This is a genomic window from Ruegeria sp. HKCCA4008 (assembly GCF_013033125.1).
GTDB lineage: Bacteria > Pseudomonadota > Alphaproteobacteria > Rhodobacterales > Rhodobacteraceae > Ruegeria.
In genome coordinates, this window is sequence record NZ_WQDM01000001.1 from 1 (window position 1) to 225,991 (window position 225,991).

The following is a 225,991-nucleotide window of genomic DNA, read 5'->3' on the forward strand; positions in this document are numbered from 1 at the left end:
CGTGGTCCTCCGTTTCCTAAACATAACGGTGGACCAGTTCAGTGGGGGAGGCTCAGTGCGAAAGAGACGGCGTGGACGCGATCCACGTATCGTCGGGCAGCATGTTCGGGCATCCCTGCAATCCCGCAGGTTACTTCCCAAGCGAGTTCGTACCGCGGACTTACAAGTCACTAATCGACAGCGGGGCCTACACGTTTCTCTGGTACCTTGCGTTCAGAGTGCGGCCCCTGCTGTGGGTGGCGAGGCTCTTATGGGAGCGGTCGCTCCGGCGCGAACTTTATCCGACAATAGGAAGTTTCGTGGCGGGACGCAGGCCACCGGCAGACAACAAGGACGCGGCCTGGCGTAGGCTCGAGGGCGTCAATCTCGATGCTGCCGAGGCCGTTAAATCCCGCGTGACAATCCCGGTCATCTGCACCGGTTCCTTCCAAACCCTGGAAGGAATTCAGGCAGCCTTGGACGATGGTAAATGCGATGCAGTGTCCATTGCGCGCCCCCTGCTGGCCAATCCCAATCTGCCGAACGAGATACTCAAGGCCAGCCGCGAGAAGAAAACAGCGCACGCAGCGGAGCGTCCCTGCACGCTCTGCAATCGTTGCCTCCTGGCGGTGCTCGAATACCCAATGGGCTGCTACGACGACAGCCGCTTCGCGCACATCGCGGGCGATGCGAACCATCGTTGGGACGCCCTGATCCAGGAGGTCTTCGACCTATACTAGCAATGGCGGCTGTGCTGCCAGGATGGAGAAAACGATGAAGAGCCATTACCCTTGGCGCCGACTGCTGATTGCAAAAGGCCTCTACAACTGCGTCGGTACTGTCGGCCTGGTTGTGTTCTCGGACTGGGCGCTGAACCTCCTCGGGCTCGATGCCGGTGATCGCCTGTTCTTTTACCTGTTCGCACTGCACGCCTTCGTTTTCGGACTGGGATTCATGGCGGTGGCGTTCAATCCCGACCGAAACCACACCATCATCGCGACCGGTGCGTTCGCTCAGCTGGGTTTGGCGGGCTTGGTAATTTGGTATACCACCAGTGGCAGCGCAGACGTGCTGCTACTTGTCCCCGGCGCCGTCGACTTGGTGTTCGGTGTACTGTTCCTTGTGTTCCTCTGGAACTATCAATGGAGTAGTGATGAACCGCGCTCTGTTCGCACAAGTGAATCGTGAATTTAGACGCTGTCGTCGGCCAAGTAAGCGGGGCCATCTGCATCGGTTAGACGCTATATTTCTAATCGCCGTTGACGGCTCAGATGCTCAAGATCGGCCAGCAATGGTAGGTTGGATCGTCTTGCCGCCTTGATTCAGGGCAGACTGCGAAACAGCATCTGGCCATACCAAGACTGATTTACATAGAAGTCTGATCGGACGCACGAGAGGGATATTGGATGAAAAAACACCTTTGCTACTTGGGGGGGGTCTCACTTCTTTGTACTGAGGCTATCGCACAAGAACAGCCGATTATTCGCGCACTTGATCCCGGCACATTCGTGACAGATCAGTTTCCCCAGACCCATATTTAGCCAACTGCTTCGGAGCTTCTCGGATTGGCTCAAACTGGCGGCTTTGGCGTTAGCACTGAGGACACCGGTTTGGCACTTAGAAATCTAACCGGCAATGAACAGAGTCAGCTCGTCAGAACGCCTGGGGCTAGTCAAGCAAGCAATCAGATCGACTTTTATATATCTACGACCAACTTCAAGAGAGCGACCAGCTTGGAGCTGCACTCGCGGCACAGGCTGCAGGAACAAATGAATGGGTAACAATCACAACTCAATCGCTCGCCTCCGACATCGCGACATTTAGCGCTGCAGGCGAAACTGAGGAACTAGCGAAAGCACTTGGTCTAATGTCGCAAGCCCAGCTAGGGAAGCTTGGTCAAACGCCGTTGACGGATGTCCAGCTCGACCTGCCTATCCCCATTGGATAGCTGCACAGATGCCATGCGCCGCCAAACACGATCCCCAACAGGGGCGAGGTTTGCTTTGTCACGGGTCACGGCCAAGTAGGTGGACGGATCGTTTTGAACACCCGCCTCGGCCTTCATGTCGTTGCCCATCTTGTTGAGCACTCGACCGGATCTTGCTGCTGCCAAGAGCGCCGTTACACCGCGCCCGCTTTCAGTAGTTGCTTCCTCGCCGTTTGTCTTGCGAGTGTCGTGCACAAGTTCAATTGCACAATTGCAACGATCTGCCAGTCGCGCCCATTCCTTTGCCACAAGGTCGATTGCGCCGTTGTCGTTCTCGCCCACCTTATGCGATGACACGAACGGGTCGATAATTAGAACATCGATTTCGCACGCTTAGATCTCTTGGGCTAAGGCTTCCATTTTCGGCTTGACGATCTGGACGCCTTCACGAGTTTGAATGGCGGTGCTGAGTTCGCGTTCCCGGCCCGTGTCCACAAAGAGACGCCCTGAGATTTCCTCGGGGGCGACGTTGTGATGTTGCATGGCCGCGATGATGCGCCGGTCCATCTCGTCGCGGGGGTCTTCAAGGTTGTATGTCCAGACTCTTAGGGCTGATGCGGTCTAATCGCGCGGTAGGTCGCGGCCAGATGCCATTGCCAGCCCTTCGCAGATCGTCAAAGACGATTTCCCGACGCCGCCGGGTGCGACCGTCACCGATACCTGTTTGCGGATCAGGTGTTGCCCGTAGAGCCAAGGACGGGGCGGTATAGCGGAAGGGTCGCGCCAGACAAACTCTTTCGGCAAACGGTCCGACCGTTCTTTGGGAAACTCGGCTCGGTGCGCATCCAGTTGCACCGCCATCTCAGCAAAATCACGCATCACGCCGCTTGCCTCCTTTGTACATGCTCAAGAAATGCTGCCTGCCGCGCGGGTTTCATGCGCTTGAAGCTGGCAAGGCAATAAGCGTCCAGTTCTTCCAGGTCGGCATAATCCGCCCAGAACGCGGCCTCATCCAAACGGTGCAGGGGGGTGTCCCGCACCAGTGCCTAGCGCCGCCTCTGTCCGTCCGACATCGTAGACCAGATAGGTGGCTGGCAAACCGAAGGCGTAGGGCTTGGATATGGTAAGGGTTATCCGCTTGAAGTTCTGAGCAAATGGCTGGAAGCAACGGCATAGCTCCAGCAAGTACTACGCCCTTGGTCAGCTCCAGTTAAAGCTGAAGGGAAACAGTAGCTTACCTGTTGGGAATGGTGCCCGGGGGCGGTGTTCTATTCCCGTTACAGGCACCCTCTTCAGATAAACCCTTGGTTTAAATCGAGCTTTACACAGCAGGGTGGAGCCGTGGACCATGTCAGAGATCCTTTCACCCAAGTACAAATTCGTAAAAGATGGTGTGTTTTACTATAGTGCCGCGTTCCCAAAGAGTATTGCCGCTACTATTCGTCTTCTCGAATTGCATTTTCTTTGCGTACTCATTTGGCGAACATCGTGGCGGCGAAGGCAAGAAAGGCTGCTGATCAACTGGATGAGTATTGGTTTCATCTGAGGTCGCAGGACACGAAATTGCTCAGTAAGCACATATTGGCGCTTGGAGTGCAGGACGACGCCATCCTTCCACCGAATTGCCCGAACCGGTGAATCACGCTCAACCAGGTTTTGGGTATCGAGTGAGTGGAAACCGCTCCTTCCTTGAAAACCAACCAAAGCAGACTGCTGTCCAGCTCCAAAACCCGGGTCTATCCTAACTGTTTTTCCGGGAAACTCTTCGGTGTATTGCGGTTCAACTTCGAATGCTCCGCGACCAATTCAGCCAACTCTGGACGGCATGAACCGCAGTTTGTTCCAGCTTTAAGGGCATCTCCGATATCGTCCACATTGATCAAACGTTTGTTGCGAATGGCGTCGATGATGGTCTTTAGTCCGACCCCGAAACACGAACAGATAGTTGGTCCACAATCTTCAGAAGCAGCAGATGACCGGCCAGACAGTATCTGAATGAGCGAAACCTCAGGCAAACTTGCCAAATAGTCTCGCATCAGAGTGATGGGTTGGCGGGAGACGAAAAGCGCCGCCAAGAGGCGCTGTCCGTCTGACAGCGCGATCCTATGCGAGCCGCGTTTGGGGTCTTCGATTGAAGTCACCATGGCATCTGGTAGTCCAAACCACTCGCGGGCCTTGTGTTCCCAATCGTCGATGTCCTGCTTCCCTGCCAACTCCATCCTGTAGCCTTTGTCCGTTTTGCTGATTGCCCAGTATTCTGCCGTAGGCAAGGCCGCATCGACGGAAATGGCGAAGCCGTACCAGGAAGCATTCAGACGCCGCACAGAAACAGCCGTCGCCTTGCTTTCAGGCTGTCCAGATATCGGATCAGTCACACTTGGAACAAGCGCATCCACACGGGCTGAAGGTGCCGTTTCACCCGTCCAGTGAATTGGTGCGAACACTTGCCCGGGCGCGACAGCTTCCGATATTCGAAGGCGAAACACTCCGCTTCCAACTGAGCTGTCGAGTTGTACCAAATCTGCGGCGCTAAGGCCCAACCGATCAACGTCCGTTGGATTCATGTCAACATAAGGTTCGGAAAGGTGGGCTGATAAACGAGGCGACAAACCAGACCGTGTCATGGTATGCCACTGATCCCGGTTTCGCCCTGTGTTTAAAAGAAACGGGAATTGTGCACAGGTTTTCACTTTGGGCGGCTTGTGAGAAACCGGAACAATACGCGCTTTGCCATCAGGATGAAAAAACTGTCCATCGCCAAAGAACCGCTTGTCGGTCGCACCAAGTGTCGTTGGCCATTGTGTGGGGCTCAGCGCATCATAGTCTTCATCCCCAATGTCGGACAACTCGGTAATATCGAAGTCCTTGCCAAAAGACGCCGCAAGTGAGGTCATGCTCGCGTATTCTCTGAAAATCTGCGCCGGAGAGTCGTAGTTAAATGCCTCTTCCCAACCCATCCTACGGCCGACCTCGGCCAAGATATCCCAGTCCGAGCGGGCTTGCCCCGGAGGCCTCAAAACGGCATGTTGTCTGCTTATCGTGCGATCTGAATTGGTTACAGTCCCCGATTTTTCTGCCCATCCCGCCGCTGGCAGCAGCACGTCTGCGATACGCGCGGTATCTGTCCGCGCGGTAAGGTCGCTGACAACTGTAAATGGGCAGTTTTCGATAGCTGCGCTCACTCTGTCCGCGTCCGGCATGGTAGCCGCAGGGTTGGTGTGGATGATCCAGAGCGCCTTGATCTGACCGTCTTCGATGGATCGGAACAGATCGACAGCTTTCAATCCTTGCCTCCGAGGGATGTTGGGCGAATTCCAAAAGTGTTTCACCGCCTGACGATGGTCCTCGTTTTCTATGTCCAGATGGCAAGCGAGCGTATTGGCCAGACCACCCACCTCTCGACCGCCCATGGCGTTAGGCTGACCTGTGACCGAGAACGGCCCCATCCCTTCGCGACCAATTCGACCGGTGGCCAGATGGCAATTCAAGATCGCATTGACCTTGTCGGTACCGCTGGAAGACTGGTTTACACCCTGACTAAAGACCGTAACGACCCGCTCAGTACCGATCCACAAATCGCAAAACGCCTCAATCTCAGATGGGCTGAGCCCCGTCTCGTCAGGATCGTCAAGCTGCGCCAGTTCGAGGGCTTCAGAGAACCCATTGCTTCGTTCCAGGAATTCGGCGGATACATGGCCGGTGTGGTGAATTCTGCAAAGCAATCGGTTGAAAAGCGCTACATCGCTGCCTGGCTGAAGCGCCAGATGAAGGTCCGCCTGATCACAACTCGCTGTGCGGCGTGGGTCAATGACCACGATCTTCGTGCCACGCGCCTGACGCGCCGCCATGACCCGCTGATAGAGAACGGGATGACACCAGGCAAGGTTTGAACCAACCAGCACAACCAAGTCAGCGTGATCCAGATCTTCATAAGTTCCGGGCACTGTATCGGTTCCGAAGGCGCGTTTATGCCCGGCTACAGTTGACGCCATACACAACCGCGAATTGGTGTCGATATTGGCTGAGCCGATGAAGCCTTTCATCAACTTGTTGGCAACATAGTAGTCTTCGGTCAGCAATTGGCCCGAGACGTAAAAAGCTACGCTGTCCGGTCCGAACTCTCTGATCGTGGTCGAAAAGCGATCGGCAACCAATTTCAGTGCTTTATCCCAACTGGTGTCCTGGCCGAACGCGCGTGGGGTCAACAACCGGTGGTCTAGACCCACGGTTTCATCCAAAGCCAACCCTTTCGAGCATAGACGCCCGTAATTCGCCGGGTGGTCCGGGTCGCCTCGCACTGTCAGACCACCGGCACCATCGGGGCGCAAAAGAACACCGCAGCCGACGCCGCAATAGGCACAGGTTGACCGGACCTCTGGCAGGCCAGTTCCGTCCATCAGGCCGCACTCCGCCGGGTGACGGCGCTGTCGTCAAGCAGGATGCGCCCATCTTCCAAACGTACGGGGTAGGTGGTGATGCGACCATCATCTGCGCCCTGGGCCTCGCCCGTATTCAAGTCGAAAACCCAGTTGTGCAGCGGGCAGGTGACCGACTGGCCGTGGACGATGCCTTCAGACAAAGGGCCACCCTTATGGGGGCAGCTATTGGTTGCGGCGTACACTTCAGCCTCAGCAGTACGGAATACGGCGATGCAGCCGATATGGGTTTTCACCAACCGCGCCCCGCGTAAGGGAACCTCGTCGATATGTCCGATGTCGATCCAGCTCATTCCGCTGCCTCCAGTGTGAAATCTGCAATCGGCGCGTAGGTCTGCGCTTTTTCTTTGACGTGTTCGGCCCACGGGTCTTTACGGTAGATGCTTTGCGACAGCTCGAACCTGGCGACCAAGGCGGTGCGGTTTTCAAGGTCGTCCACGACCTGAGCTTTGACCCAGTCCATGCCGACCTTGCCCAGCCATTTATACATTCGATCCAGATATTTGCCGCCTTCGCGATAGGCTTGCGTGACGGCCATCACCACCTCAATCGCTTCGCCCTCGGTCTGGACCTGGCACAGCAATTCGGTCTCTTTCACGTCCATACCGGCGGCCCCTCCGATACTGATCTGATAGCCTGAGTCCACGCAGACAACGCCGATATCCTTGCAAGTTGCCTCAGCGCAGTTGCGAGGACAGCCCGACACGGCCAGCTTCAGCTTATGCGGAGTCCAAGATCCCCACAGGATTTTCTCAAGCTTGATGCCGAGGCCGGTGCTGTCCTGCGTGCCGAACCGGCAATGATCGGTTCCGACGCAGGTTTTGACTGTCCGCAGGCCCTTGGAATAGGCGTGACCCGAGACCAGACCGGCCCTGTTCAGATCCGACCAGATCGCAGGCAGGTCTTCACCCTTCACGCCCAGCAGATCGATGCGTTGGCCGCCGGTGACCTTTACGGTTGGCACGTCGTACTTGTCGGCGGCGTCGGCAATGGCACGCAGTTCTTCGGGGGTGGTGATCCCGCCCCACATGCGCGGCACTACGCTGAACGTACCGTCTTTCTGAATATTCGCGTGTTTGCGTTCGTTAACGAAGCGGCTTTGTGGATCATCCTGATATTCCAGTGGCCAATCCGCCAGAAGGTAATAGTTGATCGCCGGGCGGCAGACATGACAGCCGTTGGGCGTATTCCAGCCGAGTTCCTGCCAGACTGCGGCCTGGCTTTTCAGTTCCTGCCCTTTGATCAGACGGCGTACATCTTCATGCGTCAGGTCGGTGCAACCACAGATCGGTTGTGCCGCTGGCATCTGGAACGCATCGCCCAAAGTGACCTGCAGGACCTGTTCGACCAGACCCGAACATGTTCCGCAGGACGCACTGGCCTTGGTGCTTGCACGAACCGCGCCCAGATCGCCAGCCCCTGAATGGATCGCCTCGACAATGTCGCCTTTGCATATGCCGTTGCAGCCGCAAATCTCCGCCTCAGGCGGCAATGCTGCAACGGCTGAGAGAGGGTCCGCGGTGTCGCCCCCCTGGTAGGCCGGGCCGAAGATCAGCGTCTCACGCATGTCTTCGATGCTGGTGCCATCCTTGATCAGGCCGAAAAACCAGCCGCTGTCGGCCGTGTCACCGTACATGACAGCGCCGATCAGACGGTCCTGTTCGATCACAAGGCGCTTGTAGACGCCCCGCGATGGGTCGCGGAACACGATATCCTCACGCCCCGGTCCATCTGCGAAATCGCCAGCGCTGAACAGATCGCAGCCGGTGACTTTTAACTTCGTTGAAAGAGTTTTTTGCTCAAACGCGGCCTCTTTGTCCAACAAGGCATGCGCCGCCACTTTCGCCTGATCGTAAAGCGGCGCGACAAGACCAAAGACCTCTCCGTTATGCTCGACGCACTCACCCACAGCGTAAATATCCGGATCCGAGGTCAACATTTGGTCATCCACATGAATGCCACGCCCGGTGGCCAGACCGGCCTCCTGCGCCAGCGCTGTATTGGGACGGATGCCAACGGCCATGACCAGCAGATCACAGGGCAGCTCGGTCCCGTCGTCCAGCAAAAGTGCGCGGACCTTGCCATCTTGCCCAAGAATTTCCTTGGAGTTCGCCTGTAGGCAGATCTTGATTCCTTTGTCTTCCAGCGACTTCTTCAGCAGGTAGCCTGCGGCTTCATCCAACTGACGCTCCATCAGGTGGCCCATGATATGCACCACGGTGACGTCAACGCCGTGCGCGGCCATGCCCGCCGCAGCCTCGAGCCCCAGCAAGCCGCCACCGATCACGACGACCTTGTTGTCGGGGCCCATGTCCATCATCTGCTGGGTGTCTTCCAGGTCGCGATAGGCGATGACACCGTCCAGATCATGACCGGGCAGGGGGATGATGAACGGGTTCGACCCGGTGGCAATTACCAGCTTGTCGTAAGGCACATGACAGTTCTCGCCCTCGACAACTTTCATCTCGCGGTCGATCTTTGCAACTTTCTCACCGAACCGGCAAGCAATCCCCCGCTCGGCGTACCAGGCGTCATCATGTGTGACGATCTCTTTATAAGTCTTCTCACCCGACAGAACCGGGCTCAGCATGATGCGGTTGTAGTTCCCGCGGGGCTCGGCGTTGAACAGGGTGATGTCGAACGCATCCGGCGCGGCGTCGGTCAGGTGTTCTAGCACCCGGCCCGAGGCCATGCCTGCGCCGATGACAACAAGTCTTTGTTTCATGGTTTCACTCCGCTGCAATCGCCTTGGGGGCGGGCGTTTTTGGCTTGGCGCCGTGTTCGTATTCTTCGAGGAAATCGAGGACCTCCTGCCGGTAGGCGTAGTAGTCCGGATGCTCCAACAGCGCTTTGCGGGTGCGCGGGCGCGGCAGGTCGACCTTGGTGATCTTGCCTATGGTCGCTTGTGGGCCATTGGTCATCATCACCACGCGATCGGCCAGCAGGATCGCCTCATCCACGTCATGGGTCACACAGATTGCGGTGACCTTGGTGCGGGACCAGACCTCCATCAACACTTCCTGCAATTCCCAGCGGGTCAGACTGTCGAGCATCCCGAAGGGCTCATCCAACAGCAGCAGCTTGGGCGATAGGGCAAAGGCGCGTGCGATGCCGACGCGTTGTTTCATGCCGTTCGACAGGTCGCTCGCGGATTTGTCCATCGCATCGGCCAGACCGACGCGTTCCAGATAGTATTCAACGACATCCTGACGCTCGGCGATGCTGGCCTTGGGATAGACTTTGTCGACCCCGATCGCGACGTTTTCCTTGGCAGTTAGCCATGGGAACAGGTTGGGGGATTGGAACACCACGGCGCGTTCTGGATCAGCCCCCTCGACATGACGACCATCCAGCTTGATCGCGCCCTTGGATATATCGTTCAGCCCCGCAGCCATGGTCAGAACCGTAGATTTTCCGCAACCTGAATGGCCGATCAGCGAGATGAACTCGCCCTTGTCGATCTTCAGATCGAAATCCTCAACAACGGTCAGAGGGCCCTTGGGCGTCGGGTAGACTTTATGAAGCTGTGAGAAGTCGAGGAAACGGCTCTCGATCATCCCCTTTTGTGCCTCGGCCACAGCCGTTGGCACTCCATGGATCGGTGTAACATCGGGCAGGACGCGCGAGCCTTCTACCTTGGCTTCGATCCCCACATCCATCAGGTACTTGGTGACGTCGGCGCGCAGGCGCTTGAACGTCTCGTCGTTGTTCATAGCACCGCGTTCGCGAGGGCGCGGGATCGATACGCGGAATTCCTGGCCCAACGTACCATCGGGGTTCAGGGCGATGATCCGGTCGGCCAGAATGATCGCCTCGTCCACGTCATTGGTGATCAGAACGCAGGTCTTTTTGTCGGCCTCCCAGATATGTTCGATCTCATCCGCCAGATTGGCACGGGTGAGCGCGTCGAGCGCCGACAGAGGCTCATCCAGCAACAAAACCTCTGGGTTCATCGACAAGGCACGCGCCACGTTGACCCGCTGACGCATCCCACCCGACAGTTCCGCCGGGCGGCGCGTGGCAGCGTGGCTGAGACCCACCATCTGCACATAATGCGCGACCTTCGCGGCCTTCTCAGTCTTGCCGAGGCCCGGAAAGACCGTATCGACCGCCAGCCCCACATTGCCGCTGACCGTCAGCCAAGGCATCAGTGAATAATTCTGAAATACTACGCCACGTTCCGGGCCCGGCCCCTTGATCGGAGTGCCTTTGAACGTGACCTCTCCGCCAGTTGGAGTATCCAGACCGGCCATGAGGTTAATCAGGGTCGTTTTTCCGGTGCCGGAAAAGCCGAGGATCACCAGAAACTCGCCCTTCTGCACGTCCAGATCGATGCCTTTCAGCACATCCGTCCGCGCGGCGCCTTCACCGAAGGATTTCGTGGCGTTTTTGAAGCTCAGTATGCTCATCGCGCTCACCGGTTGTTCGTGAATGTGAAGAGGGATTGCAGTGCGTACATCACCCGGTCCAACAGGAAACCGATGATGCCGATGGTGAAGACCGCAACCATGATCTTGGCAAGCGAGCTGGACGAGCCGTTCTGGAACTCATCCCAGACAAACTTGCCCAAACCGGGGTTCTGCGCCAGCATTTCCGCCGCGATCAGAACCATCCAGCCGACGCCCAGCGACAGGCGCAAACCTGTGAAAATCAGCGGCAACGCCGAAGGCAGCACCAGCTTAGTGACTTTGGTATAGGTGTTCATTTTCAGAACCTTGGAGACGTTCACCAAGTCCTTGTCGATGGTCGCCACACCCAGCGCGGTGTTGATCAGGGTTGGCCAAAGCGAACACAGGGTCACGGTGATGGCCGAGATCAGGAAGGACTTGGCGAACCAACCGTCGTTGGTGACGTAGACGGCCGAGACGATCATGGTCACGATCGGCAGCCATGCCAGAGGTGAGACCGGTTTGAAGATCTGGATCAGCGGGTTCAGCGCCGCATTGGCGGTCGGCGACAGTCCGGCAGCGATCCCAAGGGGAACGGCCACAACGGTCGCGATCAGAAACCCGAAGAACACGGTTTTGATAGAGGTCCAGATTTGCTGGTAGTAAGACGGAGCGCCGGTGTAGGCGACTTGTTTGACCTCGTCCGCGCGGCCAGTATCGATCAGCTTCTGGTTCCGTTTCTCAACCATTGCCTCGAACTTGGCGCGCTTGGCGGCCTTGGCCTGTGCGTCCTCGTTGAGGTTGACCATTTCTGCCCAGACCTGAGCTGGGCCTGGTACGGCGCCCAGGGAAGTTTGCACTTTCGGGGCGAGCGTCCCCCAAAGCAGCAGGAAGGCGCAGATCGACAGCAGGGGGACGACCAGAAGACGCCAGATTTCGGTCATCTGAGCGCGGGGGTTGTCTCCGGCGGCAGCTTTCAGGACCGGGGTGGCCCAGCTTAGGCCAAGAATCTGGAACCATTTGTCGGCGGCGTTGATGCGGGTGAACAGGCGGGTGCGACGCGCCTCTTTGGCGGCGTCTGCGTTGAATTCGGGATCGACCGTTGTCATCTGATGTGTCCTTGCGATGGCGGGGCACTTTGGGGTGCGCGCCCGGCTGATACCGGGCGCGACGCATGGGATTAGCCTTGCACGTCCGAGCCGACGATCTTCTGATTGCCCTTCAGACCAATGGACAGGCTTTCGAGATAGGCGTTGGGGGTGCGGCCGTCATAGGTGATGCCGTCGATGATATCCTCGGCCGGGGTGGGCGCTTTGTAACCATCACTGTCCCAGGGGAAGTCGGCCTCATTCGCCAAGCCTTCATTGACCAGAAGGCGCGCGGCTTCCAGATAGATCTCGGGTTTGTAGACAGATTTGGCAACCTCGTCATACCAGCTGTCGGGCTTGGATTCAGGGATTTGACCCCAGCGGCGCATCTGTGTCAGATACCAGATCGCGTCCGAATAGAACGGGTATGTCGCGTTGTAGCGGAAGAACACGTTGAAATCAGGAACTTCGCGCTTGTCGCCTTTTTCGTATTCAAATGTGCCGGTCATCGAGTTGGCGATCACGTCATAATCTGCGCCCACATATTCCGCGCGGCTGAGGATCTCGACCGCCTCGGGGCGGTTGGCGTTGTCGTTCTCATCCAGCCACATTGCGGCGCGGATTAGGGCCTTGGTCACGGCCAGCGTGGTGTTGGGATACTCTTCTGCGAACTCGGCAGTGATGCCAAAGACCTTCTCAGGGTTGTTCTTCCACAACTCATAGTCCGTGATGACCGGCACGCCGATACCCTTGAACACAGCCTGTTGGTTCCAAGGCTCGCCCACGCAGTAGCCGTATATCGTGCCGGCCTCCAACGTGGCAGGCATCTGCGGCGGTGGCGTTACTGACAGGAACACATCTGCACCGATCTGGCCGGTTACGTTGTCAGGGCTGTAGTAGCCGGGGTGCAGTCCACCGGCAGCAAGCCAATAGCGCAGTTCGTAATTATGGGTCGAAACGGGGAAGACCATGCCCATGTTAAAGGGCTTGCCTTCGGATTTGTATTTCTCGACGACCGGAGCAAGCGCCTCAGCGCTGATAGGGTGTTGGGGACGACCATCCTCCATCACCGGGATATTCGGCTTCATCTCTTCCCAAATCTCGTTCGAGACGGTGATGCCGTTGCCGTTCAAGTCCATCGAAAATGGTGTTATGATATGCGCCTCGGTGCCGTAACCGATGGTCGCGGCCAAAGGCTGCCCGGCCAGCATGTGCGCGCCATCCAGCTGCCCGTCGATCACGCCATCCAGCAGCACTTTCCAGTTGGCTTGTGCTTCCAGCGTCACGAACAGGCCTTCGTCAAGAAAGTACCCATTCTCATAGGCGACAGCCAGCGGCGCCATGTCAGTCAGTTTGATAAAGCCAAACGTTAGCTCGTCTTTTTCCAGTTCCAGTTCGGCCAGTGCCGGTGACACAAGCGCCGTCGTCGCAGCAAGGCCTAAAAGAAGCTTTTTCATCTCGTTCCCTTTCGGTTCAGCCCAACCCGTTGGGCAAACAAAAAAGCCGCCGACACAGTCCGCCGGGAGGAGGTGGCGGATGGTCGAGCGGCTTTGCTCTTGTGAGGTGCCCTGGACTATGGGCGAATTCCGTCGGTGGGCGTCGTTGCCTTCCGATGTTCCGATTTAGCCAGTCACGCAGCGGCGCGTCATCAATTTTCAGCGTTTTCACCTCGAAAATTCTGCGTCGCAGCAATAACAGATGCTGCACTGCAAAAATTTTGTGCAGACTTACCCCGCTGGCTCGAAAATGCGTCGGTCGAAAAAGACGTTCCGAGACAGAATCAGGCTGCCATTGGTCGAGGCAACCGCCGTCGACTCGGGTAACGCCCCTTCAAGTTTCTCGGACGCGCCGGGTGTTTCCACACCAAGCCCTTGCAATTCGCGACGATAGAGATCACTGCGAAAGACCTTTGCGGATTGTCGTTCCGCAGTTCCGGCGTCCAGCCCGTTTCGTTTCGCCAATTGATGCGCAACCCATTTCGCCTGACTGCGCCATGGGAAGGTGGCAGCGCCGTCAAAAAACTCGACAAACCCATCGACATGGCGCTGCTCGCCGCGGGCCGATATAGTGAATTCGCCCATCAGCGCTCGGTCAATCAGCTCGGGTGAGACGTTGAGATAGGTTTTACGCGATAGCATCTCGGATGCAGTTGTTCGGCTGTCGGTGTTCGAAAGCCAGCGCCCTGCGCGCCAAACGGCCCGCATAAGGCTGCCCAGCAAATGTGGTTCGGTTTCGGCCCAGTCGTTTCTGACCGCCAGCACTTTTTCAGGTGCACAGGACCAGATCGCCTTGCCGGGCAACAGCAGTGCACCGACATTGTCGTCTACAGCGAATGAGCCCCAGGGCTCACCCACACAGAAGGCATCGATCTCGCCACCTGCGAGCGCCTGCGCCATGAGTGGAGGCGGGACGGTTCGGATTTCGACCTGTTTCGAGGCCAGTTCGGTTCCAGCGACCCAATAACGCAACAATTCAACATGCATCGAAAACGGAAAAGGTACACCGAACACCAAAACGTCGCCGGCGGCCTGTGCCAGTGCAGCCCCAGCTGCAGCAGCATCGGAGAAATCGAAGCCGTAGCCCTGGTCGGCCAACCGCCCAGCCAATTGAGTTCCAACACCTATGACATTGCCATTGAGCGACAGGACAGACACGGCGGACAACGGTGTCGCAATGCCTCCAAGACCCAAAGCCATCGCAACGGGGACGGGTGACAGCAGATGTGCCGCGTCCACGTGCCCAAAGGCCAGCATATCACGCAGAGACGACCAAGATGGAGCCGGTCGCAGGTCCAACGAGATGCCTTCGGCGTGGTCAAACCCCATCTCGCGTGCCACGATCAGTGGAGCGGCATCAACCAAAGGCATATAGGCGACAGGCAGGGTTACCGTTCTCATGACAACAAACCTGATGCTGTGACCAAGGCTTCGGACACCTCGGCAACCCGGCGATTCTGATTCATCGCGGTTTTACGGAGCAGGGCATAGGCTTCATCTTCCGAAACGCCCTTGGCCTTCATTAACAAGCCCTTAGCTCGGTCAATCACTTTGCGCTCTTCCAGCGCACGGCGGGTTTCGGCCAGTTCGGTCCGCATCTGCCGTAACACCTGAAACCGGGCAATAGCGGTATCGATCACAGGTTTAATGCGCTCGGCTTGCAAACCGTCGACGACATAGGCCGACACCCCGGCCTCAACTGCGGCTTTCGCCAACCCGCCCGCGGCGCTTGAGACAAACATCGCCACGGGACGTTCCAATGGACCTGAAGCAACGGTGAGTTCTTCCAGCATATCCCGCGATGGATTGTCGATGTCGATCAGGACAATGTCTGGGCTATGCGTTGCAATTTTACGTGCCAGACCGGAGACATTGCCAATTACAGAAACGTCTACGTCGCCAGCCTCTTTTAGGGCATCTACGATCGCAAAAGCACGCTCTTGGTTCTGTTCGACTACAACGACAGTCAGATGTTGATTCATAGAGTCTCAACTGAGACCAAGGTTCATTGATCGCAATTCCAAGGCCAATAATATGTTCACCAGGCTGCCGGTTCGCCCATAATATCAGCATATTTTCGCATTTAGCGGAATGTCTGCACAGTTTTTCTACATGGCATCAAAGAAATCTGCGGTGAGCGCTGCAGTGGCGTCTCGCATCGAACCTTGTGTTTTTCACTTGCTCTAACGGTCGTAGGATTTTTCAACAACTCTGATCTATCCGATCGCATCAAGACGGGGCATGCCTTGCCCCATCAGAAGTTCAAACTGCCGCAACTTCGAATCTACCTCTTCTGGCTTCGGTCGCTTGTTTGCTATTCGTGGTTCTCCGTTTCCTAAACATAACGGTGGACCAGTTCAGTTGGGGAGGCTCAAAGCTGCGCATCCTGCTTTGTTCTGCCAGGACCCCTACCAGTTCCGCTGAGAGATCTTCAGTCAGCAGGGCTCAGGTCTTGAGAGGCGTGGGCGTACACGATTTCTTTCTCCATTCGCTCATAGATCGTGAGAAGCTTGGCGGCTCGTTTCACGGCGTCGAGCGGGAGGTCGGTACGCAGGGAAAGGTACAGAGATGAGTTTGATTGTAAGTTTGATCGCGCCTTGGGAAGGCATTTGCGGAAATGGAATGCCCGACCCATTCGCATGAGGTAAGGGCCGGCGCAGTGTTTTGGCTTCTGATGGGACGAGCCGGAGCGCTTGCGCGCATAGTGCGCAACGGTTAGTGTTGCACCCTCTGTCACAGTTTCGGGCGACTGAGACGCATTGTCTAAGATGAGCTTGGGAAAGCTCTTATTTTCTCGACATTTCATGGAAATGTGGCTGGGGTGGTAGGATTCGAACCTACGATACACGGTACCAAAAACCGCTGCCTTACCACTTGGCTACACCCCAACAGTGAGCGGCTGTCTACGATTGTTGTTGGCAGGGATCAAGAGCGTTTTGTCAAAAAATCTCACGTTGAACAGTTTTTTTTCAGGGCGGTCATTTGGTGTCGATCAACACGGCTCCGGTCCGGTTTCCATCCTGCACCATTGCATGCGCAGACGCGCATTCCTCAAGTGCAAAGACCTTTTGAACAGGGCAGGTCAAAGCGCCATCCGTCAATGCTTTGTGAAGGATCTTCACGGCATTGGTACGAAGATCCGGCGGAAGAAGATAAATCAAAATGGTCTCAAGCGTCATGGCTTTGAACATCATCGGTCCGAACGGAAACACGGGGGTCATGTCTTGGGCAGAGCCATAGGCGTTGATGCGACCGTTCTCGGCGATGACCGTGGCGTTTGTTTGAATATTCCGGCCGAATTCGACGTCGATGATTCGGCCGATTGTCTTTCCTTTATTTGCATCGAGAATTTCGGTGGACAGATCCTCGCTGGCGTAATCAATCACGATATCTGCGCCGGCTTCCCGGACCCGGTCAAAGTTGCGAGGGCTGGCCGTCGCGATCACGCGCGCGCCTGCCCATTTGGTAAGCTGAACGGCCAGAAAGCCGACGGTGCCCGCGCCACCATGTATCAAGATCGTTTGCCCATCGGGACGGCCGCCTGAAAACACCGCGTGGCAGGCGGTAAGACCGGGAATGCCCAGAATTGCGCCGGTCTGCAACGATACTGCATCCGGCAAAGCCACGGCCTGCGCATCGGGAAGGGTGATGTGGCTGGCGGCGGTGCCGAAAGGGCGTTGCCATTGCCCGTTCCAGATCCACACGCGCTGACCGATCCGAGATGCGGAAACTCCGTCGCCAACGGCCGAGATCACGCCAGAGCCATCACTGTGCGGGATGATCAGGGGGAACGGGGGCTCCGTCACGCCCGGTCTGGTCCCGGCGCGGGCTTTGACGTCGGAAGGGTTCACCCCGGAAAAGGACAGCTCTACCGTGACCTCGCCCGGACCCGGCGGGACCGGAGGGAGGTCCTTTATCCGCAGGACATCGGCCGGGTCTCCGAAGGTGGAATATGTAACTGCGCGCATGATCGCCTCCGTTTCGGTCGAGTTTCACAGCATATCGGCGGGAAACTCAAACACCTTGTCGCGTGTCCGCAACGCGGGGGAAGGTCGGCCCTGTGGCTATTCGCGAATCTCGGACGGGTCGACCCCCCATAGATTCGACTTCAAGGTCCACCCCCGATACCCGCCAGCGGTGATCCGGCACCAGTCCAGCGAACAGGTTCCCAGTCGGGCCACGACCCCGGATTCGAAATGCGCATTCACGGGGGAGGTCGGATCGGGTCGGGCATAGACAGGCAGCATTTCAGATTCAATCAGTACTGTCCGAACACCCGACAATAGGGCGTAGTGAACCCAGCCTCCAGCGCCGTCGCGGTCCTGAACCCGTCGCCAGTTGCCGTATTCGGCAGTGACCTGAAGCGGCATTCCGCGCCGTTTGAACACCCAGTCGATTCGATGTGTCAAAGAAGGTCCGCGCCGCACGTTGCCTTCTGCTGCTTTCATCGAGACATAACGGGGCAGGGGGAGGTTGGTGACGGATCCTCGTTTCACGTCGGCATGAGCAGCCCATGCGCCGAACATGATCAGAAATACGGATAGTGCCGCCAGACAGCGGCGATTTACCGGTCGAATACCACTCACTGACTGCCTGCTCTTATGCCTGTTGATCCGGTTCCGAAAAAAGGTCGACTCAATGCCAAAGGGGTTCTTGTGCCCCGCCTTATCCTGCGCCACGATGCCATGGCGCGCGTCCGTTTGCAAAGCAGTGGGAGGGCCGAGGTGCCAAGAGAACGTTTGAGTGTTGTCGTTACGCGACGGTTGCCCGAAGCGGTCGAAACACGTTTGAGCGAGTTGTTTGATGTGCGCTTGCGCGACGATGACACTCCGATGACGCGCGAGGAACTGGTGGCCGCAGTGCAGGACGCTGATGTCCTGGTGCCTACGGTAACCGATGCGATTGATGGCGGTCTGCTGGGCCAGGCGGGCGAAAGGCTGAAGCTCATCGCCAATTACGGTGCCGGTGTCGACAATATTGACGTGTCCACCGCGCGCCAGCGTGGGATTCTGGTGTCGAACACGCCTGGGGTTCTGACCGATGACACCGCCGATATGACCATGGCCCTGATTCTGGCCGTTACCCGACGCATTCCCGAAGGTCTGAGCGTGATGCAGCAGGGAGATTGGTCCGGCTGGGCGCCCACCGCTTTTCTGGGAGGCCGTATCGGAGGTCGTCGTCTGGGCATTCTGGGCATGGGCCGGATCGGGCAGGCGGTGGCGCGGCGTGCGAACGCGTTTGGAATGCAGGTCCATTATCACAACCGTCGCAGGCTGCGGCCCGAGACCGAGCAGGAGCTGGAGGCAACATATTGGGAAAGCCTCGATCAGATGGTCGCGCGGATGGATGTGATTTCGGTCAATTGCCCCTCAACGCCGTCGACCTTCCATCTGATGAACGCACGTCGTCTGAAACTGATGAAACCTTCGGCAGTGATCGTCAACACGTCACGTGGTGAAGTCGTGGACGAAAACGCCCTGACCCGGATGATCCGCGCAGGTGAAATTGCGGGGGCGGGGCTGGATGTCTACGAACAGGGCACTGACGTGAACCCGCGCCTGCGGCAGCTGCCCAATGTGGTTTTGTTGCCTCATATGGGATCAGCCACGATCGAGGGCCGGGTGGAGATGGGCGAGAAGGTCATCATCAACATCAAGACCTTCGAAGACGGCCACCGCCCGCCGGATCAGGTTGTGCCGGCGATGCTCTAGCGCTCTGGAAAGGAGCAGGAATGGACGTCTATGAAGGAGGGTGCCGTTGTGGAAATCTGCGCATCAGGGCTTCGGGTCGTCCATTGCGGGTCGGAATCTGTCACTGTCTGGACTGCCGCAAGCATCATGGCGCGGTGTTCTATGCGGCGGCCGTTTTCCCGGAAGACAGAATAGAGGTTTCCGGCGAAGCGCGTGGTTATGCTGACAGGTTCTTTTGCCCCGTCTGCGGCTCTCCGGTCTTTGCGCGCAGCGGAACCGAAGTGGAGGTGCATCTTGGATGCCTTGATGTGCCAGATCAGTTGACGCCAACATATGAAAGCTGGGTCACCCGGCGTGAAGCGTGGTTGCCCGAGTTCCGCGGTATGACCCGCTATGATCAGGATCGATTGGTAGGCGATGCAAAGCCTTAACGCGTGCTGCGGACGTCGGCCATGTGTTGATGGCGTGCAGCTTGGACTTGTTCAGAGCGTGTTCGGCGCGCAATTTTGATAGTCAGGGATGTATTGGAGGATTTGATCAGATGAGATGCGTTTCAGTTCTATTGTTTTCTGCATTTTGTTTTGCAGCTCCGGGGGTCGCTCAGGAAGCGGCCGATGCCGTTGCTCCCGAAACGGCGACGGAAGGGCAGGTACAGGCCATGACCGACGAGGTCATCGCGGCGCTCGAGGCCAAACTGGATGGCGTTCCGGTCACGTCCCAGAACTGGATGGTCGCCGCGGCCAACCCGCTGGCGGTGGAAGCCGGCGCCAGAGTATTGCGCGCAGGAGGGTCTGCCGCAGACGCCATGGTGGCGGTGCAGGTCGTGCTGGGCCTGGTCGAACCGCAATCCTCGGGCTTGGGCGGCGGTGCGTTTCTGGTCTGGTACGATGCAGCGACCGGTCAGATGACAACTCTGGACGGGCGAGAAACGGCGCCGCTGGCGGCCACACCGACCCTGTTTCAGGACGAAAACGGTGAGCCGCTGAAATTCTTCGATGCGGTTGTCGGTGGGCTGTCCGTGGGGACGCCGGGCACACCTGCCTTGCTGGAAGAGGCGCATCGCCGCTGGGGGCGTTCCTCGTGGCCCGGATTGTTTGCCGATGGAATCCGGTTGGCGAATGAAGGGTTCCTGGTGTCCCCGCGTCTGGCCAGCCTTGTTGAAAACGATGCCGAGCGCCTGTCGCGCTTCCCGGAAACCGCTGAATATTTCCTGCCGGGGGGCGCGCCGCTGCAACAGGGGCAGCGCCTGATGAACCCAGCTTATGCCGAAACTCTGCGTGTGTTGGCCAGTGACGGGGCGGCTGGATTCTACGGCGGTGAGATTGCGGCAGACATCGTGCGCACGGTTCGCAATGCTCCGGGCAATCCCGGTGTTCTGTCCGGTGCGGATCTTGCGCTGTATCAGGTGATCGAGCGCGAACCGGTTTGCGCGGAATACCGCGCCTATGAAGTCTGCGGCATGGGCCCGCCGTCGTCGGGTGCGCTGACCGTGGGGCAAATTCTGGGGATGCTGAACGGCTATGATCTGGCGGCCATGGGGCCGGAAAGCGCCGAGGCCTGGCGGTTGATCGGGGACGCTTCGCGCCTCGCCTTTGCGGACCGCGGCCGGTACATGGCTGACAACGATTTCGTGCCCATGCCGACCAAAGGGCTGGTTGATCCGGCCTACCTGTCGCAACGAGCAGAATTGCTGAACACCGAAGGCGCGCTGGCAGATGTCGGGCCCGGTCAGCCGGAATTCGACCACGCGCTGAACTGGGCGGATGATGTGTCGCTGGAGCTGCCTTCGACCTCGCATATCTCGATTGTAGACAGCTATGGCAACGTGTTGTCGATGACCACGACCATCGAAAACGGCTTTGGCTCACGCCTAATGACGAACGGGTTCCTTCTGAACAACGAACTGACGGATTTTTCGTTCAAGACCCACAGCGATGGTGTGCCGATCGCCAACCGGCTGGAGCCCGGAAAACGCCCGCGTTCGTCCATGAGCCCGACCATCGTGATGCAGGATGGCGCGCCGGTTCTGGCGATTGGCTCGCCGGGTGGCAGTCGGATCATCGGCTATGTGGCCAAATCGATCATCGCATGGGCCGACTGGGGCATGGATGTGCAACAAGCCGTGTCGCTGCCGCATCTCGTCAATCGTTTCGGAACATATGATGTCGAGGTCGGCACATCTGCCGAAGGCTTTTCCGACGGGCTGACCCAGTTTGGGTTTGAGGTAAACCCGCGTGACCTGACATCTGGCCTTCACGCCATCGAAATCGGCGACGGGCTGAGCGGTGGTGCCGACCCCCGTCGCGAAGGTATTGCGCTGGGCGAATAGGGCCTTGGTATTTGTGGGGATTGCCCGCACTTGACGAGCCCTTTAGTCATGGACTGAACGGCCCGCAACGTGCCGGGACAGGGGAGGATGACGATGGTGCAAGCGACCGCTTTGCCTCGGAATGAAACAGGTATCGAAACCGTCATAGGCGTTCTGAAACAACGTTTTGGCGACAGGTTGCAAACGGGTGCCGCGATTCGTGAACAGCACGGGCACACCACGACCTGGATCGAAAACCAGAGCCCGGATGCCGTGGTTTTCCCGCATACTACGCAGGACGTGTCGGAAATCGTCAAAACCTGTGCCGCGCACCGGGTGCCGGTGATTCCCTTTGGCACGGGAACGTCGCTGGAAGGGCATGTGAATGCGCCAGCGGGGGGGATCTCGGTCGATCTGATGCAGATGGACAAGGTGCTGGCTGTCCACGCCGAAGATCTGGATTGTGTGGTGCAACCCGGCGTCACGCGCGAGGCGCTGAACACCCATTTGCGGGATCAGGGTTTGTTCTTTCCGATTGACCCGGGGGCGAATGCGTCGCTGGGCGGTATGGCCGCGACCCGCGCTTCGGGCACCAATGCGGTGCGATACGGAACGATGCGCGACAACGTTCTCAGCCTCGAGGCGGTCATGCCGGACGGCCAGATCATCCGTACCGGTCACCGAGCCAAGAAGTCATCGGCCGGGTATGATTTGGCACGCCTTCTGATTGGGGCGGAAGGCACGTTGGGTATCATCACCGAGCTGACTCTGCGCTTGCAGGGCATCCCCGAAGCGATCAGCTCGGCCAGGTGTTCCTTTCCTTCGGTCGATGCCGCGTGCCGCGCGGTGATGATGACCATTCAGTATGGCATTCCGGTCGCCCGAATAGAGTTGCTGGATGAAATGTCGGTTCAGGCGGCAAACGCCTATTCCGGGCTGAGTCTTCCGGAAACGCCGTTGCTGCTGCTTGAATTCCATGGCTCTGAAAGCGGTGCGGCGGAACAGGCTGAAACCTTTGGTCAGATCGCCGAGGAGTTCGGTGGTACGGATTTTGCTGCGACCTCGACCACCGAAGAACGGAACAAGCTTTGGCAGGCGCGCCATGATATGTATTGGGCGTGTCTGCAACTGCGCCCCGGCGCGCGTGGTATTTCAACGGATGTCTGCGTGCCGATCTCGCGCCTGGCGGAATGTGTGACCGGCACTCAGCAGAAGGCAGCTGATCTTGGCTTGCTCGCGCCAATTGTGGGGCATGTGGGGGATGGGAACTTTCACACGCTTATTTTGATCGATATGCAGAACACCGAAGAAGTTGCCAAAGCCGAAGAGTTTGTCGGATGGTTGAACGACCTGGCAATTTCAATGGAAGGCACCTGCACAGGTGAACACGGAATCGGTCAGGGCAAACGGCCATACCTCATCAAAGAACTGGGCGCCGCCACGCAGTATATGGCCGCAATCAAGGCTGCTTTGGACCCCGAGAACATCATGAATCCCGGCAAGGTATTATCCGGCCAATCCTAGCGGTTTTCGCGTTCTGGCCCGCATTGCGCCTTCAAATCGTCCACATGTTCTGGTCTCACCGACACGGTTAGGAACAGGTGGTCGAGATGAGCGCAAAATATCTGGCAGGGTTTGCAGCGATCTGCGGGGTCGCCATTGTTGGGCTGGACTATTATCAACAGGCCAAGGCATCCGAGAACGGGCTGGGCCTCAAGGCTTATGTTGCCTCGGTATCCGCGCGTGTCGGGATTTCGGAACGTCGGCTTGAAGCAGATGCCCAACCTTCACAGTCCGAGGACCCCGCGGCGAAGACACCGTCAGAGGAAGTTCGGAAACTTGTCTGCACCACGATCGGGACAAGCAAGCGCTGTCGCTCCAGCGGTTGAGATCACGGGTTTCATGTCCGATCTGCGACCCGCATTTGATGATCGGGTCGTTTTTTTCATATCACTGGTCGGATGAATGTCGCGCGATCCCCCTCAAGTGCGCCATATGGTGTCAACTGATTTCAAGGGGAGACGCCCGGTTATGAAAACCCAAGTCAAAGCACTGGTTGTTGGCGGCGGCGCCGTTGGGACCTCGATTGCCTATCACCTGGCCAAAGCAGGCTGGGACGATGTGATGTTGATCGAACGGGACGAGCTGACGTCCGGGTCCACCTGGCACGCGGCTGGTCTGCTGCCATTGTTCAACATGTCCTATGCGACAACGCATATCCACAAGTACTCGGTCGACTTCTACAAGACGCTGGAAGAAGAAACCGGGCTGAACGCGGGCTTTGCCGTCGTCGGCAACCTGCGCATGGCACAGACGCAGGAGCGCATGGACGAGTACATGCTCTACGCCTCTACCGCCGAAACCTGTGATGTTGCTTATGAGTGGCTGACCCCCGAGCAGATCAAGGAACGCTGGCCGCTGATCGAGACATCGGATCTGAAGGGCGCGATCTACCATACCGAAGACGGGTATATTAACCCGGCAGATGTGACGCAGGCGATGGCCAAGGGGGCCCGTCAGCGTGGCGTCGAGATCGTGCGCAAGATGCAGGCGGATGCCTTCCACTGGAACGGCACCCATTGGGAAGTCACCTGCACCAAGATGGTGGAAAAAGGCGGCAACCTTGTCGAAAGCGACGAAAAGGTTGTGATCACTGCCGAACATGTTGTCACTGCATCGGGCAACCACGCACAGCGCACCGCCAAGATGCTGGGCATCAAGATGCCTGCGATCCCGGTCGAACACACGTTTATCGTCATGGACAAGGACCCTGAACTGGTCAAATGGCGCGAAGCAGGCAACCCGGAACACCCCGTCGTGCGCGACGCCGACAACGAATCCTACGCCCGTGAAGAACGCGGCGGCTGGATTCTGGGTATCTATGAACATGGCGCCCCTGCGCGGTTTGAGCATGGTGTGCCGGACAGCTTCCGCGCGGATCTGTTTCCGCTGGATCTGGATCGGATCGCTGATCAGTACATGGCCATGGCTGAGCGCGTGCCGTCCTGTGCCGAGTCCGGCCTGAAAGACGACTTCAACGGCCCGATCTGTTATACGCCTGACGGCAACCCGCTGGTCGGCCCTGCGCCGGGCCTGCGCAACATGTGGCTGGCCGAAGGTTTCAGCTTTGGCATCACCGCGGCAGGCGGCACCGGCTACTATCTGGCGCAGATGATGGTGGATGGCGAAGCCGAGATCGACATGGCCTCGCTGGACCCCAAACGGTACTCGTCCAACTGGATGACCACCGAATTCGCGGCCCGCAAGAACGAAGAGTGCTATGAGCACGTCTATATCCTGCACCACCCGGACGAAGAGCGTGAAGCCTGCCGCCCGCTGCGGACCGTTCCGGCATACGACCGGCAAAAAGCACGCGGTGCCCAGTTCGGCTGGGTCAATGGCTGGGAACGTCCGAACTATTTCGGCCCCGTCGATGCACCCGAGAACTTCGACAAGGAAAGCCGGTCGTTCCGTCGTGGCGGCTGGTGGCAATACGCCGTCGAAGAAGCCAAGGCGATCCGCGAAGGCGTTGGCCTGATCGACGCGTCGGCCTTCACCAAGCACGTCGTCAAAGGCCCCGGTGCCACCCAGTTCCTGGATTGGTTCACCTGCAACAAGCTGCCCAAGGTCGGCCGCATCAATCTGACCTATGCGCTGACCTCGCACGGCACCACCCGCACCGAATACACCATCGTCCGCAATGGCGAGAACAACTACTACCTCGTCTCTGCCGGAGCCTGGACCGAGTACGACGCCGACTATCTGCGCAAGGCGGCCGAGGACAAGATGGAGGAGTTCGGATATATCGAAATCCAGGACGTGACCACGCAATGGGGCGTCTTCGCCATAGCCGGACCCAAGTCGCGTGACGTTCTGAAAGAGGTCATCAAGGACGCCGATCCGGAAACCGCCCTGTCGAACAAGCGCTTCCCGTGGCTGTCGGCGCGCCAGATCGAGCTGGGCATGTGCCCTGTCAATGCGATCCGTGTGGCCTATACCGGCGAGCTGGGTTGGGAACTGCACCATCCGATCGAGATGCAGAACTACCTGTTCGACCTGCTTGAAAAAGCCGGCGAGAAGCATGGTATGAAGCTGGTCGGTGCCCGCGCTCAGAACTGGCTGCGGCAGGAGAAATCCTATCGCGCCTTCGGCACCGAACTGGGCCGTGACGCGACCCCGCTGGAGGCCGACCTGCCGCGCTTTGTCGATTTGTCGAAAGACTTCCACGGCAAGGCCAAGCTGGAAGAGACCGGCGTGCGCGTGAAATGCTGTACGCTGCTGATCGACGGGCCGGAGGATGCCGACCCATGGGGCCGCGAGGCATTGTACACACCGGAAGGTGAACGCGTGGGTCGATTGACCTCGGGCGGGTATTCCGTGGTGTTCGAGAAATCCATCGGCATGGGCTATGTGAAGCCCGAGCTGGCAGTCGAAGGTACAAAGCTGAAGGTCAAGATGCAGGACAAGCTGTGGGATGCGGTCGTGACCTGCGACAGCCCCTACGACCCGAAAAACGAAACCATCCGCAAGGACGGTTGATCGAAGAAAGGCCCCGGAAACCTTCGGGGCCTTTTCTTTTTGTCATCCAGACAGTTCGTCGAAGCATTCCAGCGCCTTGGCCGCGTACATCATGGCTGGGCCGCCGCCCATCTGGATCGCCATGGCCAACACTTCGGACACTTCTTCCCGTGTCGCACCTGCCTTGATCAAAGCTTCGGTATGCAGGGTGATACAGGGTTCGCAGCGCAGGCTGACCGACATGCCCAACGCAATGAGTTCCTTGGTCTTGTAGTCGAGCGTCCCGCCTTCTTTGACGGCTTTGCCAAGCGCTCCGAATGCGCGTGTCGTATCGGGAATGGATCCGTTCAGGTTTCGCAAACTCTTACGTGTTGCCGAGAGTTTTTCTTGCCATGCCATTGCTGAGTGCCCTTCTTCATATCTAGCAACCGGAATATGAATTGGGACGCGGTTGTTTGACTTTGATCTCGATCAGACGTCAGGGCGTTCGGCAATGAACGCAAGATTGTTGGCAGGCATTTCGACCGGTGCCAACGCGAGCAGGCCGACGTTTTTGAACAAGTTCAGAATGTCCGCGTCGTTTTTGTAGCCGATTTCCGGGTCTTGCTGGATCAAAGCCTTATGAAAGCGGACATCCCCGTCACTGATGAGTTGGCCCGAGCGTTTGAACGGACCGTACAAGATGAACCGCCCTTTTGGTGACAGGGATTGGGCGGCTTCCGAAATGATGGTTCTGGTTTCCTGCCAACTGATCAAGTGAATCAAGTTGATCAGAACGATCAGATCCTGGCCGCAAAACCGCCTGTGCCAGCCCGGAAGCGTTGCATCCAGTTCTGCGACCTGCGCGACATTTGGTAAGTTGCGGGTATAGGCATCGATACTCACGCGCCGCTCAGGGTCAACTTCCGAAGGCTGCCAGGTCAGCCCGGGCAGCATTTCGGCGAAGGCCCTGACATGCTGACCAGTCCCGCTTGCGATTTCCAATGCCTGACCCTGGGACGGGCCCCATTCTTGCAACACTGCACACAGCGCGTCGGTGTTCCGAGATGCTGCCGGGGCCACCAGCTTGCCATCTTCAGACGCAGTGGCGACGCTTGCAGAAGAGGGGAGGCTGCGTTTGATCATCGTTCCAGCCTGTCAGGGGTCAACATGCCTACTATGTCAGGTTCCAGTTCGGGTGTGTTTCCGACAACAAGATCGCACAGCAGTTGCGAGGCCGCCGGTGAGGTTTGAAATCCATACCCGCCCTGACCGCCACACCAGACAAACGACGGGTCCAGCGGGTCGCGCCCAAGCACCAAGGTCCCGTCCGGGGCAAAACTGCGCAAGCCCGCCCAATTCGTTTCCACCCGTGTGACAGGTTCGGTCATCAACTCCTCATACCGTGCCAGACCCTCTGCCAGCACCATATCATCGGCATAAGCATCCTGTGGCGCAACCGGATCGGCTTCGGATGGTGAGACCAGCAGCTTGCCCGCATCCGGTTTGGCGTACCATGTTTCGCCGGCGCCCAGCATCATCGGCCAGACAGAAACGTCATGCCCTCCGGGGGCGGGTAGGCGGGCCATCGACCGGCGGCGAGGTGTGATACCGATACCGGGCAGCCCTGCAAGCTGTGCAACCTCATCCACCCAGGCCCCGGCTGCGTTGATCAGAGTGCGGGCTTCAAAGATCTCACCGGCCTCAACCACCCAGTGTTTTTCTTTTCGAATGCCGGTGACTCTGCTTTTCGTCGAAACCGTTCCCCCGTTTTGCCGGATGGTCCGGGCGAAATCCTGCAACAGGCGATCCGTATCGATGTCAAAGGCCGCTCCGCTGATGGCTGCAAACCCGACCTTGCCCGGGTTCAGGATCGGAACACGCGATATCGCCTGTTCCATCGGTATTTTCACCATGTTCAGATCGGCGCAATCGGCTTCGAACATGTCGGGCTGGTCAATTGCTCCGACCAGCATCAATCCGCGCGGGGTCAGGTAACCGCCATTCTGCGTATGAAGAAAGGCAGCCCCCGCTTTGTTCAGGGCGACGACCGAAGGCGGCCCGTAGCTTTCTTCGAACAAGGCCGCTGACCGGCCCGACGCGTGATAGCCCAGGGCGACTTCCGCTTCCAGAACCATCACGGTTCCGTGCTGCGACAGGCGCGCACCGGCGCTCAGCCCGGCGATGCCGCCTCCGATTATCAGGAAATCAATCATGACTTGCGATCCATCCTGAGCAGAGACGCTACAGGTTCCTTGAGTTTCATGCTGGCGCCAAAGCTCCTCGTTCGCCACGCGTTTGGGTTTCCGGACTATAAGCAGCCTTGAAATTGTGCTTCAACCGGGTCAAAGAAGTATCAAATTATACAGGAGGGTAAGGTGACCGCAGCAGACCTTCATCCAATGGCCACAGGGCATATTCCAGGATATGTTGTCGCAGCTGACGGAAGCGATTACCTTTTCTCCGCCATGGTCGTTTTTTTCGTCGTTCTGGTGGTGCTGATCGGTGTCGGATACCTGACGTTGCATTCGGTTCCCGAAAAAATGGCCCACGAAAACAATCACCCGCAATTTCAGTTGGTGGGCATTCTGGCGCTGCTGGCGCTGTTTACACATAATGGGCTTTTCTGGGTTGCTGCAATATTGGTCGCAGGGTTCCAGTTTCCGGATTTTGCCACCCCGCTTCGAAACATTGCCGATGCCATTCGTTCTCTCGGTCGGTCACCTGTTCCGGAACCAGTGCCTGAAACAACGGTGCCGGCTGCGCCAGAACCTGGACCCAGCGATCCGCAGGAGCAATCCACATGATCGAGACCATGCTCTGCGCCCTGATAACGGTGCTGCCCGACTATCTGTTCCGCCGTTTTGTACAGGGCAAGCGGATCGGTCACGAGATTACCTTGTTCACCATGTGGTACGAACTGCGCTGGGGTTTGACCACCTGTGCCATTCTGGCGCTGACCGTGATCACCACGCTGTTTTACTTTCATCCAGCCAGCAAAACCGCGGCATCCTATTTCCGGACAGTAACCATTCTGCCGCAATTGGGCGGCCGTGTTTCCGAGGTTTTCGTCAAGAACAACGAACTGGTAACCGCGGGTCAACCGATTTTCCGGATCGAGGATTTCAGCCAGACTGCCCAAGTTCAGGCGGCAAATGCGCAGATTGCACAGGTGCAGGCCTCGCTTAAGGTTGCGGAAACCGACTTGGCCGAGGCGGAAGCTGGAATTGCAGGTGCCAAGGCTGCGCTTGCGCAGTCTCTGGAGGATCTTGAACGCAACACGACCTTGCGAGATGAAGGTTCAAGCGCCGTAAGGCTGGCCGAGATTGAGAGGCTGGAAAACCTTGTCGCCGAGCGAGAGGCCCAGGTTCTTGCAGCGGAATCCAAACGTTCCGCGGTTGAGCAGCAGATCGAAGAACTGATCCCCGCGCAGCTAGCCAGTGCCATTGCGCAACTGGATGCTGCGCAGACCGAGTTGGACAAGACGGTGATCACCGCGGGCGTCACAGGGCGGGTCGAACAGTTCGGCCTTCAGGTCGGTGACTACGTAAGCCCGTTGTTGCGCCCCGCGGGCATTCTTGTGCCATCGCACACAGGGCATGATCGTTTTCAGGCCGCTTTCAACCAGCTCTCTGCCCAGGTGATCAAGCCGGGCATGATTGGTGAATTGGGTTGCATGACAAAGCCATTCACCGTGATCCCCACCGTGGTGGTCGAGGTGCAGGATGTCATCCCGTCGGGCCAGATCCGCCCATCGGACGAATTGCGGGACGTTCAGAGCAACAACAATCCGGGCTCGATTCTGGTCTATATGGAGCCGCTGTACAAAGGTATGGCCGATGACATTCCGCCGGGCAGCAATTGTCTGGCCAATGTCTACACAGACAACCACGAGCGGTTGGAGCACGAGGATCTGGGCTTTTGGGAGGCGGCCTTCCTGCACGTGGTCGACACGATCGGCGTGGTACATGCCGCGGGTCTGCGCTTGCGTTTGATCCTGATGCCGGTGAACACTCTGGTTTTGACCGGGCATTGATCTGACCTTGGCAATCTGAACGCGAAGGCCCGGCAAGTTTCGCCGGGCCCTTTGGTTTCCTAAAGCGCTGCTTTGAACAGCTGCGTCAGGTTGTCTTTCGTCAACTCAATCGGGTTGCCGCCGCATGACGGATCGATGATCGCCCCTTCGACAAGCTCTGGGATAGAAGCTTCGGTCACACCCAATTCGGACAATGTGCGGGGGATGCCAAGGCTGTCGTTGAAATTCTGCACGAAGGCGCGGAAACCATCGAAGCCGCCGTCGATGCCCAGATATGCCGCAGCTTGCTGGAACCGGTCTGCAATGGCCGGGGCGTTGAAGTCCAGCACCGCGGGCATGCAGACCGCGTTCGTGGTGCCATGATGGGTGTTGAATACCGCGCCAATTGGGTGGCTCATCGCGTGGATCGCGCCAAGGCCCTTCTGGAAAGCCGTTGCGCCCATGGCAGCGGCGCTCATCATCTGGGCGCGGGCCTCGATATCGGTGCCGTCAGCATAGGCACGTGGCAAATACTCTTTCACCAGCCGCATACCCTCCAGCGCGATGCCCTGGCTCATCGGGTGATAATGCGGGCTCGAGAAGGCTTCGACACAATGCGCGAAGGCGTCCAGGCCTGTTCCTGCCGTGATGAACTTGGGCATCCCGACGGTCAGCTCCGGGTCGCAAATCACCACGGTCGGCAGAACCTTGGGATGAAAGATGATCTTCTTGGCATGGGTCTCGGAATTGGTGATGACGCTCGCGCGGCCCACTTCCGATCCTGTCCCTGCGGTGGTCGGAACCGCAATGATTGGCGCGATCGCGTCGGCATCGGCTCGTGTCCACCAGTCGCCGATATCCTCGAAGTCCCAAACGGGGCGCGTCTGACCGGCCATGAAGGCGACCATCTTGCCCAGATCCAGCCCAGAGCCGCCGCCAAAGGCGATCACCCCGTCATGGCCACCTGCGTTATAGGCCGCAACTCCGGCTTCAAGGTTCTTCTCATTCGGGTTGGGGTCCACATCGCTGAACAGTCCGCGGCCCAGTCCGGCGGTTTCCATGATATCCAGTGTCGCGGTGGTGATGGGCAGATCGGCCAGCCCCTTGTCCGTGACCAGCAATGGTTTCTTCATTCCGGCGGCGGCGCAGGCTTCGGGCAACTCCCTGATGCGCCCGGCTCCGAATTTGATGGCGGTCGGATAGGACCAGTTTCCAACAAGTGTCATGTCAGGTTTCCTTTGCAAAATAAGGCCTGCTTCGGCGAGGGGGTGGGTCCGAAGCAGGCCGTCGTCCTTAGCCCGTTACCTTTTTGAGGTGGTAGGATTTGGGACGTGTCAGGTTGTGATATCCGATGACGGACAGACCGCCGCCGCGCCCGGTATTCTTGCAGCCCGTCCAGCACAGGCCGGGGTCCAGATAATCAGCGCGGTTCATGAACACGGTCCCCGTTTCGATCCGGTCACCCACCCGCGCCGCACGATCCACATCGCGGGTCCACAGGCTGGCAGTCAGGCCAAACTCACTGTCATTCATCAATGCGATGGCCTCCTCGTCCGAGGACACTTTCATGATGCCCACCACGGGCCCAAAGCTTTCGTCCCGCATCACGCGCATGTCATGATTGACATTGGTCAGGATTTGCGGTGTCAGGTACGCGCCACCGTCGTCTTCAGCAAAGGTGTCGATATGCGCGACCGCACCGGCTGCAACCGCCTCGGCGATCTGCGCTCGTACCTCATCGGCAAACCGCACATTGGCCATCGGGCCAATCGTTGTCTCGGCATCCAGCGGGTTGCCCAGCTTGTAACCCTTCACGATGTCCACCGCCTTGGCGACAAAGTCGTCATAGAGGCTTTCGTGGACATAGATCCGCTCGATTCCGCAACAACATTGGCCCGAATTGAACATCGCACCGTCAATCAGCGTGTCGACCGCGGCATCCAGGTCGGCGTCATCCATCACATAGCCGGGATCCTTGCCGCCCAGCTCGGTGCCGACGCCGGTAAACGTGCCCGCCGCGGCACGTTCCATCGCCTGACCGCCGCCGACTGATCCGGTGAAGTTCACGAAATCAAATGCATTGCCCGCGATCAGGTCGTTGGTCACGTCGTGGCTCAGGAACACATTCTGGAATACGTCCTCGGGCACACCTGCCGAATGGAACGCCTTTGCCATGCGCTCGCCCACCAGCAACGTCTGTGTCGCGTGTTTCAGGACGACCGTGTTGCCCGCGATAAGCGCCGGTGCGACCGTGTTGATCGCCGTCATGTAGGGATAGTTCCAGGGCGCCACCACAAAGACCACCCCATTAGGAATGCGCTTGATGTAGCGTTTGAACGTTTCGTCTTCGCCGACGGCGATATCTGCCAGGGACGTCTCGGCAATCTCCGCCATATGGCTGGCACGTTCGTTGAATCCACCGAACTCGCCGCCATAACGCACTGGGCGACCCATCATATGGGCCAGTTCCGGCACGATCTCATCGTTCATGGCGCCAACGGCGGCCACACCCGCCATCACAAGATCGATCCGCTCCTGCAACGGACGAGCTGCCCATTCCGCCTGAGCAGCCCGAGCACGCGCCGCGGCCCCGAACGCGGCCTCTCGCGACAACACTTCACGTTCGGCATAAACCGATCCATCGATCGGCGAGACACATTTCAACATCTGCCCCATTTTCACTCCATTTCCGAAATAAACAGGATCCCTGCTTCATCTGGCCCAAAATATCCCGGGGGTCTGGGGGCAGAGCCCCCAGCGCGACCCGACCTCACGCCCGCTCGAATCCGCGGGCGATTTCCCAATCCGTGACCACGCGTTCGAACTCCTCGATCTCGACCTCCGCGGCACGGGTATAGTGGTCGACGACGTCATCGCCCATGGCCGCGCGCAACATGACCGATCCGTGCAGCGCATCCCGCGCGGCGCGAAGGTTGCCCGGGATCATCGCAGTCTCACCCTGGTAAACGTCGCCTTTGGTCGGCGGTTGCAGATCCAGCCCTTCCTCGATGCCCGCGATCCCTGCCGCCAGCATGCCAGCCATCGCCAGATAGGGGTTCATATCTGAGCCCGGAATTCGGCACTCGACGCGTACGGCCTTGGTACCGTCACCGCACAGGCGGAACCCGGCGGTGCGGTTGTCCACGGACCAGATGATCCGCGTTGGCGCGAAGGTGCCTTTCATGAAGCGTTTATAACTGTTGATGTAAGGTGCCATGAAATAGGTGTAATCAGGGGCATATTTCAGCAGCCCAGCCATATAGCTTTTCATCAGCGCCGACATGCCCAGATCGTCCCCGGCGTCATAGAAGGCAGGCTGTCCATCCGCCCATAGTGACTGGTGCACATGGGACGAGCTACCAACTTTCTCGTGGTGCCATTTCGGCAGGAACGTCGCTGCGTGACCATGTTGCCACGCGATCTCTTTCACAGCGTTCTTGGCGATCGAATGATACTCGGCTGTTTCCATCGCGGGTGCGTATTTGATGTTCAGCTCTTCCTGCCCGGTCTCGGCCTCACCTTTGGAGTTCTCAACCGGAATGCCCGCATCCCACAGATGGTTGCGGATCGGACGCATCACATGCTCTTCCTTGGTGGTCTGAAGGATATGATAGTCTTCGTTATAGCCCGAGATCGGCTCCAAATCCCGGAAACCTTCCTTGCGGATCTGGTCAAAGCTTTTCTCAAACAGGAAAAACTCAAGCTCGGTCGCCGTCATGGCGTCATAGCCCATGGCTTTCAAACGGCTGACCTGTTTTTTCAGGATTGAGCGCGGCGCGTGCGGCACTTCCTCGTGCGTGTGATGATCCAGCACGTCACACATCACCATCACCGTGCCTTCAAGCCACGGCACCGGGCGCAGGGTGCTGAGGTCCGGTTTCATGACATAATCGCCATAGCCCCGTTCCCAACTGGTCGAGGCATAGCCATCAGGTGTCGCCATCTCCAGATCGGTGGCCAACAGGTAGTTGCAGCAATGGGTCTCTTCCCATGCGCCTGCCACGAAATGGCCCGCGTGAAAACGCTTGCCCATCAACCGGCCCTGCATGTCCACCATGCAGACCAGAACCGTATCAACCGAACCTTCGGATACCTGCGTTTTCAGATGTTCGAACGTGAGCATGTGCCACCTTTGTCTTTGCCGAAATCCTTCATCGGCCATTCGTTCAGTCAGACCCGCCCCCATGCAAGGGGCGGGTCGCTTGGCCAAGTCTTAACCGTAGCGGTAGGGCCGCCCAGCCTTGAGCATGTCGGCGTTGTACTGTTTGAAGATTTCAACAACCTTCGCCTTGGTTTCGGATTCGGCTGCGATCTCGTCCCAGAAGGCAACGGCCGCGGCTTCGACGGTCGCCCATTCTTCGTCCGGAATCGACGTTAGCTGCATCTTGTCTCCGTTGACGCGCAGGCTGGCCTCGCCGCCCCAGTACCACCATTGCCGATAATAGTGGGACTGATCGGTGCAGACGCGGAACAGGGTCTGCAAGTCTTCGGGCAGCTCGTTCCAGCGGTCCATGTTGGCAAAGAACGAACCGGCCCAGGCACCCGAGATGTTGTTGGTCAGGAAGTAGTTGGTTACATCCGCCCAGCCGACTGTGTAGTCTTCGGTGATGCCGGACCACGCGATGCCGTCCAACTCGCCGGTTTGAACCGCGACTTCGATGTCTTCCCAGGGCAGGGTGACCGGCACAACGCCGAACTGAGACAGGAAGCGGCCCGCGGTCGGGAAGGTAAACACACGTTTGCCCTGAAGGTCCGCCAGGCTGTTGATCGGGTCCTTCGTTGCAAAGTGGCACGGGTCCCAGGCACCGGCCGAGATGTGCTTGACGCCGACTTTCGAGTATTCCTCGTCCCAGATCTCGTTCAGCCCGTACTGGTTGAACAGAACCGGCACGTCCAGCGAATAGCGTGAGGCAAAGGGGAAATAGCCGCCGAACACGGTGACCTCGGTGGGCGATGCCATCGAGTCATCATCCGACTGCACGGCATCAATCGTGCCGCGCTGCATGGCGCGGAACAGCTCGCCCGTGGGAACCAGCTGGTCGGCATAGAACAGCTCGATCTGCATCCGGTCACCGGCGATCGTGTTGAACATCTTGATGGCCGGGTCGATCACGTGTTCGGCCAGCGCCGGGCCGGCATAGGTCTGCATCCGCCATCTGATGGTCGATTGCGCCAGTGCAGGCGTCGCCAGAGCAGCGGCGGGAGCGGCCGCAGCACCTTTCAGAAATGTACGTCTGTTCGTCATTCTCTCTCTCCGTTGGTCAGTTTCGATTGTGCGGGGATTGCCCGCGAAGCCCCGGTTTGATCCGGGATCATTTGTTGTAGATGTATTCAGGCAGCCACAGCGCGATCTGTGGGAATGTCATGATGATCGCCAGCGCCAGTGTCATCACCATCACGAAGGGCAGGATCGAACCGTAAATGTCGCGCAGCGATATCTCCGGCGGCGCCATCGCGCGCATCAGGAACAGGTTGTAGCCGAAGGGCGGCGTCATATAGGCGATCTGGGTGGTGATCGTGTACAGAACCCCATACCAGATCAGGTCGAACCCCAATGCACCCACGAGCGGCACGTACAAAGGCGCGACGATCACCAGCATGGCCGTATCGTCCAGAAACGTGCCCATCAGAATAAAGCTGAGCTGCATCAAGATCAGGATCACCCAAGGGTTGAGGCCCAGCCGTTCGGTAAACAGGTTCTCGATTGCCCGAACGGCGCCCAAACCGTCGAAAACAGCGCCAAAGGCAAGCGCAGCCAGGATGATCCACATGAACATACAGGTGATGCCCAGCGTTGACCGTACAGACGTCTCGAAAACCTCACGTGACATGCGCCCCTTGAGGATGGCCGCGGCGAACGCGGTCAACGCTCCGATGGCCGAGCTTTCGACCAGCGAGGTCCAGCCGTTGACGAAGGGCACCATCATCGCGGCAAAAATACCCAGGGGCAGCAGGCCCGCGCGCAACAGGCGCAGTTTCTCTGCCATGGGCACGTCGCGCTCCTCGGCTGACAAGGCGGGCCCCAAGGCCGGGTTGATGCGGCAGCGGATCACGATGTAAAGGATGAACATGGCGGCCATCATCAAGCCCGGCAGCAATCCAGCCAACCAAAGTTGGCCAACCGGCTGGCGCGCGATCATTGCGTAAAGAACCAGCACGACCGAGGGTGGCACAAGGATACCCAGTGACGATCCGGCTTGTATTACCCCGGTCACCATTTTCTTGTCATAGCCGCGTTTCAGCAGTTCCGGCAGCGCAATGGTCGCGCCGATGGCCATGCCGGCGACGCTCAGCCCGTTCATGGCCGAGATCAGCACCATAAGGCCGATCGTGCCGATTGCGAGCCCGCCGTTCAGGCCGCCCATCCAAACGTGGAACATCTTGTACAGATCGTCTGCAATTTTGGATTCGGCCAGAACATAGCCCATGAAGATGAACATCGGCAGGGTCAGCAGCGGATACCATTTCATCAGCTTCATGGCGGCCGAAAAGCCAATGTCATAGCCGCCGCGATCCCCCCACAGAAACAGGGCGGCCATCACGGCGACAAAACCAATCGCGCCAAAAACGCGCTGCCCGGTCAGCAGCATCAGCATCATGGTCGAAAACATCAGGATGGCGATCAATTCGTACGACATCAGATCACCTCGCGCGGGATGTCATCGCCCCTGAGGCGCAGAATATCTTTGAACAGTTCCGAGATCGCCTGAAGCAACATCAGGAACAGGCCCACGACCATGATGACCTTGATTGGCCACAGATATGGACGCCACGCGGTTGGGCTGCGTTCGCCATATTGCAGCGAATAGCTCAGCGAGTCGTATCCGCCGTAGATCATCACGCCCAGGTAGATGATCAGGAAAAGGACGGTGATCGCATCCGTCCACGCGCGACGACGGTCGGACCATTCGCCGTACAGAAGGTCCATGCGGACGTTGGATCCCATCTGGATCGAATAGGGTCCGCCCAGAATGTAGTAGGCGACCATTGCGAACTGGGCCATTTCCAGGGTCCACAGCGATGGCAGGAAAAAGGTTTTTGAAATCGAGGACCAGAGCAGGATGCCCATCATGACGAAGATGCCGTACATGACGAAGCGTCCGATCCAGCGGTTCGTGCGGTCAATGACCGCCACATATCCCCGCATGAAATTCATCCCGATACCTCTGCTCTCATGGTTTCGCCTCTGCGTGCGATAAGTCTTGGATGACCGATTGCAGAATTGGCGTCAGCAATCCCGCAATGCGGTTTACGCCTTCTGCTGTGTCGATCAGATCGTTTCGAACCTCGATCATGACATTTGGAAGCCCGCGCCGGACCGCGTGTTCGCGCAACGTGTGCGTGACGCCATCCGTCGCCGAGTAAGGTTCGTTCAAAGCCACGCGCAATCCCGAGCTTTCCGCGTGGCTCAGCATCAGCTGCGCGGCGCGGTCGTCTTCGTCATGAAGAATCCCCAGCTCTACCGTTCGGGGGGCTCCCTTGTAGACGGGCGTGAAACTGTGGATCGTGATGACAACCGGAGGTTCAGGCCGTTCGTCCAAAGTGGATGAAACCAGCGTTTTGAAAGGCTCATACACGTCGCGTACCCGCTGGGCGCGCTGAGCATCTGTCAGGTTCATGTTGCCGGGAATGGAAAACACTTCGCTGACCTGCGGCATGGCATCTTCGCGTTCGGGCGGGCGGTTGCAGTCATAAACAAGGCGACTGACGCGCGAGTGGACCAGCGGCGCATCCAAAGCGCCCATCAGCTCCACCGACAGGTCCAGCGCGCCGATGTCCCAGGCCGCGTGAGAGCCGGCCGCTGCCTCATCCAGCCCCAATCCATCCAGCGCGGCCGGAATAAACCGGCTTGCATGTTCGCATATCAGCACGGCAGGTGCGCGACCGTGCGCATTGAGCACGCGGGCTGCCGGGGCTTCGGTCGGCAAAAGCAATGATGACTCGGTCTCGTGACACATAGGTAGCATTTGTTACAGCAACTTCTCACCTGTCAAGAAAATTTCTGTAGACAAAATTTCAAACGAACATATTCTGTAACAAATTCAAGAAACGAGGGCGCCGATGGCCACCGTTGCCAAACTTGTCAAACAGAGGATTCAGGATGAGCTGGACGATCTGACACGGTCTGAACGTCAATTGGCCTCGGTCCTGTTGCAGGATTATCCGATGGCCGGTTTGCAATCGATCACCAAGCTGGCCGCTGCGGCGCAGGTTTCGACCCCGACAGTTATTCGCATGGCGCGCAAGCTTGGGTTTGACGGGTTCCCCGACTTGCAGGATGCGCTGCGCGAAGAGGTTGCGGCGCAGATCAAAAAGCCGATCTCGAAACGGGACGCCTGGGTTGTGGATGATGAGGCAGAACATCCGACAACGCGTTTTGCCCAGGCGGTATGGACCAACATGCGCCACACGCTGGAACGTCTGGACAAAGAGATGTTCGATGCCGTCGCGCGTCTTTTGGCCGAGACAGAGCGTCATCTTTACGTCGTAGGTGGTCGCATCACGCGGTCAAATGCGGATTACCTGTTCAATCACATGCAGATCATCCGGCCCAACGTGACGATGCTGGGCAATTCGGCGAATGTCTGGCCGCAATACCTTCTGGATATGGATGAATCATCCGTTCTGGTGATCTTCGACATCCGCCGTTACGAGGCGCATCTGGAGAAGCTGGCACAGGTTGCCTCGGGCCGCGGCGTCACCGTTGTTCTGTTTACGGACCAATGGGGTTCGCCAATCGGAAAGACCGCCAATTATTCCTTCCACGCATTGGTCGAGGCGCCCTCCAGTTGGGATTCGACCATTGCCTTGCAGTTGATCTCGGAAACGCTGATTGCCGAAGTGCAGGAGGCACGTTGGGAAGAAAGCAAGGAGCGGATCGAAGAACTGGAGCGGTTCTTTTCTTCGACCCGGATATTTCGCAATCAGGACTGACGGGCCGAGCAGTGTCGAAAAAATTGCGCCACTAATTTTGCCACTTCCGGCTTGACGATCCCGAAAGCATGACTTAACCAGCGCAAACCATTTGCGGGTATAGCTTAATGGTAAAGCCCCTGCCTTCCAAGCAGGCTATGTCGGTTCGATTCCGTCTACCCGCTCCACGCCTTCCCTGAAATTCTGCGTCAAATGGCCCTTTCGACCTGCCGATTGCGGTTGTGATGCTTGACCATACTTGACTGTACCTCCAAGAAAGCGGTCACTCAGTACGGTTCAGGACACAAGGGCCAGACATGGCAAGACAAGCCGCCAGCAAGCCAACGCATACCGCCGCGCCCGGAGCCTCCGAGGAACGCGCCCGTTCAAAGAAGATTGGGGTTCTGGCCTCGCTTTGGCCGTTCATGAAACCCTACAAATTCCTGATGATCGGCGCGACGCTGGCGTTGATTCTGACGGCCAGCATGACCCTCACGCTGCCATTGGCGGTGCGGCGCGTGGTCGACAATTTCCGAATTCAGGATGGAGAGCTTCTGGATTGGTATTTTCTGGCCGCGCTGGTCATCGCTGCCGTTCTGGCCGTGGGTACCGGTATTCGGTATGCGCTTGTGACCCGTCTGGGCGAACGGGTGGTGGCCGATATCCGCAAGGCGGTGTTTGATCGGGTCATCGGCATGAGCCCGGAATTCTATGAGCGAATCATGACCGGTGAGGTGCTGAGCCGGATCACCACTGACACGACGCTGATCCAGTCTGTTCTCGGCTCGTCCGTGTCCATTGCCCTGCGAAACATGCTGATGTTCATTGGCGGACTGGTTCTGATGCTGCTGACATCCGCCAAGCTGACCGGGCTGGTGTTGTTGCTGATCCCGGTGGTCATCGTGCCGATCCTTGTACTTGGTCGCCGTCTGCGCGTGATCAGCCGCGAGAATCAAGACTGGATCGCGGCCTCGTCCGGCAACGCGGGTGAGGCATTGGGCGCGGTGCAGACCGTTCAGGCATTTTCTCATGAACAGGCCAGCCGCCAGCAGTTCAGTGAGCTGACCGAGACATCCTACGCCGTCTCGCTGCGCCGCATACAGACCCGCGCGGTGCTGACGGTGATCGTGATCTTCCTGGTTTTCTCGGGTATCGTGGGCGTTCTGTGGATGGGTGCCAATGACGTGCGAAATGGCGTGATGACCGAAGGCGTTCTGATCCAGTTCGTCATCTATTCGATCATCATGGCGGGCTCGGTCGCCGCCCTGTCCGAAATCTGGAGCGAACTTCAGCGTGCCGCGGGGGCCACCGAACGTCTGGTCGAGCTGCTGCATGCAGAAGATACCGTGACCGACCCTGCCAATCCCAAAGCGCTTCCCAAGAACATTCAGGGCGAAATCCGGTTTGAAGATGTCAGCTTCCGCTATCCCGCGCGGCCCGATACGGTTGCATTGGATCATCTGTCACTTCTGGTGAAGCCAGGCGAGACGGTCGCATTCGTCGGGCCATCCGGGGCAGGAAAAACAACCGTGATCCAACTGATCCAGCGGTTCTATGATCCGAACTCGGGCCGCGTGACGCTGGACGGTCTTGATCTGCGCGACATCAACCGGTCGGACTTCCGCCGCCACATGGCTCTGGTGCCTCAGGATCCCGTGATCTTTGCTGCATCCGCGCGGGAAAACATCCGCTTTGGTCGTCTGGACGCCTCGGATGCAGAAGTCGAGGCCGCCGCCCGGGCCGCTGCCGCGCATGATTTTATTACGGCCTTGCCCCAAGGATATGACAGCTTTGTCGGCGAACGCGGTGTCATGCTGTCTGGCGGGCAGAAGCAGCGTATTGCCATTGCCCGCGCAATCCTGCGCGACGCGCCGGTTCTGCTGCTGGACGAGGCGACTTCGGCGCTGGATGCGGAAAGCGAACGCGCAGTGCAGGGCGCGGTGGACAAGATGCGTGCCGGCCGCACGACCCTGATCGTCGCGCACAGATTGGCGACTGTTAAGAAAGCCGACCGCATCGTCGTGCTAGAGGAAGGCCGCATCGTGGCACAAGGCCGCCACGAGGATCTGGTGTCTCAGGACGGGCTGTATGCACGCCTTGCCCGGTTGCAGTTCACCGATGGTGTCGCCGCAGAATAAGAGTGACGCTCCGGCACTTGCGAATTCGCCGTAGCGTCATTCTACATTTTACTCCCCCTGAAGGCTAAGGCCTCGCTTGCGCGAGGTTCGTTTTGCTTCCATCTTGGTTGCGAACAACAAGCCCGCGCAAAACGCGGGAGAATAATACGGGAGGAACCACATGGCCTTTGTGGGTTTGGAAGACAAGAAGCGCATGGAACAGGAAATGCCGTGGGAGGATCGGGATTTGCCCGTCACCTTCCATCAGCTTTTGTCGCGCACCGCAGGGAAGTTCCCCAACCACAATGCCATGAGCTTCCAACTGTTCTCGGGCCCGAAGGACAAGGCCGAGACCCTGACCTGGTCGCAACTTCTGGCTCAGGTCAACCAGGCGGCAAACCTGTTCCGCTCGCTGGGTGTGGGTGAAAAGGACGTGGTCGCCTATGTGCTGCCCAACTGCAACGAAACACTGGTCACGATGATGGGCGGCGCGGTTGCGGGGATCGTGAATCCGATCAACCCCTTGCTTGAACCGGAACAGATTGCCGCGATCCTGCGCGAGACCGGCGCCAAGGTCGTGGTGACGCTGAAATCTTTCCCGAAAACAGATGTCGCGCAGAAGGTCGAAGAGGCGGTGCGCCACGCACCCAAAGTCAATACCATTCTGGAAATCGACCTGAACCGGTATCTGACCCCGCCCAAATCATGGCTGGTGCCGTTTCTGCGCCCCAAGATGGGCGACAAGGAAAAGCTTGCCCATGCGGATTACAAGAACTTCCACACGGAACTGGCCAAGCAACCGACGACGCTGACGTTTGAAGACAGCAAGGAAGATCGTGTCGCCTGTTATTTCCATACCGGCGGTACCACGGGTATGCCGAAGGTGGCGCAGCACAAGTATTCCGGCCTGATCTACAACGGCTGGTTGGGAAACACGCTTCTGTTTGACGAAAACGACGTCATCATGTGCCCGCTGCCCATGTTCCACGTTTTTGCGGTGCATGTGATTGTGATGGCGGCCGTATCATCCGGTGCCCATGTGGTTTTCCCGACACCACAGGGATATCGCGGCGACGGGGTGTTCGACAATTTCTGGAAGCTGATCGAGCGTTGGAAGGTGAGCTTCATCATCACCGTGCCAACCGCGATTTCAGCCAAGATGCAGCGCCCGGTCGATGCCGATATCTCAAGTGTAAAAACGGCCTTCTCGGGCTCGGCCCCGCTGCCGGTGGAACTATTCCGCCGCTTTGAAGAAGCAACCGGCGTCACCATTGTCGAAGGGTACGGTCTGACAGAGGCCACATGTCTGGTTTCGTGCAACCCGGTGGATGGTGAGAAAAAGATCGGATCGATCGGTATTCCGTTCCCCTATACAGACGTCAAGATCTTGCAGGATGGGCCAGACGGACCGACCGAGTGCGACACTGATCAAATCGGTGAGATCTGCATCTCGAACCCGGGTGTCTATGCGGGCAATACCTACACTGAGGCCGACAAGAACGTTAACCTGTATCACTTCGACAAGTACCTGCGCACGGGCGATCTGGGGCGCTTCGACGAGGATGGGTATCTCTGGATCACCGGTCGCGCGAAGGACCTGATCATTCGTGGCGGTCACAACATCGACCCTGCCGAGATCGAAGAGGCTTTGCTGGGTCACGAGGCCGTCGCTTTTGCCGGTGCCATCGGTCAGCCGGATGCGCATTCCGGTGAAGTTCCCTGCGCCTTTGTCGAACTGGTCGAGGGCGCGTCTGTCACCGAGAAAGAGCTGATGGATTACTGCAAGGTTCACGTGCATGAACGCGCGGCGCAACCCAAGCACATGACCATTCTGGATGAGCTGCCCAAAACGGCCGTTGGCAAGGTGTTCAAGCCTGAACTTCGGAAACAGGCCATCACTCGTATCTACAACGGCGCCCTCGAGGATGCAGGTTTGGCGGCGCGGGTGGTTTCCGTCATCGATGACAAGAAACGCGGCCTTGTCGCGCAGCTTGACGCGAACGGAACTTCGGAAGACGATGTTGCAAAAGTGCTGGGCGTATACACCCGGCCATGGGAGTGGTCTGAATAAGCCGGAGGGACAATGGACTATGAACGCCTGATCGACGAAGAAACCTGGGCGTTCATACGTCGCACGGCCGAAAGCTATCCCGATGACGCGGTCGAGCTGTCGATCGAGGATCAGCGCCGTGTCTATGACACCATGTGTCAGGACTTTCGCCAACCACGCCCGGCTGGCGTGGAAACAGAAGACCGGGCGGCCGATGGTGTTCCGGTTCGAATTTACTCTGCCGGGCAACCAACCCGAACCGTCATCTATTTTCATGGTGGCGGTTTCGTTGTTGGTGGTCTGGAAAGCCATGATGACGTTTGCGCTGAATTATGCGCCCAAACCGGCTACCGGGTCGTCGCAGTCGATTACCGGCTGTGCCCTGAACATGTGCACCCGGCACAGTTTGACGACTGTTGGAGCGCTGCGAACTGGGCCGCAAACGAATTCGGAGACCCTTTGATTTTGGCCGGCGACAGCGCCGGTGGAAATCTGGCTGCTGCCGTATCCCATTACGCGCGCGGGCGTTTGGACGGGATCCTGGGGCAGGTGCTGATCTATCCGGGCCTCGGAGGGGACCGCAGTCAGGGGTCCTACCAGGAACATGCCCAGGCCCCCTTGCTGACGTTGGATGAAATCAGGTTCTATGAAACCGTCCGATGCGCGGGCGATCCGCCCCAGGGCGATCCGACCTATGCGCCATTGCAGGACAGTGACTATTCAAACCTGCCACCGACCGTGGTTGTAACGGCTGATTGCGATCCGCTGCGTGACGACGGGCAAATTTATTGCAGTCGGATCAATGCGGCGGGCGGGCAGGCCCACTGGATCAATGAATTCGGTCTTGTGCACGGATATCTGCGCGCACGAACTGCGGTGAAACGTGCGGCCGACAGTTTCGAGCGTATCTCGGTTGCGATAGAAGCGCTGGGGCAGGGGATCTGGTCCTACGACTGATGCAGGGATTTGAAGGCTCGGGTCCTTTTGGGGCCTGTATGCCGAAAACCGGCTGGCTGTGGTAAGCTCACTCAAATTATCCGAGGAGATCTTACCTTATGGCCGACCCCTTTCAGAACGTCGATGCCGCAGGGCCAGAATTCATCAAGCTGTTTGCGGATTCGATGGACCAGCGGCAAGCGGACCCGACGATGGAGCGGATCGTGGCCGCGTATCTGGGTCATCTGAACGTCACGGATGCATCGACGGTTGTTGAGGTTGGCGCCGGTGCAGGCGCCGTCACACGTCGCATCGCAACACACTGCCACCGGGCGAAGGTCATAGGTTTCGAACCTTCGAAGGGATTTGTCTCGGAAGCCAACATGCGGGCCAAAGAGTATTCGAACCTGACTTTCAAGGTTGCCGACGGTGCCGCGCTTCCGCTGGAGGATGATGCCGTCGATGCGGTCATCATGCACACGGTGCTCACGCATGTTGAAGACCCCAAATCGTTGGTTGCCGAGGCCTTCAGAGTGTTGAAACCCGATGGGATCTTGATTGTATGTGACGCTGATTTCTCAAAAGCGACCTTCAGTGCCTTTCCGAATGATCCTCTGGATATGTGTGCAAAGGAATTTGTACGCGAGTTTGTGACCGATCCTTTTGTCGTCGCAAAACTCAGGTCAATGATTTCCGAGGCCGGGCTTTCCGTGACACATTTTGACGTGCAGAGCAGAGTTGTCTCGACACCCGAGCAGATGTTGCCTTGGGTCGACCTGACCACCAAGCAAATGTACGAGCGGGGTGATATCGGAAAAGAACTGGCTGAGGGGCTTGTGGCCGAGCACGAAAGACGTGCTCGAAACGGGTCACTTTATGGATATCAGGTGTTTGCGACAGTGGTGGCTGCGAAGGCCGCATAAGCGGCCCCGAAGCTGCGTGCGTGTTACCGCAGAAACGGTTCGGCCTTCATTGTCTCTGCGATGGGGGCGCCCATTCGGCTCAGGATGGTCGGGGCCAATTGCAACTGGCTTATGACGGTATCGGAGTCCGGCCCTTCGGCGTCGCCGAAATAATACAGCGCCGTTTCCTGTTGCAGCGGGCCGCGCCCGCCGTGGTGCCCACGCTCGTCCTGGCCGTGATCCGCGGTGACGATCACTTCATATCCCAATTGGCGCCAGCGGGGGATGAAAGGGGCCAGCATCTCGTCGGCGACAAAACAAGCGTGATCCATTTCTTCGCAATCGTGGAAGAAACGGTGGCCCATACTGTCCAGCGTGCAGGTGTGCAGAATGCCATAGTCCAGCCCGAAACGCAGGCACAGATTGGTCAGAGTGGCATACAGATCGACATCGGATGGCGTCATCTGATTGGCTTTGCCATAGCCCGTCATGCTGTGAAAACGGCCATGGTTGATCGTCGCGCTTTCGGGCTCGTCATATTCGATGTCGCGGACGTAATCGAAGGGATGACGGTTGAAGAACTGCGACCAATAGCTGTGTGTCACCGCCCCGGTCACCCCACCGGCTTCACGCACCTGACTGAATACGTCCTTGTGGCTCAGCCGGAAGACGTTTCCATTTCCGGTACAGCCATGCTCTTGCGGCGTCACGCCCGTGTGGATCGACGCATAGCAACTGGCCGATGTCGAAGGCAGCACCGCGCGCAGTTTCCAAAGCCGTGCTTCTCCGCTGTCGACCCAGCCTTCGAGATTGCCGAACAGGCGACGAAAGTTGCGATAGGGGACACCGTCCAGAATGATGAGAAGTAGCTTGCGGTCCATGTCGAGGCCCTTTGAGAGACATTGCGTTCCGGCGACCCTAAGAGATTTGACGTCCTCGGGCTGCCACTTTGCGCCCCCAATAGCAGAATCCCGACACCTGTCTTCAAACAAGGTGCCGGGATTTCAAACCTACATTGAAATGTCACGAACCGGATCAGTTGCCGGCGCTTTCCATCTTGCGATGGGCGACAACCTCTTCCAGCCAGCCCAGATGCATTTCAGGCACCGAACTGAGCAGCAGGTCGGTATAATCGTCGAAGGGCGGGCTCAGCACCTGGCTCTTCGAGCCATAACGGGCCACGCGACCCTGATACATCACCGCGATGCTGTCGCTGATCGCGCGGACCGTCGCCAGATCATGGGTGATGAACAGATAGGCCACATCTTCGATCTTTTGCAGGTCCAGCAGCAGCTTGAGGATCCCGTCTGCCACCAGCGGATCCAGCGCCGAAGTGACCTCGTCACAGATGATCATCTTGGGCTTGGCTGCCAGTGACCGGGCGATACAGACACGCTGCTTCTGACCTCCGGACAGTTCCGCAGGATAGCGGTCGATGAACTTTTCGCCCAACTCGATCTCATCCAACAGCTCGATGATCCGCTTGCGCTTTTCAGCGCCACGCATGTTGAAATAGAACTCCAACGGGCGGCCGATGATGGTGCCGACGGTCTGGCGTGGGTTCATTGCCACGTCCGCCATCTGATAGATCATCTGCAACTCGCGCAGATCCTCGCGAGAACGCCCTGCAAGGTCCGGCGACAGCGTGCGACCGGCAAAACGGATCTCGCCATCGCGCGGCGGCAACAGGCCGGTGATCACCCGGGCCAGCGTGGATTTGCCCGAACCGGATTCGCCCACGACCGCCAGCGTCTGCCCCGGATGAAGCTCGACGTTGACGTTGTGCAGCACGTCGAAGTTCAGCCCCTTGTAGCGCGCGGTGATCCCGTCAACGGTAAGCAACGGTTCCGGTGTGGGCTGCTTTTCTTCGTGCTCGATCGAACGCACCGAGACCAAAGCCTGAGTATATTCTTCCTGCGGGTTGTTGATGATCTGATCGGTGCTGCCGTATTCGACTGTGTCACCCATCCGCAAAACCATGATATCGTCGCTGACCTGCGCAACAACCGCCAGGTCATGCGTGATGTACAAAGCGGCAACGCCGGTATCGCGTATGGCATCCTTGATCGCCATAAGAACATCGATCTGGGTGGTCACATCCAGCGCCGTGGTCGGTTCGTCGAAAACCACCAGATCGGGTTCAGGACACAGTGCCAATGCGGTCATGCAACGCTGCAACTGACCGCCCGAAACCTGGTGCGGATAACGGTTGCCGATGTTGTCAGGGTCAGGCAAGCCCAGCTTGGCGAACAGCTCACGCGCGCGGGCCTCGGCCTCTTTGCGCGAAAACTTCTTGTGCTCGACAGCCGCTTCGACAACCTGATCCATGATCTTCTTGGCCGGGTTGAACGACGCGGCGGCAGATTGCGAGACATAGGCAACCTCACCCCCGCGCAGATTCCGAATATCGCCATGCGATGATTTCAGGATGTCGCGCCCGTTGACCCAGACTTCGCCGCCGGTGATTTCAACGCCACCCCGGCCATAGGCCATCGAGGCAAGACCGATGGTGGATTTCCCAGCGCCGGATTCACCGATCAGACCCAATACTTTGCCGCGCTCGAGGTCAAAGCTGACCCCGTGCACGATTTCGATGTCATGGGGTTTCTCACCCGGTGGGTAAACGGTCGCACCGATCTTGAGGTCACGGACCTTGAGAAGGGTATCACTCATCCCCGACCTCCTTTCAACGATGTGGTTCGGTTCAGGATCCAGTCAGCGACAAGGTTGACCGAGATCGCGAGCGTCGCGATGGCCACCGCGGGGTACAGGGCCGCGCCAATGCCATACACGATGCCGTCCTTGTTTTCCTTCACGATGCCACCCCAGTCGGCCAGCGGCGGTTGAACGCCGAGACCCAGGAAGGACAGGGTCGAGATGAACAGCACCATGAAAATGAACCGCAGGCCGAACTCGGCCACCAGCGGTGACAATGCGTTCGGCAGGATTTCCCGGAAGATGATCCATGTCCGCCCCTCACCACGCAGTTTGGCGGCTTCGACATAATCCATCACGTTGATATCCACGGCGACGGAGCGCGAAAGGCGATACGGGCGTGTCGCATCCAGAAGACCCATGACAAGGATCAGGATCGGAACAGTGACCGGAACGATGGCCAGAATGACCAGCGCAAGGATCAGGGTAGGGATCGACATGATCAGATCGACCGTCCGGCTAAGCGCCTGATCCGCCCAACCGCCCAGAACGGCGGCCAGAAGACCAAGCGATGTACCGGTCAAGAAGCTGAGCAATGTCGCTGCGGCGGCAATGAAGATCGTCGTGCGACCGCCATAGATCATGCGGGTCAGCAGGTCGCGGCCGATATTGTCGGTGCCCAGCAGGTGTTCGGCGCTGGCCGGCTCCCATACATCGCCGACCACTTCCGCCATCCCGTAAGGCGCGATCAACGGGGCAGCAATGGCCACGAAGAAATAGGCGCCGGTGAATATGAGGCCAATCAGAGCCGAAATAGGGATGTTTTTCATTTCGGATGCCTCAGTCTTGGGTTGGCGAGGATCGAGACGATATCCGCGACCATGTTCAGGCCGATGTAAACAGCCGCGAACACCACGCCGCAGGCCAGAACAACCGGCACGTCACGTTTGGTCACGGCGTCCACAAGGTACTGCCCCATGCCGGGATAGACGAACACGACTTCGACCACGACGACACCGACAACGAGGTAGGCGAGGTTCAGCATGACAACGTTCACGATCGGTGAGATTGCGTTGGGAAAGGCATGCCGCGCGATGACCTGAAACGTGCTCAGGCCCTTGAGTTCGGCGGTTTCGATATAGGCTGATTGCATGAGGTTCAGAATTGCAGCGCGGGTCATCCGCATCATCTGCGCCAGGACCACCAGTGTCAGAACGAAGGCCGGCAGCGCAATCGCGTTCAGCTTTTGCCAGAACGACATCGAGTCGTTGATCATCGCAAGCGAGGAAAACCATCCCAGCTTGACCGAGATGTAGTAGATCACGACGTAGCCGATCAGGAACTCGGGGATGGAAACCGTTGTCAGCGTGACGGCGGAAATCAGTTTGTCGGGCCAGCGATTGCGGAACCGGACAGCGAGCAGACCCAGAAAGATCGCAAGCGGGACGGATACGATTGCCGCGACACACGCCAGGAACAACGTGTTCCCGAGGCGTTTTCCGATGCTCTCGGCAATATCAAGCTTGTTGGTCAGCGATTGGCCAAGGTCGCCCTGAACGATGCCGCCCAGCCATTCAAAATAACGGGTCAGGGCCGGGCGATCCAGGCCCATTTCTTCGCGAAGGTTGGCCAAGGCCTCGGGGGTTGCGGACTGCCCCAGGACGGCTTGCGCGGCGTCTCCGGGAAGAGCTTCGGTCAGGCCAAAAATCAAGGCCGAAGCGCCGAACAGCAATAGAAGTCCCAGCGCGAGGCGCTGGGAAACCAGTTTTATGATAGGATGCATTATCCGTGGCCTGTTTTACGCGAACCACATTTTGCGGCTGGCTTGTCCACCCATTAATTCGTCATAGGGATCAGGTTCCCAACCGGCCAACTGGTCGCTGACACCGTCGAGAAACTGGTTGAACATCGGACAAATCAGACCGCCCTCTTCGTTAAGCAGTCGACCCATCTGGGAGTACAACTCTTTACGCTTGGCGGTGTCGAGTTCACCCTTTGCTTTATTCAGCATGTCATCGAACTCGGGCCGTTTCCAGCGCGTGTCATTCCAGTCGGCGGTCGAAAGATACGCGGTGGTATACATCTGATCCTGTACCGGACGGCCAGTCCAGTAAGAGGCGCAGAAGGGTTGCACGTTCCAGACTTCAGACCAATATCCATCACCCGGCACGCGTTCGACCACGAGCGGGATACCGGCGGCAGCGGCGCTTTGCTGGAAGAGCTGAGCCGCGTCCACAGCGCCCGGGAAGGCAACTTCAGACGTGCGCAGTACAATCGGTGATCCGTCGTGCCCAGACTTCTTGTAGTGCTCAGCTGCCTTTTCGAGATCGAACGGACGTTGCGGGATCGTATCATCAAAAAGCGGATAGGCCGCATTGATCGGAATGTCGTTACCGACACTGCCATAGCCCTGTAGAATCTTCTCAACAAGCTCCTCGCGGTTTATCGCATATTTCAAAGCCAGTCGTAGATCGAGATTGTCGTACGGTGCTGTGTCCGAATGCATGATGAAGACGTAATGCCCGCGACCTGTCGTGGGCTGTACACTCAGGCCCGGTGCGCGACCCAGTAGTCCTGCAACCTTGGGTTCAACCCGGTTGATTAGGTGAACCTGACCGGACTGAAGTGCCGCAGTCCGAGCAGTGGAATCATTGATTGCGATTATCTCGACACTGTCAAAGTGCGCATCATCCGCCCAGTAATTCTCGAACTTCCTAAAGACATGACGCACACCCGGCTCATCGACTTCCAACTTGTATGGACCGGTGCCGATACCTGCACTCGGATTTTCGAGGCCACCGTCTGGCTGAATGATCAGGTGATAGTCTGCCATGAGGTAGGGCAAGTCAGCGTTCGGGCTGTTCAAGGTGACCGAGAAGACATCGCCGTCAACTTTCATCGACTCAATCTCTTTCATGATGCCTAGGGCACCAGATTTCGAGTTTTCGTCCGAATGGCGCTGCATGGTCTTCAGCACGTCTTCGCTGGTAAGTGTCTTGCCGTTGTGAAATTCAACGCCCTGCCGGATCTTGAAGTTCCAAACTTTGGCGTCTGCGCTGGCTTCGACGCTTTCGGACAGGCGCGATTCAATCGAGCCGTCCGGCGCTACAACCACAAGCGTGTCACCGAATTGGCGACCGTTAAGCGCAGGCACTTGGCTGGCGTAAGTTGCGGGGTCCAGAGAGTTCGTCGATTCGCCACCGACAGAGCCGATCTTCAAATCACCGCCTTTTTTCGGGCCTGCCGCGCGCGCTGCGTCCGCGAACATCGTGCTGGCCACGGCAGCCGAAACGCCCAGGGCCGCGGCCTTCCCCATGAATTCGCGGCGAGTCATCTTCCCGGCTGTGACCTGACCGGCCATATGCGTTATTTGTTCATTCATATGAGTGTTCTCCCTATTGAGTGGTTCCAGCCCCTTGGGGGGCTTTTTGTTGACGCATGAGTCAACGTTGGCTTATTTCCGCGAACCGGGCAAGGTTATTTCTCCTAAATGCCGAAGGCCGAAGCCTTCGCTTTGTTGTCCGGTGTGCGGCAATTGTTGAGTGGGTGTTCCGGTACATTCTGCATTTCGGGTAGTTTCTGGTCGATTGCGGGCCAAAGCGGCATGATAAGCGTCAATTCATCCACGTATCGCGACAACCAGATCCATGACATTGGTGCCGGTTGGCCCGGTTGTCAGCAGGCCTTGGACTTTTTCCAGGAAAGACCCGCTATCGGCGTTTTGAAGGGCGCGTTCGGCGCCCTCACCCCAGGTTGCTCCGGTTATGATTCCACCCGCCGCATTTGTCGGGCCATCCGTGCCGTCGGTGCCGCCCACAATCACCGCAAGATCCGTTTGTCCCGCGATCTCTTTTGCCAAAGCAAGCGCAAGGGCCTGATTTCTACCGCCACGTCCCGGGTGATCAGGCAAGACCACGGTCGGTTCTCCGCCAAAGATCATCACGCCCTTTTCCATTCCACGCAGCATGGGCCCAAGACGCGCCGCGACCTGCAAATAGTCGTCGTGCAGGGCCTCATCATTGGTCAATACCCTCAGCCCCATTGTTTCCGCTGCTTTGGCGGCGGCATTGCGGGCATGCGCGTTCGAAGCGACGATCCGGGTGCTGGCGGCAAAGAAATGAGTGTCGGGCAATGCTCCGATTCCTGATCCGATGACGTTCAGATCGTCTCCGGGCACATCCGAAATCGCCAGAACGGTGGCGCGGTCTCCGGCGAAATGGGACAGCAGGCCGCCGCCCTTGATACGCGACAGCTTGCGCCGCTCGGCATTCATTGCGCGGATATCCAGCCCTTTGGACAGCAGCTCGCGGTTCAACGCCTCGAGATCCGCCAGCGATGTTCCGGGAAGCAGGTCCTCGGCCAGAGATGACGCGCCACCCGAGACCAGCAGCAGAACATGTGATCCGGGCCCCATCTGTTCCATGGCCAGGCGCAGTGCCCGCCCGCCCGCCAGGCTGCGGTCGTCCGGAACGGGGTGTGATGCTTCGATCACCTTGACCCCAGCCGGCAGGTCGTGGCCATGCCCGTCTTTGGTGACCACAAGCGTGGGGATGGCGCCGAAATGTTCCAGCGCAGCCCGCGCCATGGCTGCCGCGGGTTTGCCCACGGCCAGAATACGGTCTGGTTTCGGGACATCAGGCAAGGCGGCCAGGGTGGCCTTATACCCGCCGACGGCATCAACACCGGACTGCCACAACCTGACAGCTTGCTTTTCAATATCCATCAATTCTCCACCCAGATCGTGACTGGCCCGTCATTTACAAGCTCAACCGCCATATCCGCGCCGAACTGTCCGGTTTCCACCGCGACGCCCTGCGCGGCAAGGTGCTCTGCGAAGACCTTGTACAATTGCTCTCCCAACTCGGGCGGGGCCGCGTTTGAAAATCCGGGGCGATTGCCGCTGGAGGTGTCCGCTGCCAGTGTAAACTGGCTGACCACCAAAGCAGAGCCTTCAATATCCAGAAGCGAGCGGTTCATCTTGCCGGCGTCATCCTTGAAAATCCGCAGTTTCGCGGTTTTCTCGGCCAATTTTTCTGCCTGTGCCTTGCTGTCGCACTGCATGGCGCAGACAAGAATCATGAGCCCGGGACCAGTTTTGCCGATGACGGTGCCTTCGACCGACACTTTGGCCTGTGTCACCCTTTGCAGCAATGCGCGCACTTGGTTCCTCCCCCCCGAAACGTTGAGCCTGCCTGAGCGATGGTTTAGCCGCGCCAGTCCACAAAGTCACCCAATGCCGCGCGTTCCGTACGGAAGCTGTTTGCAGGATGATCCATATCCGAATAGCCAAAGGAAATTGCGCACAGGATCAGCCGGTCATCAGGGATATGAAAATACTGATGCAAAAAATGGCTGTACGCCGCCAATGCCGCTTGCGGGATGGTTGCCACGCCCAATGCCTGAGCGGCGAGCGCAAAAGCCGTGACAAAGCCGCCGCAATCCATTGCGCCATAAGGTCCCAGCTCTGCCGGGCTTGAGATGATGGCACAATGTGGTGCGCCAAACAGGGCGAAGTTCTGCATCATTTGCTGCGCCGATCCTTCACGGTCCCCCCGTTCTACGCCAACCGCGCTGTAGAGCGCCCAGCCGCACGTCCGGCGCCGGTCTTGATACACGCCGGAGTAGGAAGCGGGAAAAGGAAGATCGGGGGCTGGCGTGCCGTTCCTGGCTTCGTTTGACATCGCGTCGCGGAACCTGTCGGTTTCGTCTTTGCTGGTGATGACCAATTGCCAAGGTTGCGCATTGCACCAACTTGGCACCCGGGACGCGCTGGCCACGATCTGTTCGATGTCACCACGTGGCACCGGGTCGGGCCGAAAGGCGCGGCAGGAATGGCGCGCGGTCAGAAGCGTGTTCAGGTCGGCCAGGGTCACGTCGTCTTCTCCTCCGGGGCAGCCGGCGGCAGGATGGGTGAGAAGCCGGGGATGTTCAAGGGGTTCCGCCGCAGAGTTTTCGGCGGAGGAACCCCCGAAGGTCATTGCTGTCCGGTCGCCATCAGGTATCCGATGCCCGCGGCAACCAGCAGGCCAAGCACAACGGCGATCGTGATCTTGATTGCCGACCAGGGGCGTTCTCCCTGAACCCGGCCGGTCCGGCCGTTCACCACGAAACGATAGGTCTGACCGCGATACTTGTACGCCGCCAACCAGACCGGCAGCAGGATATGTTTGAACGTGACATCGCGCACATCGGTGTCCACTGCATGGATGCGTTGCCTGTCGCCCCCAATATCAAACCGCACGTCCCGCTCGATCACGCGAGCCATATGTGCGCGGGCCTCGGCATATCCATCTTTCAGCTCGACCGTATAGGCTTCGGCCCGAAAACCGGCGAGGTACTCTGGCTGGTAGGGTTCCAGAGCCGGGAGATCCCAAGGCTCCAGAGCATCCGTGTAAGCCTTGGGCAGGGACCTTGAGGCCAACACCAGCACGTCGTCAAAAAATCGCGCCACCCGGCCGGATTTGGGCGTCCAGCGGACCTTGGGAACCTGTTGTTGCACCCGTTTGCCATCCCGCATGACGGTGCGGGTTTCATAGTAGACTATGCCGCGCTCTCCGCGATAGGCCGACTTCGTATCGGCGTCGAAGGTCCAGTAGGGCACATAGATGCCCTGCATCCTGCGGCCCTTGCGGGCATAATCTTTCAACCCGTTCGGCGCGAACCACAGCCGTCCCAGCCAGTCGCTCATGGCCTTGTGGGCGGCGCGTTCGTCCAGCGCAAAGGGCAGAACGCCCTTCGGTTTGATATGCCGGTTTATCCCGGTGTCCGTCACGACCGGGGTGGCGCAGAACGGGCATTCCGCTGCGTGGGTATTGGGATCGAATTCAACCTGCGCTGCACAGTTCGGACAGGACAAAACCCGCGTCTCTTCGATCTCGCTGTCGGGCAGGCGGTCGGCGATGGCTGCGTCGAAATCCAGCTCGCGCAGGCTAGCGCCGCCCCAGGGGCCGGCGCCGATCGGTTCGGAATGGCCGCAATGGCCACAGGTCAGGGTGCCGGAGTGCGGGTCGAATCGATAATCCGCGCCGCAATTGTCACATGGAAAACGATGTTCCGCAGAACCGGATGGCGGGGCAGGAGGCTGGGTCATAGGTGGTCACTTGTCGAGGGTAAAGTGAAGATAGGCTGCGCGCTGCTCCTCGGGCAGGACATGCGGCAGCATCGCGGCCTCGCAGGCCCCGATTGCCCTGAAATTCTCGCGCGCTTCGGCCAGTGTCAGGCCATGGTTGGCGGCAGAGGGCTCGCGGGGGTTCTTGTCGCACAGAATGTCCTCGTCCTCCCAAAAGCAGATCGCGCAGATCAGATAGGCCCCGCGCTCGGCCAGGGTGACATAACCGCAGCAAGGGCAGATGAATTGCGGCTGCGGCGCTTTGCGCCCGCCTGTCTTCGAGCGTTTCCGCGATGCGGTCATGCCGATGCCTCACGCCCCGGGCGGCGGAGGCGGCAGGATCGTGAAAAGCTGCGCCAGTTCCTGCACCTCGCCCGCTTTCTTCCATCCGTCCTGACCGGGCGTCCACACGAAAGTGTCCCGCGTGATCTCGCCCTCACTGGCCATGCGGCCCATCTTGGCCTTCGAGAACGGGCCGCTGGTCTGACCGTCCACCGCGATATGCCAGACATGCTCGACCGGCGGCGGGGGCGGCGGGGCCACATGCGTGGATGGTTGCGGGGCAGCGGGCGCAGGCGCCCCCCACGGGCCTGACGACCGACCCGCTGCCATGTTCGACATCTGGTTCGCCATCGCCATGCCCATTCCCATGCCAAGGCCAGCGCCCATGCCGCCGCCACCGCTTGGGGAACTGGCGGCCGCCGTCATCGCCTCGGCCGCGGAATACTGGGTGAATTTGCCCAGATCCCCCGCCAGCCCCATCGAGGTGCGTTTGTCCAGCGCCGCCTCAACCGCCGGCGGCAACGAGATGTTCTCGATGTAGAACTCCGGCATCTCGAGGCCGTAGCCGTCCAGCACGGGCGAGACCTCGGCCGCGATCAGCTTGCCCAGATCGGCGGTGTTTGCAGCCATGTCCAGAACCGGGATGCCCGAGCCCGCGATCACCCGGCTGAATTCCTGCACGATGATGTTGCGGATCTGAAAGCTGATCTCGTCCATGGTGAATTCACCGTCGGTGCCCACGATCTCGACCAGAAATTTGGCCGGGTCCTTCACCCGGATCGTGTAGGTGCCATAGGCGCGGATCCGGGTCGGGCCGAATTCGGGATCGCGCAGCATGATCGGGTTCTTGGTGCCCCATTTCAGATCGTTGAACCGGGTCGTGTTGACGAAATAGATCTCGGACTTGAACGGCGACTGGAACCCGTGATCCCAATGTTGCAGCGTCGTCATGATCGGCATGTTGTTGGTTTCAAGCATGTAGAGGCCCGGCGTGAACACGTCGGCCAGCTGGCCTTCGTGTACGAATACGGCCGCCTGGCCCTCGCGCACGGTCAGCTTGGCGCCATACTTGATCTCGTGGCCCTCACGTTCAAACCGCCAGACCATCGTGTCGCGGGTGTCGTCCACCCAATGAATGACATCAATGAATTCTCCGGTCAGAAAATCGAATATTCCCATTTGGGTTCTCCTGTCCTTGGGGTCAGAGCGACTGCCCCATCAATTCATGTGCGATAATTCGTACGATGGGCCGCGCTTCATCAACGTCTACGCCGGGCTGCAAGCGTGGGTCATACAACATCGTCAGCAGCTTTTCGTCGTGACTGGTCAGCAAGGCAAATTCGTCATCATCGTTGAAAATCGAAGGTCGCGCTGCCGGGCTGTCATTGGACAAACCAAGACCCTGAGCAATTTCTTCGTGAATGCAGCTTTGGCGACCCAAATCCGTCAATTCCGCCCGAATGAGGGACACGGCACGTATGTATCTGTGCGGTGATGAGGTCGTTGCCGATGCAAACACCAGACAGTCGAAATTTGCACGTGGATTGGCCACCAGATTCAGCGAGTCCTGACTGATATTCGGGATCAGCTGTTTGAGGCGGGATACGACATAGGCGCTGTCATCCTTGCCTGCAAAAAAGACATGGAAATTGGCGTTGCGGGAGACAACGGAAACCGGATGATCGGTCAATCTGGCCAGTCGGGTGGCAAAGGACCGCACCTGATCTGCATCTTGCTTCCGTGCAGAGGGAAGCACGGAGGGCCCGAACTCGGTTTGTATGCGGACAGAGCCGGACCATCGGCTGAGTTGCCCGTCTGTCTGACGCGAGCCAACCGCGACGCTTCGTGTCGGATACTCGCTGTAGAACGCAATCGCTTCAAAATTCCGCGCCAGATCATCGGCATCATAGGGAGTGTCCGGACCGCCCCCATCGGTGCGCAAAAGCCCCCGCACCAGCAAATCCCGTTCAACCCGCTGATAAAAACGCGCCAGATCCTGACTTGCGGCCGACGGCGGCACATAGGCATTGGCTGCCACGGGGGCGGGTGTCGGGCGAGGTTGCGGAACAACGGATGACGTCAGGGTCTCGTCGCAATTGGCCAGAGCCAAAAGCGATACCATCCCCAAGGTCCCTTTCAAGTAAACGAAGGCCCGCATGCCGATCCCGCCCTTAGCCGGGAACCGCCGTACCGGCATTGTCGCCGGTTCCGTCGCGGCGCGCTTTGGCGGCCGCCAAAGTGTCGCGCAGTTCCTTTTCCATCTTCTGCAACTCAGCTTCGGCTGCGGCGCGTTTGGCCTTGCCTTCGTCCGCAATGGCAAGGCTTTCGTTGATGGTGCCAATCAGGTCGGCATTGGCCTGCTTGACCGCTTCGATGTCGAACACGCCACGCTCCATCTCTTGGCGGATCATCTTGTTCGATTCGCGCAGGTTGGCCGCATTCGAAGTCAAAAGCTCGTTCGTCAGGTCGTTGGCATCCCGCACCGCGGCGGCGGCTTCGGCGCTGCGTTGTATCGTAACCGCCTGGGCCAGCTGCGTTTCCCACAGCGGGACCGTGTTCACCAGTGTCGAGTTGATCTTGGTGACCAGCGATTTGTCGTTTTCCTGAACCAAGCGGATCGACGGCAGGGACTGCATCGTGACCTGTCGTGTCAGTTTCAGGTCATGAACCCGGCGTTCTAGGTCGTCACGCGCCGCACGGATGTCACGCAGTTCCTGTGCCTTCATCACTTGCTGGTCTTCCGGAGCGGCCTGAACTTCGGCTTCCTTTTCAGGGATGTCGTGGCTGTCCAGCTCGGTCAGCTTCTCTTCGCCCGCAGCGATGTACAGCGCCAGTTCGTCATAAAAGCCCAAGGTCTTCTCATAAAGCAGATCCAGAGATTTGATATCCTTGAACAGCGTATGCTCATGCCCCAGAAGATCGTCGGTAATGCGATCGATCTGGCCCTGAACCTCTTCGTATTGCGCTGTGAATTTTGCAAACGGTGCAGCCCTGCCCAACAGTTTCTCCCACCAGCTGCGCTCGCGCCGCACGTCAAGTTCACTGACCGAGAAACCGCGGATTGTGGTCACGATATTGCGCAGGCTGTCTCCGGCCGGGCCGACATCCTTGTTGCGCACATCCGCAAGCATGGCTTGGCTGATTTCCTGCAGCTCGGCCTGAGCGGACGAGCCAAACGCGACAATAGAATTGGTGTTGTCCATGTCGATTTCATTCATCCGCTTGCGAATTTCGGCGCTGACGGGTTCGTCGGCTTCCTCTAGCGGCACGATCTCGGCCTGCGGTTCGGGCAGGGCAACTGCGGTGACTTCCTGTACCAGAGTTTCGGCCTGAACTGCCTTGTTCTTGATCTCTTCGGACATGGGTATGTTCCTCGCTCAAATAGTGGCCGGTCAGTCCAGCCGGACGCCTTCGCGCTGCAATCTTTCACGCAACACGTCGATTTCGACCGTCAGATCACTGCGGTCATCCAATAGCATTTTCCGCGTACGCGCGGCAAAATTCTGTTCCAGATCGTCCAGAAGGGCGGAATAGTCGGCCAGTGCCTGCGCGTCGCGGGTGCGCGCATAGACATCAGCAAATTTGACAGTCGCATCACGCGCGCCCTGTAGATACACAGTCAGATATTTTCTGGCACCGGCCAGATCGCGGGGGTCTTCCTCGACCGTGCGGAACAGGTCACGTGCGGTGTCCTGAAATCGCTCGACCCGGGCTTCGACTCGACGGTCGCCCGCGCGTTTTATGGCATCCGTCATTTCCGACAAGTGTTTCTCGGCATCATCGACCACGCGCGCCACGCGGTCTTGCTGAAAGGTGTCGACCCCCTCCATGCCCTTGTTCTTCATCGGATCAAACCCGAATGAGACAGAATGCAGAACGGTCGCTGCGACACCAAACAGCACGGGGGCCAACAGGCTGACCTGCGCTGCCGCTTCAGCGTCCAGAAACTCGGACCTGTAAGACGCAAGGCCAGCACCAAGGCCGGTGAGAACACTGGCAAATATCTTCCGCGGAAAAGCAGGACGTCGGGCGGTTTTGCGGGCATTGTACGCGGCTTCGGCTCTCAGACCTTCTCGCAGCAAAAATGCGGCCGCCGTCAGAAAACCCGCAGCGACCAGCCCCAGTGTCATGCCAATCGCGCCGTCGTTCAGGGACAGAAACACCAAAGGAATGGCGGGTAGAAACAGAATATTCGCACGTGCGCCAGCGGGCTCGACCCGTGCGCCGTCAAACTGACCCCTCGGCAGTGGGGCGTTTTCCGATTCATCTCCCTGTGGGCTGTATTTGCCGCCAAACCGCTTTGCCATGGCTTAAAGACCTCCGAGCAAACCAGTGCAGACGCCAAACAACAGCACCAACAGCACAGCGTAGGCCAGTTTTTGCACTCCGCTTCCGGACATCACGCCCCCCAAATAGCAGCTTTCACTGAAAATTTAGGGTATGCGCGGGCTTAGCGCTAGGGGGAAGGTTGCCGAACCCACATCACTTACGGGGATTCTTGCCGATCTGAGGTCGTTTTCTTTTGGGCCGCGACGGGCGTTTGGGCGGGTTGCCGGGTTTGTCTTCGGCGTCCAGCCCCAGCTGGTCCCGCATGACCCGGCGACGGACTTCTTCGACCTCGCCCTGTTTCAACGTCCCAAGCTGGAAGGGGCCGTAGGACACGCGCAACAGACGGTTCACTGTAAAACCGATATCTTCCATCGCGCGGCGGATTTCGCGGTTCTTGCCTTCGCGCAAACCGATCGTCAGCCAGGCATTTGCGCCCTGCTGGCGATCCAATGAGACGGTCATTGGCTGGAACCGTTCTCCCTCGATCACCAGCCCCTTGCGCAGCGGTTCGAAATCTTCGTCCTTCGGGCGACCGTTCACCCGTACGCGGTACTTCCGCAACCAGCCGGTCGAGGGCAGTTCCAGCTTGCGCTTGATGCCGCCATCGTTGGTCAACAGCAGCAATCCTTCGGAATTCAGATCCAACCGACCGACGCTCATTACCCGTGGCATGTCGTCGGGCAGCTTGTCGAATATTGTCTCTCGTCCTTTTTCGTCGCGGGTCGTCGTCACCAACCCGGCGGGTTTGTGATACAGCCACAGACGCGACGGTTCCGGTTCCGAGACTGGCCTGCCGTCGACTGCGATCTTGTCTTTCGCGGTCACGTTCAGGGCGGGGCTGTCGATGGTCTTGCCATTCACTGCCACGCGGCCCGCTTCTATCATGCGTTCAGCCTCGCGCCGGGATGCTACGCCGGCGCGGGCCAGGACTTTGGCGATCCGATCGCCGGGGGGTGGGGTCTTGTTCATGTCAGGGCCATACCGCATCCCGGGCGCTTGCGAAAGGCGGGTTTCTGCGGCAGTCAGGGGGCATGGTGTTCAAATCGCATATGCAACAGGCCCTGGCCGAGGCGCGCGCAGCCGCTGACCGCGGCGAGGTGCCCGTGGGGGCCGTTGTCGTCGGACCGGACGGAACGGTCGTGGCCGCGGCCGGAAACCGGACACGCGAGTTGAATGACCCCACGGCCCATGCGGAAATCATGGCCTTGCGTGCAGCCTGTGCGCTGGCGGGCTCTGAACGGCTGCCGGATCACGATCTCTACGTCACGTTGGAGCCTTGCGCGATGTGCGCCGCGGCCTTGGCGGCCGCGCGCATCCGGCGGATCTATTACGGTGCGGCAGACCCCAAATCCGGGGGCGTGGCGCATGGCGCGCGCGTGTTTTCGCATGCACAGGCGCATCACGTGCCCGAAGTCTATGACGGGATTGCAGGCGAAGAGGCTTCCGCGCTTTTGAAGGCCTTCTTCGAAGCGCGCCGCCAGGACAAGCCGGGCTGACGCGCTGCGCTGTCGTCAGACGGTGATGGCTTTCATAACCTCAGGTTCGATCACATCGACCCCCGGCAATCTATCGATCAATGCCTGTGCGGATTGTTCCAGAATGGGGAACGTCCTGTAGTGGCATGGGATGACCGTCTTGAAGTCAAAGAACCGTTTCGCGGCATAGGCGGCGGCTTTCATATCCATAGTGAAATGCCCGCCGGCCGAAAGGATGCCGATATCGGGCTTGTAGTAATCCCCCATCCATTCCATGTCGGCCATGATGTCGGTATCGCCCGAGACGTAGAGCATACGCCCCTCGGCCGCGATCATGAAGCCGACTTCACTGCCGCCGGTGCGCAGACCGTCCGGTGTTGAAAAAGTCGAGCTGTGAGAGGCCGGTACCATTGTCACCATGACGCCGTTCAGGTCGACGGTGCCGCCTTTGTTGAAACCAATGGTCTCGATTCCTTCCGCTTCGCTCCAGTATCCCATCAGGTCATACTGTCCGACAACGGGGATTTTCAGGTGCTTTGCCAGGGGAAGTACATCGGCCACGTGGTCAAAATGCGTGTGGGTCAAAAGAATGTGGGTCGCCCCTTCCAGCACGGCATCATGCCGATCTTCGGGCAAGACCGGGTTGCCGGTCAGCCACGGGTCGATCAACAGAACCTGCCCCTGCGTTTCAATGCGAAAACTGCCATGGCCCAGCCAGATAATGTTCATTCCGGAATTCCTCTCAAGTCTTGTCTTGGCTCCAGCCTAGCATCGGCTATGTAAATTTCCATGGACTGGATTCGAGAAATTGATGGCTATTGTGAACGCGTGTCGCCGGATTATTGGGCCGAGCCGATCAACGCGATCACGAACGCTGCTTTTCTGGTTTCCGCATGGGTCATGTGGTGGCGCGTGCGCGATCAGGACATGCCGTTTGCCAAGGGTCTGGTCGTGATTCTGGCCATGATCGGGGTCGGAAGCTATCTGTTTCACACCCATGCCCGGGTTTGGGCTGCTTTGGCGGATGTGGCGCCGATCCTGCTGTTCATATTGGTCTATATATTTGCGGTGAACCGCGACATCTGTCGCATGTCGTCCGGAATGGCGATCTGCGGTACGATTCTGTTTCTTCCCTATGCGGTACTCGTTGCGCCCCTGTTCCAGCTTGTGCCGGGGCTTGGCGGGTCGGCGGTTTACGCGCCGGTCCCTTTGTTGATCCTGATCTATGCGTTCCTGCTGCGGGGCCAAGACATGATCCTGGCCAAAGGGATGACAATCGGGGCCTTGGTCCTGATTCTGTCGATCACGTTCCGGGCGCTGGATTTGCCTATTTGCGGGCAATGGCCAATGGGGACGCATTTCATGTGGCATATCCTGAATGCCATAATGCTGGGATGGATGATCGAGGTGTATCGCGCAGCTCTTGTCAGGGGCCGTTTCTGCAAAGGCCCGGCGTCTTGAGGCGCGGGAGGATCGCTTGTGTCCTCCGAGCCTCGTGACAAGTAGGTCAACGAAACCGCCGTGGTCCGGTTCTAGTTCTGAAAGGCAGCGGCCAGATGGTCGGGCAGGTCAAATTCGCGCAGCACCCGAGCGCGGCCTTCGGGCGACATCTTGCGGGCTGTTTTTTCAACTATGCTCTGGATTTTCTCGGCCGAGTGTTTTGCGGCAAAGGGCTGGAAATACCATTTCAGAAACACAAAGCAGATCACGTCTTCCAACGCCTGCACTTCCGCGTCCCGCTTGATGCCCTGTTTGCGCAACATGCGCCCTGCGGCCTCGACCTGTTCTGAATCGTAACCTTCGCGGGTCATCAACCCCATGACCACGTCGGCATGGTGTTCGCCCTGCGCCTTGCGCCATGACAGATATCCAACCCGGCCTTCGGGATATTCACTGCGGGCAAGTTTCCAACGTTCCACATGCTGCCCGCGCGCGGCGATTTGAAGGGCGTCAGAAGCGTCCGGAAACAGGCGGCCCAGCTCGGCACTCATGCGTTCGCCATACAACAGCGCCGCGGGGCGGCCCTCGTCTTGGTTGGGGTCATTTGCATTGGCTGCGTCGATTGCGTCCAGAACCGCTTGTTTTTGCGTGCTCATAATCTGCTCCACTGGCTTGCCTGAACTACGAAACCTCGGCGCAGTTCTGTTCTGTATTCGGCGTCATGCTAGCGGCTTGCTCTGGGATGTGCATCCTCGAAAATGAAAAACAGCCGGGTCAGAGAGGGGATATCTGACCCGGCTAGGACCTGCGCGTTACTTGGCAGGTTTAACCTGATCCTGCGTGACCGGTTCCGTGATAGGGGACGGGAAGGTCAACGTGCGTGTCAGGTTGCTTGTGTCGATACCCAAAGCCATGGCCGGTGCGGCCAAAATCGTGGCGGACAAGACTGCGGCTGTTATCAGGGGTTTCATGTTTTTTCTCCGGTTTGCGTTATGTCGCATAAATAAAATGAACAGTACAGTTTAGTTTTCAAGATCGATAATGAACTATTCGGTTTACTTTTTTGCATACCAGTCATTCAGTTTTGAATAGCCTCAGAAAAGGGGGGAGTTCCAAACTCGGACCTGCCCAAGGCAGCCCGGTCTTGCGACTGCCGCTACAGACGGGTAAACGCCCCCTAACATAGATGAGGGAAGCCGATGTCGATTGACCAAAGCACCGCCGCCAAAGTGGCCAAACTGGCCCGGATCAAGGTCGAGGATGACGCGCTGCCGGCGCTGGCATCCGAGTTCAACACCATCCTTGGGTTCATCGAACAACTGAACGAAGTGGACGTGGAAGGTGTCGAGCCGATGGTTTCGGTCACACCCATGCGCCTCAAGCGCCGTCAGGACGAAGTCACCGATGGCAATCATCAGGACAAGATTCTGGCCAACGCCCCCGACGCCCGCGAAGGGTTCTTCGCAGTCCCCAAAGTGGTGGAGTAAGACATGAGCGATCTGAACAAATTGGGCCTGGCCGAGGCCCGCGACGCGTTGCGAGCCGGCGACGTCACCTCTGTTGAGCTGACAGAAGCCTGCTTGAAAGCCATTGATGAAGCAGATGCGCTGAACGCATTCGTCCACAAGACGCCCGAGATCGCGATGGAGCGCGCCAAGGCCGCGGATGAACGGATCAAGGGCGGGGACGCTCCGTCAATGTGTGGCCTGCCGATCGGCATCAAGGACCTGTTCTGCACCAAGGGCGTGCCGTCACAAGCCGCGTCGGGCATTCTTGAAGGCTTCAAGCCGGAATACGAATCCACCGTGTCACAGCAACTGGCCGACGCAGGCGCAGTCATGCTGGGCAAGCTGAACATGGACGAATTCGCCATGGGCTCGTCCAACGAAACATCGGTCTATGGCAACGCGGTCAGCCCGTGGCGTCGGGGCAACGATGATGCGCAGCTGACGCCGGGCGGTTCGTCCGGCGGGTCCGCGTCCGCTGTGGCCGCTGACCTGTGCCTGGCAGCAACGGGTACCGATACCGGCGGTTCCATCCGCCAGCCCGCGGCTTTTGTCGGCATCACCGGCATCAAGCCGACCTATGGTCGTTGTTCGCGCTGGGGCATTGTGGCGTTTGCGTCCTCGCTGGATCAGGCCGGTCCGATGACCAAGAATGTCCGCGACGCCGCGATCATGCTGGAAACCATGTGCGGCCATGACGCCAAGGATTCGACCAGTGCGGATCTGGCCGTTCCGAATTTCGAAGCGATGCTGACTGGCGACATCAAGGGCAAGAAGATCGGTATCCCCAAGGAATACCGCATGGACGGCATGCCCGCCGAGATCGAAAAGCTCTGGGCCGATGGTGCCGCGATGCTGAAGGATGCGGGGGCCGAGATCGTCGATATCTCGCTGCCGCACACCAAGTATGCGCTGCCTGCCTACTATGTGATCGCCCCGGCCGAGGCGTCCTCGAACCTCGCCCGCTATGACGGTGTCCGCTATGGGCATCGTGCACAGTTGGCGCAGGGGGATGGCATCACCGAGATGTACGAAAAGACCCGCGCCGAGGGCTTTGGCCACGAAGTGCAGCGCCGGGTCATGGTCGGCACCTATGTTTTGTCGGCTGGATTCTACGACGCCTATTACAATCGTGCCCGCAAGGTGCGCACGCTGATCAAGAAAGACTTCGAAGACGTGTTCGCGGCCGGTGTCGACGCCATCCTGACCCCGGCAACCCCATCGGCGGCCTTCGGTCTGGGCGAAATGACCGAAGCAGATCCTGTTCAAATGTATTTGAACGATGTCTTCACCGTGACCGTGAACCTGGCCGGACTGCCCGGTATCTCGGTCCCCGCAGGCCTGGACACACAAGGTCTTCCGCTGGGATTGCAGCTGATCGGGCGTCCCTGGGAAGAAGGCGACCTGCTCAATACCGCCTATGCGCTGGAAAACGCGGCCGGTTTTGTGGCCAAGCCCGGGAAATGGTGGTAAGCCTCGGGCAACTGAAGCACTAGACACGGAGCCAAACAATGCGCGTTTTGCTTTTGGTCCCCGCTCTTGCACTGGCAGCGGCGTGCACGGATGTCGCGCCGCTGACCAGCACGGGTTTCAACACGCCTGAATACCAGGCGCAGCGCGAGGCTCAATTGGCAGGTCAGGGCGTGGCCGGCAACCCTCTGCTGGCCCCGGTCGAAGTTTCACAACAACCGCTGGGCGCCCCGGGTACGGCGCCTGTTGCCACGGGTGAAAACGCGGATATCGCCAACCAGGCCGCGGCGGCATTGGCCAGCACATCTGGCCAAAACTCAGCCGCGGTTACGGCGGTTCCCGTGGCGAACACTGGCGCGATTTCGGATGAACAGGATTTTTCTGCAGTGTCCGAACGCCGCAGCATCGAATCCGACGCCGCCCGGATCGAGCAGAACCGCCAGACGTATGAACTCGTGGCCCCGACGGCAGTGCCCGAGCGCACGGCGAGCGGCCAGACAAACATTGTGCAATACGCGCTGAGCACGTCCAATCCGGTAGGTGTGCAACTTTACAGCCGGTCCGGTTTCAACCTTCAGGCCAAGGCTCAGAGGAACTGCGCGCAATTCCCATCCCCTGATCAGGCTCAGATCGAGTTTCTGTCCAATGGCGGCCCCCAGCGCGACCGCAAAGGTCTGGACCCGGATGGGGATGGCTATGCGTGTGGCTGGGACCCGAGCCCGTTCCGCAGTGCCGTCAGCAACTGACCCCCTGAACCCGATCTGGTATCCGTCACCCAATTTTGGTGAGCGCCGAGATGGTCTGACACCATCCTTGATCGTGATCCATTACACGGCGATGGACAGCGCTCAGGCGGCTTTGGATCGTCTGTGCGACCCAAAGGCCGAGGTCTCGGCCCATTACCTGATCGGCAATGATGGCACGCTGTGGCAGATGGTGCGCGAAGAAGACCGGGCCTGGCACGCGGGTGCCGGAGAATGGCACGGTCAGACCGACATCAACTCTCGTTCCATAGGCATCGAGCTGGACAACGCCGGCAAGCATCCGTTCCCCGAACCCCAGATGCATCGGCTGGAACAGCTGTTGCGCCAGATAATGCACCGTTGGGCCATCTTGCCAAACGGTGTTATCGGCCATTCGGACATGGCGCCTGGGCGCAAATTTGACCCCGGTCCGCGATTTGACTGGTTGCGGCTCGAGCGCAACTTGCTGGCCACGCCCCGCGGATATGCCGCTGGTCCGCAAACTGCATCAAAGGGCCAGTTCCGAAATCTGGCTCAGGCTGCCGGTTTCAGCGCTGATGTAGACGATGATACGCTGTTGCATGCCGTCCGCCTTCGATACCGCCCATGGGGCAGGGGGCCTTTGCAGCAAGCCGACCTTGCACCGTTGATCCCGCACTCCTGATCCGCCCTTCATCTGGCTGAAAATATCCCGGGGTTGAATTGGCCGAAGGCCAAGAAGGGGCTGGCCCCTTCTCTGAACCATCCACCCTTGACGCCGCCGACCGCAGAGCCTACCCAACCCACGCGCGGAGGGCCGGATGGCCGCTGGGGTCGCACGGCCCGAGAGGAAAGTCCGGACTCCACAAGACAACGGTGCCGGGTAACGCCCGGGCGGGGCAACCCGACGGAAAGCGCCACAGAAATCAGACCGCCCGGAACCTTGGTTCAGGGTAAGGGTGAAACGGTGGGGTAAGAGCCCACCGCGCCCCTGGCAACAGGGGCGGCACGGCAAGCCCCACCGGGAGCAATGCCAAATAGGGTCCCCGCGCGGGCCGGTCGGCGCAAGCCGATACCGCCGCTAAGCCCGTCTTGGCCGAGAGGGACCGGGTTGGCAGCTTGAGCCGCGCAGCAATGCACGGCCTAGAGGAATGGTCATCGAAGGGGGCGACCCCGGAACAAGATCCGGCTTACAGGCCCTCCGCGCGTCTTCGCCTATCCTCCGGGCGGCGTGTAGGAACCGGTCAGCGCCGCCGCTTTCTCGGTTATCGACGTGAACTCGTCTGCGGTCCAGGCGCGAACGGTTTCGATGTTCGTCACTGCACCCGACGCGGCGACAGCCATGCCAACGGCCACGGCGTCTGTCCCATCTGGGGCTTCGCTGATCACAACCACGTCGTTGCTGCCGGTCGTCATGTAAAAGGACAGCAGCCTGCCGCCTACTTTTTCCAGCAGAGCCTTCACCGGACCGGTACGGTTCTCGGGCTTTTGCAACATGCCTTTGACACCGGCTTGTGAGTAAGATGCGTAAGTAATGAAAATGGGCATTGATACCTCCTGTTGCGTCAAATCGTTTTTGGGTCTTCAAGTCAGCCGACCCCGGGGCCGTTCAAAATCAGGGGCCGGAAAACAACGGCGCCGTGATGAACCAGAGGCCAGCGCCGATCAGCGCAAAACCTGTCACCGACACAAGCCACCGGGCCCCGGGCATTAGTTTTTCCAGCGCGACATAGGCGGCAATTCCGACAATCCAGTAGAGGTTCATGATCCCCCCGACGAAAAGCAGCAGCATCAGTGCCCAGCAGCACCCCAGACAATACGTGCCGTGCAGGATACCGGTGCGGAAAGCACCGAATGTTCCGGGTCGGTTGTGATCGGCCAGGAAACGTACGGGGCTCTGACAGTGGCGCAGGCATGCGTTTTTCAAAGCTGAAAACTGATAGGCGCCAGCCGCCAGCAGAACGCTTCCTGCGAAGACGCCCGAGCTGATCGTCATCATCGGCCCGTCGGACAACCCGATTTGTTCCAACCCCCATTGCAATGCGGTTGCAATCAGGCTGAACGCCCCCCAGGCCACCAGATAGCCGGATAAAAACCACAGGCTGAACGCAACCGTCCGATGCTTTTCAGGCCCTGTCCGCTTGACCGCGATGAACAGAAGAACGGCAGGCGCAGCGCTTGGGGTCATCATGGCGATCATCATGACCCACCACATCAGAAAAATCAGCAAGGCATAGCTTGCGCTCCACGCTGCTGCCGGGCCCATTATCATGGGGTCTCCGACCGGGCCGGCCATCCGGGTCATCTCGACCGCGGACATGTTCATCCCGACGCCGGCTATCGTGTACCAGGTTGCACCGAGGATGATCAGAAGAACACTTCCCAGAACAATCGCGCTGTCCTGTTTCAGCAACCACTCAACCGTCCCGCCCCGGGGCGATGCGTTCTGCTTGGTCATGGGTGTTCTCTGCTTATGCGCCCAAGACGCCATGGCCCGAGATGTTCAGATGCGCCAGATGAGCATGGGTTGCGTCAAAGGTCAGCCGGATCTGACCACCCTTTGTAGTCGCACTGCCCGATGCCGCCTCGGCATGGCGGTATTCAAAGCCGTTCGGCAACTGTATCGACGCGCGGTGAGGTGCGCCCGATACGATATGAGGGATCGGATTGACCTCAACATCGAAAACTCCGGCAACCTTGGCGTATCCGCTGCGTTCTTCGCGGTTCCAGTCCAGTTCAATCGGAACAAACAGAGTTTCATGTTTCAAAGGCGCCATGGCGCTGAAGACATACCAGAACGTGGCCATTTCATCCGTATCCTGACCGGTCATGATCGCTTGCAACGCGGCACGCTGTTCAGCTGTTGCGCTTTCATCAATGATCAGCTGCATCTGACCGTTGCCCTCATGAATTGGTCCCGGCCAATGATAGACCCCTGCCGCCCGAAGACCGCCCAGATCAGTGTCACCGTAGTGACCGCTTTGAATGTCAAAGACGACAACCGCCTCGCAATTGCCGTGTGACGGCAGTACGCTGAACTGACACGGGCAACCGAAGTTGCAATTGCAATTGGCCAGTTCTTCGGCCTGAATAGCCCATTCTGTCATGATAGCCCCCCAAGAAAAGTCGCATAAAACAGCTCTGCTCGTTGCAGGTTGACCCCATTCACGCTGCCTCGGCCTTCGAGCCTGAATTTGGCTTCTTGGATGGGCGAACCTATCACGAATCCGTGATATGTACAAACAAGACCGCAAATTACATGCCTTCTTTGGGCTTTATCATGTGCCGGGCTATGGGTCGGTCGCGTTCAGGTTGAGCACGGTATTCGGGATTGCATTCGGCTGTTAGACTTTCGGAACCAATTTGAAGATATGGGAGGTTGATTATGAGCTTTATGAAAACGCTGGCGTCCGTGGCCATTGGTTTTGCTGCGGCCAAGGGCATGGAAAAATATCAGAAGATGGGCGGCATGGCTGGGCTGCAAGACATGATGCAGGGTGCGGGCGGTGGTTTTGGCGTGGATCAGCTGGGCAAAATGGCAGAACAATTTGGCCTGCCCGGTGGCGCGTCAGGCTTGCAGGACATGATGAGCAAGATGGGGGTTGGCGGCAGCACAGCCGGTGCCGCTGGTTTGGGTGGGTTGTTGAACGCCATGCAAGGGGCCGCCAAAACTGCCAATCAACACACAGGTGACATGATGGAAACCGTGTTCGGCGGCACGCCCGCGGGTGCAGCGATGGAAGAGCAGGCAAAACTCATGCTGCGCGCAATGATTCAGGCTGCCAAGGCAGATGGTGAACTGGACGAACAGGAAAAGGAAATCATCCTGGGTGAATTGGGCGATGATGTCAGCGAGGAAGAACGCGCATTCGTGCAAGAGCAGCTGAACGCACCGATTGACGTCATGGGATTGGCGGCTGATTCTGGTGCGCCGCTCAAGACGCAGATCTATGCAACTTCCCTGGCTGCGATCCGTCTGGACAACGCGCGCGAGGCGTCTTACCTGCGGCAATTGTCCACCGCTCTGGGTCTTTCCGACGCGGAAAGGGACCAGATTCACACATATATGGGCGCGCCAACCTTGCCTAGTTGAACCTGCACCAGATTCCTGTGCCTGTATCATCCGATTAGCCTTGACATAGGCGGTGCAGCGCGTAAAAGCGCACGCTCATAGGAATTCAACCGAAAGGCCCCTGCCTTTTCGGACGCAGGAGATAACCATGGCGAAGCCGACGACAATCAAGATCCGTCTGAACTCGACCGCGGGCACGGGCCACTTCTATGTGACCAAGAAGAACGCGCGCACCATGACTGAGAAAATGACCATTCGTAAATACGACCCGGTCGTTCGCAAGCATGTCGAGTACAAGGAAGGCAAGATCAAGTAATCTGCCATTCCATTTGGAATTCCGAGAAAGGGCTCTGTTGTACAGAGCCCTTTTTCAGTTCCGGTTTCCTGATTTCAGCGGATGGCAAGCTGCGGCAGTCCGTTGCAGTGGCGCATCAGCGTTTGGGACAATCGCATCCCCTGCGGCTTGCTTTTTGTGGGAACCTGCAAGTACGCTTCAGCAAACCGCCACAAAATGTTGACCGCCATGAAAAAAATCTTGTTATCCACAATTGCCGTTCTGACCCTAGCGGCCTGTGAAGACCCGTTTAACCGCGAAGGTGTCGGGTTTACTGGAATCGATGGCGAACCGCGCACGATTTCGGACGTACCCGGTGCCGTCGCCTTTCTGCCAGACGCGACCAACGTTCCGGCAGAGCTGGCGGAACTGCGGACAGTCACGCTTTTGAGTGATGAGGTTGAGCCGTCCAAGGTGGCTTCGGTTGCAATAGACAATGGCGGGCAGACGCCAAACACTGCTGTTCAACTGCAAGGAAGCGACACAAACCTGTTCCTCAGCACTGTCAGTGTCAACGGCACCTTGTTTGGTGTGCTGCGCACGAGTTCGAACAGTGTGAAGGTCGACAATTCGATCGGTGTAGGCTTTGCGGAAGAAACAGAGCGTTTCACCGGCTGTCTGCCAGCTGGCGGTGTATTCCGCAAAGGAACCTCCGAGAAAAGTTCCGGCTTCGCAATACCGCTGAACTGTAGCTGAACCCGATTACGTTCCAGCATCTCAAAGCCCCGCCTCGACCGCGGGGTTTTTCATTTCCGGGCAAAAGAAATCCGTCGCGCAAAAGAAAAGGGCCGGTCGATGACCGGCCCTGAATCAATTCGGTTGTCGGCAAGGCTTATTCTTGCTGACCCATGAACATCAGCAGGAACTGGAACATGTTCAGGAACGAGATATACAGGCTCAGCGCGCCGTCGAAGGCGGCTTTGTCCAGCCATTCCTGATCGCCATGTGCAGCGTGGGCGACGTAAGTGTTCTTGATGTCCTGCGTATAGAACGCGGTCAGACCGGCAAAGATCAGGATGCCGATGGCCGAGATGGCCAGCATCATCACGCCGGATTGCAGGAACAGGTTGATGATCATCGCAACCAGCAGACCGATCACACCCATCATCAGGAAGGTGCCCATTCCGCTGAGGTTCCGCTTTGTGGTGTAGCCATACAGGCTGAGGCCAGCAAAGGCGATCGACGTCACCAGGAAGGTCTGGGTAATCGAGTAGGGCGTGAAGACCAGAAAGATCGAGCTCATCGAGATGCCCATCACGGCGGCAAAGACGAAGAAGCCAAGCTGAACAGTCGCGGCTGAGCCACGGCGCATCAGGGCACCCCACCCAAAGAAGATGAAGGCCAGCGGAGCGAACATGACCACCCACTTCAGCGGCGACAGGAACAGCGCGCCGCCCAGGCTCGTCAGATAGCGGTCTGCGCCGATTTGTGCGACCGCGTTGCTTGGATCGCTGGTTACTGCCAGACCGGCAATAGCCCATGCCGCCAGTGCAGTGATCAGCATGCCGACGGACATCGTGCCGTAGACTTTGTTCATGTGGGCGCGCAGGCCCTGATCAATCTCGGCGGCGCGCGCGCCGGATGCCGTCCGGATCGTGTCGAATTGTGCCATCAAAGGGTCTCCCTAGTCGTCAAGTTAGAGCGCCCCGGCAGAGCGGGGCGGTTTTCCCTCTAAATATCGGCAACAAGGGGCTGTGTTTCAAGAGATTCCGGGCGAAAACCGACTAAAACACGCAACAAAAATGCCAACAGGCGACTCAAGGTCGCCCATCGCCATAAAAATATAAGAGTCACAGTCACCTTTTCCAGAATTGAGGTGCGTCCCAGAAAAAGCGTTTTGCTTCTGCGGATGCTTCCTCGCGGGTGACTCCGATATCGTCCAGCACGGCAGCATCCAGTTGTGCCAGATTTCTCCGCTGTCTGGACAGTTCGAACGCTTGAGAGATCAGGGACATCAAAGAGCGTTTGGCTGGTTTGCAAGGATTATGGATTGCGAGTTGCGTCATAACTTGTCCTTTCTGTATTCTCGATGGTTTTGCTGGCTGTTATCAATTTCCTTGATTGATATGGGGGAGTGTGACACATTTTAAAAACGAATATTATTGATGGAACGCATAAGGAATCGTGAAGATGCGAAATCTGGACATTACAACCCTGCGGTCTTTCGTGGCGGTGGCGGATCAGGGCGGTGTGACCCGTGCCGCCGGATTTCTGCACCTGACGCAGTCTGCGGTGTCCATGCAGCTCAAGCGGCTGGAAGAGCTGCTGGGCCTGGAGTTGCTAGACCGAAGCGGCAGGACAATTGCCCTGACCGCATCCGGTGAGCAGCTGCTGGCCTACGCGCGCCGCATGATTGCCCTGAATGACGAGGTAATCTCAAAACTCACCGATCAGGCCTTTGAGGGCGAAGTGGTTCTGGGCGTTCCCCATGACATCGTCTACCCCGCGATTCCCCGGGTCCTGCAACGGTTCAACGCCGATTTTCCCCGCGTCAGGGTGCAGTTGGTGTCGTCCTATTCACTGCAATTGAAAGACATGTACAAGCGGGGCGAATGTGATGTGATCCTGACGACCGAACCGTCTTCGGCCACTGGTGCAGAGACCATCGCAGAGCTGCCGTTGCGCTGGATCGGCGCGCCGGGCGGGTCCGCATGGCGCAAGCGTCCGTTGCCTCTGGCGCTGGGGCGGCGCTGCTTGTTCAGACCGCAGGTTATATCGGCGCTGGATGCGGCCGGAATACCGTGGGAGCTGTCCGTGGAAACCGAAAACGACCGTACCATAGAAGCCACGGTCAGTGCCGATCTTGCGGTTCACGCAATGCTGGACGGAACCGAGGCCGCACATCTTGAACAGATCGACTCGGCTGGGGCTCTGCCGGATTTACCTGCGCATATGATCAACCTCTACGGTGGCGAGCAGGGCCGGGATGCGGTTGTCGAAGCTCTGGCACAGTTGGTGCGTCAGAACTTCAGATTGCTGGGCGGTACCCAGTTGCGGGCCGTGGTTGGATGATCGCGATCAAGGCGTGATCACGATCTTGCCCGTAGATTTTCGCTCTTTCAGCAACTGCATTGCATGCGCGACATCTTCAAGGGGCAGGACGTGACTGATGTGCGGTTTTATCCTGCCCTCTGAATGCCACTTGAATAGGGTGTCAAAACTGTTGCGCACAGCTTCGGGGCGGAACTTCAGATAGCCGCCGATATACACCCCGATCACGGTTAGGTTTTTGACCAGCAGATGATTGGCCGGAATCTGCGGGATGTCGCCCCCGGCGAATCCGATGGGCAGCAAACGCCCTTCGGGATTGGTGGCCCTGAACGCGGCCTTGAACACATCCCCGCCGATGACGTCATAGACGACATCCGCGCCACCCAGCGATTTGACCCGCTCGCGCAGGTCTTCGGAAGCATCGATCAGATGATCGGCACCAGCGGCACGGGCAACGGCAAGCTTGTTCTCGCCGCGCGCCTGCGCGATGACCGTGGCGCCCATGAGCTTGCCGATTTCGACGGCAGTCAGGCCGACGCCTCCCGCTGCGCCGGTGACCAGAAGGGTTTCACCCGGTTGCAGGCGTGCCCTGTGATCCAGGGCCATGTGACTGGTGGCATAGGCGATCTGGATGGCGGCGGCGTCTTCGAATCCGGTGTCGTCCGGCAGCACGATCGCACGATCCGCGTCGAATACACCGTACTCGGCCAACCCACCCTGACCGGAATAGACTGCGATCCGGTCGCCTGGGCTGAGTGTTGAAACGCCGGGCCCGACTGTCTCCACGATACCGGCGATCTCCATGCCCAGGGTGAATGGGGCAGGTGGCGTGTCCTGATATGTCCCCGTCTGCATCAGCAGATCGGCGAAATTCAGGCCGCAAGCTTTTATCGCGACCCGCACCTGACCTTCGCTCGGCTCGGGTATTTTCACGTCACAAAGCTGGGCAGGCGCCCCGTCGGATGGAATGCAATAGGCCCGCATATTGTTCCTCAAGAGTTTCCGACATAGGCGCGTGTGCCGCCAGAAAAGTCAATCCGTTTGCTGCGCGGGCGCAAAAGGCCCCCGATTTTGAAGGAGGATTCAGTTGCAGGAGTATGGTTCTGTAAAGGCTTTGGGTAATACAACCACAAATCCCTGTCAGGGGCATTCGACTCAACCAGCTTGAAAAAAATCTCAAAACCGGCATTATAAACAATCAGTGCTGTAAACGGGGGGCGGTACAGTCCGTATTAGGGAGCGGTTAAGGGGAGCTCTCTAAAACTGCGATATCGGACGTCGCAAAATCCCGTGCAGATGTTTGTGTAGTATAGGAGAATACCAATGACTCATCACGTCGATGTCCATGTGGGCAAGCGCGTTCGGCATCGCCGCTGGCTGATTGGGATGACCCAGCAGCAGTTGGCGCAGCAAGTTGGTATCAAGTTTCAGCAAATCCAGAAATATGAGACCGGTGCCAACCGAATCAGCGCATCCCGCCTGTGGGACATCGCCGAGGCACTGGATGTTCCGGTCAGCTTTTTCTTCGAAGGTCTGGAAGAAGCCCAAAAAGGCGATACGGACAAGAAATCCGTCCCTGCCGACTTGATGGGTGACAAAGAGGCTTTGGATCTGGTGCGCTCTTACTATGCGATTCCGGAAAACCAGCGTCGCCGCCTTTTCGAGCTGGCGCGGGTTCTCAGCGACGTTGCCTGACTGACTTGACTTTGTCGCGGATTGCTCGCACCTCAGGGTCATGCAACTGACGACACAGAGCGATATCGAAATTGCCGAAGAAATGGCCGAAGCTGCGCGTGAGGCCATACTCCCCTTTTTTCGTCAAACAAATCTGGAAACCGCGAACAAGCTGGCCGACGGGTTCGACCCGGTCACAGTGGCTGATCGTGCCGCTGAACAGGCGATGCGGGACGTTCTGGCGCGGCGGCGCCCGGATGACGGTGTGCTGGGCGAGGAGTTCGGCGCGCATACGGGCACCAGTGGCCGCACCTGGGTACTGGACCCCATCGATGGGACCCGAGGGTTTATCAGCGGCACGCCAACCTGGGGTGTTCTGATTGCGCTGAGTGATCAGGACGGGCCTTTTATGGGTGTGATCGACCAGCCGTACATCGGAGAGCGCTTTGTCGGATCGTCTTCCGGTGCTCACATGACCGGTCCGCAGGGCACCAGAAGAATGCGAACGCGCGATACCAGGGCGCTGGATCAGGCGACCTTGTTTACCACGTTCCCCGAAGTTGGAACCTCGAAGGACCGCGCAGGGTTTCAGGCGGTGTCCGAGCAGGTGCAGCTGACGCGCTATGGAATGGATTGCTATGCCTATGCGCTTCTGGCTGCCGGGCAGGCGGATTTGGTGATCGAGGCGGGCTTGAACTCCTATGATATCCAAGCGCCGATTGCCGTTATTCAGGCGGCCGGCGGTATCGTGACCGATTGGCAGGGCGGCCCCGCACATCAAGGCGGCCGGGCGCTGGCTGCGGCAAACGCTGACCTTCACGCCGCGGCGCTTGAGATACTCCGCCAGTTCTGAATTCTGTTGCCCGACGCATCAAAGGCAACTACACCGGTGATGGCCGGTTCTTGCGCCCGTTTTCCACCGGCCGACGCACTTCTTGCATGAGACGGGCAGATGCAGGAGCGCGAAATGACGGAAATCCTACTCAAGAATGCTGATCTGATCCTGACGATGGACGAGTCCCGGCAGGAATTGTCCAAGGCCGATATTTTGGTCCGCGACGGGCAGATTGCCCGGATCGGGCAGGGACTGGAATCAGAGGGTGAGGAGCATGATGTTTCGGGCTGTCTGGTGACGCCCGGCCTGGTGAATACCCACCACCATCTTTATCAAACCCTGACACGGGCGGTGCCGGGCGGGCAGGATGCGTTGCTGTTTGGTTGGCTGCAAACGCTCTATCCGATCTGGTCGCGTTTCGGGCCGGAGGAAATGTTCACCTCGGCCCAGATCGGTTTGGCCGAACTGGCGCTGTCGGGGTGCACGCTCAGTTCCGATCACCTTTACCTCTATCCCAACGGCGCGCGGCTTGAGGATACGATCGCGGCCGCGTCCGAGCTGGGGATGCGGTTTCATCCGACACGCGGCGCGATGAGCATCGGCGAGACCGACGGGGGCCTGCCGCCGGACCATCTGGTGGAAAAAGAGGCCGCAATTCTGGACGACATGGTACGTGTCGTGGATGCGTTTCACGACCCGTCGGAGGGGTCCATGTGCCGCGTTGGCCTTGCCCCGTGTTCACCGTTTTCCGTCAGCCGGGACCTGATGCGCGATGCGGCGTTGCTGGCGCGGGACAAGGGCGTGATGCTGCATACCCATCTGGCCGAGAATGATGAGGATATCGCCTATTCGCAGGCGCAATTCGGCTGCCGCCCGGGGCAATATGCCGAGGATTTGGGCTGGACCGGCCCGGATGTCTGGCACGCCCATTGCGTCAAGCTGGACGCGGCCGAGATTGATCTGTTCTCGCGCTCGGAAACAGGCGTGGCCCATTGCCCCTGTTCAAATTGCCGCCTCGGATCGGGTATCGCGCCGGTGCGGGCGATGCGCGATGCGGGTGTCAAGGTCGGCCTCGGCGCCGATGGATCGGCCAGCAATGACAATGGCAACCTCATGCTTGAGGCGCGCCAGGCCATGTTGCTGCAACGGGTCGCCAATGGTGCAGATGCCATGTCGGCCCGCGAAGCGCTCGAGATCGCGACGCGCGGCGGAGCGGATGTGTTGGGACGTCCCGATTGTGGACGGCTGATGCCTGGAAAACGTGCCGATATTGCGGTGTGGGATACCCGCGGCATCGAAAGCGCGGGCAGTTGGGATCCGGCGGCGCTGCTTCTGGCGGGGCCGATGTCTGTGAAACACCTGTTCGTCGAAGGCCGCCAGATCGTGCGTGACGGGCACATAACGACCATCGATCTGCCCCGCGTGATCGAACGCCAGAACACGCTTGCCCGGGCGTTGCAGGCCTAAGCCGCCTGCTGTCCGCCGATCCAGACCTCTGCCACGGCGCGATCATCGCCCATCATGATGGTTGGGAAGATCGCTTCCCAAACATCTTCTGCATGGGCTTCGCGCTGGGCGATGGCGGGGGTCGAGGCGAGGTCGATCACGACCAGATCCGCCTCCATTCCCTGAGCGATGTTTCCGATGCAGTCGTCCATGCGCAGGCTCCGGGCGGATCCGACCGTGCCCAACCACAGCAATTGCGCCGGATGCAGGGGACGGCCGCGCAATTGGCCGATCTCATAGGCGGCGGCCATGGTGCGCAGCATCGAAAAGCTGGACCCGCCGCCGGTATCCGTGGCCAGACCGATCCGGTGGCCATCATGGATCAGCCCGTTCATGTCAAACAATCCCGATCCGATGAAGGTGTTCGACGTGGGGCAATGGATCAAAGAGGCATCGACTTCGCGCAGCCGATCCCGCTCCCGGTCTTCCAGATGGATGACATGGCCATACAGGCCGTTCTGGCCCAACAGGCCGAATTTCTCGTAGGTATCCAGATAATCCCTTGCTTCAGGGAACAGGGATCGAACCCATTCGATTTCATCCGTTTGCTCGCTCAGGTGGGTTTGCATGAGACAATGGGGATGCTCGGCCCAAAGCGCGCCCATGGCCTCGAGCTGTTCCGGGGTTGAAGTCGGTGAAAAGCGCGGCGTGATCGCATAGGACAAGCGGTCGACGCGATGCCATTTTTCCAGCAGGGCGGCAGATTGGTCGTAAGCTGTCTGCGCAGTGTCGCGCAGCCCTTCGGGCGCGTTCCGGTCCATGCAGGTCTTGCCGGCGACGACACGCTGCCCACGCTGTTGCGCCGCGGTGAAAAAGGCATCCACGCTTTCAGGGTGAATCGTGCAAAAACTGCACATGGTCGTGGTGCCGTGGGCGGTCGTCAGGTCCAGATACCGGTTGGCGATCTCGGTCGCATAGTCGAAATCGCCGAACTTCATCTCTTCCGGGAAGGTGTAGGTGTTCAGCCAGTCGATCAGCCGTTTGCCCCAGCTGGCGATCATCGCTGTCTGTGGATAATGCACATGCGGATCGACGAACCCAGCCGTGATCAGGCGCGTTCCGTGATCCTTCGTGACTGCGTCAGGATGGGCTTTTTTCAGCGCATCGGCGGTGCCGACCTCTGCAATTCGCCCGTGTTCGATCACGACCGCTTCGTCCAGCCGGGTCGCCTCGGTCGGCTCTCCGTCGAAGGGTGATCCTGTGAAACTCAGAACACGCCCTTTCAAAAGCGTCTTTTGCGCCATTTTCCCTGTTCTCCACCTGTTTGGAACCGCACACCAGCATAGGCGGACGAAAGAAGTGGGTAAATCGGCGCATTGTCATTGTTTTCCGGTAGCTGCTTCTTCTATTTAGGGGCCAATCGCAAAAAGGGGCAGAGCATGACGACAGGCAGAGACGAAGCCGGACACGATCAGCCCCGGGATGAAGACGCCTATGCGTTGGACCCCAAGGCAGTTGCGGCGATCCTGTACGCGGTGGATATAGACGACCGCGACAAGCTGGTTGAGTTGATGGAGCCGCTGCACTCGGCCGACATTGCAGACCTTCTTGAACAGATCAATCCGTTTGACCGGGCGCGCCTGATCCGCCTGTACGACAAAGAGTTCGACGGCGACATCCTGTCTGAACTGGATGAATCGGTTCGTGAAGAGGTGATCTCGCTTCTGAACCCGGATGTTCTGGCCGAAGCCGTGCGCGAGATGGAAAGCGACGATGTCGTTGACCTGCTGGAAGACCTTGAGGAACCGCAGCAGGAAACCATTCTGGATGCATTGGAGGATTCCGAAAGGATCGCAGCCGAGCAGGCACTGTCCTACCCCGAGAACTCGGCCGGTCGTCTCATGCAGCGGGAAGTCGTCATGGCGCCCGAACATTGGAGCGTTGGGCAAGCCATCGACTTCATGCGCGCCAATGATGATTTGCCCGAACAGTTCTATCACGTCGTTCTGGTCGATCCGCGCCTGAAACCGGTTGCTCAGGTGACGTTGGGCAAGCTTATGGCGGCGCGGCGTGAAGTGCCGCTGATTGATCTGGCAGAAGAAGAGTTTCACATCATCCCCGTCGATCAGGATGAGGAAGACGTGGCTTATGCCTTCAACCAGTATCACCTGATCTCGGCCCCGGTGGTGGATGCGGATGGCCGTTTGGTCGGTGTCATCACCATTGACGACGCGATGGTCGTTCTGGATGAAGAACACGAAGAGGACATCCTGCGTCTTGCCGGCGTAGGCGACGAAAGCTCGTTGTCCGACAGTGTGGCGGCAACCAGCCGGCGAAGGTTGCCCTGGTTGGCTGTGAACCTGTGCACGGCGATCTGTGCTTCTTTGGTGATTTCGCAATTCGAGGCGGCTATTGATCAACTGGTCGCGCTGGCCATCCTGATGCCGATCGTTGCGTCAATGGGGGGCAATGCGGGAACACAATCGCTCACCGTGGCGGTGCGTGCGCTGGCGACGCGCGACCTGACAAATTCAAACGTGATGCGTGTTATCAGGCGGGAACTGCTGGTGGGGATGTTGAACGGGCTGTGCTTTGCCATCGTGTTGGGCACCGTCGGGATGCTGTGGTTCGATTCCCCGCTGCTGGGTGTCGTGATCGGGGCGGCCTTGGTCGTGAATATGATCATCGCCGGGTTCGCGGGTACGGTAGTACCTGTCTTGCTGGACCGCTTGGGCATCGACCCTGCGCTGGCATCGGGAACCTTTGTGACAACCACGACGGATGTCATGGGTTTCTTCATATTTCTTGGGCTTGCCAGCGTGGTGCTACTGTGACCGATCTGACCGACATCAAAGCCGCGGCGCGCAAAGCGGCCTTTGCCCGCCGCAAGGCCGCGTTTGATGCGCGCCTGCCGGGTGCAGCCGGGCGCTTGTCCGAGGTTCTGGCAGGCCATCGCGGCGTACCCCTGTCAGGTTACATGCCGATCCGGACCGAGATCGACCCGGTGCCCGCGATGGCCGAAGCATCGGCTTATGGCCCGGTGGGTGTGCCTGTCATCCAGGCAGCCGGTCAGCCGCTGAAATTCTCTCGCTGGACGCCGGACGGTGTGCTCAAGGATGGCCCGTTCGGTGCAAAAGTGCCCCAGGTGGATGACTATTTCGACCCCGAAATTCTGATCGTGCCGCTGGTCGCCTTCGACGCAAATGGTGGTCGCCTGGGGTATGGCGGCGGGTTTTATGACCGAACGCTGGAAGGCTTGCGCGCCAAACGCCCGACGCTTGCCATCGGCTTCGCTTTTGATGTGCAAGAGGCTGCGGACCTGCCGCTCGAGCCAACCGACCAACCGCTGGACATGGTTGTCACGGAAAGCCGCGTGCTGACCTTCTAGCTGCTACTGTTCGAAATGGCTGCGCAAGTAATCCCAGGCATCCACTTCGGTGCCGTCCTTAAGGACGCAGACGCCATAGACACTGCCGTCTTCGTTTTTACGAAGCTGGTAGGTCCCGTCGTTTTCAATACAAAAGGTCGCGGCGGGGTTGGGCATGGATGTCTTGGTGCCTTCGGCAGCGGCAGCAGTTGCCGCTAGAAGGCAGCCGGTCAGAACAATTGACGACTTCACGAAGAATTCCTTCTGTATTCAAGAGACGTATCGAAACATTGCCGCGGCAGAATTTGATTTCAACCCCCAGGTCTGCCGTTAATTTCACGCTTCCGCCTTGTTATTGCCAAGTACAGCCCCTACGACCCGGATCATGAGGGTTCTGTTTCTTGGTGATGTCATGGGGCGCGCGGGCCGCGCGGCCGTTCAGCAGCATTTGCCGCGCCTGCGCGACGAATGGCGGCTGGATTTTGTCGTGGTCAATGGCGAAAACGCGTCGAACGGCATGGGGCTGAGCGGAGATCACGCCAGGCTGTTGCTCGACGCCGGAGCGGATTGCCTGACGCTGGGCGATCATGCGTTCGACCAGAAAGACATGCTGCAATTCATCGAGAAGGAACAGCGCATCATACGACCCGTGAACTTCGCCAAAGGCGCGCCGGGGCGGGGTCATCGGCTGTTCACGGCCCCGGGGGGGCGCAAGGTTCTGGTGGTTCAGGTGCTGGGTCAGGTCTTTATGAAACGCCCGTTCGACGATCCGTTCTCGGCTATCGAACCGATCCTGAAATCCCATCCCAGAGGCGGACAGGCGCAGGCGATCATCGTGGACATGCATTGCGAGGCGACGTCCGAGAAGATGGCGATGGGGCACTACTGCGACAAACGTGCAAGCCTTGTGGTGGGAACGCATACCCATGTCCCGACGGCTGATTCCCAGATTCTGCCGGGTGGCACCGCTTATTTGACCGATGCCGGCATGTGCGGAGATTACGATTCGGTCATCGGCATGGACAAGCAGGAGCCCATGCGACGGTTCATCACCGGCATGCCCAAGGCGCGCTTTACCCCAGCAAACGGCGAAGCCACACTGAGCGGCGTGTTCGTGGAAACCGACGATCGTGACGGACAGGCCAAAACCGTGCGTATGGTGCGCGTCGGAGGGCGTCTGGAACAGGCCGGGCCCGAATAGTCATCGTCAGGCTTGCTCTGTCGGGCGCAATGCGTGAAACTGCATGTCATCAGGCGCTTGGGCCCGGGTTCGGACAGAATACCACGAATGAATTTCCTTTCACTGACAGACACCGGAAGCGCAGTTCTGGCGCTGGTCATCGTTGCGGGCATGTTCATCATGTTCCTGCGCGAGGTTTATCCGACCGAGGTCGTGGCCATTGGTGGTGTCTCACTGATGCTTGTGACCGGCATTCTGCCCTATCAAAATGCGCTTGCAGTTCTGTCCAACCCGGCACCCTGGACGATTGCCGCGATGTTCATCATCATGGGTGCTTTGGTGCGGACCGGAGCCCTGGATTCGTTCACCTCAACCGCGCAGAAGCAGGCTCAGGTGAACCCGCGTATCGCAATCGCTTTGCTCATGGGGTTTGTCGTGCTGGCCTCGGCGGTGGTTTCGAATACGCCAGTGGTCGTGGTGATGATACCGGTCTTTGTGCAAATCGCCCGCACCCTGAATGTTCCCGCGTCCAAATTGCTGATTCCGCTGAGTTATGCAGCCATTCTGGGCGGCACGCTGACATTGATCGGCACGTCCACCAACCTGCTGGTCGATGGTGTGGCCCGCGCGCAGGGGATGAAACCCTTTACGATTTTCGAAGTCACGCCGCTGGGGATCGCGCTGGTGATCTATGGCATGATCTATTTGCGGTTCATCGCGCCCAAACTGTTGCCCGAGCGGGACAGCATGGCGTCGCTGCTCAGTGATCGGTCCAAGATGAAGTTCTTTACCGAGGCCGTCATTCCGCCGGACAGCAACCTGATCGGGCGCGAAGTGACCGGCGTGCAGTTGTTCAAACGCCCCGGCGTGCGCCTGATCGATGTCATCCGGGGGGATGAGTCGTTGCGGCGCAACCTGAAAGGCGTCGAACTTAAGGTTGGCGACCGGGTGGTTCTACGCACCGAGATGACCGAACTTCTGAGCCTTCAGCGCAACAGGGAACTCAAACGCGTGGATCAGGTATCGGCCGTTGAAACCAAGACGGTTGAGGTGTTGATCACGCCCGGATGCCGTCTGGTGGGGCGGACCCTTGGGATGATGCGGCTTCGGCGTCGTTATGGTGTTTACGTGCTGGCGGTGCACCGCCGCAACCAGAATATCGGTCGTCAACTGGATGACTTGGTGGTCAGGGTTGGGGATACGCTGCTTTTGGAAGGTGCCCCGGCGGATATCCAGCGGCTGGCGGCGGAAATGGACATGGTGGACGTCACCCAGCCATCGGCTCGTGCCTTCCGTCGTAGCCATGCGCCGATTGCGATTGGGGCTCTTGTAGGGATTGTTGCCCTTGCCGCGCTGGGCATTGCGCCCATCCTGTTGTTGTCGATCGTGGCCTGCGCCGTGGTTCTGCTGACCCGCTGTATCGATGCGGATGAGGCATTTTCTTTTGTGGAAGGTCGCCTGTTGGCATTGATCTTCGCGATGCTGGGCATAGGGGCTGCGCTTGACAGCTCGGGCGCGGTTTCTCTGATCGTCGAGGCCGTTGCGCCGGGGCTCAGTGTCTTGCCGCCATTCCTCATTATCTGGGCGATTTACCTGCTGACCTCGGTGCTGACCGAACTGGTTTCCAACAACGCCGTGGCGGTTGTGGTCACCCCGATCGCCATCGGTTTGGCGCAGGCGGTCGGAATAGATTCGCGCCCACTGGTCGTCGCGGTCATGGTGGCGGCTTCGGCATCTTTTGCTACTCCGATCGGATACCAGACGAACATGATGGTCTATGGCCCCGGGGGCTACAGGTTCACCGACTTCATGAAGGTCGGTGTGCCGCTGAACCTGACGGTCGGATTGTTGGCGTCTCTGCTGATCCCGTTGATCTGGCCGTTATGACATCGGCACAGATTTGCCGCTTTATCCGCGGCGTACTTGTAAATGTCGGATGAACAGCAATCTTTTGTAGAAATATTACTTTAAGGGGTACTGCCATGCTGACACTCGGCCGCACCATGTTTCCTGCGGTTGCTTTCGCCACCGTGTTGAGCGGCGCATCGCTTGCCGGAACCGTCGAAGGAACTGCAACCTACCGAGAGCGTATTGCGCTTCCGCCTGACACGACCTTGTTCGTCGAGCTTCAGGATATCTCATTGGCGGATGCGCCGGCCGAAACGCTTGCCGCGCAGAGATATGCCCTGACCGGTGTGCCGGCGCAGTTCGAACTGACCTATGATGACGCATTGATTCAGGACGGGCGCAGATACGCCGTGCGTGCTTCGGTCATGCAGGGGCAAAAGCTGTTGTTCACCACCGATACCGTTTATCCGGTACTGACACATGGGGCCGAGAATTCTGCTGACCTGCTGATGATACAGGTGCAACACCAAGGTGCCGCGATGCTGGAAAACACCGAATGGGTCGCTTCGGGCCTCAATGGTGCGGCTGTCGAGACAGAGAAACGTCCTGAACTTGCTTTTGGGCAGGGCGGGGCATTTTCAGGCAGCGGCGGTTGCAACCGGTTCAGTGGCCAGGCCGAGATTTCTGACAATCGGATCGCGTTCCCGGACAATATGGCTGCAACGCTCATGGCTTGCCCACCCCCGCTGGATGAGGTCGAGCGGCAGTTTCTCAAGGCGATGCAAAGTGTCACGACCTTCGCGATGCAAGGCAACGCGCTGGCCTTGCTGGATGCTCAGGGTGAGCCGGTGATCAAAATGATGCGCAAGTAATAGGGCAGGGCTGTCACGCGATGGCCCTCGATCGCCCGGCGTTGCGACCCGAAAAGATGCAGCCGCCTAGGAAAGTTCCCTCAAGCGCGTTGTAGCCGTGATAACCACCGCCACCGAACCCGGCGACTTCGCCGGCTGCGAACAGGCCCGGCACAACCTGACCGTCGGTGCCGATCATCTGACTGTCCAGATTGGTCTGCAAACCGCCCAGTGTCTTGCGGGTCAGCACGTGCAGCTTGACCGCGATCAGCGGGCCATTCCTGGGGTCCAGGAACTTGTGCGGTTTGGCGGTGCGGATCAGCTTGTCGCCGCGATAGTTGCGCGCCGCCAGGATCGCCATCACCTGCGCATCTTTTGAGAACGGATTGTCCACCTGCGAATCCCGCGCTTCGATCTGGGCGCGCAGGTGCGCCTCGTCGATCAGACCCCCGCCCAGATGGTTCATGCCGCTCACCAGCTCGGTCAACGTGTTGGCGACGACGAAATCCTCGCCCTTTTCCTTGAACGCTTCGACCGGTCCGGTGGCTTTCGACCCTGACAGGATGCGCTGCCGGATCACTTCCTTCCAACTGCCTGATGTGAAATCGGGGTTCTGTTCAGACCCGGACAGGGCGAATTCTTTCTTGATGACCTTCTGGGTCAGGACGAACCAGCTGTATTCATAGCCGGTGTTCAGGATTTCGCGCAGAGTGCCCAGCGTGTCGAAGCCGGGCAGGCAGGGGGGCTGCAACCGGTTTCCACGCGCGTCGAACCACATCGAGCTGGGGCCGGGCAGGATACGAATGCCATGGTCGGGCCAGATCGGGTCCCAGTTGCGCACACCTTCGGTGTAATGCCACATGCGGTCGCCGTTGATGACATGGCCACCGGCCTTTTCGCTGATGGCGATCATCCGACCATCCACATGGAAGGGCACACCCGCCGCCATGTCCTTGGGCGGTTCGCCCAGGCGGTCGCGGGGCCAGTTCTGCCGCACCATCTCGAAATTGCCACCGATCCCGCCCGAGGTGACGATGACCGAGGGTGCATAGACCTCGAACTCGCCCACCTCGTCGCGGTTGGTCTTGCCGCCGCGCGGTGCCGTGTCATCGGCCAGAACCTCGCCCGAGACGCCCTTGGCCTCGCCGTTCTGCATGATGATATGGCTGACCTGATGGCGGAACTTCAGCTGGATCAGGCCGGTGCTGACATGGTCGCGGACCCGGCGGATGAAATGCTCCAGCACGCCGGGCCCGGTGCCCCAGGTGATGTGAAAGCGCGGGACGGAATTGCCATGCCCGTTTGCATAAGACCCGCCACGTTCAGCCCAGCCCACGACCGGAAACCAGCGCAGGCCCATGTCATGCAGCCAGGGTCGCATTTCACCGGCGGCGAACTCGACATAGGCCTGGGCCCATTTGCGGGGCCAGGTGTCTTCTTCGCGGTCAAACTGCGCGCTTCCCATCCAGTCGCGCAGCGCCAGATCGTGGCTGTCGCGGATACCCATGCGGCGTTGTTCCGGCGTGTCGACCATGAACAGGCCACCCAGGCTCCAGAAGGCCTGACCGCCCAGAAAACCTTCTGGTTCCTGATCGAGTATGATTACCTTCTTGCCTCGGTCGCCCAGTTCCGCTGCGGCGGCCAATCCGGCCAGACCAGCACCGATTACGATCGCATCAGCAGTGTTGTTTGTCATAACGGTCCTTTCAGCGCCTGCGGAACCAGACAAGAAACGGCAGAACCACGGCGTACATTGTAATGCCATAAACTGCCGAGGGCAGGGCCAGCGGGCTGAACCCGCTTTCGGTATTCGTGATCAGCGCTGCCAGTGTAATGCCCAGCGTGGAGTTTTGAATTCCGGTTTCGATCGAGATCGTCTTGCACTCATTCCAGGACAGGTTTGATATCCGCGCCAGTCCCAGCCCAATGAACAGCAGGGCGATATTCAAAGAAATCAAGCCTGCGCCCATGATGCCAAGATTGTCGACGAACAATTGCCAGTTCCCGGCCAGTGCCGCGGCAACGATCAGCACGAACAAAACGGTCGCGAGCGTCGACAACCCCGGCTCTACGCGATTTGCAAACCCTGTTGCAAAGTTGCGAACCCCGACCCCGATGCCCACGGGAAGCGTTGTTATCAGAAACAATGCAACAGCCAACCCGGTGATCGAAACCTCGGGGGCTTCGTCGCCCATGAAATGCGCGATCGACCACGCGGCCAGTATTGGCACGGTCACCATCGACAAAAGGCTGATCACGGCGGTCAGGCTGACCGAAAGCGCGACATCGGCTTTGGCGAGCTTGGATAGGATGTTGCTGGTTACGCCGCCCGGGCAAAAACTGAGCAGCATGAAACCAACCGCGATCTCGGGGTGCAATGCAAAGATTGTGACCGTCACAAAGGCCGCGACTGGCAAGAGAACAATCTGGCTTGCCGCCCCGATGGCAAAGGCGCGTCGTCGGCTCAGGACACGACGGAAGTCTGCCACCTCCAGCCCGATGCCCAGAGACAACATGATGATGGCAAGCGACACCGGCAGGCCGACATTCAAAAGCAAATCCAAGGACAACTCCTCCCAAAGTTGCGTCAGATCAGCCTATGCGAGGGGGCGAGGCGCAGGCAACCGCGCCGTTGGGTCATTCGTATCGTCGGGCGAACCGGCGCAGGATCTCGCCCGGCTGCGTGACATCGGCCGAATGGCAATTGTCGATCAGTTTTTGCGCGTCTTCAGGCGGGAAATAGCCGTGGTTCTTGTAGATATTGATGCGCTGTTCAAAATCCCTGGCGTCGGCTTCGGGGTGGAACTGCGTGGCGTATACGTTCTGCCCCCAACGGATCATCTGGAACGGGCAGGGGTCTGACGCGACAAGGTGAACGCATCCCTTCGGCAGAGCCTGAACCGCTTCCTTGTGGCCAACGAAAGCGTCGAAGGTGGGTTCCAACCCGGCGGTCAACGGATCCTGCCGCCCTTCCGGGGTCAAATGGCACGTGGATGGTCCGACGGGTTCGCCATATCTGTCCTTGCTGACGTCGCCGCCCAGATACGCCGCCAAAATGCCAAGGCCATAGCAGCAGCCCATGAACGGGTGATCCTGTGCGATGATCTGCGGCATCAACCCCATGATCGCAGCCTCGATCCGGGCATCCAGCGGGGATTTGGTCGCCGGGTCGTCACTGACGCATCCCGGTCCGCCGCCTACGATGACACCGGCATAGTCCGTGACATCCAGCCCTTCTGGCAGGTCGTCGCAATCCAAACGGATGCGATGCGTCTGTTCGTGAGACAGCCCGCTCCGGTTCAGGATCGAGGCATATTCGGCGTCGGACGCATCTGTTTCGGGGCGCAGTTGCAGGATCAAAAAGCGTTTCATGCGCAGCCTTTACCCGTCACAGCGGCCAGAACACAAGAATGGCGGGAACAGAAACGGCTATGATCAGCACTTCCAGCGGCAATCCCATGCGCCAGTAATCTCCGAATCGATAGCCGCCGGGCCCCAGAACCAGCGTGTTGTTCTTGTGCCCGATGGGGGTCAGGAAGGCAGCCGAAGCCGCAACGGCCACGGTCATCAGGAACGGGTCGGGTGACACCTCGAGCGTGCGTGCCATTTGTATCCCGACCGGCGCGGCGACAATGGCGGTGGCGGTGTTGTTCAATACGTCCGACAAAGTCATCGTGACAACCATCAATACGGTCAGAATGGCCCAGGCGGGCAGACCATCGGTCAGCTGGATCAGGGCGTTTGCGATCAGTTCGGTGCCGCCCGAGGTCTCCAAGGCGCTGCCCAGAGGGATCATGGACCCCAGCAGTACGACCACCGGCCATTCGATGTGATTGTAAATGTCGGTGATTGGCATGATCTTGGTCAGCACATAGGCAATCACGACCAGCCCCAAAGCAATGGGCAGATAGATCAACCCAACACTTGCGGCCAAAACAGCGGCGGCAAACAGACCGATGGCCAGCCATGCCTTGTCGTTTGCAGTAACGTTCAGCCCGCGTCCGGCAAGGGGCAGGCAACCCAGCCATTCCGTGACATCCGCAGCGCGGTCGCGGGGGCAGAGCAGCAGCAGAATATCGCCCGGTTCCACCTCGGTCTTGCGGACCTGTTCGGTGATCCTGCGCCCCTGGCGTGAGATGCCCATCAGAACGGTGCTTTGCCGCCAGGCCAGCCCAAGCCCTTGTGCCGTGCGACCTGTGATGCGCGCGCTTTCCGGCACGACGACTTCAATCACTTCCAGCCCGTCCCCCTCAGCCGTCAGCAACTCCTGCCGGCGCGTGTCCGAGAAGTCGAGATTGAGCGCCGCGCGAAACTCGTCCAGCGCCTCGGGTCGGGCTTCCAGAACCAGCGCGTCACCTTCCCGCAAAACGGCGTGCGCCGACCGGCCATAGCGCCGTTTGCCATCCCGGATCAAACCGATGATGGCCACGTCCGATTTCTCGGCCACCTCATAAAGTTCACTGACCCGTTTGCCGATATGGGCGGATTCCGGGGGAACGGTCAGCTCGGCGATGTATTCGGCCAAGGTTTCCGATGTCTCGGCCTGCGGTCCGCGATCAGGGATCAGACGCCAGCCTACCAGTGCGACAAAGGCAAGACCGGCGATCGCGGCCAGCCCACCGACCGGGGCAAAATCGAACATGTGAAACGGCTCGCCCAGTGTTTCGGCCCGGATCGACGCTATGATGATGTTCGGGGGGGTCCCGATCAGCGTCGCCATCCCGCCGAGAATGGTGGCAAAGCTCAGCGGCATCAGCGACAGGCCCACCGATCGTCCGGCCTTGCGTGCGGTCTGGATGTCCACGGGCATCAGCAACGCCAGCGCCGCCACGTTGTTCATGAAGGCCGACAGAACCGCGCCGATCCCGCCCATCAGGGCGATATGCGCACCCAAGCCCCGCGAGGCATCAACCAGCGTGCGGGTGATCAGGAACACTGCGCCTGATCGGACCAAACCGGCAGAAACCACCAAAACCAGCGCCACAATGATGGTCGTGGGATGGCCGAACCCGGCAAAGGCGCCATCCACGGGCACGACGCCCAGCACAACGCCGATCATCAGCGCGGCAAAGGCCACGAGGTCGTATCGAAACCGGCCCCACAACAGCATTCCGAAGACGGTGATGAAAAGCGCAAAAAGAATGATCTGGTCTGTCGTCATGTCGTCACCATACTAGCCGGTGAAGCCGTCGCAAGCCGCTCTCTTGATCCTGCCCCCTGCAAACGTCTATATGAGCGCCGAACACGCAATCACGATGACGAGGACGCATTATGGCAGGCCACTCAAAATGGGCCAATATCCAGCACCGCAAGGGGCGTCAGGACGCCGCGCGGTCCAAACTGTTTTCCAAACTGTCGAAAGAGATCACCGTTGCCGCCAAGATGGGCGACCCCGATCCCGACAAGAACCCGCGCTTGCGTCTGGCCGTGAAAGAGGCCAAGTCGAACTCGGTTCCCAAGGATGTGATTGACCGCGCGATCAAAAAGTCTACTGCCGGTGAAGGCGACGATTACGAAGAAATCCGCTATGAGGGCTATGGCCCCAACGGCGTGGCCGTGATTGTTGAAACCATGACGGACAACCGCAACCGCACCGCGTCGACCGTGCGTTCGACCTTTTCCAAGAACGGCGGCAATCTGGGCGAGACGGGCTCGGTCGGGTTCATGTTCGAGCGCAAGGGCGAAGTGATTTACCCGGCAACGGCGGGTGACGCAGACACCATATTCGAAGCCGCCATTGAGGCCGGCGCGGAAGATGTCGAAAGTTCAGAGGATGGCCACATCATCTGGTGTGCGGATACGGATCTGAACGACGTTTCGAACGCGTTGGAAGCTGCGCTGGGTGAATCGGAATCCACCAAATTGGTCTGGAAGCCGACCACTACGACCGAGCTGGGTCTGGAAGACATGCAAAAGCTGATGAAGCTGGTGGATGCGCTGGAAGACGATGACGACGTACAGCGTGTCACGACCAATTTCGAGGCCTCGGATGAGGTGATGGCACAGCTCTGAGCTGTTGCGGATCTTGACGGCGAAACCCGGCTCAACCGTCGGGTTTTTTCGTTTTCGGACAGTTTCGAAGAGTTGTTGGCTGAACCCTTCGAAACGCATAGGCTGGAAAAACCCGGAATTTCCGAGACAACGCCACCGAAAGATCCACGATGGATGCGACTGCTGAAAAGGCCAAGCGAAACGTGCCGGTTCTTGCTGGGCAGAGTATCGTGTCTCAGGTTGCGTGGACTCTGGGCAGCCCATCGGTGGTTTTGCCGTTTCTGGCCGTGTCATTCGAACTGCCGATGTTCGTGGCGGGCGCGCTGGTTTCGGTGCGAATGATTGGCAGCATGATTTCCGATTTCTTTCTGGCGCAATCCGTCGCGGCGAAATCGCAAAAGAAACGCGCAATCGCTCTGACCGAAGCGATCATCGGATCCTGTCTGGTCCTGGCAATGGCGGCCGCCGCGACCGGGGTCGTTCCGTTGATCGCAGTGGTTTTCGTGGCGGTCTTTTTCGTGATCGGTCTTGTGGACGAGGTGCAGAACCTGATGTTCACCGATCTGCTGGGCGATCATGTCCACTCGCGTTCGCGCATGGTCCTGCATTACCTGCAACTTGGGGGCGGAGGCTTGTGTGCCATCGGTCTTGCCATGTTGGTGCATCAGTTCACCAAGGAAAACCCACCTTTTTCGCGCCATTCAACCATGATAGGCGTATCGGTTGCGTTTTTCATGCTGTCAGGGCTTTTGATGCTGGCCATGACAGAGAATGCCCGCTCGGCGGAGCCGGCAAACAAGACCGGACCCAAAGCAAAGCTGTCGTTCAAGGCCAATGCCCGGGGTATTCTGGGCATGTTCGAATACTCGTGGTTTCGGCGTTACATGGTCATGCGAATGTTGTTGGTGGCTGTTTCGCTCTCTGTCCCATTCTTTGCGCTGATCGCAGCCGAGGCGCATCACAGCTCGGCCAGGGGACTGACCGCGATGATTGTTTCATCTGCTTCAGGCTATCTTGTGTCCGGGCCTTTGTGGCAGGTCGTGAACATGAAGTCTCATCGTGCCGTCATGGTGGTCGGGACACTGATGGTGGCCGCAACCGGCGGTGTTCTTCTGGCATTTCACTACTTGGGTATCGATCACGATGTGCATCTGCACGCGATCGCGCTGTTTGTCGTCACCGTTGCGGTGACCGGGATCAGCAGCGCGCGCAAGCTCTATTTCCTGGACGTCGCGCCCAAGGAACAGCGCGTTCAGGGATCGGCGGCGATCAAGTCTTTTACTCGATTGTTGGCGGTACTGCTTTCGGCGGCCCTGGCCGCAGTCGCCCACATGCACGAAGTTGCATTGGCCGTCGGGTTCATAGTCGCGGCCAGCCTGGTGGCCTGCGTGACATGCTACCTGACAATGTCGCCGGACCGAAAGGACGCCTCTGGCACACAGGGCTGATGCGTCTCCGCTCAGAAAAAGGAAGAAATCTCGTCCAGGGGCTTTTTCAGCTTTGCAACGGAGGGCACGGTCGCGGTTTCCGAGGGGTGTCCAACTGCGATGATCATTGTCGGTTTCTCTGAAGCGGGCCGACCCAGCGCATCGGTCAGAAACCGCATCGGATTCGGGGTATGTGTCAACGTGCTGAGACCGGCGTGATGCAACGCCGCAAGCAAAAAGCCGGTGGCAATGTTAACGCTTTCCGGCACGTAGTAATTCTTGTACCGCGTCCCGTCTTCGAATTGCCCCCAGCGTTGGGCAAAGACCACGATCAGCCACGGGGCGACGGTCAGATGTTCCTTGACCGCGTTTGTCCCGATGGGTTCCAGAGCCTTGATCCATTCATCGCCCGCCCCTCCCGCGTAAAAGCGACGCTCTTCTTCTTCGGCTTCCTCACGGATGCGCAGTTTCAGCTTGGGGTCCGAGACGGCAGCAAAATGCCAAGGCTGGTGGTTTGCACCTGACGGGGCCGTTCCCGCGGTGCGCAGGCAGGTTTCGATCACATCACGAGCCACCGGGCGCGTAGAGAAATCCCGAACGGTATGACGCCGCCGCATCTTTTCAAAGAAAGCCACAGCTGCGTCCTGCATGTCCGTATCACTGATCTCGCATCGGTCGGGCAGGGGAATGGGGTCATAACTGAGGGTGTCGCGCGAGAACATTGGTTCCTCCAATCGAATGAGTCTGACTAATTGCCTTGGGACGGTAGCAAAACCCGTTGCGCAGCATGCTGGACCGCTTGTGTAAGGGGTTTGAGCGCCGGGGCAAGAACCCGCCCGACCTGCCAGCTGAGCGCGATGTCCAGTGGCGCATCGGGAACGATCGGGCTCAGCAGTCCGCGCGCCATGGCGTCTTGAACAAGGGCTGCGGGGTTCATGCCCCAGCCAATCCCGGCGATTGCGGCATCAACGAACCCTTGCGAAGATGGCAGGAAGTGGAAAGGCGGTGACAGATGTTTGCCGGTGTGATGTGCGATCCACGCTTTTTGCAGACCGTCCTTCCTGTTGAAGACAAGGCAAGGCGCTTTGCCGAGGGTTTCCTCGGTCACGCCGTTCTTGAACCAGGTGTTGACAAATTTCGGGCTGGCGGTGGGCAGATACCTCAACACGCCCAGCTCGATCGCGTCACAACCGCTTACGGTTTGTCCGCCGACGGTGACGGCGGCGCTGACCTCGCCGCGCCTCAGCCAGTCTGCCGAATGATCCTGATCGTCGATCACAAGGTCGAACAGCATGTCGGGCACCTGCGCCATCGCGTCAATGAACCAGGTGGCCAGAATGTCGGCGGGTACCGCAACGCGAACCCGTGCGGACCCGGGTTCTTGTACCAGAGCCAATTCCCGAGCCAACTGCGCCTCCAGCAGACCGACGTCTTCGGCGTAACGCGCGATGCGCTGCCCGGCTGGCGTTCCGGTGCAAGGGGTTCCCCGATGGATGAGCGAGGCGCCCACGCGATCCTCCAGCGCTTTTATCCGCTGGGATATCGCCGAAGGGGTTACAGCCAGTTCCGCCGCCGCCGCATCAAAGCTGCCATGGCGCAGAATGGCTGACAAAGCGGCCAATTGGTGAGGGTCCAGCAGCATTAGCAGAACTTAACTGAGGGCAACATCTTTAATTTGATAGATCGTATCGCGGCCATTAGTCAACGCAATGGCAACGCAGGAGATACCATGCCTACATCCGTGATCGCCGGTTTCGCGCTGGGTTTCAGCCTGATCCTCGCCATCGGGGCGCAGAACGCCTTTATCTTGAGGCAGGGCCTGCGGCGCGAGCATGTGTTTTTTCTGTGCCTGACCTGCGCGGTGTCTGATGCCATCCTGATCGGAGCAGGCGTGGCAGGTTTTGGCACCTTGGCACAGGCCGCACCCTGGTTCGAAACCGTGATGCGATACGGTGGGGCGGCATTCCTGATCTGGTATGGCCTGCGCAGTCTCCGGTCGTCCTGGCTGGGTGGTTCGGTGATGGAAATCGGCAATGGCAAGCGAACCAGCCTCAAGGCCGCGCTGCTGACGGTGTTTGCGTTCACCTGGCTGAATCCGCATGTATATCTGGATACGGTCGTGCTGATCGGTTCGATCTCGGCCCAATATGACGACCGGCTTGGTTTCGCCCTCGGTGCGATGACATCCAGCTTTGTATTCTTCTTTTCGCTTGGCTATGGGGCAAGCATCCTGTCGCCTGTTTTTGCGCGACCCAGGGCGTGGCAGGTGCTGGACGCAGGGATTGGCGTGGTCATGTTGGGTATCGCGCTGAAACTTGTTACCATGTGAAGGGTTGTTCCCGGCCGGGTTTCGGTGTTCAACCTTGAACATGACTTCATCCACCGTATCGTCCCGTCCGCTTGCCGGCATGTTCTGGATGTTCGCCGCCGGCTTGTCCTTTGTTGTGATGACCGCGCTGGTGAAGTCGCTGGGCACATCGATGAATTCCATCCAGGCCGCCTTTCTGCGATATGTGCTGGGGTTGGTGTTTCTGTTGCCGGCCATGCGGTCGATCATGGCGACACATCTGACCCCCCGCCTGCTGACGCTGTTCGGTCTGCGAGGCGTCGTGCATGCGGTTGCGGTCATGCTCTGGTTCTTTGCGATGACACAGATCCCACTGGCCGAAGTTACAGCCATGAATTACATGACGCCGGTTTACGTCACATTGGGGGCGGCCCTGTTTTTGGGCGAAAAGCTGGCCTTTCGCCGGATTGCTGCGATTCTGGTCGCTCTGGTTGGCGTCCTGATCATCCTGCGGCCCGGGTTTCGCGAAGTGTCATCAGGCCATCTGGCCATGCTGGGAACGGCCCTGACCCTTGGGGGGTCGTATTTATTGGCCAAGATTTTGGTGCGTGACGTACCGCCCGCCGTCGTTGTGGCACATTTGTCGATCTGGGTGACCATTGCCTTGATACCCTTTGCGATCGCCGTTTGGACGCAGCCAAGCCTGCGGGATATCGGGGTTCTTTTTCTGGTGGCCAGTTTTGCGACCGCCGGGCACTATTTCATGACCCTGGCGCTTCAGGCGGCGCCGGTGGCCGTCACGCAGCCGGTGACGTTTCTTCAGTTGATATGGGCCACGATCCTGGGCGCCGCGGTTTTCCATGAAAGCGTTGACGTTTGGGTTGTCGCAGGCGGCACGCTGATCCTTGCCGCCGTAAGCTTTATTTCATGGCGCGAATTCGTGTTGAACCGCAAGGACTTGACGCCTCCGAGTATTGCGCCGAAGCTATAACGACACCGCTCCCTGATTTTTCATTAATTGACGAGTCAATAAAAACCCCCTAGCGTGGTCCCGTGACGCCTGCTCAAGGGGAGAACGATGCCAAAAGTCGGAATGGAGCCAATCCGCCGGGATGCGATTGTTCGCGCAACAATCGCTGAGCTGGGCTTGAAGAAATCCCTTGATGTAACAGTCAGTCAGATTGCCAAACGTGCCGGCATGTCCAGCGCGCTTGCGCACCACTATTTCGGCGGCAAGGATCAGATCTTTCTGGCCGCCATGCGCCGGATCCTGTCGGACTTCGGCGAAGAAGCAAGGGGCGAGCTGAAAGCGGCTGCGGCGGACGAAAGGGCGCAGGCGATCGTCAGGGCGTGTTTTGCGCCTTCTTGTTTCACACCCGATGTGATCGCGGCCTGGATGACCTTCTACGTGCTGGCTCAGACCAATGATGACGCCCTGCGCCTGTGGCAGATCTATCAGGCCCGCATCAAATCCAATCTGACCCACGCCCTGCGGCACAAGTTGGCCGACCCGCAGGAGGCGGCCGAGAACATGGTTGCCCTGATTGACGGGCTGTACATCCGCGCCGCACTCAGCGCCCCTGAAGAACCGCAACTGGCCGTGAGCCACGCGATGCGTGTGCTCAACACTCTGCTCGAGGCTGAAAAATGACAAAACCGAACATTCTGATCCTGATGGTGGATCAGCTCAACGGGACTCTCTTTCCAGACGGTCCCGCTGACTGGCTTCACGCTCCGAACCTGAAGAAACTGGCGGAACGGTCAACCCGATTTGCCAACGCTTACACGGCGTCGCCCTTGTGCGCGCCCGGGCGGGCCAGCTTCATGTCCGGTCAATTGCCGTCGCGCACCGGCGTCTATGACAACGCGGCCGAGTTTCGCAGCGATATCCCCACATACGCGCATCACCTGCGCCGCGCGGGCTATTATACCTGCCTGTCGGGCAAGATGCATTTCGTCGGTCCCGATCAGCTGCACGGGTTCGAAGACCGCCTGACCACCGACATCTACCCGGCCGATTTCGGCTGGACCCCGGATTACCGCAAGCCGGGTGAACGCATCGACTGGTGGTATCACAACATGGGGTCCGTCACTGGCGCGGGCGTTGCCGAGATTTCCAACCAGATGGAATATGACGACGAGGTCGCCTATAACGCCAAGGCCAAGCTCTATGATCTGGCGCGCGGCAAGGATGACCGCCCGTGGTGCGTGACCGTCAGCTTCACGCACCCTCATGACCCGTATGTTGCCCGCCGCAAATACTGGGACCTTTACGAAGATTGCGCACATCTGCTGCCCGAGGTCGCCGATCTGGGTTATGACAATCAGGACCCCCACGCCAAGCGCATCTTCGATGCCAATGACTGGCGCAGTTTCGACATTACCCAAGAAGATATCCGCAAGTCGCGTCGCGCCTATTTCGCCAATATTTCCTATCTGGACGACAAGATCGGCGAAATCCTCGAAGTGCTGGAAACCACCCGGCAAGAGGCGATCATCCTGTTCGTTTCGGATCACGGCGACATGCTGGGCGAACGCGGGTTGTGGTTCAAGATGAACTTCTACGAAGGCTCGGCGCGTGTGCCGCTGATGATCGCCTCGCCTGATCTGCCCGCCGGCCGGATAGATGCTCCGGTATCGACAATAGACGTAACGCCGACCCTGGGGGCGCTGGCCGGCGTAGACATGGCCGAGATCGCCCCCTGGACCGATGGCGAAAACCTCGTGCCGTTGGCACTGGGCGAAGAACGAACCACACCAGTGGCCATGGAATACGCGGCCGAGGCATCCTACGCGCCGCTGGTCTCGCTGCGATATGGCAAGTGGAAATACAACCGCTGTGCGCTGGACCCTGATCAGTTGTTTGATCTTGAGGCCGACCCGCACGAACTGAACAATCTGGCAGACAGCCCCGAACACGCAGGCACGTTGCAAACACTGCGTGCCAAATCCGAGGCCCGTTGGGATCTGGATCGCTTCGATGCCGAAGTCCGTGCCAGCCAGGCTCGGCGTTGGGTTGTGTACGAAGCGCTGCGGCAGGGCGGATACTACCCGTGGGATTATCAGCCGCTGCAAAAAGCGTCGGAACGCTACATGCGCAATCACATGGATCTGAACATCGTCGAGGAAAGCGCCCGGTTCCCGCGCGGCGAATAACCTCTTCATCTTTTCGAAAATACTCCCGCCGGAGGCATCCAACCTTCTCGGCGGGGCAGGAGTTGTGGAAATGGAAGCAGATTTTGTCATCGTCGGCGCAGGGTCCGCAGGCTGCGCAATGGCATATCGTCTGAGCGAGGCCGGGGCCTCGGTTCTGGTGATCGAACACGGCGGCACCGACATGGGGCCTTTCATTCAGATGCCGGCGGCGCTGAGCTATCCGATGAACATGTCGCGCTATGACTGGGGCTATCAGTCCGAGCCCGAGCCGCACCTGAACAACCGTCGCCTGGCCTGTCCGCGCGGCAAGGTGATCGGCGGGTCGTCCTCGATCAATGGCATGGTCTATGTTCGCGGCCACGCGCGCGATTTCGATACCTGGGCCGAGATGGGGGCTGACGGTTGGTCTTACGCGGATGTTTTGCCTTATTATAAACGGATGGAAACCTGGCACGACGGTGGCCATGGGGGCGATCCGGCATGGCGCGGCACTGACGGTCCGCTGCACGTGTCGCGCGGCCCGCGCGAGAACCCGTTGTTTCAGGCCTTTGTGGACGCCGGTCAGCAGGCCGGTTACGAAGTCACGGGCGACTACAACGGTGAAAAGCAGGAAGGCTTTGGCCCGATGGAGCAGACCGTCTGGAAGGGGCGGCGCTGGTCTGCGGCGAATGCTTATCTGAAACCCGCGCTCAAGCGCGACAATTGCGATATCGTGCGCGGTCTTGCGTCTCGGGTTGTCATGGAAAACGGCCGCGCCACAGGGGTCGAACTGATCCGTGGCGGCAGGAAAGAGGTCATCAAGGCCCGGCGCGAAGTCGTTCTTGCTGCATCGTCGATCAATTCACCCAAACTGCTGATGTTGTCCGGTATCGGCCCAGCGGCGCATCTGGCCGAGCATGGGATCGACGTCGTCGCGGATCGCCCGGGGGTTGGTGCCAACCTGCAGGACCATCTGGAGCTTTATATCCAACAGGCGTCGCTGCAACCGATCACGCTCTACAAGCACTGGAACCTGTTCAGCAAGGGTCTGATCGGGGCGCAATGGCTGTTTACCAAAACGGGACTGGGCGCATCGAACCAGTTCGAAAGCGCGGCTTTCATCCGGTCGAAACCGGGCGTGGAATATCCCGACATTCAATACCACTTCCTGCCGATTGCGGTGCGCTATGATGGACAGGCCGCTGCCGAGGGGCACGGATTCCAGGCGCATGTCGGCCCGATGCGGTCGCCGTCACGCGGGGCGGTCACATTGCGCTCTGCCCAGGCCGCAGACGCGCCGGTGATCAAGTTCAACTACATGAGCCATGAAAAGGATTGGGAGGATTTCCGCACCTGTATCCGGCTGACCCGCGAAATCTTTGGGCAAGCCGCCTTCAAGCCCTTTGCGGGCAAGGAAATTCAGCCCGGTTCCGCTGTCCAAACGGATGAAGAACTGAACGCCTTTATCGCGGAGCATGCGGAAAGCGCCTATCACCCCTGCGGTACTTGCCGGATGGGGCGCGCGGATGACAAGAATGCGGTAGTCGACCCCCAAGGCCGTGTCATCGGCGTGGACGGGTTGCGCGTTGCGGACAGTTCAATCTTTCCGCAGATCACCAACGGCAACCTGAATGCGCCGTCTATCATGGTGGGTGAAAAAGTGTCGGATTCGCTCTTGGGCAAAGATCCGTTGCCGAAGGCCAATGATCGTCCGTGGATTCACCCCAACTGGGCAACCGCTCAACGTTAACCTTTCCAAACGGCCCCCGGTTGAATGCGCATGAAATACCGCGCATATCGGGGGCATGTTAAGGATTTGTTTAGCCTTTGTTCTTCTGCTTCCAGGTCTGACCCATGCCGCAGAGCAACTTGCAGGTCGGGTTCACGTAATCGATGCGGACACCTGGAATGTCGGTGGTGTTCGGGTGCGGCTGCACGGTATCGATGCGCCCGAACTGGATCAGACCTGTCAGGATTCCGACGGATCAAGCTGACCATGCGGGGCGTGGGCCACTCATATGGTTCAGAAGCAGTTTCAGGGACGGATGACCACTTGTGTCTCGGTAGATCGGGATCGCTACGGTCGCATCGTTGCTCGGTGCAGCATGGAGCGCGAAGACGTCGCCGCCCGGATTGTAGAGCAGGGCTTGGCCTTTGCGTACCGCAAATATTCGGACACGTATGCAGGTGCCGAACAGGTCGCGAGGATTGAAAACAGGGGATTGCACAAGACACAGATACAGGTGCCTTGGGTCCACAGGGCACGCAAGAAACCGAAATCCTCTGAAACATGCCTAATCAAAGGAAATGTTTCGTCAAAGGGCGAAAAGATCTTTCACGAACCGGGCCAGAGGTACTACGCTAAAACCCGGATCAGTGCAGCCAAGGGCGAGCGATGGTTTTGCTCTGCTGCCGAAGCACGTGCTGCGGGTTGGCGTGCTGCGCGACGCTGAATTCTGAATTTTTCCTGTATGAAATTGATCCGCGTCAAAGTGGGCGGCGCGTCACGCTTCTACCACTGATATGCAGCGACATATGAAGGAGCAAACAGACATGTCCCACACCCCGCATGAACTGGCCGAAGAGTTTCCGGACAAGGTTGAACTGATGAGCCAGCTCAAGCAAACGGACGCGCATTTTGCCCGTCTGGCTGATGAGTATCACGAGGTCAATCGCGTTGTGCATCGGGCTGAAACCAACGTCGAACCCATGGAAGACCTGGCCGAAGTTGATTTGCGCAAGAAGCGGGCTGCGCTGAAAGACGAAATCTGGGCGATTTTGTCCAAGGCCTGAACATTATGGCTGGGGGATACTGTCCCTGTCCTTTCCCGGCCCGGGTCGGGGCTCCCCCGGTTAATTTCTGGCCCTGGGAAATCAGGTGACTTCGTAGGGCAGGGTGCCGCGCGTATGGGTGTCGATGCTGAGACGGCGTTCCAGCGGCGGGACTGAACGCTGATGGCAGTTTTGCCGCTCGCAGATGCGGCAGGAAATGCCGATGGGCTCGTAAGCGCTGGCGTTGTTTATGTCGAGGTTGTCGGCATAGACAAGCGCCGGGGCATGGCGCACTTCGCACCCCAGCGCAATTGCGTACCGCCTGACCGGTGCGCCGAATGAACCACCTGATTTCGACACATCCCGAGCCAGCGAGATGTAACGCACACCGTCCGGCGTTTCTGCCAGTTGCCGAAGGAAATGGCCGGGCGTTTCAAAGGCCCGATGCACGTTCCAAAGGGGGCAGGCGCCCCCGAACCGCGCAAATTGCAGGCGCGTGGCCGAGTGCCGTTTCGTGATCGTTCCGGCCTGATCCACGCGGACGAAAAAGAACGGGATACCTTTTGCACCCGGGCGTTGCAGCGTCGACAGTCTATGCGCGACCTGCTCGATCGATGCGCCGAACCGGTTGCTGAGCAGCTCCAGATCGTGGCGCTCTTCCTGAGCGGCGGTCAGGAATGCGGAATAGGGCATCAAGGAAGCGCCGGCGAAATAATTGGCAAGGCCGATCTTGGCGATGGACCGCGCCTCGTCGCTTTGGAACTTGGCAAAATCCAGTGTCGCTTCCAGCAGTTTGTCCTGACTGATCAATGCGACCTGCAACAGCAGTTGAAACACTTGCGTTTGCGGGGTCGAGCGGGAGGACAGGCGCAGGATTTTGCTTTCGGCGTCATAGGTGCGCAAAGGGGCGATGTCAGAGAACATCACTTGAATGCCACGCTCAGTCAGGCTGTTCAAAGCCGCCTGCCGGATGCTGCCCGGGCTTTCCGCGCGATTGGCGAACAGCTCTGCCGCCCGGTCCACGGCGTCGATGTAGTTGTCGCAATAATGGAAGAAGTCCCGCACCTCTTCCCAGGGGCTGGCCTGCATTCGGGCGTCTTCTCGCCCCAGGGCTTCGTCCAGTGAGGCGAGGCGTTCATGCGTTTGCCGGTAGGTTTTGTGCAGCTCGATAAATGCGCGGGCCAATGCCGGTGCGTTTGATGCCGTCAGGCGCAAATCGGCAAGTGGCGGCAGAATATCCGCAAAAACCGGGTCGGCCAAAGCTTCGCGCATATCCGATACCAGTCGTTCGCTGTCGCCGGTGCTGAGCTCGGTGACATCCATGCCGAATTCTTGTGCCAGAGCCAACACAACCGTGGTCGAGATCGGCCGGTTGTTGTTCTCCATCTGGTTCAGATATGGGAGTGAAACACCCAGTTTCGCAGCGAATTCGCGTTGTGTCAGGGCCAGTCGCGTGCGCATTTCACGCAGCTTCGCGCCGGCATAGAGCTTTTGGGTGGCCATGAGGTGCCTTTGCAAGTTTTCTGTTTTGGAAGATTAACTTTGCAAAGTTTTCAGGGCAAGTCGTTACAGCCCCAAATGGCGCTCTCGCCGAATGACGGATCCAATTGCGAAAATCGCCAGAATTGCGGAGGTGAGCATCAGCCAGAGCAAGGGCATGGCGCCGGTTTCCCGGGTCAGCAGGGTGCCTGCCAACGCGCTCAGGCCCGCGCCGCCGCCCAGCATGATTGCGCCGCTCAACCCCGAGGCGGTTGCGGCCAGATGCGGACGAACGGACAATGCGCCAGAAGTGGCATTGGGAATGGCCATGCCGTTTCCGACGCCCACAAAGGTCATCAAGCTGAAAAAGCTGAGTGCGGTGCCCAGACCTGTGAGGAACAAGGATGCCGAAAGCGCAACGCCCAAGGCGTTCAGCAGGCTGCCCCACAGCACCATCCGGTTGATGCCAATCTGTACGGAAAAGCGACCGCTCAGAAAGTTGCCAACAAAATAGCCCACTGCGGGGGCGCCGAAATATATGCCGACCTGTGCCGCGCTTAGTCCGAACAGCTCGGTTCCAATAAAGGGCGCGCCACCGAGATAGGCAAAGAATGTGCCCGAAGACAACGCGCAGGACAGTGAATAGCCCCAGAACCGTGGCGAGGTCAGAAGTTCAGGGTATTCCTTGAACTGCTGAACAAGGGTCTTGCCGCTTTTGGCTGACGTTTCGCCAAAATCCGCGAAGGTCAAGGCAAGCGTCAAGGCGCCCAGGGCGAAAGGCAGCCAGAAATTCGCTTTCCAGCCAAAGCTTTCCTCCAGCAAGCCGCCGATCGCCGGGCCGATCATCGGGACCACGGCCATACCCATTGTCACGTAACCGATCATCGATGCCGCCTGATCCTGATCGTACATATCCCTTACCGCGGCCCGGCTGAGAACCATGCCGACAACCACGACCGCCTGGCACATTCTGAACGCAAGAAAGATTTCAACGTTGGGCGCATAGATGCATCCAAGGGTGGCCAGCAGGAACAAGCCGATCCCCCACAGCAGAACAGGCCTGCGACCTGCCTTGTCCGCCAGCGGCCCAATCAGGATTTGCAGAACGGCATTGACTAGAAGATACAGCGCGATCGACAGCTGCATGACCTTGTAATCGGCGCCAAAATACGCGGCCATGTTCGGCAGGCTCGGCAGAAACAGGTTCATGCTCAGCGCAGACAAGCCCGCGAGCAATACAAGTGTCGCCAATGTGGGTGGTGTGCGGCGAACCGCGCGAGAGCTGAACTGCATAGTTCACATGTATAGTCATGGAATTTTGGATTGCCAGCCATCCAGCGATCTCAACAAGAGACTTTGCAAGTTTACAGTTATCCAGATTGTTGTTGCTGGATATTTGCAAATTTGCCGAAAAGAGCTTTGGATGAGAGGCGCGAAAGGGTAGGGTCCCCGCAAATTTTACAGGGGATAATCGTCATGAAAGACATCCTTTCCGAGTTGGAAAACCGCCGCAACGACGCACGACTGGGCGGCGGGCAGAGGCGGATTGATGCCCAGCATGCGCGCGGAAAGCTGACGGCGCGAGAGCGGATCGAGTTGCTGCTGGATGAGGGCAGCTTTGAAGAATTCGACATGTTCGTCAGTCATCGATGCACCGAATTCGGAATGGAAAATCAAAAACCTGCGGGTGATGGTGTTGTCACCGGCTGGGGCACCATCAACGGCCGCATGGTCTATGTGTTCAGCCAGGACTTTACGGTCTTTGGTGGGTCGCTGTCCGAGACGCATGCCCAGAAAATCTGCAAGATCATGGATATGGCGGTGCAAAACGGAGCACCGATTGTCGGAATCAACGACTCGGGCGGTGCACGGATCCAGGAAGGCGTGGCTTCGCTGGCCGGCTATGCCGAAGTGTTTCAGCGCAACATCACGGCCTCGGGTGTGGTTCCGCAGATCAGCGTAATCATGGGCCCATGCGCTGGCGGAGCGGTTTACAGCCCCGCGATGACTGACTTCATTTTTATGGTCAAAGACACGTCTTACATGTTCGTGACGGGCCCCGACGTGGTCAAAACGGTTACCAACGAGGTTGTAACGGCCGAAGAACTGGGTGGCGCCTCGACCCACACCAAGAAATCCTCGGTCGCCGACGCCGCGTTCGAAAACGATGTGGAAGCATTGGCAGAAGTGCGCCGTCTGGTGGACTTCCTGCCGCTCAACAACCGCGAGAAACCTCCGGTGCGTCCGTTCTTTGATGACCCTCACCGGATCGAGGATTCGCTGGACACTCTGGTTCCGGACAATCCAAACACGCCCTATGACATGAAGGAACTCATCACAAAAATAGCCGATGAAGGCGATTTCTACGAAATTCAGGAAGATTTCGCCAAGAACATCATCACCGGCTTTATTCGGCTGGAAGGTCAGACCGTTGGTGTCGTGGCGAACCAACCGATGGTTTTGGCGGGATGTTTGGATATTGACAGTTCACGCAAGGCGGCGCGGTTCGTGCGGTTCTGCGACTGTTTCGAAATTCCGATCCTGACGCTTGTCGATGTTCCGGGCTTTCTGCCGGGCACACAGCAGGAATATAGCGGCGTGATCAAGCACGGCGCAAAGCTGCTTTATGCATATGGCGAGGCGACCGTGCCCAAGGTCACGGTGATCACGCGCAAGGCGTATGGCGGTGCCTATGTTGTTATGGCGTCCAAACATCTGCGCGGCGATTTCAACTATGCCTGGCCGACAGCCGAAATCGCGGTGATGGGTGCCAAGGGTGCAACCGAGATTATTCATCGGGCAGATCTGCATGATGCGGAAAAGACCGCACAGCATGTCGCTGATTACGAAGATCGGTTTGCAAACCCCTTTGTCGCGGCCGAACGCGGTTTCGTCGACGAGGTGATCATGCCGCATTCGACCCGCCGGCGCGTGTCCAGAGCCTTTGCCAGTTTGCGCGGCAAACAGCTGAAGAACCCTTGGAAAAAGCACGACAATATTCCGCTTTGACCCATTCGGGGCGGCGTTGTCCGCCCCGGTTGTTGGCACTGGCAGTCCGATTTTTAGCGAAAATGCTCAAAATTGCGGCGGAATTGACAAAAAGCGACAAATAGTTGAATGATCCGACCCGTCAGACATAGAACCGCGCAGGCCAAAAGCACTGCGCGCGCGATCCCGGAAGGAGGAGCCTGCCTTCGGTGGGTCCGGGATCGTGCCATATGTCTGGTGTTGTGTGCGCTCGGCGTTCCTGTTTTTGCCCAGACAGACAGTTCATTGCCGGTGCCGTCCGGTCAGCCGGTGCATCTGAGCGATGTCCTGCTGGACAACAACCCCGGTGAGCTTTGGGTGCGCTTTCGATTTGTCGCCCCGAAGATCGGAGCGTCAGTGGGACGGATCGGCTATGACGTGGCGTCCAAGGATATGGAGCATCTGTGCCAGGTTCTAGCCGTTCCTTATGTGGCTCTGCACGAATTGCAGCCATCCAGAGTTGTCATTTCCCTGTCTGATCGCCCGGTGGAATTTGGCGACACCGCTCCGGACGCGACACAGTATTTTGAAGCCTACCGGCTGGAGCAGTCCCGGTGTATCTGGGAAGGGCTTTGACCATGAACTTACGCTGTCATGACGTCAAAGCTTCTCAGACCAACGGTGCGGCTTTGGAGGTGCGCAACATGATCCCATCCAAGTTCGGGTTCGAACTATTTTTGTCTGCAAAACAAAGCTGTGGAGTGTCGCCATGCTGAAACATCGCGGGTTTCCGGGGCGTCTTTCAGGCACCGATTTTCAGTTCACTATTCGCCGCGCCAATCCCAAGGGTGTGACGCCGCTTGCGCGGCGGGAACGGTTCCGGGATCGCAAACCAGCGGACAAACGCGCCGATGTCGCCTTCATGGAGGCCCTTTGGGCGCATTTCGGCGATCAGCCGTTCGAGCGGGGCAATCTGGATGCCGGACGTCTCAGCTGGCTTTTCGGGCGCGAAGTCATCCCGGCGGAAGATCCTTTTGATCCGGCCAGCTATGACGCAATGCTGGTAATCGATGTGGACGCCGCCCGTGCGTCCTTTCCCGACGTAATCGACGGGACAGGCTAATCGTGATCCAAGCCGCCGCATATCAGCCCATCAAGACCGGTTCCGGGATGACCCTGCCCGAAACCGGGCAGGATCCGTGTGCGGCATCAGAAGTTCAACTGAGCGGCCAGCTGAACGCGGTTTCCGTCAAAGGTTCTGCCGGTCGGCGCGTCGTTCCGTTCGCCATAGATGTACTCGGCGCTAAGTGTCAGATCCTCGGTTGCCTTGTAAAATGCGTTGACGTGGATCGTTTCCAGTTCGGTGAACGACAGGGTTCCGGTCGAGGTCGGCAGGTCATAGTCTTCTTTGCCGTATGCAATGCCAACATTCCATTTCGGGCTCAGATCCTGCCGGAATTCGATGGTGTATCCATCCACGTCATTGGCCTGGCCGTTCACGATGGGATCACCAAGGCCGATCAGGTACGGGCCGAGTGCCTCGCCGTTCACGTAGTTGACCTGGAACAGGCCGCCCTGCCATGGGCGAACCGAGCCGGATATCGTGAACCCGGTCTGATCAACTTCGACATTGCCGGATTCCGCCTTGCCATAAAGGCCGGACAAACGTGCGACATAAGTCCCGTCATTGTATTCGGCGGATGCGGTCAAAACCGGATCGTCCGAATTCGAACCGCCGACATTCTCTTCGATCGAAACGGCGAAGGACGTGTTCGTTCCGAAAGAGTTGGTATAGCGAACCTGCGGAACCCGTGCGAAAGGGATACCAACGGGGCCGTTGAATTCCACCGAGGTCGGGTAGGTGTCCAGCGGCATGAAGTTGGTCCAGGTCTGTCCGATCAACCAGTTGTCACCGATGGTGATATTGGCGTGGCGTACACGCAATTCGGCCGTTCCGCCGGAACCGAACAGATCCAGTTCCAGTTGTCCGCCGATATCGCCGATACCGCTTGGGGTGGTGGTGCGCAGACCGATCCGCGATTGGCGGACGGTGGCACCAAATGTGCCATCGGTCGCGGCCGACGGTTCCCCGATGACATTCACGAACGCCGTGTCGCCCTGATCGAACTCGAAATCGTAGAAGAAGTCGGCCTTTACATATCCGTAAACGTCCAGAACGGTGTTGCCGATGCGGAAGTCACCGTTGGCAGGGCCGGCACTGGCGGATTCCAGCGCCTCGACCCGGGCGCGCAAGGCGTCAAGTTCGGCTTGAGTTTGGGCATCCTGGGCAAAAGCAAGCGTGCTGGTCACACTGAGCGCAGAGGCAGCAAGCAGGAGTGCCTTTTTTCTAGTCTTCGTCATGTGGGTATTCCTTTGAGTGCGAGTGTGCACACGGACCGTTTCACGAGGTCCAAACCTTGGGAAATCACGAGAATGGGAAGTGAAGATGTTGATTTTTCAAGCAAATGTGTGTTTTTCACTGCGCTGAAACACGACGTCTTGAGCCGCTTGGATAACGCATTGGCGCAAAGCGGTTCTGTATGTCCAACGCTGACCGAGAGTCGTGATGCTGCAACCGCGAAACGCGCGGAAAGCGGCTTGATCTGTCACGAAACTGTGACGGCAAAGAGGCCTCAAACGCCCGAGCAGTATCGAACCGGTATCGGCGCGAAGTTGCGCGGCATTTCCGGGTGTGGGCAGATTCCAGCCGAAATCCCGATTGGAAACAATACTGTGTTTGCCGCCAATATTGTGCTGTGCAAACTGGTTAAGCCGTGCGGCTCTACTTTGCCTGCGCCGCACATGCACCTACTATTCCGTACCCCTTCCTTGCGCGGGCAGGCTTGTGTTCCCCACATAGTCCTGTCCGCGTTTTTCTTTTTGCCTGTATCGGACAAAAAAAGGCAAAATCCCGCACAAAAATCGCCTGCGCACCCGTTGATGTTGAATAACAGGGCGTGTTTCGCGCATCTGACCCGAAAAGGACCAAGAAACCAAAAAGGGCAGATACAATGCGATTCTCACGCTTCATCTTTGCTGCGGCGACCTGCGCGGGCCTGGCCGCCTGCGGAGACACCACGGGCGAACAGGCAATCCTCGGCGGAGGTGCCGGGGCAGTGGGGGCGGCGGTCCTCAACGCGGACCCGTTGTTTGGCGCAGCCGTCGGCGCGGCGGGCAACGTGCTGTACTGCAAAACGCAGAACACCTGTAACTAACGCATATTTTGCGGGGCGCGTGTCGTCCCGCCCGTCATCGCGTATCACGCCGTCGTGGGGATTGTTCCCTGCGGCGGCGTTTTGCGTTTCCAGAACACCAAGCCAAAGGACGTTCCATGTTCAATAAGATCCTGATCGCCAACCGGGGCGAGATCGCCTGCCGGGTTATCAAGACCGCCCGCAAGATGGGTATCGGCACCGTCGCCATTTTCTCGGACGCGGACAAGAACGCGCTGCATGTGTCGATGGCGGACGAAGCCATCCATATCGGCCCGCCACCTGCAAACCAGTCCTATATCGTGATCGACAAGGTGATGGACGCCATTCGCCAGAGTGGCGCGCAGGCGGTCCATCCCGGTTATGGTTTCCTGTCCGAAAACGCCAAGTTTGCCGAGGCGCTGGAAGCCGAAGGCGTGGTTTTCGTCGGCCCCCCGAAAGGCGCGATCGAGGCGATGGGCGACAAGATCACCTCGAAGAAAATCGCGCAGGACGCGAATGTGTCGACGGTTCCCGGATATATGGGGCTGATCGAAGACGCCGATGAGGCGGTCAAAATCTCGAACGAGATCGGCTATCCTGTCATGATCAAGGCCAGCGCCGGCGGCGGCGGCAAGGGCATGCGGATCGCGTGGAATGACGACGAGGCGCGCGAGGGCTTTCAGTCGTCAAAGAACGAAGCCGCAAGCTCGTTCGGGGATGATCGGATCTTCATCGAGAAATTCGTGACCCAACCGCGTCACATCGAAATTCAGGTTCTGTGTGACAGCCATGGAAACGGCATCTACCTGGGCGAGCGCGAATGCTCGATCCAGCGCCGGAACCAGAAAGTCGTGGAAGAGGCGCCGTCGCCGTTTCTGGACGAAGCAACACGCAAAGCCATGGGGGAACAGGCGGTGGCCCTGGCCAAGGCCGTGGGCTATTCCAGCGCGGGAACGGTAGAGTTCATCGTTGACGGTGAAAAGAACTTCTATTTCCTGGAAATGAACACGCGTTTGCAGGTGGAACACCCTGTCACCGAACTGATCACCGGCGTTGATCTGGTCGAACAGATGATCCGCGTGGCAGCGGGTGAAAAGCTGTCGATCACGCAGGACGACGTGACACTGACCGGATGGGCGATCGAAAACCGCCTGTACGCCGAGGATCCGTATCGCGGCTTCCTGCCCTCGATTGGCCGTCTGACCCGGTATCGCCCGCCTCAGGAGACGGCAGCCGGGCCGATGCTGGCCAACGGCAAATGGCAGGGGGATGCGCCCGAAGGCGATGTTGCTGTTCGAAATGACACCGGCGTCTATGAGGGCGGTGAGATCAGCATGTATTACGACCCGATGATTGCCAAATTGTGTACCTGGGCTCCGACCCGTGATCAGGCGATCGAGGCGATGCGCGTGGCGCTGGACAGTTTCGAGGTTGAAGGCATTGGCCACAACCTGCCGTTCCTGTCCGCCGTGATGGATCATCCGAAATTCATCAGCGGCGATATGACCACGGCCTTCATCGCCGAGGAATACCCCGACGGGTTCGAAGGCGTCGAACTGGCCGAGGCAGACCTGCGCCGGATTGCGGCGTCCTGCGCGGCCATGCATCGCGTCGCAGAAATTCGCCGGACCCGCGTGTCGGGTCGGATGGACAATCACGAACGCAAGGTCGGCACCGATTGGGTTGTCTCCTTCGGACGCGAAATCCAGTGGCCCGTCAAGGTTAACGCGGATCAGGATGGGGCCACGATCAGGTTTGACGACAGTCAGGAAATGCGGGTGACGGGTGATTGGACCCCGGGCGATCAGCTTGCCGTCATGACGGTCGATGACGCGCCGCTTGTCATGAAGGTGGGCAAGATCTCGGGCGGGTTCCGCATTCGTAACCGCGGCGCGGATCTCAAGGTGCAGATACGTACCCCGCGTCAGGCCGAACTGGCGCGGCTGATGCCTGAAAAACTGCCGCCCGACACCTCGAAAATGCTGCTGTGCCCGATGCCCGGCCTAGTCGTGAAGATCGACGTCGAAGTGGGGCAAGAGGTGCAGGAAGGTCAGGCGCTGTGCACCATCGAGGCGATGAAGATGGAAAACATCCTGCGCGCCGAGAAGAAGGGTATCGTTGCCAAGATCAATGCTGGCCCCGGCGACAGCCTCGCCGTGGACGAAGTGATCATCGAATTCGAGTGATCATGACCGCGCTATTGCCATACCTGTCAAAGCCTCCGGCATTCTGTGCCGGGGTCTTTCGGGGTGGCGAAAGCGGTCAGCCGCCTTCGCGCCGATCGCGGATTTCGCGTTCGCGCAGGGGGGTCTTGTCGATGGACCGACCAATCTCGCGCACGCTCCACGGAGAAGGTTTGCGCAGTTTGACCACGCCGTCCTTGTCGACGAATACCATCTGGAACCCGCGCGGGCGCAGCTGTGACCGGATCGGAGACCGCGCCGATGGGTCGGTATCGGTCAGAACCACCACGTCACGCTCACGCATTGCGGCTTCGCCTTCGAGCAGCATGTCGATCTGTTGCTGGAACCGCGGGTCCGCCGGCGTGTCGGCAAAGACTACGATGGGTCGGTTGACCCAAAGAAACTCGCTGAGTTCGCTGTCACCCACCGGGCGGACAAAACTGTCATCCGTCGTCGCCGTGCCATCCGCCGCCCAGACAGACATCGGGATTAGTGCCAAGAAAACAAAGGCAAGCGTGCGTGTCATGTGGCCTCCTGTTCCTTCGAATATAGCCTCTGTGACACCGATTGCGACCGACGATTTGTACCAAACACTCAAAATGTCGCGCTTGCGGCTGAATGAAACGGCCAAGCGCAAGACCTCAATGCGGAAGCTTTCGACTGCCGCCATCCGAATTGACAAGAGGAAACCGAAATGACCGACACCAAGGATTGGAAAGCGCTGGCCGAGAAAGAGCTGCGCGGACGTCCGCTGGACGACCTGACCAAAGAGACGCTGGAAGGCATTGCGGTCAAACCGCTCTATACGCAGGAAGACACCGCCGGTTTGCCGCATATGGGTTCGCTGCCGGGCTTTGGTCCGTTTACACGCGGTGTGAAGGCCACGATGTATGCGGGCCGTCCGTGGACGATCCGTCAGTATGCGGGCTTTTCGACCGCCGAAGAATCCAACGCCTTCTATCGCCGCAACCTGGCGGCGGGCCAGCAGGGTGTTTCGGTTGCCTTCGATCTGGCCACCCACCGCGGCTATGACAGCGACCACCCGCGTGTCGTCGGTGACGTGGGCAAGGCCGGTGTGGCCATCGACAGTGTCGAGGACATGAAAATCCTGTTCGACGGCATTCCGTTGGATCAGGTCTCGGTCTCGATGACCATGAACGGCGCGGTGATCCCGATCCTGGCGAACTTCATCGTGGCAGGAGAGGAACAGGGGCACGACAAATCGGTTCTGTCCGGCACCATTCAGAACGACATTCTGAAGGAATTCATGGTGCGAAACACCTATATCTACCCGCCCGAGCCCTCGATGCGGATCATCTCGGACATCATCGAGTATACTTCGAACGAGATGCCCAAGTTCAACTCGATCTCGATCTCGGGCTATCACATGCAAGAGGCCGGCGCGAACCTGGTGCAGGAGCTGGCCTATACCCTGGCCGACGGGCGCGAATATGTCCGTGCAGCGACACAGGCCGGGATGGACGTGGACAAGTTCGCAGGCCGGCTGTCGTTCTTCTTTGCCATCGGCATGAACTTTTTCATGGAGATCGCCAAACTGCGCGCCGCACGCACGCTGTGGCACCGGGTCATGACCGAGTTCGGCGCGAAATCCGAACGGTCAAAAATGCTGCGCACCCACTGCCAGACGTCAGGTGTTTCGTTGCAGGAACAGGACCCTTACAACAACGTGATCCGCACCGCCTATGAGGCGATGAGCGCGGTTCTGGGCGGGACTCAATCGTTGCACACAAATGCGCTGGACGAAGCGATCGCGCTGCCCACCGACTTTTCGGCGCGTATCGCCCGGAACACGCAGCTAGTGTTGCAGGAAGAGACCGGCGTGACCGATGTGGTCGACCCGCTGGCGGGGTCTTATTACATCGAAAGCCTGACCAATGAGCTGATCGAAAAAGCCTGGGCCCTGATGGAAGAGGTCGAGGAAATGGGCGGCATGACCAAGGCCGTGGCCAGCGGCATGCCCAAGCTGCGCATCGAGGAAAGCGCCGCGCGCCGCCAGGCCATGATCGACCGCGGCGAAGAGGTGATCGTCGGGGTCAACAAATATCGCAAGGAACAGGAAGATCCGATCGATATTCTGGACGTCGACAACGTGGCCGTTCGCGAAGCTCAGGTCGCGCGGTTGGAACGTATCCGTGCAACCCGCGACGAGGCTGCCTGCCAACAGGCGCTGGACGCTTTGACCAAGGCTGCCCAAGAGGGTGGAAACCTGCTGGCTGCTGCGGTCGAGGCCGCCCGCGCCCGCGCATCCGTAGGAGAGATCAGCATGGCAATGGAAAAGGAATTCGGCCGCCACCGCGCCGAAGTGAAAACCCTGGCCGGCGTTTATGGCGCGGCCTATGAGGGCGACGAAGGCTTTGCCGCGATCCAGAAATCCATCGAGGAATTCGCCGAGGCCGAAGGCCGTCGCCCCCGTCTGCTGGTGGTCAAGATGGGGCAGGACGGTCATGACCGTGGGGCCAAGGTGATTGCCACCGCGTTCGCCGATATCGGCTTTGACGTGGACGTTGGCCCCTTGTTCCAGACCCCGGCCGAGGCCGCGCAGGACGCGGTGGACAATGACGTGCATGTGGTCGGCATTTCCTCGCAGGCGGCAGGGCACAAGACATTGGCTCCGCAACTGGTGGAAGAGCTGAAAAAGGCCGGGGCCGAGGACATCATCGTGATCTGCGGCGGGGTGATCCCGCAGCAGGATTACCAGTTCCTTTATGATCATGGGGTCAAGGCCATCTTTGGCCCGGGCACCAACATTCCCGAGGCCGCTCAAGACATCCTGCGCCTGATCAGCGAAGCGCGCGGCTGACGAAGGTCGGGTTTTTCGTCGAAACATCTTGTGATCGCGCCTCTTTGGCGGAAACATACGGCCAGATCCGCAAGGGTCTGGCCGTAAACTTGCAGGAGGTGGCACATGTTACTGGATCATCTGGCCGTCGCGGGTGAAACGCTGGAAGACGCATCTGCCCATATCGAACAAGCGCTTGGCGTTGCGCTGCAACCCGGCGGCAAGCACGAGAAGTTCGGGACATACAACAAGTTGCTGGGCCTCAGGGACGGGCTTTATCTGGAGGCGATTGCGATCGACCCGCAGGCGCAAACACCTGGCAGAACGCGGTGGTTCGATCTGGATCGCTTCCAGGGCAGCCCGCGTCTGACCAACTGGATTTGCCGGGTCGAGGATATCGAAGCCTCGCTTGCGTTGTTTCCCGATGGTGTCGGGCAACCGATCGATCTGACCCGGGGCGCGCTGCGGTGGCGGATGGCGGTTCCACCAACCGGGCGCTTGCCGTTCGACAACCTGTTTCCCGCACTGATCGAATGGCAGGGCGATCTTCACCCGGCCGACATGCTGCAAAACAGCGGCTGTCGGCTGCGGCGCTTGGTTGTGTACCACCCGGATGCGTTGACGTTGGCCAGACATCTTGGTGCATTGGATCAGGTGGTGTTCGACACCGGCCCGGCCGCGCTCCGGGCGGAGTTCGAGACACCTCATGGGGTACGGGTGCTGGAATGATCATTCGCCCGGCCATGGCGGCGGATGCGCCCGCAATCGCCAGGATCACCAATGCGATCATCCGCGAGTCCTTGATCACCTTCACGACCGATGAACGCAGCGCGACGCAAATCACCAAGGATATCACGGCGCGGGGCACCGGATTCCTGGTCGCCGAACATGATGGGCAAGTTGTTGCTTTTGCCACCTATGCCCCGTTTCGTGCGGGCCCCGGATACGCGCAGACGCGCGAACACTCGATCCAGCTGTCACCGGATGCGCGCGGAAAAGGCGTTGGGCGGGCTTTGATGCAGGCGCTTGAGGCGGCCGCACGAACCGACGGGGTGCATGTGTTGGTTGCTGGCATTTCCTCGGCCAATCCGGGCGCCGTGGCGTTTCACGCGGCGCTGGGCTTTTCACAGGTTGGTCGCATGCCCGAAGTCGGGTTCAAATGGGGTCAATGGCTGGATCTTGTGCTGATGCAGAAAATTCTTTCGCCTGAATGATCTGTCGCACCTGACAGTCCTGAATTGTGACGCTAGTGTACGCCCATGTCGATCTGGACCCGCATATCCGATGCGCTCAGCGCGCTGGCCCAAGGCGAAAGCCTGGCCGCAGTATTTGAAAAGCTGCGAACACCTCCGGAACGATCGGTGGCGTTCACGATTGCAGTGATTGCCCTGGGCGCGAAAATGGCCAAGGCGGACGGTCAGGTGACACGAGATGAAGTCACCGCCTTCCGCGATGTGTTCCAGATCGCGCGCGAAGACGAAGAAGACGCTGCGCGGGTCTTCAACATGGCGCGCACGGATGTGGCGGGGTATCAGGATTATGCCCGCAAGATCGCCCGGATGTTCGCCGAAGACAGCACCACGCTTTGCGACCTGATGGAGGGGCTGTTTCACATCGCCATGGCCGATGGGTTCTACCACCCCAATGAGAACGCGTTCCTGGAGGAAGTGAGCAAGATCTTCGGGCAGTCCGACGCTCAATTCAAAGCATTGCGGGCGCGATTTGTGCCGGATGCGCCAAAAGATCCTTACACGGTTCTGGGCGTGCCGCAGGACATGCCCTTGCCCGATATCCGCAAAGTCTGGCGAAGGCTGGTCCGCGAAACGCATCCGGACGCCATGATTGCGCGCGGTGTCCCGGAAGAGGCGATCAGACTGGCCGAGAAAAAGATGATCGACATCAACCGCGCCTGGGATGAGATCAACGGCGCGCGGGCCTGACAGGATGCGGCTGGCGACCTACAATATCGAATGGTTTGCCAATCTTTTTGATCAAAACGACAATCTGATCGTCGATGACACCCGGTCCGGTCGGCATGATGTCACCAAGGCGCAGCAGGTCGAGGCGATTGCAAAAGTGCTGACCGCGATTGACGCGGATGCGGTATTGATTGTCGAGGCTCCGAACACCGGCAAACGCCAGAACACGGTGCGGGCCCTGCAAACCTTTGCCGAGGCGTTCGATCTGCGCATCTCTGACGCGGTGATGGGGTTTGCCAACGACACCCATCAAGAGCTGGCGCTGCTCTACGACAAGACCATTCTCACCGTGCGCCATGATCCCAAGGGTGACATCGACGACCCCTTGGCCCCCCGGTTCGATGGTGCGTTCAGAATCGATCTGGATATTGATGCGACCGAGGATGTCGTGCGGTTTTCCAAACCACCGATGGAATTGGCGGTGACGACGCAATCGGGCCACGACGTCCGGCTGATCGGAGCTCATTTGAAATCCAAGGCTCCGCATGGGGCCGGGTCGCGGGATGAGGCGATCCGGATCTCGATTGCCAACCGCCGCAAGCAACTGGCGCAGGCGGTCTGGCTGGCCAGGCGGGTCGAGATGCACGTTGCCAGCCAGGAACCTGTCATTCTGCTGGGAGACCTGAACGACGGCCCCGGGTTGGATGAGTTCGAGCATCTGTTCGGCCGCTCTTCGGTCGAGATTTTGCTGGAGGCAGGGTTGTTCGACCCGCACGCGGTGACGGCTCATGGTTTTCGGCCGGGATCGATACCTTCCACGGCGCGTTTTGCCCGCCCGGAAGAAGGCAGGTTTCTCGAGGCTCTTCTGGATTACATAATGATTACCCAGGATCTGCGTGCATACCGTCCGGTCTGGCGCATTTGGCATCCGTTTCGCGACGCGGCCTGTTGGTCCGCACCGGACCTGCGACAGGCGCTGCTGACGGCGTCAGATCATTTCCCGGTCACACTGGACATCGACCTGTGACCTTTCACGCCTGCGGTTGGGGCGCTATATATCAGGTATGAAACACGTTTTGCTGATCAGCATGATCACGGCCGGCATTGCCGCGCCCGCCCTTTCGCAGGAAGACAACAGCAAATCCCTGATGGAACAGGGCGCCGAGCTGTTTTTCGAAGGTCTGCGCAAGGAAATGGAACCGGCACTGGATGATCTGCTGGGCCTTGCGGATGAGTTTGGCCCGGCAATGCAGTCGTTCTTGCGAGAAATGGGCCCCGCACTGGCCGAACTGGGGGCCGAGATCAAGGATTGGAGCGCTTATGAAGCGCCCGAGATCTTGCCCAATGGCGATATCATCATCCGCAGGAAACAGGCCGAGGATCCGCCAGAGCCTGAAAATGAAGGTGAAGAATTACCCGAAGGGTCAACTGATATCTGATCGGATCGAGGGTCAGCCCTTGATGATCACGCGCGTATCGGATTTCAGGGCGTTCGCCAGTGAATTCAGGCGCGCTTCGGCAACTTCACTGAACAGGGGGGCTGCTGCTTCGGGCAGGTACAGCTCCAACTCCCGCTTTTTGGGATAGAATTTCAGACGCCCCATATTGGCGTCATTGTGCATCCACAGCATCGCGCCAAAGCGCATGGCCTTGCCCAGAATCTCGGCGTCTTTCTGGCCTTTTTCGTCCAGCAGATCATACAGGGGCGCAAAGCGGTTGCCCTCGCGTTTGTTGCGATACCGGTGCTGCAAGGCCAGCCCGATAAAGACACGTTCTGAATGCTTCAAGCCACCCAGATTGGCGCGGGTGACGTTGTCGAAACAGACTTCGGCCCGGTAATCGGGATGAGCACGCCAGCTGACATCGTGCAGCAGGCATGCAGCCTTGATCAGTCGAACGCTGCTGGGGGGGGCTGATTTGAACAGCGGCATCACGAAATCATAGAGGTTTCGGCCAAATCCGGGCAGGCGGGCATCCTTGGATTCGGAAAAAAGGCTGGCTTCGATCAACGGGTCCCGGTCGCGCAACTCCTGCGACATCTGTTCATACAGCAATCCCTCCCGGATCCCATAGCTGGATATGGCGATGTCCTTCGGTTTGAACGTTCGGATCAACCGGGCCAGAACATCCATCGCGTAGGGGATGAGCGACATCCGCGAGCTGGATACACCGGCCTGGCTGCGCAGCTTTTCATGATCGTTCTTTTCAATGAACTTGATCGTTTCACGAACCTGTTTTGTCGTCATCCGGTATTCATGCAGCACGTTCAGCGGATAGCCGCGCCGCAGCATGTCCAGCCGGGCAAAGGCTCGCCAGCTGCCGCCAACCAGAAACAGACGATCCCGCTGCGGACCCATTTGATCGCGCAGCTGTTCCATCGTGCTTTTGATATGGGCCTTGCGTGCGCGCCGCCCGCCCTTGATATCGCGCAGTTTCAGCGGCCCGAGGGCCGAAGTCAGGCGGCGGCCGACCTGACCGTCTCCGATCTCGGCCAGTTCCATCGACGACCCGCCGATGTCGCAGATCAGGCCATAGGCTCCAGGCCATCCCAGCAGCACTCCCTGAGCTGATAAACGGGCTTCTTCTTCCCCGTCGATGACTTCCACGTGCAGCCCGGTCTCTGCCTTGACTTGATCGCAGAAATCCGGCCCGTCCTTGGCCTCGCGCACCGCTGCCGTGGCCACGACATGCAGGCCCGGCAATTCCAGATCAACCGCCAGATTCTGAAACCGTCGCAGCGCCGCCAGTGCCCGTTCGCGCCCACGCGGGTTCAGTCGCCCGGTCTCGGACAGGCCCGCGCCCAATTCGCACATGACCTTTTCATTGTAGAAATAGGCCGGCGATCGGGCCGCACCGTCAAAGATGACCATCCGGACCGAGTTGGATCCGACATCGACAACTCCGACACGCGACAATGCCCGGGTTCCGGGCTCGTCGAACAGTGGCTTTCCGAAAGGTCCCCAATCAGGGATGTCGGTTGCAGCGGTCTGATCCATGTGTCTTCCAGATAATGCTGTGTGAGGATGCGAAATTGGCGGGTGCGGGTCAATCACCCGTCTCGATCTCGTCCGGGCTCATGTTCAGAACCCGCACGGCCAGGGAACGGGTGATGTCGCGCTTTTCCATAAGGGCCAATTGATCCAGTTGCTCCACTACGTCGGCCGCAGTTTCAAATCGACGATCCATGTGTTTGACCAGATAGGCGATTACCTCGGGGCCGGGGTTCAGCTGCCGATCTACGAACAGTTTGGCCAGAACCGCACCCAGCAACGCATCGTCTGGCGGATCCAGCGCCACGTGATGGGCGCCTTCGACCCGGCTTTGCAGGTCGGCCAGTGGCAATTCCCAGAATTTCGGGGCCAGCCGACCAGTCATCAGCAGGGCGTTCCCCTCGGCCAGAACCAGATTGTGCAGGTGAAACAGCGTTTTCTGCTGGTCGGCATCGTCGGCGATCATGGGCACGTCTTCGACGGCAATCGGCCTGCGTGCCAGGTCCGGCACATCGTCATACCGCAAATCCGCAGCCTGAATGATGCGCCCGCCGGTTTCCGCGGCCCAGACATGTGCCAGATGGGTTTTGCCCGCACCGGCCGGGCCGGTCAGAACAAGCTTGTTTCCCGGCCAGGATGTGGCCGAGATCATCGCCACGGCCAAGGCATTGGCAGGCGACACAAAAAAGTCCTCTCGCCCGAGCGCAGTTTTGGCGGGCAGATCAAAGCTGAGTTGTCGGGCCATTTACTCGGTTTCCTGATCCTGACGTTCAAGACCGGTATAAAGTCGGCTGTCCAGGTACAGCGATGTGGCAAATCGGGCCAGCACGCCCAATGCTGCGGCCACGGGCACGGCAATCAGCATGCCGACAAAGCCGAACAAGGCCCCAAAGACCGACAGCGCCAGCAGCAGCCAGACCGGGTGCAGCCCGACAGAGCTGCCTACCAGTTTGGGTGTCAGGAAATTCCCCTCGGTGACCTGCCCGATGGCAAAGATCCCCGCGATCAGTCCGACATGTGCCCAATCTCCCCAAAACTGAAACAGCGCCAGCCCGATGGCCAATGAGCCTCCGATCAGGGCGCCCAGATAGGGGATGAACGTGACCAGCCCCGCGATGAACCCCACGATCAGGCCGAATTGCAGACCGGCAAGCATCAGCGCGACGGCATAGTAGGTACCTAGGATCAGGCAGACCGTTCCCATCCCGCGCACGAAAGAGGCCAGCACGGCGTCAATCTCACCGGCCAGCCGCTTGATTGTGGGGGCGTGATCGCGGGGCAGAAGCTCTCCGATGCGGGCGATCATGCGGTCCCAGTCCAGCAGCAGGTAAACAGCCACGACGGGCACGATCACCAGAAGGACAACAATGTTTATCGCGGACCCGAGTGAGGCAAGAACCGTTTGCAGAACATCCCCGGTCTTGGACTTCAGCATGTCGCCGAAGGACACCAGCATCTGATGGGTGTTTGATTCCCGGTCCAGCAGCGACGGGAATTGTTTTTCAATGAACCCGCGCAATTGCTTGAAAAGGTCAGGCAGAACGTCGATCAGATCCAGCAATTGAGTAATCAGGGCGGGCACGACCATCAGGATCGCCAAAATAAACCCCAAAATCCCGATGACGGTGATGATGGCTGTGGCTGCGATGCGCGACAGGCCCAACCGCTCCAGCCGATCCGCAACGGGATCAAGGAAATACGCAATTGCTCCGCCTATGACGAAGGGCAGCAGGACATCCCCCAAAGCCCAGAGGATCAAAACAAAAACCGCAGCGGCGACGCCCCAGTATCTCAGCTGATCCTTTACCGGCAAAGCCATCGTGATCCCCTTGTTCAGGCCTTTGCAGGCGTTCTTGGCGCATCAAAGCCCATGATGCAAGCGCTTCATGGGCACGGGCTTTGCCCGTTTCAATCGTGCAACGTCCCCAGTTCAGGGGTGTCTTCTTCTGCGGCTTCATCGGGCCAGTTGGTGCGCCAGATTTCTGCCGACCAGTGCCCACAATGAACCGCCGGGCGGTCGAAACCGGGCAGGGCGGGCAACAACGGTTCAACAATGACGTCATGGCGGGGTACGGCGAAATAAGGGAAAGAATACCGTTCCTTGCCCGACCGGTTGACCACCCGATGTGGCGTGGATTTCAATCGCCCGCCTGACCACAGCTCCAGCATGTCGCCGATATTCACCACGAAACCACCGAGTGGGCAGTCTGGTGAAATCCACTTGCCGCTGCGGGTCTGCACCTCGAGCCCGCCCACCGGATCGGGCGCGATGATGGTCAGTGCGTCCGTATCCTTGTGCGGATGGATGCCATAGCCCGCTTCTTCCGCGGCCTGCGGGGGATAGTGCAGCAATGTCATATTGGTCATCGGGTAGCGGAACGCGTCGCGCAAAATGCCAGAGGTCAAGTTCAGGCCGGATTCCAATGCGCCCAACAATACATCAGTGACCTGATCCAATTGACGCCAATAGTCCAGGATGACCTCTTTGGCGCCGGGAACTTCGGCGGGCCACAGGTTCGGGCCGTACAGGGCACATTCAGCGCGCACAGGGTCGGTGGCGGCAACCTCGTGGTGCAGCTTGTACCCCTCGTATTTGTCGGCTTTGCCGGATCCATCGTTGGGAGTGAAAAAACCCATCGGGATATAACCGCGATAATTCTCGCGCGTGATGGCCTGATCCCATTTGCGGGATTCATTGATGGCAAAGATCTCTCGTGTGGTCTGACGGACCTGATCCACCGTCTGCTGGGACACACCTGTCCCGGTGATGGACAGAAACCCGATTCCTGTGCAGGCCTCAATTATGCCTTGTACCGTTTCGGCAAAGGCTGCGCTGCTGGGATCGGACAGCGGCGAGATGTCTATTGTCGGAATTCTGTCCATCAGTGAATCCTGACCCCCTGACGCTCTAGTTCCGTGTGTACAGGTGCCAGGTTCAGTTGATCCAGGCCCTGATTGCTTTTCAGTGACATGGCCGCCGCAACGCCCGCGCCCTGACCCATGACGGCGCAGCAGGCCATGTTGCGCGTGGCGGCATGGGCCACCCGGTCCGCACCATGCGACCGCCCAGCGACCAGCAGGCCCTTGACGCCCCTGGGCAGCATCGAGCGGTAGGGGACCTGCATGTACCGCCCCGTGGTCGGCAGGATCAGAATGCCATAGCCGTCGATGAATTCGGGATAGATGCCGATCGTGTCCTCGAACCGGCCCTGATGACGGGCGTCGTTTTCGGTCATGTTGTAGACCGCATCGATCTTGCGGGTGTCGCGGATACCGATGGTCATCCCGAAATTCCGAAGCCGCGCGTTTTCGCATCCCGGCATGAACCGGCGCAGCGCCTCGATGGCCAGCATGGTTTGGCGGCGACCTTCAATCTCGCCACGCGTCAGGCTGTCGGGGTCGGTCCCGTCGATCCCGGCCAGGTGGATGAGGTTCATGTAGGTCAGCTCGCCCGTGTCATGCATTGCGCCCCAGGTACCGGCGATGGTGTTCAGATGCGGCGGGATCAGCCCCTGATCGATGGCCTGCTGGAAGGGCTTGTGCACGAAGGGCGAAAACATGTCGTCCTCTTTGCCGCTGGTTTCGATGTTCCACTCACCGCCGCCGCCCCAGTCCTTGTAGGTCTGCGGATCGGCTTTGACGCCTTCCATAAAGGCGCGCTTGTCCACCCCGGCCAGATGGAACATGACAGAGGCCGCCATCATGTCCTCTCGTGGTGTTTTATGCGTCGGGGCCCCCGCGCGATGGGCCACATCAGCGTCGCCGGTGGCATCGATTACCACCTTGGCCAGTATCGCCTCGCGCCCGGCCTTGGATTCGGTGATGATGCCAGTGATCCGGTCCCCTTCCATGATGGGGGCGACGAATTGCCGGTGCAGCATCGGGTGAACACCCGCCTCTTCGACCAGCTTGTCCGCCACCAGCTTGAACCCTTCGCTGTCCAGTTCATAACTGAGCGACTGGCTTTCGGGCACCGCCGCGCCCATCTCTTTGGCGCGGGTTTCGAACTCCGTCCCGACGCCGCCGGCCTCGACGGTTTGCTCGTGCCGATACCAGGCGAATCCTTCGACGCCGACGGCAGTGATGTTGCCGCCCATACAGCCGAACCGGTCAACCAGCGACACGTCTGCGCCTGCGCGGGCCGCTGCCAGGGCTGCTGCCAACCCGGCCGGGCCAGAGCCCACGACCAGAATATCGGTCTGGTGGATGACAGGTATCTGCCGGGCGGGTTCCTGAATTGTCTGCAACAGCGCCTCCTGGTGTTTGTGTTCCCGCCACAATTGAAATTCCCAATTGGCGGGTCAATCAAAAACCCGACTGACCTTGGGTCGCAAACGCGCCATTGCCGGGCGTCGCGTTCACAGTCCGCCAGCGCAGAGAGCCGACGTGCCGGGCCGAAACGTGCTATACTGACGCTCTGCCTTGGGGGACGGAGCAATGCCCGACATCTATCAGAGCCTGGATCAACAGGGGGAAGACACGGTTCGCGTCGTTGCGGACCGTCTGGAGTTTCGCGGCGAAATGCCGGATTTCGTGAAAATGCGCGAACGCTATTTCGACCGGCTCGACTGGGCCTCGTGCCGCCGCATTGTCGATCTGGGCTGTGGCACGGGCGTCGTGACGCGGGCGCTGGCTGACCGGGTCGGCCCGGAGTGCGATATTGTCGGGTCGGATCTGGCGGCGGAACTGATCAAGGTCGCCATGGAAAAGACGGATGCCGCGGGGTTGGCGGGCCGTATCCGCTACGAGGTCGCGGATTCCCGGAACACCGGTGCCGGCGAAGGCCGCTTTGATATCGTCATCGCACATACGGTGATCAGCCACGTGGCGGACCCGGCGGCGATGCTGGAGGAAGCCGCGCGACTGACGCGCCCCGGCGGCACGATCGCCATTTTCGATGGCGACTATGCGTCGTTGACTATCGGCGCTGGCGACCCTGACGCCAACGCGATGGCGGTGGACGCAATCTTGCAGACGGTTGTCGGCAATCCATTCGTTCTGCGGCATCTTCCGTTCCTGGCCCGGCAGACGGGGCTGGAAGTTACCGGTTTCATCCCGGAATTGCTGGCCGAGGCTGGCCAGACCTCGTTTTTCGGAAACATGATCGACGCCTATGTCGGCCCCTGCATTCAGGCAGGCGCAATCGACGCCGAGACCGCCTTGAAATGGGCCGAAGGTCAGAAAACAGCCGCGCGGGAAGGCACGTTCTTTGGCTCGTGCAACTATTACACCTATTTGCTGCGCAAGCCTGAATGATGCGCCGCCTTGCCTAGCCTTTGTGGATCGCGTAGAGCATTCGGGCTTTCGCTAGACAAATAGGATCGTTCATGCGCCTCAGCCGTTACTTTCTGCCCGTTCTCAAGGAAAACCCGTCCGAGGCCCAGATCGTTAGCCACCGGCTGATGCTGCGTGCCGGGATGATCAAGCAGGCCTCTGCGGGGATTTATTCCTGGCTGCCGCTGGGTTTCAAAGTGCTGCGCAAGCTGGAAAACATCGTCCATGAAGAACAGGCCCGGGCCGGTCACATCGCGATCCAGATGCCCATCCTCCAATCGGCGGATTTGTGGCGCGAATCCGGCCGCTATGACGATTACGGGCAGGAAATGCTGCGCATGAAGGACCGGCATGACCGGGACATGCTGTTCACCCCCACGGCCGAAGAACTGGTGACCGATATTTTCCGCGGCCACGTGAACAGCTACAAAGACCTTCCGCTGACCCTCTATCAGATACAGTGGAAGTTCCGCGACGAAATCCGCCCGCGTTTCGGCGTGATGCGGGGCCGCGAGTTCTATATGAAGGATGGCTACAACTTCGACCTCACCAAGGAAGATGCTCTGCACGCCTATAACCGCCATCTTGTCAGCTATCTGCGTACCTACGAGCGTATGGGTCTTCAGGCGATCCCGATGCGCGCGGATTCGGGGCCCATCGGCGGCGATGACACCCATGAGTTCCTCGTGCTGGCTGACACTGGTGAATCCGAGGTCTTCTATGACAGCGCCGTCACCGATCTGACCTTTGGTGATCGTGAGATTGACTATGACAGCCGCGAACAGTGTCAGGCGATCCTGGAAGAGTTCACCTCGAAATATGCGCGCACGGATGAAACGCATGACGAGGCGCTGTTCAATCAGATCCCCGAAGAACGCCGCCGCGTGGCGCGTGGTATCGAAGTTGGACAGATCTTCTATTTCGGCACGAAGTATTCCGAGCCGCTGGGTGCCACCGTTCAGGGCCCGGATGGAAAACCGGTTCCGGTGCATATGGGCAGCCACGGGATCGGCGTCAGCCGTCTGGTCGGCGCGATCATCGAGGCCAGCCATGACGACAAAGGCATCATCTGGCCCGAGGGCGTGACCCCGTTCCATTGCGGCATCGTGAACCTGAAGCAGGGCGATGAAGAAGCGGATGCGGCCTGTGACAAAATCTACAATGCTCTGACAGCCTTGGGGCTCGAGCCGCTTTATGATGACCGCAATGAACGGGCCGGGGGCAAGTTTGCGACCATGGACCTGATTGGTCTGCCCTGGCGGATCACGGTCGGGCCGCGTGGCCTGAAGAATGGTGTCGTTGAACTGACTTGCCGCCGGACCGGCGAAAGCGAGGAGCTGAGCCCCGAGGCGGCCGTTACCAAAGTTGCTGAAATCTACCAGCAGATTGCCTGAGCACCGTCACCGGTGACGGATCTTGCTGTCACGCACCACAGATCCATTTCGCGAGGGTAGCCATGCGATTGACTTGGCCACCAAATGTGATCTGACCAATTCGATTGGTTGAGACGTCAGTCTTGGTCTGCCGTCGGGCGCGTTGCAAGGATATCTCCGTTGGCGCCATCGCCGCGTGCGACCACGATCGGACGGCCCAGCCGGTTGACCAGGTCGCGAAACTCAAGACCCAGAAACCGCAATCCGCAAACCCGCGCGTCCGTAGTGCGATCCGTGATACACAGACGCCCTTGCCGGAAAACCAGACGGTACCCTTTGTCTTTCAGAATATCCGTCAGATTGCCCCAGCTTGCCGCGCTGGCAAAGATCGGCCGAATGGCCGCACGCAGCAGCGCCGCTGTTTCACAATCCAGTTCTTTTGATGCTTGGCGAGACGGAATAACCCCCGCACCGTTGGTTGAAATTTGAAAATTCATTGAGCGACCCCCGCTCCTTAAATGTGTTCCCCCACATACAGGGTGACAAAGTTTCTGAAAATAATCAAAAAGAGTAATAAAATTTCGCGCCCATTGTTGCTTTTTCGATTCAGGAGCTCACAAAGCGCGATGATTAACTTCATACATGAAACAATACCGGTTTGTCTGTGATGGGCTTCACAACTCATGGTGTAGCACCAGATTTTCAAGTCATCCGTTTGGCCCGGCCGCCGTGCTGGGCAACCGGATTGATTCGGCTTGTTCAGGCTGAGGAGCGGGTTCAGAGCGACAACCGGCTTGACCATCGGGTGAAATGCCGAAACTGTCCCCGCGAACATGAACACCCCGGAGCAGGCATGGCCAAGACACCCCCGCCCTTTGCCCCTTTTGAATGGAAAATCGCATGGCGTTATCTGCGGGCCCGCAGGGCCGAGGGCGGCGTCAGTGTGATGACCTGGATTTCTCTGATCGGGATCACATTGGCAGTGTTTGCCCTGATCGCGACACTGGCGGTCCGGTCCGGCTTCCGTTCCGAATTCGTCGGCACGATTCTGGGCGCCAACGCGCATGTGACGGTCTATTCGTCAGGCGAGATCGATGCTCAGGGGCGGGTGGATCGCACGATCGCCGACTACGAAGAGCGCGCGGCCCGGATCGCACAAGTGCCCGGAGTTCAACGCGCGGCTCCCTTGGTGAAGGGGCAGGTGCTGATCACCAACCGCGACCGCAGCAGCGGGGTTGAAGTGTTTGGAATCCGACCCGACGATCTGCGTGATCTGCCCGGAATTGCCCAGGCAGAGCAGGCTGTGGGGGACTTGTCTGAATTCCAGACGGGTGAGGATGTCATCGCAATTGGTTCCGGCGTGGCGCGCAGCATCGGGGCGACGGTCGGGGATGTCGTCAAGTTGACGTCGCCCAACGGCGTCAAAACCGCCTTCGGTACGTCGCCCCGCGTGAATGCCTATCGCGTTGTCTATGTGTTCTCGGCCGGGCGCTATGATATCGACCGCACGCGCGTCTACATGCCGTTTTCGCAGGCGCAGGGCTTTTTCAATCGCGAAGGTGTGGCCGATGAAATCGAGGTGATGGTGGACAACCCCGAAGACCTGGGCCCGATCCTGATTTCGATTCTCGAAGCATCGGGCGAGCGCAGCCAGATCTGGACCTGGCAGGATGCATCCGGTGGGTTCCTGCGGGCATTGGAAGTTGAAGACAACGTGATGTTCATCATCCTTTCGATCCTCGTTCTGATCGCCGCGATGAATATTGTTTCGGGCCTGATCATGCTGGTCAAGAACAAGGGGCGCGATATCGGCATCCTGCGCACCATTGGCCTGAGCGAAGGATCGGTTCTGCGTGTCTTTTTCATCTGCGGCGCTTTTACCGGACTGATCGGAACGGCAATGGGGGTCATCCTGGGGTGCCTTTTTGCGATCTATATCGATCCGATCTTTTCCTTCGTGAATTACGTGATGGGCGGTGGCGTCTGGGATCCGTCGATCCGGGGCATCTATGCCTTGCCCGCCGAGCTGCATCTGAGCGACGTGCTCAAGGCGATCGGCCTGTCGCTTGGCCTGTCCTTTGTCGTCACCTATTTCCCTGCCCGTCGAGCGGCGCGGCTGAACCCGGTCGAGGCGTTGCGCTATGAATGATGTCACATTGCGTCTGAAAGGTCTGACCAAGACCTATCTAAAAGGCAAACCGGGCGAGGTGCAGGTCCTGCGCGGAGTTGATCTGGATCTGCGCGCGGGTGAGGCCGTAGCGATGGTCGCGCCTTCTGGGGCAGGTAAATCAACGCTTCTGCATATCGCCGGTCTGCTGGACATGCCCGACGAAGGAACCGTTGAAATCGGCGGGCAGAACGTATCGGGCAAGGGCGACCGGACCAGAACCGCACTGCGTCGGCAGGATGTCGGGTTCGTGTATCAATTCCACCACTTGCTGCCGGAATTCACGGCATTGGAAAACATCACCCTGCCGCAACTGGCCAATGGTGTGCCGGACAAGGCCGCACAGGCCCGAGCGTTGGATCTGCTGGACCGTGTCGGTGTGGCCGCACGCGCCAGCCATCGCCCCGCTGCACTCTCAGGTGGGGAACAACAGCGGGTGGCGTTTTGCCGGGCCTTGGCGAATGCGCCCCGTGTTTTGTTGGCGGATGAACCGACGGGCAATCTGGACCCCGAAACCTCGGATCAGGTCTTTGATACACTGATGAAGCTGGTGCGGGACGAAGGGTTGTCGGCGTTGATAGCAACGCACAATCTTGACCTTGCGGCGCGCATGGACCGGATGGTTCGGCTTGAAGGCGGGGTGCTCAGGCCAGTTGAGTGATCGCAACGCCAATGGCCATGACGGCGATCCCGCCCATCCGCAAGAGTGTAAGCGGTTCGACCTGTGCGCCGAACAGGCCGAAATGGTCGATGGCCGCAGCGCTGATCAATTGCCCGAGCAGCACAAAGAACACGGCATTGCCCACCCCGAAATGTGGTGCGACATGGGTGATCGACAGGACATAGAAAGCAATCAGGACGCCTGCAAGCAACAGGTGTTTCGGCGCATTGGCAATCTTGGACAAGGCCGCAAATCCGGGAAACAGCGCCATGACCAAGGCGGAGGCGGCGAAGGCAATGGCAAACAACACAACAGCTGCCGCAGTTGGCGACCCGATGACTTTTCCCAGCGCCGCGTTGAGCGCGGCCAGGATCGGAATTCCAAATCCGGCGGCCAGCATGATGGCGGCGTATTGTGTCATTGCCCGAAACCTCTGTACCTTTTTCGTTGATCTGGATCATTGCGCCAAGACGGTCATCGGGCAACCCTGCAAATGCCAATCCAGGCAGGAGGATACGATGTTCAAGGCAACAATCAGTGTAATGGTTCTTGGGGTTTCGGCTGCTGCCTCGCAGGCCGCCTGGGCTCAGGACGCGAAGACCGGAGAGGAACTCTATATGCACCATTGCGCGACCTGCCACGGAATCGATGCGATGGGTCAGGGTCCGATGGCAGCCGTGTTGGTGGTTCAACCAAGTGATCTGACCGCTTTGTCCAACGAGGAGGGCGTGTTCCCGACGGCCCGCGTAGTCGCCCGTATTGATGGTCGGGATCCGCTGGTCAGCCATGGTAGCCCGATGCCGGTTTATGGTCCTTATTTTGACGGGCAGGACACATCCATGAAAACGCCGCAGGGTCAGCCAATTCTGACGAGCCAGCCCATCGTGGATCTGGTGGCCTATCTGGAGACCTTGCAGCAGAATTAGGTTCCGCTGCAAATCCCGTCGATCTCGGCCTCGCTCCAGGGAAGCAGGATTGCGCGCTCTCGCCCTTTTTGCGGAAGCGGGGACAGATCAAAATGCGCGCTCAGCATCCTGTGCAGCCGTTTGGTTCGGGTGGCCTGAGGGTCCAGCGCACGGCAGCAAACATATTCTTCGACGATGGCGCCCTGCTGTTCAAACCCGTAGGACAGGAAGTCCGGCGAGGTTTCGAGGTCAAAGAGATACGGGTCGCTTCGCCCACCATGTTCCGCCGCTGCTCGCAACGGATGGTAACCGGTGGTCCGGCGATTCTGCCACTGCCAGACATGCGTCAGTTCATGGGCCAGCAGCATCGCGGCCACCAGGTTCATCTGATCCGGAAAATCGGACATGTAGTCTTCCAGATACCAGTCGCGCGCAAAATAGACCTTGTTGAACAGGGCCACGGCCGCTGGCTTGCCTGTCACCGGCCCGGGTTCTACCGGAGGAAGGATGCGCTCGCGGCAGGCCAGACGTGGCCGCTCTTCGCGGAAATACGTCACATTGGCAACCGGCGCACCCTGGACCAATCGCACGCTGTCAAGATTCAGGGTTTCGCCCTGAATGGCATCCGCAAAGTCGCGCTCTTGCTTTGTCAACGGACGGCCGCAAGAGGACAGCAACAAAAGAGCACACAGGAATACGCGCAGAACCATGAGGTGAATCCTAGTCCGCTGCTTGCGATCCGCAAACCGTTTTCACAGGCTCATGGCCAGAACCCGGCTGATTTCCGTCAAAGACCGCCCGGATTGATCCATCCAGGAATTGAAGGCCCGTTGCACCGCCGCCATGGCTTTTTTCGACGTGGCGGGTTTGTCGATCACACCTTCGGCGATCAGACGGGCGGTGACGTCCCGCGACAGAATGAAACTGTCGCGGCCCGCAAAACGCATCGCATATTGCGCCGAAGCCCCGCCAAGACGAGACCCGCGTTTGGCCAGCATGGCCAAAAGGTTGACATAGTCATCAGAGGGCCAGCCCCCCAGAACCTGGCCCGCGCCGCCTTCGTCGCGCAGTTCCAAAAGGAACGCCGCGTTGTCCCGCATTGCTGCGATCTTGGTTCCATTGCGGACAATGCGTGTGTCTTGCAGCAGGGAATCGAACTTTTCATCATCCATGAACGCACACCGGCCCACATCGAAACCGTCAAAGGCGGCCTCGAATCCATCCCATTTGTTTTCGATGACCTTCCAGTTGAAACCGGCCTGAAAGACGCATTTCGTGATGATCGATAGCCACCGGTCGTCGGGCATCGCCGCCAGTTCTTCGTGGCTTTTGGGCTTGGTCAGCTGTGCTTCAAAGGCTTCGACCCCACCGTGGCGAGAGGCGGCAATATCAAAGATCTCGTCAAATGAACGCATGAACCCAACCTCAAAGCTGTCTTAGGAAGAGTGTTTTGTTTTGCCTTCCTTTTGCAATGGGAATTTTCGGTGTTCGAAAGCCACCCGACCGGAAATGAAACTCGGCCCGAACAAGAAAAAACACTGAACTGTCAAAGAAATCCTCGACAAACGGGTTCAAAACGGTTTGTGATTGACTCGTCAGTCAACATTCCGTGCCCCGGGGCAGGGGATATTGGCGGGTCGGGCAGGGGCCCTTGCGGCGCCTGCGGGGGAAAATCAACGCATCAGCGGCAAGAAAGCTGCGCTGTTACAAACTGATCACTTTCCTTTTCCGACCAATTTTGTGCATGTTGCGGCATGGTATTGTCATCAGACAAAGATACCGGCGGGAAACCCCTGCCGGGGTGGGCAAAACAAATAAGACAGGGAGAAAATCCATGAAAAAACTGAGTGTAAGCCTTATGGCCCTGACCGTTGCCGGTGCGGCGCATGCGGCGGATATGGGGGCCGTGGACGAGCCGATCAAACTGGCGATCAACGAATGGACCGGTCAGCACGTAACCACGCATGTGGCGGGTGAAATGCTCAAGGCCGCTGGTTATAACGTAGAATATGTGACCGCCGGCATGATGAACCAGTTCCAGGCGCTGGCCGATGGAGACATCGACGCGACGCTTGAAATCTGGTCGTCCAATGTTTCGGATGAATATGCCAAGAAGATCGAGGAAGGCACTGTTGTCGAAATCGGCGATCTTGGCCTGGATGCCAAGGAAGGTATCGCATACCCGGCGCATGTCGCTGATCTGTGCCCTGGCTTGCCTGCGTGGGAAGCGCTGAAAGACTGCGCGCAGGTGTTCGCCACGGCGGAAACTCTGCCCGGTGGCCGTCTGGTCGACTATCCGGCCGACTGGGGCACACCTGGTGCGGATCGCATGGCCGGCCTTGAACTGCCGTTCAAGGCTGTCCCCGCCGGTTCCGAAGGCGCCTTGATCGCTGAACTTCGCGCATCGACCGAGCGTAAATCGCCGCTGCTGATCACATTCTGGCAGCCGCACTGGGCGATGTCTGCCTATGACGTGCAGTTCGTTGAACTGCCCGCAGGTGAAGAGGCATGCTTTAACGATCCGGCGTGGGGTCCGAACCCGAACGCGGTAAACGATTGCGACTTTTCACCATCTCGCATCTTCAAAGCCGGCTGGAGCGGCCTGGAAGAAAAGTGGCCCGCCGCCTATGAAATCCTGTCCAACTATCAACTGGCGGTCGAAGACCAGCAGCCGATGATGGGTGCGATCGATGTCGACGGCGGCCAGGTCGAAGAAGTTGTCGCCGCATGGATGGCCGAGAACGAAGACAAATGGCGTCCTGTTGTCGACGCGGCGACCAAGTGAGCCACTTAGGTGACTGACACGACCATGCCAGCCATTGCCTGCCGGAATCTCTGGCAGGTCTTTGGCCCGGGCGCTGACAAAGCCCTGACCGACGCGCTGTCTCGGTCAGGGAATGACGCTGACAAGGCCGCCGCAGACCTGCGGGAAAACGGGTTCATTCCGGCGGTTCAAGATGCCAATTTCGAGGTCAGGGAAGGCGAATTGTTCGTCATCATGGGCCTGTCGGGCTCGGGTAAATCCACGCTGATCCGCTGTATCTCGCAGCTGCTGCCCGGCACGGGTGGTGAAATTCGGGTGGATGGTGAGAATGTCATAGGCGCCTCGAAAAAGGCCCTGACAGAACTGCGGCGGAAAAAACTGGGCATGGTGTTCCAGCATTTCGGCCTGTTCCCCCACATGACCGTTGCTGAAAACGTCGCATATCCTCTGCGCGTTCAGGGCGTGGGCAAAAAGGAACGGCTGGACCGCGCGCAGGAAGTGATCTCGCTGGTCGGTCTGGAAGGGCGCGAAGACAGCTTCCCGCGACAGCTTTCCGGCGGGCAGCGGCAGCGGGTGGGTATCGCCCGCAGTCTTGCCGTAAACCCTGACATCTGGTTTCTGGACGAACCGTTCTCGGCGCTGGATCCACTGATCCGTCGCCAGTTGCAGGATGAATTCCTGCGCATTCAAGCGACGTTGAAGAAATCCATCGTCTTCATCACGCACGATATTCAGGAAGCGCTGAAGCTTGCTGACCGTATCGCCATCATGCGGGACGGCAAGATCGTACAGATCGGCACGCCCACGGATATCGTCCTGCGACCCGTCGATGACTATGTGCGCGAATTCTCGAAGGATGTCGCCAAGGGGCAGCATGCCAAGGTCGCCTCGGTCATGCGAAACGAGGCAGAGTGCGGCCCGGACGATCCCGGCCTGACCACGTCGATGACACTGGACGCAGCCCTTGCCCATTGCATGGAACTTTATGAACCCGTGCCGGTGCGGGATGCCGATGGCAATGTCGTTGGCACGGTGCACCCGTCCGATCTGGCTGCCGCGCTTCAGGTGGACGAAACATGACCGCCGTAGCTGAGTTTCCGACGCAGCACGGCGCGCGGCTGACGGCGGGCGCCAAGGCCGCCCTGATCACCGTTGTCGTCGGCGCGGTTTGCCTTGCACTCGAGGGCATCGCCCCATGGCTGGTCAAATGGCCCGCCGCATGGGAGCTGCCTGCAACCCAATGGGTGGGCGCGTTTCTGGATTGGTTTCTGAACCTGATCAAACCGGCGATGCGGTTGTTCTCGGATATGATGACCTATCCGATGAACTGGGCGAATTTCGTTCTTGGCAATACGCCATGGCCCCTCCTGATCGGGATCGTGACCGCGCTGGGCTGGTACTTGGGCGGTTTGCCCATGGCGGCGCTGGGCTTTCTGGGCCTTAGCTTTGTCCTGGCGTCGGGTTACTGGGCTGAGAGCATGAACACTCTGGCCTTGGTCGCAGTATCCGTTCCGGTGGCGTTGATACTGGGTGGTGGCATCGGCATCCTCGCCAACGAGGTGCCGCGGGTGAAATCCTTCGTTCAGGCGGTTCTGGATGTCATGCAGACGGTGCCGACTTTTGCGTATCTGACCCCACTTTTGTTGCTTTTTGGCTTTGGCCCCGTCGTCGGTCTGATCGCCTCGGCCATCTACGCCGCGCCGCCCATGGCGCGCAACGTGATGCTGGGGCTGGAACGGGTCGAGCCCGAGATCAAAGAGGCCGCGATCATGTCCGGTGGCACGCGGTTTCAGCAACTGTTTCAGGTCGAAATTCCCGCCGCCACGACGCAGATCATGGTCGGTGTGAACCAATGTCTGATGGCGGCATTGTCCATGGTCATCATTGCCGCCGTCATCGGTGGGTTCAACGATATCGGCTGGGAGGTTCTGCTGACCATGCGCAAGGCGCAGTTCGGGGAGTCTCTGATGGCGGGTCTGGTCATCGTGGTCTTTGCCGTCGTCATAGATCGCATGAGCGGCACCTTGGCGACCGAGCGCAAACGTTATGACAGCCGGGTTGTCTGGGCGATGTTGGGTTTCGCCGTGGTCTTCACCGCCGCCTTCTGGGCGTGGTTGCCGAACCCATCCGAACTGACCCTGCTGGATCCGATGGCCGAGGCCGTGGACAGCGGCCTGACCGCGTTCACTCAGGCCAATGGCCCGTGGTTGGATGCGCTCAAGAACAACTCTCTTTTCTATGTGCTGCTGCCTTTGCGGATCGGTCTGGATCAGGCGGTCCTGCCCTTCACCTGGGGCTTCCAGTGGACGGCGGGCATGAGCTTTGGTCTGTTTGCCGCAGGTGCCGGGATCGCGCTGTTGATGGCATGGCGTGGGCGGCTGACGGGTGGTCTGATCGTCCTGATCCTGATTGGAATGCTGGAAACCGGCATTGCCAACCTGCCGTGGCCCTTTGTCCTGACCGGCGCCGCTGCTCTGGGCTGGGTCGCGGGGGGCTGGCGTCTGGCGGCGCTGAGCGTGGGGCTGCTTTGCACCATCCTCGTTTCGGGCCTGTGGGAGAGAGCGCTCTTGTCGCTTTACCTGAGTGGAGCGGCAGTGTTTTCTTGTGCCGTGGTCGGCGGCCTGATCGGCCTTGCCAGCGCGATTTGGGAGCCGGTGTGGAAAGTGGTCCGTCCAATCTGCGACATGTTGCAGACAATCCCTCTGTTCGTGTTCCTGATCCCGGTCCTCATGGTGTTCCAGATCGGAGAGTTCTCGGCCTTTCTGGCAATCTGTGCCTATGCGATCGTGCCCATGATCCGCTACACGCGGCACGGGCTGGTCAACACGCCGGACGAGATGATGGAAGCCGCGATCTCAAGCGGTGCGACCGAGTGGCAGATCATGCGCGACGTGCGCGCGCCCTATGCCGCGCCCACGATCCTGCTGGGGTTGAACCAGACCATCCTCTATGCCTTTGCGATGCTGGTGATCGCCGCATTGATCGGTACCACGGGTCTGGGGCAGTCGATCTATCTGGCGCTGGGTCAGGCGGATGTGGGGCTTGGCATTTCGGCCGGGGCCGCGATGGCGATTCTGGCGCTGATTGCCGACCGCATCGTGCAGGGGTTTGCCGAAGAACGCCGCGCGGCGCTTGGGTTGTAAACAGGGCAGGGGCGATGCACCGCCCCTGCTCCGAACTTGATTTTGGACAAGGATACCAGTGCCGTCCTGATCTAGACCGATCCCAATAAAGCGGAGATCACCATGACCGGTTGGGTCCTATTCCTTGCAGCGCTCGTCACATTCCTTCTCAGCCACGCGATTCCGGTGCGGCCCACCATACGCGGATGGCTGATCGATACACTTGGACGCCGGGGGTATTTCACGGCCTATTCGGTTCTGTCGATGGCCGTCCTGGCGTGGTTGATCATCGCCGCTGCCAACGCTCCTTATGTCGAGGTCGTCCCGCCATTTGCGGTTTTGCGCTGGGCGCCGGTTCTGATCATGCCGGTGGTCTGCTGGCTGGCTGTCGCGGGGCTGATCATTCAGAACCCGTTTTCGTTCGGGGGGCTGGGCAATCGGCCATTTGACCCAGAACAGCCCGGTATCCTGCGCACCACCCGACACCCGATCCTTGCCGCGCTGATGCTGTGGGCGGTGGCACATCTCCTTGCCAATGGCAGCCTGTCACATATGATTCTGTTCGGCCTGTTTGCCGGTTTCGCGGTCATGGGCATGGCTCTTGTCGACCGGCGCAAGTTGCGGGAAATGGGCTTTGAATGGGTCCGCTTGTCCCGCAATACGGCGCGGTTTTCACTGCGCGCACCGCGCCCCTGGCCGCGTCCCGGGGTGTGGATGGCCGCGCTGGCCGCCTATGCGGTTCTGCTTCACCTGCACGCCCCTGTGATTGGCCTGTCCCCGCTTCCGTGAACGAGGGAGTGGCCGGGCGGTGCCTTGCGTGCTATTTGAAACGTCACAAACGAATTACAAGAGGTCCAAGATGCATCTGGCCTATGTCACCACCACCGATCGCGGCGCGACGGACCGCCTGCTGAGCGCCGTTGCGGACCGTCTGCTGGCCTCCGGAGCAAAACTGGCCGGTGTCGTGCAAACAAACACGGAGTGCGCCGACAGCAGCAAATGCGATATGGACTTGCGCGTGCTGCCCGACGGTGAAACCATCCGCATTTCGCAGTCGCTGGGCACCCAGTCGCGCGGCTGCCGTCTGGACCCGGCTGCGCTGGAACAGGCGGTGGGATATGTGACTGCCTCGCTGGAGGGCGCCCCTCAATTGCTGATCATCAACAAATTCGGCAAGCATGAGTCCGATGGGCGTGGATTCCGCCCCGTGATCGGCGAAGCGCTGGCGATGGATATCCCGGTTCTGGTCGGCGTGAACGGTTTGAACGAAGAGAAATTCCAGACCTTCGCGGATGGCGCAGCGGAAGCCCTGCCGGCGGATCTGGATGCAATCGAGGCGTGGTTCAACAAGGTCTCGGAACTGCGACCGGCGGCGGAATAGAACCTTCCAAACAGTTGGGTAAGAGACATAAAGCGGCGCTGACCAACAATCAGCGCCGCCTTTTTTAGTGTTGGGTGAAACTAGGTTGTCTTAAGCCTGCGGTACCCGAACAGGCCCAGAACGGCCCCGATCAAAAGCAGCCCGCTTGCGGGCAGGGGGACCGGTGCGACGACTAGATTGTCTACCCACATTTCCCCGCAGTAGTCGATACACCATGCTGTGTTTGGGGTGGTGAAGAATTGATGCCTTAGTGGAGACGGGCTGTTGTATGTCACCATCAACGCGTCAATCGCCGTGAAAGCGCTTGAAAAGGTCAGTGTGGTCAAAGCCATCGGACCGAATGTCTGGCTGGCCACAACTGACCCATTCAGCAACCCGGAAAAGGTCAACGTCGGAAAGGTCGCTGGCCCTGCGGTCAACCATTGATTGTATGCAGCGGTGCCGAAAGCGGGGGCTGGACCGGAACCAGTTGTGAAAGCTCGGGACCAGCCTTGCAGATCAACGGTCTGAACTGTGAATTTGCCACCGATCACGGGCATTATTGTGGTGGACAGTACGCCACTATCATCGTGGAAATTAATATAGTTTCCGAAGGTGTAGACGTCTGCATAATTGAACGTGAAACCTTGGCTTATACCTTGCCTAGTTCCGGACGCTGTGACCGGATCATTCGGAAAGTTATTGTCAAATGTAATAGTCAGCGCATTCGCTGCGCCAGCGACACAAACGGCAAGCGTCGCCAAAAGCAGTCTCATAACAAATCCCTCGCAAATACGTTAACAGACTAGCGGGCGATGCCCGGTTTCGCAACTTTTACGAGTCTTTGCAGCCATCATTGCGCAAAAGCACGCATATAAGCACGCGCGGGCAATGCGTTCTGGCCATCTTTGAATTCTACGGGAAAGATGGTGGGCGACCCTGGAATCGAACCAGGCGTGCGTCTCCGCGAGGGAGTTACAGTCCCCTGCCACACCTTGCGGCCTGTCGCCCACTGTCAGGCGTTGCACCTGACGTGGAGGCGTGATTACTAGCGCACCAAAGGAGCGTCAACAGGAAAATTTCGCTTTGGCGCAGGAAACCGAATTCCCGGCCCGGAGGCCCGCAAAATGAAGAAACCCAAATGGGTCGTTGAGAAGGAACAGGCGCGCAAGGCCGCGGCTGCTGAAACCGTTTGGCTGTTCGGTCTGCATGCAGTTCGCGACGCTTTGATGAACCCCAATCGGCAGAAATTGCGCTTGATCGTAACGCGCAACGCGCGGGACAAACTGGCGGAAGCGATTGAATTCTCTGGTATCGAGCCCGAGTTGGCTGATCCGCGCAAGTTTACGGCGCCCATCGATGCAGGCTCGGTGCACCAGGGGGCTGCGCTGGAGGTAAAGCCGCTGGATTGGGGCGGTCTGGCCGAAAATTGCATCGGTCGTGAAAATCCACGCGTCATCCTTCTGGACCGCGTTACGGACCCGCACAATGTCGGGGCGATTCTACGCTCGGCCGAAGTTCTGGGTGCCAGTGCCGTCATCGGCACCCGCCACCATTCCGCGCCCGAGACCGGGGCCCTCGCAAAAACCGCCAGCGGCGCGCTGGAGCGTCAACCCTATCTGCGGATGCGCAACCTGGCCGACACAATTGTTGAACTACAGAATATGGGATTTCTGGTCCTTGGGTTGGACGGTGAAGCAGAGGCAACGATCGAAGGCGCGCTGAGCGACGGTCGGGACCGCCCCGTCGCACTTGTTCTGGGGGCGGAAGGCCCGGGATTGCGCCAAAAGACGAAGGAAACCGTGGATCAATTGGTGAAAATTGACGCAGCCGGGGGATTCGGATCGCTGAATGTCTCAAATGCGGCGGCAATCGCCTTATATGCATCCCGGCCCTGACAAAAAAATGGAGAGCGCTATTTCCGGTCCATCCAAAATTGCGACCTGCTGCTATTGCGGGACCCGGGCTGCGCTGGTCCTGAGGGGCAAAGAACGGCACGAGCTGAGCTGTTCCAGTTGTGGCGCACCTTTGCATGATCTGAAGATGCTGCCCAAGCGGAAGGCTGCGCCTGCCAAAACGGTGCGATCTGCGGTTTCTCATGCCCCTCCACGGAAGACCAAGCGAAAAAAGAAGAAAAAGAGCATGTTCTCGCGCGTGTTCGATGAAGCCTGGGATGTGATCGAAGACATTTTCGATTGACCGTTTTTGGGTGAAGATCGTTCACATCCACGTCAACAGGGGTTCCGCATGCAGCAAAAAATTGCATCTTGATACCCCAGTGATTTCAGATTCTGACATGGCAATGCTGACCCGACGTTCCACACTTGGCGCGCTGTGCGCTTTTTTTCTGGCGCCTGCCACGTATGCGCAGGAAAGGCCCGTTTACTACACCACCGAAGGAGTGGCGTTGGCCGGGTATGATGCCGTGTCCTTTTTCGACGGTTCTACGCCGATCATGGGCACGCCCGAGAATTCCGTGATGTGGAAAGGGGCGCGGTGGCATTTCACCTCGCAGGAAAACCGCGAGCTGTTCGAAAGCAATCCCCGTGCTTTCGCGCCGCAGTTCGGCGGGTATTGTTCATATGCGATGGCGATGGGAGTTCTGAAGAGCTCGGACCCCAAGGCCTGGAAAGTCGTGGATGGTCGTCTGTACCTGACGCACTCGATCGAGATCGAGGAAATCTGGCAGCAGGATCAGGCAGAATACATTGAGTTGGCTGAAGAAAACTGGCCGGCAATCCTCTATCGGGAGTGAGCGAGAATCAGCTAATTGTGAAGAGTCATCACAAAAATGCGCTGCCCCTCTTTTTTTTACCAAATATATGCCTAAATGTCACAATGACCGCGGAATGGAACTGCCGCGGGTCATTTCACTGTCCCTCGTTCCAACAACTGGCGCCCAAGGCTTCTTGGGCGCTTTTTTCTTTTTGGAACCCTGCTAAGGATAGGGCATGCCAGACTATTCCGATCAGCACCTGAGAACCATTCTGCAACGCACCAAGTCCGTTGCCGTTGTCGGGGTGTCCATGAACCCGGTGCGGCCCAGCTATTACGTTGCCCGCTACCTGTCGTTGAAAGGGTTCAACGTGATCCCGGTCAATCCGGGCCATGCCGGGAAAGACCTGTTTGGCCAGAGGGTACGCGGCAGCCTTTCGGAGATATCCGAACCCGTGGACATGGTAGACATATTCCGACGGTCCGAATCCGTGCCGCCCATTGTGGACGAAGCGTTGGAGGCGTTCCCGTCCCTCGGAACGATCTGGATGCAAATCGGGGTTGAACACCCTGAAGCGGCAGCCAAGGCCAAGGCTCGCGGTGTGGACGTCGTGATGAACCGCTGTCCGAAGATCGAATATCAGCGCCTGTTTGGCGAGCTGCGCATGGGTGGGTTTTCGACCGGGATCATCTCGTCCAAGCTTTAGGGCGTTGCTTGCTGATAGGGTTTCAGGCGGGCCACCTGTTCCTGTCGTCGTTTTTCCAGCACCACGTCCCGAGGGACCCAGTCATATCGGGTATCCTCGACCAGAGGTGACCAGAACAACACTCCGCCATAGCGCCAAGGGTCCAGCACGACGCCCTCATAGAGCGATTCACCCTTGCGACTGATAATCGCCGTGCTGTGGTCGATCCTCAGCGGATTGTCGGCGTTGGCGATGGCGCGGTGCAATTCCAGCGTCTGGAAGTTTTCCTGTTTCAGACGGCGTTCGATATCCTCGGCCCAATGCCAGCACAGACCACGCGGGCGCAATCCCTTGTTGACCTTCGCATTGTGGATCAGTGGTGGGTCGGTGATCTGGTATTCGTCCACCAGCTGCGCGGTATAGGAATAGGCGACTTGCGCCGCCCGGCGGGCTTCTTCCGGATCGATATCCGGGCCAAGACGCTGAATCTCGGCTGTCAGGCGTTGTACCTCATCCCCGGTCGAACGGGGAGGCGTCGCACATGCTGCAACGATGGCAAGCGTTGCCACAAGCATCAAAATTCGGATCATGTCGCGCCCTCGGCCTGCCATTCTGACGCCCGAGTATAGCGGCCGTTGCGGCGGCGCGGAACCCGGCCGTCAGCCTTTGGGGCGGGCGGCCTTTTCGGCAATGCCGCTGATGCCCTGACGGCGTGCAAGTTCGGCCAGGACATCCTCCAGCGCCACGTCCCGGGCGGCCAGCATGACCAGCAGGTGATACAGCACGTCTGCGGCTTCGGCGGTCAGCTTGGCCTGATCGCCCTTCGTGGCTTCGATGATGGCTTCGATGGCTTCTTCACCAAATTTCTCGGCGCATTTCTCGGGACCCTTTGCAAGCAGCTTGGCTGTCCAGCTTGAATCGGGATCAGCCCCTTTACGCGCCTCAATCGTTTCAGCTAGGTCGTGCAGAATGCTCATGTCAGCCTCATCGGAATGCCAGCGGCGGCCATGTGTTCTTTGGCTTCGCGGATCGTGTATTCTCCGAAATGGAAGATCGAGGCCGCAAGCACAGCACTTGCGCCGCCTTGGGTGACACCTTCGACCAGATGATCCAGATTGCCGACACCGCCGCTTGCGATCACGGGCACGTCCACTGCGTCGGAAATCGCTCGGGTCAGGGGCAGGTTGAAGCCAGCCTTGGTGCCGTCGCGATCCATCGAGGTCAGCAGGATTTCTCCGGCGCCTTTGGCGACAACGGTTTTTGCGAACGCGACCGCATCAATGCCTGTTGGCTTGCGGCCGCCATGCGTGAAAATCTCCCACTTTCCAGCGCTGACCGTCTTGGCGTCGATGGCGCAGACGATGCACTGGCTGCCGAATTGATCTGCCGATTCCGCGATCACGTCGGGATTGGCAACGGCTGCCGAGTTGAAGCTGACCTTGTCTGCCCCCGCCAGCAACAGGGCGCGGACATCATCCTTGGTGCGAACCCCGCCACCAACTGTCAGAGGTACAAAGCACTGCTCGGCGGTGCGCTGTACCACATCGAACATGGTGCCGCGGTTTTCGTGGGTTGCGTGGATATCCAGAAAACAGATTTCGTCCGCGCCTGCGGCGTCATATGCCTTGGCCGATTCCACGGGATCGCCCGCATCGCGCAGACCGACGAAATTCACGCCTTTGACCACGCGGCCATCGGCAACATCAAGGCAGGGAATAATCCGGGTCTTCAGCATCTGATCGTCCTTCGTTGCCGGACCTTTACCGGCAAAGCGCCGCCGATGCCACAGACGTTTTGCCGCCCACGGCCCTGGTAGCACGGGCCATGGGCGGAGCGGGGGGCTTAGTGATCCCGGTTCTTCAGCAGCTTCAGTGCCGAAAGCAGGTTTGCCTTGTCATCGGTCCATGGCAGCGCGCCGTCGGTTTCGACGATTTGCCAGTTTCCATCCTGCGCAAAACTCTCAATTCGGGATTTGTCGGGGCTCAGGATCACAACGCTGCTGGTGGCGGCTCCGGTTTCGACCTGCTCTTCACCCACGGCCAGCCGCTGATGCGCAGCGGTCAGGTTCAGGCTGTCGGCAATTCGGGCCAAAGGCTGGACCAGATCGTAGAACCGGTTTGTGATGTGGAACACCAAAACCCCATCATCGGCCAGGCGGCTGGTATACATCTCTACCGCCTCGCGTGTGATCAGGTGAAGCGGAATCGCGTCCGAGCTGTACGCATCCAAAACCAGGATATCGAAGGCAAAAGGCTTTTGCTTCAGAACGATCCGGGCATCACCCAGATGGGTCTCGGAATCGGGCGTGCATTCCGACAGATAGGTGAACAGCGAAGAGTCGCGTGCGATCTGGTCAACGGTCGCGTCGATCTCGAAGAAGTCCCAGTTTTGCGCAGGCTGCCGATAGCAGGCCAGTGCACCTGTTCCAAGACCGACAATTCCGATGCTGTCGGATTGCATGCCGAAGTCCGACGTGATGACCTGCGCCATCGGTCCTTCGGGGTGATAATAGGACAGCGGTGTGGGTCGAGTGCCATATTCGGATTCGCGTTGCCAGCCATGCACCGTGGTGCCGTTCTTGTAGACACGGTAGCCCTCGCTTGAATACACCGAATGCACGCCGAAAAAGCTGCGATCTTCGAACACCGGATTGTTCTTTACCGCAAATGCGGGCAGCAGAACGACGGTGAGAACCACAGGGATGCGCATGGCCTGTGCCCGGAACAGGTACAGCACCGCGAATATCAGCGCGAACAGGGCACCTGCACGCGGGATGTCCGCGCTCAGCGCCGCGACGCCGCGTGTCGCACCTGCGATGACGAGGATGAAAACACTTGCCGCGATGCCCATGATGACATGGCGAGGGGCAAATCCCGGCGCGCGGACAAGAAACAATCCTCCGGCCAGGATCATGGTGATTGGCGCCTCCAACTCACGTGTGAAGGCAATCGGCGCAAGGATCGAGTTGAACAGCCCGCCAATTGCTCCGCCCACGGAAAGGGCGATGTAGAACACGGTCAATTGCTCGGCGGATGGGCGCATGTCGTACAGCAGGCGGTGCGCAAAAAGGGCGATGATGAAAAGCACCGGGACATAGAGCAGAATAACCACCGGCGCGTCATGCTCGCTGACCACCTTGGACACCAGTACGACACCCGCCGCCAGCGCCGCCAGCATGGGCAGGTTCAAGGCGTCAAGCGTCAGGTGTTTCCATTTGGCAAAGGCGACGATGAAGGACAGGATATAGACCGCCAGCGGAACAACCCAGATCAACGGGAGAGCACCCAGATCCGTGCTGACCCGCGTTGTGAAGGACAGCATCAAGGACGAGGGGATGAAGGCGACGAACACCCAGACAGCGATCTGCCGCAGGGTCGGGAAACTGGCCCTGAGCGCCGTTTGGGCCGACGGCTTCGTGTGCCGTGATCCCCGCAAGGCGATCATGCCACTGCTAAGCAAAAGCGCGCCGAACAGCACGAAGCCGATCAGCCAGGCACGGCTGATCTCGGCCGCGCCAAAAAATGGATCCGCAACCAGGGGGAAGGCCAACAACGCCAGCAAGGATCCGACATTGCTGGCGCTGTAAAGGAAATACGGATCATCCGCCGAAGGCCCGCCCGACCTGGCGTACCAGGCCTGCAACAGGGGCGCATTTGCCGACAATACCGCAAAAGGTACACCCACACCTACGGCGAACAGGCCAAGCGTTTGCAGCGCAGTCGAGGTCGAGGCGTCATAGCTCCAGCTTTCGCTGGTGGACAGCGGCAGGAAAGTCAGCGCCGCCACCCAAAAGGCAAAATGGGCGATGATCTGCCAGCGCAAAGGCAGAAACTTGGTCAACAGGTGCGCGTACACATACCCGAGTATCAACACCACTTGAAAAAACAGCATTGCGGTCGTCCAGACCGCCGGGGCGCCGCCGATTTTTGGAAGAACCAGTTTGGCAAAAAGCGGCTGGACAAAGAACAGCAGACTGGCGCTCGTGAAAATCGCCGCGCAGAAGATCGCAATGGTTGCTGATCCGAATCTGGACGTCTTGGGAACGTCTAGGTTGGAAATACTCACGTTTGCCACCCGGGTTGTTGTGTTTGACGAAGGAGTTAAGCGGGGATTCCGCCCGAATTATGGCTCAACACAGTAAAATGTTTGGCTTCTGGTCGGATTGTTCTCGAAAGCAAGGGTAAAATGGGCGCCTTCAATTCTGGCAAAGCTTTGCTGATGCCAGACTTGTGATTGTCAGATTTCCAAAACCTGTGAGAATTGGAGTGAATATTACAGAAGGAATACCGACATGCGTAGCTTGATACTTGCTTCAATTTTTTCGCTCGGAGGGGCTTTGGCCGCCATGGCTGACGACATCATCAAAGTTCAAACGAACAAATCCGTAGCCGAGGCGCTGGATGCGCTGGAAGCGGCGGTTGGCAACGCAGGGGCCACTGTCTTCGCCCGTATCGACCACGCGGCGGGGGCGGAAAAGGTCGGTACGCCCATCCCGGCCAATCAAGTGCTGATTTTCGGCAATCCTGCGCTGGGCACGCCGGCCATGCAGATCGATCCGCGTGCAGGGTTGTTCCTGCCGCTCAAGGTGCAGGCGTATGAGGATGGGAACGGTCAGGTCTGGTTGGCCTATGAAGACCCCAAGGAAACGATGGACGAGCTGGATGACGTCGAAAAGTCACCAGTCATCGAGAAGATGCGCGGTGCGCTCGCCAAGTTGACTGCTGCGGCCGCGGGTTAAGACCTTTTGGGTTATGCGCTTGCGCTTTTCACACGTGCAAGCGCGTTTCGCGCGATCAGGATGTGAAATGGCAGGATCGCAGCCAGGTACAGGCGCCCGCCAAGGTTATGGCGTCGGACCCACGTGGCCAGCGAGATGCGGCCGTTTTCCGACAGGACGGAAACCCGGAAATCCAGGTGGCGATCGTTGAATCCTGCGATCACCTCGGTCCTGCCATCATGTTCGACCGGGAAGATCCCCAGCTTATCGCCAGCATCCGGGCCTGTCGTGCTGAGGCCAAAGGGTGTCACCAGCAGGCCGCGCAGCCGAACCAGTGCCATCGCCCATCCGGGGAACGCGGTAATGATTCCCGCGGCCCGGCGCGGCGGAAGATTGGATTCAACACTGAAGCAGTCCAGAAAGTCGCCGGTTTTGTACCGTTCGTTCAGCAGGCTGTGCGCGGACAGTTCGGAACGCTTTACCGGCGAATGAAACACTGCGCTATCCTCTGAGCGTGGTCAGAGCCTCTTTCAGATCAATCGCTCCATCATAAAGCGCGCGGCCGGAAATGGCACCGTTCAAAGCTGCGCCACAATCGCGCAGGGCGATCAGATCGGCGATCGAGGACACGCCGCCAGATGCGATGACCGGAATATCGACCGATTTGGCAAGCTCTGCGGTGGCCTCGACATTGGGGCCCTGCATCGCGCCGTCCCGGTTGATGTCGGTGTAGATGATCGCGGCGACGCCCGCGTCTTCGAAGCTGCGGGCCAGATCGGTTACCTGAACGTCGGTTTCTTCGGCCCAACCCTTGGTGGCAACCAGACCGTTGCGCGCGTCGATGCCCACGGCGACCTTGCCGGGAAAGGCTTTGGCCGCTTCGCGCACCAGATCTGGGTTCTCGACCGCGACCGTGCCCAGAATCACGCGGGCCAGACCTTTGTCGATCCAGGTCTCGATCGTGGCCATGTCGCGGATGCCGCCTCCCAATTGCGCGGGCACGTCGCAGGCTTTCAGAATCGCTTCGACCGGGGCGGCGTTGACCGGCTCACCTGCAAAAGCGCCGTTCAGATCGACCAGGTGCAGCCACTCGCACCCGGCCTCGACAAAGGCGCGGGCCTGTGCGGCGGGGTCTTCGTTGAACACGGTGGCCTTGTCCATTTCGCCACGCAGCAGGCGCACGGCATTGCCGTCTTTGAGGTCGATGGCGGGGTAGAGGATCATGTCGGGTGGCCCTATATCTGTGTTGCACGCGCGGGATATCGCATAGGCGGGGCAGGGGATGCAACGCGACGCTGGGTCATTCTTGCCCGCCGCTGGCTGCCGGGTCAGACTGCCATCAAAACAGGGAGACAATCATGAAGAAATTTACGTTTGCAGCGGGTTTGATGTTTCTTGCGACCAGCGCGATGGCTGCGGATCCCGTCGACGGTCTGTGGAAGACTGCACCCGGTGATACCGGCGGCTATCTGCACGTGACGATTTCCGGATGCGGCAGTGCGATCTGCGGAACCATCGACAGCGCCTTTGATGCGGATGGCAACGAGCAGCTGGAATATGAAAACCTGGGCAAGCAGATCATTTGGGACATGGTGCCCGATGGCGGCGGAAGCTATGACAGCGGCAAGATCTGGGCACCGGACCGGGACAAAACCTACAATTCTAAAATGTCACTGGACGGCCAGAACAAACTGACCGTCAAGGGATGCGTGGCGGGCGGTCTGATCTGTCGCGGTCAAACCTGGACGCGTGTTCAGTAAGCCTCAGGGTTTCCAGGTCAGGAAGTTGCCCAGCATGCGCAGGCCGACGTCTTGGCTTTTCTCGGGGTGAAACTGCATTCCAACCATCGTGTCACGGCCAATCACGGCCGTGACCTCCTGCCCGTAGTCCACATAAGCCAATCGCTGTGCCGGGTCGGACACCCGGAAATGGTACGAGTGGACGAAATAGGTGTGATCGCCGGTTTTCACCCCGTCGAACACCGGGTGATCGCTGTCCAGAACAAGATCGTTCCAGCCCATATGCGGCACTTTCAGCGATGTGTCTGACGGTTCGATCCTGACGACATCGCCGGCAATCCAGCCCATACCATCCGTTTCGCTGTATTCATGGCCTTTGGTTGCCATCAACTGCATGCCCACACAGATGCCCAGAAACGGGCGGCCTTTCTGTTCGACCGCCTCGACCATCGCGTCATAGATGCCCTTGTGCCCACGCAATTCGGCAGCGCATGCCGGAAACGCCCCGTCGCCGGGCAGAACCAAGCGATCGGCGCGTGCCACAACATCCGCGTCCGAGGTGACGACAACCTCACCGGCGCCGACCTCTTGCGCCATGCGCTGAAACGCTTTTTCCGCCGAGTGCAGGTTGCCGCTTTCGTAGTCGATAATGGCGGTCAGCATTTACAACGCGCCTTTGGTCGACGGAATCGCATCTGCCTTGCGCGGATCAGTTTCAACAGCGTCGCGCAGCGCGCGCGCGACGGCCTTGAAGGCGGCCTCGGCGATGTGGTGGCTGTTGAAACCGTGCAGCTGGTCGATATGCAGCGTGATGCCGCCATGGGTGCTGAGCGCCTGAAAGAACTCGCGCACAAGTTCTGTGTCGAACGCACCGATTTTCTGCGTCGGCAGATCCACATTCCAGATCAGATAGGGGCGGCCCGACAGGTCCAGCGCACAGCGTACCTGGGCGTCGTCCATCGGTAGGTGGCATTCTCCGTACCGCCGGATCCCTTTCTTGTCGCCCAGAGCCTGCGTCAAAGCCTGCCCCAGCGCGATGCCGGTATCTTCAACCGTGTGGTGATCATCAATGTGATAATCGCCCTTGGCGCTGATCGTCATGTCGATCAGCGAATGGCGCGCCAGCTGATCCAGCATGTGATCAAAAAAGCCAACTCCGGTCTGGTTGTCATACATGCCGGTGCCATCCAGATTGATCTCGACCGAAATTTCGGTTTCGGCAGTCTGGCGGCTGATCTTTGCGCTGCGCATGGGCGAATTCCTTTTGCTACAGGCGCGCTTATAGACGGGGAAGGTCGGGGTTTTCCAGACCGCGCGTTGCGATCGCTGCAAACTGTTGCAGGGGATTGCACCCGGCTTGGCCCCGTGTCAGCTTGCCAACAACACGAACCGATAGGGTCAAACCATGTCCACCTGCGTTTTCATCCAGATCCGTTGCAAGCCCGGAACCACCTACAAGGTCGCCGAGGAAATCGCCCTGCGCGAAATCCACTCTGAACTGTATTCCACCAGCGGTGAATATGATCTGCTGCTCAAGCTCTATATCCCCGAGACCGAGGATGTGGGCCATTTCATCAACGAACACCTGCTGGTGATTCCCAATATCGAACGCTCGCTGACCACAATGACGTTCAAGGCGTTTTAACCCAGTTCGAATGAGGTGACGCCAAAGACACGGCTCAGATCGATATCCGGCGCGCGGCCGGAATACATCCGGGCCGTTTCAAACACCTTTTCCAACCCGAGCTTTGCGGCCAGCGCAAACGCGGCCGTGTTGGGCAAAGGCATGTCGATGAAAACGGCGTCCTGTGAATGTTGGGGTGGCACGGTTTCCAGCAAACCGGCCAGCAGGGCTTCGGCGATGCTCTCGCGATCTGCAAAAAGCGGCCCGATCTTGTACCCTGTCCGGCAGGGGCGCAACGTTGCGTACCCCTTGATCTGACCATCCTCGGAATACACGCGGGACATATGGCCCGGCGCGCTGATCCAGCCCTGCAAGAACGCGTCGCGGCGGGCCGGAAAAAGGTGCCGGTCGTAGGCGAACAAAGCCTCGGACGCCGCCGTCAGGGGCTCAACGCCGGTTGATGGGGTCAGAGCCTGCTGCAACTTCTCTACAGTCGCCGTGAAACGATAGTTGTTATAGGCGAAAGAAAATCCCGAACTGCGGTAGTTGTGTTGCTGGTCGACGACCCCATCCAGACCGATGTTGTCCGTATTGCAGTTTTCCAAGGCGTGCTGCCAGATTTTCAGCCCGTGGCCCGATCCGCGAAACTCGGGCCGGACGATGTAGAAGCCAAGGAACGCAAATGCGTCATCATACTGAACGACCGAGATGGAAGCGATCATTTCGCCATCCAGGAATCCCCCGAGAAACCCGCGAGTATCCGTGCCGTGGAAGCAACGAGCATCGTGATGCCCCGGGTTCCACCCTTCGCGCCCGGCCCAATCAACGGCCTTTTGGACCTCGTCAACGGTAAGAGGGCGGATGACGTAATCAGACATGGGTGAATCCTGCGTTGGGCAATGCAACCAGAATGACGCAATGTCATGTGAAGAACCAGCATGTCTGGAGAATTTTGTATCTGGAGCGGGCGAGGCGATTCGAACGCCCGACCCTAACCTTGGCAAGGTTATGCTCTACCCCTGAGCTACGCCCGCATCAGATACATATGTGGTCCGAAGACCTCTCAATGGAGCGGGCGAGGCGATTCGAACGCCCGACCCTAACCTTGGCAAGGTTATGCTCTACCCCTGAGCTACGCCCGCGCCGTTGAGTGAGGAGGGATTTATAAATTCCCACGCGGGGCTGCAAGCGGAAAAACACAAAATAGAGGAAAAATATTTCGACGGAACCCGGCATCTGGCCCGTTCAATCTCAAACACGGATCAAAAAAGGACACAGGCAGAGGGGCTTTCATGATTTCTGTTGCAGACATGAAGATAATGGCGCTGGCCGCAATGATCTTGCTGGTCACCGCGATGCCGAAATCGGACGATCACGAACACGGTCAGATCACGCCCGTTTTGTCGAAAGCGCCCCATGTGATGATTACGGATCTGACGGGATAACACCCGCCAACCGAGCTACAGCGCCAGAATCAGGTTGGCGATGGCCGCAACCATAATGGCCAGGAACGTCAGGCTCATGCCAGCCTGCCGCAGGATGACGATCTGGGGCGTGCGCCCGAATCCGTAAGCGTGCAGCAGACGCCCGGCCAGCAACATCAAACCCAGTATATGCACAAGCAACCCTCCGGCGCCCTGCAACTCCACCATGGCGATCAGCAAAAGGGCGATAGGGGCGTATTCGGCGCAATTGGAATGTGTCCGTATCGCCTTGATCATCAATTTGCTGCCCCCATCCCCGACCGAGATTTTGTCGCTGCGGCGCTGAAGGATCACTTTGACGCTGAGTGCCACATAAAGAATAGCGATCAGGGCCGCATAGATCGGGGTGATAGCAAGCATGGTGGGTCTCCGTTCCAGCATAGAAAAAGGGCCGCGCGGTTTCCCGCGCGGCCCTTTGAACTGTAACCGGTTCGGCAGGTTATTCCAGCTCGACCAGAAGGTCCTTTGCGTCAATCTGGCCACCGGGCTGCACATGAACGGCCTTGACGGTCGCATCGCGCTCGGCGTGGATGCCGGTTTCCATCTTCATCGCCTCGATGGTCAGCAACATGTCGCCTTCCTTGACCTGCTGGCCCGCTGTTACGGCGACGGTGGCAACAACACCGGGCATCGGCGCACCGACATGATCCGGGTTGCCGACCTCGGCCTTGGGCCGCGCCTGCGTGGCCGAGGTGACCATGCGGTTCGGAACCCGGATCACGCGCGGTTGGCCGTTGAGTTCAAAGAACACTTTGACCTCGCCCTTTTCATCCGTTTCGCCGATGGCCTGACACCGGATTTCCAGCGTCTTGCCGGGGTCGATTTCCGCGGTGATCTCTTCGCCCGGCTCCATGCCGTAGAAGAAGGTGCGCGTTGGCAGGGTACGGACCGGGCCATAGACCCGGTGGCGACCCATGTAGTCCAGGAACACCTTGGGATACATCAGGTATCCGTTCAGATCCTCGTCATCGACCTCTTTGCCTTCCAGCTGTTTGGACAGCTCGGCGCGGGTGGCTTCAAGATCGACCGGGGGCACGTCCTTGCCGGGTCGCTGCGTATTGGGAACCTCGTCTTTCAGCACCTTCTTGATGATGGTCTCGGGGAAACCGCCCGGAGGCTGACCCAGATTGCCGCGCATCATGTCCACGACCGAATCGGGGAAGGCTACGTCGGTATTCGGGTCCTCGACCTGTTCACGTGTCATGTTCTGGCTGACCATCATCAGCGCCATGTCTCCAACGACCTTGGACGACGGCGTGACCTTCACGATATCACCGAACATCTGGTTCACGTCAGCATACATCTGGGCGACTTCGTGCCAGCGTTCTTCCAGACCCAGGCTGCGTGCCTGCGCCTTGAGGTTGGTGAACTGACCGCCCGGCATCTCGTGCAGATAGACCTCGGAAGCGGGGGCCTGAAGGCTGGATTCGAAGGCCGCATACTGGCCACGCACAGCCTCGAAGTAATCGCTGATTTCACGGATGGCCTTGATGTCCAGCCCGGTGTCGCGGTCGGTATGACGCAGCGCCTCGACAACCGTACCCAGCGTCGCCTGGCTGGTGTTGCCCGAGAAGCTGTCCATCGCGCAGTCAACTGCATCCACACCCGCCTCGGACGCGGCCAGAATGGTCGCGCTGGCAATGCCGGCGGTGTCATGAGTGTGGAAGTGTATCGGCAGCCCGACCTCTTCTTTCAGCGCACGGATCAGGATCTTGGCCGCGGCCGGTTTCAGCAGGCCCGCCATGTCCTTGAGGCCCAGAACATGCGCGCCGGCGTCGCGCAGCTCTTTCGCCATGCCGACATAATATTTCAGGTCGTACTTGGCGCGATCCGGGTCAAGAATATCGCCAGTGTAACAGACGGTACCTTCGCAAATCTTGCCGCTATCGACGACCGCATCCATCGCCACGCGCATGTTTTCGACCCAGTTCAGCGAGTCGAAGACACGAAACACGTCAATTCCTGTCGCTGCCTGGCGCACGAACTCCTGCACCACGTTGTCAGGATAGTTCGTATAGCCCACGCCGTTTGCGCCGCGCAGCAGCATCTGGGTCATCAGGTTCGGCATCGCCTCGCGCAGGTCCCGCAGGCGCTGCCACGGGCATTCCTGCAAGAACCGATACGCCACGTCGAAAGTCGCGCCGCCCCAGCATTCGACCGAGAACAGCTGCGGCAGGTTCGCCGCATAGGAGGGAGCCACCTTGATCATGTCGATCGAGCGCATCCGGGTCGCCAGCAGAGATTGGTGCCCGTCGCGCATGGTGGTGTCGGTGATCAGCAGTTGACGCTGCGCCTTCATCCAGTCGGCCACCGCCTGCGGGCCCTTCTGCTCCAGCAGGTTGCGCGTACCCATCTGCGGTTCGGCCTTCAGCGCCGGAGGCCTGGCCTCCTTCAGGTCGGCGCGCGGGCGCGGGCGGTCCTTGGTTTCGGGATGCCCGTTCACGGTGATGTCCGCGATGTAGGTCAGAACCTTGGTGCCGCGGTCGCGCCGCTTTTTGAAGGTGAACAGTTCGGGCGTCGTGTCGATGAACTTGGTGGTGTATTCATTCGACAAAAAGGTCGGATGCTTGAGCAGGTTGATGACGAAGTCGATATTCGTCGAAACCCCGCGGATACGGAACTCGCGCAGGGCACGGTCCATCCGAGAGATCGCCTTTTCGGGCGTGGGGGCCCAGGCCGTAACCTTAGTCAGCAGCGAGTCGTAGTAGCGCGTAATCACCCCGCCCGCATAGGCCGTGCCGCCATCCAGACGAATGCCCATGCCGGTGGCCGAACGATAGGCGGTGATCCGGCCATAATCGGGGATGAAGTTGTTCTGCGGGTCCTCGGTGGTGATCCGTGTCTGCAACGCGTGACCGTTGAGCTGGATATCCTTTTGGCTGGCCATGCCGGTCGCCTCGGCCAGCGTCTTGCCTTCGGCGATCAGGATCTGCGCCTGCACGATGTCGATACCGGTGACTTCTTCGGTCACGGTGTGTTCGACCTGTACGCGCGGATTGACTTCGATGAAATAGAACTTGCCGGTGTCCATATCCATCAGGAACTCGACCGTGCCGGCACATTCGTAATTGACATGCGCACAGATCCTGCGGCCAAGCTCGCAGATCTCGGCGCGCTGTTCGTCGCTCAGATACGGGGCAGGGGCGCGTTCCACGACCTTCTGGTTCCGGCGCTGGACCGAGCAGTCGCGTTCATACAGGTGATAGATTTCACCATGCTTGTCGCCCAGGATCTGCACCTCGACGTGGCGCGCACGAATGATCATCTTTTCCAGATAACCCTCGCCGTTGCCGAATGCGGCCTCGGCCTCGCGACGGCCTTCCAGCACTTTCTCTTCCAGCTCTTCTTCCGACTGGATCGGGCGCATGCCGCGCCCGCCGCCGCCCCAGGACGCCTTGAGCATCAGCGGATAGCCGATTTCGGCGGCCTCCTTGCGGATTGCGTCCATGTCATCGCCCAGAACTTCGGTGGCAGGAATGACCGGCACGCCGGCTTCGATGGCTACGCGTCGCGCGCTGGCCTTGTCGCCAAGCGCGCGCATGGTTTCCGCCTTGGGGCCGATGAAGGTGATGCCGTTCTTGACGCAGGCATCGACGAAATCCGGGTTCTCGGACAGCAGGCCATAGCCCGGATGAATCGCGTCGGCACCACATTGCTTGGCAACACGGATGATCTCGTCGATCGAAAGATACGCGGCAACCGGCCCCATGCCTTCACCGATCTGATACGCCTCGTCCGCCTTGAACCGGTGCAGGCCCAGTTTGTCTTCTTCAGCGTAGACGGCGACGGTTCGTTTTCCCATCTCGTTTGCTGCGCGCATGACGCGGATGGCAATCTCGCCGCGGTTGGCGATCAGGATCTTGTTGAAGTCTGTCATGATAGGTCCCGGTCTTTTGTGTATGGGCGTCTTATTGGGCGGAGAATACGCGCAGGTATATCCGTTCTTCTGGGTAGAACCGGCATGTTATCGCTCGCAAACGCCCTATGATCGCAGCGCCCTTATACTTTTGCTGCGCCGCAGCATCAAATGTTTAACGTTAACTCTCAATCTGACACAGGCTTGCCAGGCCCATCTGGCCCATATTTGCATGCAGGTCCTGCCTGAGAATCTCGATGACATGTGCAGGCCCCCGCGCGCCAAGTGCCGCGAGACCAAACAAAAAAGCCCGCCCGAGCATGACGAAGTCTGCGCCCAGCGACATGGCCCGCAAGATATCCAGACCGCCTTCGACACCGCTGTCGAAGATCAGGGGCAGGCGGGTTGCATCCCGGACATAGGGCAGAACCTCGATGCTGGCCGGGGCCGCGTCAAATTGCCGACCGCCATGATTCGACACCCACAAAGCATCGACACCGACCTGTTCCAGCCTGCTTGTATCCTCTGGTCGCAGGACACCCTTCAGGACAAGCGGACCGTCCCAATGGTCGCGCAGCCATTTGACATAGTCCAGATCCGGCGAGGTTCGAAGCAGGTAACCGATATGAGCCGTGGGCGGCAGATTTCCGGGGTTTTCGATATATTTGTCCAGCGTTCGCATACGCGGCACACCGTTGCGCAGCATGCCCATCGCCCAGGCGGGTCTTTGGGCGATCTGCGCCAGAATGCGCGGGGTCAGCTTTGGCGGTTGCCGCAGACCCGATCGTGTCTGCCTTTCCCTGCGCGATGCGACGGGAACATCCCCGGTGAGGACCAGGGTCTTGAACCCGGCCTTGCGGACCCGGTTCAGCAGGTCTTTTCGAATATCCGGATCCCGGGGCGGGTAAAGCTGGAACCAGGCATTGTCCCCAAGATGCGGTGCCATGTCTTCAGGGCTTTGGCTGGCTACGGTCGACAGGGTATAGGGAATACCCGCCTCTGCGGCCGCGCTGGCAAGCAGTTGCTCGGCGCGGGGCCAGACCAGCCCGGACATTCCGATCGGCGCGATTCCGAACGGCAGCGGATACGAAGCGTCGAGAAACGTCTTTGACGTATCAAAGTCCAACTCACCATGCAGGATCGAGGGGCAGAGGCGCACCTCATCCAGCGCCTGGCGGTTCCGGTGCAGTGTCGTTTCAATCCCGGTTCCACTGTCGATATACTCCCACACGAAATGCGGCAGACGACGGCGCGCACGGTGTTTCAGATCCGGTATGCCGGGATAGGTGCTGTGCAAGTCCATGCAGATTGATCCGACCTGCCATGCGATTCGGCAAGTTTTTTTGAGCTGCATCCTTAGGTGGTTGCCGGTGTTCAGGCGGCGCATTTTTGGTCTGGTTCCTGGTGCCGCTTGCAACATGCACCTGGTTGCGCCCCTTGTCCTTGGCGACATAAAGCGCATCGTCTGCCGCGCGCATCAGGTCCTGCGGCATGGTGCCGTGGGCCGGGTAATGTGCGACCCCGACCGATATCGTAATGCGAGGCAATGCCTTCTCGCCATATCGTACGGTTACGGCTTCAACCGCCTGGCGCAGTTGTTCGGCGCGGGTCACGGCATCTTCGGGGCTGTTGTCAGGCAGGATCAGCATGAACTCTTCCCCACCGATGCGGCAGGCGACTTCATCCCGGTCGCACCCTTGCTCCAAGGCGGCGCCGACGGCGCGCAACACCATGTCGCCCGCATCATGCCCATGAGTATCGTTGAACTTCTTGAAGTGATCCACGTCCACCGCGATCAGGCTTAGTGCGGCGCCCGTCTGCTGGCTGCGGCTGATGGACTTGCGCAGCATCTCGGTCATATGGCGGCGATTGAACAGCCCGGTCAGCGGATCTCGTACCGATTGGTCGTGCAGCTGATCCCGCATGCGGACATTGGCGATCGCCATACTGATCTGTTCGGCGCACAATTGGGCGAGCTTGCGGCTCTTGTTGAAGCAGTCTTCGCGCCCCTCAAGTGCCCGCAGATGCAAAAGACCAAAGGTTTCGCCATGGGCCAGAATGGCAAAGCAGAAATAAGGCCGCCCGTCATGCGGTTCGGCGTGTTCGCAGACAAAATCAATCTCGGATGCGCCGAACTCGTAGGTCCGGCCGCGCCGCAAGCCCCAGCATCCTTCGGGATGAATGTGGGATTTATGGGATCCACCGTTCCAGCTGGCGCAGCCATCCAGCACGTCGCGTGAGTTTGAGTAGACGTACACGCTGCCTTCGGCCTCTGGCAGGATATGGGTCATGAAGCGAGACACCATGTCGAACAGTTCATCCAGCGACCGGCTTGATTGCAGCCATTCGTTCAATTCACCCAACAGGCGGACCTCTCGGGCCAGGCGCAGTTGCTCGTCCATCAGCTCCCTCTCTTTCTGGGCCCGTTTGCGAAGGTCGCGAACCTGACGACGGTTGGTGCGGTGGACAATCAGGATGACAGTCGTCAGCGCCAGCAGGGCGACCCCGCTCAGCAGCGCCAGAGACAGGCGAACGCGCGTGATGAACAGGTTCCGCAGGTCGGTTATGTCGGAATAGAACTCGATCGCGCCCATGAACGTCGCATCCTTGATGATCGGCGTATAAACCTCGGCCACATGGCGGCTGCTCAGTTCCGTATCACGGGAATTGTCGACAACAAAGGAATCAACTTCGGTAACCGGCTTCTCTTCGTGTTTGTAAAAAAGGCCCCCAGCGGCGATGATCGACTGGAAATAGGGTTTCGTATTCACGAAGCCGACGTCGCTGGCTCGGGTCGACCAGAACACCTACGCCGAAGCATCAAACAGCTTGAAGCGGTAAATGTCCGTGGTTTCGGGCAGTAGCTCCAGAAACTCCCGGTCATGATCGGTCAATGCGTGAAAACGGAATGTCTGTTCAAGATCGTTCAGATGGCTTTCGAGCTGACGGCTCATCCGCATCGCGTTTTTTCGCAGGTCTGCTTCCAGCATGCGATCAACCACTGGCGCCGGGGCGGCATAGATACCCCAGCCCGCTGCTGCCGTCAGCGCGAGCAGCATCAGGGCCACGCCTATCATTTTAAGCCTCGAGGACTGACCCGTCAGTTCCGCCTGTTTCATTTGTCCGCTCCCACTACACTCTGCCAAACATCCCAGTCAGGATTTGACAGAGAGTTAACGGGGGTGCGGGGCGGTGGTGTGTTTGTTTAGAATTGAATGCAAAAAGAAGTGCGGAAAGTCTGTGAACAAGCAGTGAACAAACCCTTTCCCTTCGCGCTTATCCGGCGTAGTTTGGGGCCATGAGCAGTTTTGACGAAATGGACGCCTTCGAGGGCGCATCGCTGTCGGCGCGAGCCATGGCCGTGCACCCTTCGCCCTATCTGGATGAACTGAACCCGGCGCAACGGGACGCGGTCGAGCGTCTGGATGGCCCGGTTCTGATGCTGGCAGGTGCCGGGACGGGCAAGACCAAGGCTCTGACCACCCGGATCGCGCATCTTCTAAACACTGCGCGCGCACGTCCGAATGAGATTCTGTCGGTAACCTTCACCAACAAGGCCGCGCGCGAGATGAAGGAACGGGTGGGCCGCCTGCTGGGGCAGCCCGCCGAGGGGATGCCATGGCTGGGTACCTTTCATTCGATCTGCGTCAAACTGCTGCGCCGCCATGCGGAACTGGTCGATTTGAAATCGAACTTCACCATACTGGATACCGACGACCAGCTGCGCCTGCTCAAGCAGTTGGTGCAGGCCGCAAATATCGACGACAAACGCTGGCCTGCGCGGATGTTGCTGGGAATCATCGACGATTGGAAGAACCGTGCGCTGACACCCGACAGGGTGCCAGCCTCCGATGCCGGCGCCTATGACAACAAGGGCATTGAGCTCTATGCCCAATATCAGACCCGCCTGCGCGAATTGAATGCGGTGGATTTCGGCGATCTGCTTCTGCACATGGTTACGATCTTCCAGACCCATCAGGATGTTCTGGAGCAATACCAGCGCTGGTTCCGCTATATCCTGGTGGACGAGTATCAGGACACCAACATCGCCCAATATCTGTGGCTGCGCCTGCTGGCCGGAGGGCACAAGAACATCTGCTGCGTCGGCGATGACGATCAGTCGATCTATGGCTGGCGCGGGGCCGAGGTGGGCAACATCCTGCGCTTCGAAAAGGACTTTCCCGGCGCCCATGTGGTGCGGCTGGAACAGAACTACCGCTCGACCCCGCATATTCTGGCGGCTGCGTCGAACGTCATTCGCGGCAATGAAAACCGCCTGGGCAAAGAACTGTGGACCGAAGCCGAGGAAGGTCACAAGGTCCGCCTGATCGGCCATTGGGATGGCGAGGAAGAGGCGCGCTGGATCGGCGAGGAGATCGACGCGATGCAGGGCGGTACGCGCGGAATTCGACCGATGAACCTTGATGAAATCGCGATCCTCGTGCGCGCCAGCCACCAGATGCGCGCCTTCGAGGACCGGTTCCTGACCATCGGCCTGCCCTACAAGGTGATTGGCGGCCCGCGCTTTTACGAGCGGATGGAGATTCGCGATGCCATGGCCTATTTCCGGCTGGTGGTCAGCCCCGAGGATGATCTTGCGTTTGAGAGAATCGTAAACACGCCAAAACGCGGCCTTGGCGACAAGGCGCAGCAAACCATCCAGATGACCGCGCGCGAAAATGGGGTGTCACTGGTCGAAGGGGCTCGGATTGCGGTTGATAACGGGCTGATCAAGGGCAAGGGCGGCAAGGCGCTGCGCGAACTGATCGACGGTCTGGCGCGTTGGAATGCGATGACGCGTGGGCCACGGATCGAGGTGGACGACGATTCGGTGATCGATGACGGTTCGCCCATGCGGTTCGGCGCGCCCGAGCATACGCATATCGAACTTGCGCAGATCATTCTCGACGAATCCGGCTATACTGCCCACTGGCAGAACGACAAGACGCCCGAAGCGCCGGGACGCCTTGAAAACCTCAAGGAACTGGTGAACCAGCTCGACAATTTCGAAAACCTGCAAGGGTTTCTGGAACATGTCAGTCTGGTCATGGACAACGAACAGGACAGCGACGGCGCCAAGGTTTCGATCATGACCCTGCATGCGGCCAAGGGGCTGGAGTTTCCCGCCGTCTTCCTGCCGGGCTGGGAAGACGGGCTGTTCCCCTCGCAGCGGTCAATGGACGAATCCGGGCTCAAGGGGCTCGAGGAAGAGCGGCGCCTGGCCTATGTCGGCATCACCCGTGCCGAAGAAGTGTGTACCATTTCTTTTGCCGCCAACCGGCGGGTGTTCGGGCAGTGGCAGAACTCGATGCCCTCGCGCTTCATCGACGAATTGCCGGAAGATCACGTTGAGGTCCTTACGCCTCCGGGTCTCTATGGTAGCGGCCAGCCCGCTGCGGGCATTGAAACCCGCGCGGCCGAAGCGAATGTCTACAACTCGCCGGGCTGGAGACGGATGCAGGCGCGCCAGGGGCAACACGGCATGTCGCAGCCGCGCGAATCCCGCAACACGGTGATCGACGCGACCGCAGTGGCCAGTTTCACGCTGGGGGAACGGGTGTTCCACCAGAAATTCGGCTATGGCGCGGTTGTCGGGATCGAGGGCGACAAGGTCGAAGTCGAATTCGACAAGGCAGGCACAAAGAAAGTGGTCTCACGCTTTCTGACCAACAAGGATGACGTCCCGTTCTGAGGCGTCATAGCCCTTCGACCAGAACCAGATTGGTCGAGGCGGTGGCTTGCCGGATCTTCGCCAGCTCGATGTAATCAGGGTCATCTTTCCAGGCTTTCGCCGCGGCAAGGTCCGGAAATTCCATCAGCACAATGCCACCTTCGTGCCAATCGCCTTCTATCCGTTCGACCGGTTTCGATGAAACCGTGAGCAGGCGGCCTTTGTGACGGTCGAAGATCGGCATGAAACCCGCCAGATAATCCTGATACCCATCCGGGTCGTCGATATCGATCTGCGCGATGAAATAGGCGGCCATTGTTTCCTCCGGATCAGAAATCAGAGGGCCATCTTACACCTATGTCAGAAAAACAAAAAAACGGCGGTTCCCAGGGAGGAGGAAGGGGAACCGCCGTTTTGTCAACATCAGAGCAGGGAGGAGGAGAGCCCCGATGTATTCGAACCCGGGGTTGAGCCCGGTATGGAGAAGACGCGGCGACGTCAGGGAGGAGGAAGGCGTCGCCGCGCGCTTTCAACATCAAGGCAGGGAGGAGGAGAGCCTCGATGTATCAGGATCCGGCGGGTTGAGGCCGGTATTTGGTGCGGCAACGTCAGGGAGGAGGAGAGACGTTGCCGCTGATAACAGACCCTAAGGGAGGAGGAAGGGCCTGATCTCGGTGTTCGTGGCGCGCTTATTGCGCGATGTGATCGTTGGCGGCCTGCATGGCCACCCGGCGGATCATGGACCGGTGCAGGCCCAGATCGGCCAGTTCACGGTCCGACAGTCCTGCCAGCTCATTGACGGTCTGGCGATACATACGATAGCGGGCAAAACGCGCCTTTGCGTTTTCGATCAAAGTTGCGATTCCGAACGCCGGTGCGCTCTTCGAGGCTGTATGTGTGCTTGCGACTGCCATCTCATCATCCGTATTTATCTGCTTTGCCGATTACGCTCGGCCCTTGCTTGAGGTTGAAAATAGGCAAATGCTGCGATTGCACAATAGGTCGCGTCGTCAATGCTGCTATGCAGCAAGCGCATAGATTGGTTCAGTTTTTTCCTTCAACTCGAAATGCGCCTTGAAACATTGGGCCTTCCCTTGGGTCACGGGTGACAGCGGAAACATGGCCTTCTGATGGCTTGCCCTTTAATTGAGCGGTGTTGGTTGGAATTTGTGCGCAACAAAACAATTCTAGACGTGCGTGTGACCGAAGCGTCAGGCAAAGCACGGCGGTTCAGCTGTTCCTTTATGCCCAGTTTGCCGGTTTCGCAGGTCGCAGGGCCTATTGCCTGAACGCCACGGGATTTCATGGGCTGATGTGGTTGTCGGGGGTGAAGTCCCGTCGGAATTGCGCGCGAAAAGCGAATGATTCTGCGAGATCGCTACCCAAGGATGCTGGGTTTTTCCAATCAAAACTGCAATTCTTTTGATTTTTTGGGAAATCGTGGGAAAAAAATTTCAACCTCAAATTATCTATATATAGGGGGTGTTGTGTTACTCTGCCCTATAGTTGGTGTTATTGCGTTCAAGTTTCATGGTGGTATTGTTCCTGAGGCGTGATTCATGGAACACGGTTCGCAAAATTCCTGTTGATTTCCATGAATTCCCATGGCATCCCTTGTACATCCGATGAGGACGAGGCAGCAGGGGCACCAAACGACCCCGACCAAAAACAATCAGGTTTCATACAGGCATCTCGCTTTCATCAATCAAGAGATCCGGCGCGCGGGCGAGCAGACATCCCCCCAGGTGGCGCGTGCAGCTGGACATCCCGCAAAGCGGGTCAATGCGGCGGGTTGATCAGTGGCAGCAGATCAACCCGCCGTTTTTCATCCGGGGGGAACGCGAATTTCAAGTGGGGCGCAAGCGAAAGGGACAGTCGTCTTGGCGCGCAGGTTTAGAGGTGAAAGCCACCATAAGGTGGATGCGAAAGGCAGGGTGTCGATCCCGGCCTCGTTTCGCCGCGTGCTTGAATCCTCCGATCCCAACTGGCAACCCGGCGACAATCCAGAGCTTGTGATCGTCTACGGGGATCATCGCCGCAAATACCTGGAATGCTATACCATGCAGGCCATCGACGAGGTCGATGCCAAGATCGACGCGCTGCCACGCGGTTCGATGAAGCGCAAGATGTTGCAGCGCCTGTTCCACGGGCAGTCCTTCCCGACCAATGTCGACGAAACCGGGCGGCTGGTCCTGCCCGCAAAGCTGCGCAAGAAGATTGGTCTTGAGGCAGAGGCGTTTTTTATCGCCGCCGGGGATACTTTTCAGATCTGGAAGCCCGAGACCTACGAATCCGAGGAACTGGCGGCGACCGAGGAATGGCTGGACGGCCTTGGCGACGATGTTGATCCGCTGGAATTCCTCGATGAAGTCGAGGGCGGGTGACGGCATGGCGGCCGCGGATCACCCACAACCGGACGCGCCTCACATCCCTGTCTTGCTGCGCCCGCTCCTGGCGGCGGTGGCGCCGGTCACGGGCGTGTGGCTGGACGGAACCTTTGGGGCCGGGGGCTATACGCGCGGCTTGTTGGAGGCCGGCGCCGAAAAGGTGATCGGCGTGGATCGCGACCCGCTGGCTTTTGAGATGGCGTCAGACTGGGCGGGCGCCTATGGCGGTCGGTTGGTCATGCAGCCCGGCGTGTTCTCTCGTATGGATGAATATGCGCAGAACCTGGACGGCGTTGTTCTGGACCTTGGCGTTTCCTCGATGCAGCTGGACCAGGCCGATAGAGGGTTTTCCTTCATGAAGGATGGCCCTCTGGACATGCGCATGAGCCAGGATGGCGAAAGCGCTGCCGATCTGGTCAATACCGCGACCGAGGCGCAACTGGCCGACATTCTGTTCCACTATGGTGAAGAGCGCGCCAGCCGCCGGATTGCCAGGGCAATCGTCAAAGCGCGCGCGGAAGAGCCGATCGCCACGACCCTGCGTCTGGCCGAGATCATCGAATCCTGCCTGCCGCGTCCCAAGCCGGGTCAATCCCACCCGGCCACGCGCAGCTTTCAGGGGCTGCGGATCGCCGTGAATGCGGAATATGAAGAGCTGTTTCAGGGGCTGATGGCCGCTGAACGTGCTTTGAAGCCCGGCGGGCAACTGGCCGTTGTCACTTTCCACTCCATTGAAGACCGAATGGTGAAACGGTTTTTCCAGTCCCGCGCGGGCAAGACGGGGCGCGCGAACCGCTATGCGCCCGAGATTGAACAGGAACAGCCGCAATTCACATTGAAGACCCGCAAGGCGGTGGGGCCTGACGAACAGGAATTGCAGGAAAACCCGCGCGCGCGCTCGGCCAAACTGCGCGTGGCGATCCGAACCGATGCTCCGGCGGGGGAAATTGAAGCGCGGGCCATCGGGATGCCGCAACTGGGGGGAAGGGCAAGATGAAGAGTGTTTTGTATGTGTTGACTGCTCTGTCCGTGTTCGGTTTGGCGTTGTGGGCCTATCAGGAAAACTACCGGACCCAGCAAGTGGTAAAGGAAACCCAGTCTTTGCAGCGCGAGATCGGAATGGCACAGGTGCGCTTGGCCGTTCTGAACGCGGAATGGGCCTATCTGAACCGCCCGGACAGGCTGCGCGAACTGGCCGACCTGAACTTTGAACGCCTTGGTCTGCTGCCGTTGCGGGCCGAGCAGTTCGGACGCGCGGATCAGATCGCCTATGCCGAAGACCCGGACCTGCCCGTCGTTGATCCGATTGAATTGCAGGCCATCACCGACATTCAGGCTTTGGGCGAGGTGCAAATTCCATGACACGCACCCCTCTGCGCCCCCTGGCCCGAATCCTGGATGCCCGCGCGCGGGGCGAAAACCCCAAGGCAATCGAGCGCGAAAACATCCGCAAGCGTCACGAAGAAATGAAAGATCGCGCCCGCGCCCGTGCCGAAGGGCGTCTGCTGGTGCTGGGCCTGTTCTTCTTCTGCGCTTTTTCCGTTGTCGGCTTCCGCATGGGCATGCTGGCGACCTCGGAAGCACAAGAGCCTCTGGCCAGCGCACCGGGCGCGGCGATTGCCATGCAGCGCGCCAACATCGTCGATCGCGAAGGGCGCATACTGGCCACCAATCTGGACACCTATTCCGTTTACGCGCAGCCCCCTTTGATGATCGATCCCGTCGCCGCCGCAGAGCAGTTGGTTGCGATTTTTCCTGATCTGGACAAAGAGCGGCTGATCAAGGACTTCACCGGCAACCGCAAGTTTTTGTGGATCAAGAAACGCATTTCGCCCGAGCAGAAGCAGGCCGTGCACGACATCGGTGATCCCGGCATCCTGTTTGGCCCGCGTGAAATGCGGCTTTACCCCAACGGGCGGCTGGCCGCTCATATCTTGGGCGGGTCCGGTTTTGGTCGTGAAGGCGTCAGCGCCGCCGAAGTGATCGGCGTGGCCGGTGTGGAAAAGCAGTTCGACGATTATCTGCGCGATCCGGCCAACGGCAACAAGCCGCTGCAACTGTCGCTGGACCTGACGATTCAAGCCGCAGTCGAACAGGTTCTCGATGGCGGTATGAAGATCATGAATGCCAAGGGGGCCTCGGCCGTTCTGATGAACGCGCATACCGGCGAGGTTATTTCCGCTGCTTCGCTGCCTTCTTTTGATCCGAATGACCGTCCGCGCCCGCCGACATCGGGCTTTGACCCCTCGGACAGCCCGCTGTTCAACCGTTATGTGCAAGGCGTGTATGAACTGGGCTCTGTTTTCAAGATTTTCACCGCGGCACAGGCCGTTGAACTTGGATTGGTGAATTCGAACACCATCATCGATACGTCCGGGCCGATGAAGATCGGCCGCTTTCCCATTGGCGAATTCAACGGCAAGAATTACGGCAAGATCAGCGTGGCGGATGTGATCGTCCACAGCTCGAACCGAGGCACGGGGCGTCTGGCCCTGCAAATCGGGGCCAAACGGCAGCAGGAGTTTCTGGACGCGCTTGGCATGTTCGATCCGACCCCTTTCGAGATCGTTGAGGCCAAGGGCGGTGTGCCGCTGAAGCCGAAGAAATGGGGCGAGCTCAGTACCGTGACAATTTCTTATGGCCATGGCCTGTCGACCAGCCCGATGCATCTGGCCGCGGGATACGCGGCGATTGCCAATGGCGGGCATTACGTCAGCCCGACCATTCTGCGCCAGAACGGCCCGCAATACGGGCCTCGTGTCATGTCGCAGAACACTGCACGGCAGGCGCAAAAGATGCTGCGCAAAGTGGTAACGGACGGCACCGCCAGTTTCGCCGAGGTCAAGGGCTATGACGTGGCGGGCAAGACCGGTACGGCCGACAAGCCCAAACCGCGCGGCGGGTACTATGATGACAAGGTCATTGCCACCTTCGCGACGATCTTCCCGGCCTACGATCCGCAATACGTTCTGATCGTGACGTTGGACGAACCTTCGATCGTGGCCTACGGTGAAAAACGCCGCACGGCCGGTTGGACCGCCGTGCCTGTTGCCGCCGAACTGATCGGACGCGTCGCACCGTTGTTGGGGTTGCGTCCCCGGCTTGAGCCTGAGGCGGGCGCTGCTATAACGCTGACCTCAAACTAGGCTGTCCGGCAAGAGGTGGGTCATGGGCACAAGGACGAAGAAACTCAGCCAGCTGGCCCTGACCGCAAGAGAGGGCGCAAACCCGGATATCACTGGTCTGGCCGTTGACAGCCGCGAGGTGAAAGAGGGCTTCCTGTTTGCCGCGCTGCCCGGGTCCCGCGTTCATGGCGCAGAGTTCATCCAGTTTGCCCTGCGCATGGGGGCCGCTGCGATCCTGACCGATGCCGAAGGGGCAGAGATCGCCGAGGCCGAACTGGCAGCCTCGGACGCAGCGCTGGCCGTGGTGGAAGACCCGCGTCAGGCGCTGGCCGGTGCCGCGGCGCTGTGGTTCGGCGCGCAGCCGCAAACCATCGTGGCCGTCACGGGAACGAACGGCAAAACATCTGTTTCCACCTTCGTCCGGCAGATCTGGTCCGCGCTTGGCCACGCCGCCGTCAACCTCGGCACCACCGGGGTTGAAGGTGCGTGGACAGCGCCACTGGCCCATACCACACCCGAGCCGATCACCTTGCACCGCTGTCTGGCCGAGGCGGCCGAGAACGGCGTGACCCATGCCGCTATGGAGGCTTCGTCCCACGGCCTTGAACAGCGCCGCCTTGATGGCGTTCACCTGACCGCCGCCGGTTTCTCGAACTTCACGCAGGACCATTTGGATTACCACGAAACCTTCGAGGCCTATTTCAACGCAAAGGCCGGTCTGTTCGACCGGGTTTTGCCGCAGGATGGAACGGCCGTCGTCAACCTGAGCGATCCGAAAGGGGCCCAGGTCCGGCGGATCGCCGAGATGCGCGGCCAGTCGGTGCTGTCGGTGGGGCTGGGCGATGCCGACCTGTGTCTGATCAACCAACGGTTCGACGCCACGGGGCAAGACCTGCGCTTTGCGTGGCAGGGCCGAACGTTCCAGACCCGCCTGAACCTGATCGGCGGGTTCCAGGCCGAAAACATCCTGCTGGCCTGTGGGCTGGTGATTGCTGCCGGGGACAGCCCTGAAAGCGTGTTCGAAACTCTGCCCCATCTGACGACGGTTCGCGGGCGGATGCAACTGGCAGCCACGCGTGACAATGGAGCGGCGGTGTTTGTGGATTATGCCCACACGCCTGATGCTGTTGCCACGGCACTCAAGGCGCTGCGCCCGCATGTGATGGGCCGTCTGATTGCCGTTATCGGTGCGGGCGGGGATCGCGACGCCAGCAAACGCCCCTTGATGGGTAGGGCGGCAGCCAACCATGCAGACGTGGTCTTTGTCACAGATGACAACCCGCGCAGCGAAGATCCCGCAGTCATCCGCGCGGCCGTGATGGCAGGCGCGTCAGAGGCAGCAGGCGACGCCAGCGTGACCGAAGTCGGCGACCGCGCCGAGGCCATCCTGCGCGGCATCGATGCGCTGCAACCCGGTGATGCGCTGCTGATCGCCGGAAAGGGGCATGAAACCGGTCAGATCGTGGGGGATCAGGTTCTGCCCTTCGACGATGTGGAACAGGCCAGCATTTCCGTTGCAGCGCTGGACGGGAGGGTCGCATGACGCTCTGGACTGCATCCGAAGCGGCCGCGGCGACGGGCGGTCAGGCGACGACCGACTGGACCGCAAATGGCGTATCCATCGACACCCGCACTCTTCGACCCGGCGATCTGTTCGTGGCGCTGAAAGCGGCGCGGGACGGGCATGATTTCGTGGCACAGGCGCTGGAAAAAGGAGCAGGCGCCGCACTGGTTTCCCGTGTTCCGGACGATGTACCGGAAGGCGCCCCCTTGCTGATCGTCAAAGACGTGCAGGCGGGGCTAGAGGCCCTGGGGAAAGCGGCACGGGCCCGAACGGATGCGCGCGTGGTCGGCGTGACAGGCAGTGTGGGTAAAACATCGACCAAGGAAATGCTGGCGACAATTCTGGAAACCCAAGGGAAAACCCACGCCAGCGTCGCCAGTTACAACAACCATTGGGGCGTGCCCCTGACCCTCGCGCGGATGCCTCGCGATACGGAATTTGCGGTGATCGAGATCGGCATGAATCACCCCGGTGAAATTGCCCCGCTCGCCGAACAGGCCCGCCCGCATGTGGCGCTGGTGACGACCGTGGCGGCGGTGCACCTGGAGGCCTTCGAGTCGGTGGCTGGTATTGCCCGGGAAAAAGCGGCGATCTTTGAAGGGCTTGAACCTGGCGGGGCTGCGATCGTCAATGCAGATATCGACCACGCGGACATCCTGCGCCAGACAGCGCAGGCGCATGGGGCGGGGATTGTTGATTTTGGGCGCAGCGCGGCGGATTACCGGCTGACCGATGTTCAACCCGAGTCAAACGCAGTGAAGGCCAGGGCACTGGTCGGTGATCAGGTGATTCAATTCGAGGTGAACTCCGCCGGCACGCATTTCGCGATGAACGCGCTTGGCGCTTTGGCGGCCTGCGTCGAATTGGGGGTCGATCTGGATCAGGCCATCGCGGGCCTGCGTGCGTGGTCACCCGTCAAGGGGCGTGGGGTACGCGAAAGCTTGCCATTGTCAGGGGGTGGGCAGATCGAGCTTTTGGATGACAGCTACAACGCCAACCCGACCTCGATGGAGGCTGCGCTGGATGTCTTGGCCGCCTCCAAAGGCACCCGCCGCATTGCGTTTCTGGGTGACATGAAGGAACTGGGCGCCCAGGAAGAGGCCATGCATGCCGCCATGGCGGATATCGAGGCAATGGCGCGGGTGGATCAGGTTCATTGCATCGGGCCGTTGATGCAGGCGATGCATCGCGCGCTGCCCGAGAAGAAACGTGGGCTCTGGTTCGCAACCAGTGCGCAAATGGCGGAACATCTGCCTGCCTTGATCCGGGATGGAGACACGGTGCTCGCCAAGGGCTCACTCAGCATGGCGTTGGCCGCGATTGTTGACGGTCTGCGCAAAATGGGGCAAGGGGGCGCGCTTGATGGGTGAACTTGCCCGCGCGCCTCGTGTGAGAAAGGTATTGTCATGCTGTACTGGTTGACCGCTCTGTCGGACGGAGGGGATTTCTGGAACCTCTTCCGGTATATCACCTTCCGCGCAGGCGGTGCCTTCATGACCGCGCTGATTTTTGGGTTCATCTTCGGAAAACCCTTGATCAACGTGCTGCGCAAGAAACAGGGCAAAGGCCAGCCGATCCGTGACGACGGCCCCGAAGGGCATTTTTCCAAGGCAGGCACGCCGACGATGGGTGGATTGCTGATTGTCGGAGCTCTGGTCACGTCAACCCTTGTCTGGGCGCGGCTGGACAACCCGTATGTCTGGATGGTTCTTTTTGTGACCCTGTCTTATGCGGCCATCGGTTTTGCGGACGACTATGCCAAGGTTTCAAAACAGAACACGCAAGGGGTTTCGGGCCGGATGCGCCTGGCGTTGGGCGTGATCATCGCCGTGCTGGCATCGCTTTGGGCGACGTTGCACCATCCCGAAGCCTTGCAGAACCAACTGGCCGTACCCGTCTTCAAGGACACGCTGGTCAATCTGGGCATCTTCTATATCCCCTTTGCGATTGTCGTGATCGTGGGGGCCGCCAATGCGGTGAACCTGACCGACGGTCTGGACGGGCTGGCCATCATGCCGGCGATGATCGCAGCCTCGACCTTGGGCGTGATTGCCTATGCGGTCGGTCGGGTCGACTTTACCGAATATCTCGATGTGCATTACGTGCCGGGCACCGGTGAGATCTTCATCTTCACCTCCGCGTTGTTCGGGGCCGGCCTCGGGTTTCTCTGGTACAACGCCCCTCCGGCGGCAGTGTTCATGGGTGACACCGGATCGCTGGCCCTGGGCGGCGCGCTGGGTGCCATCGCCGTGGCCACCAAGCACGAGCTGGTTCTGGCCGTGGTCGGCGGCCTGTTCGTGGTCGAGGCGCTGAGCGTGATCATTCAGGTCCTCTACTTCAAGCGCACGGGCAAACGGGTCTTTCTGATGGCCCCGATCCATCACCACTATGAGAAAAAAGGCTGGGCCGAGCCGACCATCGTGATCCGCTTCTGGATCATCTCGCTGATCCTTGCGATGATCGGTCTTGCGACGTTGAAGGTAAGATAAAGAAAGTAATCAATGAACATAGTCAGTAGGTTTTTTGCGGCCGACATAACTCCGTACGTGGATAACAGATTTTTTCAGGTCTCGGTGTCCTTGTTGGCTCTGTTCCTGTCTTCGTATTCGATTATCAAAGATCAAAATACAGTAGCAATATTTTCGGGGTTCCTAGGCTTTTTGGCTATTTTGGAACCGCTCGCAAAATTGAAGTTGAAAGGAAAGTACAATACCGTAGCGACTGTTTGTTTCTTCGGTATTGCTGCAACCATTGTTGTATTATTTGCGTTAACTTGGGCGCTTGCTGAGTTGAATATTGTGAACAAGCCATGATCCCGGTCAAAGGCTTTTCAGGACAGAAAGTCGCCGTTCTGGGGCTGGGCCGGTCCGGTCTGGCCACTGCGCGTGCGCTGCGTACGGGCGGGGCGGAACCGGTGTGCTGGGACGACAACCCGGCCGCCCGTGAAACCGCCGAAGGCGAGGGTTTCACCTGCGCCGACCTGCGCAAGCATGGGGCATTTGACGAAATCGCCTCGCTGATCGTTTCACCGGGCATTCCGCATCTCTATCCTGAACCGAACCCCGTGGTTGCGGCAGCCCTGGATGCAGGCGTGCCGGTGGACAATGACATCGGCCTGTTCTTCCGCTCCTTTGCCGGACCGGAATGGAACAACTACGACACCCCGCCGCGCGTGATCGCGGTGACGGGCTCGAACGGCAAATCGACGACTGCCGCTCTGATCCACCACATTCTGACCGAGGCCGGGCGCGAAGCGCAGTTGGCGGGCAATATCGGGCGCGGTGTTCTGGATATCGATCCGGGCGGTGATGGTTCGGTCGTGGTGCTGGAGCTTTCCAGCTATCAGACCGAGCTGGCCCGCGCTCTGACCCCCGATGTGGCGGTGTTCACCAATCTGTCGCCCGATCATCTGGACCGCCACGGCGGCATGGGGGGATATTTCGCGGCCAAGCGGCGCCTCTTTGCTGAAGGCGGCCCGGATCGTGCGATCATTGGCGTCGACGAAACCGAAGGTGCGTTTTTGGCCGGGCAACTGTCCGAAGGGCCATCGGATGACCGGGTGATCCGTATCTCGGTGGCGCGGAAGCTGACCGGGCCGGGCTGGCAGGTCTTCGCGCGCAAAGGGTTCCTGTCGGAATACCGCAAGGGGCGGCAGGCGGGGTCTATCGACCTGCGCGCGATCAAAGGTTTGCCCGGTGCACATAACCACCAGAATGCCTGCGCGGCCTACGCCGCCTGCCGGTCGTTGGGCCTTGCCCCGCGCGTGATCGAAGACGCGCTGCATTCCTATCCGGGCCTGCCGCATCGCAGCCAGATCATCGCCGAGGCCGATGGGGTTACCTATGTCAACGACTCCAAGGCGACCAATGTCGACAGCGCCCTGAAAGCGCTTATGGCGTTCAAAAAGATCCGATGGATTTGCGGCGGTCTTGAGAAAGAGGGCGGTATATCAGCCCTGAACACGGCGACGGGTGAGGTCATCAAGGCATATGTCATCGGACGCGAAGCCGCGAGTTTTGCGATGCAGCTCGAGGCTGATACGCAGGTCTGTACGACGATGGAGGCCGCCGTGGCGCAGGCCATGGAAGATGCGGAGGCAGGCGACACTGTGCTGCTGGCCCCGGCTGCTGCCAGTTTCGACCAATATGACAATTTCGAACAGCGCGGCGAGGATTTTGCAGCGCAGGTCAAGCGCAGGCTGACAGAATAGCCATTTGCAATAGACCGCCGGCTGGGCCAAGCTTGGATGCTATCAGCTTGACGCGGCACCATTATTGGTTTTGCCTGCCAGCAGATTCAACACGAGGTTATGACCATGCCATTTCGTAGACTTTCTCTGATCCTGCCTGCCATTCTTGTTGCTGGGGCCTGTACGAACACGGGTGCCAACTATCAGCCCATCGTGGACGGCCCGGTCGGTCCGAACTACAACGTGGACCTGCAGCAATGCCAACAACTGGCGGCATCGCAGAGCAGCGTTGATGGCTCTACCGCAGGGAACGCAGCAATTGGCGCAGCGGGTGCCGCGGCCGTTACCGGGATCGTTCAGGACAGCAGCGACAATCTTGGTCGCGCGGCTGTGGCAGGTGCCCTGGTTGGCGCTGGCGCAGACGTCATCAATAAAAACCAGAACAAGGAAGTGATCGTGCGCAACTGCATGCGCGGGCGCGGCTACAACGTCGTAGGCTAACACCCGGCGGCAATTGCAACAGCTGCGGCATGGCCTGACGACCATGCCCACTGGAAGTTGTAGCCGCCCAACCAGCCGGTGACATCCACCGCTTCACCGATTGCATAGAGGCCGGGGACATCCTTGGCCTCCATCGTTGTCGAGGACAAGTCATCCGTGTTGATCCCGCCCAAGGTGACTTCGGCGGTACGATACCCCTCGGTCCCCGACGGCACCAGTTGCCACGCAGACAGGGCCGAGGTCAGCTCGGTCAGTTTCGCGTCCGACTGATCCGCCAGCTTCCCGGACATCGGAATGACCCGGCACAGGTAATCGACCAGCCGGGCCGGCAGATGCCGCGCCAGTTCAGTGGTCAGCGCCTTGCGACCCGCGCTTTGCCGCTGTGCGCGCAACAGATCCAGCAGGGGCAGGTCGGGGATCAGGTTCACCCGGATTGCCTCACCTTCGCGCCAGTATGACGACAGTTGCAACACCGACGGCCCGCTGAGACCGCGATGGGTGAACAGCAGCGCCTCGTCGAAGCTGGCGCGATCATTCGACAGTCGCACGGGCAGTGAAACGCCGGACAGGTCCTTGAACCGCCCGTCCGAGAAGGTGAAAGGCACCAGCGCCGCCCGAGTCTCGGTCATCCGCAACCCGAACTGGCGCGCGATGTCATAGGCCAGCCCGGTAGCGCCCATCTTGGGGATCGATTTCCCGCCTGTTGCCAGCACCAGATTGGTGCAGGTCAGATGCTGCCGTTGCCCCTCACGCTCCACCTCCAGCGCAAAGCCGCTTTCGGTCTTGCGCAGATCGCGCAGCGAGGTTTGAACCCACAGCTCTGCTCCTGCACCGCTCATTTCATTCAGCAACATCCGGATGATCTGTTTCGAAGAGCCATCGCAGAACAATTGGCCCAGGGTTTTCTCATGCCAGGCGATGTTGTGACGTCCGACCAGATCGATGAAATCCCATTGCGTGTACCGTGCAAGGGCGGATTTGCAGAAATGCGGGTTTCGCGACAGGAAGTTGCCCGGCCCGGCATGCATGTTGGTGAAATTGCAGCGCCCCCCGCCAGAGATGCGGATTTTTTCGCCGGGTGCCTTGGCGTGGTCAATCACCAGCACGCGCCCACCGCAACGGGCCGCACACATCATGCCGGCAGCCCCGGCCCCAAGGATGATCGTGTCGTAGGTCATGCGCGGGGGATGGCGTGGATTAAACAAGATGGCAAGAGCCCATGCCGAAGTCGCGCGGCGCGCGCTCGCCGCGTTCTCGCAAATTCGAGGTCGGCTGACAGGGCGATTGCCAGAGTTTCAGCGCACTGACATGCTGCGACCATACCGCAAAGAGGTTTTGACAAGACAAACTGGCAAAAGGAACTCTGAATGCAATTCCCCGAATTTATTTCGTCATTTCCGAAACTGGATGTGCCTTTTCCTGAAGACGTGGTGCAGACGGCCGTCATTCGATCAGATGCAGGGCTGGTTGCTTTCTTCACTTTCCTCAAAGACATGGAGCTTCCCCTGCATTCGCATGGTGCCCAATGGGGGACGGTGGTTGAGGGTGAAATTGAACTCACGATCGGTGGCCAGACCCGCATCTACCTCCCCGGCGACAGCTACTCGATCCCAAGTGGAGTCGCGCATGGAGGGACCATCAAGGCGGGGTCTCGCGTCATTGACGTGTTTGAGGAACCCGACCGATATCCGATCAAGGGATAATGCATAGCAACCCGCCTTTTTGGATCAACGCGCGCCGCTCCGCTAAGCGGAGTGCCCAAAGCTGCAACATCCACAGACCGCCACGTGCAGCCGGGGGTGCTTCGGGCATGGAAGGTCGATTTATGCCTTGTGGCTTCATCCTACTAGCCCAAACACAAAAATCCCTGTAGAGTCTCAACCAGACCCCGAAAACGGGGCGTTGACGAGGCAGAGAGTGGCGGTATCTCATGACTGAGATGGTGTATGGCGCGGTCCAGGACCAGCGCGGAGAACCGATTCTACCGAAATGGTGGCGCACAATCGATCGCTGGACGATGTCCTGCGTTCTGATCCTGTTTGCCATCGGTCTGTTGCTGGGGCTGGCGTCTTCGCCGCCGCTGGCCGGGCGAAACGGGTTCGATCCGTTCCACTATGTCGAACGTCAGGCCATCTTCGGCGGATTGGCGCTGATTGCGATGCTTCTGACCTCGATGATGTCGCCGACGCTGGTGCGTCGTTTGGCGGTGCTGGGTTTCCTGGGGGCCTTCGTGGCACTGGTTTTCCTGCCCGTGTTCGGGACCGACTTTGGCAAGGGCGCGGTGCGCTGGTATTCGCTGGGGTTCGCCTCGCTTCAGCCGTCCGAGTTTCTGAAGCCCGGCTTCATCGTCGTTGCTGCATGGCTGCTGGCGGCCTCACAAGAGATCAACGGCCCGCCGGGGCGGATCTGGTCATTTGCCCTGTGCATGGCGATTGTCGGCATGCTGGTGATGCAACCTGATTTCGGTCAGGCCTGCCTGATCCTGTTCGGCTGGGGGGTGATGTATTTTGTCGCCGGGGCGCCGATGCTGCTGCTGGTCGGAATGGCCGGGTTTGTTGTTCTGGGCGGTATGTTCGCCTATTCCAATTCTGAACACTTTGCCCGCCGTATCGATGGCTTTCTGAATCAAGAGGTCGATCCGACCACCCAGTTGGGCTATGCCACCAACGCCATCCGCGAAGGGGGGCTGTTCGGCGTCGGTGTGGGTGAGGGGCAGGTCAAGTGGTCGCTGCCGGACGCGCATACCGATTTCATCATTGCCGTCGCGGCCGAAGAATACGGCCTGATCCTGGTACTGATCATCATCGCGCTTTATTCGTTGGTCGTGGTACGCTCGTTGCTGCGCCTGATGCGGGAACGCGACATGTTCATCCGGCTGGCGGGCACCGGTCTGGCCTGCATGTTCGGCGTGCAGGCGATGATCAACATGGGTGTTGCGGTTCGTCTGTTGCCCGCGAAGGGCATGACGCTGCCTTTTGTCAGCTATGGCGGCTCATCCCTGATTGCAGGGGGTATTGCGATCGGAATGCTGCTGGCCTTCACCCGAACCCGCCCACAGGGCGAGCTTGGCGAAATTCTGCGCGGACGAGGATAATGGGGACTCCATACCTGTTGATTGCGGCTGGCGGTACCGGGGGGCACATGTTCCCGGCTCAGGCGCTGGCCGAGGCGATGCTGAACAAGGGCTGGCGTGTGCGCCTGTCTACCGACCTGCGCGGTGCCCGCTATACCGGTGGTTTCCCGCACTCGACCGAGATCGTCGAGGCATCATCGGCCACTTTCGCGCGTGGCGGTCTGGCGGCCAAGGCCATGGCCGGCCCCAAGATTGCCGGTGGCGTGGCTGGCATGGTGTTCCAGATGATGCGGGACAAGCCCGACGTCGTTGTCGGTTTCGGCGGGTATCCCTCGATCCCGGCGCTGAGCGCTGCAACCATGCTCAAAATCCCGCGCATGATCCACGAACAGAACGGGGTGCTGGGGCGTGTGAACCAGTTGTTCGCTACCCGCGTCGCGCAGGTGGCCTGCGGTGTGTGGCCCACGGACCTGCCCGAGGGCGCGCATGGCATCCACACCGGAAACCCGGTCCGGTCCGCCGTTCTGGACCGCGCCGCGGCCGGTTACATTCCGCCCGGTGATTATCCGATGTCGGTCCTTGTCATGGGCGGTTCGCAAGGCGCACGCATCCTCAGCGATGTGGTGCCCGGTGCCATCGCCGCACTGCCCGAAGAAATCCGCACTCACATCCGCGTGGCACATCAGGCCCGGGACGAGGACGGCGAGCGCGTCACAGCCTTCTACAACGAACACGGCATCCGCGCCGACGTGCAGCCCTTCTTTGATGATGTCCCCCGTCGCATGTCGGATGCCCAACTGGTAATCTCGCGGTCTGGCGCGTCCAGCGTTGCCGATATCTCGGTCATCGGGCGCCCGTCGATCCTGATCCCATTTGCCGCCGCCGCCGGAGATCACCAGACGGCCAACGCACGGGGCTTGGTGCAGGCGGGCGGGGCCATCATGATCCCGGAAAAGGCTCTTGACGTTCCAGCGCTGACACAGCAAATCACCACGGTTCTCACGAACCCCGAAGCCGCACAGAAAATGGCCCATGCCGCCTTGTCCGTCGGGGCACCTGACGCCACCGAGCGTCTGACCGCCCTTGTCGAACAATTGGCGCAGAAGGAGACCACATGAATCCAGCAACCAAACTGCCGCAGGACGTAGGGCCGATTCACTTTGTGGGGATCGGCGGGATCGGAATGTCAGGTATCGCCGAGGTGCTGCTCAATCTGGGGTACCAGGTGCAGGGCTCGGACCTGAAAGCATCGAAGATCACCGACCGGCTGGCAGGTCTGGGGGCCGAGATCTTTGTCGGTCAGCGCGCGGAAAACCTTGAAAACGCGGCCGTTGTGGTGGTCTCGACCGCGATCAAACCGGGCAACCCCGAGCTTGACGGCGCCCGTGCCCGCGGCCTTCCGGTGGTGCGCCGGGCTGACATGCTGGCCGAACTGATGCGGCTGAAATCCAACATCGCCATCGCCGGGACTCACGGCAAGACCACCACGACCACGATGATGGCCGAACTGATGGTGGCGGGGGATTTTGACCCGACCGTGATCAATGGCGGCATCATCCATGCCTATGGCTCGAACGCCCGGATGGGGCAGGGCGAATGGATGGTGGTCGAAGCGGACGAGAGCGACGGCTCGTTCAACCGCCTGCCCGCGACCATCGCCATCGTCACCAATATCGACCCCGAGCATATGGAGCATTGGGGCGATTTCGACAAACTGCGCGCGGGCTTCCATGAATTCGTCTCGAATATCCCCTTTTACGGGCTGGCCGTATGTTGCACCGACCATGCCGAGGTGCAGGCGCTTGTCGGCCGCATCACCGACCGCCGCGTGCGCACCTATGGCTTCAACGCGCAGGCCGATGTGCGGGCCGAGAACCTGACCTACAAGGGCGGCGTCGCGCATTTCGACATTCATCTGCAATACGAAGACAAGGTGATCGAAGGCTGCACCCTGCCGATGCCCGGCGACCACAACGTTTCCAACGCTTTGTCCGCCGTGGCCGTTGCCCGCCATTTGGGAATGAAAGCCTCGGAAATTCGTGACGCACTGGCCAATTTCGGCGGCGTCAATCGCCGCTTTACCAAGGTCGGAGAAGTCGACGGCGTCACCATCATCGACGACTATGGCCACCACCCGGTCGAAATCACCGCAGTCCTGAAGGCCGCGCGACAGGCGACCGAAGGCCGCGTGATCGCCGTGCACCAGCCGCACCGCTATTCGCGCCTGTCCAACCTGTTTGACGATTTCTGCACCTGCTTCAATGACGCCGATGTCGTGGCCATCGCCGATATCTTCGCCGCCGGAGAAGACCCGATCGAAGGCGCATCACGCGATGATCTGGTGCAGGGCCTGATCCGTCACGGCCACCGCCATGCCCGCGCGCTGTTTGACGAAAACGATCTTGAGCGGCTTGTGCGAGAGCAGGCCCGCCCGGGCGATATCGTCGTCTGCCTCGGGGCCGGTACGATCAGCGCCTGGGCAAACGGTCTGCCTGAGAGATTGCAACGAAAACAAGCTGTTTGACTTCTCTTCTGTTTGGTGCACAACCTGAAGGTGCAGCAAATGCCCGCAGCCGCCGCATGTCCTAAGAGGGGACAGATGGACTATTCGATGATCCTTGCCGCCCTTTGGGTGATCTGCGCCACGATCGTGGCGTTCTTGCCGATGCGAATGCAGTTTCCGCCGGGCGTGACCCTGCTGATCTGCGCCCCGGTTCTGATCGTCTGGCTGGGTTATGATCACGGTTGGTTCTGGTCGGTTTTCGCCTTCGGCGGATTCGTTTCGATGTTCCGCAACCCCATCCGGTATTACTGGCGAAAATGGGTGCGCGGGGAGGTCATGGAATGAACTGGTCCATCGTCCTAGCCGGTCTGTGGGGCGTTTCCGCGAATCTGCTGGCAATGATCCCGAGCAAAGACAACCACTGGACACGCGCCTATATCCTGATCGCCGTGGGCATTCCGATTCTGGGGTATGTCACCTATCAGAACGGCCCGTGGATCGGCTTGCTGGTGCTGGCCATGGGTATGTCCGTGCTGCGCTGGCCCGTGATTTATCTGACCCGTTGGACAAAGATGAAAATGCAGGGCATGAAGGCGGCTGACGAATAACCGGCCAGTTTCAGGAGGTCCGCCATGGCGTCCGTCGCCACATTTGCCTATCTGCCCATTCTTTCTTTCCTGCTAGGTGCCGCCGCCGGTTTCACGGCGGGCCGTTGGCTGGGCCTGCGCGGCTTGTTGTGGCTGATCGGTCTGGCCTCGGCCGTCGGGCTGGCGTTGATCGTGGTGCTGGCCGGTATTGGCACCGGCGAAGAAGAACAGGCGTTCGGCCCGCTGGTCTGGCTGACCGCCGGCGTTCTTCCCTTTCTGTTCGCCGCGATCATGGGCGGTGTGGGCGGACGTAGCCTGGCGGTGCGTGCAGACGCATGACAACGCTTCCCGTTCCGAAAGGGCGCCTGTCTCGGGCGCGGCCTCTCTCTGAGCTCACATGGCTTCGCGTCGGCGGCCCGGCCGATTACCTGTTCCAGCCTGCCGATATCGAAGACCTGCAAGCTTTCCTGCGGGAACTGCCGGCGCAAACCCCGGTCTTTCCGATGGGTGTCGGTTCGAACCTGATCGTTCGGGATGGGGGGCTGCGGGCCGTGGTGATCCGGCTGGGGCGCGGGTTCAATACTATCTCGGTCGAGGGCAACACAGTCACCGCAGGAGCCGCTGCGCTGGACGCGCATGTTGCGCGCAAGGCGGCGGATGCCGGTGTCGACCTGACCTTTCTGCGCACCATTCCGGGCTCGATCGGCGGCGCGGTGCGGATGAACGCGGGCTGTTACGGCAGCTACACGGCGGATGTTCTGCGCAAGGCCACGATTGTCACCCGGCAAGGCGAGCTTGTGGACTTGACACCAGAAGAGTTGAATTTTTGTTATCGCCAGACGGACCTGCCGGAAGGCGCAGTGCTGATTTCGGCTGTGTTCGAGGGCCCTTCAGGCAATCCCCAAGATCTCCATGCCCGTATGGCGGCGCAGTTGAAAAAGCGCGACGAAACCCAGCCGACCAAAGATCGCAGCGCGGGGTCGACCTTTCGCAATCCAGCCGGGTTTTCTTCGACCGGGCAGGCGGATGACGTGCATGATCTCAAGGCGTGGAAAGTGATCGACGACGCCGGAATGCGCGGCGCGACGCTTGGCGGTGCGCAGATGAGCCCGAAGCACTCGAATTTCCTGATCAATACCGGCGCGGCAACCGCTGCCGACCTCGAAGGTCTTGGCGAAGAGGTGCGAAAAAAGGTTTACGAAACAAGCGGCATCACGCTAGAGTGGGAAATCATGCGGGTCGGTGATCCGCTGACAGAATAAAGCCCCAACCGTCAGACCATAACAGGCAAATTCAGGCGACGGATCAAAGGCATAAACGCAGTACGGACCACCACATAAGGTCCGGGGACATTGAGGCGCACATTGGGTATGTCGAGCAGGACAAACCCCAAAGTGGCGGTATTGATGGGTGGACCCTCGGCGGAACGCGAGGTGTCTCTCAGCTCTGGGCGCGAATGCGCGGCCGCCCTTGTGGGAGAAGGCTTTGAAGTGGTCGAACTGGACGCAGGTCCCGACCTCTGCGCGCGCCTTGTGGACATCAAACCGGATGTGGTTTTCAACGCCCTGCATGGCCGCTGGGGCGAAGATGGGTGTGTGCAGGGCCTGTTGGAGTGGATGCGTATCCCTTACACCCATTCCGGTGTTCTGGCCTCGGCGCTGGCAATGGACAAGCAGCGCAGCAAAGAGATTTACCAAACCGAAGGGCTGCCCGTCGTACCGAGCGTGATCGTGCCCAAGGTCGAGGTGGTCGAAGTTCACGTGATGGAGCCGCCCTATGTGGCCAAGCCGAACAATGAAGGCTCCAGCGTTGGGATTTACATCGTCCACGAAAATGCCAACGGCCCGCCGCAGCTGGACGAGGCGATGCCCGATCTGGTGATGGTCGAGAAATACGTGGCAGGCCGCGAGTTGACCGTGACCGTGATGGGCGACCGCGCCCTGACCGTGACTGAAATCATGACAGATGGCGGCTGGTACGACTATGACGCCAAGTACAAGCCCGGCGGCTCGTGGCATGTCCTGCCCGCCGACATCCCGCAGGACATTTTCGACCGCTGCATGGACTACGCCGTGCGGGCGCATAACGTGCTGGGGTGCAAGGGTGTGTCCCGCACGGATTACCGCTGGGATGACAGCAAGGGTGCCGATGGGTTGTTCCTGCTGGAAACCAATACCCAGCCCGGCATGACGCCAACCTCTCTGGTCCCGGAACAGGCCGCTCATCTTGGAATGACATTCGGCCAGCTCTGCGCCTGGATGGTGGAGGACGCCTCATGCGACCGCTGACCGCCAGCCGTTCACTGGAAATCCACCGCAGCAAACCACTTGCGGGACCGGATGCCGATTTCGCCTCGGCCGACACGGACTCGCACGAGGCCGAACCGCTTTTGCGCCTGCGCGGTGCGCGTGTGTTTTCCCGCTCCGCAAGACGCAGTGACCCTGCGCCGTCCCGTCTCAGCTATCGGCTGCAACGCTGGATGCTGACGCCGGGCATTCGCCTTGGTGTCAAGGTGGGCCTGCCGATCTGCGCCATCGCTGCCGCGCTTGGCATCTTCTTTGCCTCGCAGGACCGTCGCGACGCACTTGCCGCTTATATCGCCGATGTGCGCACTTCGATTCAGGAACGCCCCGAATTCATGGTCAACCTGATGGCCATCGATGGGGCCGGAACCGACCTGTCCGAAGACATCCGCGAAATCGTGCCGCTGGATTTCCCGATCAGTTCCTGGGATCTGGATGTGGAACAGATCCGCGACACGATCACCGGGCTGGACCCGGTGAAATCCGCAACCGTCAGAATCCGCCCCGGAGGCATCCTGCAAGTCGATGTGGTGGAGCGGCAGCCCGTGATCGTCTGGCGAACGCGCGAAGGGCTTGAACTGCTGGATGAGACAGGCGCGCATGTCAAGGAAGCCACTTCTCGCAAAGACCACGCCGATCTACCGTTGATAGCCGGGACAGGCGCCGACGATCACGTCGGAGAAGCACTGGAGCTTCTGCTGACTTCGCGCAGCCTGGGCAATCGCGTGCGCGGCTTGGTGCGCGTGGGAGAGCGGCGCTGGGATCTGGTGCTGGACCGTGGTCAGCGCATCATGCTGCCGACCGAACGCCCGGTGCGTGCGCTGGAACGCGTGCTTGCCGTGAACGAGGTGCAGGACCTTCTGGAGCGTGACGTGGCCGTGGTCGACATGCGCCTCGGGCAGCGTCCGACCATCCGAATGACCAAAGCCGCCAGCGAAGACTGGTGGAACACAAAAGTGACAGTGAGTAACGGGCAGTAACGACCATGATGACCGATCTTTATCAGTCCCAACGTGCCATGCGTCAGATGCGGCGACAGGCTTTGCAACGCGGCGTGATTGCGATTCTGGATGTGGGCAGCTCGAAAATCGCCTGTCTTGTGCTGCGCTTTGACGGAACCGGTCGGCTGAGCGAGGACAATACCATCGGTTCCATGGCAGGGCAGACGGGTTTTCGCGTCATCGGTGCCGCGACCACCCGGTCGCGGGGTGTCCAGTTCGGCGAAGTCACAGCCATGCAGGAAACCGAACGTGCTATCCGCACCGCGCTTCAGGCCGCACAGAAGATGGCCGACATCCGCGTCGACCATGTGATCGCCTGTTTCTCGGGCGCGAACCCGCGGTCTTACGGGCTGGATGCGCAAGTAGATCTGGACGGTCAGATCGTGACCGAGGCCGAAGTGGGCCGGGTTCTGAACGCCTGCGACGTGCCGGATTATGGTGACGGGCGCGAAGTGCTGCATGCTCAACCGGTGAATTTCGCGCTCGACAACCGGTCGGGCCTGATCGATCCGCGCGGGCAGATGGGCCAGAGCCTTGCGGTCGACATGCATATGCTGACCGTGGATTCGTCAGCGATCCAGAACATCGTGCGTTGCATCAAGCGCTGCGATCTTGAACTCGCGGGTATTGCCAACTCGGCCTATGTCTCGGGCATCTCGGCGCTGGTCGAAGACGAGCAGGAACTGGGCGCGGCCTGTATCGACATGGGCGGCGGCACCACGAGCGTGTCGATCTTCATGAAAAAGCACATGATCTATGCCGATTGCGTGCGCATGGGCGGCGATCACGTGACCGCCGATATCTCGATGGGCCTAGGTGTGCCTGCCGCCGTGGCGGAACGGATCAAGACATTCAATGGTGGCGTTCATGCCACCGGCGCCGACGACAGGGATATGATTGATATCGGTGGTGACACCGGCGACTGGGAACACGACCGCCGCACCGTCAGCCGCGCCGAGCTGATCGGCATCATGCGCCCGCGTGTCGAGGAAATTCTTGAAGAGGTCCGCGTCCGGTTGGACGCCGCCGGGTTTGAACATATGCCAAGCCAGCAGATCGTGCTGACCGGCGGCGGCAGCCAGATCATGGGGCTGGACGGGCTGGCCACGCGCATCCTCGGTCAGCGCGTTCGCTTGGGCCGCCCCTTGCGCGTGCATGGCCTGCCGCAATCAGCCACCGGGCCCGGGTTCTCGTCCGCTGTCGGCCTCAGCCTGTTTGCGGCCCATCCTCAGGATGAATGGTGGGATTTTGAAATCCCGGTCGACACCTATGCCGCGCGCCCGTTCAAGCGCGCCGTACGGTGGTTCCGTGACAACTGGTAGAGTCCTGCGCGGGGGTGCTCTGTGCGCGGCGCTGCTGCCTTGCTGGGCCTCGGCCCAGACCATGATCACGCCCGAAGCGTTTCTGGACGCGGCGGTCGGCAAAACTCTGACATTCTACGAAATCCGCAGCGGTGGCCTGGTGGGAACCGAACAATTCCTGAACCGCCGCATGTCGGTCTGGCGCGAAGAGGGGCAGGGCTGTGTCTACGGGCAGATCACGACGCCAAACGGTCAGTTGTGTTTTCTGTACGACAATGACCCGGACGGCATTCCGGTCTGTTGGTGGCCATTTTTGCATGAAGGTCGTTTGATGGTGCGGCTTGCCTCATTCGTCGATGGGGAAATACAGGAAGTGCGTTCCATGACTGACCGCGGCCTGGACTGTCCAAATGCACCGCTCAGCTGAAGAAACCGGTTGCAGCGTTTCGATTTATCCCGCAAGATATCCACAAGGCCCGAAAGAGGCCTCGCGGCAGGACCTGAGCAGTTTTCCGCAATGTAGATGACAGTCGATCAGAGCGCGATGAACGAATGTGTCCTCGCGTTCATGCCGGTTGTCTAGTGATGGTCGCCGTTGTTTCCGCTATATCTGGCTTGACCTGCGAAATGCCGCCGGTTTATGCCTTATTTCCTCCATATTTTGTGGGAAAACGCGATTTTTGACGTGACCTTTTGGCATCAGGCCGTTAGAATCGTACAAGGATAGGTAAGAAAAACACCGCTTTGGCGGGACATAAATACAGGCGGACAGAGCATGACATTGAATCTTTCGATGCCCGGGCACGACGAACTGAAGCCTCGGATTACAGTATTTGGCGTTGGCGGTGCAGGCGGGAACGCCGTCAACAACATGATTGAAAAACAGTTGGACGGCGTTGATTTCGTGGTCGCCAACACCGACGCACAGGCGTTGCAACAAAGCCAGTCCTCGGCGCGGGTGCAGCTGGGTGTGAAAGTCACCGAAGGTTTGGGGGCAGGGGCCCGCCCGACCGTAGGCGCGGCCGCCGCCGAGGAAAGCATCGAACAGATCGTGGACCACCTTGCAGGCGCTCATATGTGCTTCATCACCGCCGGTATGGGCGGCGGTACCGGAACGGGGGCTGCTCCGATCATCGCGCAAGCCGCGCGTGAGCTGGGTGTACTGACCGTCGGTGTCGTAACCAAGCCCTTCCAGTTCGAAGGTGCCAAGCGGATGCGCCAAGCCGAAGATGGGGTTGAGGCGCTGCAGCAGGTTGTCGACACGCTGATCATCATCCCCAACCAGAACCTGTTCCGCCTGGCCAATGAAAAGACCACCTTTACCGAGGCGTTCTCGATGGCTGACGACGTTCTGTATCAGGGCGTCAAAGGCGTGACCGACCTGATGGTGCGCCCCGGCCTGATCAACCTCGACTTTGCCGACGTTCGCGCCGTGATGGACGAGATGGGCAAGGCGATGATGGGCACCGGCGAGGCAACAGGCGAAGACCGCGCCATCCAGGCGGCGGAAAAGGCTATTGCAAACCCGCTGTTGGACGAAATCAGCCTCAAGGGCGCCAAAGGCGTGCTGATCAACATCACCGGCTCGCACGACCTGACCCTGTTCGAGCTGGACGAAGCCGCCAACCGCATCCGCGAGGAAGTGGACCCCGAGGCCAATATCATCGTCGGCTCGACGCTGGATACCGCTATGGAAGGCGGAATGCGCGTGTCGGTTGTTGCGACCGGCATCGACGCCAGCGAAAAAACGACCGAAGTCCCGGTGGCGCGCCGTTCGATGTCCGAACCGCTGACCCGCATGGTTTCGGCTGAAGAGCATATTCAGGAAGAAGCCCGGGTGGTTGCCGACGCAGCAGAGCCTGCCCCGCAGCCGGAAGAAAACCGCGAACCTTCGCTGTTCGAAGCCGCCGAAGAACCGGCGCAACCGCAATTCCAGCCGCGCGATGAGCGTGACGACGACGGCCTGCCGCCACCTGCTTATCAGCCGCGTGTGGCCGAATTCGAGCCGCAGCCCGAGCATGTTGAGCTCGCGCCCGAGGCATTTGTGGCACCGCGCGGACATGCTGCTGGCACCCCGTCGCCCGAAGCATTGCAGCGTTTGCAGGCCGCTGTGCAGAAGGTTCCGTCGGCGCCACAGCGACCGGCAGCGCCCCGCCAGCCCGAAGCGGTTTCGCAACCGGAACCCGAGGAGCGGTCGCGTTTTGGCTTCAATCGTCTGATCGATCGGATGACAGGTCATGCCTCGGATACACCGGCCCAACCGCCGCGGCAGCAGCCCGTTTTGCGACAGTCCGAGGCGACCGCGCCGCTTCAGGAAGAGGCCGATCCGGATCAGGACCGCATCGAAATTCCGGCCTTCCTGCGCCGTCAAGCCAACTGATCGCGGTAACAAAATCCACTCAAAGGGCTGCCATTTGGCGGCCCTTAATTGTTTATTAACAGTAACTTGCAACTATGTGAGCAGGGTTTTGCCGATCTGTTACATACATGTTTCAATCGGTTGCAAAGAGTGAGTTGAGCCTTGACGCGGGCTTCCTTAACTCAGTGTCCAACACGGCCCAAGCAGGCTGGACACTACTCACCGAGGCCCATTTTGCAACATACGCTCAAATCTCCGGTCACGTTTAAAGGCGTCGGGCTGCACAGCGGCAAGCCGGCGACCATGGTCCTGAAACCGGCGGCGGCTGGTCATGGCATCTGGTTCAAGCGGACGGATATTCAACTGGGCGACGCGATGGTCCCGGCGATCTACTATGCGGTCGAACGGACCCCGCTTTGTACGCGCCTGGTGAATGATGCCGGTGTTTCGGTTTCCACCGTCGAACATATCATGGCTGCATTGGCCGGATGTGGCGTGCACAACGCGCTTGTCGAGATCGACGGCCCCGAAGTTCCGATCATGGACGGGTCATCGATTGATTTCGTGCGCGGCATCATGGCCAAAGGCGTGCGCCGTCAGGCCAGCCCGGTATTGGCCTATGAGGTTCTGAAAACCGTCACCGCATCTCGCGAAGGTGCGAGCGCCAGCATTGCGCCCGCTGACGGGCTGATCATCGACTTCCATATCGATTTCGAAGACGGTGCCATTGGCAGCCAGAGCAAAACGCTTGATATGCGCAACGGTTCCTTCGCGCGTGAACTCAGCGATTGTCGCACGTTCTGCCGTCGCACGGATGTCGAGGCGATGCGCGAAAACGGGTTGGCTTTGGGCGGCACGCTTGAAAATGCCGTGGTTGTTCAGGGCGTCGAAGTTCTGACACCGGGCGGTTTCCGCCGGGTCGATGAGGCTGTGCGCCACAAGATGCTGGATGCTCTGGGTGATCTCTATTTGGCTGGTGGGCCGATTTTGGGTCACTTCACCGGAAACAAGTCGGGTCATTCGCTGACCAACACATTGCTGCGCAACCTGTTCGAAACGCCGGGCGCCGTACGTCCGGTACTGTGCACGCCGGAACAGGCCGCGCGCCTGCCGGGGCAGGGGCTTGTTGTCAACGAAATTCCCGAAGTGGCCTGATAAGATCAACTCTGACGACATTTGCGCCAGAAGTCGCATAAGGCGTTTTGCACCGGAATTTTCTGTGCTAGACCATGGCTCAAATCGGGGCAAACCCCATTAAGCAAGACGACAAGGATGGGCGGTATGGTTGGCAGCAAAGCGGCAGTCAGATTCGCGGGTGCGATTCTTCTGGCAGCAGTTTTGACGGCATGCGGCAACGCCGGCGGCCTTTTTGGCAACAAGGGCGCGGACCGTGAACAGAACCTGGAAGGGTTCACGCCGGAACAGATCTACACCCGAGGTGAATACGAACTGTCGCAGAATCGCTCGGACGACGCGGCGTGGTATTTCTCGGAAGTCGAACGTTTGTATCCATATTCGGATTGGGCCAAGCGCGCGCTTATCATGCAGGCGTTTTCGTTCCATTCGGACCAGAATTACGAAGAAAGCCGCGCGGCGGCGCAGCGCTATATCGACTTCTATCCGACGGATGAAGATGCTGCTTATGCGCAGTATCTGCTGGCGCTCAGCTATTATGATCAGATCGACGAAGTCGGGCGTGACCAGGGCCTGACCTTCCAGGCGCTGCAATCTCTGCGGACCGTGATCGAGGTCTATCCGGACAGCGAATACGCCACATCGGCGGTTCTGAAGTTCGATCTGGCCTTCGACCATCTGGCAGGCAAGGAAATGGAGATCGGGCGCTACTACTTGCGTCAGGATCACTATATCGCGGCGATCAACCGGTTCCGAGTTGTGGTCGAAGACTTTCAGACTACATCCCACACCGCCGAAGCACTGTATCGTCTGGTCGAGGCCTATCTGTCGCTTGGCCTGCTGGACGAAGCGCAGACCGCAGGTGCCATTCTTGGCTACAACTACCAGTCCTCGGAATGGTATGACGATGCGTACAAACTGTTGACCTCTCGCGGGCTCGATCTCAAGAGCCGCGGTAACAACTGGCTCAGCACGATTTATCGTCAGACCATCAAAGGTGAATGGTTGTAATCGCGATGGCCTTTGGTCCGGGACGCTGAAGACCACATGCTGCGCGCCCTTGATATCCGCGATATGCTGATCATAGACCGGCTGGAACTGAGCTTTCAGCCGGGCTTGAACGCACTGACCGGCGAGACCGGTGCGGGCAAATCGATTCTGCTGGATTCGCTTGGCTTCGTGTTGGGCTGGCGAGGGCGCGCGGAACTGGTGCGGCAGGGGGCCGCGCAGGGTGAGGTCGTCGCCGAATTCGAACTCTCTGCCGATCATCCCGCACACGCGATTCTGGCCGAAGCTGGCCTGCCGGGCGGCGAGGAACTGATCCTGCGCCGGGTCAACACCGCTGAAGGGCGCAAGACCGCCTGGGTCAACGACCGCCGCTGCTCGGGCGAGGTGCTGCGAGCGCTGTCCGAGACCCTGATCGAACTGCACGGCCAGCATGATGATCGCGGGCTGCTGAACCCGCGCGGCCATCGGGCGATGCTGGACGACTTCGCCGGGGTCTCGGACCACCTGGCCAAGGTGCGCGCGGCCTGGTCTGAGATGTCCCGCACCCGCAAGGCTCTGGCCGAGACCGAGGCCGCACTGGCCGCTGTCCGCAGCGAGGAAGAATTCCTGCGCCACGCGGTTGCGGAACTGGATCAGCTTGACCCGCAACCGGGCGAAGACGCCGAACTGGATGCCCGCCGTCGCATGATGCAAGGGGCCGAGCGTATCCGCGACGATGTCGCCCGCGCCTTTGCCCTGTTGTCCGGGGACGGGGCGGAAGGGGCCATGTCCGACGCCATCCGCTGGCTGGAAGGCGTCTCGGACAATGCGGGCGGCCAGTTGGAAGAACCGATAGCAGCGCTAGGGCGCGCGATGATCGAGTTGGGCGAGGCGCAGGATGGCGTGAATGCCTGCCTTCAGGCGCTGGACTTCAACCCGGCAGAATTGGAACAGGCCGAGGAACGCCTGTTTGCCATCCGTGCGCAGGCCCGCAAACATGACGTGGCCCCGGATGATTTGGGTTCGTTTGCCGACACTCTGCGTGACCGGTTGAACCGGTTGGAGGCAGGGGATGCCGACCTGGCAGACAGGCGAGCCGCCGTGGACGCGGCGCAACGGGCCTATGACGCTGCCGCAGCCGACCTCAGCGCCGCGCGCAAGGCCGCCGCCGGGCGGCTTGACTCGGCCGTCATGGCGGAACTGGCCCCGCTCAAGATGGAACGTGCCGTGTTCCAGACCGAGATCACCCCGGCTGAACCCGGCCCCGAAGGCACCGACGCGGTGGCCTTCACCGTGGCCACCAACCCCGGTGCGCCGGCGGGGCCGTTGAACAAGATCGCCTCGGGGGGTGAGCTCAGCCGCTTTCTGCTGGCCCTCAAGGTCTGCCTGTCTGGCGACGACAGTGCCCGGACGATGATCTTTGACGAAATCGATCGCGGTGTCGGTGGGGCAACCGCCGACGCGGTCGGGCGCAGGCTGGCGTCGCTGGCGCAGGGCGGGCAGGTTCTGGTTGTCACCCATTCCCCTCAAGTCGCCGCACGGGCGGCGCATCACTGGCGGGTGCAGAAACAGGTTACTGACGGACAAACCCTGTCCACCGTCATTCCTCTGGCCGAACCGGATCGGGTGGACGAAATCGCGCGCATGGTGGCCGGCGACACCATCACCGAAGAAGCCCGTGCCGCCGCCCGGGCTCTGTTGCAGGCCTGACGCGGCGATGGCGTGAATTGGTGCTCACACTGTCGCTATCTCACTTTTATATGGGCGCTCCGTGGCTTACTAAGGGTTAAGTGATGATCCCCGAGGGCCAATGACCCAATCGACCCGCACCGTTCTGCGCAACCAGTTCAATCAGGCTCTGGCCGCGATCAAGGATGCGTGGCGGGTCATGCTGCGCCGGGGGCCAAGCCAGATCCAGTTCTGGTTCATTGCGCTGGCCATCGGGATCGCGGCCGGTTTCATGGCGCTTGGCTTCCGCAAGGCCATCCGTGCGCTGCAAGCCTATCTTTACGATACCGATGACATCCTGCTGCTGCACAGCCACGCCGAGAAACTGCCATGGTTCATGGTTCTGATCATTCCCATCTTCGGTGGCCTGGTCGTCGGCATCATCCTGAACCGGTTCACCAATGACGGCCGAGTCCGGTCGGTTGCCGACGTGATCGAAGGTTCGGCCATCACCGACGGGCGGGTCGAGGTCAAGGCGGGCATCGCGTCGTTTTTTGCCTCGCTGATCACGCTCAGTTCGGGCGGATCGACAGGCCGAGAGGGGCCGGTGGTGCATATGGCCGGAGTGATTTCCACATGGGTCAGCAACCGCATACACGCGGATGGGATCACGGGACGTGACCTATTGGGATGTGCCGTTGCCGCGGCCGTGTCGGCCAGCTTCAACGCCCCCATTGCGGGGGCCTTGTTCGCGCTCGAGGTCGTGCTGCGCCATTTCGCCGTTCACGCCTTTGCCCCGATCGTCATCGCCTCGGTCGCGGGAACGGTGATCAACCGGCTGGAATATGGCGACGTTACCGAGTTCACGCTGGAGACGCCGGGATCGCTGCAATTCTATGTCGAACTTCCGGCCTTCCTGATCCTGGGCCTGATCTGCGGACTTGTCGCGTTGCTGCTGATGCGGTCGATCTTCTTTGCCGAGGATATCGGCAGCCATATCCAGAACCGTCTGTCAATTCCGGGCTGGCTGCGCCCTGCGGTGTCCGGGGCGATGCTGGGGCTGATGGCGATCTGGTTTCCGCATATCATCGGCGTGGGGTACGAGACGACAATTCGCGCCCTGACCGGTGATCTGGTGCTGACCACGGCCATCCTGTTTGCGGTGATCAAAACGGTCGCGGTGGCGATTACCATGGGCGGGCGCATGGGGGGCGGGGTGTTCTCTCCGTCTCTGATGGTCGGCGCGTTGACCGGGCTGGCCTTCGGTCTGATCGCCACCGGGTTGCTGCCGGATGTGTCGGGCACGCACACGCTTTATGCCTTTGCCGGAATGGGCGCCGTGGCCGCGGCGGTGCTGGGCGCGCCCATCTCGACCACTTTGATCGTTTTTGAACTGACCGGCGATTGGCAGATCGGCCTTGCCGTGATGGTCAGCGTGTCCATGTCCACGGCCTTGGCCTCGAGACTTGTGGACCGGTCTTTCTTCCTGACGCAGCTGGAACGGCGTGATGTCCACCTGGCCGCGGGGCCGCAGGCTTATTTGCTGGCAATGCTTCGCGCCGGAGCGGTGATGCGCCCGCTTGGGGATCCGCGGTCGATCACGAAGGAAGAGGCGCAGGGGCTGATCGACCAGGGCCTGTGCATTCAGGCCAGCGCCACGCTGGAAGCCGCCATGCCCTACTTTGATCGTGACGACATCCCCTGCATTCCGGTTGTCATTCTGGAAAACGACGGCTCTGAAACACCGGTTGGGGCGCTCTATCACGTCGATGCGCTCAAGGCATATAACAGGGCGCTTGCGGCCACCGCTGCCGAAGAGCATTCCTGAGTTTCACTCACCATACACGCTGGCTGCGTCGCCCAGATAATTGTCCCACGCAAACCAATAGGAAACATGACCGGCGACTCGTGGCAAACGCGTTCCATCCGGCCCGATCAAAGCCTCTTCCGTGACGGTCCAACCGTTCCCCGCGCTATCCTGCAACCCGCCTTGCGTCGCCCGGAACGCATGCGATTTTCGCTCATAGGCCCGCACGCTGCGCTCTTTGGGATCGCCAATCAGAACCAGAGGTGTCCGACCGATTGCATCGTTGATCACCGGTTTGCCCTTGAACGCATCCAGAGGCCAGGCGCGGGCTGCCCCAAACTGGCGCACGGCAAAGATGTAATCCTTCTGCCGATGCCGGGACTGATCCACAACCGCCGGGAACATCAGCTCGTTCGAGGCGAAATAGTCGCGATAAACCACCCCTGATCCGTAATTGCGCCGATGCCCGGTGTTCAGCGACAGAACACGGGTTTTGGGATGCGAGGTCCTCCAGCTGTCCCATGTCGTGATCACCACAGGGCGCTGTTTCAACGTGATGCCGCTGTTCGCCAAGGGCCCCACAACAGACTTGCCGGTATACTGATTCCACAGCGAATGCGTCTCGCGGTCAAACATCAGCTTGTTCGAACGATAGAGGAAACCTGACGACCCGAAAATGAACGGTTTTCGCCGCCCCGCCACCTGGGTTTCAAACAGGATGCCCGACCCGCAAAGCGTGCAATAGGCCAGCGCCACGGGCACGCCGCCGATCACCTCGTTGAACATCTCGTGCCAGCCCATGATCCGCAGGGGATAGGCGCGCTCATCCCCGTTGATGGCCGCGCCGAACACCAGATCATCGCCCTTCAGGTACCCCGCATTCGAAGCAGAGATCAGGGTGGGATTGTCCAGAGACGGAATGCCATCCTTGTACACACCGCCCCAGGCGATCTCTTCCAGGCGGATCTTCATCTTGTCGCGTTGCAGATATTCGGGCCGCAGGAACAGATCGAAATTCGGGTCGATCCCCAGAAGAACCTCGCGCTTGAACGGGATCAGCGACGGATGAGGGGTAATCTGCGGGTTTCGTTCCTGCCACAGCATCCACTCGAACCAGTCATTGCCATGGCGTTGCCCGGTCAGGGCCTCCATCACCTCGACAATCTCATCCCGTCGCCTGTCGGCATAACGCATCGCAGTCAGCAACCCGGCCACGACATCCGGCTGGCCGCGATCCTTCAAATACGCCATCTGCGCCTCAAACGCGGTCCGACGCCCGCTCAGCGTGCTGCGCAACGCGTCCAGAACCGGATCCTGCTGCGCCCAAAGCGCGCCGGGTGCCATTGCACCAGCCCCGATCATCACTGCAAAACCGCGACGTGACATCGACATGAAAGCCTCCGGTGTTACCCCGGAGCAAGTGTGCCGCAAATGCCGTTCACGTGCATGCCACAGCTGCGTGAGGTGGGCGCGGGGGCTGGCGTTAAATCTGCTCCACCTTCACCGATTCAACCGGATAAAATGCCAGATGGTCCTTGATCTCGGCCACCGCCTGAATCGGATCCTCATAGCTCCAGACCGCGTTGTCTGTCACGGATGACTTGTTGACGATGGAAAAATGCGTCGCGTCGCCCTTGCCGGGGCAGTGGGTCACCTTGTCGGTCCGATCCAGAAACGCCATCGCTATATCGTTGCGCGGGAAATAGATCACCGGATCCTTGTCGCCTTCAAGCAGTTCCAGCGCGTTGTTCGTTTCGCCCAGGATCGCACCGCCCGAGCGGACAGTCCATTTGCCCGGCGCTTTCCGGATCGTGATCTCAGCCATTCCTCTTCCTTCCGTCGTCGTATCAGGGCCACCCCTCTGCCTGTTTTATGTAACAGACTCGTGTCAGATTGGGGCAGTTGCGGCATCCAACCACAGTTGTGCGTCATGTCCCAGCCTTGGGCGGATTTTTTCCGCAACGTCGCGGTGATAGGCATTCAGCCAGTCGCGTTCGTCGGTCGTCAACATATCGGCCATGATCAGTCTGCGGTCAATTGGTACATAGGTCAGCGTGCGCCAGTTCAGCATCGCGCGTTCGGCATCGCCACCGGGAAGCAGAGGAGCGTCTTCCACCACCACAAGGTTTTCGATGCGGATGCCAAAGGCGCCTTCCCGGTAATACCCGGGTTCGTTTGACAGGATCATGCCGGGTTGCAGCGGTACATGGCTGACTTTGGACAGCCGTTGCGGCCCTTCATGCACGCTCAGATAGGCGCCGACCCCATGTCCGACCCCATGGTTGAAATCCTGTCCCGCAGACCACAGCGGCACGCGGGCCACACATTCGATATCCCGCCCGGAAAGGCCCGCAGGCCAACGCAGCATCGACATGGCAATCATGCCCTTCAGCACCCGGGTGAAGCAGGTTTTTTCCTCGGTTCCGACGTCACCGATGGCGATGGTTCGGGTGATGTCGGTGGTGCCGTCCAGATACTGCCCGCCACTGTCCAGCACCAGAATATGGCCGTGTTCCAGGCGGCTGTCGGTCTCTTCCGTCACGCGGTAATGCATGATCGCACCGTTCGGACCCGTGCCTGCAATGGTATCGAACGAGATGTCCTGAAGCGCATTGTCCTTGCGCCGGTTTTCTTCCAGCCGGGTGACAACCTGTGTTTCGGTCACGCTGCCCGGGGCTTGCTGGTCCAGCCAGCACAACGTTTCGATGACCGCCACCGCATCGCGCAAATGCGCCTCGGCGCTGCCCGCGATTTCAGCCGCATTCTTGCAGGCTTTGGGCAGGGCGCAGGGATCGCCGCCATCCGTCATCGCGTCACCCAGCGCATCGGCCACGATCTGAGGTACCGAAGCGGCATCCACCTGCACCGGACCGGCCAGTGTCGCAACCGCATCCAAAAAATCGCCCACAGCGCGCAAAGTCACCTGAGAGCCCAGATGATCCCGTACCCCGGCCAGTTTCTCTGCCGCCATGAACAGATCGACCTGACCACCTGCATGAAGAATGGCAAAGCCGTGGGCCACCGGGTTATAGGCGATATCCGACCCACGGATATTCAACAGCCACATGATGGAATCCGGCAGGGTGATCACCGCTGCCTTGTGCCCGGCCCGTCGAAGGTCTTCGGCCAGACGGGCGATCTTGCTGTCCGCACCTTCCCCGGCAAATTCGATCGGATGCGCCTTGACCGGGTTCATCGGCGGTGCGGGTTGATCGGCCCAGATCCGGTCCACAAGGTTTTCGCATCTCACCAGTTCGATGCCCGATCCTTCCAGATCACTCAATGTGCCGGAAATCTGCCCCGCCGCATGCAGCCACGGGTCAAATCCGATCTTGCCGCCGTTGGGCAATTGCTGTTTCAGCCAGGCGCTCAGGCTTACCTCGGGCCAGGGGACCGGGGTGAAATCTGCGGCAACTTGTGCCTTGACCTGGGTGCGATACCGCCCGTCGATGAAAACTCCGGCCACGTCGCGCAGGACGGCGCAAAACCCGGCCGAGCCCGTGAACCCGGTCAGCCAAGCCAGACGTTCATCGCGCGCCGCGACATACTCTCCCTGATGCGCATCCGCCCGCGGGATCAGAAACCCGTCCAGCCCTTCTTGCACCATCTGTTCGCGCAAGGCGGCCAGCCGCGGTGGCCCCTGTTCCGGGCGGGCGGTCACTTCGAAGGATTGGAACATGGGCGGCCTCATTCACAGCATTTGAGCGTGACCCTGAGGCGCATTTCAAAAAATGTCCAGACGGCAACACCCCGCGTGAACAGGCCGATGATCAGCAACGAAAAACACGTCGCCCTCGGGAAATACGCCCGCCGGGCAGAAGATCAGCCTCAGCCGGCCTTTCTCATCCCCATGACCCGCGCCCGCGCCCGCGGGTCACTGTCAAACAGAGCCGCCAGTTGTTCGGTCATCGCGCCGGCCAGTTGCTCTACATCGGTAATCGTCACCGCCCGGTCGTAATACCGGGTCACGTCATGGCCGATCCCGATGGCCAAAAGTTCGACCATTTTGCGTTTTTCGACCATCGCGATCACGTCGCGCAGGTGTTTTTCCAGATAGTTGGCCGGGTTCACGCTCAGTGTCGAATCATCGACCGGCGCACCGTCCGAGATCACCATCAGGATCTTGCGTTGTTCGCGCCGCGCCAGCATCCGGCGATGTGCCCATTCCAGGGCTTCTCCATCGATGTTTTCCTTAAGCAGGCCCTCTTTCATCATCAGACCCAGATTGGGCCGCGCACGACGCCAAGGGGCGTCCGCGCCCTTGTAGATGATGTGGCGCAGGTCGTTCAAACGGCCGGGCTGCTGCGGACGTCCATCGTTCAGCCATGCCTCGCGCGCCTGACCGCCTTTCCACGCCCGCGTGGTAAAGCCCAGAATTTCGACCTTTACATTGCACCGCTCCAGCGTCCGCGCCAGAACATCGGCACAGATGGCGGCGATCGAAATCGGACGTCCGCGCATCGACCCCGAATTGTCCAGCAGCAGCGTCACCACCGTGTCGCGGAACTCGGTGTCTTTCTCGACCTTGAAACTCAGCGGAGTGGTGGGGTTCGCGACCACACGTGCCAATCGACCCGCGTCCAGAATGCCTTCTTCGCGGTCGAACTCCCAGCTGCGGTTCTGCTGCGCCTGCAGCCGGCGTTGCAGCTTGTTGGCCAGACGCGACACCGCGCCTTTCAAGGGCTCCAGCTGCTGATCCAGATAGGCCCGCAGACGTTCCAGCTCGGCCGGTTCGGCCAGATCCTCGGCGGCGATCTCTTCGTCATGGGTGTCCAGATAGACCTTGTAATCCGGGTCCGCTTCGGATGCCGGCGGCGGGGCAGGCGGCTCCAGAGGCGCCTCGCCATCCGGCATCTCAGCCTCGTCACCCATCTCGTCTTCGGCCATTTCGTCCATCGCGACCTGGGCCTGAGACTGATCCTGCTGTTCTTCCTGCGTCTGCTCAGGTGTCGCGTCGGCGTCCTGTTCGTCCTGATCATCCTGACCGGTGCTGTCCGGATCGGGCTGTTCTTCGGCGTCGTCCTCGGCCTGGTCTTCCTGCTCGTCGTCCAGCTCATCGGGGTCATCCCCAAGCTGGTCGCCATATCCCAGATCCTTGATCACCTGACGGGCGAATTTGGCAAACTCCGCCTGATCCGAGAGAATCTCGTCCAGGTTCTCCAACGTCCCGCCCGCTTGCTCTTCGATGAACCCACGCCACAGGTTCATGATGTTCTCGGCGGCAGAGGGCATATCACGCCCGGTGGCCAGATGCCGGATCAGGTAGCCTGCCGCAACCGAAAGAGGTGCATCGGCGGGTTGCTTGCACTGATCATACCCACGCCGGATTGCTTCATGCCCGATCTTGACGTCAATATTGCTGGCGGTGCCGGGCATATCCCGCGCGCCCATCGCCTCGCAGCGGGCGGTCTCCATCGCCTCGTACAGATCCCGCGCCATATCGCCCGGAGGCGCATAGCGCGCATGGGTCGCGTCGTCATGATACTTGCGGTTCAATGCCAAGGCGTCCGCCGTGCCACGCGCCAACAGCACCTCTTCGCGCGTCATCCGGCGCGAGACCTGAGGCAGCCGCATAGACTCGCCCGTCATGCCCGAAGGGTCCACTGTATAGGTCACCGACAGTTCGGGATCATCGGCCATGACTTTGGTCGCCTCGGCCAAGGCCTTCTTGAACGGATCGGCGGGGTTGTCATTCTTCTGTGCCATGTCCTTAAGCCCTCATAGTACTGGCCTGCCCGGCGTCGAAAACAGTAACGGATCCGTCTTCATCTGGCCAAAAATATCCCCGCCGGAGGCATTGCGCCCGCTCCGGGCGCAATTCGGGTGCTTATCCCAAGCTTGCACTCGCGGCGCTTTCAGGCAACTCCTCATCGAAGCAGCGCTGATAGAACTCGGCCACGGTCTGGCGCTCCAGCTCATCGCATTTGTTCAGGAAGGACAGGCGGAACGCATAGCCCACGTTGCGGAAAATCTCGGCGTTCTGGGCCCAGTTGATCACGGTCCGCGGACTCATGACGGTGGACAGATCGCCATTCATGAAGGCGGTCCGTGTCAGGTCGGCGACGGTGACCATCTGGCTGACGGTCTTGCGTCCCTCGGCGGTGTTGTAATGCGGTGCCTTCGACAGAACGATCATCGTCTCGGCGTCGTGGCTCAGATAGTTCAGGGTCGACACCAGCGACCAGCGGTCCATCTGCGCCTGGTTGATCTGCTGCGTGCCGTGATACAGACCCGTGGTGTCGCCCAGACCGACCGTGTTGGCGGTGGCAAACAGGCGGAAGTTGGGGTTCGGGGTGATGATCTCGTTCTGATCCAGCAGGGTCAGCTTTCCGTCATGCTCCAACACACGTTGGATCACGAACATCACGTCTGCGCGGCCCGCATCGTATTCGTCGAACACGATGGCAACCGGGTTGCGCAACGCCCAGGGCAGGATGCCTTCGTGGAACTCGGTCACCTGCTTGCCGTCGCGCAGTTTGATCGCGTCCTTGCCGATCAGGTCGATCCGGCTGATATGGCTGTCGAGGTTCACACGCACGGCGGGCCAGTTCAGACGGGCAGCGACCTGTTCAATGTGGGTCGATTTGCCGGTGCCGTGATAGCCTTGGATCATCACGCGACGGTTATGGGAAAAGCCCGCCAGAATCGCCAGCGTGGTTTCCGGATCGAACTTGTAGGTATGATCGATCACCGGCACCCGGTCGCTGCGCTCGGCGAAACCCTTGACCGCCATGTCGCTGTCAATGCCGAACACGTCACGGACCGAGATATCCTCGGTAGGTTTTGCGTTGATATCGATCGATCCGTCAGCCATGCGCCTAGTCCTTATCCTTTGGCCCGTTCACCGGGTTTGAACCCGTGTGTGGTGCAACATATTGCGGGCAAGGGCAAGGGAAAGCGAAAGGTGCCCAGAGGTGCGCATGTTTTTCTTGCAAACTGGCCCTATCGTTGCGCGTGGGGTGTCATTCCAGAGTGATGACCCACGCTACGATTTGGCACCTCGCGTTAACAAGCTTTGAGGCCGATTGCGCATAACCCAGAAGTCCTCGGTGAAAGGCTGGCAACAACCTTTGTGCCTCGTTCAAATGCAAACATTAACATACTATCATTGAAATGCTGCTTCGGCGCGTTAACATGTCTTTTAGATGTGGTTTTTGGCGTTCTTTGTGAGTTTGTGAGGTCTGTGGTGTTCTGTTCAGTCAACACACGGAGGGAACTTGTTCGTTGCGAGTTCCCTTTTGGTCCAACCTGCTTGGCGGATACAACGTATGTCGTTTGATGTCTTACTTCATTCGGTCAACACAAGCGGGCAAGGCGACTTGATCGTCCAAAACATGACCGATCCAGCCACTGTCTCGGGTCAAACGATTTCGATCAACGGTGGTCCGTTCGTACCCTACACGTATCTCGGACAAGGTAACTACAGAGGTACCGGCGAATCTGGTGAATTTATTCAGGTTGGAACCGAAATCTATGCCTGGGACACCAACAACCCCACCGGGCCAATGACAACCGGAAACTGGCAAATCACAACCGGAGATCTTGATCCAAACAATCCGCCCTGTTTTGTTGCTGGAACCCTGATAGAGACCGAGGCCGGTCCACGCCCGGTCGAGAACCTGATGATCGGTGACAGAGTTTGCGTGTCAGGTGGGAAAACGTTGCCGATTTTGTGGATCGGGAAAAAAGTGCTGAGTGCACAAACACTGGCTTTGCAACCGAAATTTAGACCCGTTCGCATTCGGCGCGACGCGATTTGCAAGGGTCAACCCAACCAGGATGTTTTTGTGTCCCCGCAACATCGGATCATGCTGGAAGGCTGGCGCGCCGAGTTGTTGTTCGGACAAGATCGGGTCTTTGTTGCGGCAATCCACTTGGTGAATGACGGAACAATTCAGCAGGTGCACACAGGTGAAGACATCACATATTACCACATTGCCTGCTCTCGACACGCGGTATTGCACTCGCAGGGGCTACGTAGCGAAAGTCTTTTTCTGGGCGACACAGCGCTGAAGTCTTTCTGTCGTGAAGACGTCGAAGAACTGCTCGCACTGTTCCCCGGATTGCGTGACGGCACTGCAGAGTCGCAACAAACTCGCTTAAGTTGTTTGAAGCGCCGGGAAGCAATTGCATTGCGAAGCTCATACCCGGACTAAAGCGCGAATAGTTGTAATCCGAACCGCCCCTGGTTTGATCCCTGGCCTCAACAAACCCCTTCAAATGTGTTCTCTCGGATCAGTTGCCTTAGGCAATTTCTCAGTGCAGCACCGTTGTGATGGCTTTAAACATCTGTGCCTTGCGTCAACCGTTGCTTGCCTATAGCGAAAACCAAAGTTCGTCTTTGCGAAAGCCACCTTTTACCAGACGATCCGCTTTCAACACATCCGGAAACTCGTCTACCCAATCCCGAAACCGGTCATTTGTGACGATGCGTGCCTTGCTATCCCGCGCCGCCTGCAAGATCAGCGGATCCGCAGGTGTCCCTTTGGGGGCCACCATGACCTGCTTGGATCGTAGGCCCAGGGCGCGGCTCAGCTTTCGGTCGTCCATATAGTGGCCTTCGACTTTGTACCCGACATTCGCATCGAACATGACGCCCGGTTTGAACCCTGCGCGCTTCAAAGTCTCAAGGACCTTCCTCAACGTACCCAGATCCGGCGTGCCATCTTTCCAGTGCATGACGTTCGAGCCGTCCACGATGATCCATGTATTGGCCTGGCGCCACCTGAACCAGGCCCGTATGAACAGGATTGTGCTGGCCATCACGCAAATCAGCGCCAAAAGGAACAACCAATCCGCGTCAGTCGGAATGAAACTGGCAGCGATGAACCCGCTTAGCGAGACGAGCAACAGGCAAATGGATGTGCGCAACGAAACTGATCCCTGGAAATTCCTGTCCCAAACCCTCCACCACTTTCGTGTGGAATGAAACAGGGTTCCATACGGAACTTGCGCAGTTTTTTCAGGTTGTGTCGTCTGCGGCACCCAACCATTCAGGCAGGGCGCGCCGCGAACGCAAAGCAGGCAAAGCCGTGACCGCTACTTGAAGTTCCGGCTGTCCTTGATCTGATCCCAGGCCCAGACAACTTCCTGCAACTGCTCTTCCTGCGAGCGGTCGCCGCCGTTCATGTCCGGATGCAGCACTTTGATCAGCTTCTTGTACGCTTTGCGAACTTCGGCCTTGGTCCAGCTGTCATTGGCCTCGAGAATCTCGATCGCACGGCGTTCGGTCGGCGGCAGGCGTCGTCCGCCGCCACCCGTCGTGCGGCCTTTGTTCTGCGTGCTGTTAGCACCCAGAACCTGATGCGGATCCTCGATCCCCAAACGGGCCCAGGCACGTGCTTCGGGGTCGCCCATCGGCTTGGTCTCGCGCTCCCAAACCTTGTCTTTCGAACGCTGTGCGTTCAGCTCGGCTTCGGTGGTGCCGTCAAAGAAATTCCACTTCTGATTATATTCCCGCACGTGTTGCTGGCAGAACCAGAAATAATCATCCAGGACATCCGGTGCTTTTGGCGCGCGGAACTTTCCCGGCTCTTCACATCCCTCGTGGTCACAGATCCGGACCGAGGTTTCAGAGGCACCCGACATGCCCCGGCGTCCCCGCGGATTCTTCTTTTTGGCGCTGGAAACGGACATATCGAATCCGAAGGGGTCTGATTTCGCCATGCTCTAATCCTCAAGAACGCGTCTTTTCGACTCGGAGGCAGCAGTTTAATCTAAGCAGCCGAAAGTAGAAGAGGGGTGCGGCAATATTTTTGCCGCTAAGCAAAAAAATGAGTGTGACCGACGAGATCCGAACCCGCCTGCAAGCCGCCTTTGATCCGCGCGAGCTTGAAGTGATCGACGACAGCGAAAGCCATAGGGGCCATGCAGGATATCAGGAAGGTGGTGAAAGCCACTTCAACGTTCGTATCCGCGCCAGCGCATTCGAAGGCAAATCCCGCGTCGCCCGCCACCGTGCGGTACACAAGGCGCTGGGCGACATCGTGCCGCGCATCCACGCGCTGGCCCTGGATATCGGCGTCTGAAGACCTTTACGTGTCAACTAGCCTCCATCTGCGCGGACGGCGTAGATGCCGAGATGGCGTATTCCTCTTGTGTCATGACCTCTTCGATTCCCTCGAACAGGGGGGTCGACAAGTATCGCTCGCCGGTGTCCGGCAACATGACCAGTATGACAGAGCCTGCCGGCGCGGATTCGGCCAGCTTCATGGCCACCGCAAAGGTCGATCCGCCCGAAATCCCGGTGAATATCCCTTCTTCGGCGGCAAGCCGGCGCGACCATGCGATCCCTTCGGGTCCGGGAATGGGGATCAACTCGTCATAGTATGCATTGTCGATGGCTTCCTGAAGAACCCAGGGGATGAAATCCGGTGTCCAGCCCTGAATCGGGTGGGGCTCGAAATCGGGGTGGCTTTCGGTCGGCTGATGGTCAGCGTTGCGCGTATTGACGTAACCTGATGATACGATTGCGGCATTTGCCGGTTCGGTCAGGATGATCGTGGTGTCGGGCCGCTCTTTCCGCAAGATACGCGAAACACCCGAAACGGTGCCACCGGTCCCATAGCCCGTCACCCAATAATCCAGCCGTCGTCCTTCGAAATCGGCAAGAATTTCGCGCGCCGTCGTGTTTTCGTGAATATCGGCGTTGGCAGAAGTTTCGAATTGGCTGGCAAGGAACCATCCGTTTTCCTCGGCCAATTCCTTGGCCTTGGTATACATGCCGAACCCTTTTTGCGCCTTGGGGGTCAGAACAACCTTGGCGCCCAGAAACCGCATCAGCTTTCGCCGCTCGACCGAGAAGCTCTCGGCCATCGTGACGACCAGAGGATATCCCTTGGCCGCGCACACCATGGCCAGCCCGATCCCGGTGTTGCCGGATGTCGCTTCGACAACGGTTTGTCCGGGTTTCAGCCGCCCGTCACGTTCCGCCGCCTCGATGATGTTCAGCGCCAGCCTGTCCTTGACCGAGCCTGCCGGGTTGAAGGCCTCGAATTTCACATAGACGGTCACATGCTCTGGCGCGATCCGATTGACCCGAATGCAGGGCGTGTCACCGACCGTGTCGAGAATGCTGTCATACAGGCGTGCCCGCCCTTGTGTCTGCCGAATAGCCATTTCGATGTCCCTCCAGAATACCCGGCTAACATGCCACAGATTTCCCGAGGGTGTAGCCCTTATTGCTTTCCAATGCGGTTGGGCCGTCCCGGATCGACTTGACGTATGTCAGAGCGAACACGGATGTCCTGCACAAGGCCACAGGGCATTTGCAATCGTTCTGGCGGTCGTACCAGCCCCCAAGCCTATGTTTTCGAAGGGCCGTTTTCATCAACGGCGTCATCAGACCGCTTCAACGACAAAGGCGGCTCGTCCGTCTCTGCGGCAATTGGTTTCGGGGCCTGTACCTCGTCGGGGCCCGGAATCGGCTGGGCCAGCGGGGTTTCATCCATCTCAGGTACTGCGCCGACCCACGAGGCATCGACTTCCTCTTCCACCACGCGGCGGAACACCAGCACATTGCGCCAGTTCGTGGTCGATCCGGTCAGACCCGAGCGTTCCTCGCTGGGCAACAGCTCGGCCCGCTGGTATTCCCAGCCATCCTGACCCATCTGATTCAGCAGTTGCTCGACCGAGACAGCAAAGCGGCCCTCGGCCGTTTTCACGCCTTTGGCTTTGACACCTTTTTGCGGGGCGGGGATGACCTTGTATTCGTAGCGCTTCATCTACTGTTCCTAAATGCGTTTCCGCGCCAACTTAACACGCTGCCCCCCGGGTGAAAGAGCCCTTGCCCATCCGGCGGAATTCAGCTCTGACCATTCGCATCGGCCTGTGCCGCCTTGGCCACAACCGACAGGCACAGTTCCGTCGCCAGCGCCATGTCCTGCACTGAAATCCATTCCAACGGGCCGTGAACGCACTGCATCCCGGTGAAGATGTTGGGGCAGGGGGTGCCGAATTCGGTCAGGCGGGATCCGTCCGTGCCGCCCCTGATCGGTACCGACAGCGGTTCAACCCCCAGTTCGCGACACGCATCCCGCGCCAGCTCGACCGGAGTCATGTCGTTTTCCAGCCAATACCGCATGTTGCGGTACTGGTGGCTGATGTCGCAGGTGATGGTCGCGCGCGGTTCCGTGGCCTGCACGGCGGCGCAGACCTGCCGCACGATGTCTCGTTGCGCCTCCAGCCCGTCCATCTCGAAATCACGCAGGATCAGCTTGATCTCCATCTCGGATGATCCGCCGTTCATGTCAGTGACATGGATGAAGCCTTCGCGCCCGTCCGTGGTTTCCGGCGTCATGGTGGCCTGAGGCAATGTCTGCACGATCTTTGCCGCCAGATGCGTGGCGTTCACCATCTTTTCCTTGGCCAGGCCGGGATGGATCGAAACACCCTCGATCCGGATCACGGCGCGGTCGGCCGAGAAACTTTCATACTCGATCTCGCCCACTTGCTGCCCATCCAGCGTATAGGCAAAATCCACGCCCAGATCCTTGGGCAGTTGTTCCGTGACGCCCCGGCCGATCTCTTCATCCGGAGTGAACGCGATACGAATAGGGCCATGTGGAGTATCCTGATTTTCGATCAGGTGCCGTGCCATCGTCATCAGAATCGATACACCGGCCTTGTCGTCCGCGCCCAGCAGGGTTGTGCCCGACGCGGTGATCAGGTCGTGGCCGATCTTTTCGGCCAGATAGGGGTGGTCATCCGGAGAAAGAACCAGATCCGGGTTGTCCGGAAAGGTAATGTCGCCACCGTTGTACCCCTTGATCACCCGCGGCTTGACGCCGGTAGCGTTGAACTGAGGGGCCGTATCGACATGTGCCAGAAAGCCCACGGTCGGCCCCGACGCCGTTCCGGGAATGGTCGCGACGACAACACTGTCGCCCGTCATCTCAACATCCTGCGCGCCGATCTGGATCAGCTCATCGCGCAACAGGTTCAGCATGTCGAACTGGATCCGAGTGCTCGGGGTCGTCGGGGATGTCTCGTCACTTTGACTGTCGATGGCGGCATAGCGCACCAGCCGGTCTTCGAGTTCCTGATCAAATCTGCTTTGCATAATACCTCACCTCTCTGTGGCGGAGGAAAGGGCGCGAACAGCAGGAAGTCAAGCCGATGGCTTGACCCCAAGTTTTAAGATTTCGTGAGAAACCGGATTGTACAAACCCGCCAAAGATTGCCGGCAGGCTTGTACAAAACGAAAGGTTTACGAGCCCAGCTTTTTGCTGACCAGTTCGTTGACGGCCTTCGGGTTCGCCTTGCCGCCGGTGGCTTTCATGACCTGACCCACGAACCAGCCCGCCAGTTTCGGGTTCACCTTGGCCTTCTCGACCTGCGCCGGGTTGGCGGCGATGATCTCGTCCAGCGCGGCCTCGATCGCGCCGGTGTCGGTCACCTGCTTCATGCCGCGTTTCTCGACGATCTGCGCCGGGTCGCCGCCTTCGGTATAGACGATCTCGAACAGCTCCTTGGCGATCTTGCCCGAAATCGCGTCCGAGGCGATCAGGTCGATGATCCCGCCCAGCTGCGCGGGCGAAACCGGCGAGTCGGTGATGTCGCGGTCGTCTTTCTTCAGGCGGCCGAACAGCTCATTGATGACCCAGTTCGCCGCCAGTTTTCCGTTGCGGCCCTTGGCCACTTCCTCGAAATAGGCGGCGGATTCGACCTCGGCGGTCAGCACGGATGCGTCATAGTCGGTCAGGCCGAAGTCATTGATGAAACGCGCCTTTTTCTCGTCGGGCAGCTCGGGCAGCCTGGCGGCGATATCATCGACCCAGGCTTGCTCGATTTCCAGTGGCAGCAGGTCGGGGTCGGGGAAATAGCGGTAATCATGCGCTTCTTCCTTGGACCGCATCGAACGGGTTTCACCCTTGTCCGGATCGTACAGACGCGTTTCCTGCTCGACCTCGCCGCCGGCCTCGACGATGGCGATCTGACGACGGGCTTCGACCTCGATCGCTTGCTGAATGAAGCGCATCGAGTTCATGTTCTTGATCTCGCAGCGCGTGCCCAGATGCGAAAAATCCTGTGTTTCCTGATACTTCTCATAGGCGCCGGGCAAACAGATCGAGACGTTCACATCGGCCCGCAGGTTGCCGTTCTGCATGTTGCCGTCGCAGGTACCCAGATAACGCATGATCTGGCGCAGCTTGGCGATATAGGCCGCGGCCTCTTCCGGCCCGCGGATGTCGGGGCGGCTGACGATCTCCATTAGGCAGACACCGGTGCGGTTCAGGTCGACGAAGGACATATGCGGATCCATGTCGTGGATCGACTTACCCGCGTCCTGCTCCATGTGGATACGCTCGATCCGCACCTTTCGCGCGGTACCGTCGCCCAGTTCGACCAGCACTTCGCCTTCACCCACGATGGGGTGGTAGAGCTGGGAAATCTGATACCCTTGCGGCAGGTCGGGGTAGAAATAATTCTTGCGGTCAAAGGCCGATTTCAGATTGATATCCGCTTTCAGGCCCAGCCCGGTGCGCACGGCCTGTTCCACGCAGTATTCATTGATCACCGGCAGCATCCCCGGCATCGCCGCGTCCACGAAGGCCACGTTTGAATTCGGCTCGGCCCCGAATTGGGTGGATGCACCCGAAAACAGCTTGGCATTGGATGAGACCTGAGCATGCACCTCCATCCCGATCACCAGTTCCCAATCGTGCTTGGCCCCGGCAATGGTTTTGGGTTTGGGCATTTCGTATGTCAGATCGAGCATGGCGCGCCTCATTTCCGCAGAAGTCTAAGCCTGCGTATTAGGCCCGGCAGGGCCTAGGGGCAAGGGGGAATCCTGTCGTGTTCAGTTCTGGGAAAACCGCAGGCCCGACGGTGTGAATGTCACATCCATTCCGCTGCGCAGTTCTTCCCGGAACAGATCCGAGATGGCGCGCAAGGCATCGCGCTGACCGCGTGCTGCAAATCGTTCGGGAGAGTTTATGCGGACGGAATTGTTGAAACCGTTGGCCGCATGCGCCCAGATCAACGGGTGCAATTCCGTCAGGTGATCGCGGATAAGCCGGTTTGCCGTGTCGCGCATCTGCGAACGGACAAGGTCGGCCTGATCGTTCAGGCCAAATCCGTTCTGGACAGTGATCGCGCAGTAGGATGACAGCATGTTGATCATCTGCTGATCGGGCCGCAGGCGCAGGATATCGCGCAGACCTTCAAGGAAATACTCGATATCGACGCGGGCACAGGCCTCTTCGTCCAATGCAATGGCGTCGAACTGAACCCATGTGTATCCGCCCGCGCCCCAGATATCCTGTGTCCTGGCGGCTGTACGCAAGGCTTGCAGCTCCAGCTCTTCGTAGCTGCCGAACCACCGGGGCAGAAGGTGGCTGCCCATCGCGCGCATGTGGCGCTGATTACATGGATCCAGCGTGATCAGCCGTTCATATTCTTCGGCCACCCGCGCGTTGGATTTGCGTTGACCAGCCAGCAGCGCACATCCGGTCGCTGCAATCAGGGGGCTGTCGGGAGCATCCTTTCTGCATTTGGGCAGGATTGCTGCGGCCCGGTCGAAATGCGCGGCGCAGCGTGACCGATGCAAAGGTGGCAGCGTCGCGTCCGAGGCCGTTCCACGCCATGCCCACGCCAGATCGATATGGGCAAGGGCAACGACGGTGGCGATCATCGGGTCTTCAGGGTTGTCCGCCATCTCGCCTTCAAGTTCCGAGATGCCCCCCAACAGGTCGTAATCCAAGATGGCCGCGCCATCCGAAAGCGCATGTTCAGCGGCCAGAACAACGTCAGACCTGGCACCGAACGCCAGCAGATCGGCCACCGGCATACCATCTGCAACGGCGGCGCGATCCTGATCAGCCACGCGCATTTCCTGCGACAGCTCTGCCCAGCGGTCCTGCCGGGCGAGGTAGCGGCCATGTGCGATCGTGGAATGTCCGACCAGATCATCGCGGTCGGGTTTTGCAACGGGAATATTGAGCTGACCCTGCTCTGGCAAGGCGGCCGCAAGCGCGGATTTCGTCGCGCACAGGTCTGCTGAAGCATTTGTAGGAGTAGCTGTGGATGGGGCGAACAGTGCCCTTAGCGACCGAAACATGGCGATACTCAAAACTGTAAAAACGTATAACTGACACCGAAGTCTGGCGGGATATCGGGTTCAAATCAAGTAAATTGCCTATTAATTTCTTTCTTTTGTGTCCAATTCGCCCCTCAAAGGTCCAGTGTTTCAGAAAACAGTGAAATGATGCCGTTCTACGCGAAATCCGGCTTGTTTCAGAAGGGTTTCCAAATCCAGATGCGCCGGAAGCGACTCATCCGGCAGACGGATTCGTTTGCCGGAATGCAAAACAATCGACACTCGAACCGAGAAATCCAAACGGGTGTCAAACCGGAAATGGTCGATGTCGCGCAGCGCGACCTCTGCCTGCCGGTTCCCCGTGAACCAGCTTAGCGCATTCTGATCCAGTTGCATGCCCGCGCTGGTGTTCTGAACCACGTCCCAAACTGCGGGCAGCGTGGCCAAAGACAGCAGCCCCGCGATCCACCAGGCCGCGTCAAACAGGACAACCAGCGCCAGCAACGCCGCATAAACACCGGCCAAGATGGCCAGCGTTCGCAAATTTCGGTTGCTGCGGGCAAAGCTGTAAGGCGTCATGCGCCGAGGATGCGGGACACCATTTCGGTCGTGTCCCGCGACAGATTCGGTGTTTCCGCGATGCGGGAAAGCTGCGCACGCATCAGGGCCTGACGATCCGGATCATACCGTTTCCAGGTCTGGAACGCCGAGCACATTCGGGCCGTGGTCTGTGGGTTCACCGGGTCCAGACGGATCAGCCAGTCGGCCAGCAGGGCGTATCCGGCGCCATCTGGTTGGTGGAACCCTGCGTGGTTCATCGCCAAGGCCCCCATGACGGCGCGGAACCTGTTCGGGTTTTTCCAGTTGAAATCGGAATGTTCGGTCAGGGTCGCGGCAATTGCGGGCGTCGCTTCGGGTGCTGCCATCGCGACTTGCAGGCCAAACCACTTGTCCATGACCAGCCTGTCATGCTGCCACTGGTCGGAGAAGGCCTCCAGCTGCGCCTCACCCTTGCGGGCGCGTAAAAGGCAAGACAATGCAGTCAGTTGCAATGTCATGTTGTCTGCCTTGTCGTACACCTCGGCCGCCATCGCCCCGCCGTCCAGACGAGAGGTCAGTGCCAGCGCGGCGCTGCCAAGTGCCCGTTTGCCGGACTGCTCGGCGTCTGGGCTGTAGGGGCCGTCCACCAAAGCCTCACTGTGCAGGCGAGGCAGCAAATCCTGTACATTCTGGGCAGTTGCCTGCCGCAACGTTTCCACCGCGGCCCAGATCGCCATGGGGTCGGGTGTGTGGCCACGGTCATGCAGGGCCGCTGCCAATTCCGATTGTGTCGGCAATCCCAGCATCAACGCACGATAGGCCGGGTCCAGTTCGTCATTGCGCAGCACAGTCAACAATCCGTCAAGGTAATCGGTATCCGGCGCCGCATCCTGAAGGATCATCCGCATCAGGGTGTCCTGCGCCAGATCCCGTCCTGCCTGCCAACGGTTGAACGGGTCCGTGTCATGCGCCAGAAGAAACGCGCGTTCCGCGTTCGACTGGTCATGTTCCAGAATGACAGGTGCCGAGAAATCGCGCAGGATCGATGCTGTGGGTTTTGCCGCCAGGCCAGTGAACGCAAAGCTTTGTTCGGCCTGCGTCAGTTCCAGCACTTCGGTCGCGCGAACCTCATCGCCGTTGGGCCCAAGCAGGCCAACTGCAACCGGTATGACCTGAGGCAGTTTCTCCTCCTGTCCCGGTGTGGGATCGGTTCGCTGTTTCAGCGTAAGTGTATAGGTGCCGTCGGCCCAGGCTTCCTGGACCCTGATGCGCGGCGTGCCCGACTGGCTGTACCAACGTTTGAATTGTGTCAGATCGCGCCCGGTGGTGTCTTCGAAAACCTTCAGCCAGTCCTCGATCGTGCAGGCCTGACCGTCATGGCGTTCAAAATACAGATCAAGCGCCTTGGCATAGGCCGCATCCCCGACCAACCGTTTCAGCATGCCGATCACCTCGGCACCCTTCTCATAGACGGTGGCGGTGTAGAAGTTGTTGATCTCCTGAAAGCTTTCTGGCCGCACTGGATGCGACAACGGACCGTTGTCCTCGGGGAACTGCCGGGCACGCAGGTCTATGGCGTCGTGGATGCGTTTCACCGGGGCCGAGCGCATGTCGGAGGTGAATTGCGCATCCCGGAAAACTGTCAGACCTTCCTTGAGGCACAGCTGGAACCAGTCGCGGCAGGTGATGCGGTTGCCGGTCCAGTTGTGGAAATACTCATGCGCGATGATCGCCTCGATCCGTTCGAAATTGGCGTCGGTCGAAGTTTCGGGACTGGCGAGAACGGCCGACGAGTTGAAGATGTTCAGCCCCTTGTTTTCCATAGCGCCCATGTTGAAGTCATCGACGGCGACGATGTTGAAGACGTCCAGATCGTATTCACGGCCATAGACATCCTCGTCCCATTTCATCGACTTCTTCAACGCCTCCATGCCGAAAGCGCATTTCCCCTCGTCTCCGGGACGGACCCAGAGATTCAGTTCGACGGTGCGACCTGACCTGGTGGTGAACTGACCGGGATGTGCGATCAGGTCTCCGGCGACCAGAGCGAACAGATAGGCGGGTTTGGGCCATGGATCGACCCATTCGGCCCAGCCATCGCCCTTGCCCGACGGGTTGCCGTTCGACAGCAGAACCGGCAGGTCGCCATTGATCCGAACGGTGAACGTGGACATCACGTCGGGACGGTCGGGATAGAAGGTGATCTTGCGGAACCCCTCGGCCTCGCACTGGGTGCAGTACATGCCGTTCGACATGTACAGACCTTCCAGCGCGGTGTTGTTTCCGGGGTCGATTTCGACCTCGGCTTCCCACAGGAACGGCGCGTCCGGGACATCTGCGGTTAGTCCTCTATCGGTCACATCCGGCGTGATCTCGGCCCCGTCAATGGCGGCGCGGATCAGTTTCAGTTCTTCCCCATGCAGAAAGAATGTGCGGTCAGTGGCGTCAGGATTGGGCCGGAACGCAGTGCGCGAGGTGACGCGCGTGGCGTGCGCGTCCAGATCAAAGGTCAGGTGCACGCTGTCCACCAGATAGCCAAACGGTGTGTAGTCTTTCAGGTAGATCGTGGTAGGGGCAGCGTCGCGCATCTTGGGCCTCGTATCTGTTCGGGACTGGCGCGACGTTAGGGGCTTCGTTCCGGCGCTGCAACCGGCCCCGCCATTGCCTTGAGGTTTTTGAAACAGCTTCAAGCCGAAGCGAAAGCCCCAAATGACGGGATGAAAGTTGCCTATCGGAAACTTTCCGCCTAAGTCACAGTGCATACAATGGCGCACAATCGCAGGAGAGCAGGAATATGACGGACAGACAGACCCTGAGCGGACTGCAGATCGATCCGGTTTTGGCTGAGTTCATCGAGACGCAGGCGCTGCCGGGCACGGGCGTCTCTTCGCAGAAGTTCTGGGCCGGCATGGCGCGGATGGTGAACGAACTGGGGCCGAAAAACCGTGAGCTGCTGGCCAAACGGGCCGAGATCCAAAGCCGCATCGATGGGTGGCACATGTCCCGAAAGGGGCAGAACACCGATGCCGCTGAATATGAGGCTTTCCTGAAAGAGATCGGGTATCTGGGCGAAGAAGGCGACGAATTCCAGATTGAAACGGCCAATGTCGACCCCGAGATCGCCCTGACCCCGGGCCCGCAACTGGTTGTTCCGATTACCAATGCACGCTTTGCCCTGAACGCGGCCAACGCGCGCTGGGGCAGCCTTTATGATGCGCTGTACGGAACGGATGCAATGGGGGATCTGCCGGCAAGCGGTGGCTATGATGCGGCGCGCGGCGCGCGGGTGATCGCATGGGCCAAGGCGTTTCTGGATGATGCCGTGCCTCTGGCGTCGGGATCATGGGCGGATGTCACCGAATTGGGTATCACCGACGGTGCGCTGACCCCTGCGCTGGGCGATCCCGCCCAATTTGCCGGGTTTGGCGGTTCGGCAGACAAGCCCGACTTTGTGCTGTTGAAAAACAACGGTCTGCACATCCAGATCATGATCGACCCCACAAGCAACATAGGCGCGACCGATCCCGCGGGCATCGCGGATGTCCGGCTGGAATCCGCGCTGTCCACCATCATGGATTGCGAAGATTCGGTTGCCTGCGTCGATGCTGCAGACAAGGTTGTGGCCTATGGCAACTGGTTGGGCCTCATGAAAGGCGACCTGACCGAAGAGGTCACCAAGGGCGGCACCACGTTCACTCGGAAACTGGCCGAGGACCTGAGCTTTATCACTCCGTCGGGTGATCAGGCCAAGCTGAAAGGCCGGTCGCTGATGCTCGTGCGCAACGTGGGTCACCTGATGACCAACCCGGCCGTGCTTGACGCAGAAGGGCGCGAGATCGGCGAAGGCCTTATGGATGCTCTGTGCACCACCCTGATCGCCATGCACGACCTGAAGCAAGACGGGGGCAATTCTGTCGAGGGCTCTGTCTATGTGGTGAAGCCCAAGATGCACGGACCCGAGGAAGTCGCGTTCTCGGTCGAGATATTCGACATGGTCGAAGACATTCTGGGCCTGCCGCGCAACACGGTGAAACTGGGCATCATGGATGAGGAACGCCGCACCTCGGTCAACCTCAAAGAGTGCATTCGCGCCGCAAAATCACGGGTCGCCTTTATCAATACGGGTTTCTTGGACAGGACAGGCGATGAAATTCATACCTCGATGGAGGCCGGTCCGATGCTGCCCAAGGGCGACATCAAGAATACGCCATGGATTGCGGCCTATGAAGATCGCAATGTCGATATTGGTTTGGCCTGTGGCTTGAAGGGCAAGGCGCAGATCGGCAAGGGCATGTGGGCCATGCCGGATCGCATGGGCGATATGCTTGAGGCCAAGATCGGCCATCCGATGGCTGGAGCGACATGTGCCTGGGTGCCGTCGCCCACGGCCGCGACCCTGCACGCAACGCATTACCACAAGGTCGATGTGCTGGCCCGTCAGGACGAGCTGGCCGCAGGCGGCGCACGTGGTACGTTGAAGGATCTGTTGACCATCCCCTTGCTGGCTGGGCGCAATCTGAGTGACGAGGAAATCACGCGTGAACTTGAAAACAATGCGCAGGGTATCCTCGGCTATGTCGTGCGTTGGGTCGATCAGGGCGTGGGCTGTTCCAAGGTGCCCGACATCAACGATGTCGGCCTGATGGAAGACCGCGCGACGTGCCGGATTTCGTCGCAGGCACTGGCCAATTGGCTGCATCACAGCATCGTGGATGAAGCTCAGGTTATGGCCGCACTGCAAAAGATGGCCGCTGTCGTGGATCGCCAGAATGAAGACGATCCGAATTATACACCGATGGCGCCGGGATTTGACGGTATCGCCTTTCAGGCCGCATGCGATCTGGTGTTCAAGGGCCGGGTTCAGCCCTCGGGCTATACCGAGCCGGTCCTACATGCGCGCCGTCTGGAATTGAAAGCCAGCCAAAGATAACACCGAAAAAAGCCCACAGACCGATCGTTTGTGGGCTTTGTCGAACTTCAATCTGACGAGAGGACCTTCAGATGTCAGTTTCCCTACGCAAGGCCCGCACCATCATCCGCAAAACCCTGGAAAAGGGCCGAGAGATGGAGTTTAAGCCGCTCTCCGTCGTGGTTCTGGACGCCGGCGGGCATGTCATTGCGTTCGAGCGCGAGGATGGTGCAGCACCGGGTCGGTTCGGGATTGCGCAGGGCAAGGCCTATGGATCGGTCATGCTGGGAATGGCGGGCACTGCGCAGATGCAACGCGCCGAAACACAGGCCTATTTCATGGCCTCGGTAAATGGCGTCTATGGTGGTCAGGTCGTGCCTGTTCCGGGTGGCGTGCTGTTGCGTGATCGCAAGGGGGCCGTGATCGGCGCCGTTGGGGTTACCGGAGATACATCAGACAATGATGCGCTGGCCGCAATGGCGGGAATTGAGGCAGCCGGCCTGATCGGTGAGATTTAACAAGAGCGTTGTATTTATACGTCTTTCGATCTGAGTGGGGAAATTATTCCCCCGCGTAGCTGTTTGTTGGAAAGTTTTTCCAATTAAGCTGGGCAGACCAGAACGTACAGTGCGTCTTCGAACACGTCCCTGCGCTTTCATGCAGGGCGTGTATTCTTGCACGTTAAAACCGCTGCCGCTAGCTTCCTTGACAGGCACAACAACAGCAGGGAAAGCGGAATGTCTCGGCCTGTCGTCGGTATCATCGGCAACTCGTACCTCATGAACGATCAATACCCCACACATGCTGGGGGAACGATGAATTCGGATGCCGTGGCCAACGTGTCAGGATGTCTTCCGTTATTGATACCCGCAGATCCGCGTTACGTGTCGGTCGATGAGTTGCTGGAGGTCTGTGACGGCTTTTTGCTGACCGGCGGTCGCCCGAATGTGCACCCGGAAGAATACGGGGAACCTGCAACCGATGCCCATGGCGAATTCGACCGGGCACGAGACGCCATAACTCTGCCGCTGGTTCGCGCCTGCGTTGAAAGGGGACAGCCGTTTTTGGGCATCTGCCGGGGGTTTCAGGAAGTCAACGTTGCCATGGGCGGAACGCTTTATCCCGAGATCCGCGATCTGCCGGGGCGGATGAACCACCGGATGCCGCCCGATGGAACCCTGGAGGAAAAGTTTGCCCTGCGCCACGTGGTGACACTGGAAAACGGCGGCGTTTTCCACAAACTGTTCGGCGCAACCGAGGTCATGACCAACACCTTGCACGGTCAGGGCATCAAAACGATTGGGCAGCGCGTGGTCATTGATGGCCATGCACCGGACGGGACGCCCGAGGCGATTTACATCAAGGATGCGCCCGGCTTTACCCTGTCGGTTCAATGGCACCCGGAATGGGACGCGATCAATGACCCGGTCTCTCGCCCCCTGTTCGAAGCCTTCGGCGATGCGGTTAGAAACTGGAATTGTAGAAATCGTTCTGCAAGGCTAAGGCAATCTGCTTGACCGGCGCCAGCGGGCTGCCCTCGACTCCCCGTCTCTGAATCGCAACATTCGAATAATTGTTTATGAGACGAGCCCAATACCCTTGTTTATCCGCCAGCAGGTCTGAATGCTTGCCCCCGATGCCACGAAACGGTGCGAGATTGAGATATGCAAGGATCAACCCAAAGACGACTGTGTTCAGTTAGGTTTCTCGCAGCGACATTTTTAGCAACTTCCGGTTTCGCAGCTGAAGTGATGGCGCAGCAGTGTGGTTCTTTAGGTGAGTTGCTCTACATCGGACGCACGCGTGATTCAGCATCCTCCGTTTGGTTGTCTGCGACTGAGCAAGGCGGTTTTCGTTTGGAAGCCGCGCAAGGCAACACAACGGTGGACACGTGGAACAAGTCTCGCAGAGGCGTTCATCTAAGCTTTTCACCCTTTGTCTCTAACGGAAATGGTGGAGTGCACCGATTGTTCGAAATCGGTGGAGCGCCAAATGGCAAGGATTGCCTGATCGATACTCAAAACCAACAGAGAAACTGGAGCTTGCCCGGTGGAGGTGGTGGCGGAGGCGGCTCCGGTGGCGGTTCAGGTGGCTCTGGTGGCGGCTTTGGCGGTGGTGGCGGTTCAGGTGGCTCTGGTGGCGGCTTTGGCGGCGGAGGCGGTTCAGGTGGCTCTGGCGGCGGCTTTGGCGGTGGAGGCGGTTCAGGTGGTTCTGGCGGCGGCTTTGGCGGCGGAGGCGGTTCAGGTGGCTCTGGCGGCGGCTTTGGCGGTGGAGGGGGCTCAGGCGGCTCCGGTGGCGGCTTTGGCGGCGGTGGAAGTTCAGGTGGCTCCGTTGGTGGAGGTGGTTCTGGTGGCTCCGGTGGCGGTTCCGGTGGCTCTGGTGGTGGTTTTGCCGGAGGTGGAACTGCGGCCGCTATACCTCGTACTCGACCACAAAGTGCTGCTGACGGGGTATACGCTGTCGGTGTTGAGTGTGTTGACGCAGCGACGGGTAAATTAGACGCGGCATTATGTGATCCCTCTGTTACTGCTCCTATTGTGGGCCCTCCTTTGACCGAAGGCCGAGATCTCGCGCCGCCGTCCACATGGAATGTATGGACAGATTTCACCTATACCGAAATCGAAGACACGCGCGGGGTCAGAGAAGTCGACATAAATGACAACTATTTCGCGGCGGGGTTCGACAGGCTTGTCAGGCCGGACTTGGTCGTTGGATTTCAGGTTGAATATGAAAACCTTGATGTCGAAGGCTTTCAGGGTCAATTCAGACAAGACACTAAAGGGCTTGCTGCGGGACCCTATTTTGCCTGGCGCATGTCCGAGAGATGGGTGCTGAATGGACTGGCGACCTTCGGCGAGTTTTCGACGGATGTGAACGTGCTGGGGTTAAGTGGCGATTTCGACCGGACCCGGTGGCGAGCCAATCTGGAGGCGATCGGTCAGTACGAGGCCGGGAATTTCCTGTTACGTCCGTCGATTGCCTATGACTATTACAACTACAGCGCAGAAGACTATGATCTGAGCGGCACTGTGGCAGGTGTTCCGGTCAACATAGTTGGCGAAGTTGCTTCAGCGAGTTACAGCGCCTTAACACCTGAGTTGGAAATCAGCAGGCCATTTGTCACTTCGCGATCGATTGTGTCTCCGTTTGCGACGCTGAGCGCGACCTACTGGTTCGACCGTGAAAATGTTGGATTAGGCGCTGGATCGCAGACCGACTTGACTTGGGCATCGCGCGTGGGGGTGCGCGCGCGCGCGAGTGAGGCCGTTTTTGTCGAGGCGACACTGGGATATCTGAGTTTGTTCGAAGATGATTTGGATACGACCGAAGCGTCCATTTTTCTTTCTGTCAGCTTCTGATCCTCAAGGGGCGAAAAAGGAAAGCGCCGCCTCAAGTCAAAAGGCGGCGCCAAGACGATCAGATCAATAGGTTGAACTGATTGATCAGCGGAAGGGAACGTGCGCGCTTGCCCGTCAGGTCGAAAAGCGCATTGCCAAGTGCCGGCATCGAAGGCGGTGTTCCGGGCTCGCCCGCACCACCCATATGCCGATTGGTTTCCAGCACGCGCACCTCGACCTGCGGGGCTGTGTGCATCCGCATCGCGTCATAGTCGGGGAAGTTGAACTGCTCGACTTCGCCTTCCGCAAAGGTGATCTCGCCAAAACATGCGGCAGACAGGCCGTAAATCATGCCGCCGAACATCTGTGCCTTGACGTTTTCCGGGTCCAGCGCCAGCCCCATGTCGCAGGCAATCCAGGCCTTGCTGATGCGGATGGTGCCGTCTTCGTCGACCACTTCGATGACCTGGGCCACCGGGGTGCCGAAGCTGTATGTGAAGGCCACGCCCCGGCCGACGCCTTCGGTCGTCTGACCCGTCCAGCCTGACATTTCCTTCACCGCTTCCAAACATCCCGCCGACGGCGCGTGTTCGTTCTTCATCAGGTCCAGCCGGAACTCCAGCGGGTCACGGCCTGCGGCATGAGCCATCTCATCCATGAATGTCTCGTGAAAAAAGCCGTTATGGCTGTTGCCGACCGAACGCCAGAACCCCACGGGAACAGCCAAATCGGCAATGTGGCCGCTCATGCGGTAATTGGGTACCGCGTAGGGCTGGTTGAAGAAACCTTCGACCAGCACCTTGTCAGGACCGCCGCCGGGGAACCCGGTGTAGCGCTCGACCGCCTGTTGGGTCGGAGATTGGGCCGCGACCTTCCCGTCAATGAGCACGGCCTTGCCGTCCTGAACCGCGCCGCGCATCCGGGCGATGGCGCCGGGGCGGAAATAGTCGTGACGCATGTCCTCTTCGCGGCTCCAGGTTGTCTGAACCGGTGTGCCGGGCATGGCCATGGCAACCTTGGTTGCGATTTCGCCGAAATCCAGTTCGCCCCTGCGACCAAACCCGCCACCCAGATAGGTGGTGTGGATTTGGACGGCTTCGGTATCCAGACCGGCAGTGTTGGCAACGCGGAACTGAATCAGTGTGGGGGCCTGGTTGCCGCACCAGAGTTCCAACGCATTTCCCGTGTAGAGCGCGGTGGCATTCATTGGCTCCATCGTTGCATGGGCCAGATAGGGCACGCGATACTCGGCGGTGATTTCAGTGGCGTTCTCCGGGCTTGCGCTGACATCGCCGTCGTCGCGCATGGTCGAATTCGGTGCGTCGTCAAACGCCTCGGCGATCCTGGCAAAGATCTCTTCGGTTTCCGGCGGATAGGGCGCGTCGCCCCAATCGACATCAATGGCCTCGACTGCCTGGTTGGCCAACCATGTGTTGCTTGCGATCACGGCCACGCCTGTGCCCAGATCGACGACCTTCTCAACCCCGGGCATGGATCTTGCGGCGCTATCGTCAAAGCCGTTCATCGCGCCGCCCAGTTTGGGGTTCATTCGCACGCTGGCGAATTTCATGCCGGGCAGGCGGACATCGACGCCGAATTCAGCGGTGCCCGTCGCCTTTCCCACCATGTCGAGACGCGGTTGGCTTCGGCCCAGATAGTGCCATTCAGACGGGTCTCGCAACGGTACCTCAACCGGTTCCAGCCCGGCGGCATCCTCGGCAAGCATTGAATAGGCGATCTTGTCGCCGTTGGGGGCAATGACATGGCCTGACGCCGTTTTCAGATCCGAAGGATCGACGCCCAACCGGTCTGCGGCAGCGCGTTTGAGTGTTTCACGGGCCGAAGCACCGGCTTGCCGCATCCGGTCGAACCCATCTTTCATCGAGGTCGAGCCACCGGTGACTTGCAGGCTGAGCGTCTTGCCCAGAACACCCAGCGCCTCGCCCAGATTGTGCTGGAAATTCGAGATATCGTATCCCTTGTTCGGCAACCCTTCGCCCACAAGGGCCGAATTGTAATAGGCCGCCGCTGCGGGGCCGTGCAGAACGGTGATCTGATCCAGATCGACATCCAGTTCCTCGGCGATCAGCGCGGCCCATGTGGTTCGGACCCCCTGACCCATTTCCGCGCGGGGCGCGAACAAGGTGACGCCGTTCTGGTCAATCAGCACAAACGGGTTCAGCGCTGCCTCGCCTTCCCGGGGTTTCAAGGGGTTGGCCGCGGGGCGGGTCACGTAATAGGCCCCGAAGGCCACGCCGCCAACGATCGCGGCAGAGCCGATCAGGAATGTACGGCGGAGGATTTTTCCAACGGAAGCCATTGCTTACGCCTCCTTCAGCTTGGATGCCGCGTCATGGATTGCTGCGCGGATAAGGGGATAGGTGCCGCAGCGGCACAGGTTGCCCTGCATCGCTTCGTCGATGTCTGCGTCAGTGGGGTCCGGGTTTTCCGCCAGCAATGCCGCGGCCTGCATGATCTGGCCCGACTGGCAGTATCCGCACTGTGCGACCTGATGATCAATCCAGGCCTGTTGGATCGTGGCCAGCGCGTCCGGCGAACCGAGCCCTTCGATCGTGGTCACGTCACCCCAGACATCCGACAGCGCCACCTGGCACGAGCGCACGGCCTCGCCATCGATATGCACGGTGCAGGCCCCGCATGCGGCCACGCCGCAGCCGAACTTGGTGCCGGTCAGGCCGACCTCGTCCCGCAGAACCCAAAGAAGGGGGACGTCATCAGGCAGATCCACCTGATGTTGCTTGCCGTTGATCTTCAGGGTCGTCGCCATGGCGCACCTCGTGTTGCTGTGGCTGGTTTCTGACATAATTGTACGAAAGTGTCAGGATGTCAATTGACAAATTGAACAAAAAATGTCAGGGCTTCGGATATGAAAGACAATGGTGACGGCTCACGGCAACAGGCGATCCTGAACTCGGCGTTTCAGGCGTTTTCCACTTATGGGTATAGAAAGACCTCGATGGACGATATCGCGCGCGGCGCGGGGATGTCTCGGCCGGCGGTGTATCTGCATTACAAGAACAAAGAGGCGATCGTCAGCAAGCTGACCGAGCTGTACTATGCCGAAAAGAGCGTTGCGGTGGCCGAAGCGCTGGCGACGCAAGGGTCCGTGCCGGAGGTTCTGACCCGCGCAATTCAGGCGCAGACCGAGGGGATGGCAAAGATTCTGGCCTCGCCCCACGGGCTTGAAATCCTCGACAACACAAAATCCCTGTCTGCGGAAATCATCGCGGCGGGTGAGGCCAAGCTGGCCGCGCTCTATGCGGACTGGCTGACGCAACAGGAAAAGGCGGGCCGGGTTCGCCTGCTGGCTGACGCGGCAGAGATCGGTCGGACGATCACCGCCACGCTCAAGGGGCTGAAGCTGATTGGCGCCGGGGCCGAGGTCTATGAACAGCAGGTCGCACAGGTCGCGGCGCTTTTCGGCGCCGGACTCGAAGTCAGGTAACGCGCTGACGGATCCTGTATTCGGGCGTGTCCCACAGGCGGTTCTGCATGATATCGGCCATAATCCCGACGGCGCGTTCGACATCGCCTTCGTCGATATACAAAGGTGTAAAGCCGAACCGCATTATGTCGGGTGCTCGAAAATCTCCGATCACGCCACGGGCGATCAGGGCCTGCATGGCGGCATACCCTTCCTTGAAACGGAACGAGATCTGGCTGCCGCGCTGCTGCGGATCACGGGGGCTGGCCAGTTGCAGATCCGGGCAGGTTGCCTCGACGCGTTCTATGAAAAGCTCGGTCAGTTCAATCGATTTGGCCCGGACGTCGGTCATGTCCGCCAGATCCCAGATGTCCATCGCAGCCGACAAGGCCGTCATCTGGATGATGGGCGGCGTTCCCACCCGCATCCGTTCAATGCCGCTGCCGGGGCGGTAGTCGAGATCGAAGGCAAACGGCGCTTCGTGCCCCAGCCATCCGGACAGGGCGGGGCGTGTGCGTTCCGCCAACCTCGGCGCGACATAGATGAAGGCTGGCGCGCCGGGGCCGCCGTTGAGGTATTTGTACGTACACCCGACCGCGAAATCGGCGTTGCACCCTGAAAGGTCCACGGGGATGGCCCCTGCGGAATGGGCCAGATCCCAGACCGTTATCACGCCGTTGGCATGCGACAGTTCGGTCAGCGCCTTCATGTCGTGCATCCGACCCGAGCGGTAATCTACCTCGGTCAGCATAAGAACGGCGACCTCTTCGGTGATTGCGCCGGCCACGGCTTCGGGATCAACGACGCGCAACTCATACGCGTCCCCAAGCGAGCGCAGCAAGCCATCCGCCATATACAGGTCCGAAGGAAAGTTGCCGTTATCCGACAGAACCACTTTGCGATCCGGATTCAGTTCAAGGGCCGAGGCCACGGCCTGATAGACCTTGATCGACAAGGTGTCTCCGGTCACCACACTGCCGGGCTCTGCTCCGATCAGGCGGCCAATCCGGTCACCAAGCGCGGTGGGCAGGCCCATCCAACCAGCCTTGTTCCATCCGGTGATCAGCATCTGGCCCCATTCTTCCGTCAGCATCCGTTGCACTCGGGCACCGGCTGATTTCGGCAGGGGGCCCAGAGAGTTGCCATCCAGATAGATGACGCCCTCTGGCAGGTCGAACATGGCTTTGGTTGCCGCAAAATCAGTCATGAAGGCTCGCTAACTCGTGTGAACGTCGGTGATTGCTATTGAGGTAGTCGATCCGCGATAATGAGTCCATGCGATGCGACATACTGGTCTTTTGCCATTTTGGCTCAAAAGCGGTAGGACATCGCGCAGAAGCGACATGTGCTGGATCTTGTCGTCATTCAATGAGGGCTTTGCATGCGCTGGATGGACGTTCCGCCGGTTTGGTTGATTGCTTTTGCAGCTCTTGCCTGGTTGCAGGCCAGATATCTGAAGCTGGGCCTGTCGCTTGAGGGTGGTTTGACGGATCTTCTGAGCGGGGTGTTGATCGGAGGTGGAATCCTGATGGCTGTTCTGGCGGTGGTCGAGTTCCGCCGTCACAAGACAACCGTCATCCCGCATGAAACCCCGTCAACGATGGTGCAATCCGGTATCTACAAGCGCAGTCGCAATCCGATCTATGTGGGCGACGTTCTGATTCTTGCGGGTCTTGTCCTTCGGTTTGATGCCGTCCTGTCCCTGGTTCTTGTGCCAGTCTTCGTCTGGGTGTTGGAGCGTCGGTTCATCCTACCGGAAGAAGACCGCCTGCGTCGTACCTTTCGCGCCGACTTCGCGCGTTACGAACGCAAGACACGGCGCTGGATTTAGGGTGGAGTCCGCAATGACATCACGTCAAAAATGCTGCGCTTGCGAAATAATGTTGCGCAGGATACATCTTTGCTTAACAAAGAATACCGATCACCCGCTCAGACCGAGTAAGAATTAGGGGGACTGCCAGTGAAGATAGGCACGCCAAAGGAAATACTGGACGGCGAGAACCGGGTCGCGATGACACCGGACTCGGCCGTGCAACTGCAAAAACTGGGCTATGAGTGCCTGATCGAAAAAGGCGCAGGTGCTGCCGCCGGTTTTTCGGACGCGGCGTATGAGGCCGTGGGCGTTGAGGTTGTCAAGACCGCGGCATCGCTTTGGAAGGCCGCAGATATCATCGCCAAGGTTCGTATCCCGACCGAGACGGAACTGAAGCGTCTGACCAAGGGCAAGACGCTGATTTCCTTCTTCAATCCTGCCGGCAACGAAGAAGGAATGGAACTTGCCAAGTCCAAAGGCGCAAATGTGATCGCCATGGAAATGGTGCCGCGTATTTCACGCGCGCAGAAGATGGACGCGTTGTCGTCGATGGCCAACATTGCCGGCTACCGCGCCGTGATCGAAGCCGGCAACAACTTTGGCCGTTTCTTCACCGGTCAGGTGACTGCGGCTGGCAAGGTGCCGCCTGCAAAGGTTCTGATCGTCGGGGCCGGTGTTGCCGGGCTTGCCGCGATCGGCACGTCGACCTCGCTGGGTGCAATTACCTACGCGTTCGACGTGCGCCCTGAGGTGGCCGAGCAGGTCGAATCGATGGGGGCTGAGTTCGTCTATCTGGACTTCGAAGAAGAACAGCAGGATGGTGCGTCCACCGGTGGGTATGCGTCCGTCCAGTCAGAAGAGTTCCGCAATGCGCAGCTGGCCAAGTTTCGAGAGCTGGCCCCGGAAATGGATATTGTCATCACGACGGCCCTGATCCCCAACCGTCCGGCGCCAAAGCTGTGGCTGGAAGACATGGTCAAGGCAATGAAGCCGGGCTCGGTCATCGTTGACCTTGCGGCCGAGCGCGGCGGGAACGTCGAAGGCACCGTGCCGGACGAAAAGGTCGTGACGCCCAACGGCGTGACCATCATCGGCTATACCGACTTCCCCAGCCGGATGGCAGCGCAGTCTTCGTCTTTGTACGCGACAAACATCCGTCACATGATGACCGATCTGACGCCTGAAAAGGACGGTCAGATCAACCACGACATGGAAGATGACGTGATCCGCGGCGCGACAGTGACCTATGAGGGTGAGATCACCTTCCCGCCGCCGCCACCCAAGGTGCAGGCGATCGCGGCGCAGAAAAAGCCCGAGGTCAAGGAACTGACCCCGGAAGAAAAGAAGGCGCAGGAAATCGCGGCCTTCAAGGCGCAGACCAAGCAGCAGTTCACCCTGTTGGGTGTCGGGGGCGCGCTGATGCTGCTGGTGGGGCTGATCGCTCCGGCCAGTTTCATGCAGCACTTCATCGTCTTCGTGCTGGCCATCTTTGTGGGCTTCCAGGTGATCTGGAACGTCGCGCACAGCCTGCACACTCCGCTGATGGCGATCACCAACGCGATTTCGTCGATCATCATCGTCGGGGCTTTGATGCAGATCGGATCGGGGTCGTTCCTGGTCATTCTGCTGGCGGCACTGTCCGTCTTCATGGCCGGGATCAACATCTTCGGCGGTTTCCTCGTAACCCGGCGCATGCTCGCCATGTTCCAGAAATCTTAAGGAGGCCGGGCACATGGATTATGGCTTCACCACTGCCGCCTATGTTGTTGCGGCTGTCCTTTTCATCCTTTCGCTCGGCGGTTTGTCGAACCAGGAAAGCGCCAAGCGCGCGGTCTGGTATGGCATCGTCGGTATGGCGCTGGCGGTATTCGCCACGCTGGTTGGCCCGGGCTCGGGTCTGTGGCTGCTGTCGCTGCTGCTGATCGCGGGCGGTGGTTTCATCGGCCAGTATGTTGCGCAGCGCGTGCAGATGACCGAGATGCCGCAGCTTGTTGCGGCGATGCACTCGCTGGTCGGTCTTGCGGCCGTGTTCGTTGGCTTCAACGCGCATTTCGAGATCGGCAACGTGGCACAGGTCATGGCCATTGCGGACAGTGCCAGCCAGGCGGATCTGTCCGATCTGGGGTCTTTTGCCAAGCTGATTGCCAAGAAAACCCCGGCTGAGCTGGCAATCCTGCATGTGGAACTGTTCCTGGGCATCTTCATCGGTGCGATCACCTTTACCGGGTCGGTCGTAGCTTATGGCAAGTTGGCGGGCAAGGTGACCTCGGCAGCGACAAAGCTGCCCGGTGGCCATGCGCTGAACGCGGCGGCGGCGGGTCTCTCGCTGATCTGCCTGATCTGGTACACATCGACAGGGGGTCTGTTCCCGCTGATCCTGATGACGCTGGCGGCGTTGTTCATCGGCTATCACCTGATCATGGGTATCGGCGGCGCCGACATGCCGGTGGTTGTGTCCATGCTGAACAGCTATTCGGGCTGGGCGGCTGCGGCGATCGGTTTCTCGCTGGGCAACGACCTGCTGATCGTGGTCGGTGCGCTGGTGGGCTCGTCTGGTGCGATCCTGTCCTACATCATGTGCAAGGCGATGAACCGCCACTTTGTCAGCGTGATCCTTGGCGGTTTTGGTGGCCCGCAGGGCGAACAAATGGCCGTTGAAGGCGAACAGATCGCCATCGAGGCTGATGGCGTTGCTGCGGCTTTGAACGACGCAGACAGCGTGATCATCATTCCGGGCTATGGGATGGCCGTGGCACAGGCGCAGCAATCGGTTTCCGAACTGGTGCGCAAGCTGCGGGCCAAGGGCAAGAACGTTCGTTTCGCAATCCACCCCGTGGCGGGCCGCTTGCCGGGCCACATGAACGTTTTGCTGGCCGAAGCGAAGGTGCCGTATGATATCGTTCTGGAAATGGACGAGATCAACGACGACTTTCCGGACACCGATGTGGCCATCGTCATCGGTTCGAACGACATCGTGAACCCGGCGGCGCAGGAAGATCCCAACAGCCCCATCGCCGGAATGCCGGTTCTGGAATGCTGGAAAGCCAAGCAGGTGTTTGTCTCGAAACGTGGTCAGGGCACCGGGTATTCCGGCATCGAAAACCCGCTGTTCTTCAAAGAGAACACCCGGATGTTCTACGGCGACGCCAAGGAGTCGCTGGACAAGCTGCTGCCGATGATCGATTGATCGTTGCGTTTGATCCGATCGCAAAGGGCGCCTTTGGGCGCCCTTTTCTTTTTGAGTGTGCATGGGGGCGTTGCCCCCAAACCCCCAGGATATTCCCAGCCAGATGAAGCAGGCGGAGTGTGGTAGTCTTGGGGGGAGGCACAGATGGCAGGAGGTCGAGGATGGAGAAAGTGAATGGTATTGGCGGAGTGTTCTTTCGCGCCCGCGACCCTGAAGCGCTGAGCGCCTGGTATGAGAAGCACCTGGGCGTCAATCATTATGACCCCGTGCCCTGGAAGCAGCGAGAAGGCTATACGGTCTTTGCGCCATTCGCGGAGGACACCGAATATTTCGGACGGGCCGATCAGCAGTGGATGATCAATTTTCGTGTCGATGACCTGGGCGCGCTGACGGCGCAGCTTGAGCAGGCTGGAATCACGGTGGAAACCAATCCTGACTGGGACAGCGAAGTTGGAAAATTTGCCCGCATCCATGATCCCGAAGGCAATCCCATCGAGCTGTGGCAGCCAAATCAATGAGATAGCAGGGTTGTATACCGTTGTATCCCTGTAAGTATATGAAATAAAAAGAGAATTGATGTATCAATTATGTGCCGTATAGTGCGCGTGACGAGGCGGAGCCATACATGACACCGATAGACGACCATCCCCTTCGCTATGCGCTGGCAAATGAACTGCATGCTCGACCGTTCCCGGTCGCGTCAATGCCCTGTACGGTGGTCTTTCTTGCGATCAAAAAGCCCGAGGCCGCCATGGCGCGCGATCGACGTGAGGATTTGGCTCACTTGATCGACCTGCTGGATCGCCATGGCGCGCAGCACCCTCGGCCGGACGCCACGCATTACGCGGGCCAGATTGGTCGCCATTGGTTGAAGTGGGAGCAGCATACCGAATTCGTGACCTACACGGCGATCGCGCAGAATGTGAGTGAACGCGCCTTTGATCCGGCTGACTTTGAGGTCTTTCCGCCCGATTGGTTGATGGCCAGTCCGGGCCAGAGGGTTACATCAGTATTGTTGCGCGTCGTTGAGCGCGACAGTGACGACGTGGTGAAGTCGAAACTGCTGGATTGGTTCGAGCCGGAAAGTCTGGCCGTGTCCAGGGTATTGGACGATGCCGCAGTTTGTGCCAGTGATTTTCGGATCGACCCGGCCGGTCACATGCGCTTTGCCTTGTTCGTGGCCGAGGGCACCGGACGGCGCCGGACGGGACGGATCATTCAGCGACTTTGCGAAATTGAAACGTATAAGGCGATGTCGATGCTGGGTTTCGCGCGCGTCAAGCAGCTGATGCCGCGTATCGGAGAGCTGGACGGGCAACTCACCCGATTGATGGGGCAGATGACTGGCAACTCGACGCAGCCTGACGCGCTGTTACAGGATTTGCTGGCAACGTCGATCGAGCTCGAAACATTGTCGGCCCGGTGTTCTTTCCGTTTCGGAGCCACCGGGGCGTATGAGGCCATCGTCAACCAGCGGATCGAAGTATTGCGAGAAGAACGTTTCGAGGGTGGTCAGAATTTCGCTGATTTCATGATGCGCCGATATGACCCTGCAATTCGCACCGTGAAATCCACGGAACGCCGCCTTCAGGCTTTGTCGGATCGGGCGATCCGCGCGGGTGAGTTGCTGCGGACAAGAGTGGATGTGGAGCGCAGCGCGCAAAATCAGGCGTTGCTGGAAAGCATGGACCGTCGGGCCGATCTGGCACTGCGCTTGCAACATACGGTCGAGGGGCTTTCCGTGGTTGCCATCAGCTATTATGCGGTTTCGCTGGTCAGCTATCTTTTGTATCCGCTGACGGCCTCGGGCATCAGCAAGGGCATGCTGACGGCGGCGGTTACGATCCCGGTTGTCGTCGGGGTGTGGTACTCGGTGCGACGCATTCGCAAACGGCTCGGTTGAGTGGCAATTGCCAAGTTTCCTCTGACCTGTAGAACAGGGGCATTGGGCAAGCAGAGCGAGGGCTTGGGATGATAAGCATAGTTGCAGCATGGCGCGCTGTCGCCGCCATGTTCATTCTGAATGGTGCCCTGTTCGGAATCTGGGCGTCGCGCATTCCCGCCATACGTGACCGCTTGGAACTGTCCCATGAGGCGCTCGGATACGGCCTGTTGTTCATGGCTGCGGGGGCTGTCTGCTCTTTCCCGATAACCGGGCGGCTTACGGATCGATTCGGCGCAGTTGCAATCACCCGGATCATTGCGGTTCTGTACACGGGGTCGCTGATCCTGCTTGCCATGGCTGATGGGCTTTGGGGGCTGGCAGTGTTCCTTTTTGTCTTTGGCGCCTTTCACGGGTCGATGGATGTTGCGATGAATGCATGGGCCGCCGAGGTAGAGCAGGCATATGACAAACCCGTTATGTCCTCGTTCCACGCAATGTGGAGCCTTGGTGCCGGTCTTGGCGCGCTCAGCGGTTATGCCGCGGTTCAGATGGGGCTGACGGTTCTTGTGCACTTCCTGTTGGCGGGTGGCGTGGTTGTTGGCCTTGCGCTTGCGTCATCTTGGGTAAGCTGGACTTCGCGCCAATCCCAAGGGCCTCAGAGTACGGTTTTCGCCTTGCCTTCCGGTGCGTTGATACTGGTTGGCATAGCCGCCTTGTGCGGGGCATTGGGCGAAGGGGCCGTCGCGGACTGGAGCGCGATATATCTGCGTGACATCACAGGGGCGTCCGAAAGCGTCGCTGCCTTGGGCTATGCGGTATTTTCAGTGACCATGGTGGCGTTTCGACTTGCAGGCGCGCTTGTCATCACCCGGTTCGGACCGGTCGTTTCCGCCCGGTTCGGCGGTATTTGCGCGGCGTTTGGGGTTTTCACGGTGGTTTCAACAGCAACGATCCTGCCCGTGCTGGCCGGCTTTGCCTTGATGGGAATAGGGTATGCCGTGATCATGCCGCTGGCATTCAGCCGGGCGGCCAGCGATCCGAATGTGCCGCCGGGGCAAGCCATCGCGAGTGTTGCAACATTGGGGTATGGGGGGCTGTTGATCGGTCCGCCGTTGATTGGCTTTTTGGCGGAAGTGTTCGGCCTGCGTCTGGCATTCGCCGTGCTGCTGCCATTGGCCGTTCTGATCGTGTTGTTGGCCGGCGCGATGAAGCGCGCCGGCTGAGAGTGTTCAACGACCGCGAATGCGGGGATCCAGCGCATCGCGCAGACCGTCACCCAGATAGTTGACGCTCAGGACGGTCAGCGAGATTGCCAGACCAGGCCAGAATACACGCTCGGGGTATTGCTGTAGGTAATCGACTCCGTCGAACAGCAGGCGGCCCCATGTCGGGAAGTCGGGCGGAAAGCCCAGCCCCAGGAAGGAAAGCGCGCTTTCGGTAATGATCGCCGTCGCAATCCCCAGCGTCGCCGATACCATGATCGGAGACAACACGTTCGGCAGGATATGCCGCGTGATGATCTGAGTGTTGCTGGTGCCGATGGACCGGGCCGCCAGAACGAATTCACGTTCTTTTATGGCCAGCACGTCACCCCGTACGATCCGCGCCGTAGGCATCCACGAGGTGATGCCGATGGCGCAGACGATCAGGATGAAGATCCCGCGCTCCAACCCGAACGCGGCCGACAGGGGTTCACGGAACAGCAGCATCATGACCAGCAGCAAGGGCAGCAGGGGCAGGGCCAGAAACAGGTCCGTCAGACGCATAAGCGGACCATCCAGCCGTTTGAAGAACCCGGCCAGAACGCCGATAAAGGATCCCAGGAACAGTGCCAGCAGCATCGCGGTGATGCCCACCGATACCGAGGTTTGACCGCCCGACATCATGCGCGCCAGAATATCCCGGCCCAACTGGTCGGTGCCGAAGGGATGCGCCCAGCTTGGCCCCTGATTGCGGGCCCGGATATCGATCTGCGTTGGATCGATGCTCCAGAGATAGGGGCCCAGATAGACCCCCGCCACGATCAGGATGAACAGCACCGCACCCACCATGGCGCCCTTGTGCGTCTTGAACTGATCCCAGACGTCGCGCCATTGGCTGCGCGGCGGGGTCGTGAGTTCCTCCATCACATCAGCGGTTGGCAGCGCGGTGGATGCCGGGGCCAGACCTTCGTCGGGGATCAGCGTATCTGATTTGTCGTGATCAGTCATAGCGAATCCTCGGGTCCAGAATGCCATACAGGACGTCGGCGATCAGGTTGAACAGCACGATCAGCACGGCAAAGATGAAGGTCAGGGTTTGCACCATCGGCAGGTCGTTGGCCTGAATGGCGCCAATCAGCAACTGGCCGATACCGTTCACCTTGAAAACCTGCTCGGTGATGATGGCGCCGCCGAAGATGGCCGGAATGCCCAGTGCAATGACCGTGACCACGGGGATCATCGAGTTCCGCAGAACGTGGACCATGACGACGGTGTATTCGCTGAGCCCCTTGGCGCGTGCGGTGCGGACGTAATCCTGGTTGAGATTGTCCAGCATCGAGGCGCGCATGAAACGGCTGAGCTGCGCCGTGATCTGCAACGCCAGCACCATGACCGGCATGATCATCTGTTTCAGCTGCACGACGAAGCTGTCCCAGCTGTTGACGACATGGGTCGTGTCATAGATCGAAGGGAACCAGCCCAACTGGACTGAAAAGATCACGATCACCAGAACGCCCGAGAAAAACGGAGGGACCGAGAAGCCGACCATCGACACG

Annotated in this window: 222 protein-coding genes, 5 tRNA genes, 1 other RNA gene and 1 pseudogene (1 of these 229 cut by a window edge); 118 read left to right on the plus strand and 111 right to left on the minus strand. The window is 59.3% G+C overall.

Annotated features, from left to right (window positions below; translation table 11 throughout):
• Positions 1–71 precede the first annotated feature (71 nt).
• Together GOW60_RS00005 and GOW60_RS00010 are read left to right on the plus strand one after the other, a co-directional pair.
• Positions 72–719: a tRNA-dihydrouridine synthase gene (locus tag GOW60_RS00005; RefSeq protein ID WP_171227786.1), complete on the plus strand. Its 648-nt coding sequence runs from the start codon at positions 72–74 to the stop codon at positions 717–719.
• Between the two features lie 34 nt (positions 720–753).
• Positions 754–1,167, plus strand: coding sequence for a hypothetical protein (locus GOW60_RS00010; RefSeq protein ID WP_217355438.1), 414 nt, complete (start codon positions 754–756; stop codon positions 1,165–1,167).
• Positions 1,168–1,861: 694 nt separating this feature from the next.
• On the opposite strand, the gene GOW60_RS21040 is transcribed toward GOW60_RS00010, so the two are convergent.
• The 4 genes from GOW60_RS21040 to GOW60_RS00020 are packed head-to-tail and all read right to left on the minus strand — an operon-like array spanning position 1,862 to position 2,946.
• A complete protein-coding gene (locus GOW60_RS21040; protein ID WP_371813323.1) occupies positions 1,862–2,290 on the minus strand; it encodes an AAA family ATPase in 429 nt (142 codons plus the stop codon).
• Positions 2,291–2,299: 9 nt separating this feature from the next.
• Positions 2,300–2,473: a hypothetical protein gene (locus GOW60_RS21045; protein WP_254443798.1), complete on the minus strand. Its 174-nt coding sequence runs from the start codon at positions 2,471–2,473 to the stop codon at positions 2,300–2,302.
• A 54-nt stretch (positions 2,474–2,527) separates the two neighbouring features.
• Positions 2,528–2,785 carry an AAA family ATPase gene (locus tag GOW60_RS21050; RefSeq protein WP_254443799.1) on the minus strand — a complete coding sequence of 86 codons (258 nt, stop codon included), beginning with the start codon at positions 2,783–2,785 and terminating at the stop codon, positions 2,528–2,530.
• A complete protein-coding gene (locus tag GOW60_RS00020) occupies positions 2,785–2,946 on the minus strand; it encodes a hypothetical protein (RefSeq protein WP_171227784.1) in 162 nt (53 codons plus the stop codon). The genes GOW60_RS21050 and GOW60_RS00020 overlap by 1 nt, the downstream gene beginning before the upstream one ends.
• A gap of 424 nt (positions 2,947–3,370) precedes the next feature.
• On the opposite strand from GOW60_RS00020, the gene GOW60_RS21375 reads away from it, so the two are divergent.
• Positions 3,371–3,544 carry a hypothetical protein gene (locus tag GOW60_RS21375; protein WP_371813308.1) on the plus strand — a complete coding sequence of 58 codons (174 nt, stop codon included), beginning with the start codon at positions 3,371–3,373 and terminating at the stop codon, positions 3,542–3,544.
• Positions 3,545–3,642: 98 nt separating this feature from the next.
• Here GOW60_RS21375 and GOW60_RS00025 read toward each other — a convergent pair whose 3' ends face one another.
• From GOW60_RS00025 to GOW60_RS00075, 11 genes are all read right to left on the minus strand, one after another.
• Positions 3,643–6,303: a nitrate reductase gene (locus tag GOW60_RS00025; RefSeq protein ID WP_171227788.1), complete on the minus strand. Its 2,661-nt coding sequence runs from the start codon at positions 6,301–6,303 to the stop codon at positions 3,643–3,645.
• Positions 6,303–6,635: a nitrite reductase small subunit NirD gene (nirD, locus tag GOW60_RS00030; RefSeq protein ID WP_170713628.1), complete on the minus strand. Its 333-nt coding sequence runs from the start codon at positions 6,633–6,635 to the stop codon at positions 6,303–6,305. Before nirD ends, GOW60_RS00025 begins: the two co-directional genes overlap by 1 nt.
• The gene (gene nirB, locus GOW60_RS00035) at positions 6,632–9,067 is read right to left on the minus strand and encodes a nitrite reductase large subunit NirB (RefSeq protein WP_171227789.1); all 2,436 of its coding nucleotides are present in this window, start codon (positions 9,065–9,067) and stop codon (positions 6,632–6,634) included. Before nirB ends, nirD begins: the two co-directional genes overlap by 4 nt.
• 4 nt (positions 9,068–9,071) lie before the next feature.
• Entirely contained in the window at positions 9,072–10,751 is a 1,680-nt protein-coding gene (locus GOW60_RS00040; RefSeq protein ID WP_171227790.1) for an ABC transporter ATP-binding protein, read from the minus strand.
• A 5-nt stretch (positions 10,752–10,756) separates the two neighbouring features.
• Positions 10,757–11,839 carry an ABC transporter permease gene (locus GOW60_RS00045; protein ID WP_152458841.1) on the minus strand — a complete coding sequence of 361 codons (1,083 nt, stop codon included), beginning with the start codon at positions 11,837–11,839 and terminating at the stop codon, positions 10,757–10,759.
• 71 nt (positions 11,840–11,910) lie between these two features.
• Positions 11,911–13,275 carry a CmpA/NrtA family ABC transporter substrate-binding protein gene (locus tag GOW60_RS00050; RefSeq protein ID WP_171227791.1) on the minus strand — a complete coding sequence of 455 codons (1,365 nt, stop codon included), beginning with the start codon at positions 13,273–13,275 and terminating at the stop codon, positions 11,911–11,913.
• A 270-nt stretch (positions 13,276–13,545) separates the two neighbouring features.
• Complete coding sequence (locus tag GOW60_RS00055; protein ID WP_171206156.1) at positions 13,546–14,715, minus strand: ABC transporter substrate-binding protein; 1,170 nt, start codon at positions 14,713–14,715, stop codon at positions 13,546–13,548.
• Complete coding sequence (locus tag GOW60_RS00060) at positions 14,712–15,296, minus strand: ANTAR domain-containing response regulator (RefSeq protein WP_171227792.1); 585 nt, start codon at positions 15,294–15,296, stop codon at positions 14,712–14,714. The genes GOW60_RS00055 and GOW60_RS00060 overlap by 4 nt, the downstream gene beginning before the upstream one ends.
• A gap of 831 nt (positions 15,297–16,127) precedes the next feature.
• Positions 16,128–16,202 (minus strand) — tRNA-Gln (locus GOW60_RS00065).
• Positions 16,203–16,292: 90 nt separating this feature from the next.
• The gene (locus GOW60_RS00070) at positions 16,293–17,282 is read right to left on the minus strand and encodes an NADPH:quinone reductase (RefSeq protein ID WP_171227793.1); all 990 of its coding nucleotides are present in this window, start codon (positions 17,280–17,282) and stop codon (positions 16,293–16,295) included.
• Positions 17,283–17,378: 96 nt separating this feature from the next.
• On the minus strand, positions 17,379–17,840 hold the full coding sequence (locus tag GOW60_RS00075; RefSeq protein WP_171205541.1) for an SH3 domain-containing protein: 462 nt from the start codon (positions 17,838–17,840) through the stop codon (positions 17,379–17,381).
• 198 nt (positions 17,841–18,038) lie between these two features.
• Between GOW60_RS00075 and GOW60_RS00080 the strand changes: the two genes are divergently transcribed.
• The 6 genes from GOW60_RS00080 (at position 18,039) to GOW60_RS00105 (ending at position 25,851) form a co-directional block, all read left to right on the plus strand.
• Complete coding sequence (locus GOW60_RS00080) at positions 18,039–19,025, plus strand: D-glycerate dehydrogenase (protein WP_171228333.1); 987 nt, start codon at positions 18,039–18,041, stop codon at positions 19,023–19,025.
• 20 nt (positions 19,026–19,045) lie between these two features.
• Entirely contained in the window at positions 19,046–19,435 is a 390-nt protein-coding gene (locus GOW60_RS00085; RefSeq protein WP_171227794.1) for a GFA family protein, read from the plus strand.
• A gap of 110 nt (positions 19,436–19,545) precedes the next feature.
• On the plus strand, positions 19,546–21,333 hold the full coding sequence (ggt, locus tag GOW60_RS00090) for a gamma-glutamyltransferase (protein ID WP_171227795.1): 1,788 nt from the start codon (positions 19,546–19,548) through the stop codon (positions 21,331–21,333).
• A gap of 93 nt (positions 21,334–21,426) precedes the next feature.
• On the plus strand, positions 21,427–22,836 hold the full coding sequence (locus tag GOW60_RS00095) for an FAD-binding oxidoreductase (RefSeq protein ID WP_171227796.1): 1,410 nt from the start codon (positions 21,427–21,429) through the stop codon (positions 22,834–22,836).
• An 86-nt stretch (positions 22,837–22,922) separates the two neighbouring features.
• Positions 22,923–23,201, plus strand: coding sequence for a hypothetical protein (locus GOW60_RS00100; RefSeq protein ID WP_171227797.1), 279 nt, complete (start codon positions 22,923–22,925; stop codon positions 23,199–23,201).
• A 142-nt stretch (positions 23,202–23,343) separates the two neighbouring features.
• Positions 23,344–25,851 (plus strand): FAD-dependent oxidoreductase, encoded by a 2,508-nt coding sequence (locus GOW60_RS00105; RefSeq protein ID WP_171227798.1) that lies wholly within the window; start codon positions 23,344–23,346, stop codon positions 25,849–25,851.
• Between the two features lie 42 nt (positions 25,852–25,893).
• Here the strand turns inward: GOW60_RS00105 and GOW60_RS00110 are convergent, their stop codons facing one another.
• The 3 genes from GOW60_RS00110 to GOW60_RS00120 form a co-directional block, all read right to left on the minus strand.
• Positions 25,894–26,229, minus strand: coding sequence for a carboxymuconolactone decarboxylase family protein (locus tag GOW60_RS00110; protein ID WP_171227799.1), 336 nt, complete (start codon positions 26,227–26,229; stop codon positions 25,894–25,896).
• Positions 26,230–26,301: 72 nt separating this feature from the next.
• Positions 26,302–26,955, minus strand: coding sequence for a DUF938 domain-containing protein (locus GOW60_RS00115; protein WP_171227800.1), 654 nt, complete (start codon positions 26,953–26,955; stop codon positions 26,302–26,304).
• Complete coding sequence (locus tag GOW60_RS00120) at positions 26,952–28,025, minus strand: FAD-binding oxidoreductase (RefSeq protein WP_171227801.1); 1,074 nt, start codon at positions 28,023–28,025, stop codon at positions 26,952–26,954. The genes GOW60_RS00115 and GOW60_RS00120 overlap by 4 nt, the downstream gene beginning before the upstream one ends.
• A gap of 186 nt (positions 28,026–28,211) precedes the next feature.
• Here GOW60_RS00120 and GOW60_RS00125 point away from each other — a divergent pair, with 186 nt between their 5' ends.
• Both GOW60_RS00125 and GOW60_RS00130 read left to right on the plus strand, forming a co-directional pair.
• Positions 28,212–28,616: a hypothetical protein gene (locus GOW60_RS00125; RefSeq protein WP_174829319.1), complete on the plus strand. Its 405-nt coding sequence runs from the start codon at positions 28,212–28,214 to the stop codon at positions 28,614–28,616.
• Positions 28,613–29,845, plus strand: coding sequence for an HlyD family secretion protein (locus GOW60_RS00130; RefSeq protein WP_171227802.1), 1,233 nt, complete (start codon positions 28,613–28,615; stop codon positions 29,843–29,845). Before GOW60_RS00125 ends, GOW60_RS00130 begins: the two co-directional genes overlap by 4 nt.
• A gap of 59 nt (positions 29,846–29,904) precedes the next feature.
• On the opposite strand, the gene GOW60_RS00135 is transcribed toward GOW60_RS00130, so the two are convergent.
• The 7 genes from GOW60_RS00135 to GOW60_RS00165 form a co-directional block, all read right to left on the minus strand.
• Entirely contained in the window at positions 29,905–31,050 is a 1,146-nt protein-coding gene (locus tag GOW60_RS00135; RefSeq protein WP_171227803.1) for an iron-containing alcohol dehydrogenase, read from the minus strand.
• A gap of 67 nt (positions 31,051–31,117) precedes the next feature.
• Positions 31,118–32,500 (minus strand): aldehyde dehydrogenase family protein, encoded by a 1,383-nt coding sequence (locus GOW60_RS00140; protein WP_171227804.1) that lies wholly within the window; start codon positions 32,498–32,500, stop codon positions 31,118–31,120.
• 94 nt (positions 32,501–32,594) lie between these two features.
• Positions 32,595–33,947, minus strand: a complete 1,353-nt coding sequence (locus GOW60_RS00145; RefSeq protein WP_171205338.1) for a glutamine synthetase family protein — start codon at positions 33,945–33,947, stop codon at positions 32,595–32,597.
• A 90-nt stretch (positions 33,948–34,037) separates the two neighbouring features.
• Positions 34,038–35,069: a TRAP transporter substrate-binding protein gene (locus GOW60_RS00150; protein ID WP_170343589.1), complete on the minus strand. Its 1,032-nt coding sequence runs from the start codon at positions 35,067–35,069 to the stop codon at positions 34,038–34,040.
• Between the two features lie 67 nt (positions 35,070–35,136).
• Positions 35,137–36,462, minus strand: a complete 1,326-nt coding sequence (locus tag GOW60_RS00155) for a TRAP transporter large permease subunit (RefSeq protein WP_171227805.1) — start codon at positions 36,460–36,462, stop codon at positions 35,137–35,139.
• The gene (locus tag GOW60_RS00160; RefSeq protein ID WP_152458809.1) at positions 36,462–36,980 is read right to left on the minus strand and encodes a TRAP transporter small permease subunit; all 519 of its coding nucleotides are present in this window, start codon (positions 36,978–36,980) and stop codon (positions 36,462–36,464) included. Before GOW60_RS00160 ends, GOW60_RS00155 begins: the two co-directional genes overlap by 1 nt.
• A 16-nt stretch (positions 36,981–36,996) precedes the next feature.
• The gene (locus GOW60_RS00165) at positions 36,997–37,782 is read right to left on the minus strand and encodes an N-formylglutamate amidohydrolase (protein ID WP_254430043.1); all 786 of its coding nucleotides are present in this window, start codon (positions 37,780–37,782) and stop codon (positions 36,997–36,999) included.
• 103 nt (positions 37,783–37,885) lie between these two features.
• Between GOW60_RS00165 and GOW60_RS00170 the strand changes: the two genes are divergently transcribed.
• The 6 genes from GOW60_RS00170 (at position 37,886) to GOW60_RS00195 (ending at position 44,763) form a co-directional block, all read left to right on the plus strand.
• Positions 37,886–38,758, plus strand: a complete 873-nt coding sequence (locus GOW60_RS00170; RefSeq protein ID WP_171114706.1) for a MurR/RpiR family transcriptional regulator — start codon at positions 37,886–37,888, stop codon at positions 38,756–38,758.
• Positions 38,759–38,851: 93 nt separating this feature from the next.
• A tRNA-Gly gene (locus GOW60_RS00175) sits at positions 38,852–38,925 on the plus strand.
• 129 nt (positions 38,926–39,054) lie between these two features.
• Positions 39,055–40,875: an ABC transporter transmembrane domain-containing protein gene (locus GOW60_RS00180; protein WP_171227807.1), complete on the plus strand. Its 1,821-nt coding sequence runs from the start codon at positions 39,055–39,057 to the stop codon at positions 40,873–40,875.
• 160 nt (positions 40,876–41,035) lie between these two features.
• On the plus strand, positions 41,036–42,925 hold the full coding sequence (locus tag GOW60_RS00185; RefSeq protein ID WP_171227808.1) for an acyl-CoA synthetase: 1,890 nt from the start codon (positions 41,036–41,038) through the stop codon (positions 42,923–42,925).
• Positions 42,926–42,937: 12 nt separating this feature from the next.
• Entirely contained in the window at positions 42,938–43,861 is a 924-nt protein-coding gene (locus GOW60_RS00190; RefSeq protein ID WP_171227809.1) for an alpha/beta hydrolase, read from the plus strand.
• Positions 43,862–43,959: 98 nt separating this feature from the next.
• The gene (locus tag GOW60_RS00195) at positions 43,960–44,763 is read left to right on the plus strand and encodes a methyltransferase domain-containing protein (RefSeq protein WP_171227810.1); all 804 of its coding nucleotides are present in this window, start codon (positions 43,960–43,962) and stop codon (positions 44,761–44,763) included.
• Positions 44,764–44,786: 23 nt separating this feature from the next.
• On the opposite strand, the gene GOW60_RS00200 is transcribed toward GOW60_RS00195, so the two are convergent.
• The 15 genes from GOW60_RS00200 to GOW60_RS00270 all read right to left on the minus strand — a co-directional run bounded on the left by GOW60_RS00200 (position 44,787) and on the right by GOW60_RS00270 (position 60,085).
• Positions 44,787–45,623, minus strand: coding sequence for an alkaline phosphatase family protein (locus GOW60_RS00200; protein WP_171227811.1), 837 nt, complete (start codon positions 45,621–45,623; stop codon positions 44,787–44,789).
• A 154-nt stretch (positions 45,624–45,777) separates the two neighbouring features.
• Positions 45,778–47,415 carry an ABC transporter ATP-binding protein gene (locus GOW60_RS00205; protein WP_152458795.1) on the minus strand — a complete coding sequence of 546 codons (1,638 nt, stop codon included), beginning with the start codon at positions 47,413–47,415 and terminating at the stop codon, positions 45,778–45,780.
• Positions 47,412–48,227, minus strand: a complete 816-nt coding sequence (locus tag GOW60_RS00210; RefSeq protein WP_152458793.1) for an ABC transporter permease — start codon at positions 48,225–48,227, stop codon at positions 47,412–47,414. The genes GOW60_RS00205 and GOW60_RS00210 overlap by 4 nt, the downstream gene beginning before the upstream one ends.
• Positions 48,224–49,180: an ABC transporter permease gene (locus GOW60_RS00215; RefSeq protein WP_171227812.1), complete on the minus strand. Its 957-nt coding sequence runs from the start codon at positions 49,178–49,180 to the stop codon at positions 48,224–48,226. Before GOW60_RS00215 ends, GOW60_RS00210 begins: the two co-directional genes overlap by 4 nt.
• A 15-nt stretch (positions 49,181–49,195) precedes the next feature.
• The gene (locus GOW60_RS00220; protein ID WP_171227813.1) at positions 49,196–50,779 is read right to left on the minus strand and encodes an ABC transporter substrate-binding protein; all 1,584 of its coding nucleotides are present in this window, start codon (positions 50,777–50,779) and stop codon (positions 49,196–49,198) included.
• A 237-nt stretch (positions 50,780–51,016) separates the two neighbouring features.
• Complete coding sequence (locus tag GOW60_RS00225) at positions 51,017–52,120, minus strand: glycerate kinase (RefSeq protein WP_171227814.1); 1,104 nt, start codon at positions 52,118–52,120, stop codon at positions 51,017–51,019.
• A complete protein-coding gene (gene dtd / locus GOW60_RS00230; protein WP_171227815.1) occupies positions 52,120–52,557 on the minus strand; it encodes a D-aminoacyl-tRNA deacylase in 438 nt (145 codons plus the stop codon). The genes GOW60_RS00225 and dtd overlap by 1 nt, the downstream gene beginning before the upstream one ends.
• Before the next feature lie 44 nt (positions 52,558–52,601).
• A complete protein-coding gene (locus GOW60_RS00235) occupies positions 52,602–53,270 on the minus strand; it encodes a nitroreductase (RefSeq protein ID WP_371813309.1) in 669 nt (222 codons plus the stop codon).
• 101 nt (positions 53,271–53,371) lie between these two features.
• A complete protein-coding gene (locus GOW60_RS00240) occupies positions 53,372–54,487 on the minus strand; it encodes a TFIIB-type zinc finger domain-containing protein (RefSeq protein ID WP_171227817.1) in 1,116 nt (371 codons plus the stop codon).
• 6 nt (positions 54,488–54,493) lie between these two features.
• Positions 54,494–54,808, minus strand: coding sequence for a CPCC family cysteine-rich protein (locus tag GOW60_RS00245; RefSeq protein ID WP_171227818.1), 315 nt, complete (start codon positions 54,806–54,808; stop codon positions 54,494–54,496).
• A 9-nt stretch (positions 54,809–54,817) separates the two neighbouring features.
• A complete protein-coding gene (locus GOW60_RS00250; protein WP_171227819.1) occupies positions 54,818–55,966 on the minus strand; it encodes an SPFH domain-containing protein in 1,149 nt (382 codons plus the stop codon).
• A gap of 22 nt (positions 55,967–55,988) precedes the next feature.
• Positions 55,989–56,909, minus strand: coding sequence for a DUF2927 domain-containing protein (locus GOW60_RS00255; protein WP_254443800.1), 921 nt, complete (start codon positions 56,907–56,909; stop codon positions 55,989–55,991).
• Between the two features lie 49 nt (positions 56,910–56,958).
• A complete protein-coding gene (locus tag GOW60_RS00260) occupies positions 56,959–58,149 on the minus strand; it encodes a toxic anion resistance protein (protein WP_171227821.1) in 1,191 nt (396 codons plus the stop codon).
• Between the two features lie 30 nt (positions 58,150–58,179).
• Positions 58,180–59,094, minus strand: a complete 915-nt coding sequence (locus GOW60_RS00265) for a 5-bromo-4-chloroindolyl phosphate hydrolysis family protein (protein WP_171227822.1) — start codon at positions 59,092–59,094, stop codon at positions 58,180–58,182.
• A 175-nt stretch (positions 59,095–59,269) separates the two neighbouring features.
• Positions 59,270–60,085 (minus strand): pseudouridine synthase, encoded by an 816-nt coding sequence (locus GOW60_RS00270; protein WP_171167082.1) that lies wholly within the window; start codon positions 60,083–60,085, stop codon positions 59,270–59,272.
• A gap of 62 nt (positions 60,086–60,147) precedes the next feature.
• Here GOW60_RS00270 and GOW60_RS00275 point away from each other — a divergent pair, with 62 nt between their 5' ends.
• Positions 60,148–60,612: a nucleoside deaminase gene (locus tag GOW60_RS00275; RefSeq protein ID WP_171227823.1), complete on the plus strand. Its 465-nt coding sequence runs from the start codon at positions 60,148–60,150 to the stop codon at positions 60,610–60,612.
• A 15-nt stretch (positions 60,613–60,627) separates the two neighbouring features.
• Here the strand turns inward: GOW60_RS00275 and GOW60_RS00280 are convergent, their stop codons facing one another.
• The gene (locus GOW60_RS00280; protein ID WP_171227824.1) at positions 60,628–61,320 is read right to left on the minus strand and encodes a metal-dependent hydrolase; all 693 of its coding nucleotides are present in this window, start codon (positions 61,318–61,320) and stop codon (positions 60,628–60,630) included.
• 60 nt (positions 61,321–61,380) lie between these two features.
• Here GOW60_RS00280 and GOW60_RS00285 point away from each other — a divergent pair, with 60 nt between their 5' ends.
• Positions 61,381–62,052, plus strand: a complete 672-nt coding sequence (locus tag GOW60_RS00285; protein ID WP_171227825.1) for a ceramidase domain-containing protein — start codon at positions 61,381–61,383, stop codon at positions 62,050–62,052.
• Between the two features lie 71 nt (positions 62,053–62,123).
• Here GOW60_RS00285 and GOW60_RS00290 read toward each other — a convergent pair whose 3' ends face one another.
• Positions 62,124–62,687, minus strand: coding sequence for a DUF4202 domain-containing protein (locus tag GOW60_RS00290; RefSeq protein ID WP_171227826.1), 564 nt, complete (start codon positions 62,685–62,687; stop codon positions 62,124–62,126).
• Positions 62,688–62,843: 156 nt separating this feature from the next.
• Positions 62,844–63,002, minus strand: a complete 159-nt coding sequence (locus tag GOW60_RS00295) for a hypothetical protein (protein WP_171167089.1) — start codon at positions 63,000–63,002, stop codon at positions 62,844–62,846.
• Between the two features lie 228 nt (positions 63,003–63,230).
• On the opposite strand from GOW60_RS00295, the gene gatC reads away from it, so the two are divergent.
• The 5 genes from gatC to rnpB all read left to right on the plus strand — a co-directional run bounded on the left by gatC (position 63,231) and on the right by rnpB (position 66,937).
• Positions 63,231–63,518, plus strand: a complete 288-nt coding sequence (gene gatC, locus GOW60_RS00300) for an Asp-tRNA(Asn)/Glu-tRNA(Gln) amidotransferase subunit GatC (protein WP_171227827.1) — start codon at positions 63,231–63,233, stop codon at positions 63,516–63,518.
• 3 nt (positions 63,519–63,521) lie between these two features.
• Entirely contained in the window at positions 63,522–65,009 is a 1,488-nt protein-coding gene (gene gatA / locus GOW60_RS00305) for an Asp-tRNA(Asn)/Glu-tRNA(Gln) amidotransferase subunit GatA (RefSeq protein WP_171227828.1), read from the plus strand.
• Positions 65,010–65,047: 38 nt separating this feature from the next.
• Entirely contained in the window at positions 65,048–65,752 is a 705-nt protein-coding gene (locus GOW60_RS00310; protein ID WP_171227829.1) for a hypothetical protein, read from the plus strand.
• Positions 65,703–66,413: an N-acetylmuramoyl-L-alanine amidase gene (locus tag GOW60_RS00315; protein WP_254443801.1), complete on the plus strand. Its 711-nt coding sequence runs from the start codon at positions 65,703–65,705 to the stop codon at positions 66,411–66,413. The genes GOW60_RS00310 and GOW60_RS00315 overlap by 50 nt, the downstream gene beginning before the upstream one ends.
• Before the next feature lie 124 nt (positions 66,414–66,537).
• Positions 66,538–66,937, plus strand: an RNA gene (gene rnpB, locus GOW60_RS00320) — RNase P RNA component class A.
• A gap of 6 nt (positions 66,938–66,943) precedes the next feature.
• On the opposite strand, the gene GOW60_RS00325 is transcribed toward rnpB, so the two are convergent.
• From GOW60_RS00325 to GOW60_RS00335, 3 genes are all read right to left on the minus strand, one after another.
• Positions 66,944–67,276 (minus strand): GYD domain-containing protein, encoded by a 333-nt coding sequence (locus GOW60_RS00325; protein ID WP_152458759.1) that lies wholly within the window; start codon positions 67,274–67,276, stop codon positions 66,944–66,946.
• A 67-nt stretch (positions 67,277–67,343) separates the two neighbouring features.
• Positions 67,344–68,186, minus strand: a complete 843-nt coding sequence (locus tag GOW60_RS00330; protein WP_171227830.1) for a DUF2182 domain-containing protein — start codon at positions 68,184–68,186, stop codon at positions 67,344–67,346.
• 13 nt (positions 68,187–68,199) lie between these two features.
• Positions 68,200–68,835 carry a DUF1326 domain-containing protein gene (locus GOW60_RS00335; RefSeq protein WP_171227831.1) on the minus strand — a complete coding sequence of 212 codons (636 nt, stop codon included), beginning with the start codon at positions 68,833–68,835 and terminating at the stop codon, positions 68,200–68,202.
• A 278-nt stretch (positions 68,836–69,113) separates the two neighbouring features.
• Between GOW60_RS00335 and GOW60_RS00340 the strand changes: the two genes are divergently transcribed.
• Together GOW60_RS00340 and rpmG are read left to right on the plus strand one after the other, a co-directional pair.
• Positions 69,114–69,821, plus strand: a complete 708-nt coding sequence (locus tag GOW60_RS00340; RefSeq protein ID WP_152458755.1) for a DUF533 domain-containing protein — start codon at positions 69,114–69,116, stop codon at positions 69,819–69,821.
• A 127-nt stretch (positions 69,822–69,948) separates the two neighbouring features.
• Positions 69,949–70,116, plus strand: a complete 168-nt coding sequence (rpmG, locus tag GOW60_RS00345) for a 50S ribosomal protein L33 (RefSeq protein WP_037309480.1) — start codon at positions 69,949–69,951, stop codon at positions 70,114–70,116.
• Between the two features lie 74 nt (positions 70,117–70,190).
• Here rpmG and GOW60_RS21295 read toward each other — a convergent pair whose 3' ends face one another.
• Positions 70,191–70,325 (minus strand): hypothetical protein, encoded by a 135-nt coding sequence (locus GOW60_RS21295; RefSeq protein WP_256367471.1) that lies wholly within the window; start codon positions 70,323–70,325, stop codon positions 70,191–70,193.
• Between GOW60_RS21295 and GOW60_RS00350 the strand changes: the two genes are divergently transcribed.
• On the plus strand, positions 70,324–70,830 hold the full coding sequence (locus GOW60_RS00350) for a hypothetical protein (RefSeq protein WP_171167102.1): 507 nt from the start codon (positions 70,324–70,326) through the stop codon (positions 70,828–70,830). The two genes, GOW60_RS21295 and GOW60_RS00350, sit on opposite strands and share 2 nt — an antisense overlap.
• A 136-nt stretch (positions 70,831–70,966) precedes the next feature.
• Here GOW60_RS00350 and GOW60_RS00355 read toward each other — a convergent pair whose 3' ends face one another.
• Complete coding sequence (locus GOW60_RS00355) at positions 70,967–71,746, minus strand: Bax inhibitor-1/YccA family protein (RefSeq protein ID WP_152458753.1); 780 nt, start codon at positions 71,744–71,746, stop codon at positions 70,967–70,969.
• A gap of 184 nt (positions 71,747–71,930) precedes the next feature.
• On the minus strand, positions 71,931–72,089 hold the full coding sequence (locus GOW60_RS00360; RefSeq protein ID WP_254443802.1) for a DUF1127 domain-containing protein: 159 nt from the start codon (positions 72,087–72,089) through the stop codon (positions 71,931–71,933).
• Positions 72,090–72,264: 175 nt separating this feature from the next.
• On the opposite strand from GOW60_RS00360, the gene GOW60_RS00365 reads away from it, so the two are divergent.
• Entirely contained in the window at positions 72,265–73,146 is an 882-nt protein-coding gene (locus tag GOW60_RS00365) for a LysR family transcriptional regulator (protein WP_171205359.1), read from the plus strand.
• Positions 73,147–73,152: 6 nt separating this feature from the next.
• Here the strand turns inward: GOW60_RS00365 and GOW60_RS00370 are convergent, their stop codons facing one another.
• Positions 73,153–74,109, minus strand: coding sequence for an NADPH:quinone oxidoreductase family protein (locus GOW60_RS00370; protein ID WP_171227833.1), 957 nt, complete (start codon positions 74,107–74,109; stop codon positions 73,153–73,155).
• 339 nt (positions 74,110–74,448) lie between these two features.
• Between GOW60_RS00370 and GOW60_RS00375 the strand changes: the two genes are divergently transcribed.
• The 3 genes from GOW60_RS00375 to GOW60_RS00385 all read left to right on the plus strand — a co-directional run bounded on the left by GOW60_RS00375 (position 74,449) and on the right by GOW60_RS00385 (position 77,101).
• Positions 74,449–74,820: a helix-turn-helix domain-containing protein gene (locus GOW60_RS00375; RefSeq protein WP_171227834.1), complete on the plus strand. Its 372-nt coding sequence runs from the start codon at positions 74,449–74,451 to the stop codon at positions 74,818–74,820.
• A gap of 40 nt (positions 74,821–74,860) precedes the next feature.
• Complete coding sequence (gene hisN / locus GOW60_RS00380; protein WP_171227835.1) at positions 74,861–75,652, plus strand: histidinol-phosphatase; 792 nt, start codon at positions 74,861–74,863, stop codon at positions 75,650–75,652.
• Positions 75,653–75,766: 114 nt separating this feature from the next.
• Complete coding sequence (locus tag GOW60_RS00385; protein WP_171227836.1) at positions 75,767–77,101, plus strand: 8-oxoguanine deaminase; 1,335 nt, start codon at positions 75,767–75,769, stop codon at positions 77,099–77,101.
• On the opposite strand, the gene guaD is transcribed toward GOW60_RS00385, so the two are convergent.
• Positions 77,098–78,384, minus strand: coding sequence for a guanine deaminase (guaD, locus tag GOW60_RS00390; RefSeq protein WP_152458746.1), 1,287 nt, complete (start codon positions 78,382–78,384; stop codon positions 77,098–77,100). The two genes, GOW60_RS00385 and guaD, sit on opposite strands and share 4 nt — an antisense overlap.
• 135 nt (positions 78,385–78,519) lie before the next feature.
• Here guaD and mgtE point away from each other — a divergent pair, with 135 nt between their 5' ends.
• The gene (gene mgtE, locus GOW60_RS00395) at positions 78,520–79,914 is read left to right on the plus strand and encodes a magnesium transporter (protein WP_171227837.1); all 1,395 of its coding nucleotides are present in this window, start codon (positions 78,520–78,522) and stop codon (positions 79,912–79,914) included.
• Positions 79,911–80,468: a 5-formyltetrahydrofolate cyclo-ligase gene (locus tag GOW60_RS00400; RefSeq protein ID WP_171227838.1), complete on the plus strand. Its 558-nt coding sequence runs from the start codon at positions 79,911–79,913 to the stop codon at positions 80,466–80,468. Before mgtE ends, GOW60_RS00400 begins: the two co-directional genes overlap by 4 nt.
• A 3-nt stretch (positions 80,469–80,471) precedes the next feature.
• On the opposite strand, the gene GOW60_RS00405 is transcribed toward GOW60_RS00400, so the two are convergent.
• Complete coding sequence (locus tag GOW60_RS00405; RefSeq protein WP_371813310.1) at positions 80,472–80,699, minus strand: DUF333 domain-containing protein; 228 nt, start codon at positions 80,697–80,699, stop codon at positions 80,472–80,474.
• A 133-nt stretch (positions 80,700–80,832) separates the two neighbouring features.
• Here GOW60_RS00405 and GOW60_RS00410 point away from each other — a divergent pair, with 133 nt between their 5' ends.
• The 3 genes from GOW60_RS00410 (at position 80,833) to GOW60_RS00420 (ending at position 84,347) form a co-directional block, all read left to right on the plus strand.
• Positions 80,833–81,648, plus strand: coding sequence for a TIGR00282 family metallophosphoesterase (locus tag GOW60_RS00410; protein ID WP_171227839.1), 816 nt, complete (start codon positions 80,833–80,835; stop codon positions 81,646–81,648).
• 87 nt (positions 81,649–81,735) lie between these two features.
• Positions 81,736–83,514 (plus strand): SLC13 family permease, encoded by a 1,779-nt coding sequence (locus tag GOW60_RS00415; RefSeq protein ID WP_171227840.1) that lies wholly within the window; start codon positions 81,736–81,738, stop codon positions 83,512–83,514.
• A 95-nt stretch (positions 83,515–83,609) separates the two neighbouring features.
• Complete coding sequence (locus tag GOW60_RS00420) at positions 83,610–84,347, plus strand: YbaY family lipoprotein (protein WP_254443803.1); 738 nt, start codon at positions 83,610–83,612, stop codon at positions 84,345–84,347.
• A gap of 13 nt (positions 84,348–84,360) precedes the next feature.
• Here GOW60_RS00420 and GOW60_RS00425 read toward each other — a convergent pair whose 3' ends face one another.
• The 4 genes from GOW60_RS00425 to GOW60_RS00440 form a co-directional block, all read right to left on the minus strand.
• Complete coding sequence (locus GOW60_RS00425) at positions 84,361–86,022, minus strand: FAD-binding dehydrogenase (protein ID WP_171227841.1); 1,662 nt, start codon at positions 86,020–86,022, stop codon at positions 84,361–84,363.
• A gap of 10 nt (positions 86,023–86,032) precedes the next feature.
• Entirely contained in the window at positions 86,033–86,890 is an 858-nt protein-coding gene (locus GOW60_RS00430; protein ID WP_171227842.1) for a bile acid:sodium symporter family protein, read from the minus strand.
• A gap of 73 nt (positions 86,891–86,963) precedes the next feature.
• Positions 86,964–87,698 carry a glutamine amidotransferase gene (locus GOW60_RS00435; RefSeq protein ID WP_171227843.1) on the minus strand — a complete coding sequence of 245 codons (735 nt, stop codon included), beginning with the start codon at positions 87,696–87,698 and terminating at the stop codon, positions 86,964–86,966.
• Positions 87,699–87,714: 16 nt separating this feature from the next.
• Positions 87,715–89,487, minus strand: coding sequence for an SLC13 family permease (locus GOW60_RS00440; protein WP_171227844.1), 1,773 nt, complete (start codon positions 89,485–89,487; stop codon positions 87,715–87,717).
• Positions 89,488–89,597: 110 nt separating this feature from the next.
• Here GOW60_RS00440 and GOW60_RS00445 point away from each other — a divergent pair, with 110 nt between their 5' ends.
• A complete protein-coding gene (locus GOW60_RS00445) occupies positions 89,598–90,338 on the plus strand; it encodes a YebC/PmpR family DNA-binding transcriptional regulator (RefSeq protein ID WP_152458737.1) in 741 nt (246 codons plus the stop codon).
• A 149-nt stretch (positions 90,339–90,487) separates the two neighbouring features.
• Entirely contained in the window at positions 90,488–91,765 is a 1,278-nt protein-coding gene (locus GOW60_RS00450; protein ID WP_171227845.1) for a permease, read from the plus strand.
• A gap of 11 nt (positions 91,766–91,776) precedes the next feature.
• On the opposite strand, the gene GOW60_RS00455 is transcribed toward GOW60_RS00450, so the two are convergent.
• Together GOW60_RS00455 and GOW60_RS00460 are read right to left on the minus strand one after the other, a co-directional pair.
• Entirely contained in the window at positions 91,777–92,466 is a 690-nt protein-coding gene (locus tag GOW60_RS00455; protein ID WP_171227846.1) for a nitroreductase family protein, read from the minus strand.
• Positions 92,467–92,492: 26 nt separating this feature from the next.
• Complete coding sequence (locus tag GOW60_RS00460; protein WP_171227847.1) at positions 92,493–93,386, minus strand: LysR family transcriptional regulator ArgP; 894 nt, start codon at positions 93,384–93,386, stop codon at positions 92,493–92,495.
• An 87-nt stretch (positions 93,387–93,473) separates the two neighbouring features.
• On the opposite strand from GOW60_RS00460, the gene GOW60_RS00465 reads away from it, so the two are divergent.
• The 8 genes and pseudogenes from GOW60_RS00465 to GOW60_RS00495 all read left to right on the plus strand — a co-directional run bounded on the left by GOW60_RS00465 (position 93,474) and on the right by GOW60_RS00495 (position 99,959).
• A complete protein-coding gene (locus tag GOW60_RS00465) occupies positions 93,474–94,073 on the plus strand; it encodes a LysE/ArgO family amino acid transporter (protein ID WP_171227848.1) in 600 nt (199 codons plus the stop codon).
• A gap of 40 nt (positions 94,074–94,113) precedes the next feature.
• Positions 94,114–95,022 carry a DMT family transporter gene (locus GOW60_RS00470; protein ID WP_171227849.1) on the plus strand — a complete coding sequence of 303 codons (909 nt, stop codon included), beginning with the start codon at positions 94,114–94,116 and terminating at the stop codon, positions 95,020–95,022.
• An 87-nt stretch (positions 95,023–95,109) separates the two neighbouring features.
• Positions 95,110–95,682 carry a transcriptional regulator BetI gene (gene betI / locus GOW60_RS00475; RefSeq protein WP_171227850.1) on the plus strand — a complete coding sequence of 191 codons (573 nt, stop codon included), beginning with the start codon at positions 95,110–95,112 and terminating at the stop codon, positions 95,680–95,682.
• Positions 95,679–97,187, plus strand: coding sequence for a choline-sulfatase (gene betC, locus GOW60_RS00480; RefSeq protein WP_171227851.1), 1,509 nt, complete (start codon positions 95,679–95,681; stop codon positions 97,185–97,187). The genes betI and betC overlap by 4 nt, the downstream gene beginning before the upstream one ends.
• Before the next feature lie 70 nt (positions 97,188–97,257).
• Positions 97,258–98,916, plus strand: coding sequence for a choline dehydrogenase (betA, locus tag GOW60_RS00485; protein WP_171227852.1), 1,659 nt, complete (start codon positions 97,258–97,260; stop codon positions 98,914–98,916).
• 55 nt (positions 98,917–98,971) lie between these two features.
• Positions 98,972–99,160 (plus strand): thermonuclease family protein, encoded by a 189-nt coding sequence (locus tag GOW60_RS21380; protein ID WP_371813311.1) that lies wholly within the window; start codon positions 98,972–98,974, stop codon positions 99,158–99,160.
• 18 nt (positions 99,161–99,178) lie between these two features.
• Positions 99,179–99,619, plus strand: a pseudogene (locus GOW60_RS00490) (thermonuclease family protein); the annotation flags it as partial.
• Positions 99,620–99,719: 100 nt separating this feature from the next.
• Positions 99,720–99,959, plus strand: a complete 240-nt coding sequence (locus tag GOW60_RS00495; RefSeq protein WP_152458727.1) for a YdcH family protein — start codon at positions 99,720–99,722, stop codon at positions 99,957–99,959.
• An 81-nt stretch (positions 99,960–100,040) separates the two neighbouring features.
• Here the strand turns inward: GOW60_RS00495 and GOW60_RS00500 are convergent, their stop codons facing one another.
• Both GOW60_RS00500 and GOW60_RS00505 read right to left on the minus strand, forming a co-directional pair.
• The gene (locus tag GOW60_RS00500; protein ID WP_171227853.1) at positions 100,041–101,441 is read right to left on the minus strand and encodes a short-chain fatty acyl-CoA regulator family protein; all 1,401 of its coding nucleotides are present in this window, start codon (positions 101,439–101,441) and stop codon (positions 100,041–100,043) included.
• Between the two features lie 63 nt (positions 101,442–101,504).
• Positions 101,505–102,710, minus strand: a complete 1,206-nt coding sequence (locus GOW60_RS00505) for a multidrug effflux MFS transporter (RefSeq protein WP_171227854.1) — start codon at positions 102,708–102,710, stop codon at positions 101,505–101,507.
• A gap of 183 nt (positions 102,711–102,893) precedes the next feature.
• On the opposite strand from GOW60_RS00505, the gene GOW60_RS00510 reads away from it, so the two are divergent.
• From GOW60_RS00510 to GOW60_RS00520, 3 genes are all read left to right on the plus strand, one after another.
• Positions 102,894–104,426: an acyl-CoA carboxylase subunit beta gene (locus GOW60_RS00510; RefSeq protein ID WP_152458724.1), complete on the plus strand. Its 1,533-nt coding sequence runs from the start codon at positions 102,894–102,896 to the stop codon at positions 104,424–104,426.
• 108 nt (positions 104,427–104,534) lie between these two features.
• Entirely contained in the window at positions 104,535–105,020 is a 486-nt protein-coding gene (locus GOW60_RS00515) for a DUF6497 family protein (RefSeq protein WP_171114817.1), read from the plus strand.
• Positions 105,021–105,153: 133 nt separating this feature from the next.
• Entirely contained in the window at positions 105,154–105,507 is a 354-nt protein-coding gene (locus tag GOW60_RS00520) for a hypothetical protein (protein ID WP_171227855.1), read from the plus strand.
• 86 nt (positions 105,508–105,593) lie between these two features.
• Here GOW60_RS00520 and GOW60_RS00525 read toward each other — a convergent pair whose 3' ends face one another.
• A complete protein-coding gene (locus GOW60_RS00525; RefSeq protein ID WP_171227856.1) occupies positions 105,594–106,745 on the minus strand; it encodes a DcaP family trimeric outer membrane transporter in 1,152 nt (383 codons plus the stop codon).
• A gap of 650 nt (positions 106,746–107,395) precedes the next feature.
• On the opposite strand from GOW60_RS00525, the gene GOW60_RS00530 reads away from it, so the two are divergent.
• Positions 107,396–107,599, plus strand: coding sequence for a hypothetical protein (locus GOW60_RS00530; RefSeq protein WP_171227857.1), 204 nt, complete (start codon positions 107,396–107,398; stop codon positions 107,597–107,599).
• Positions 107,600–107,715: 116 nt separating this feature from the next.
• Positions 107,716–109,764, plus strand: a complete 2,049-nt coding sequence (locus GOW60_RS00535) for an acetyl/propionyl/methylcrotonyl-CoA carboxylase subunit alpha (RefSeq protein WP_171227858.1) — start codon at positions 107,716–107,718, stop codon at positions 109,762–109,764.
• Positions 109,765–109,840: 76 nt separating this feature from the next.
• On the opposite strand, the gene GOW60_RS00540 is transcribed toward GOW60_RS00535, so the two are convergent.
• Positions 109,841–110,287, minus strand: a complete 447-nt coding sequence (locus GOW60_RS00540) for a DUF4174 domain-containing protein (protein ID WP_152458718.1) — start codon at positions 110,285–110,287, stop codon at positions 109,841–109,843.
• A gap of 168 nt (positions 110,288–110,455) precedes the next feature.
• On the opposite strand from GOW60_RS00540, the gene scpA reads away from it, so the two are divergent.
• From scpA to GOW60_RS00570, 6 genes are all read left to right on the plus strand, one after another.
• Positions 110,456–112,582, plus strand: a complete 2,127-nt coding sequence (scpA, locus tag GOW60_RS00545) for a methylmalonyl-CoA mutase (RefSeq protein ID WP_171227859.1) — start codon at positions 110,456–110,458, stop codon at positions 112,580–112,582.
• Positions 112,583–112,687: 105 nt separating this feature from the next.
• Positions 112,688–113,290, plus strand: a complete 603-nt coding sequence (locus GOW60_RS00550; protein ID WP_171227860.1) for a VOC family protein — start codon at positions 112,688–112,690, stop codon at positions 113,288–113,290.
• Positions 113,287–113,775, plus strand: a complete 489-nt coding sequence (locus tag GOW60_RS00555; RefSeq protein WP_171227861.1) for a GNAT family N-acetyltransferase — start codon at positions 113,287–113,289, stop codon at positions 113,773–113,775. Before GOW60_RS00550 ends, GOW60_RS00555 begins: the two co-directional genes overlap by 4 nt.
• Positions 113,776–113,820: 45 nt before the next feature.
• Complete coding sequence (locus tag GOW60_RS00560; protein ID WP_171227862.1) at positions 113,821–114,501, plus strand: molecular chaperone DjiA; 681 nt, start codon at positions 113,821–113,823, stop codon at positions 114,499–114,501.
• 4 nt (positions 114,502–114,505) lie between these two features.
• A complete protein-coding gene (locus tag GOW60_RS00565) occupies positions 114,506–115,507 on the plus strand; it encodes an endonuclease/exonuclease/phosphatase family protein (RefSeq protein WP_171228336.1) in 1,002 nt (333 codons plus the stop codon).
• Positions 115,508–115,544: 37 nt separating this feature from the next.
• A complete protein-coding gene (locus GOW60_RS00570; RefSeq protein ID WP_171227863.1) occupies positions 115,545–115,919 on the plus strand; it encodes a hypothetical protein in 375 nt (124 codons plus the stop codon).
• 12 nt (positions 115,920–115,931) lie between these two features.
• Here GOW60_RS00570 and GOW60_RS00575 read toward each other — a convergent pair whose 3' ends face one another.
• The 5 genes from GOW60_RS00575 to GOW60_RS00595 form a co-directional block, all read right to left on the minus strand.
• The gene (locus tag GOW60_RS00575) at positions 115,932–117,476 is read right to left on the minus strand and encodes a Ppx/GppA family phosphatase (protein ID WP_152458711.1); all 1,545 of its coding nucleotides are present in this window, start codon (positions 117,474–117,476) and stop codon (positions 115,932–115,934) included.
• Between the two features lie 49 nt (positions 117,477–117,525).
• A complete protein-coding gene (locus GOW60_RS00580) occupies positions 117,526–118,215 on the minus strand; it encodes a DnaA ATPase domain-containing protein (RefSeq protein ID WP_171227864.1) in 690 nt (229 codons plus the stop codon).
• Positions 118,216–119,289 carry an AI-2E family transporter gene (locus GOW60_RS00585; RefSeq protein ID WP_171227865.1) on the minus strand — a complete coding sequence of 358 codons (1,074 nt, stop codon included), beginning with the start codon at positions 119,287–119,289 and terminating at the stop codon, positions 118,216–118,218.
• An 89-nt stretch (positions 119,290–119,378) separates the two neighbouring features.
• Positions 119,379–120,353 (minus strand): isopenicillin N synthase family oxygenase, encoded by a 975-nt coding sequence (locus GOW60_RS00590; RefSeq protein WP_171227866.1) that lies wholly within the window; start codon positions 120,351–120,353, stop codon positions 119,379–119,381.
• Entirely contained in the window at positions 120,353–121,717 is a 1,365-nt protein-coding gene (locus GOW60_RS00595) for an FAD-dependent oxidoreductase (protein WP_371813312.1), read from the minus strand. The genes GOW60_RS00590 and GOW60_RS00595 overlap by 1 nt, the downstream gene beginning before the upstream one ends.
• A 190-nt stretch (positions 121,718–121,907) precedes the next feature.
• On the opposite strand from GOW60_RS00595, the gene GOW60_RS00600 reads away from it, so the two are divergent.
• On the plus strand, positions 121,908–122,726 hold the full coding sequence (locus GOW60_RS00600) for a methyltransferase domain-containing protein (protein WP_171227867.1): 819 nt from the start codon (positions 121,908–121,910) through the stop codon (positions 122,724–122,726).
• Positions 122,727–122,797: 71 nt separating this feature from the next.
• Entirely contained in the window at positions 122,798–124,138 is a 1,341-nt protein-coding gene (gene proS / locus GOW60_RS00605) for a proline--tRNA ligase (RefSeq protein ID WP_171227868.1), read from the plus strand.
• Between the two features lie 116 nt (positions 124,139–124,254).
• Here the strand turns inward: proS and GOW60_RS00610 are convergent, their stop codons facing one another.
• Positions 124,255–124,614: a hypothetical protein gene (locus tag GOW60_RS00610; protein WP_152458705.1), complete on the minus strand. Its 360-nt coding sequence runs from the start codon at positions 124,612–124,614 to the stop codon at positions 124,255–124,257.
• A gap of 17 nt (positions 124,615–124,631) precedes the next feature.
• Positions 124,632–124,952: a hypothetical protein gene (locus GOW60_RS00615; protein WP_171227869.1), complete on the minus strand. Its 321-nt coding sequence runs from the start codon at positions 124,950–124,952 to the stop codon at positions 124,632–124,634.
• 18 nt (positions 124,953–124,970) lie between these two features.
• Between GOW60_RS00615 and GOW60_RS00620 the strand changes: the two genes are divergently transcribed.
• Both GOW60_RS00620 and GOW60_RS00625 read left to right on the plus strand, forming a co-directional pair.
• Positions 124,971–126,266 (plus strand): lipoprotein-releasing ABC transporter permease subunit, encoded by a 1,296-nt coding sequence (locus GOW60_RS00620; protein ID WP_171227870.1) that lies wholly within the window; start codon positions 124,971–124,973, stop codon positions 126,264–126,266.
• Positions 126,259–126,945: an ABC transporter ATP-binding protein gene (locus tag GOW60_RS00625; RefSeq protein WP_152458702.1), complete on the plus strand. Its 687-nt coding sequence runs from the start codon at positions 126,259–126,261 to the stop codon at positions 126,943–126,945. The genes GOW60_RS00620 and GOW60_RS00625 overlap by 8 nt, the downstream gene beginning before the upstream one ends.
• On the opposite strand, the gene GOW60_RS00630 is transcribed toward GOW60_RS00625, so the two are convergent.
• Complete coding sequence (locus tag GOW60_RS00630) at positions 126,929–127,366, minus strand: DMT family transporter (protein WP_171227871.1); 438 nt, start codon at positions 127,364–127,366, stop codon at positions 126,929–126,931. The genes GOW60_RS00625 and GOW60_RS00630 overlap by 17 nt on opposite strands.
• A 97-nt stretch (positions 127,367–127,463) precedes the next feature.
• Here GOW60_RS00630 and GOW60_RS00635 point away from each other — a divergent pair, with 97 nt between their 5' ends.
• Positions 127,464–127,871, plus strand: a complete 408-nt coding sequence (locus GOW60_RS00635; protein WP_171227872.1) for a cytochrome c — start codon at positions 127,464–127,466, stop codon at positions 127,869–127,871.
• Here the strand turns inward: GOW60_RS00635 and GOW60_RS00640 are convergent.
• Together GOW60_RS00640 and GOW60_RS00645 are read right to left on the minus strand one after the other, a co-directional pair.
• Positions 127,868–128,560 carry a hypothetical protein gene (locus tag GOW60_RS00640; protein ID WP_171227873.1) on the minus strand — a complete coding sequence of 231 codons (693 nt, stop codon included), beginning with the start codon at positions 128,558–128,560 and terminating at the stop codon, positions 127,868–127,870. The genes GOW60_RS00635 and GOW60_RS00640 overlap by 4 nt on opposite strands.
• Before the next feature lie 42 nt (positions 128,561–128,602).
• Positions 128,603–129,265, minus strand: a complete 663-nt coding sequence (locus GOW60_RS00645; RefSeq protein ID WP_171227874.1) for a DNA-3-methyladenine glycosylase I — start codon at positions 129,263–129,265, stop codon at positions 128,603–128,605.
• Between the two features lie 419 nt (positions 129,266–129,684).
• Between GOW60_RS00645 and GOW60_RS00650 the strand changes: the two genes are divergently transcribed.
• From GOW60_RS00650 to GOW60_RS00675, 6 genes are all read left to right on the plus strand, one after another.
• The gene (locus GOW60_RS00650) at positions 129,685–130,635 is read left to right on the plus strand and encodes an ABC transporter substrate-binding protein (RefSeq protein ID WP_171114863.1); all 951 of its coding nucleotides are present in this window, start codon (positions 129,685–129,687) and stop codon (positions 130,633–130,635) included.
• A gap of 9 nt (positions 130,636–130,644) precedes the next feature.
• On the plus strand, positions 130,645–131,694 hold the full coding sequence (locus GOW60_RS00655) for a glycine betaine/L-proline ABC transporter ATP-binding protein (protein WP_171114865.1): 1,050 nt from the start codon (positions 130,645–130,647) through the stop codon (positions 131,692–131,694).
• Complete coding sequence (locus GOW60_RS00660; protein WP_171227875.1) at positions 131,691–133,757, plus strand: proline/glycine betaine ABC transporter permease; 2,067 nt, start codon at positions 131,691–131,693, stop codon at positions 133,755–133,757. Before GOW60_RS00655 ends, GOW60_RS00660 begins: the two co-directional genes overlap by 4 nt.
• 102 nt (positions 133,758–133,859) lie before the next feature.
• On the plus strand, positions 133,860–134,525 hold the full coding sequence (locus GOW60_RS00665; protein ID WP_171227876.1) for an NnrU family protein: 666 nt from the start codon (positions 133,860–133,862) through the stop codon (positions 134,523–134,525).
• Between the two features lie 70 nt (positions 134,526–134,595).
• On the plus strand, positions 134,596–135,117 hold the full coding sequence (locus GOW60_RS00670; protein WP_171114871.1) for a DUF2478 domain-containing protein: 522 nt from the start codon (positions 134,596–134,598) through the stop codon (positions 135,115–135,117).
• A gap of 264 nt (positions 135,118–135,381) precedes the next feature.
• Positions 135,382–135,543 carry a hypothetical protein gene (locus GOW60_RS00675; RefSeq protein ID WP_171227877.1) on the plus strand — a complete coding sequence of 54 codons (162 nt, stop codon included), beginning with the start codon at positions 135,382–135,384 and terminating at the stop codon, positions 135,541–135,543.
• Positions 135,544–136,023: 480 nt separating this feature from the next.
• On the opposite strand, the gene GOW60_RS00680 is transcribed toward GOW60_RS00675, so the two are convergent.
• Positions 136,024–136,107 (minus strand) — tRNA-Tyr (locus GOW60_RS00680).
• 116 nt (positions 136,108–136,223) lie between these two features.
• Between GOW60_RS00680 and rlmB the strand changes: the two genes are divergently transcribed.
• The 4 genes from rlmB (at position 136,224) to GOW60_RS00700 (ending at position 138,518) form a co-directional block, all read left to right on the plus strand.
• The gene (gene rlmB, locus GOW60_RS00685) at positions 136,224–136,994 is read left to right on the plus strand and encodes a 23S rRNA (guanosine(2251)-2'-O)-methyltransferase RlmB (RefSeq protein ID WP_171227878.1); all 771 of its coding nucleotides are present in this window, start codon (positions 136,224–136,226) and stop codon (positions 136,992–136,994) included.
• 7 nt (positions 136,995–137,001) lie between these two features.
• Entirely contained in the window at positions 137,002–137,295 is a 294-nt protein-coding gene (locus GOW60_RS00690; protein WP_171227879.1) for a hypothetical protein, read from the plus strand.
• Between the two features lie 103 nt (positions 137,296–137,398).
• Positions 137,399–137,851: a YHS domain-containing (seleno)protein gene (locus tag GOW60_RS00695; protein WP_254443804.1), complete on the plus strand. Its 453-nt coding sequence runs from the start codon at positions 137,399–137,401 to the stop codon at positions 137,849–137,851.
• Positions 137,852–138,047: 196 nt separating this feature from the next.
• Complete coding sequence (locus tag GOW60_RS00700) at positions 138,048–138,518, plus strand: CoA-binding protein (protein WP_171227881.1); 471 nt, start codon at positions 138,048–138,050, stop codon at positions 138,516–138,518.
• Here the strand turns inward: GOW60_RS00700 and GOW60_RS00705 are convergent.
• From GOW60_RS00705 to GOW60_RS00720, 4 genes are all read right to left on the minus strand, one after another.
• Entirely contained in the window at positions 138,515–139,087 is a 573-nt protein-coding gene (locus tag GOW60_RS00705) for a hypothetical protein (protein ID WP_171227882.1), read from the minus strand. The two genes, GOW60_RS00700 and GOW60_RS00705, sit on opposite strands and share 4 nt — an antisense overlap.
• Before the next feature lie 69 nt (positions 139,088–139,156).
• Positions 139,157–139,474, minus strand: a complete 318-nt coding sequence (locus tag GOW60_RS00710; protein ID WP_171227883.1) for a phosphoribosyl-ATP diphosphatase — start codon at positions 139,472–139,474, stop codon at positions 139,157–139,159.
• Positions 139,471–140,232 (minus strand): imidazole glycerol phosphate synthase subunit HisF, encoded by a 762-nt coding sequence (hisF, locus tag GOW60_RS00715; protein ID WP_171227884.1) that lies wholly within the window; start codon positions 140,230–140,232, stop codon positions 139,471–139,473. Before hisF ends, GOW60_RS00710 begins: the two co-directional genes overlap by 4 nt.
• A gap of 107 nt (positions 140,233–140,339) precedes the next feature.
• On the minus strand, positions 140,340–142,562 hold the full coding sequence (locus GOW60_RS00720) for a fused MFS/spermidine synthase (RefSeq protein ID WP_371813313.1): 2,223 nt from the start codon (positions 142,560–142,562) through the stop codon (positions 140,340–140,342).
• 280 nt (positions 142,563–142,842) lie between these two features.
• On the opposite strand from GOW60_RS00720, the gene GOW60_RS00725 reads away from it, so the two are divergent.
• A complete protein-coding gene (locus GOW60_RS00725) occupies positions 142,843–143,235 on the plus strand; it encodes a DUF302 domain-containing protein (RefSeq protein WP_171116471.1) in 393 nt (130 codons plus the stop codon).
• A gap of 11 nt (positions 143,236–143,246) precedes the next feature.
• On the opposite strand, the gene GOW60_RS00730 is transcribed toward GOW60_RS00725, so the two are convergent.
• Together GOW60_RS00730 and hisA are read right to left on the minus strand one after the other, a co-directional pair.
• On the minus strand, positions 143,247–143,711 hold the full coding sequence (locus GOW60_RS00730) for a DUF2867 domain-containing protein (protein WP_171227885.1): 465 nt from the start codon (positions 143,709–143,711) through the stop codon (positions 143,247–143,249).
• Between the two features lie 4 nt (positions 143,712–143,715).
• Positions 143,716–144,438: a 1-(5-phosphoribosyl)-5-[(5-phosphoribosylamino)methylideneamino]imidazole-4-carboxamide isomerase gene (gene hisA / locus GOW60_RS00735; protein ID WP_152458684.1), complete on the minus strand. Its 723-nt coding sequence runs from the start codon at positions 144,436–144,438 to the stop codon at positions 143,716–143,718.
• A gap of 134 nt (positions 144,439–144,572) precedes the next feature.
• Between hisA and GOW60_RS00740 the strand changes: the two genes are divergently transcribed.
• Positions 144,573–144,974 carry a DUF2147 domain-containing protein gene (locus tag GOW60_RS00740; protein ID WP_152458683.1) on the plus strand — a complete coding sequence of 134 codons (402 nt, stop codon included), beginning with the start codon at positions 144,573–144,575 and terminating at the stop codon, positions 144,972–144,974.
• A 3-nt stretch (positions 144,975–144,977) separates the two neighbouring features.
• Here the strand turns inward: GOW60_RS00740 and hisH are convergent, their stop codons facing one another.
• Both hisH and hisB read right to left on the minus strand, forming a co-directional pair.
• Positions 144,978–145,616, minus strand: a complete 639-nt coding sequence (hisH, locus tag GOW60_RS00745; protein ID WP_171227886.1) for an imidazole glycerol phosphate synthase subunit HisH — start codon at positions 145,614–145,616, stop codon at positions 144,978–144,980.
• On the minus strand, positions 145,617–146,204 hold the full coding sequence (gene hisB, locus GOW60_RS00750; protein ID WP_152458681.1) for an imidazoleglycerol-phosphate dehydratase HisB: 588 nt from the start codon (positions 146,202–146,204) through the stop codon (positions 145,617–145,619). It abuts the gene before it with no gap.
• Between the two features lie 154 nt (positions 146,205–146,358).
• On the opposite strand from hisB, the gene GOW60_RS00755 reads away from it, so the two are divergent.
• On the plus strand, positions 146,359–146,598 hold the full coding sequence (locus GOW60_RS00755; protein ID WP_050602861.1) for an Lrp/AsnC family transcriptional regulator: 240 nt from the start codon (positions 146,359–146,361) through the stop codon (positions 146,596–146,598).
• Here the strand turns inward: GOW60_RS00755 and GOW60_RS00760 are convergent.
• From GOW60_RS00760 to GOW60_RS00770, 3 genes are all read right to left on the minus strand, one after another.
• Positions 146,595–147,455, minus strand: a complete 861-nt coding sequence (locus GOW60_RS00760) for a GNAT family N-acetyltransferase (RefSeq protein WP_171227887.1) — start codon at positions 147,453–147,455, stop codon at positions 146,595–146,597. The two genes, GOW60_RS00755 and GOW60_RS00760, sit on opposite strands and share 4 nt — an antisense overlap.
• 81 nt (positions 147,456–147,536) lie before the next feature.
• Positions 147,537–147,611 (minus strand) — tRNA-Gly (locus GOW60_RS00765).
• Between the two features lie 33 nt (positions 147,612–147,644).
• A tRNA-Gly gene (locus tag GOW60_RS00770) sits at positions 147,645–147,719 on the minus strand.
• Positions 147,720–147,869: 150 nt separating this feature from the next.
• Between GOW60_RS00770 and GOW60_RS00775 the strand changes: the two genes are divergently transcribed.
• Entirely contained in the window at positions 147,870–148,022 is a 153-nt protein-coding gene (locus GOW60_RS00775; protein ID WP_171114892.1) for a hypothetical protein, read from the plus strand.
• A gap of 15 nt (positions 148,023–148,037) precedes the next feature.
• On the opposite strand, the gene GOW60_RS00780 is transcribed toward GOW60_RS00775, so the two are convergent.
• From GOW60_RS00780 to GOW60_RS21385, 5 genes are all read right to left on the minus strand, one after another.
• Positions 148,038–148,421, minus strand: coding sequence for an MAPEG family protein (locus tag GOW60_RS00780; RefSeq protein WP_171227888.1), 384 nt, complete (start codon positions 148,419–148,421; stop codon positions 148,038–148,040).
• 79 nt (positions 148,422–148,500) lie between these two features.
• The gene (locus tag GOW60_RS00785; RefSeq protein ID WP_171227889.1) at positions 148,501–151,938 is read right to left on the minus strand and encodes a pyruvate carboxylase; all 3,438 of its coding nucleotides are present in this window, start codon (positions 151,936–151,938) and stop codon (positions 148,501–148,503) included.
• A gap of 160 nt (positions 151,939–152,098) precedes the next feature.
• The gene (locus GOW60_RS00790) at positions 152,099–153,220 is read right to left on the minus strand and encodes an alpha-hydroxy acid oxidase (RefSeq protein ID WP_171227890.1); all 1,122 of its coding nucleotides are present in this window, start codon (positions 153,218–153,220) and stop codon (positions 152,099–152,101) included.
• The gene (locus GOW60_RS00795; protein WP_371813314.1) at positions 153,114–154,724 is read right to left on the minus strand and encodes a diguanylate cyclase; all 1,611 of its coding nucleotides are present in this window, start codon (positions 154,722–154,724) and stop codon (positions 153,114–153,116) included. Before GOW60_RS00795 ends, GOW60_RS00790 begins: the two co-directional genes overlap by 107 nt.
• Entirely contained in the window at positions 154,725–155,036 is a 312-nt protein-coding gene (locus GOW60_RS21385) for a hypothetical protein (RefSeq protein WP_371813315.1), read from the minus strand. It abuts the gene before it with no gap.
• Positions 155,037–155,215: 179 nt separating this feature from the next.
• On the opposite strand from GOW60_RS21385, the gene GOW60_RS00800 reads away from it, so the two are divergent.
• Positions 155,216–157,609 (plus strand): ATP-dependent helicase, encoded by a 2,394-nt coding sequence (locus GOW60_RS00800; RefSeq protein ID WP_171227891.1) that lies wholly within the window; start codon positions 155,216–155,218, stop codon positions 157,607–157,609.
• Positions 157,610–157,613: 4 nt separating this feature from the next.
• Here GOW60_RS00800 and GOW60_RS00805 read toward each other — a convergent pair whose 3' ends face one another.
• Together GOW60_RS00805 and GOW60_RS00810 are read right to left on the minus strand one after the other, a co-directional pair.
• On the minus strand, positions 157,614–157,904 hold the full coding sequence (locus GOW60_RS00805) for a DUF1330 domain-containing protein (protein WP_171227892.1): 291 nt from the start codon (positions 157,902–157,904) through the stop codon (positions 157,614–157,616).
• A 373-nt stretch (positions 157,905–158,277) separates the two neighbouring features.
• Entirely contained in the window at positions 158,278–158,502 is a 225-nt protein-coding gene (locus GOW60_RS00810; RefSeq protein ID WP_152458673.1) for a DUF1127 domain-containing protein, read from the minus strand.
• Between the two features lie 966 nt (positions 158,503–159,468).
• Between GOW60_RS00810 and mraZ the strand changes: the two genes are divergently transcribed.
• From mraZ to GOW60_RS00860, 10 genes are all read left to right on the plus strand, one after another.
• Positions 159,469–159,972, plus strand: coding sequence for a division/cell wall cluster transcriptional repressor MraZ (mraZ, locus tag GOW60_RS00815; RefSeq protein ID WP_171227893.1), 504 nt, complete (start codon positions 159,469–159,471; stop codon positions 159,970–159,972).
• Positions 159,973–159,976: 4 nt separating this feature from the next.
• Complete coding sequence (gene rsmH / locus GOW60_RS00820) at positions 159,977–160,972, plus strand: 16S rRNA (cytosine(1402)-N(4))-methyltransferase RsmH (RefSeq protein ID WP_171228339.1); 996 nt, start codon at positions 159,977–159,979, stop codon at positions 160,970–160,972.
• The gene (locus GOW60_RS00825) at positions 160,969–161,337 is read left to right on the plus strand and encodes a cell division protein FtsL (protein WP_152458671.1); all 369 of its coding nucleotides are present in this window, start codon (positions 160,969–160,971) and stop codon (positions 161,335–161,337) included. Before rsmH ends, GOW60_RS00825 begins: the two co-directional genes overlap by 4 nt.
• Positions 161,334–163,121 carry a penicillin-binding protein 2 gene (locus tag GOW60_RS00830; RefSeq protein WP_171227894.1) on the plus strand — a complete coding sequence of 596 codons (1,788 nt, stop codon included), beginning with the start codon at positions 161,334–161,336 and terminating at the stop codon, positions 163,119–163,121. Before GOW60_RS00825 ends, GOW60_RS00830 begins: the two co-directional genes overlap by 4 nt.
• A 22-nt stretch (positions 163,122–163,143) precedes the next feature.
• The gene (locus GOW60_RS00835) at positions 163,144–164,643 is read left to right on the plus strand and encodes a UDP-N-acetylmuramoyl-L-alanyl-D-glutamate--2,6-diaminopimelate ligase (RefSeq protein WP_171227895.1); all 1,500 of its coding nucleotides are present in this window, start codon (positions 163,144–163,146) and stop codon (positions 164,641–164,643) included.
• Entirely contained in the window at positions 164,640–166,034 is a 1,395-nt protein-coding gene (murF, locus tag GOW60_RS00840; protein WP_171227896.1) for a UDP-N-acetylmuramoyl-tripeptide--D-alanyl-D-alanine ligase, read from the plus strand. The genes GOW60_RS00835 and murF overlap by 4 nt, the downstream gene beginning before the upstream one ends.
• 36 nt (positions 166,035–166,070) lie before the next feature.
• Positions 166,071–167,153, plus strand: a complete 1,083-nt coding sequence (gene mraY / locus GOW60_RS00845) for a phospho-N-acetylmuramoyl-pentapeptide-transferase (protein WP_152458667.1) — start codon at positions 166,071–166,073, stop codon at positions 167,151–167,153.
• A gap of 93 nt (positions 167,154–167,246) precedes the next feature.
• Complete coding sequence (locus tag GOW60_RS00850) at positions 167,247–167,477, plus strand: hypothetical protein (protein ID WP_171227897.1); 231 nt, start codon at positions 167,247–167,249, stop codon at positions 167,475–167,477.
• Positions 167,474–168,874, plus strand: a complete 1,401-nt coding sequence (gene murD, locus GOW60_RS00855) for a UDP-N-acetylmuramoyl-L-alanine--D-glutamate ligase (protein WP_171227898.1) — start codon at positions 167,474–167,476, stop codon at positions 168,872–168,874. Before GOW60_RS00850 ends, murD begins: the two co-directional genes overlap by 4 nt.
• Before the next feature lie 105 nt (positions 168,875–168,979).
• A complete protein-coding gene (locus tag GOW60_RS00860) occupies positions 168,980–169,354 on the plus strand; it encodes a glycine zipper family protein (RefSeq protein WP_245217959.1) in 375 nt (124 codons plus the stop codon).
• Here the strand turns inward: GOW60_RS00860 and GOW60_RS00865 are convergent.
• Entirely contained in the window at positions 169,351–170,532 is a 1,182-nt protein-coding gene (locus tag GOW60_RS00865; RefSeq protein ID WP_171227899.1) for an NAD(P)/FAD-dependent oxidoreductase, read from the minus strand. The genes GOW60_RS00860 and GOW60_RS00865 overlap by 4 nt on opposite strands.
• 189 nt (positions 170,533–170,721) lie before the next feature.
• Here GOW60_RS00865 and GOW60_RS00870 point away from each other — a divergent pair, with 189 nt between their 5' ends.
• The 17 genes from GOW60_RS00870 (at position 170,722) to GOW60_RS00950 (ending at position 188,098) form a co-directional block, all read left to right on the plus strand.
• The gene (locus tag GOW60_RS00870; protein ID WP_171227900.1) at positions 170,722–171,057 is read left to right on the plus strand and encodes a cupin domain-containing protein; all 336 of its coding nucleotides are present in this window, start codon (positions 170,722–170,724) and stop codon (positions 171,055–171,057) included.
• 227 nt (positions 171,058–171,284) lie between these two features.
• Entirely contained in the window at positions 171,285–172,448 is a 1,164-nt protein-coding gene (gene ftsW / locus GOW60_RS00875; protein WP_152458661.1) for a putative lipid II flippase FtsW, read from the plus strand.
• Positions 172,448–173,545 carry a UDP-N-acetylglucosamine--N-acetylmuramyl-(pentapeptide) pyrophosphoryl-undecaprenol N-acetylglucosamine transferase gene (locus GOW60_RS00880; RefSeq protein ID WP_171227901.1) on the plus strand — a complete coding sequence of 366 codons (1,098 nt, stop codon included), beginning with the start codon at positions 172,448–172,450 and terminating at the stop codon, positions 173,543–173,545. Before ftsW ends, GOW60_RS00880 begins: the two co-directional genes overlap by 1 nt.
• Positions 173,542–174,951 carry a UDP-N-acetylmuramate--L-alanine ligase gene (gene murC / locus GOW60_RS00885; protein WP_171227902.1) on the plus strand — a complete coding sequence of 470 codons (1,410 nt, stop codon included), beginning with the start codon at positions 173,542–173,544 and terminating at the stop codon, positions 174,949–174,951. The genes GOW60_RS00880 and murC overlap by 4 nt, the downstream gene beginning before the upstream one ends.
• 75 nt (positions 174,952–175,026) lie before the next feature.
• Positions 175,027–175,275, plus strand: a complete 249-nt coding sequence (locus tag GOW60_RS00890; RefSeq protein WP_152458658.1) for a DUF2484 family protein — start codon at positions 175,027–175,029, stop codon at positions 175,273–175,275.
• Positions 175,272–175,538, plus strand: coding sequence for a DUF2484 family protein (locus GOW60_RS00895; RefSeq protein WP_152458657.1), 267 nt, complete (start codon positions 175,272–175,274; stop codon positions 175,536–175,538). Before GOW60_RS00890 ends, GOW60_RS00895 begins: the two co-directional genes overlap by 4 nt.
• A 24-nt stretch (positions 175,539–175,562) precedes the next feature.
• A complete protein-coding gene (locus tag GOW60_RS00900; RefSeq protein ID WP_152458656.1) occupies positions 175,563–175,856 on the plus strand; it encodes a hypothetical protein in 294 nt (97 codons plus the stop codon).
• Positions 175,853–176,779 carry a UDP-N-acetylmuramate dehydrogenase gene (gene murB / locus GOW60_RS00905; RefSeq protein WP_171227903.1) on the plus strand — a complete coding sequence of 309 codons (927 nt, stop codon included), beginning with the start codon at positions 175,853–175,855 and terminating at the stop codon, positions 176,777–176,779. The genes GOW60_RS00900 and murB overlap by 4 nt, the downstream gene beginning before the upstream one ends.
• A gap of 108 nt (positions 176,780–176,887) precedes the next feature.
• Positions 176,888–177,805 carry a D-alanine--D-alanine ligase gene (locus GOW60_RS00910; protein ID WP_171167228.1) on the plus strand — a complete coding sequence of 306 codons (918 nt, stop codon included), beginning with the start codon at positions 176,888–176,890 and terminating at the stop codon, positions 177,803–177,805.
• Complete coding sequence (locus GOW60_RS00915; protein WP_171227904.1) at positions 177,793–178,800, plus strand: cell division protein FtsQ/DivIB; 1,008 nt, start codon at positions 177,793–177,795, stop codon at positions 178,798–178,800. The genes GOW60_RS00910 and GOW60_RS00915 overlap by 13 nt, the downstream gene beginning before the upstream one ends.
• Before the next feature lie 8 nt (positions 178,801–178,808).
• Positions 178,809–180,143, plus strand: coding sequence for a cell division protein FtsA (gene ftsA / locus GOW60_RS00920; protein WP_170344711.1), 1,335 nt, complete (start codon positions 178,809–178,811; stop codon positions 180,141–180,143).
• Positions 180,130–180,549: a hypothetical protein gene (locus GOW60_RS00925; RefSeq protein WP_152458652.1), complete on the plus strand. Its 420-nt coding sequence runs from the start codon at positions 180,130–180,132 to the stop codon at positions 180,547–180,549. Before ftsA ends, GOW60_RS00925 begins: the two co-directional genes overlap by 14 nt.
• A gap of 348 nt (positions 180,550–180,897) precedes the next feature.
• The gene (ftsZ, locus tag GOW60_RS00930) at positions 180,898–182,502 is read left to right on the plus strand and encodes a cell division protein FtsZ (protein WP_171227905.1); all 1,605 of its coding nucleotides are present in this window, start codon (positions 180,898–180,900) and stop codon (positions 182,500–182,502) included.
• Between the two features lie 213 nt (positions 182,503–182,715).
• Entirely contained in the window at positions 182,716–183,636 is a 921-nt protein-coding gene (gene lpxC, locus GOW60_RS00935; RefSeq protein WP_171227906.1) for a UDP-3-O-acyl-N-acetylglucosamine deacetylase, read from the plus strand.
• Positions 183,637–183,762: 126 nt separating this feature from the next.
• Positions 183,763–184,626 (plus strand): outer membrane protein assembly factor BamD, encoded by an 864-nt coding sequence (locus tag GOW60_RS00940; RefSeq protein ID WP_171114936.1) that lies wholly within the window; start codon positions 183,763–183,765, stop codon positions 184,624–184,626.
• 36 nt (positions 184,627–184,662) lie between these two features.
• Positions 184,663–186,312 carry a DNA repair protein RecN gene (gene recN, locus GOW60_RS00945; RefSeq protein ID WP_171227907.1) on the plus strand — a complete coding sequence of 550 codons (1,650 nt, stop codon included), beginning with the start codon at positions 184,663–184,665 and terminating at the stop codon, positions 186,310–186,312.
• A gap of 100 nt (positions 186,313–186,412) precedes the next feature.
• A complete protein-coding gene (locus tag GOW60_RS00950; RefSeq protein ID WP_171227908.1) occupies positions 186,413–188,098 on the plus strand; it encodes a chloride channel protein in 1,686 nt (561 codons plus the stop codon).
• Positions 188,099–188,101: 3 nt separating this feature from the next.
• Here GOW60_RS00950 and GOW60_RS00955 read toward each other — a convergent pair whose 3' ends face one another.
• The 5 genes from GOW60_RS00955 to cobS all read right to left on the minus strand — a co-directional run bounded on the left by GOW60_RS00955 (position 188,102) and on the right by cobS (position 194,891).
• A complete protein-coding gene (locus GOW60_RS00955; protein ID WP_171227909.1) occupies positions 188,102–189,469 on the minus strand; it encodes a DUF3179 domain-containing protein in 1,368 nt (455 codons plus the stop codon).
• Between the two features lie 91 nt (positions 189,470–189,560).
• Entirely contained in the window at positions 189,561–189,902 is a 342-nt protein-coding gene (locus GOW60_RS00960) for a DUF427 domain-containing protein (RefSeq protein WP_171227910.1), read from the minus strand.
• Positions 189,903–189,965: 63 nt separating this feature from the next.
• Positions 189,966–191,756, minus strand: coding sequence for an aminopeptidase P family protein (locus GOW60_RS00965; protein ID WP_171227911.1), 1,791 nt, complete (start codon positions 191,754–191,756; stop codon positions 189,966–189,968).
• 149 nt (positions 191,757–191,905) lie between these two features.
• Complete coding sequence (cobT, locus tag GOW60_RS00970) at positions 191,906–193,783, minus strand: cobaltochelatase subunit CobT (protein WP_171227912.1); 1,878 nt, start codon at positions 193,781–193,783, stop codon at positions 191,906–191,908.
• A 121-nt stretch (positions 193,784–193,904) separates the two neighbouring features.
• Entirely contained in the window at positions 193,905–194,891 is a 987-nt protein-coding gene (cobS, locus tag GOW60_RS00975) for a cobaltochelatase subunit CobS (protein WP_152458642.1), read from the minus strand.
• Between the two features lie 454 nt (positions 194,892–195,345).
• Between cobS and GOW60_RS00980 the strand changes: the two genes are divergently transcribed.
• On the plus strand, positions 195,346–196,233 hold the full coding sequence (locus GOW60_RS00980) for a Hint domain-containing protein (protein WP_171227913.1): 888 nt from the start codon (positions 195,346–195,348) through the stop codon (positions 196,231–196,233).
• A gap of 160 nt (positions 196,234–196,393) precedes the next feature.
• Here the strand turns inward: GOW60_RS00980 and GOW60_RS00985 are convergent, their stop codons facing one another.
• Together GOW60_RS00985 and GOW60_RS00990 are read right to left on the minus strand one after the other, a co-directional pair.
• Positions 196,394–196,948, minus strand: coding sequence for a hypothetical protein (locus GOW60_RS00985; protein WP_254443805.1), 555 nt, complete (start codon positions 196,946–196,948; stop codon positions 196,394–196,396).
• A gap of 168 nt (positions 196,949–197,116) precedes the next feature.
• On the minus strand, positions 197,117–197,743 hold the full coding sequence (locus tag GOW60_RS00990) for a J domain-containing protein (RefSeq protein WP_152458640.1): 627 nt from the start codon (positions 197,741–197,743) through the stop codon (positions 197,117–197,119).
• A gap of 107 nt (positions 197,744–197,850) precedes the next feature.
• Between GOW60_RS00990 and GOW60_RS00995 the strand changes: the two genes are divergently transcribed.
• On the plus strand, positions 197,851–198,105 hold the full coding sequence (locus tag GOW60_RS00995; protein WP_171167246.1) for a BolA family transcriptional regulator: 255 nt from the start codon (positions 197,851–197,853) through the stop codon (positions 198,103–198,105).
• A 13-nt stretch (positions 198,106–198,118) separates the two neighbouring features.
• Here the strand turns inward: GOW60_RS00995 and GOW60_RS01000 are convergent, their stop codons facing one another.
• From GOW60_RS01000 to pepN, 7 genes are all read right to left on the minus strand, one after another.
• Positions 198,119–199,195 (minus strand): PLP-dependent cysteine synthase family protein, encoded by a 1,077-nt coding sequence (locus GOW60_RS01000; RefSeq protein WP_171227914.1) that lies wholly within the window; start codon positions 199,193–199,195, stop codon positions 198,119–198,121.
• Positions 199,196–199,380: 185 nt separating this feature from the next.
• Positions 199,381–199,800: a DUF4177 domain-containing protein gene (locus tag GOW60_RS01005; RefSeq protein ID WP_171227915.1), complete on the minus strand. Its 420-nt coding sequence runs from the start codon at positions 199,798–199,800 to the stop codon at positions 199,381–199,383.
• A gap of 80 nt (positions 199,801–199,880) precedes the next feature.
• Positions 199,881–201,137, minus strand: coding sequence for a peptidase T (gene pepT, locus GOW60_RS01010; RefSeq protein ID WP_171227916.1), 1,257 nt, complete (start codon positions 201,135–201,137; stop codon positions 199,881–199,883).
• A 147-nt stretch (positions 201,138–201,284) separates the two neighbouring features.
• Complete coding sequence (gatB, locus tag GOW60_RS01015; protein ID WP_171227917.1) at positions 201,285–202,796, minus strand: Asp-tRNA(Asn)/Glu-tRNA(Gln) amidotransferase subunit GatB; 1,512 nt, start codon at positions 202,794–202,796, stop codon at positions 201,285–201,287.
• Positions 202,797–202,877: 81 nt separating this feature from the next.
• Positions 202,878–204,137: a hypothetical protein gene (locus tag GOW60_RS01020; RefSeq protein WP_254443806.1), complete on the minus strand. Its 1,260-nt coding sequence runs from the start codon at positions 204,135–204,137 to the stop codon at positions 202,878–202,880.
• Between the two features lie 129 nt (positions 204,138–204,266).
• Positions 204,267–204,695, minus strand: a complete 429-nt coding sequence (locus tag GOW60_RS01025; RefSeq protein ID WP_171227918.1) for a hypothetical protein — start codon at positions 204,693–204,695, stop codon at positions 204,267–204,269.
• Positions 204,692–207,244: an aminopeptidase N gene (gene pepN / locus GOW60_RS01030; RefSeq protein WP_171227919.1), complete on the minus strand. Its 2,553-nt coding sequence runs from the start codon at positions 207,242–207,244 to the stop codon at positions 204,692–204,694. The genes GOW60_RS01025 and pepN overlap by 4 nt, the downstream gene beginning before the upstream one ends.
• A gap of 206 nt (positions 207,245–207,450) precedes the next feature.
• On the opposite strand from pepN, the gene GOW60_RS01035 reads away from it, so the two are divergent.
• From GOW60_RS01035 to GOW60_RS01055, 5 genes are all read left to right on the plus strand, one after another.
• Complete coding sequence (locus GOW60_RS01035) at positions 207,451–209,586, plus strand: malate synthase G (protein ID WP_171227920.1); 2,136 nt, start codon at positions 207,451–207,453, stop codon at positions 209,584–209,586.
• 71 nt (positions 209,587–209,657) lie between these two features.
• Positions 209,658–210,083, plus strand: a complete 426-nt coding sequence (locus GOW60_RS01040) for a heme-binding protein (RefSeq protein WP_171227921.1) — start codon at positions 209,658–209,660, stop codon at positions 210,081–210,083.
• A gap of 219 nt (positions 210,084–210,302) precedes the next feature.
• A complete protein-coding gene (locus tag GOW60_RS01045) occupies positions 210,303–211,082 on the plus strand; it encodes a gamma-glutamyl-gamma-aminobutyrate hydrolase family protein (protein WP_171227922.1) in 780 nt (259 codons plus the stop codon).
• 532 nt (positions 211,083–211,614) lie between these two features.
• Positions 211,615–212,064: a hypothetical protein gene (locus tag GOW60_RS01050; protein ID WP_171227923.1), complete on the plus strand. Its 450-nt coding sequence runs from the start codon at positions 211,615–211,617 to the stop codon at positions 212,062–212,064.
• Positions 212,065–212,114: 50 nt separating this feature from the next.
• On the plus strand, positions 212,115–212,924 hold the full coding sequence (locus GOW60_RS01055; protein ID WP_171227924.1) for an autotransporter outer membrane beta-barrel domain-containing protein: 810 nt from the start codon (positions 212,115–212,117) through the stop codon (positions 212,922–212,924).
• Between the two features lie 58 nt (positions 212,925–212,982).
• On the opposite strand, the gene GOW60_RS01060 is transcribed toward GOW60_RS01055, so the two are convergent.
• The gene (locus GOW60_RS01060; protein WP_171227925.1) at positions 212,983–215,223 is read right to left on the minus strand and encodes a xanthine dehydrogenase family protein molybdopterin-binding subunit; all 2,241 of its coding nucleotides are present in this window, start codon (positions 215,221–215,223) and stop codon (positions 212,983–212,985) included.
• A gap of 3 nt (positions 215,224–215,226) precedes the next feature.
• Positions 215,227–215,691: a (2Fe-2S)-binding protein gene (locus tag GOW60_RS01065; protein ID WP_152458626.1), complete on the minus strand. Its 465-nt coding sequence runs from the start codon at positions 215,689–215,691 to the stop codon at positions 215,227–215,229.
• Between the two features lie 99 nt (positions 215,692–215,790).
• On the opposite strand from GOW60_RS01065, the gene GOW60_RS01070 reads away from it, so the two are divergent.
• Positions 215,791–216,369 carry a TetR/AcrR family transcriptional regulator gene (locus GOW60_RS01070; RefSeq protein WP_171227926.1) on the plus strand — a complete coding sequence of 193 codons (579 nt, stop codon included), beginning with the start codon at positions 215,791–215,793 and terminating at the stop codon, positions 216,367–216,369.
• Here GOW60_RS01070 and kynU read toward each other — a convergent pair.
• Positions 216,362–217,555, minus strand: a complete 1,194-nt coding sequence (kynU, locus tag GOW60_RS01075) for a kynureninase (RefSeq protein WP_171227927.1) — start codon at positions 217,553–217,555, stop codon at positions 216,362–216,364. The genes GOW60_RS01070 and kynU overlap by 8 nt on opposite strands.
• A gap of 174 nt (positions 217,556–217,729) precedes the next feature.
• Between kynU and GOW60_RS01080 the strand changes: the two genes are divergently transcribed.
• The 6 genes from GOW60_RS01080 (at position 217,730) to GOW60_RS01105 (ending at position 224,456) form a co-directional block, all read left to right on the plus strand.
• On the plus strand, positions 217,730–218,179 hold the full coding sequence (locus GOW60_RS01080; RefSeq protein ID WP_171227928.1) for an isoprenylcysteine carboxylmethyltransferase family protein: 450 nt from the start codon (positions 217,730–217,732) through the stop codon (positions 218,177–218,179).
• Between the two features lie 129 nt (positions 218,180–218,308).
• The gene (locus GOW60_RS01085) at positions 218,309–219,880 is read left to right on the plus strand and encodes a Re/Si-specific NAD(P)(+) transhydrogenase subunit alpha (protein WP_171205444.1); all 1,572 of its coding nucleotides are present in this window, start codon (positions 218,309–218,311) and stop codon (positions 219,878–219,880) included.
• 13 nt (positions 219,881–219,893) lie between these two features.
• Positions 219,894–221,348, plus strand: a complete 1,455-nt coding sequence (locus GOW60_RS01090) for an NAD(P)(+) transhydrogenase (Re/Si-specific) subunit beta (RefSeq protein WP_152458621.1) — start codon at positions 219,894–219,896, stop codon at positions 221,346–221,348.
• A 161-nt stretch (positions 221,349–221,509) separates the two neighbouring features.
• Positions 221,510–221,866: a VOC family protein gene (locus tag GOW60_RS01095; RefSeq protein ID WP_171227929.1), complete on the plus strand. Its 357-nt coding sequence runs from the start codon at positions 221,510–221,512 to the stop codon at positions 221,864–221,866.
• A 107-nt stretch (positions 221,867–221,973) separates the two neighbouring features.
• Positions 221,974–223,251, plus strand: coding sequence for a DUF3422 family protein (locus tag GOW60_RS01100; protein WP_171227930.1), 1,278 nt, complete (start codon positions 221,974–221,976; stop codon positions 223,249–223,251).
• Between the two features lie 68 nt (positions 223,252–223,319).
• Positions 223,320–224,456, plus strand: coding sequence for an MFS transporter (locus GOW60_RS01105; protein ID WP_171227931.1), 1,137 nt, complete (start codon positions 223,320–223,322; stop codon positions 224,454–224,456).
• Positions 224,457–224,462: 6 nt separating this feature from the next.
• Here the strand turns inward: GOW60_RS01105 and GOW60_RS01110 are convergent, their stop codons facing one another.
• The gene (locus GOW60_RS01110) at positions 224,463–225,443 is read right to left on the minus strand and encodes an ABC transporter permease (protein WP_152458617.1); all 981 of its coding nucleotides are present in this window, start codon (positions 225,441–225,443) and stop codon (positions 224,463–224,465) included.
• On the minus strand, positions 225,436–225,991 hold the 3' portion of the coding sequence (locus GOW60_RS01115) for an ABC transporter permease (RefSeq protein ID WP_171114986.1). Its footprint extends 452 nt past the window's final position; the window shows 556 of its 1,008 coding nt (coding positions 453–1,008); its start codon lies off the right edge, out of view; its stop codon occupies positions 225,436–225,438. Before GOW60_RS01115 ends, GOW60_RS01110 begins: the two co-directional genes overlap by 8 nt.

Coding starts and splice junctions, on each gene's coding strand:
- GOW60_RS00340 (WP_152458755.1), top strand. CDS start 69,114: ATGAGCTTTATGAAAACGCTGGCGTCCGTGGCCATTGGTTTTGCTGCG.
- GOW60_RS01000 (WP_171227914.1), bottom strand. CDS start 199,195: ATGGCTATTCGGCAGACACAAGGGCGGGCACGCCTGTATGACAGCATT.
- GOW60_RS00105 (WP_171227798.1), top strand. CDS start 23,344: ATGAAAACCCAAGTCAAAGCACTGGTTGTTGGCGGCGGCGCCGTTGGG.
- GOW60_RS00125 (WP_174829319.1), top strand. CDS start 28,212: ATGGCCACAGGGCATATTCCAGGATATGTTGTCGCAGCTGACGGAAGC.
- GOW60_RS00780 (WP_171227888.1), bottom strand. CDS start 148,421: ATGCTTGCTATCACCCCGATCTATGCGGCCCTGATCGCTATTCTTTAT.
- GOW60_RS00180 (WP_171227807.1), top strand. CDS start 39,055: ATGGCAAGACAAGCCGCCAGCAAGCCAACGCATACCGCCGCGCCCGGA.
- GOW60_RS00100 (WP_171227797.1), top strand. CDS start 22,923: ATGAGCGCAAAATATCTGGCAGGGTTTGCAGCGATCTGCGGGGTCGCC.
- GOW60_RS00250 (WP_171227819.1), bottom strand. CDS start 55,966: ATGGGAATATTCGATTTTCTGACCGGAGAATTCATTGATGTCATTCAT.
- cobS (WP_152458642.1), bottom strand. CDS start 194,891: ATGGCTGACGGATCGATCGATATCAACGCAAAACCTACCGAGGATATC.
- GOW60_RS00435 (WP_171227843.1), bottom strand. CDS start 87,698: ATGAAACGCTTTTTGATCCTGCAACTGCGCCCCGAAACAGATGCGTCC.
- GOW60_RS00460 (WP_171227847.1), bottom strand. CDS start 93,386: ATGCTGCTGGACCCTCACCAATTGGCCGCTTTGTCAGCCATTCTGCGC.
- GOW60_RS00645 (WP_171227874.1), bottom strand. CDS start 129,265: ATGCGTTCATTTGACGAGATCTTTGATATTGCCGCCTCTCGCCACGGT.
- murC (WP_171227902.1), top strand. CDS start 173,542: ATGAATCCAGCAACCAAACTGCCGCAGGACGTAGGGCCGATTCACTTT.
- cobT (WP_171227912.1), bottom strand. CDS start 193,783: ATGGCACAGAAGAATGACAACCCCGCCGATCCGTTCAAGAAGGCCTTG.
- GOW60_RS21295 (WP_256367471.1), bottom strand. CDS start 70,325: ATGGCGGTCAACATTTTGTGGCGGTTTGCTGAAGCGTACTTGCAGGTT.
- hisN (WP_171227835.1), top strand. CDS start 74,861: ATGCAACTGACGACACAGAGCGATATCGAAATTGCCGAAGAAATGGCC.
- GOW60_RS00210 (WP_152458793.1), bottom strand. CDS start 48,227: ATGAAAAACATCCCTATTTCGGCTCTGATTGGCCTCATATTCACCGGC.
- GOW60_RS00525 (WP_171227856.1), bottom strand. CDS start 106,745: ATGACGAAGACTAGAAAAAAGGCACTCCTGCTTGCTGCCTCTGCGCTC.
- GOW60_RS00425 (WP_171227841.1), bottom strand. CDS start 86,022: ATGACAAACAACACTGCTGATGCGATCGTAATCGGTGCTGGTCTGGCC.
- GOW60_RS00505 (WP_171227854.1), bottom strand. CDS start 102,710: ATGCAGTTCAGCTCTCGCGCGGTTCGCCGCACACCACCCACATTGGCG.
- GOW60_RS01110 (WP_152458617.1), bottom strand. CDS start 225,443: ATGACTGATCACGACAAATCAGATACGCTGATCCCCGACGAAGGTCTG.
- GOW60_RS00610 (WP_152458705.1), bottom strand. CDS start 124,614: ATGAATTTTCAAATTTCAACCAACGGTGCGGGGGTTATTCCGTCTCGC.
- GOW60_RS00515 (WP_171114817.1), top strand. CDS start 104,535: ATGATCCGACCCGTCAGACATAGAACCGCGCAGGCCAAAAGCACTGCG.
- GOW60_RS00150 (WP_170343589.1), bottom strand. CDS start 35,069: ATGACGAACAGACGTACATTTCTGAAAGGTGCTGCGGCCGCTCCCGCC.
- GOW60_RS00010 (WP_217355438.1), top strand. CDS start 754: ATGAAGAGCCATTACCCTTGGCGCCGACTGCTGATTGCAAAAGGCCTC.
- GOW60_RS00420 (WP_254443803.1), top strand. CDS start 83,610: ATGCTGACACTCGGCCGCACCATGTTTCCTGCGGTTGCTTTCGCCACC.
- GOW60_RS01005 (WP_171227915.1), bottom strand. CDS start 199,800: ATGAAGCGCTACGAATACAAGGTCATCCCCGCCCCGCAAAAAGGTGTC.
- GOW60_RS01020 (WP_254443806.1), bottom strand. CDS start 204,137: ATGTTTCGGTCGCTAAGGGCACTGTTCGCCCCATCCACAGCTACTCCT.
- GOW60_RS00410 (WP_171227839.1), top strand. CDS start 80,833: ATGAGGGTTCTGTTTCTTGGTGATGTCATGGGGCGCGCGGGCCGCGCG.
- GOW60_RS00940 (WP_171114936.1), top strand. CDS start 183,763: ATGGTTGGCAGCAAAGCGGCAGTCAGATTCGCGGGTGCGATTCTTCTG.
- GOW60_RS00375 (WP_171227834.1), top strand. CDS start 74,449: ATGACTCATCACGTCGATGTCCATGTGGGCAAGCGCGTTCGGCATCGC.
- GOW60_RS00900 (WP_152458656.1), top strand. CDS start 175,563: ATGGCGTCCGTCGCCACATTTGCCTATCTGCCCATTCTTTCTTTCCTG.
- nirB (WP_171227789.1), bottom strand. CDS start 9,067: ATGAAACAAAGACTTGTTGTCATCGGCGCAGGCATGGCCTCGGGCCGG.
- GOW60_RS01080 (WP_171227928.1), top strand. CDS start 217,730: ATGCGCTGGATGGACGTTCCGCCGGTTTGGTTGATTGCTTTTGCAGCT.
- GOW60_RS00630 (WP_171227871.1), bottom strand. CDS start 127,366: ATGACACAATACGCCGCCATCATGCTGGCCGCCGGATTTGGAATTCCG.
- GOW60_RS00725 (WP_171116471.1), top strand. CDS start 142,843: ATGGCTGACGACATCATCAAAGTTCAAACGAACAAATCCGTAGCCGAG.
- GOW60_RS01065 (WP_152458626.1), bottom strand. CDS start 215,691: ATGGCGACGACCCTGAAGATCAACGGCAAGCAACATCAGGTGGATCTG.
- hisA (WP_152458684.1), bottom strand. CDS start 144,438: ATGATCCTCTACCCCGCCATCGACCTCAAAGACGGCAATGCCGTGCGC.
- GOW60_RS21045 (WP_254443798.1), bottom strand. CDS start 2,473: ATGGACCGGCGCATCATCGCGGCCATGCAACATCACAACGTCGCCCCC.
- GOW60_RS00200 (WP_171227811.1), bottom strand. CDS start 45,623: ATGGACCGCAAGCTACTTCTCATCATTCTGGACGGTGTCCCCTATCGC.
- betA (WP_171227852.1), top strand. CDS start 97,258: ATGGAAGCAGATTTTGTCATCGTCGGCGCAGGGTCCGCAGGCTGCGCA.
- kynU (WP_171227927.1), bottom strand. CDS start 217,555: ATGACTGATTTTGCGGCAACCAAAGCCATGTTCGACCTGCCAGAGGGC.
- GOW60_RS01045 (WP_171227922.1), top strand. CDS start 210,303: ATGTCTCGGCCTGTCGTCGGTATCATCGGCAACTCGTACCTCATGAAC.
- betI (WP_171227850.1), top strand. CDS start 95,110: ATGCCAAAAGTCGGAATGGAGCCAATCCGCCGGGATGCGATTGTTCGC.
- GOW60_RS00310 (WP_171227829.1), top strand. CDS start 65,048: ATGCGCGTTTTGCTTTTGGTCCCCGCTCTTGCACTGGCAGCGGCGTGC.
- GOW60_RS00790 (WP_171227890.1), bottom strand. CDS start 153,220: ATGGACTTGCACAGCACCTATCCCGGCATACCGGATCTGAAACACCGT.
- GOW60_RS00165 (WP_254430043.1), bottom strand. CDS start 37,782: ATGTGTCACGAGACCGAGTCATCATTGCTTTTGCCGACCGAAGCCCCG.
- GOW60_RS00385 (WP_171227836.1), top strand. CDS start 75,767: ATGACGGAAATCCTACTCAAGAATGCTGATCTGATCCTGACGATGGAC.
- GOW60_RS21380 (WP_371813311.1), top strand. CDS start 98,972: ATGTTAAGGATTTGTTTAGCCTTTGTTCTTCTGCTTCCAGGTCTGACC.
- GOW60_RS00455 (WP_171227846.1), bottom strand. CDS start 92,466: ATGTTCTCGCGCGACACCCTCAGTTATGACCCCATTCCCCTGCCCGAC.
- GOW60_RS00355 (WP_152458753.1), bottom strand. CDS start 71,746: ATGGCACAATTCGACACGATCCGGACGGCATCCGGCGCGCGCGCCGCC.
- GOW60_RS00045 (WP_152458841.1), bottom strand. CDS start 11,839: ATGACAACGGTCGATCCCGAATTCAACGCAGACGCCGCCAAAGAGGCG.
- GOW60_RS00805 (WP_171227892.1), bottom strand. CDS start 157,904: ATGGCCGCCTATTTCATCGCGCAGATCGATATCGACGACCCGGATGGG.
- GOW60_RS00360 (WP_254443802.1), bottom strand. CDS start 72,089: ATGTCCCTGATCTCTCAAGCGTTCGAACTGTCCAGACAGCGGAGAAAT.
- GOW60_RS01035 (WP_171227920.1), top strand. CDS start 207,451: ATGACGGACAGACAGACCCTGAGCGGACTGCAGATCGATCCGGTTTTG.
- GOW60_RS00440 (WP_171227844.1), bottom strand. CDS start 89,487: ATGACGACAGACCAGATCATTCTTTTTGCGCTTTTCATCACCGTCTTC.
- GOW60_RS00835 (WP_171227895.1), top strand. CDS start 163,144: ATGGGCACAAGGACGAAGAAACTCAGCCAGCTGGCCCTGACCGCAAGA.
- GOW60_RS00700 (WP_171227881.1), top strand. CDS start 138,048: ATGCCAGACTATTCCGATCAGCACCTGAGAACCATTCTGCAACGCACC.
- GOW60_RS00705 (WP_171227882.1), bottom strand. CDS start 139,087: ATGATCCGAATTTTGATGCTTGTGGCAACGCTTGCCATCGTTGCAGCA.
- GOW60_RS00040 (WP_171227790.1), bottom strand. CDS start 10,751: ATGAGCATACTGAGCTTCAAAAACGCCACGAAATCCTTCGGTGAAGGC.
- GOW60_RS00270 (WP_171167082.1), bottom strand. CDS start 60,085: ATGAACAAGACCCCACCCCCCGGCGATCGGATCGCCAAAGTCCTGGCC.
- GOW60_RS00830 (WP_171227894.1), top strand. CDS start 161,334: ATGACACGCACCCCTCTGCGCCCCCTGGCCCGAATCCTGGATGCCCGC.
- GOW60_RS00555 (WP_171227861.1), top strand. CDS start 113,287: ATGATCATTCGCCCGGCCATGGCGGCGGATGCGCCCGCAATCGCCAGG.
- GOW60_RS00130 (WP_171227802.1), top strand. CDS start 28,613: ATGATCGAGACCATGCTCTGCGCCCTGATAACGGTGCTGCCCGACTAT.
- GOW60_RS00060 (WP_171227792.1), bottom strand. CDS start 15,296: ATGAATCAACATCTGACTGTCGTTGTAGTCGAACAGAACCAAGAGCGT.
- GOW60_RS01090 (WP_152458621.1), top strand. CDS start 219,894: ATGGATTATGGCTTCACCACTGCCGCCTATGTTGTTGCGGCTGTCCTT.
- GOW60_RS00575 (WP_152458711.1), bottom strand. CDS start 117,476: ATGGATCAGACCGCTGCAACCGACATCCCTGATTGGGGACCTTTCGGA.
- GOW60_RS00295 (WP_171167089.1), bottom strand. CDS start 63,002: ATGAAACCCCTGATAACAGCCGCAGTCTTGTCCGCCACGATTTTGGCC.
- GOW60_RS00695 (WP_254443804.1), top strand. CDS start 137,399: ATGCTGACCCGACGTTCCACACTTGGCGCGCTGTGCGCTTTTTTTCTG.
- GOW60_RS00960 (WP_171227910.1), bottom strand. CDS start 189,902: ATGGCTGAGATCACGATCCGGAAAGCGCCGGGCAAATGGACTGTCCGC.
- GOW60_RS00890 (WP_152458658.1), top strand. CDS start 175,027: ATGGACTATTCGATGATCCTTGCCGCCCTTTGGGTGATCTGCGCCACG.
- GOW60_RS00670 (WP_171114871.1), top strand. CDS start 134,596: ATGCATCTGGCCTATGTCACCACCACCGATCGCGGCGCGACGGACCGC.
- GOW60_RS00535 (WP_171227858.1), top strand. CDS start 107,716: ATGTTCAATAAGATCCTGATCGCCAACCGGGGCGAGATCGCCTGCCGG.
- GOW60_RS00615 (WP_171227869.1), bottom strand. CDS start 124,952: ATGTTCGCGGGGACAGTTTCGGCATTTCACCCGATGGTCAAGCCGGTT.
- GOW60_RS00245 (WP_171227818.1), bottom strand. CDS start 54,808: ATGACCGCATCGCGGAAACGCTCGAAGACAGGCGGGCGCAAAGCGCCG.
- GOW60_RS00415 (WP_171227840.1), top strand. CDS start 81,736: ATGAATTTCCTTTCACTGACAGACACCGGAAGCGCAGTTCTGGCGCTG.
- GOW60_RS01100 (WP_171227930.1), top strand. CDS start 221,974: ATGACACCGATAGACGACCATCCCCTTCGCTATGCGCTGGCAAATGAA.
- GOW60_RS00635 (WP_171227872.1), top strand. CDS start 127,464: ATGTTCAAGGCAACAATCAGTGTAATGGTTCTTGGGGTTTCGGCTGCT.
- GOW60_RS00265 (WP_171227822.1), bottom strand. CDS start 59,094: ATGGCAAAGCGGTTTGGCGGCAAATACAGCCCACAGGGAGATGAATCG.
- GOW60_RS00260 (WP_171227821.1), bottom strand. CDS start 58,149: ATGTCCGAAGAGATCAAGAACAAGGCAGTTCAGGCCGAAACTCTGGTA.
- GOW60_RS00145 (WP_171205338.1), bottom strand. CDS start 33,947: ATGCTCACGTTCGAACATCTGAAAACGCAGGTATCCGAAGGTTCGGTT.
- GOW60_RS00625 (WP_152458702.1), top strand. CDS start 126,259: ATGAATGATGTCACATTGCGTCTGAAAGGTCTGACCAAGACCTATCTA.
- GOW60_RS00560 (WP_171227862.1), top strand. CDS start 113,821: ATGTCGATCTGGACCCGCATATCCGATGCGCTCAGCGCGCTGGCCCAA.
- GOW60_RS00275 (WP_171227823.1), top strand. CDS start 60,148: ATGGTGTTCAAATCGCATATGCAACAGGCCCTGGCCGAGGCGCGCGCA.
- betC (WP_171227851.1), top strand. CDS start 95,679: ATGACAAAACCGAACATTCTGATCCTGATGGTGGATCAGCTCAACGGG.
- murB (WP_171227903.1), top strand. CDS start 175,853: ATGACAACGCTTCCCGTTCCGAAAGGGCGCCTGTCTCGGGCGCGGCCT.
- GOW60_RS00120 (WP_171227801.1), bottom strand. CDS start 28,025: ATGATTGATTTCCTGATAATCGGAGGCGGCATCGCCGGGCTGAGCGCC.
- scpA (WP_171227859.1), top strand. CDS start 110,456: ATGACCGACACCAAGGATTGGAAAGCGCTGGCCGAGAAAGAGCTGCGC.
- GOW60_RS00495 (WP_152458727.1), top strand. CDS start 99,720: ATGTCCCACACCCCGCATGAACTGGCCGAAGAGTTTCCGGACAAGGTT.
- GOW60_RS00070 (WP_171227793.1), bottom strand. CDS start 17,282: ATGCGCGCAGTTACATATTCCACCTTCGGAGACCCGGCCGATGTCCTG.
- GOW60_RS00135 (WP_171227803.1), bottom strand. CDS start 31,050: ATGACACTTGTTGGAAACTGGTCCTATCCGACCGCCATCAAATTCGGA.
- GOW60_RS21050 (WP_254443799.1), bottom strand. CDS start 2,785: ATGCGTGATTTTGCTGAGATGGCGGTGCAACTGGATGCGCACCGAGCC.
- GOW60_RS00315 (WP_254443801.1), top strand. CDS start 65,703: ATGCGTGTGGCTGGGACCCGAGCCCGTTCCGCAGTGCCGTCAGCAACT.
- GOW60_RS00115 (WP_171227800.1), bottom strand. CDS start 26,955: ATGATCAAACGCAGCCTCCCCTCTTCTGCAAGCGTCGCCACTGCGTCT.
- GOW60_RS00205 (WP_152458795.1), bottom strand. CDS start 47,415: ATGAGTGATACCCTTCTCAAGGTCCGTGACCTCAAGATCGGTGCGACC.
- murD (WP_171227898.1), top strand. CDS start 167,474: ATGATCCCGGTCAAAGGCTTTTCAGGACAGAAAGTCGCCGTTCTGGGG.
- rsmH (WP_171228339.1), top strand. CDS start 159,977: ATGGCGGCCGCGGATCACCCACAACCGGACGCGCCTCACATCCCTGTC.
- GOW60_RS00290 (WP_171227826.1), bottom strand. CDS start 62,687: ATGAGCACGCAAAAACAAGCGGTTCTGGACGCAATCGACGCAGCCAAT.
- nirD (WP_170713628.1), bottom strand. CDS start 6,635: ATGAGCTGGATCGACATCGGACATATCGACGAGGTTCCCTTACGCGGG.
- GOW60_RS00510 (WP_152458724.1), top strand. CDS start 102,894: ATGAAAGACATCCTTTCCGAGTTGGAAAACCGCCGCAACGACGCACGA.
- GOW60_RS00240 (WP_171227817.1), bottom strand. CDS start 54,487: ATGACCCAGCCTCCTGCCCCGCCATCCGGTTCTGCGGAACATCGTTTT.
- GOW60_RS00370 (WP_171227833.1), bottom strand. CDS start 74,109: ATGCGGGCCTATTGCATTCCATCCGACGGGGCGCCTGCCCAGCTTTGT.
- ftsW (WP_152458661.1), top strand. CDS start 171,285: ATGACTGAGATGGTGTATGGCGCGGTCCAGGACCAGCGCGGAGAACCG.
- pepN (WP_171227919.1), bottom strand. CDS start 207,244: ATGCGCGACGCTGCCCCTACCACGATCTACCTGAAAGACTACACACCG.
- GOW60_RS00025 (WP_171227788.1), bottom strand. CDS start 6,303: ATGGACGGAACTGGCCTGCCAGAGGTCCGGTCAACCTGTGCCTATTGC.
- rpmG (WP_037309480.1), top strand. CDS start 69,949: ATGGCGAAGCCGACGACAATCAAGATCCGTCTGAACTCGACCGCGGGC.
- GOW60_RS00965 (WP_171227911.1), bottom strand. CDS start 191,756: ATGTTCCAATCCTTCGAAGTGACCGCCCGCCCGGAACAGGGGCCACCG.
- proS (WP_171227868.1), top strand. CDS start 122,798: ATGCGCCTCAGCCGTTACTTTCTGCCCGTTCTCAAGGAAAACCCGTCC.
- GOW60_RS01060 (WP_171227925.1), bottom strand. CDS start 215,223: ATGGCTTCCGTTGGAAAAATCCTCCGCCGTACATTCCTGATCGGCTCT.
- ftsZ (WP_171227905.1), top strand. CDS start 180,898: ATGACATTGAATCTTTCGATGCCCGGGCACGACGAACTGAAGCCTCGG.
- GOW60_RS00590 (WP_171227866.1), bottom strand. CDS start 120,353: ATGGACAGAATTCCGACAATAGACATCTCGCCGCTGTCCGATCCCAGC.
- GOW60_RS00450 (WP_171227845.1), top strand. CDS start 90,488: ATGGATGCGACTGCTGAAAAGGCCAAGCGAAACGTGCCGGTTCTTGCT.
- hisF (WP_171227884.1), bottom strand. CDS start 140,232: ATGCTGAAGACCCGGATTATTCCCTGCCTTGATGTTGCCGATGGCCGC.
- GOW60_RS00280 (WP_171227824.1), bottom strand. CDS start 61,320: ATGAACATTATCTGGCTGGGCCATGGCAGTTTTCGCATTGAAACGCAG.
- GOW60_RS01040 (WP_171227921.1), top strand. CDS start 209,658: ATGTCAGTTTCCCTACGCAAGGCCCGCACCATCATCCGCAAAACCCTG.
- GOW60_RS00085 (WP_171227794.1), top strand. CDS start 19,046: ATGGACGTCTATGAAGGAGGGTGCCGTTGTGGAAATCTGCGCATCAGG.
- GOW60_RS00350 (WP_171167102.1), top strand. CDS start 70,324: ATGAAAAAAATCTTGTTATCCACAATTGCCGTTCTGACCCTAGCGGCC.
- GOW60_RS00530 (WP_171227857.1), top strand. CDS start 107,396: ATGCGATTCTCACGCTTCATCTTTGCTGCGGCGACCTGCGCGGGCCTG.
- GOW60_RS00160 (WP_152458809.1), bottom strand. CDS start 36,980: ATGAATTTCATGCGGGGATATGTGGCGGTCATTGACCGCACGAACCGC.
- GOW60_RS00950 (WP_171227908.1), top strand. CDS start 186,413: ATGACCCAATCGACCCGCACCGTTCTGCGCAACCAGTTCAATCAGGCT.
- GOW60_RS00760 (WP_171227887.1), bottom strand. CDS start 147,455: ATGTCTGATTACGTCATCCGCCCTCTTACCGTTGACGAGGTCCAAAAG.
- GOW60_RS00550 (WP_171227860.1), top strand. CDS start 112,688: ATGTTACTGGATCATCTGGCCGTCGCGGGTGAAACGCTGGAAGACGCA.
- GOW60_RS00690 (WP_171227879.1), top strand. CDS start 137,002: ATGGAGAGCGCTATTTCCGGTCCATCCAAAATTGCGACCTGCTGCTAT.
- GOW60_RS00650 (WP_171114863.1), top strand. CDS start 129,685: ATGAAAAAACTGAGTGTAAGCCTTATGGCCCTGACCGTTGCCGGTGCG.
- GOW60_RS00865 (WP_171227899.1), bottom strand. CDS start 170,532: ATGACCTACGACACGATCATCCTTGGGGCCGGGGCTGCCGGCATGATG.
- GOW60_RS01025 (WP_171227918.1), bottom strand. CDS start 204,695: ATGACGCCTTACAGCTTTGCCCGCAGCAACCGAAATTTGCGAACGCTG.
- GOW60_RS00110 (WP_171227799.1), bottom strand. CDS start 26,229: ATGGCATGGCAAGAAAAACTCTCGGCAACACGTAAGAGTTTGCGAAAC.
- GOW60_RS00465 (WP_171227848.1), top strand. CDS start 93,474: ATGCCTACATCCGTGATCGCCGGTTTCGCGCTGGGTTTCAGCCTGATC.
- GOW60_RS00095 (WP_171227796.1), top strand. CDS start 21,427: ATGGTGCAAGCGACCGCTTTGCCTCGGAATGAAACAGGTATCGAAACC.
- pepT (WP_171227916.1), bottom strand. CDS start 201,137: ATGCAAAGCAGATTTGATCAGGAACTCGAAGACCGGCTGGTGCGCTAT.
- GOW60_RS01095 (WP_171227929.1), top strand. CDS start 221,510: ATGGAGAAAGTGAATGGTATTGGCGGAGTGTTCTTTCGCGCCCGCGAC.
- GOW60_RS01105 (WP_171227931.1), top strand. CDS start 223,320: ATGATAAGCATAGTTGCAGCATGGCGCGCTGTCGCCGCCATGTTCATT.
- GOW60_RS00600 (WP_171227867.1), top strand. CDS start 121,908: ATGCCCGACATCTATCAGAGCCTGGATCAACAGGGGGAAGACACGGTT.
- GOW60_RS00335 (WP_171227831.1), bottom strand. CDS start 68,835: ATGACAGAATGGGCTATTCAGGCCGAAGAACTGGCCAATTGCAATTGC.
- GOW60_RS00540 (WP_152458718.1), bottom strand. CDS start 110,287: ATGACACGCACGCTTGCCTTTGTTTTCTTGGCACTAATCCCGATGTCT.
- GOW60_RS00255 (WP_254443800.1), bottom strand. CDS start 56,909: ATGGTATCGCTTTTGGCTCTGGCCAATTGCGACGAGACCCTGACGTCA.
- GOW60_RS00195 (WP_171227810.1), top strand. CDS start 43,960: ATGGCCGACCCCTTTCAGAACGTCGATGCCGCAGGGCCAGAATTCATC.
- GOW60_RS00910 (WP_171167228.1), top strand. CDS start 176,888: ATGTCGAGCAGGACAAACCCCAAAGTGGCGGTATTGATGGGTGGACCC.
- GOW60_RS00190 (WP_171227809.1), top strand. CDS start 42,938: ATGGACTATGAACGCCTGATCGACGAAGAAACCTGGGCGTTCATACGT.
- GOW60_RS00580 (WP_171227864.1), bottom strand. CDS start 118,215: ATGGCCCGACAACTCAGCTTTGATCTGCCCGCCAAAACTGCGCTCGGG.
- GOW60_RS00585 (WP_171227865.1), bottom strand. CDS start 119,289: ATGGCTTTGCCGGTAAAGGATCAGCTGAGATACTGGGGCGTCGCCGCT.
- GOW60_RS21385 (WP_371813315.1), bottom strand. CDS start 155,036: ATGAAACAGGCGGAACTGACGGGTCAGTCCTCGAGGCTTAAAATGATA.
- GOW60_RS00775 (WP_171114892.1), top strand. CDS start 147,870: ATGATTTCTGTTGCAGACATGAAGATAATGGCGCTGGCCGCAATGATC.
- GOW60_RS00620 (WP_171227870.1), top strand. CDS start 124,971: ATGGCCAAGACACCCCCGCCCTTTGCCCCTTTTGAATGGAAAATCGCA.
- GOW60_RS00990 (WP_152458640.1), bottom strand. CDS start 197,743: ATGGCGAAATCAGACCCCTTCGGATTCGATATGTCCGTTTCCAGCGCC.
- GOW60_RS00880 (WP_171227901.1), top strand. CDS start 172,448: ATGGGGACTCCATACCTGTTGATTGCGGCTGGCGGTACCGGGGGGCAC.
- gatB (WP_171227917.1), bottom strand. CDS start 202,796: ATGCTCGATCTGACATACGAAATGCCCAAACCCAAAACCATTGCCGGG.
- GOW60_RS00810 (WP_152458673.1), bottom strand. CDS start 158,502: ATGGCAGTCGCAAGCACACATACAGCCTCGAAGAGCGCACCGGCGTTC.
- GOW60_RS00050 (WP_171227791.1), bottom strand. CDS start 13,275: ATGAAAAAGCTTCTTTTAGGCCTTGCTGCGACGACGGCGCTTGTGTCA.
- GOW60_RS00215 (WP_171227812.1), bottom strand. CDS start 49,180: ATGCATCCTATCATAAAACTGGTTTCCCAGCGCCTCGCGCTGGGACTT.
- GOW60_RS00170 (WP_171114706.1), top strand. CDS start 37,886: ATGGCCACCGTTGCCAAACTTGTCAAACAGAGGATTCAGGATGAGCTG.
- GOW60_RS00825 (WP_152458671.1), top strand. CDS start 160,969: ATGAAGAGTGTTTTGTATGTGTTGACTGCTCTGTCCGTGTTCGGTTTG.
- GOW60_RS00955 (WP_171227909.1), bottom strand. CDS start 189,469: ATGTCGATGTCACGTCGCGGTTTTGCAGTGATGATCGGGGCTGGTGCA.
- GOW60_RS00755 (WP_050602861.1), top strand. CDS start 146,359: ATGTCCACCTGCGTTTTCATCCAGATCCGTTGCAAGCCCGGAACCACC.
- rlmB (WP_171227878.1), top strand. CDS start 136,224: ATGAAGAAACCCAAATGGGTCGTTGAGAAGGAACAGGCGCGCAAGGCC.
- recN (WP_171227907.1), top strand. CDS start 184,663: ATGCTGCGCGCCCTTGATATCCGCGATATGCTGATCATAGACCGGCTG.
- GOW60_RS00800 (WP_171227891.1), top strand. CDS start 155,216: ATGAGCAGTTTTGACGAAATGGACGCCTTCGAGGGCGCATCGCTGTCG.
- GOW60_RS00285 (WP_171227825.1), top strand. CDS start 61,381: ATGGACTGGATTCGAGAAATTGATGGCTATTGTGAACGCGTGTCGCCG.
- GOW60_RS00895 (WP_152458657.1), top strand. CDS start 175,272: ATGAACTGGTCCATCGTCCTAGCCGGTCTGTGGGGCGTTTCCGCGAAT.
- GOW60_RS00520 (WP_171227855.1), top strand. CDS start 105,154: ATGCTGAAACATCGCGGGTTTCCGGGGCGTCTTTCAGGCACCGATTTT.
- GOW60_RS00915 (WP_171227904.1), top strand. CDS start 177,793: ATGCGACCGCTGACCGCCAGCCGTTCACTGGAAATCCACCGCAGCAAA.
- GOW60_RS00330 (WP_171227830.1), bottom strand. CDS start 68,186: ATGACCAAGCAGAACGCATCGCCCCGGGGCGGGACGGTTGAGTGGTTG.
- GOW60_RS00500 (WP_171227853.1), bottom strand. CDS start 101,441: ATGGCCACCCAAAAGCTCTATGCCGGCGCGAAGCTGCGTGAAATGCGC.
- GOW60_RS00980 (WP_171227913.1), top strand. CDS start 195,346: ATGTCGTTTGATGTCTTACTTCATTCGGTCAACACAAGCGGGCAAGGC.
- GOW60_RS00140 (WP_171227804.1), bottom strand. CDS start 32,500: ATGGGGCAGATGTTGAAATGTGTCTCGCCGATCGATGGATCGGTTTAT.
- GOW60_RS00445 (WP_152458737.1), top strand. CDS start 89,598: ATGGCAGGCCACTCAAAATGGGCCAATATCCAGCACCGCAAGGGGCGT.
- GOW60_RS00225 (WP_171227814.1), bottom strand. CDS start 52,120: ATGGATATTGAAAAGCAAGCTGTCAGGTTGTGGCAGTCCGGTGTTGAT.
- GOW60_RS00665 (WP_171227876.1), top strand. CDS start 133,860: ATGACCGGTTGGGTCCTATTCCTTGCAGCGCTCGTCACATTCCTTCTC.
- GOW60_RS00325 (WP_152458759.1), bottom strand. CDS start 67,276: ATGCCCATTTTCATTACTTACGCATCTTACTCACAAGCCGGTGTCAAA.
- guaD (WP_152458746.1), bottom strand. CDS start 78,384: ATGGCGCAAAAGACGCTTTTGAAAGGGCGTGTTCTGAGTTTCACAGGA.
- gatA (WP_171227828.1), top strand. CDS start 63,522: ATGAGCGATCTGAACAAATTGGGCCTGGCCGAGGCCCGCGACGCGTTG.
- GOW60_RS00470 (WP_171227849.1), top strand. CDS start 94,114: ATGACTTCATCCACCGTATCGTCCCGTCCGCTTGCCGGCATGTTCTGG.
- GOW60_RS00870 (WP_171227900.1), top strand. CDS start 170,722: ATGCAATTCCCCGAATTTATTTCGTCATTTCCGAAACTGGATGTGCCT.
- GOW60_RS00860 (WP_245217959.1), top strand. CDS start 168,980: ATGCCATTTCGTAGACTTTCTCTGATCCTGCCTGCCATTCTTGTTGCT.
- GOW60_RS00570 (WP_171227863.1), top strand. CDS start 115,545: ATGAAACACGTTTTGCTGATCAGCATGATCACGGCCGGCATTGCCGCG.
- hisH (WP_171227886.1), bottom strand. CDS start 145,616: ATGCTGACCGCCATTATCGACTACGAAAGCGGCAACCTGCACTCGGCG.
- murF (WP_171227896.1), top strand. CDS start 164,640: ATGACGCTCTGGACTGCATCCGAAGCGGCCGCGGCGACGGGCGGTCAG.
- GOW60_RS00640 (WP_171227873.1), bottom strand. CDS start 128,560: ATGGTTCTGCGCGTATTCCTGTGTGCTCTTTTGTTGCTGTCCTCTTGC.
- GOW60_RS01070 (WP_171227926.1), top strand. CDS start 215,791: ATGAAAGACAATGGTGACGGCTCACGGCAACAGGCGATCCTGAACTCG.
- GOW60_RS00660 (WP_171227875.1), top strand. CDS start 131,691: ATGACCGCCGTAGCTGAGTTTCCGACGCAGCACGGCGCGCGGCTGACG.
- GOW60_RS00565 (WP_171228336.1), top strand. CDS start 114,506: ATGCGGCTGGCGACCTACAATATCGAATGGTTTGCCAATCTTTTTGAT.
- mraY (WP_152458667.1), top strand. CDS start 166,071: ATGCTGTACTGGTTGACCGCTCTGTCGGACGGAGGGGATTTCTGGAAC.
- GOW60_RS00055 (WP_171206156.1), bottom strand. CDS start 14,715: ATGAGAACGGTAACCCTGCCTGTCGCCTATATGCCTTTGGTTGATGCC.
- ggt (WP_171227795.1), top strand. CDS start 19,546: ATGAGATGCGTTTCAGTTCTATTGTTTTCTGCATTTTGTTTTGCAGCT.
- GOW60_RS00155 (WP_171227805.1), bottom strand. CDS start 36,462: ATGTCGTACGAATTGATCGCCATCCTGATGTTTTCGACCATGATGCTG.
- GOW60_RS00785 (WP_171227889.1), bottom strand. CDS start 151,938: ATGACAGACTTCAACAAGATCCTGATCGCCAACCGCGGCGAGATTGCC.
- GOW60_RS00995 (WP_171167246.1), top strand. CDS start 197,851: ATGAGTGTGACCGACGAGATCCGAACCCGCCTGCAAGCCGCCTTTGAT.
- ftsA (WP_170344711.1), top strand. CDS start 178,809: ATGACCGATCTTTATCAGTCCCAACGTGCCATGCGTCAGATGCGGCGA.
- GOW60_RS00185 (WP_171227808.1), top strand. CDS start 41,036: ATGGCCTTTGTGGGTTTGGAAGACAAGAAGCGCATGGAACAGGAAATG.
- GOW60_RS00365 (WP_171205359.1), top strand. CDS start 72,265: ATGCGAAATCTGGACATTACAACCCTGCGGTCTTTCGTGGCGGTGGCG.
- mgtE (WP_171227837.1), top strand. CDS start 78,520: ATGACGACAGGCAGAGACGAAGCCGGACACGATCAGCCCCGGGATGAA.
- hisB (WP_152458681.1), bottom strand. CDS start 146,204: ATGCGCAGCGCAAAGATCAGCCGCCAGACTGCCGAAACCGAAATTTCG.
- GOW60_RS00220 (WP_171227813.1), bottom strand. CDS start 50,779: ATGAATGAACAAATAACGCATATGGCCGGTCAGGTCACAGCCGGGAAG.
- GOW60_RS00710 (WP_171227883.1), bottom strand. CDS start 139,474: ATGAGCATTCTGCACGACCTAGCTGAAACGATTGAGGCGCGTAAAGGG.
- gatC (WP_171227827.1), top strand. CDS start 63,231: ATGTCGATTGACCAAAGCACCGCCGCCAAAGTGGCCAAACTGGCCCGG.
- GOW60_RS00075 (WP_171205541.1), bottom strand. CDS start 17,840: ATGTTCGGCGCATGGGCTGCTCATGCCGACGTGAAACGAGGATCCGTC.
- GOW60_RS00740 (WP_152458683.1), top strand. CDS start 144,573: ATGAAGAAATTTACGTTTGCAGCGGGTTTGATGTTTCTTGCGACCAGC.